Raw genomic sequence first — 230,686 nt, 5'->3', positions numbered from 1 at the left:
TTTACCACGCCAGCGCTCAGCAACGGCAGCCACAGCCTGACCGTTACGCAAACTGATGCGGCGGGCAACGTCAGCAGCGCGACCGCGGAATTTGTGGTCAATGTGGACGCTGCGCTGCCGCCCGCCAGCGCCAGCATTGAGCTGGTGGGCGACAGCGGCAATACCCTTGTCTCACTGCAAAACGGCGCCGTCACCAACGACGACAGCCCGATCCTCGCCGGGCTGACCCGGGCGGGCAGCCTCGTTCGCATCTTTGACGGCGGCGATCTGCTCGGCAGCACCACCGCCGATGGCAATGGGCAGTGGAGCTTTGCCCTGAGCAACCTGAGTGAGGGCGGCCACGCGTTCAGCGCCACCATTACCGACGTTGACGGCAATGTGATTGACACCGTCACCCTGAACATTACGGTTGATACCACGCCACCGGCGGCAGCCAGCGATCTGGCACTGCTGAACGATGCCGGCAGTACCGCACAGCCGGTAACGGGCGGCAGCGCGATCAACGATGCGACACCGCTGCTGAGCGGCACGGCGGAAGCCGGCAGTATTGTCACGATTCGCGACGGCAACACCGTTCTCGGCAGCGTCAGCGTGGGCAGTAACGGCAGCTGGAGCTTCACCACGCCAGCGCTGGGCGAGGGCAATCACAGCCTGAGCACCACGGTGACCGATGCCGCCGGCAACGTCAGTCCGGCATCAACGCCGATCGCCTTTAGCGTTGACACCACCGCGCCTGCCGCCGTCAGCGGCCTGCAGGTGACGGATAACGCGGGCAGCGCCACCGGCGCGCTGGCTTCCGGCCAGACCACCGACGATCGCACGCCAACCCTGAGCGGTTCGGCAGAAGCGGGCGCGGTGGTGCGTATCTATGACGGTACCACGCTGCTCGGTAGCGTTACCGCCGCCAGCAACGGTAGCTGGAGCTTTACGCCAGATGCGCTCACCAACGGGCAGCACAGCCTGACCACCACAGTGACTGACGCGGCCGGCAACGTCAGCCCGGCATCGCCGGTGTTCACGGTCAACATTGAGGCGGGCGTGCCGGCCACCAGCAGCCTGCTGATTGTCACCGATGATAACGGCAGCACACTGGTCGAACTGGCCAATAACGACAGCACCACCGACAGCACGCCGATTCTCAGCGGCCAGGCCGGGGCGGGCGATCTCGTCACCCTGTACAACGGCAGCACGGTTTTGGGCAGCGTTGTCGCGGGCAGCAACGGACAGTGGAGCTTCACGCCAGCAGCGCTGGCCGACGGCACCTACGCATTCCGCGCCAGCGCCGATAACGGCAGCGGCACGGTGACGGATTCGCCGGTGATCACCATCACCATCGACACCGTCGCGCCCGCGGCACCGACAGGCATCCAGCTGACCAACGATGACGGCGATCCGCTGGGCACAGGCAGCACTAACGTCTCTGCGCCAACCCTGAGCGGCAGCGGCGAAGCCGGCGGTGTGGTGATTATCTCCGATGGCGGTACGGTGATTGGCAGCACCACGGTGGGCAACGATGGCAACTGGAGCTTCACCACGCCGTCCCTCAGTGACGGCAGCCACAGCCTGACCAGCACCGTCACCGATGCGGCCGGTAACACCGGACCGGCGTCAACACCGGTAACCGTCACCGTCGATACGCAGGCACCGGCGGCGGCAGGCAATCTGCAGCTCAGCAATGGCGACGGCACACCGGTTGCCGCAGGCGGCAGCACCAATGACACCACGCCAACCCTGAGCGGTACCGCTGAACCCGGCAGTACAGTGACCGTCAGCGACGGCGATACGGTGCTGGGCACGGCGACGGCAGGCAGCGACGGCAGCTGGAGTTTCACCCCGACCGATCCGCTGAGCGAAGGGCAGCACAACCTGACGTCCACCGTTACCGACACGGCGGGCAATACCGGGCCGGGCAGTACGGCGGTGATTGTCATCGTCGATACCAGCGCCCCTGCCGTGGCCAGCGAGCTGCTGCTCAGCAACGACCAGAGCGGCACACCGGTGCCGGTCAGCAATGGCCTCACCAATGACACCACGCCGGTGTTGAGTGGCCGCGCGGAACCGGGCAGCACCGTAACCATTTCCGATGGCGATACGGTACTGGGCACCGCCACCGTCGGTAACGACGGCAGCTGGAGCTTCACCGCACCGGTGCTGGCAGCGGGCGACCATAGCCTGACGGCGACGGTGACCGATACCGCTGGCAATACCAGCGAACCCTCGGCCGCCCTCAGCTTTACCATCGATACCACCACGCCAGCCGCGCCGGGCAATGTACAGCTCAGTGATGATCAGAGCGGCACGCCGGTGCTGATCACCAGCGGTGCCACTAACGACACCACGCCGGTCCTGAGCGGCACCGGCACCGCCGGCAGCACCATCACCGTCTCGGATGGCAATACCGTGCTGGGCACCACCACGGTCAACGACGACGGCAGCTGGAGCTTCACGCCAGCCACTGCGCTGGGCGAGGGGCAGCACAGCCTGACGGCGACCGAAACCAGTCCGGCTGGCAATACCAGCGCACCTTCTGCTCCGCTGGAGGTGAACATCGATCTCACCGATCCGGCGCCCGCCGCAGACTTGCTGCTGGTTAACGATCAGGGCGCAACGCCGCTGCCGATCGCGGCGGATGGCGTCACTAATGACACCACGCCGTTGTTCAGCGGCAGCGCGGAGCCGGGCAGCCTCGTCGCGATTTACGACAATGGCAGCGTGATTGGCTCGGCGCAGGCCGATGCAAACGGCAACTGGAGCTTCACGCCGGATCCGGCACTGGAGGCGGGCACGCATAGCCTGACCACCATTGTCACCGACACGGCGGGCAACAGCGGGCCGGCGTCTGATGCGTTTGATTTCACTATCGATCTCACCGCACCGTCTGCCGCCGCTGATGTCGTGCTGAACAACGATAACGGCGAGACGCTGCAGCCGATTAACAGCGGCACCGCGACCAACGACACCACGCCGCAGCTGAGCGGCACCGCCGATGCCGGCAGCACCGTCACCATCCTCGATGGCAACACGGTGCTGGGCAGCGTGCTGGTGGGTGCCGGTGGCACATGGACCTATGCGGTACCGACGCTGAGCCAGGGCGAACATAGCCTGACCACGACGGTTACCAGCCCGGCGGGCAACGTTAGCGCACCGTCCGCGGCAATTGATTTTACCGTGGATACCACGGCACCGGCCGAGCCGACCGGCCTGCTGCTGGTGAACGATGAGGTTGATCCGGCCGTACCGGTGGCCTCTGGCGGGGCGACCAACGACACCACACCAGTGTTGAGCGGTAGCGCCGAGCCTGACAGCGTGGTGATCGTGCGCGACAACGGCGTGATCATCGGCTCGGCTACCGCCGGCAATGACGGCAGCTGGCGCTTCACGCCAGATACCGCCCTGGAAGCGGGCAGTCACAGCCTGACGGCCAGCGTCACCGATCCGGCAGGCAACGTCGGGCCGGAGTCAGCGCCGTACACCTTCACCGTTGATCTCACGCCACCGGCAGCGCCAGTGGACGTGGTGCTGAGCAATAACGATGGCAGCACGCTGGTGGCGATTGCCGCCAATGGCGCGACCAACGACACTACGCCGCAGCTCTCCGGCAGCGCCACGGCGGGCAGTATCATCACTGTCTACGATGGCGACAGCACGACGCCGATCGGTTCGGTGACCGTGGGCGCCGATGGCAGCTGGCAGTTTGTTACCGGTACGCTGGACGAGGGCGATCACAGCCTGACGGTAACGGTGACTGATGCGGCGGGTAACGTCAGCGATCCTTCCGCGCCAATTAGCTTTACCGTGGATACCACGGCGCCGGACGCGGTCGTCGATCTGCTGCTGGTGAACAACAATGTCGATCCGGCCACGCCAATCACCTCAGGCAGCAACACCAATGACAGCACGCCGCTGCTCAGCGGAACGGCAGAGCCGAATAGCACCGTCATCGTCTATGACGGACAGACGCCGATCGGCACGGCGACGGCAGGTAACGACGGCGCATGGACCTTCTCACCTGAACTGACCGATGGCTCGCACAGCCTCAGCGTGACGGTCACCGACGTCGCCGGCAATGTCAGTGCACCGAGCGCCAGCGTGGCGATCACCGTCGATACCGTAGCACCGTCGGCGGTCACCCAGTTGAGCGTCGCCAGCGACAATGGCAACGGCGATCCGGTCACCATCCCGAACGGCGGCTTAACCAGTGACAACACGCCGGTGCTGAGCGGCAGCGGCGATCCGGGCAGCCTGATTGTGATTACCTCGCAGAACGGTCAGGTGGGCAGTGTCACCGTGGGCAGCAGCGGCAGCTGGAGCTTCACGCCGGCCAGTGCGCTGAGTGACGGCAGCTACACCTTAACCGTTGTGGCGCGCGACGCGGCGGGCAACGTCAGCGCGCCGGTCACGGCACAGCTGGTGATTGACGCCACCGCCCCGGATCAGGTGACGGAAATCAGTCTCTCCAATGACAACGGCAGTGCGCTGGTGGATATTCCGTCGGGATCGACCACCAGCGATACCACGCCGTTGCTGGCGGGCGTTGCTGAGCCGGGCAGCACGGTGAACATTCTGGATAATGGCGCGCCGATTGGTACGGCGATTGCGGGCAGTGACGGCGCGTGGAGTTTCAACGTGCCAACCCTCACCAACGCGGCGCACAGCCTGACGGTGACGGTCACCGATGCGGCCGGTAACACCGGGCCGGCGTCGGCACCGATTACCTTTACCGTGGATAACCAGGCACCGGCCCAGGCCACGCTGGAAGTAAATAACGACAACGGTACCGATCTGGTACTGGTGCCCGATGGCACATTTACCAATGACAATACGCCACGCCTGAGCGGTACGGCGGAGGCTGGCAGCCTGGTGACCATTTACGATGGCAATGTGGTGCTGGGTTCGACCACCGCCAATGCGGACGGCGAATGGGTGTTCCTGTCGCCCGTGCTCACCGATGGTCAGCACACCCTGACGGCCACGGTGACGGACAGCCTCGGCAACGTCAGTGCGCCGTCTTCCAGCTTCACCGTTCAGGTTGATGCCACGCCGCCGCAGCCGGTCAGCGCCGTGCTGCTGCAGAATGACAACGATCCGGATAACCTTGTCACCATCGCCAACGGTGGCGCTACCAACGACAACACGCCGCTGCTGAGCGGCAGCGGTGAGCCGGGTGCTCTCGTCAACGTGTACAACGGCAACGTGCTGGTGGGGTCGGCGACGGTGGACACTGAGGGCAACTGGAGCCTGAATACGTCGCCGCTGGATAACGGCAACTACACGCTGACGGTCGTCGTCAGTGACAACGCGGGTAACGTCAGCGACCCGGTGAGCATTGGCGTAACGGTTAACACCGTCGGACCGGATCCGGTGCTGTCGTTTGAGGTCAACGCCAATAACGGTCCGACCGCTCTGCCGCTGGTGGATGGCAGCTTTACCAACGACACCACGCCGGTACTGAGCGGAACGGCGCAGGCGGGTGCCATCATCAACCTGCTGCAGGACGATACGGTGATTGGCTCGGTGGTCGCCGATGCCAATGGCGTATGGCGCTTTGAAACCAGCGCGCTGCAGGATGGCAGCTACGCTTTCTCGGTGCAGGTGGTGGATGCCGCTGGCAACGTCAGCGAGCCGGTTGGGCCGGTGAATGTCACCGTCGATACGCTGGTGCCAGACGCGGTTCCTGACCTGGTGGTCGCCGATAACGTGGGCGGCACGACGGGCCCGCTGGATGACGGCGCGTCGACCGATGACAACACGCCAACCCTGAGCGGCACGGCAGAAGCCGGCAGCACGGTGAACATCTACGATGGCACCACGCTGCTGGGCACTGCGCTGGTCGGCTCGGGCGGGGCCTGGAGCTTTACGACCGCGGCGCTCAACAACGGACCTCACAGCTTCACCGTCACCGTCACCGATGCGGCGGGCAACGTCAGCACGGCGACGCCGGCGTTCAGCCTTAACGTGCAGGCCGATCTGCCGCCAGCCACCTCGACGCTGCAAATCACTGACGACACGGGCACGACGCTGGTGACGCTGGCAGACGGCGCGGTAACCCGCGACACCACGCCAACGCTCAGCGGCTCTGCCGAGGCCGGTCAGCTGATTCGTATTTATGACGCTAATACGGATGTGGTAATCACCAGCGTTACGGCGGATGCTAACGGCCAGTGGAGCTATACGCCGACGCTGGCTGAAGGCAGCTACGCATACTACATCACCGCGCAAAACCCTGGCGGTGATGAGGGGACGCGATCGGCTACCCTCGGCTTCACCGTGGACATCACCGCGCCGGCGGTGGCCGCTGATGTGGTGATCAGCAACGATCGCAGCGGCACGGCGGTGCCGATTAGCGACGGCAGCGTCATCAATGACAACACGCCGGTACTCAGTGGCAGCGCCGATGTGGGCAGCCTGGTCACGGTGTACGATGGCAACACCGCTATCGCGTCAGTGGTGGTGGGCGCAGGGGGAAGCTGGACGCTGACCACGCCTGCATTGAGCGAAGGGACGCACGCGCTGAGCGTGGGCGTCAGCGATGCGGCGGGGAACAGCAGTGCTCTCACCGCGGCGCTTAACTTCACTGTGGACAGCATCGCACCGAACGCTTCGACGCTGGTCATCACCAACGATGATACCGCACAGCCGGTGCTTAACGGCGGCTACAGCAGCGATGCCACGCCAACCCTGAGCGGCGTAGCGGAAGCGGGCAGCACGGTCACTATCCTGAATAATGGTGATGTGCTGACCACGCTGACCGTGCCGTCCGGCGGCAACTGGAGCTACACGCCAGCGACAGCGCTGAGTGAAGGTTCGCACACTCTGAGCGTTTCGGTGACCGATGCGGCGGGCAACGTCAGCACCAGCACCAGCGCGACGGTGATCGTTGATACCCTGGCGCCGGACGATCTGACGCTGACGGCCAGCAATAACAACGGCAGCACGCCGGTGACCATTGCTGACGGCGATACCACTAATGACAACACGCCGCTGTTACGCGGTGTGGCAGAGGCGGGCAGCGTGGTGACGATTCGCCTCGATGGCGATGTGGTGGCCTCGCTGACGGTGGGCAGCAGCGCTAACTGGAGTTACACCTCTGCGGCACTGAGCGACGGCAGCCATACCTTCAGCGTCACGGAAACGGACGCGGCGGGTAATACCGGCGAGGCGCTCAGCGTGACGCTGATCGTTGATGCGACGCCACCGCCGGTGGCCACCAACCTGACCATCACTAACGACGTTACCGGCGTCAGCATACCGGCTGGCGGCGCGACTAACGACACCACGCCAACGCTGAGCGGCACCGCCGAGGCTAACACCACGGTCAGCGTTTATGACGGCAACACGCTGCTGGGCACGGAGCAGGTGAACGGCAGCGGCGCGTGGAGCTTTGTTTCACCGACGCTGGGTAACGGCGCGCATGCGCTGAGCGTGGCGGTCACCGATGCCGCAGGCAATGTTGGCCCGCGCACCACGCCGGTAACTATCACCGTCGATACCGTTGCGCCGGGCGCGGCCACGCTGGTGGTCACCAACGACGTCAGCGGCAGCGTCATCCCGAATGGCGGCGTGACCAGCGATACCACGCCGGTGCTGAGCGGCCGGGCGGAGGCGGGCAGCATCGTCACCGTACTGGATGGCACCACGCTGGTCGGTTCCGCGCTGGTGGGCAGTGACGGCAACTGGACACTGACGCCAGCCGCGGCGCTGAGCGAAACGCTCCATACGCTCAACGTCACGGTCACCGATGCGGCCGGTAACGTCAGTGCCACCACCAGCGCCACGCTGGTGATCGACACCACGCCGCCGGTGGCTATCACCGGGCTGGCAGCGGTGAACAACAACGGCAGCACGCCGGTGGCGATTGCGGCAGGGGGCGTCTCCAATGACAGCACGCCACGCCTGAGCGGCACGGCGGAAGCCAACAGCATTGTGACCATCCGCGATGGTGATACGGTGCTGGGTTCGGTAACCGCCGCCAGCAACGGCAGCTGGAGCTTCGTCACCGGTACCTTGTCTGACGGTTTACACACTTTCAGCGTGACGGCCACCGATGCGGCTGGCAATACCGGTCCCGCAGCGTCCCTTGCGCTGACCGTCGACACCGCGCCGCCGCTGGCGGCAACCGGACTGACGCTGACCAACGACGTCACCGGTGTGGCTATCGTTAATAACGGGGTCACCAACGACAGCACGCCGACGCTGCAGGGCACGGCGGAAGCGAACGCAATTGTCACGGTTTACGATGGCAACACGCTGCTCGGAACGGTGCAGGCTAACGCCAGCGGCAGCTGGAGCTTCGTCTCGCCGACGCTGAGCAATGCCGCCCATGCGCTGAGCGTGACGGTGACCGACAGCGCGGGCAACGTCAGTCCCCGTTCCGAGGTGATTAACCTCACCGTGGATACGGTGGCACCAGCGAACACCAGTCTCACCATTATTAATGATGCGACCGGTGCCACCATCGTCAACGGCGGCGCGACCAACGACACCACGCCAACGCTGCGCGGCAGCGTCAGCGCGGCGGAGGCCGGGGCACGCGTCACCATTCTGGACAACGGTCTGGCACTGGGTACGGCGATTGTGCAGGCGGACGGCAGCTGGAGCTTCACGCCACTGGCGGCGCTGAGCGCCGGTCCGCACCCGATCACGGTGACGGTAACGGATGCGGCAGGTAACGTCAGCGGCACCACCGCGGCCACGGTGATCATCGATACCACGGCACCGGCGGCCATCACCAATCTGCTGGCGCTCAACAACAACGGCAGCACGGCGGTGACCATTCCGAATAATGGCGTCACCAACGACAGCACGCCGCTGCTAAGCGGCAACGGCGAGGCGGGCGCGCGCATCACGGTGTACGACGGCACTTCATTGCTGGGCACCACCACGGTGGGCAGCAACGGCAGCTGGAGCTTCGTGGTGGGCAACGCGCTGAGCAACGGCAGCCACACGCTGAACGTGACGCAGACCGACCCGGCGGGCAACGTCAGCCCGCAGGTGTCGACCACGCTGATCGTCGACACCGTGGTGCCGGTTGCCAGTACGCTGACCATCATTGATGACATCAGCGGTACGCCGGTGACGCTGGCGAACGGTGCCTTTACGCGCGATACCACGCCAACGCTGCGCGGTACCACGGAAGCGGGTGCCGTGGTCACCATCTACGACGGTGCCAGCGCCATTGGTTCTGTGACCGCGGGGAGTGATGGCAGCTGGAGCTTCACCACCGCCACGCTGGCGAACGGCGCGCACACGCTAAGCACCACGGTGACCGATGCGGCGGGTAACGTCAGCACCGGCAACATCACGGCGACGGTGAATGTCGATACCCTGCCTCCGGCGGCGGTAAGCGGGCTGGCGATCAACAGCGCCGGTACCCTTGTCACCGGTAGCGGTGAAGTGGGGGCCACGGTGACGGTGCGCGATGCCAGCGGCAACGCGCTCGGCACCACCACGGTCGGCAGCGGCGGCAACTGGTCGGTGACGCTCACTACCGCGCAGATCACCGGTGCGCCGCTCTCGGTGATCCAGACGGATCGCGCCGGTAACGTCTCGCCGGGGGCCTCGCTGACCGGTGCGATTCGCATCGTGGCGACCAACGACAGCAACGAGGTGGATTACACCAGCACGCAGGCAACGGTGAACAACGGTACGGTCAACTCGTCGCATACCGCGCTGCTGACCGTGGGGCTGGGTACGGTACTCAATGCCAGCGTACTGAACAACGGTAATGCTTACCTGTTCAGCGTGGGTAACGATGACAGCCGTACCGTGACGCTCAACGGTTCGGTGACCAGTCTCGGCGTGGCCGCCAACTATTCGTTAAACCTGTACGAACAGCAGGCGAACGGCTCGTGGCAGTTGATCAGTATCAAGACCAACTACATTAACGCGCTGCTGACGATCGGTACGCTGAAAGGGGCAAACGTCACCTACACCGGACTGGGGACCGGCAACTATGCGGTGGTGGTGGCAGCCACCACCAACATTAGTGTGTTGCCAACCACCACGGTAAGCACGGTGTCGGATTTCACCACGCTGGCGGTCACCACCGCCGCGACGGTCACCGGCAACCTGCTGACCAACGACACCAGCTCCATCGCCGGGACGATTCCGTCCGGCACGGCGGTGGCGTCGGTGGGCAGCAGCGCGGTGGCGTCCAGCGGCAATACGGTGATCAACACCACCTACGGTACGCTGACCATTGATGCGAAGGGTAACTACACCTACACGCTGAAGGCCGGGCTGGATATCGATACCCTGCCATCCGCAGACACCTTCACCTACTCGGTGCGGGATGCCAGCGGTGCAGTGACATCGGCGACGCTGACGGTGACGCTGCATAACGGTGCGGCCACCGCGCTGTTCGCCACCACCAGTCTGGCGGCGGAAACCACCACCAGCAGCGAGCATGATGCCAGCGGCAGCATCTGGGGAGACAGCAACGTCAGCCACAGCGGCACGCTGAGCATCCTCAATGAGCACGGCGATCTCACCACCGTGAGCAGCGTGGGCAGCACGGCGGTGGCCGGGGACTTTGGTGTGCTGACCATCGCCGCCAACGGTAGCTATACCTATACCCTGAACGCGGATGTGAATATCCAGAACATCACGCATAAGGAGGTGTTTACCTACACCCTGGCGTCGTCCGACGGCACTATCACCAGCAACACCTTTACCATTGAGCTCCACCCGACCATCACGGGCAGCGCCGCGGCTGACAGCCTAACCAGCAGCGCCTACGACGACACCATTACCAGCGGTGCCGGCGCAGATACGCTGGTTTACCACCTGCTGAGCAGCGCAGATGCCACCGGCGGCAACGGTCACGACACCTGGACCGACTTCAGCGTCGCGCAGGGTGACAAGATCGACGTCAGCAGTCTGCTGATCGGCTGGAATGATTCCACCAGTAATATCAATGACTTTGTGAAAGTGGATCATACCGCGGACGGCAATACGGTGTTGTCGATTGACCGTGACGGCAGCGGCACGGGGTACAGCAGTACACAGCTGATTACCCTGGAAGGCGTAAACGTCTCACTGGAGGAGTTGCTGCAGCAACCGCATCAAAACCACACGGCTTAGTGGGTGTAACGCAGGGAAGCATAACGGGCACAGGGAGGTGCCCCTTTCTCTCTTTTACTGGTGAACAATCGATGGATCTGATGCAATCAGGCGCAACAACTCGCCGTACCTGTAAGCTCAGCGCCCTGTGTGCTGGCATTGTGTTTTTTCACAGTTCTCATCTTATGGCTGCCAGTGATGCCGTGACGCAGGCGGGGCGCATAACCTCAGCCGGTCTGGCGCAGCAGCAGGATCTTCCCTCCTTAACCGGTCAGGTGGCCGAACCCGCGCTGGCTAACGTGCCGGATACCTTAACCCTTAACCAGGCCGTACAGCGTGCCATCCAGTGGCATCCGGACATCGCACAGGCGATTGGCAAAATGCTGGAGCAGGCCAGCCAGGTCGATGTGGCGCAGGCCAAATACTATCCGCAAATCAGTGCCGGCATGAACAACGGCTACAGCAACGCCTACAGCGAGAAAGGCTTCAGCCCGTCATTTGTGCTGTCGGTATCGCAGATGCTGTATGACTTCGGCAAAGTCAGCAGTTCGGTGCGCTCCGCCGAAGCCGGGGTGGCGCAGGAGCAGGCCAGCGTGCTGGTGAGTATTGATACCGTCGCGCACGACACCGCCGCCGCGCTGGTACAGGTGCAGGGCTATCAGCAGCTGGTGAAGATCGCCCAGGATCAGCTGACTGCGCTGAGTAAGATTGGCGATCTGGCGCGTCAGCGCAATGAAGAGGGGGCGGCATCGCTTTCGGACGCCACCCAGACCGATGCGCGTATCGAAGGGGCGCGCACCACGCTGACCCAGTATCAGGCCAGCCTCAACCGCTGGCGTGCCACGCTGGCCAGCTATCTCGGCTGGCCACTGGTGAAGAAGGTCAGCGATGCGTTTCCGCCCAGCCTGACGCGCGCCTGCGCGGTGGGCAAAGCTGACGATAAAACCAATCCGGCGGTGCTGGCGGCGTGGGCGCAGGCGCGGCAGGCGCAGGCCAAACTGGATAATGCCAACGCGCAGAATTTACCCACCATTTCGCTGGAACCGCAGGTCACGCATTACCTCAACAATCACTACTCCGGCAGCGAAACGCTCGACCGCACTCAGTATTCCGCGTTCGTCAAAGTTGAGATGCCGCTGTATCAGGGCGGCGGCATTACCGCGGCGCGCGATGCGGCGGCCAGCGCGCTGCAGGCGGCCAATGCGGCGGTGAACTCGGCGCGTCTCAAAGCGCAGCAGCAGCTCAGCGAATCGCAAACCGAAGCGCTGAGCCTGTCGCAGAGTCTGGCGATCATGTCGCGTCAGCAGACGCTGGGCGAGAAGACGCAGCAGCTGTATCAGGATCAGTATCTGCAGCTCGGCACCCGTCCGCTGCTGGACGTGCTCAACGCCGAACAGGAAGTGTTTCAGACGCGCTTCGCCATGCAGCAAACTATCAGCCAGTTACGTTCACTGCAGCTCGATTGCTTATACAGCACCGGGCAGATGCGGTCAGCGTTTGCGCTGAATAACCAGCGCATCCAGTCCGTGGAGATCCAGCCATGACGCAATTACAGATTCCGGACGCACCCAATGGCAATCCCGCCAGCGCCGCCGGTGGCGAGGTGCCGCTACACGGCTGGGCCACCGCCATTATTCTCATCGCTACCCATTATCGCCTGCCGTGCTCGCCGGGCATGATCATGGCTGCCAGCGAATGGCAGGGCAAACAGTCACGTGATAAAGCGCTGCGCCATCTGGCGCGTCAGGCCGGGCTGTCGCTGCAGCTGTATGAAGAGCATCAGTGGGAGATCAGCAGCTGGCGCTTGCCGCTGGCGGTGGAACTGAGCGACGGCCAGGTTGGCGTCATCACCAGCTTTGATGGCGATGACACGGTACGCGTGCACCTGGCCGGCGATGAACAACCGGCGCCGATCGCGCTGAACACGCTGCTGCCGCAGATCCGCTACGCCGCGGCGCTGCGTCCGGTGACGGCCGCCAAAGATAGCCGTGTCGATCGCTATCTCGCCACGGTCAGGCCCGACTGGCTGCGCCGTCTGGTGCTGCACGACATGCGTCCTTACGGCTACGTGATGCTGGGATCGTTCCTGATCAACCTGCTGGCGCTGGTCGGCATCATCTTCTCGATGCAGGTGTACGATCGGGTGATCCCGGCACAGTCGTACCCCACGCTGTACGTGCTGTATATCGGGGTGATCCTCTCGGTGGTGTTCACCTATATTCTGCGCGTCGGTCGCGATCACGTCACCGATCTGCTCGGCAAGCGCGCCGATATGCGCGTCTCCGATCGCGTGTTCGGCCACGCGCTGCGGCTGCGTAACAGTGCGGTGCCGCGATCGACCGGTACCTTTATCTCGCAGCTGCGCGAGCTGGAAGCGGTGCGCGAAATGGTGACGTCGACCACGGTGACGGCGATCGTCGATATGCCGTTCTTCCTGCTGTTTATGCTGGTGATGGCGATCATCGCGCCGCAGCTGGCGTGGATCGCGCCGGTGGCGGTGCTGCTGATGATCCTGCCCGGCGTGCTGAGCCAGAAAAAACTGGCGAAGCTGGCGCAGCAAAACCTGAAAGAGTCGACGCTGCGCAACGCAGTGCTGGTGGAGAGCGTGCAGGGGCTGGAAGATATCAAGCTGATGCAGGCGGAGGATCGCTTTCTGCAGCAGTGGAACAGCTATATCCGCATCACCGCGCAGTCGGGCGTCGAGATGCGCAAAGTGATGCATGCGCTGATTAGCTGGGGCGTCACTATTCAGGGACTGGTGTACGCCAGCGTGATCGTGGTGGGGGCGCCGATGGTGATCAACGGCGATATCACCACCGGGGCGATTGTCGCCGCGTCGCTGCTGTCTTCGCGCATGATTGCGCCGATGGCGACGCTATGTGGCGTGCTGGCGCGCTGGCAGCAGGTAAAAGCGGCGAAGAGCAGCCTCGATGCGCTGATGAATCTGCCGGTGGAGAACAGTAAAGACGAAACGCGCATTCACTGTCCGGTACTGTTTGGCCACTACCAGTTCACCGATGCCATGTTCCGCTACTACAGCGATTCGCTGACGGTGGCGCTGCGCATCAAGACGCTGACCATCAAGCCGGGTGAGCGTATCGCCGTGCTGGGGCGCAACGGCTCTGGCAAATCCACGCTGCTGCAGGCGATGGCCGGCGGCATGGATCTGGTGGGCGGCGAGCTGCGGCTGGACAACCTCAGTCTGCCGCATATTGATGTCGCGGACGTGCGGCGCAACGTCGGGCTGCTGACGCAGAACGCGCGGCTGTTCCACGGTACGCTGCGGGAAAACCTCACCATGGGCGCGGCGCACGCCACCGACGAAGCGATTTTTGCCGCGCTGACGGTCAGTGGCGGGGCCGATTTTATTCGTCGTCTGCCGCTCGGGCTCGATCATCCGGTCATGGAGGGCGGCGTCGGGCTGTCCGGCGGCCAGCGCCAGTCGCTGCTGCTGGCGCGCATGCTGCTGCGCGATCCTAATATCGTGCTGCTGGATGAGCCGACCGCTTCGCTCGACGATCATACCGAGAGGGATTTTATTGAGCGGCTGGGTGCCTGGCTGAATGGCCGCACGCTGATCGTGGCGACGCACCGCGCGGCAATTCTGTCGCTGGTGGATCGCATACTGGTGCTGAAAGAGGGGCAGCTGGTAATAGACAGCCCGAAAGAGAACGCGCTGCCGGCACCGCGCGCCAGCGGAGCGGCGGGGGAGGGACAGGCATGATGAAACAATTGCCGGCAAAACTGCGGCTGGTGACCGCCGCGGAAGTGGATTCGTCCGACGATCTGCTCGGCGAACTGAAATCGGAAAGCCACTATACCGGCGCAGTGCGGCTGATCGTCATCAGCACCGCGCTGATCGTGGTGGCGCTGGTGTGGGCGTGGTTTGGCATGCTGGATGAGGTCTCAACCGGCACCGGGAAGGTGATCCCCAGTTCGCGCGAGCAGGTGCTGCAGTCGCTGGAGGGCGGCATTCTCACGGAACTGTATGTGCATGAGGGCGATCGCGTGCAGGCCGGGCAGATCGTGGCGAAACTGGATGCCACGCGCTCGCAGTCCAGCGTCGGCGAGAGCGCGGCGCGCTACCGGGCCGCGCTGGCAGCGGCCTCGCGCCTGCGTGCGGAAGTGAACGATGATCCGCTCACGTTTCCCGCCGAGCTGAAGGGCTACCCGGATCTTATCGCGGCGGAAACCCGGCTGTATAACACCAAACGCGCCCAGCTCAATGATGCCACCCGGCAGTTTAAGGAGTCGCTGGCGCTGGCTAATCGCGAACTGGCGATCACCCAACGGCTGGCGAAAACCGGTGCCGCCAGCAGCGTGGAAGTGCTGCGCTTACAGCGCGATAAGTCCGACCTTGAGCTGAAACTTACCGATATGCGCTCGCAGTATTATGTGCAGGCGCGCGAAGAGCTGGCGAAGGCCAGCGCCGAAGCCGACAGCCTGGCGCAGGTGATTAAAGGACGCGAAGATACCGTCACGCGTCTGACCATTCGCGCGCCGATGCGCGGCATCGTGAAAAACATCAAAGTCTCGACGGTGGGCGGGGTGATTCCGCCCAACGGTGAGCTGATGAACATCGTACCGATGAACGATCGGCTGCTGATAGAAGCACGCCTGTCGCCGCGCGATATTGCTTTTATCCATCCGGGCCAGCGCGCGGTGGTAAAAATCTCCGCTTACGATTACGCCATCTACGGCGGCCTCAACGGCGTGGTGGAAAGCATTTCGCCGGATACCATCCAGGACGAAGTCAAACCGGAGATTTACTACTACCGCGTATTTATTCGTACTGATAACGACTATGTGCAGAATAAGGCTGGCCGGCGCTTTGCCATCAGCCCGGGCATGGTATCTACCGTGGATATCAAAACCGGCGAGAAGAGCATCATGGATTATCTGGTCAAACCGTTTAACAAGGCCAAAGAGGCGATGCGCGAGCGCTAATTGCGATGCGCGGCAATCTCGGCGATAATCACGCCCATCAATCCCTTCCTCGTCGGGCCTAACGACGCGGAGGGGATTTTTTTCATCTATACCTTAACTGGCTAACCGATTTAAGGATTTAAGAGGACTCGTTATGTACAACACGCTGGGCAATCAGTACGACAACTCCCTGGTTTCAAACGCCTTCGGTTTCATGCGTTTTCCGCTGAACTTCCAGCCTTACGACAGCGACGCCGAGTGGGTGATTACCGGTGTGCCGTTTGATGCCGCGACGTCAGGCCGGCCGGGCAGCCGTTTAGGGCCGGGCGCGATCCGTCAGATCTCCACTAACCTGGCGTGGGAAGGCTGCCGCTGGCCGTGGGATTTCGATCTGCGTCAGCGCCTCAATGTGGTGGACTGTGGCGATCTGGTGTACGCCTTCGGCGATTCACAGGATCTGTCCGATAAGCTGCAGGCGCACGCGGAAAAGCTGCTGGCGAACGGCAAGCGCATGCTGACTTTTGGCGGTGATCACTACGTCACGCTGCCGCTGCTGCGCGCGCACGCCAAACACTTCGGCAAGATGGCGCTGGTGCACTTCGATGCGCATACCGATACCTACTCCAACGGCCCGACTTTTGACCACGGCACCATGTTCTACACTGCGCCGCAGGAAGGGCTGATCGATCCGCAGCATTCGGTGCAGATTGGTATCCGTACCGAGTTCGATAAGAGCCTGGGCTTCAACGTGCTGGACGCCGCGCAGGTTAATGACCGCAGCGTGGACGATATTCTGGCCGAAGTGAAGCGCACCGTGGGCGATCTGCCGGTGTACCTGACGTTTGATATCGACTGCCTCGATCCGGCCCATGCGCCAGGCACCGGTACGCCAGTGATTGGCGGCCTGACCAGCGATAAAGCCACTAAGCTGATTCGCGGCCTGCAGGGCATGAACATTGTGGGGATGGATCTGGTGGAAGTGGCGCCGGGCTACGATCACGCCGACCTGACCTCACTGGCCGCTGCCACGCTGGCGCTGGATATGCTGCACGTGCAGGCGGCGAATAAAGGTTAAGCGGCGGTGCGGACGACTGCCCTCACCCTGACCCTCTCCCCCAGGAGAGGGAACTGATCGAGCGGGCGGTGAAAACAGCACGGACCGCTTCCTCTCCCGCATGCGGGAGAGGGAACCGATCGAGCGGGCGGAGAGAACAGCACGGACTGCTCCCTCTCCCGCGAGCGGGAGAGGGCTGGGGTGAGGGGAAGACCGGCGACTACTTCCCATCCGCCGCGATGCGGTCGCGAATATGCTGTGCGCGCGACTCAGAATCCGGATGCGAGTCAAACATCGAACTCTGGCGGCCCTGATCCAGCTTCGCCAGCTTCTCGAAGCTGGTCGCCAGACCAAGCGGATTAATGCCGCGCTTCTTCAGCAGATCGTACGAATAGTCATCCGCCTGCGACTCCTGGGTCTGTGAGAACTGCGCGTTAACCAGCTTCTCGCCCATTTCGCCCAGTTGTGACTGCGACAGCGAACCAATCACGCCACCCACCGACGCCGCAGCATTGCGTGCCGCCGTGGTCGCGAAAGCCACCTGCATCGCTTTGCGCGTGTGGCCGAGCGCGACGTGGCCCATTTCATGGCCGAGCACGCCTTCCACTTCGTTGTCGCTCATCATATCCATCAGACCGCTATAAACGCGGATACAGCCATTCGCCATCGCCCAGGCGTTGACGTCTTTGGTCAGATACACCTTGTAGTTGGCCGGTACGCCGTTGATGTTATCGCCCAGCGCGGCGGCGATTTTGTTCAGCCGCTGCTGATAGCTGCTGTTGGCCGGCGCCAGCTGGTTCTCTTTATCCATCTGGGCACATGACTGATCGCTCAGCTCTTTAACCTGGGCGTCATTCAGTGAGTAAGCCTGAAACGCCTGCGCGCCGGACTGCAACAGTGCGTTATTATCCATTCCTTCGCAGCCGCTCAGCAGCGAAACCATTCCCAGCGCGACAACCATGGCGCGAATTTTCATATCAGCATCCTTTGAGTAACAAGTAGAGAAAACAAACACCTGAAAAACCACGCAGGTGTTTAAACGCATTGGTTATAGCGTGCCAGGGGCGGATTGGCTAGCAGACAGGCCCCGAAATGCAACCCTGAACCGCAGATTTAGCATCCTGATACATGTACTTTTGCCCCGATTTTCATGTACATTGATGTGCGACTTTTTTCTCGCTTCGCCTTATAACTCATTAATTACAATCAGTTAAGCGTGGCGGAGCATTAATCCGACCTGGAGTAGAAGATGCCCTCTCGTAAAGAGCTTGCCAACGCCATTCGCGCGTTAAGTATGGATGCAGTACAGAAAGCGAAATCAGGACATCCGGGTGCCCCAATGGGCATGGCCGATATCGCTGAAGTGCTGTGGCGTGATTTCCTGAACCACAATCCAACTAACCCGCTGTGGGCAGATCGCGACCGTTTCGTGCTGTCCAACGGCCACGGCTCGATGCTGATTTACAGCCTGCTGCACCTCACCGGCTATGACCTGCCGATGAGCGAGCTGCAGAACTTCCGTCAGCTGCACTCTAAAACCCCAGGTCACCCGGAATACGGCTACACCGCAGGCGTAGAAACCACCACCGGCCCACTGGGTCAGGGCATCGCGAACGCCGTGGGCTTCGCCATTGCTGAGCGCACGCTGGCGGCGCAGTTCAACCGTCCGGGCCATGACATCGTAGACCATCACACTTACGTGTTCATGGGCGACGGCTGCATGATGGAAGGCATCTCACACGAAGTGTGCTCCATCGCCGGTACCCTGAAGCTCGGCAAGCTGGTGGCGTTCTATGACGACAACGGCATCTCTATCGACGGCCACGTGGATGGCTGGTTCACCGACGACACCGCCAAACGCTTCGAAGCGTACGGCTGGCACGTGGTGCGTGGCGTGGACGGTCACGACGCCGACGCGATCAAAAAAGCGGTAGAAGAAGCCAAAGCGGTCACCGACAAGCCATCGCTGCTGATGTGCAAAACCATCATCGGTTTCGGTTCCCCGAACAAAGCCGGTACGCACGATTCGCACGGTGCCCCGCTGGGTGACGACGAAATCGCACTGACCCGCAAACAGCTGGGCTGGAACTACGCGCCATTTGAAATTCCTTCTGAAATCTACGCACAGTGGGATGCCAAAGAAGCCGGCCAGGCGAAAGAGAAAGCCTGGGACGAGAAGTTTGCTGCTTACGCCGCTGCGCATCCGGAACTGGCCACAGAGTTCAAACGCCGTGTGAACAACGAGCTGCCCGCTAACTGGCAGGCGGAATCGCAGAAGTTCATTGAGCAGCTGCAGGCTAATCCGGCGAAGATCGCCAGCCGTAAAGCATCGCAGAATGCCATCGAAGCTTTCGGTAAGCTGCTGCCGGAATATCTGGGCGGCTCGGCTGACCTGGCGCCAAGCAACCTGACCATGTGGTCCGGCTCGAAGCCGATCAATGAAGATGCCGCAGGCAACTACATTCATTACGGCGTGCGTGAGTTTGGTATGACTGCTATCGCCAACGGTATCGCGCTGCACGGTGGCTTCCTGCCGTACACCGCAACCTTCCTGATGTTCGTCGAGTACGCGCGTAACGCGGCACGCATGGCGGCGCTGATGAAAATCCGTCAGGTGATGGTTTATACCCACGACTCTATCGGTCTGGGTGAAGATGGCCCGACGCACCAGCCGGTTGAGCAGATGGCCAGCCTGCGCACCACCCCGAACATGAGCCTGTGGCGTCCGTGTGACCAGGTGGAATCTGCGGTGGCGTGGAAATACGCTATCGAGCGCGTTGACGGCCCATCAGCCCTGATCTTCTCGCGTCAGAACCTGGCGCAGCAGGATCGTAGCGCTGAGCAGCTGGCTAACGTGGCGCGCGGTGGTTACGTGCTGAAAGATTGCGACGGCACGCCGGAGCTGATTCTGATTGCGACCGGTTCTGAAGTTGAGCTGGCGGTCGGCGCTTACGAGCAGCTGAGCGCGGAAGGTCGTAAGGTGCGCGTGGTGTCCATGCCGTCTACCGATGCGTTTGATAAGCAGGATGCGGCTTATCGTGAGTCTGTGCTGCCGAAAGCAGTTGGCGCACGCGTTGCTATCGAAGCCGGTATTGCGGATTACTGGTTCAAATACACCGGCCTGCACGGTGCCATCGTTGGCATGACCACCTTCGGTGAGTCAGCGCCAGCTGAGAAGCTGTTCGAAGAGTTCGGCTTCACCGTGGCCAACGTAGTGAAAACCGCGAAATCGATTCTGTAATTTCGCGTAACCCGTCGCGCCGCTGCGCGTTGTAGCGGCGCGATTCATCGCGCATTTCTGCTGCTATCTTCATGCTTAACCACGCGCAATAAATTGCGCCGCGACACCGATATGCAGATCGGCGGCCCTGTTATCGCCTGAACCTGAAACGGTTCAATTATTCCTGCAGTAATAATTTTCATTGCCTGAATTTGTGACGCAGATCCAATAATCAGCAGCACAGTTGATCGCAATCATTCCTGTTATTCCTTCCATGCTTTATTCTCGCTGAACCGTTTCAGTTGCAGCCGTGTGCTCTCCGTCAGCAACCGTAACCGGGCAAGAATTCCCTGTACAAAACGCAGCGAAACGCTCAAGGTATTTGGCACGTTTTTTCAGGTGTGGCTGCAGGAAGTGAGATGACCATTCGTATCGCAATAAATGGTTTTGGTCGTATCGGGCGCAACGTGTTGCGTGCGCTGTATGAAACCGGTCGCCGGGCGGAAATCACCGTAGTGGCGATTAACGAACTGGCGGAAGCGGCTGGCATGGCGCATCTGCTGAAGTACGACACCAGCCACGGCCGCTTTGCCTTTGACGTCCGCCAGGAGCGCGATCAGCTGTGGGTTGGTGACGATACCATCCGTATCCTGCATCAGGCTGAGATTGCCGCGCTGCCGTGGCGCGAGCTGAATGTCGATATCGTGCTGGACTGCACCGGCGTGTACGGCAGCCGCGACGATGGTGAAGCGCATCTGCAGGCTGGCGCGAAGAAAGTGTTGTTCTCGCATCCCGGCGGCAACGATTTGGATGCCACCGTAGTGTTCGGCGTTAACGAACAGGCTCTTAAACAAACTGACCGCATTGTCTCCAACGCATCCTGCACCACCAACTGCATTATTCCGGTGATCAAGCTGCTGGATGACGCCTTTGGCATTGAGTCGGGCACCGTGACCACCATTCACTCGGCGATGCACGATCAGCAGGTGATTGACGCGTATCACAGCGACCTGCGCCGTACCCGTGCCGCCAGTCAGTCGATCATTCCGGTCGATACGCGTCTTGCCGCTGGCATTACCCGTATTTTTCCGAAATTTAACGATCGCTTCGAGGCTATCGCGGTGCGCGTGCCAACGATCAACGTCACCGCCATTGATCTGAGCGTTTCGGTGCGCCAGGCGGTGAAGGCGTGTGAGGTCAACGCGTTGCTGCAAAACGCGTCAGAGGGGGCATTTCGTGGTATAGTTGACTATACGGAATTACCGTTAGTCTCAGTAGATTTTAACCACGATCCGCACAGTGCCATAGTGGACGGCACGCAAACGCGGGTCAGCGGTCACCACCTGATCAAAACCCTGGTCTGGTGTGACAACGAATGGGGCTTTGCTAACCGCATGATCGACACCACGTTAGCAATGGCCGCAAGCGGTTTCAGGTAAGACGCGGACTGCGTCTGGCAAAACTTATGAGAATCAACGAGAGGGTTCACCATGTCTGTAATTAAGATGACCGATCTGGATCTTGCTGGTAAACGCGTTCTGATCCGTGCCGATCTCAACGTACCAGTGAAAGAAGGGAAAGTGACGTCAGATGCACGTATTCGTGCTTCTCTGCCTACCATCGAAGCGGCGTTGAAACAGGGCGCGAAAGTGATGGTTACCTCTCACCTGGGTCGCCCGACCGAAGGTGAATACAACGAAGAGTTCTCCCTCCTGCCGGTTGTTAACTACCTGAAAGAAAAACTGAACGGCACTAACGTGACCCTGGCGAAAGACTACCTCGACGGCGTTGAAGTGGGCGCGGGTGAACTGGTGGTGCTGGAAAACGTTCGCTTCAACAAAGGCGAGAAAAAAGACGACGAAACCCTGTCGAAGAAATATGCCGCGCTGTGTGACGTGTTCGTCATGGATGCATTCGGCACCGCGCACCGCGCGCAGGCGTCTACTCACGGCGTGGGCAAATTCGCTCCTATCGCCTGTGCCGGTCCGCTGCTGTCTGCCGAACTGGAAGCGCTGGGCAAAGTGATGAGCAATCCACAGCGTCCGCTGGTCGCCGTGGTGGGTGGTTCTAAAGTGTCCACCAAATTCGACGTGCTGCAGTCGCTGGTGAAAATCGCTGACACCGTGATTGTCGGTGGCGGTATCGCTAACACCTTCGTGGCGATCGACAACAACGTCGGCAAATCGCTGTACGAGCCAGACTTCGTTGAGGCCGCTAAGGGCCTGCGCGACCAGTACGGCATTCCGGTACCTACCGATTCACGCGTCGGCACGGAATTCTCCGAAACTGCCCCGGCAACCGTGAAAAAGGTTTCCGAAGTAGCGGATAACGAAGAAATTATGGACTTCGGTGACGAAACCGCACAGAACATGGCGAAACTGCTGAAAGACGCAAAAACCATTCTGTGGAACGGTCCGGTTGGCGTGTTTGAGTTCCCGAACTTCCGTAAGGGCACCGAAATCGTTGCCAACGCTATCGCAGACAGCGACGCGTTCTCTGTTGCCGGCGGCGGTGATACCCTGGCGGCTATCGACCTGTTCGGTATCGAGGACAAAATCTCCTACATCTCTACCGGTGGCGGTGCGTTCCTCGAGTTCGTGGAAGGCAAAAAACTGCCGGCAGTAGCCATGCTGGAAGAGCGCGCGAAGCAGTAATTTTTGGGGGCAGCGCTTCGGCGCTGTCTGAAGGCTTGCCCGCTGTGGGCGAACAGATCGCATTCCCATTGGGGAGTGGACGATAAACGAAACAGGACACAACCATGTCTAAAATTTTTGATTTCGTAAAACCCGGCGTTGTCACTGGTGATGACGTTCAGAAAATCTTCAAAGTAGCGAAAGAAAACAAATTCGCTCTGCCAGCCGTTAACTGCGTCGGCACGGATTCCATCAACGCAGTACTGGAAGCTGCGGCTAAAGTTAAAGCGCCGGTCATCGTTCAGTTCTCCAACGGTGGTGCTGCCTTCATCGCCGGTAAAGGTTTCAAAACCGACAAACCACAGGGCGCTGCGATTTTCGGCGCAATCGCTGGTGCACACCATGTGCATCTGATGGCTGAACAGTACGGCGTGCCAGTAATCCTGCACACCGACCACTGTGCGAAGAAACTGCTGCCGTGGATCGACGGCCTGCTGGATGCTGGTGAAGAGCACTTCAAAAAAACCGGTAAGCCACTGTTCTCCTCACACATGATCGACCTGTCTGAAGAGTCACTGGAAGAGAACATCGAGATTTCTTCTAAATATCTGGCGCGCATGGCGAAACTGGATATGACGCTGGAAATCGAACTGGGCTGCACCGGTGGTGAAGAAGATGGTGTGGACAACAGCCACATGGACGCTTCTGCACTGTACACTCAGCCAGAAGACGTAGATTACGCTTACACCGAGCTGAGCAAAATCAGCCCGCGTTTCACCATCGCTGCGTCCTTCGGTAACGTGCACGGCGTGTACAAGCCAGGCAACGTGAAACTGACTCCAACCATTCTGCGTGATTCGCAGAAATACGTTTCAGAGAAACACGGCCTGCCGCACAACGCGCTGGACTTCGTATTCCACGGCGGTTCCGGTTCTTCTGCTGCAGAAATCGAAGAGTCTATCAGCTACGGCGTGATCAAGATGAACATCGATACCGATACCCAGTGGGCAACCTGGGACGGCATCCTGCAGTACTACAAAACCAACGAAGCGTACCTGCAGGGTCAGCTTGGCAACCCTAACGGCGCTGACAGCCCGAACAAAAAATACTACGACCCACGCGTCTGGCTGCGTGCGGCACAATCTTCCATGGTTGTGCGCTTAGAGCAGGCTTTCAAAGAGCTGAACGCTGTCGACGTACTGTAATTTTTGCTTACCGTACAAAAAGGCCCGAAAGGGCCTTTTTTTATGCGTCCCGTCTGGAAATCCCGGTTTATACAGCACATTTTTGGCGCTTCGCCCCATTATTGTTTACCCTTGTACTCGGGAGTGTCGGATTGAATCTGGCAGTTTTTGTACTTTCCTGCGGGAAACTCAACAACAGGGCTAACAAATGGAAGATCTTAACGTCGTTGACGGCATTAACAATGCAGGTGGCTGGCTGGTGCGCAACCAGGCGCTGATCCTCAGCTATGCGGTGAACATCGTGGCGGCTATCGCCATCATTATTGTCGGGATGATTATCGCGCGCGTGGTATCGAACGGCGTCAATCGCCTGCTGGTCGCGCGTCATATTGATGCCACCGTGGCTGATTTCCTCTCGGCGCTGGTGCGCTACGGTATCATTGCCTTCACGATTATTGCCGCGCTGGGCCGCGTCGGTGTGCAGACCGCCTCGGTGATTGCCGTGCTCGGTGCTGCCGGTCTGGCCGTCGGTCTGGCACTGCAGGGGTCGCTCTCCAACCTGGCGGCAGGCGTACTGTTGGTGACCTTCCGTCCATTCCGCACCGGTGAGTTCGTCGATCTCGGTGGCGTAATGGGGACCGTACAGAATGTACAGATCTTCTCGACCACGCTGAAAACCGCTGACGGCAAAATCGTGGTGGTGCCAAACGGCAAAATCATCGCCGGCAACATCGTTAACTTTTCGCGCGAACCTATCCGCCGCAACGAGTTCATTATTGGCGTCGCCTACGATGCGGATGTCGATCAGGTGATCGATCTGCTGCGTGAAGTGGTGGAAGCTGACGAGCGCGTACTGAAAGATCTGGGTATTCAGATTGGCCTGAACGAACTGGCGGCATCGTCGCTGAACTTTGTGGTGCGCTGCTGGAGCAAAAGCGGTGATCTGCAGAACGTCTACTGGGATCTGATGAAGAACTTCAAGCGCACGCTGGATGCGCACGGTATCGGTATTCCTTATCCGCAGATGGACGTGCACCTGCATCAGGTGCAGAGCGAGGCGCAGCAGCCTGCGCGCAGCGAGTAAATTATCTGGGCACCTGCGGGTGCCCTTGTTTTATCAGCTACGCTAATGACCGATTAATTCTTTCCATTTCCGCTAATATCCGCGCCTCACTATACTGCACAGCAACACCCCTTTTTCAGGAACTCTTCTGTGTTATCTGTTTACTTACAAGGGCTTGCCCTTGGTGCTGCGCTGATCCTGCCGTTAGGCCCGCAGAACGCCTTCGTATTGAACCAGGGCATTAAGCGCCACTACCATTTGATGACCGCGTCGTTGTGCACACTGAGCGACATTGCGCTGATCTATGGCGGAATATTTGGCGGCAGCGCGCTGTTGCAGCAGTCGCCGGTTCTGCTGATGCTGATCACCTGGGCTGGCGTGGCGTTTCTGCTGTGGTACGGCTGGGGCGCGTTGCGCAGTGCCTGGCAGGGCGATGTCACGCTGGCGTCAGAGGCGGCGCTGAAGCAGGGGCGCTGGCGCATTGTCGCTACTATGCTGGCGGTGACCTGGCTCAATCCGCATGTCTATCTCGACACCTTCGTGGTGCTCGGCAGCCTCGGCAGTCAGCTGCCGTCGGCGGAGGCGCGCCGCTGGTTTGCTTTCGGCACCGCCAGCGCCTCGCTGCTGTGGTTTTTCGGTCTGGCGCTGCTGGCCGCCTGGCTGTCGCCGCGCCTGCGCACCGTGCGCGCGCAGCGCATCATTAATTTGCTGGTGGGCGGCGTGATGTGGTTTATCGCCCTGCAGCTGGCGCGTCAGGGCATCGCCGGCTGGTGATGCACATGCAGGCCGTAAAGCGCGGGCAGGGCGCCTGCGCTGGCCAGCAGCTCCAGCCGAATCTGGCGGAACGCGGTATCCGGGGGCAGCGCATGATGGCACAGCGAGTGATGATTATCGCTGACCTCGGCCAGCAGCCTGTCATCCAGCCACAGGCGATAGTGGATAGTGCAGTGCGGCGTCACCGCCTGCGCATGGCCCATCTGCACCGTTTCCATCGCATGATCGAAATCGTTATCGAACAGCAACGTAATCTGGCTGGCGCGCTGCGCGTCCGGCCACTGCCAGCACACCCACGGCTGGCAATCGTCCGCTGCCGGCAGCCAGCCGTTGGTGTGACTTTCCGGCCGCAGTTTACCGTTGAGCAAATAGTCGCAGTGCCACAGCCGCAGCGGTGTCGCCAGACTAAACGCGATCAGGATCTGATTGGGCGCGCGGCGCGGTAGCCAGAAATCAAACTCTTCCACGCCGTAATCGCCGTCGTTTATCTGCCGGGTGCGTTTCGCGACGCGCGGATTGAGGCTGTTGAAGACCATCATAATGCCCGGCAGGCGCTGGCGGGTGAGCGCCACTTCAACCGCCGGATTTTCTTCAAAGGCGATAAACAGGTAGCGATCGCACTCCGCACGGTAGTCAAACGGCAGCGAATACGCCTCTTCACCGCTAATCTGCAGGCTGTGTGTGGCCAGCAGCCGATCGCCGCAGGTATTGGCCGGATTGTCGCTGGTCAGCAGTGAAACCTGCAGCGTCTGCGCGGATGACGCCCGCAGCCGCACCGTCAGCGCCGGCAGGCGTTCTCCGGCTTTAAGCGGCAGCAGCAGGGCGCAGCGTGAGGTAAGGGCGTGCCAGCCGCCATCCGCGGGCAGGGCGTGCAGCGCGAAGGTGCTGCTGGCGCTGACCTGAGCGGCACCGGCCGGATGCGCCAGCTGCTGACGCGGAATGTACGCGCCGTGGCGCAGCAGCTGTTGCTGCAGCTGACCAATATGCTCCGGCTGCGCCAGCTGACGCGGTGTCTGGTTATGCTGCTGACACAGCGCCGCCGCGCGGCCCACCACTTCGCCCAGCACGCCACAGGTGCACATCACGCGCGCGCTGCCAAAGGCAACGTGTGTGGCAGAGATAAGCCGACCGGTCAGCAGCAGATTATCCAGTGACTGGCTGTACAGCGCCCGAAACGGAATGGTGTAAGTGCCTTTGCTGTGGAACTGGCGACAGCCGTCGTGAGCGCTGTACACGCCGTCGGCCGGATGCAGGTCAATCGACCAGCCGCCGTAGGCCACCGCATCGTAGTGGTCGCGCTGCGCGATGATATCCTGCTGACACAGCAGAGTATCGCCGAGAAAGCGTCTGCTCTCGCGCTTGCCGGGAATCAGCCCAACCCATTCAATGGTCAGCGTGTCGGCATCGGCAAACTCGCCGGAATTTTTGATGTAATCCCACACGCCCCAGACAATCTTCCACAGCTCCCACTTGATGGTTTCGCTTTCATGCACGGTATCCAGCCGGCCGCCCCACTCAAGCCACCACAGATCGCAGCCGTTGAGATCGGAGCTCAGGCGTTTATAGCGCGGAATGGCGGTGATCTCTTTCAGCGCAAAGGAGGGCGGTACAAAGCGCACCGGCTGCGCGCTGCGTTTGGTATAAAAATAAATTGAGTGGCCGAGCTTGTGGCCAAACTGCTCGCCCGGCGCCATTTTTTCGCCAAACTCCTGCGGTGATTCTGCGCCCACACGGTGCGCGGCCCCGGCCAGATAGCCGAGCACGCCGTCGCCGCTGGCATCAATAAACTGGTCGGCCGTCACGCGATAGCGGGTCTGATTGATGGCGTTGAAAGCCTGAACCGCCTGCAGGCGCTGTGCGGATTTTTCGATGTCGCTGACTACGGTATTGAGCAGCAGCGTCAGGCGCGGCTGCGCCTGCACGATGTCCAGCAGCACCATGTCGAACAGCACCGGGTTGCCCTCTTTGTTGCGCCACAGGTTCTCCTCCATGATCTCGCCCATGATGCCGCCTTCACGCGCCCAGCGGTTGTTATTACCCATATGCGACGTCGCGCCGTTGGCCCACAGCCGCACTTCGCTGGAGGCGTTGCCGCCGGGGACCGGGCGATCCTGAATCAGCACCACCTGCTGGCCCGCGCGTGCCGCAGCCAGCGCGGCGCACACGCCAGCCAGACCGCCGCCGGCGACCAGCACATCGGCGTGTAACGACTGCAACGGAAAGGCACGCGCGGCCTGAGAAGAGAAAGTTTGCATCATGAGGTTACTCCCGCCTGAAGGCTGCTAAGATTGAATTTTTACCGTCACAAGGTGATTTATGTCTTCGCAACCCAACCAGAGCCTGATTGACGGAATTCGCTGCCTGCAATATCTGGTATCCAGTGACAAAGCGGTCGGCGGCCGTGAACTGGCGCGCCAGATGGGGATGAACAGCACGCGGGTAAACCGTCTGCTGATGACCATGGCGTCCATCGGCCTGACGATTCAGGATGAACACCGGCGTTATCTGCCGGGCCCGGGCATTCATGCGCTGGCGGCGCAGGCCATTCGTGGATCGTCGCTGTTTGCTTCGGCACTGCCGCAGCTGGAGGCGCACGCGCCGCGCGACATCGTGGTGGCGCTTGGCGTGCTGTGGGAGGACCAGGTCATCTACATCTGGCACTCGGAGCCCGGCGAGCGCACCAGTACCAGCCAGGCGCTGGCCGGATTCCGCATGCTGCCAGCGTGGCAGTCGGTGATTGGCGTCGCGCTGCTGGCGGCGGAGAGTGACGAGGTGCTGCGGCCACGCTTCAGTGACGAACAGTGGGCGCAGATTGCCCCGCTGCTGGCGCAGAAGCGTGCGCAGGATTATCTGATGTGGCATCGCGAGGACGGCGAAATCAGTATGGCGCAGCCGATCAATAACAACCGCGCGGCGCTGGCCTTCGCCAAAATCTGGCAGGCCGATGAAGCCCAGCTGGCGCAGCGTCTGCAACAGCTGCACGCGCTGGCGAAACGGCTCATCAGCGCGCGCTGACATGGTCAATTTTTCCTACCACAAACAGATAGCTGCAGATGCCAATAGCGGCCAGCACGGCGATAAAGGCCAGCGCCGGCGCGAAGTTGCTGCCGTCAATCAGGGCACCGATGGCGATCGGCACCACGATTGATGACAGCGCGCCGGTAAAGTTAAATACGCCGCCGGCCAGACCGATCAGATGGCGCGGCGCCAGCGCGGTAACAAACACCCAGGTGATGGTCGCCAGGCCATTACCAAAAAACGCCAGCGACATAAAAAGGATGATCAGCCGTGAATCTTCGGTGTAGTTAGCACCCAGAATAAACAGCGTGAGGAACAGGCCGAGGATCACCGGCAGCTTGCGCGCCACGCTGGCTGACACGCCGCGCCGGATCATGCGGTCTGAGGCAAAGCCAGCCAGCAGCACACCACAAAACGCCGCGAAGTAGGGCAGCGACGCCACGTAGCCGCTCTTGATAAAGTCCATGTGGCGATACTCCACCAGATAGGTGGGAAACCAGGTTAGGAAAAACCAGAAGGTGGCAGAGATGGTGAACTGGCCAATATAGATGCCGACCAGCTTGCGGCTGCGAAACATCTGCGCCAGATCGGCCCAGCGTGCACGCGGCGCCTGGCTGCCCTGGCGATTTTCCAGCAGTGCGCCGTTGTCACGCAGATAGTTAAGTTCAGCCTCTGATACACCTTTGTGCTGGTGCGGCTCGCGATACAGCAGATACCACACCAGCGCCCAAATCATGCCCGCCACGCCGGTAATCAGAAACAGCCCGCGCCAGCCAAACGCAGCCTGCACGTGAAACAGCAGCGGCGTCATACAGGCGAGGCCAACAAACTGTGCGGACGAGTAGATGCCAATTGCACTGGCACGCTCCTGCTCGGGGAACCAGCTGGAAATCACCCGATTGTTAGCCGGCATCACCGGTGCCTCGAAGGCGCCGACGCCGAGGCGCAGACCGAACAGCGCGCCGAAGCTGCTGGCAAAAGCGTGCAGTGCGGTGATCAGCGACCAGGCAAACAGCCCCGCGCCGTATACCAGCCGCGCACCGAGACGATCGATCAGGAATCCGCCGGGAATTTGCAGCGCCGCATAGATCCAGCCGAACGCCGAGAAGATCAGCCCCATCTCCAGCGGCGAGAAGCGCAGTTCACCGGCCATCTGCGTGGCGGCCACCGACAGGTTGGTGCGATCCATGTAGTTAATGATGATGTTGATAAACACCAGTGCCAGCATCATAAAGCGTGTGCGTCCGGCTCGCACGCTGACCGCGCTTTGGCTAAGTGGCTGTTCTGTCATAATACAACTCTCCCGAGGGGCAGAAGTGTTTCTTTAATAGAAACGCAGGCGGCGCTTTTCAGCGAATCTGTAGCGATAAATTTGCGATCGCGGATACGTTAAACCTGAGCAAAGCCGAACTTTTTGCTAATTTCAAACTCAGACCATCACGCATAGTAATGTGTTTTGGGTTTCGCCATAGTGGCGACCTGCAAATTGAACCCTTCAAGGAGGACTTTCGTGAAACTGAAAGCACTGGCGCTGGCCGCCGTAATGAGCACGGGCGCACTGTCCGGTCTGGTCCAGGCGGGAGAAGTGCCGAACGGACCGCACGTGGTGACATCAGGACAGGCCAGCGTGGATGCCCGTCCGGATATGGCTACGCTCTCCATCGTGGTGAATGTTTCGTCGAAAGACGCGGCGGATGCAAAAAAACAGGCTGACGACCGCGTGGCGCAATATTTTGATTTCCTGCAAAAGAACGGCATCGAGAAGAAAGATATTGATGCGGCTAATCTCAGCACCCAGCCGGAGTATGACTACACCAAAGAGGGTAAATCGGTGCTGAAAGGCTACCGTGCGGTGCGTCAGGTGGAAGTGACGCTGCGCCAGCTGGACAAGCTGAATGAGCTGCTGGACGGTGCGCTGAAATCGGGCCTGAATGAGATTCGTTCTGTTGAGCTGGGCGTGGCTAACGCGGACAGCTACAAAGATCAGGCGCGTAAAGCGGCGATTGCCAATGCCACACAGCAGGCGAGCGCCCTGGCGGAAGGCTTCAACGCCAAACTGGGCCCGGTGTACAGCATTCGCTATCACGTGGCTAACTACCAGCCGATGCCGATGGCGCGCATGTACAAAGCGGCCGGTGCCGCAGCGGACACCACCGCGCAGCAGACCTACGAGCAGCAGAGCATCCATTTTGACGATCAGGTGGATGTGGTGTTCGAAATCAAACCGAATACGGCGCAGTAAGTTAGCCTGTAAAATTGTAGCGGCGCGATTCATCGCGCTTTCCAGCAGCAGAACCGCTGTTAAAACGCGCGATGAATCGCGCCGCTACGACTGTTGTGCGCTAATCTGAACGGCGCTAAGCCGCAACTTCATCCTGGCGCAATACGCGATGGCCGTGGGCAATCAGTGCATCGGTCACGCTGCGCATCAGACGGCTTTCCGGCGCGAAACGGTGCCAGTACAGCATCCGGCGCTGATACAGACCCGGCGTCAAATCAACCAGCTCTCCCTGCGCCAGCTCGCGCTCAATCTGCAGGTGCGGAATCATACAGCACACCGATCCCTGTCGCGCCAGTTGCACAAAAGCCTCTGACGAGTTCACGATGTGGCACGGCACGCTGCCCGGCGATAAATCAAAGTTCTGCTGCAAAAAGGCCTGATGCATATCGTCAAGGTGATCAAACGCCACCGCCGGGGCTTTCAGCAGCGCCGAGCGCGTCACGCCATTGGGGAAATAGCGCGCGGCAAACTCCGGCGAGGCGCAGAACAGATAGTCCAGCGCACCCAGCTGATCCACCAGACAGCTTGGCAACGGCTGCGGCTGGATACTCACCGCCCCGACCACCTCACCGCGCCGTAAACGCTCCTGCGTGCGGGTTTCATCTTCCACCTGCAGATTCAGGCGCACCGGCGAGTCGGCCAGCACATCTTTCAGCGCCGGCAGCAGCCAGGTAGCAAGACTGTCGGCGTTCACCGCCAGCGACAGCAGCAGCGGCGTGGTGCCGCCGTTATCATCGCCCAGCCACTCTTCTTCCAGCAGCTCCACCTGATGCAGCAGCGCCAGCAATTTTTGTCCCTGCTCGGTCGGGCGCGGCGGCACGGTACGCACCAGCAGCGGCTGACCAAATAAATTTTCCAGCTGTTTAATGCGCTGCGACACCGCAGACTGCGTGATGCACAGCTTCTGGGCGGCACGCTCAAAGCCGCGTTCGCGAATCACAGCATCCAGCGCCTGAAGCGTTCGATAATCCGGGCGTTTCATTGTTGTTCTCTCTCGTTCAGGGTGGAAACTACTATGCCATAAAACGGCGAAGCTGTGCGGCCGACGCGTTTTTGCGGGCTGGCTTCCAAAGGCTTACATCCAACGTCCGTCAGCCGCGCTTTTTGACAGCGCCTTGTTTTATACTACGCGCACTTCGATGTCGCACAGGTTTTAAACATACCATGACCCAGGATGAACTGAAAAAAGCGGTAGGTTGGGCAGCGCTGCAGTACGTGCAGCCAGGCACCATTGTTGGCGTAGGCACCGGTTCAACGGCGGCGCATTTTATTGACGCGCTTGGTACCATCAGGGATCAGATCGAGGGCGCGGTTTCCAGTTCGGAAGCCTCAACCGAAAAGCTCAAATCGCTGGGCATTCCGGTGTTCGATCTCAACAACGTGGATGCGCTTTCGGTCTATGTCGACGGTGCTGATGAGATCAATCCACAGATGCAGATGATCAAGGGCGGCGGCGCAGCGCTGACGCGTGAGAAAATTGTTGCGGCGGTGGCGCAGAAATTTATCTGCATCGCGGATGCGTCCAAACAGGTCGATGTGCTGGGCAACTTCCCGCTTCCGGTGGAGGTGATTCCGATGGCGCGCGCTTATGTGGCGCGGGAGCTGGTGAAGCTGGGCGGCCTGCCGGAGTATCGTCAGCACGTGGTTACGGATAACGGCAACATTATTCTCGACGTACATAATCTGCGCATCCTTGACCCGATTGCGCTGGAAAAAACCATCAATGCGCTGCCGGGCGTCGTCACCGTGGGGCTGTTTGCCGCACGCGGAGCGGATATTGCGCTGATTGGCACGCCGGACGGCGTGAAAACCATCACCAATTGATCTCACCGGCGCGCCGCCAGCGCCGGTTATTTCCATTCGCAAAACATCTTTTCTTGCTGCAGTAAAATTTGGTGACTTATGTCACAAATGATTCATCAACAGCAGGTTCGTACTTTGCGCTCTCGTCATCTCACGATTTTGTGTGGATTTGTGTTGTCTGCACGTGGGCGCGTGCTGGCGTGCAGGCAATCGTTTGTATTGCCGCGCCGGAAAATTTTGATATTTTGACAGAAGGCTACCTTATGGTAGTCCTCGTTGAATTCTGAATAGGGTCGGGAAATGGCAAAGGTATCACTGGAAAAAGACAAGATTAAGTTCCTGCTGGTGGAAGGCGTTCACCAGAGTGCGCTGGATAATCTGCGCGCCGCAGGTTACACCAACATCGAGTTCCACAAAGGCGCACTGGATGCTGAGACGCTGAAGTCCTCCATCCGCGATGCCCACTTCATTGGTATCCGTTCCCGTACCCAACTGACTGAAGAGATCTTCGCGGCGGCTGAAAAGCTGGTGGCGGTGGGCTGCTTCTGTATTGGTACTAACCAGGTTGATCTCAGCGCGGCAGCGAAACGCGGCGTGCCGGTGTTCAACGCCCCGTTCTCCAATACCCGTTCGGTCGCGGAACTGGTGATCGGCGAAATGCTGCTGATGCTGCGCGGCATTCCGGAAGCCAATGCCAAAGCACACCGCGGCATCTGGAATAAAATCGCCACCGGTTCGTACGAAGCGCGTGGTAAGAAGCTGGGTATCATTGGCTACGGCCATATCGGGATGCAGCTCGGCGTGCTGGCGGAAAGCCTCGGCATGCACGTATTTTTCTACGATATCGAAAACAAGCTGCCGCTGGGCAATGCCACCCAGGTGCGCCATCTCTCTGACCTGCTGAACATGAGTGATGTGGTCAGCCTGCACGTGCCGGAAACGCCGTCCACGCAGAACATGATTGGCAGCGAAGAGCTGGCGCTGATGAAGCCCGGTGCGCTGCTGATCAACGCCGCGCGCGGCACCGTGATCGACATCCCGGCGCTGTGTAATGCGCTGGCCAGCAAGCACCTCGCCGGTGCCGCCATCGACGTCTTCCCGGTTGAACCTGCAACCAATAGCGATCCGTTTAACTCGCCGTTGTGCGAATTCGACAACGTGATCCTGACGCCGCACATCGGCGGATCAACGCAGGAAGCGCAGGAGAACATCGGTCTGGAAGTGTCTGGCAAGCTGGCCAAGTACTCTGACAACGGCTCGACGCTCTCCGCAGTAAACTTCCCGGAAGTCTCGCTGCCGATGCACGCTGCCAGCGCCAGCCGCCTGCTGCACATCCATGAAAACCGCCCGGGCGTGCTGACCGCCATCAACCAGATCTTTGCCGAGCAGGGCATCAACATTGCCGCTCAGTATCTGCAAACCTCGCCAGTGATGGGTTATGTGGTTATCGATATTGATGCCGAAGAAGATGTGGCCGAGAAAGCGCTGCAGCTGATGAAGGCGATTCCAGGCACCATGCGCGCCCGTCTGCTGTACTGACAGTGCAGGGCGCCGCTGGGCGCCCTGTCTTTATCCCGCCAGCGTTTCCCACTGCCACAGCTTTGACGGCGTGAGAATCGCCGGCAATGGCACATCCCAGGCCGCCACCGGCAGCGCATCGACGCGCTGGCAGTCGTGCGCAATACCCAGCGGTAAAAAACCATGCTGCTGCCAGTGCTGTAGCGTGCGATCGTAAAAACCCCCGCCCATGCCTAAGCGTTGTCCCTGCGCGTCAAACGCCACCAGCGGTACCAGCATCACATCCAGCTGATCGAGTGTCGCCAGCTGCGTAATATCCAGCGGCGGCTCAGGGATGCGCAGCTTGTTAGGCCGCAGCGGGGTTTCTGGCGTGTAGCGCAAAAAAAGCAAATGACCGGGCGCAAACGGGTGCAGCACCGGCAGAAAGACCTGCTTCTTTTGCTGCCACAGTTTGGCAATCAGCGGTCGGGTATTGATTTCGCCGTCGACGGAGAGAAACAGCGCGATGCGTTGTGCGCTGGCCAGCGGGGCAAAATTAATGGCATGTTCAGCCAGCAGATCGGCGGCCTCAACCTGTTGCTCAGGCGTAAGATTGCGGCGCAGATGGCGCACATGCTGACGAATATCCTGACGGTCGAGAAGAGAAGGTGCTGGCATGATGTCCCCGGCTGATAAGGCTGTTGATAGCCACATTATCACACCGGGAATAACAGGGTGGAACTAAGAGGAGATCTCCGAGATGCCGCCGCAGGCTGTAACCCTTGAACCCTTGGTTCAAGGTGAGTATGCCGTCGTAACCATCAGGCTTCTCGGACGGACCGAGCATGCTCACAGGTTACAGAGCGTCACACTCTGTTGGTATGAAATATCGGCTCAGGGGACTGGCCCGCTTGCAAACATCTCAGAGAAAATTGACTTCACCGTTACTCTAACACGAGTACCATGAAGTGTTATTCGAATTTAGGGCCCTGACGTTCAGTTATGCGACCTTGCTCAACTAATGCCTGCTCAATGGTCTGCTGCAGCATACGGATGCGTTGTTCCATATTGGCTGCGTAATCGCGCGTTTTACCTTTCTCTTGTGCCAGCTCGTGGCAAATGTTTAACGCGGCGATGAACACCAGCTGCTCTGTATTTGTGACTCTAGTGCGAACTTTTAAATCTTGCAACCGTTGATTGAGATCCTCTGCGGCCAGATTCAGCGCATCTTGCTGTTCAGGCGGACAATTCACTCTCAATGAACGACCAAAAATCTGAATATCTACCGGTTGTGCAGACATGCCACCATCCTGACTGATTACTTCGTTCGCATCTCCCTTACCTGTCAATGGGTTGGGAGGTGCGCAACTATATAGACCCGCGTGATAAGTTACAACCCCTTTTCTGGAAACCCTGAGGCACCTGGTGGTAGCATAACACGAACTTATTCTGCCAACGACGACCAAAGCTTATGTCTTTACAGAACGCAACACCCACTTACAACGCGCTGGCCGCGGCACTTTCCCAGCAGGGCGTAGGCATGACGCCCGCCGAGATGCACGGGCTGCTGTGTGGCATTCTGTGCGGCGGCAATCAGGATAGCAGCTGGAAAACCCTGGTGCATGACCTGACTAACGAGGGCATGGCGTTCTCGCAAAGCCTGTCGCAGCCGCTGCAGGCGCTGCATGAAAACCTGGCCAACACGCTGGATGAAGAGGGTTTCCTGTTCCAGCTGATGCTGCCGGATGAGGAGGACATCACGGTGTTCGATCGTGCTGACGCGCTGGCCGGCTGGGTCAATCACTTCCTGCTGGGCCTGGGCGTGACGCAGCCAAAGCTGGACAAAGTGACCGGTGAGACCGGCGAAGCGATTGACGATCTGCGCACCATTGCGCAACTTGGCTACGATGAAGATGAAGATCAGGAAGAGCTCGAACAGTCGCTGGAAGAGGTGATTGAGTACGTGCGCGTTGCCGCGCTGCTGTGCCATGACACCTTCACCCGGCCACGCACGCCGACCGCACCGGAAGTGCAAAAACCTACGCTACACTAAGCGCGTCATCGTGGGCAGGTCGCTGCCCGTTTTCTACAGGGAGTGCAAATATGATTACACTGGAATCCTTCCGGCAACGTCGTCAGGCGCTGATCGCCCGCATGGCGCCCGGCAGCGCGGCTTTGATTTTTGCTGCACCTGAAGTGACGCGCAGCAACGACACCGAATATCCCTTTCGCCAGAACAGCGACTTCTGGTACTTCACCGGCTTCAACGAGCCGCAGGCGCTGCTGGTATTAATCAAGAGCGATGACAATCATAACCACAGCGTGCTGTTTAACCGCGTACGCGACCTGACGGCAGAGATCTGGTTCGGGCGTCGGCTTGGTCAGGAAGCCGCACCGGCGAAGCTGGGCGTTGACCGCGCGCTCCCGTGGGATGCGATTGACGAGCAGCTGCACCAGCTGCTCAACGGACTCGATGTGGTCTATCACGCACAGGGTGAATACGCGGAAGCGGATACGCTGGTGTTCAGCGCGCTGGAGAAACTGCGCCGTGGTTTCCGGCAAAACCTCAGCGCGCCGGCGACGCTGACCGACTGGCGTCCCTGGGTACATGAGATGCGCCTGTTTAAAAGTGAAGACGAGATCGCCATTCTGCGCCGCGCAGGAAAAATCAGCGCGCTGGCACATACCCGCGCGATGCAGGCGTGCCGTCCCGGCATGTTTGAATATCAGCTGGAAGGCGAAATCCATCACGAATTCACCCGCCACGGCGCGCGCTTTCCGTCTTACAACACCATTGTGGGCTCCGGTGAGAACGGCTGCATTCTGCACTACACCGAAAACGAAAGCGAAATGCGCGACGGCGATCTGGTGCTGATTGATGCCGGTTGCGAATTCCATGGCTACGCCGGCGATATCACCCGCACTTTCCCGGTAAACGGTAAATTCAGCCAGCCGCAGCGCGAGATCTACGACATCGTGCTCGCCTCGCTGTATAAGGCGCTGTCGATGTTCCGCCCGGGCATCAGCATCCATGAAGTCAACGACGAAGTGGTGCGCATCATGATCACTGGTCTGGTCGATCTGGGCATTCTGGAAGGCAATATCGATACGCTGTTTGAAGAGCAGGCGCACCGTCCGTTCTTTATGCACGGCCTTGGTCACTGGCTGGGGCTGGACGTGCACGACGTCGGCCATTACGGCACGCCCAGCCGCGACCGCCTGCTTGAACCCGGCATGGTGCTCACCGTTGAACCGGGCCTGTATATCGCGCCGGATGCCAAAGTGCCGGCGCAGTATCGCGGCATCGGTATCCGTATCGAAGACGACATCGTCATCACCGCCGACGGTAATGAAAACCTGACCGACAGCGTGGTAAAAGACGCTGAGGCGATCGAAGCACTGATGGCGGCGGCGCGCGGCGTATGAGTATCCTGATTGCAGGCGGCGGCATGACCGGCGCCACGCTGGCACTGGCGATTTCGCATCTGACGCAGGGCCAGTTGCCGGTGACGCTGATTGAACGTCATCAGCCGGACAGCCGCGCGCACCCGGGCTTTGACGGGCGCGCCATCGCGCTGGCGGCGGGCACCTGTCAGCAGCTGGCGGAAATTGACCTGTGGCGTTCGCTGGCGGATTGCGCCACGCCCATTACCCACATCCACGTTTCCGATCGCGGGCACAGCGGGTTTGTTCAGCTGCAGGCTGAGGATTATCAGCTGTCGGCGTTGGGCAACGTGGTCGAGCTGTATGACGTGGGACAGCGCCTGTTTAAACGTCTGCGTGAGGCACCCGGCGTGACGCTGTGCTGCCCGGATCACGTTACCTCAGTAACCCGCAGCGCCGATAGCGTGCAGGCGACGCTCAGCAGCGGCGCAACGTTACAGGGCGCGCTGCTGGTGGCCGCTGACGGCGCACGCTCGCCGCTGGCGGCATCCTGCGGCATGCGCTGGCAGCGCGACGACTACCAGCAGCTGGCGGTGATTGCCAACGTCGCGACGCAGTTGCCGCATCAGGGTCGCGCGTTTGAGCGCTTCACCCGGCATGGCCCGCTGGCGCTGCTGCCGATGTCCGGCAACCGTCTGTCGCTGGTGTGGTGTCATCCGGCGGCCGCCGAAGCCACGGTTAAGCAGTGGGACGATGCCACTTTCCTGCATGAATTACAGCGCGCCTTTGGCTGGCGGCTGGGGCGCTTTACTCACGCCGGCCAGCGCGAAATCTATCCGCTGGCGCTGCAGACCGCAGAGCGTCAGGTGACGCACCGGCTGGCGCTGGTCGGCAATGCGGCGCAGACGCTGCATCCGATCGCCGGGCAGGGCTTTAACCTCGGACTGCGCGATGTGATGTCGCTGGCGGAAACCCTTGCGGCGGCGCATCGTCACCAGCAGGATCCGGGCAGCCACGCGGTGTTGCACCATTTTGCTGCGCGCCGCCAGTCGGATCGCGCGGCGACCATTGGCGTCACCGACGGTCTGGTGCGGCTGTTCGCCAACCGTTATGCCCCGCTGGTGGCAGGACGAAATCTTGGGCTGGTGGCAATGGACCACCTGCCATGGCTGCGAAACCCACTTGCCGTGCGCACGCTCGGCTGGGTTAAGCGTTAAGCATGAATTAAGGGGCAGCAATGCAAACATTTGATGTGGCGATAGCCGGTGGCGGCATGGTCGGTCTGGCGGTGGCCTGTGGCTTACAGGGCAGCGGCCTGCGCGTTGCGGTGCTGGAAAAAGCGCCTGAGCCACAATTTGATGCGGCGGCGCCAGCGTCGGTTCGCGTCTCGGCCATCAACGCCGCCAGCGAGCGTCTGCTGCAAAAACTCGATGTCTGGTCCACCATTCTCGCGCTGCGCGCCAGCGCGTATCACGGCATGGAAGTGTGGGATCAGGACAGCTTTGGCTCGATCAGCTTTGATGACGAGCAGCAGGGGCTGTCGCACCTCGGACATATCATTGAAAACGAGGTGATTCACAGTGCGCTGTGGCAGCGCGCCAGCCAGTGCAACGAGGTGACGCTGAATGCGCCGGCTCAGCTGCAGCAGGTGGCGTTTGGCGATAACGAAGCCTTTATTACCCTGCAGGACGGCAGCATGATGAGCGCGCGCCTGCTGATTGCTGCGGACGGGGCCAACTCGTGGCTGCGTGACAAAGCGGATATCCCGATCACCTTCTGGGATTACGAACATCACGCGCTGGTGGCCAATGTACGCACCGATATGCCGCACGATGCCATCGCGCGCCAGGTGTTCCACGGCGACGGCATTCTGGCCTTCCTGCCGATGCAGGATCCGCACCTGTGTTCCATCGTCTGGTCGCTGTCACCGCAGGAAGCGGCGCGACTGCAATCCATGCCGGAAGCGCTGTTTAACCAGCAGCTGTCGGTGGCATTCGATATGCGCCTTGGTCTGTGCCAGGTGGAAAGCGAACGGAAAACTTTCCCGCTGATGGCGCGTTACGCCCGCAACTTTGCTGCGCACCGGCTGGCGCTGGTGGGCGATGCGGCGCATACCATCCATCCGCTGGCCGGGCAGGGGGTTAACCTCGGCTTTATGGATGCCGCCGAGCTGATTGGCGAAATCCGCCGTCTGCATCAGCAGGGCAAAGATATCGGCCAGCATCTCTATTTGCGGCGTTATGAACGCAGCCGCAAGCACAGCGCAGCGCTGATGCTGGCTGGAATGCAGGGTTTCCGTGAGCTGTTTGCCGGGCACCATCCGGCGAAAAAACTGCTGCGCGACGTCGGGCTGAAGCTGGCCGACACGCTGCCTGGCGTGAAGCCGTTACTGCTGAAGCAGGCCATGGGCCTCAACGACCTGCCCGGCTGGATCCGCTAACCCTCCTTATTACGGCACCCTTTCAGGTGCCGTTTTTCCTGCACTGACGTTACGCGATCGCCCTCAAGGGTGGGCGTGGCAGTCGGCTGCCGCTCATGAATCACCGAACTGCACAGCGTTGTCGCCATCCATCGCGACCCTGTGCGCACCCGGTAACGCCACTGCAAAACCCGCCCCGGCACCATTATTGTGCATCGCTGCACCCAAATTGCCCTTCATTTGATTTATTCTAATTTCAGGTCTCAATTCGCATTACTTTAACTAATCCAAAATGCTTTTTGCTCCCGAACCATTTCCCTTGTCTGCGGCACAGGTTCCATTATTCGGCTGAATTACTGCGCAACAGGTGAATTATATGCGCGGTAAATCACATAAATGCAGTGAGATGTGCTGTCGTGGCTGCCGGGGCAGCACAAAGGATGATAAGGTTTCACCCTCGTTTTCCTTATGGTTAATTGCCGTATTCGGTGGTAACTTCAGCGTAAAGAGAACGTTTGCGTCGCTCAAAACTGACGGCGCAGGCGCGTCACACTCACTTGTCTTCACAGGATGGTTATGACTCAGCAAACGCCTCTATTCGAACAGCATCAGGCCTGCGGTGCCCGCATGGTGGACTTCCACGGCTGGATGATGCCGCTGCACTACGGCTCGCAAATGGATGAACACCATGCGGTACGCAACGATGCCGGAATGTTTGACGTTTCCCACATGACCATTGTCGATCTGCACGGCGCGCGTACCCGTGAATTTCTGCGTTACCTGCTGGCCAACGACGTCGCCAAACTGACTCAGCCCGGCAAAGCCCTCTATACCGGCATGCTGAATGCTTCAGCTGGCGTCATTGATGATTTAATTGTTTACTTTATGAGCGAAGATTTGTTCCGCCTGGTGGTCAACTCCGCCACGCGCGAGAAGGATCTGGCGTGGATCGCTGAGCATGCGCAGCCGTTTGGGGTTGCGCTCACCGAGCGTGACGATCTGGCGCTGATCGCCGTACAGGGACCGAACGCGCAGCAAAAAGCACAGAGCCTGTTAAGCGCGGCACAGCGTGACGCGGTGGCAGGCATGAAGCCGTTCTTTGGCGTACAGGCCGGCGATCTGTTTATCGCCACCACCGGTTATACCGGTGAAGCCGGTTATGAAATCGCCCTGCCTGCCGCTCAGGCCGCAGATTTCTGGCAGCAGCTGCTGGCCGCAGGCGTGAAACCAGCCGGACTGGGCGCACGCGATACGCTGCGTCTTGAAGCCGGCATGAATCTGTATGGTCAGGAGATGGATGAAGGCGTTTCGCCGCTGGCCGCCAACATGGGCTGGACCATCAGCTGGGAGCCCGCCGACCGTGATTTCATTGGCCGTGAGGCGCTGGAAGCACAGCGCGAGAACGGCACGGAAAAGCTGGTCGGGCTGGTGATGACCGAAAAAGGCGTGCTGCGTAACGGTCTGACGGTGCGCTTTACCGATGCGCAGGGACAGCCGCAGCAGGGCATCATTACCAGCGGCTCCTTCTCGCCAACGCTGGGCTACAGCATTGCGCTGGCGCGCGTGCCGGCCAGTATCGGTGAGCAGGCGATTGTTGAAATCCGCAATCGTGAAATGCCGGTGAAAGTGACTAAACCTATTTTTGTTCGCGCCGGCAAGCCGGTCGCTCAGTAATTTTTTTCAGGAGAAATGGCGATGAGCAATGTGCCAAATGAATTGAAGTACCGTGATAGCCACGAGTGGGTGCGTAAAGAAGCTGACGGTACGTTTACCGTGGGCATCACCGAACACGCGCAGGAACTGCTGGGCGACATGGTATTTGTCGACCTGCCAGACGTGGGCACCAGCTTTGCCGCCGGTGACGACTGTGCGGTAGCCGAATCCGTGAAAGCGGCATCGGATATCTATGCCCCGCTGAGCGGCGAAATCGTGGCGGTCAACGAAGCGCTGGGCGATGCCCCTGAGCTGGTTAACAGCGAACCGTACGCCGCCGGCTGGCTGTTCCGCATCAAAGCCAGCGACGAGTCCGAGCTCGACGCGATGCTTGATGCTGCCGCCTACAAAGCGTCCATCGACGAGTAACCGGTAGTCTCTGAAGGTGCCGCACTGCGGCGCCTTCTTTTTTATCTGCCTGATTTAATGCCATTTTGTCACCCAGCCCGATTCAGGATGTACTGCAAATGACCCAGACTCTCAGCCAGCTCGAACACAACGGTGCTTTTATTGAGCGCCATATCGGTCCTGATGCCGCGCAGCAGGCCACCATGCTGGAAGCGATTGGTGCCAGCTCGCTGGCTTCGCTGATCGCTTCGATTGTGCCTGCCGATATCCAGCTGCCAGGTCCGCCGGCGGTAGGCGATGCCGCGACTGAACAGCAGGCGCTGGCAGAGCTGAAAGCCATTGCCAGCCAGAATCAGCGTTACAAATCCTGGATTGGAATGGGTTACAGTGCGGTGATAACCCCGCCGGTGATTCTGCGCAACATGCTGGAAAACCCGGGCTGGTACACGGCGTACACGCCGTATCAGCCGGAAGTGTCGCAGGGCCGTCTGGAAGCGCTGCTCAACTTCCAGACCCTGACGCTCGATCTCACCGGGCTGGATATTGCTTCAGCTTCGCTGCTGGATGAAGCCACCGCGGCCGCCGAAGCGATGGCGATGGCTAAACGCGTCAGCAAGCTGAAAAACGCGACCAAATTCTTTATCGCCGATGACATCCATCCGCAAACTCTGGATGTGGTGCGCACCCGCGCCGAAACCTTTGGCTTTGAGCTGATTATCGATCGCGCCGAAAAAGCCCGCGAGCACGACGATCTGTTTGGCGTGCTGCTGCAGCAGGTCGGTACCAGCGGAGAAGTGCACGACTACCGTGAACTGATTGCTGAGCTGAAAAGCCGCAAAGTGGTGGTGAGCGTGGCGGCGGATTTCATGGCGCTGGTGCAGCTGGAAGCGCCGGGCAAACAGGGTGCTGATATCGTCTTCGGTTCCGCCCAGCGCTTTGGCGTACCGATGGGCTACGGCGGTCCGCACGCGGCCTTCTTTGCCAGCCGTGATGAGCACAAGCGCTCCATGCCTGGCCGTATCATCGGCGTGTCACGCGATGCCGCCGGTAACACCGCGCTGCGCATGGCGATGCAGACGCGCGAACAGCACATCCGCCGTGAGAAAGCCAACTCCAACATCTGTACTTCCCAGGTGCTGCTGGCGAATATCGCCGGCCTGTACGCGGTTTACCATGGCCCGGCTGGACTGAAGCGCATCGCCTCGCGCATTCACCGCCTGACCTCGATTCTGGCAGCAGGCCTGCAAAACGGCGGCCTGAAGCTGCGCCATCACAGCTGGTTCGATACGCTGACCGTTGAAGTCGCGGACAAAGCGGCGGTGCTGAACCGTGCGCTGAGCTTCGGCGTCAATCTGCGCAGCGATATCCTCAATGCGGTTGGTATCACGCTGGATGAAACCACCACGCGTGAAGACGTGCTGGCGCTGTTTGCCATTCTGCTGGGTGACGCGCACGGTCAGGATATCGAGGCGCTGGACGCCGCGGTGGCGGCGGAAAACAGCGCTATTCCGGCAGGCCAGCAGCGTACCAGCGAATTCCTTACCCATCCGGTGTTCAACCGTCATCACAGCGAAACTGAGATGATGCGCTACATGCACAGCCTGGAGAAAAAGGATCTGGCGCTGAATCAGGCGATGATCCCGCTCGGCTCGTGCACCATGAAACTGAATGCCGCCGCCGAAATGATTCCGATCACCTGGCCGGAATTTGCTGAACTGCACCCGTTCTGCCCGGCAGAGCAGGCGAGCGGTTATCTGCAGATGATCGGTCAGCTGTCCCAGTGGCTGGTCCAGCTCACCGGTTACGATGCGCTGTGCATGCAGCCGAACTCTGGTGCGCAGGGCGAATACGCCGGTTTGCTGGCCATCCGCCGCTATCATGAGAGCCGTAATGAAGCGGGCCGCACGATCTGTCTGATCCCGAGCTCGGCGCACGGTACCAACCCGGCGTCCGCGCAGATGGCGGGCATGGCGGTGGTGGTGGTGGCCTGTGATAAGCAGGGCAATATCGATCTCGGCGATCTGCGTGAAAAAGCAGCGCAGGCCGGTGACGCGCTGTCGTGCATCATGGTGACCTATCCATCGACGCACGGCGTCTACGAAGAGACCATTCGCGAAGTGTGCCAGATCGTGCATCAGTACGGCGGCCAGGTGTACCTCGACGGCGCAAACATGAACGCGCAGGTCGGGATCACCACGCCTGGCTACATTGGCGCTGACGTGTCGCATCTCAACCTGCACAAAACCTTCTGCATTCCGCACGGCGGTGGCGGTCCGGGCATGGGGCCGATCGGGGTGAAGGCGCATCTGGCGCCATTCGTACCGGGCCACAGCGTGGTGCAGATTGACGGCGTGCTGACCCAGCAGGGCGCGGTTTCTGCGGCGCCGTTCGGTAGCGCATCTATTCTGCCCATTAGCTGGATGTACATTCGCATGATGGGCGCAGAAGGGCTGAAGCAGGCCAGCTCGGTGGCGATTCTCAACGCCAACTACATCGCCAGCCGGCTGCAGTCGGCGTACCCGATTCTGTACGCCGGCCGCGACGGCCGCGTGGCGCATGAGTGCATTCTCGACATTCGTCCGCTGAAAGAGCAGACCGGCATCAGCGAGCTGGATATCGCGAAACGCCTGATCGACTATGGCTTCCATGCGCCGACCATGTCGTTCCCGGTCGCCGGCACGCTGATGGTCGAGCCGACTGAGTCCGAGAGCAAAATCGAGCTGGACCGCTTTATTGACGCGATGCTGGCGATCCGCATGGAAATCGATCGCGTAGCCGACGGTGAATGGCCGGCTGACGACAACCCGCTGGTGAATGCACCACATACCCAGATGGAAATCGTCGGCGACTGGACTCATCCGTACAGCCGCGAGCTGGCGGTCTTCCCGGCCGGCAGCGCCAACAAATACTGGCCGACCGTTAAGCGTCTCGACGATGTGTTTGGCGATCGCAATGTGTTCTGTTCATGCGTTCCGATGAGTGAATACCAGTAATTTGCAGGCGTAATCCAAACCCTTCAGTAATACTAAAGGCCGATTTGTCGGCCTTTTTTTATGGGAGAAACATATGGATCTGGCACTGGTCACCGGCGGTAGCCGCGGAATTGGACGGGCAACATCGCTGCTGCTGGCGCAGGCGGGTTATCGCGTGGCAATCAATTTCCGGCAGCGCGAAGCAGAAGCGTTGCAGGTGGTAGCAGATATCGAAGCGCAGGGCGGCAGCGCGTTTGCCTTACAGGCGGATATTGCCGATGAAGCGCAGGTGGTGCGCATGTTCCGCCAGCTGGATCAGCAGCCGGGCGCGCTGCGCGTGCTGGTGAATAACGCCGGTATTCTCTTCTCCCAGTGCCGGGTTGAGGATCTGGATGCTGCGCGCATTCAGCGCGTGCTGGCAACCAACGTCACCGGCACGTTTATCTGCTGCCGCGAAGCGGTAAAACGCATGAGCACCGCACACGGCGGCCAGGGCGGCGCCATTGTTAACGTCTCGTCAGCGGCCGCGCGTACCGGCTCGCCCAATGAGTATGTCGATTACGCGGCGTCGAAAGGCGCGATGGATACGCTGACCAGAGGATTGTCACTGGAAGTGGCGGCGCAGGGTATTCGCGTCAACAGCGTGCGGCCAGGGCTGATCTACACCGATATGCATGCCTACGGCGGCGAGCCGGGGCGCGTTGATCGCCTCGCGTCATCGCTGCCGATGCAGCGCGGCGGCCAGGCAGAGGAGATCGCTGCCGCCATCGCCTGGCTGGCCAGTGACGCCGCTTCCTACGTCACCGGCAGCTTTATTGATGCGTCAGGCGGCCGTTAAGCCGCACGTCACAGCCTGTCTGCGCGCGGCGCACATCTATACGTCGCGCGCCATTAGCGGTTACAGCACTTCACCATTGCTGGCAATCACCTGCTGATACCAGGCGAAACTCTTCTTCTTCGAGCGGGCAAAGCTGCCGCTGCCATCATCGTTTTTATCGACGTGGATAAAGCCGTAGCGCTTGCTGTACTGGCCGGTGGTAAAGGAGACGCAGTCGATGCAGCCCCACGGCGTATAGCCCAGCAGATCGACACCATCCAGCGCCACCGCTTTTTTCATCTCTTCGATGTGCGCGCGCAGATAATCAATGCGGTAGTCATCTTCGATTACGCCCTCAGCATTGGCTTTATCAATGGCACCAAAGCCGTTCTCAACAATAAACAGCGGCTTCTGGTAGCGCTCATACAGCGCGTTAAGCACGTAGCGCAGGCCGACCGGATCAATCTGCCAGCCCCAGTCGGACGCTTTCACATGCGGGTTAGGCACTACGCCGTCGAAGCCGGTGATCGGGTCGTCGACGCCGCTGGCTTTGGTGTCCACCGCATTGCTCATGTAGTAGCTGAAACCGATGTAATCGCAGCAGCCCTGACGCAGCGTTTCGGCGTCATCGGCTTCCATCTCAATGTGATAGCCTTTGCGCGCCCACTCTTTCAGCGTATAAGCCGGATACGCGCCGCGCATCTGCACATCGCTGAACACGTAGCGCTGATGCATTGACTCCTGTGCGCGCATCACATCGTCCGGATGGCAGGAGAACGGATAGACCGGCACCATGGCGATCATGCAGCCAATCTGGAAATCCGGGTTGATTTCGTGGCCACGCTTCACCACTTTGGCACTGGCAACGAACTGGTGATGCATCACCTGATACATCGTCTGTTCCGGTTTTTCATGCTCGGTGAACACCACGCCGGAGCAGCAGTAGCCGAACAGCGGATACTGCCAGTTGCGCTGGTTATTGATTTCATTGAAGGTCATCCAGTACTTCACCTTATGGCGATAGCGCGTCATCACCACGTCACTGAAGCGCACAAAGAAATCGACCACTTTGCGACTGGCCCAGCCGCCGTACTCTTTAACCAGATGATAAGGCATCTCAAAGTGCGACAGGGTAATCACCGGTTCGATGCCATATTTCAGCAGTTCATCAAACAGGTCATCGTAAAATTGCAGGCCGGCTTCATTGGGTTGCAGTTCATCGCCGTTGGGGAAAATGCGCGTCCAGGCAATCGAGGTGCGGAAGCATTTGAAACCCATCTCAGCAAACAGCGCCACGTCCTGTTTGTAGTGTGAATAGAATTCCACCGCCTGATGGTTGGGATAGTGCTGGCCGGGCTGGACGCCGGGCGTGATGACGCGATCAACGCCGTGTGCACCGCCGGTGAGAACATCAGCAATGCTGACGCCTTTGCCGCCCTGATCCCAGCCGCCCTCAACCTGATGGGCTGCCACCGCGCCGCCCCAGAGAAATCCGCTGGGTAACTGCAATCCTTCACTCATTTCAATACCTCGTCACGCTGTTGGCGAAAATAATACTGCCCGCAGTGTAACAACTGAAATAGCAAAGTCACGCTATAACACCGGCGCGGAAATGTGACTTGTTACCACTGAAAAACAGGCTGTTTTATACCTGCGTGAGGCGGGCAATATAACGGCCCAGCGTCTCCAGAATATAAATGACCGGTACCTGAGTGGTAATATCGTAGCGGTCAGGCAGTTTCTCCTGCGGCACATGATAGGAGAGATTGAAATCCGCCATTTTCGCCAGCGAGCAGTTGTCGTGATTGGTGATGGAGATGATTTTACAGTGATGCAGGCTGAACTGACTGGCAAAGCGCAGGATCTCTTCGGTTTCGCCAGAGACGGATAAAATAATCGCCAGCGCATTTTCCCAGGCGCTCTTACTCACCGGGTAATAAGGATCATCGATGTGATGGCTGAATTTGCCAATATTAGAAAAATAGCGCGCACCATATTTGCCAAGGCTGCCTGAAGTACCAGCACCAATAAAGAAAATGTGCTCAGCCTCAATAATCATTTGCGCCGCGGTGGCAATCTGCTGATCAAATTCTGCGTTATTGATGCTTTTAAAAAAGCTCAGCATTTCACCGACACCGGAGGGCAGCAGCACCGGCGCGCTTTGCTCCTGCGCCAGGCGAAAACGGATACGGAATTCTGACCAGCCGTCACAGTGCATTTTGCGGCAGAAGCGCAGCACCGTGGTGGTCGAGACGCCCGCCTGCGCCGCCAGTTCGCGGATGGTCATATAACTGACACTTTCCCGGTGTTTGATGATGAAGTGATAAACCTGCATCTCAAGGTCATTCAAACGGGACAGGTCGCTGTGTGAAAACATTCGGGCGGCGCTCACGGCAAAAAGAAGCCTCAGTGTAACAGATTGGTTTGCCGCTGGGTTGTCACACCTCTTCACAGAATAATTTTAGCGTACATGTGTACTCTGAAATTGTTCTTCGCTACTCTGGTGCACAGAAAAAGCACAACTTTCGTTACGATGTTTAGGAATCCGACGCCATGGTACAGAACCGACTTATTGCCCAGGGCTATTCACTGGCCGAAGAGATCGCCAACAGCATCAGCCACGGCCTGGGCTGTGTGTTTGGCATCGTGGGGCTGGTGTTGCTGTTGACCCAGGCCGTTGAAATGCAGGCGAATATCACTGCCATTACCAGCTATAGCCTGTACGGTGGCAGCATGATTCTGCTGTTCCTCGCCTCGACGCTGTATCACGCCATTCCGCATCAGCGTGCCAAATACTGGCTGAAGAAATTTGACCACTGCGCCATCTATTTGCTGATCGCCGGGACTTACACGCCGTTTCTGCTGGTCGGGCTGCAATCGCCGCTGGCGCAGGGATTGATGGTGGTGATCTGGAGTCTGGCGCTGGCGGGCATCATCTTTAAGCTGACCATTGCGCATCGCTTTAAAGTGCTGTCGCTGGTGACCTATCTCAGCATGGGCTGGCTGTCGCTGGTAGTGATTTATCAGCTGGCAACCAAACTGTCGGCCGGCGGCGTCTGGCTGTTGGCGGCGGGCGGGATTGTCTATTCACTCGGGGTAATTTTCTATGTGTCGCGCCGTATCCCGTACAATCATGCCATCTGGCACGGTTTCGTGCTGGGCGGCAGCGTGCTGCACTTTTGCGCCATCTATTTTTACGTGATGTAACAAGGCCAGGGTCGCCACTGATGGCGACCCTGCGGCATACCAGCCGTAACCGTTACTCTTCCAGCGAATAGGGCAGCGGCTGGATGGTCAGCTTACCGCTCTCATCGCCTTCAACGCGCAGCACGCTGTCCGGCTCCAGATCGTTGTTCAGCACCGCCTGCACCCACACGCTGCCATCATCCAGCTGTACGCCGCTCAGCACCGTGCCGGTGCGACGCCATTTGTCGCCCATCTGCAACTCCAGCGAACTGGCCGCGTCCGGTACTTTGCTGGCGCTGCCCGCCAGCCAGTAGAGCGCACGTTTGTTGGCGCCGCGGAATTTGGCGCGCGCCACCATTTCCTGGCCGGTGTAACAGCCTTTTTTAAAGCTGATGGCATCCAGCGCCTGCAGGTTGGTGGCCTGCGGAATCAGCTGCGCCGTGGTGGCGCTGTCGATCACCGGCACGCCCGCCGCAATATCCAGCGCCAGCCACTGCGTGCTGTCATTCAGCTGCGCTTCCCCGGCCAGCTTCTGCTGCAGCGCTTCGGCCTGCGCCGGCGTGGTGATCAGCAGAAAACGCTCGGCTGGCTCGGCGAACCACAGCAGGGTGGTGTCATCCTGCTGTACCACTGGGGTTGTGGCATCCGGCAGCGTGGCGAAAACGTTAGCCAGCGCGGCGCGCGCCTGAAAACCGGCAACGCCGAGCAGGACTGCGTCATCATCGGCCGCAATGGTCACTTTGGCGAACACCGCATACTTCTTCAGTTCGGTCACCTGCTGCTCGCGCAGATTGCGCCGCACAACATAGGCATAACCTTCTCCACGATGGAACAGACGCAGATTGCTCCACATTTTGCCTTTGGCATCACAGTGCGCTGCCGGGCGATGCTGCGCTGCGTCCAGCGCCGCCACGTCCAGCGTCAGCTGACCCTGCAGATAAGAGGTGCTATCTTTGCCCTGCACCGATACCAGCGCCCACTCGTCGAGCGACATTAGCGTTAAAGGCAGGCGCGACGCCGCAGCGGGCTGGCGAGGCGGAAGGGTGAAAATCGGCATGAGTCCGTCCTGATCAATAAGGTTTATCCAGTAATATGCTTACCAATGTTAAAAGAGCAGTGCGCCATTGCAACCTGTTTGCGGAATCTGGCGCACAAATCGCGTGATAACCCTGTAACCGGTGGCATTGCTGTGCGTCATCGCGCGCAGCGTCTGGTTGCACGCCTGCAGCGCGGCGAAAAAGCAGGTACACTGAGCGCCACTGTTATCAGCTGTGGAAGAAGACACATGGATATTCATGACAAAGCGCGCGTCCAGTGGGCATGCCGTCGCGGCATGCTGGAGCTGGATGTCTCGATCATGCCGTTCTTTAAATATGAGTATGATTCGCTGAGCGACAGCGACAAGCAGGTGTTTGTCGCGCTGCTGAAGAGCGACGATCCGGACCTGTTTAACTGGATGATGAACCACGGCGAACCGGCCGATCCCGAGTTCAAACGCATGGTGAAACTGATTCAGCAGCGCAACCGTGAACGCGGGCCGGTGGCAATGTGATCTGCGCGCGTCACGCAGCGCGCGGGTGCTGAATGTGACGCTGTTCGGCCTGGGTGGCGCGCTGTTGCTGAGCTGTCGCTGGCCGGCGGGCTGGGCCTGGGTTCAGATCGCGGTAGTGATTCTGCTGACACTGCAGTACTGGCGTAACGCGCGTCGCCTGCAGCAGCGCTGCGGAGCGCTCATGCTGGATGACAAGGGTGACTGGTACTGGCGCGGTGAGCGCTGGCAGGCGCAACGGACGCCGGACTGGCTACCGTGGGGCGTGTTGCTGGTGCTGCGTAACCGGCGCGGGCAGCGCTGGCGGCTGTGGCTGCTGCACGACAGCATGCCGCCCGACGCGTGGCGCGCGTTACGCGCCCGCTGTTTTTTGCTGGATGGCGCGACGCCGCATTAAAGCAGCGCGGCGGTTTCGGTCAGAATCTGTTCGCACCACTGCTCGACGCGCTCTTCGCTCAGCTCAAACTGATTAACGTCGTCGAGCGCCAGACCGACAAACTGCTGACCATCGGCGGTCAGTGGTTTTTTACTGGTGAACTGGTAGCCGTCGAGCGGCCAGTAACCGACAAACTGCACGCCCATCGGCAGCAGCAGTTCGTGCAGCATACCCAGCGCATCAAGGAACCATTCGCTGTACTCGACCTGGTCGCCCATGCCGTACAGCGCCACAATTTTGCCCTGCAGGTTGAGTGCTGGCAGCTGTTGCCACACCGCTTCCCAGTCCTCCTGCAGTTCGCCGAAATCCCAGGTCGGAATACCGAGAATCAGTAAATCGTACTGCTCCATCAGCGACGGATCGTCATCTTTCAGGTTATGCAGTGTGACTAATTCTTCACCGATAAAGTCGCGGATTTTCTCCGCCGTCATCTCGGTGTAACAGGTACTGGAACCGTAAAACAGACCGATATTCATGCAATTAATGCTCTGACTGAAACTCACTCTGGCGCAATTGTACCAGAAGCAGGCCAGTTTCAGGCATAATGAGCACGATTTCACACGGCGAGGGGCAACAGTGCAGGACAGCGATCTGATAGAACAGTTTCTCGACGCGCTCTGGATTGAGCGCAACCTGGCGCAGAACACGCTGGCGTCCTATCGTCAGGATTTGCAGACGCTCACTGCCTGGCTGCACCACCATGAGCGCATGCTGCTGACGCTGGAAGCCGCTGATTTACAGCAGTTTCTGGCTGAGCGGATTGAGGGCGGTTACAAAGCCACCAGCTCAGCGCGTACCCTGAGCGCGATGCGCCGTCTGTTTCAGTATCTGTACCGCGAAAAGCTGCGCAGTGACGATCCCAGCGCGCTGTTATCAGCGCCGAAATTGCCGCAGCGCCTGCCAAAAGACCTGTCAGAAAATCAGGTCGAGCGCCTGTTACAGGCTCCAGCGACGGACATACCGCTTGAACTGCGTGACAAAGCGATGCTGGAGCTGCTGTACGCTACCGGGCTGCGCGTCTCTGAGCTGGTCGGTCTGACGTTGAGTGATGTCAGCCTGCGTCAGGGCGTGGTGCGCGTCATCGGTAAAGGCAATAAAGAGCGGCTGGTGCCATTAGGTGAAGAAGCAATTTACTGGCTGGAGCACTATATGGAACACGGGCGGCCGTGGCTGCTGAACGGACAGACCATTGACGTGCTGTTCCCCAGCAACCGCGCGCAGCAGATGACACGCCAGACCTTCTGGCATCGCATCAAACACTATGCCACCCTTGCCGGCATCGACAGCGAAAAGCTGTCACCGCACGTGCTGCGCCACGCATTTGCCACACATTTACTGAACCATGGTGCCGATTTACGCGTCGTACAGATGTTGCTGGGGCACAGCGACCTGTCGACCACCCAGATTTACACGCACGTGGCGACTGAGCGCCTGCGTCAGTTACATCAACAGCATCATCCGCGCGCCTGAGCAGCGGCAACAAGGATTTGAGATGAAAAAAACCGTTACGACGCTGGCTCTGCTGGTCAGCGCCTTTTCTGCGCTGGCCCATGCCGATGACAGCGCGATTCAGCAATCACTGAAAAAACTGGGTATGCAGCAGGCGGAAATCCAGCCGTCGCCGCTGCCGGGTATCAAAACGGTGATGACCGAAAGCGGCGTGCTGTACGTCACCGAAGACGGCAAGCACATGATTCAGGGCCCGCTGTACGATGTCAGCGGCGCGCAGCCGGTGAATGTCACCAATCAGCTGCTGGAGAAAAAAGTCGCCGCGCTGGCACCGGAAATGATTGTCTACAAAGCGCCGAAAGAGCAGCACGTGATCACCGTATTCACCGACATCACCTGCGGTTACTGCCGCAAGCTGCACGAGCAGATGGCTGACTACAATGCGCTGGGCATCACCGTGCGCTATCTGGCGTTCCCGCGTGAAGGCCTGCACGGCCAGGTGGAGAAAGCCATGACCGCCATCTGGTGCAGCGCCGATCGCAACAAGGCGTTTGATGCCGCAATGAAAGGCGATGCACCGCAAATGGATGCGCCGGCGAGCTGCAAAATCAATCTCGACCAGCACTACAAGCTGGGCATTCTGTTTGGTATTCAGGGCACGCCCGCCATCCTCACCGACAGCGGCATGATGATTCCTGGCTACCAGGGACCGCAGGAGCTGAAGCAGGTGCTGGACGGCCAGAAGCGTGGTGGTTAAGACACAGTGATGCACTCTGTAGAATTACGTCGGCGTGAAGCCCAGGCCGACGCGCAGTTACCCGATGATTTACCGCCGCTGCTGCGTCGTCTCTACCTGCAACGCGGTGTCAAAGACGCCGCCGAACTGGAACGCGGCGCGAAATTCCTGCTGCCGTGGCAAAGCCTTGGCGGCATTGAGCGCGCCGTGACGCTGCTGCACCAGATGCTGCAGCAGCAACGCCGTATCGTGGTGGTGGGCGATTTCGATGCCGATGGTGCCACCAGCACTGCGCTCACCGTACTGGCGCTGCGCAGCATGGGCGGCAACGTCGATTATCTGGTGCCGAACCGCTTTGAAGACGGCTATGGCCTGAGCCCGGAAGTGGTGGAGCAGGCGCGCGCGCGCGGCGCCGAGCTGATCCTCACCGTGGATAACGGAATTTCGTCGCACGCGGGCGTCGACACCGCGCACCAGCACGGTATTCCGGTACTGATCACCGATCACCACCTGCCGGGCGAAACGCTGCCGGCGGCAGAGGCCATCGTTAACCCTAACCTGAGCGACAGCGCATTCCCGTCACGTTCGCTGGCAGGCGTCGGCGTGGCGTTTTATCTGATGCTGGCGCTGCGTGCTCATCTGCGTCAGCATAGCTGGTTCAGCGACGGACACAGTGAACCCAATCTGGCTGAACTGCTGGATCTGGTGGCGCTCGGTACCGTGGCCGACGTGGTGCCGCTGGATGCCAACAACCGCATTCTGGTGTGGCAGGGGCTGAGCCGCATCCGCGCCGGGAAATGCCGTGCCGGCATCCGCGCGCTGCTGGAGATTGCCAACCGCGATGCGCGTCAGCTGGCGGCGAGCGACCTCGGTTTTGCCGTCGGGCCACGCCTCAATGCTGCCGGCCGGCTGGACGATATGTCGGTTGGCGTTGCGCTGCTGCTGACGGAAGATATTGCCCAGGCGCGCATGCTGGCCAGCGAACTTGATGCGCTTAATCAGACGCGCAAAGAGATTGAGCAGGGCATGAAGAGCGAGGCGCTGGCGCTGTGCGATGAGCTGGAGCGCCAGCATCGCGATCTGCCGCTCGGGCTGGCGTTTTATCACCCGGAGTGGCATCAGGGCGTGGTTGGCATCCTCGCGTCACGCCTGAAAGAGCGCTTCCACCGTCCGATCATCGCCTTCGCGCCCGCCGGTGACGGCACGCTGAAGGGCTCTGGCCGTTCGATTGCCGGGCTGCACCTGCGCGACGCGCTGGAACGTATCGACACGCTCTATCCTGGGCTGATCATCAAATTTGGCGGACACGCCATGGCGGCGGGGCTGTCGCTGGAAGAGGCGAAGTATGATGAGTTCCGCCAGCGCTTTGCTGCGCTGATCGACGAATGGCTGGAAGGCGAGGCGCTGCAGGGCGTGATGTGGTCCGATGGCGAACTGCATGCGCAGGAGTTTACCCTGCACACTGCGGAAATGCTGCGGGAAGCCGGCCCCTGGGGCCAGGCGTTTCCGGAGCCGGTGTTCGACGGTCAGTTTAAGCTGTTGCAGCAGCGTCTGGTGGGCGAGCGTCACCTTAAGGTGATGGTCGAGCCGCTGGGCGGCGGCCCGTTACTGGATGGTATCGCCTTTAACGTCGACACCAGCCTGTGGCCAGACAGCAGCGTGCGTCAGGTGCAGCTGGCCTACAAGCTGGATATCAACGAATACCGCGGCAATCGCTCGGTACAGCTGATCATCGACCATATCTGGCCTCAGTCGTAACCTTTAGAACGTGACGTCGACACCGCCGCGCAGCACCTTCTCATCGCCGCGATCGGCCACGTGGCGGTCGGCACGCAGGAATAGCCGCGCGCGTGCCGCCTGCACCAGATCAACCCGCGCACCAAACCACTGCGAGCGGCGATCGAGCTGCATACCCGGGATGGTGAAGCTCTGCTGACCGCTGCCGAAGCCGCTCCAGCGCGCGCTGACGTCCATCGACGGATTGCTGAACGCGTACTGGTATTCGCCGTACAGGCTCAGCATGCTCCACCAGCCCGCCGACCAGTCCTGGCGCGCGCTGAGATTCAGGCCACCGTAACCGACGCTGCGGCGATAGTTGTCGCCGTCTCCCTGCAGACCAAACGCGCTGCCGCTGTCGCTGAAGCTGCCGGTTTGCAGGCCGGTTTCACGCCAGCCGAGATAAGGCTCAATGCGATAATCCTCCTGCAGCGTCCAGCGATAGCCGCTCTGCAGCGCCGCCTGCCAGCTGTCTGTGCGGGCAGAAGAGGAGACCGGTGCAGCTTCATCCAGCAGCACCAGGCGCTGCAGTTTGTCGCGTCCATGCTGATAGCTGAGATTGCCCTGCCAGTACCAGGCTGGCGTCACCGCATAGCGCCCATACAGCATTACGCCCTGCAGGCTGTTCTGGCTGTTACCGCCGGTGTCGTCATAGGTGGCATCAAGCTGAGTGTGCGTCCAGGCGATGCCGAGGCGCAGGCCGGACAGGCCAAAATCGCTGTCGGCACCCAGCGCGGTCAGGGTGTTGCGATAGCGGTTGCCGAGATAGCCGTCCTGGTCGAGCGAACCGCGCAGCTGACCACTCTCCAGCCAGAAGCCGAAGCGCCCCTGTTCGCTGGCATCATCGATGCGGTTGTTGAGCAGGCGCGTCTGATAATCAAGCGCGTTGAACAGCACCGCATTACCGGAGGCATGTGCCTGACCGGACAGGGAGTTGATCGCCGCCTGTGCGCTGCGGGTGTCCGCCAGCGTCTGGAAGGCGCCTGCGGCCGCCAGCGCTGACTGCTGCGCACTGCTCAGCGTCGCCTGACCCTGCCAGCGGTCCGCCAGCTCAAACGCCTGCTCCAGGTTGCGGCTGGTTTGCTGCGCGCTGGCACTGTCCATTCCCATCGCCTGTGCCGCTGCGGCGGTGTTCTTGCGCGTGAGCTGGCCGGTAACGCTGTGGGCGTCATAGCTGACGGAACCGTCGAGAAATACGCCGGTATTGACCTGGCTAAACTGACCGCTCACGCCGCCGCCGCTGGTCAGCAGCGTTTCCTGCTGTTTCACCACGTAGCTGGCGGAGGGCGGCGCCAGGTTTAGCGTGCCGTCAAGCGCCGCGTTGCCGGTCACGCGCAGCGGATTGTTCAGCGTGACGTTGAGCGTACCGTCGGCGCTCTGCTGATAATTGCCCGCTACCTGCAGGCCGCCGTTAACCGATCCCTGGTTGACCAGATTGCCGCCGATGCGTCCGCTGCCACCCAGTTTGCCGCTGCCGTTTACCAGCGCATTGCCGGCAATCGTACCGTCAATCAGCAGGCTATTGGCGGAGACCTGCGTCAGGCCCTGATAGCTGTTGTTGCCGGTCAGCTGCAGCGTACCGCCGCGTTCGCTGCCGTCCAGCACCAGCCCGCGATCGCCGCTGATGTCATTGCTGAACACATACTGGCCGCCGTCGAGGCGCGCACTGAAGTCCTCTGCCCAGAATTGTCCCGGCCCGTTTAAGGCTTTGGCGGCGTTAAGATCGCCCCAGCCGAACGTCTCATTGTATGGCCGCCCGTTGGCGCTGTCGGCGACGTTATCGTGCGCATCACTGCGGTAGGTGGCGGTGGTCAGCAGGGTTTGCTGCAGGTTATGGCCGCTCATCCACGGGAAACGCTGCAGCAGCTGCGAGGCCGCAGCCGTCACGCGCGGTGCGGCAAACGAGGTGCCGTAGCTGCGCGCCTGCACCCAGCTGCCGTCGGAGTTTTGATACAGGTAATCGGTATAGCCCGGCGCGGTCAGGCACCACGCGGCGGCCGCGCCGCAGGCGTCAAACGGTCCGGTGCCGGCTGCGCGGCCTGGCAGGTCATAACCGGTATGACTCAGGATACCGGTCACCGCCAGCAGATTACGTGCCAGCTGCGGGTCGTTATACATCAGCGGTGTCAGCACGTCCGGTGCCGGCGTGGCGCCGCTGTTGTTGCCGGTGATCATCACCGCCAGCCCATCTGCCGCAGCCACCGCGTTGAGCCCCTGATACAGTGACTGATAGCGCTGGCGCGCATCGGTTAACGCCTGCTGGCTGGTGAGGCGCTCCTGCGAACCGTAGGACATATTGAAGATGCGTACGCCCTGTGCCACTAAGCCCTGCACGGCGCGCGCAGTATTGTCGTAGCTGAAAATATTATTTTGTGACGCCTGCGCCACATACAGCGCGCTGTCAGGCGACAGCCCCAGCAGCGTCATCGCCACCAGCGTGCCGTGCCCGTTGATCCCCATGTTGTCATTCAGCGCGGTGTTGCTGTCGACATAACTGGAGAAATTCACGTTGGCGTAATTAATTTCGCTGCGGCCCGGGGCCAGACCAGAGTCAATGATGCCTACTTTATTGCTGGCGGCCGTGGCCGGCACCGCAGGTTCAACGACCGGCGTGACCGGGGTCAGGGTGCTGCCGCCGCCGCTACTACCGCCGCCACCACCACCGCCACCACAGGCGCTCAGCAGAAACGGGATGATCAGCGCCAGCAGGCGCGGTGAGGATCGAAAAGTAACAACAGGATAATGCATGGCAACTCCTCATGCCTCTCAGGGCATGTTGTCGCCCGTTCACGTTAACGGGCCTGAATGCAGTCTTTCCCTGTCACGAATACTCCTGAGCAACGTGGCTGACAGACAGAACGCAATAGATGAAGCACGAACCCCTGAGATTCCGCCAGGGTGCAGAAAGGATAAGGTGCGTACTGGCCGGTTGATGGCCAGGACAGCGCAGCATTGCGCAGGCTAATCACGCTATATCACGCTTCGAACCAGACATTTCTGATGGTGGAGTTTTAATGATTTTGTCTGAGAAATCATGGGTTTTAATGACGCCAGCTGGCGTTTATTGCCGTGATTATGTAGGAAAATTCTGAAGGTGCACCGCGTGGATGGCGAGTGACAGCGGGATTTCTGGCAACCGCCATACCTGCCGGTTTCCAGAACTGGCGCAATTATTTTCTGCCGGTTCATACGCGGTATAGCCATTGATGTGCAAAGCTACAAACCAGGCGCGCTTTCGGGTAAACTAGCGCGTTACTTTTATCTCCTCTCACCGAATCGTCAAAAAAGACTGAAAAGCCATGTTTGAAATTAATCCGGTCAAAAATCGTATCCAGGACCTCAGCGAGCGCAGCAGCGTTCTTAGGGGGTATCTTTGACTACGATGCCAAGAAAGAACGCCTCGAAGAAGTAAACGCCGAGCTGGAACAGCCGGACGTCTGGAACGAACCTGAACGCGCGCAGGCGCTGGGCAAAGAGCGCGCCTCGCTGGAAGCGGTGGTTGAAACGCTCGACCAGATGCAGCAGGGGCTGGAAGATGTGCAGGGTCTGCTGGAGCTGGCGGTTGAAGCCGACGACGAAGAGACCTTCAACGAAGCCGTGGTCGAGCTGGACGCGCTGGACGTGAAGCTGGGTGAACTGGAGTTCCGCCGCATGTTCTCCGGCGAATACGACAGCGCCGACTGCTACATGGATATTCAGGCCGGCTCCGGCGGCACCGAAGCGCAGGACTGGGCCAGCATGCTGCTGCGTATGTATCTGCGCTGGGCAGAAGCCAAAGGCTTCAAAACCGAGATCATCGAAGAGTCCGAAGGCGAAGTGGCCGGTACCAAATCAGCCACCATCAAAATCATCGGTGATTACGCTTACGGCTGGCTGCGTACCGAAACCGGCGTTCATCGTCTGGTGCGTAAGAGCCCGTTCGACTCCGGCGGTCGTCGTCACACCTCATTTAGTTCGGTATTTATTTACCCGGAAGTGGATGACAACATCGACATCGAAATCAACCCGGCCGACCTGCGTATCGACGTCTATCGCGCCTCGGGTGCCGGTGGTCAGCACGTTAACAAAACCGAGTCAGCGGTGCGTATTACCCACCTGCCGACCAACATTGTGGTGCAGTGCCAGAACGACCGCTCGCAGCATAAGAACAAAGATCAGGCCTTCAAACAGCTGCGTGCCAAGCTGTATGAATACGAAATGCAGAAGAAGAATGCCGACAAGCAGGCGGCGGAAGAGAACAAGTCGGACATCGGCTGGGGCAGCCAGATCCGTTCATACGTTCTTGACGATTCGCGCATCAAGGATCTGCGTACCAGCGTAGAAACGCGTAACACCCAGGCCGTACTGGATGGCGATCTTGACCGTTTTATTGAAGCAAGTTTAAAAGCAGGGCTATAAGGAACCGACATGTCTGAACAACAACCGCAGAGCGCTGATGCCGCCCTTGAGTTAAACAACGAACTGAAAGCGCGTCGCGAAAAACTCAGCGCGCTGCGTGAAAAGGGCGTGGCGTTTCCTAACGATTTCCGCCGTGACACCACCTCCGATCGTCTGCATGCCGACTATGACAGCAAAGAGAACGACGAGCTGGAAGCGCTCGGCGTTGAGGTGAGCGTAGCCGGTCGTATGATGACCCGCCGCATCATGGGTAAAGCGTCGTTCGCCACCCTGCAGGATGTGGGCGGTCAGATCCAGATCTACGTTTCGCGTGACGATCTGCCGGAAGGCGTCTATAACGAGCAGTTCAAAAAGTGGGATCTCGGCGATATCCTCGGCGCGCGCGGTAAGCTGTTCAAAACCAAAACCGGCGAGCTGTCGATCCATATCTCTGAGCTGCGCCTGCTGACCAAAGCGCTGCGTCCGCTGCCGGACAAATTCCACGGCCTCGCCGATCAGGAAACCCGTTACCGTCAGCGTTACCTTGACCTGATCTCCAACGACGATTCGCGTAAGACCTTCAAAATTCGCTCACAAATCATGGCCGGCATTCGTCAGTTCATGGTTAACCGCGACTTTATGGAAGTGGAAACGCCGATGATGCAGGTGATTCCGGGCGGCGCGTCCGCGCGTCCGTTCATCACCCATCACAACGCGCTCGACATCGACATGTACCTGCGTATCGCGCCGGAGCTGTACCTCAAGCGTCTGGTGGTCGGCGGTTTTGATCGCGTGTTTGAGATCAACCGTAACTTCCGTAACGAAGGGATTTCGCCGCGCCACAATCCAGAGTTCACCATGATGGAACTCTATATGGCGTATGCGGATTACAAAGATCTGATCGAACTGACCGAGAGCCTGTTCCGCACCCTGGCGCAGGACGTACTGGGCACGACGGAAGTGCCTTATGGTGAGCACACCTTCGATTTCGGCAAGCCGTTTGAGAAGCTCACCATGCGTGAAGCGATCAAGAAATACCGTCCGGAAACGGACCTCGCCGATCTGGATGACTTTGACAAAGCCGTGGCGATTGCCAACGCGCTGCACATCAAAGTGGAGAAGAGCTGGGGTCTGGGCCGCGTGGTGACCGAGATCTTCGAAGAGACGGCAGAAGCGCACCTGATTCAGCCAACTTTCATCACCGAGTATCCGGCAGAGGTGTCACCGCTGGCGCGTCGTAATGACGAGAACCCGGAAATCACCGACCGCTTTGAGTTCTTCATCGGCGGCCGTGAAATCGGTAACGGCTTCTCCGAGCTGAACGATGCGGAAGATCAGGCCGAGCGTTTCCTGCAGCAGGTTAACGCGAAGGACGCCGGTGATGACGAAGCGATGTTCTACGACGAAGACTACGTCACCGCACTGGAGCACGGTCTGCCACCGACTGCAGGTCTGGGCATCGGTATCGATCGTCTGGTCATGCTGTTCACTAACAGCCACACCATTCGTGACGTGATCCTGTTCCCGGCTCTGCGCCCGACCGGTAAGTAATCAGGTTGCCTTCACCCTCACCCTAACCCTCTCCCATGGGGAGAGGGGACTTGCCTGTACCCCGGTGGGAGAGGGCCGCTGTGGTTATCTCCCTCTCCCTGTGGCAGAGGTCAGCTCTGGTTTTCTCCCTCTCCCCGTGGGAGAGGGCCGGGGTGAGGGCATCAGCGCGCACCCAACCTAAGACTTCACCACCCCATCCAGCCACGCCTGGAACCGCGCATAAGGCACATACAGTGCCACATCTTTAAACAGCGTTTTGCCGCTCTTATTATCATCAATCCGACTGCTATAGCCGACAATCACCCCGGCCAGCGTGTCGTCGCTGGCGTTATATACCGCGCCGCCGGACATGCCTTTCACCACGCCGGCATTGGCCGCCACCACTACGCAGCTGGCCTTATTCCAGTCATTGCTCAGCGTCGTATTGATCAGGTTTTTGCCGCTTGATGCCACCGGCAGCGCGGAGATAAAGCTGTACCCATACAGATTAACGTTGTCGCCGATATGGCTGTTGCGGAACTGCGGGGGCAGGTTGGCTTCTTTATTCGCATGATAAACCACGGCGATATCGCACTCCGGATGCCAGGCCTTCACCCGATACAGCGAATATTTGGCCACGTGCGCCGCCGTCAGGCTGTATTCGCGCGTCAGGGGGATAGTGGTGCCCAGCGCACCCATGCCGAGCACGGTGGGGATGCCGGTGACGGTCATATCGACGCGCCTGGCCGCTTCTGAGCTGTATTCATAGTGCCCGACCGAGCAGCCGCTTAAGCCGCCGATCGTCAGCGCGATGATCCATCGCATAACTCTGTCCCCCTGTTGTGTTGACGCCGCATTACCGGGCAATCCATTGGGGTATCGGCAATGTGCGACCATCCTTTACTGCCTGATTTAACGCCAGAAAGCGCCGTCGCTGTGACAGCGATCACAACCTGTTATCAAGCGTAGTCTGTTATCGCCGTCCTGTCTCAGTGATGCATAAGCGACACTTTTTAGCGCCGGGATTATTGCCGCGCAGGCAAAATAGCCTTGCGGCCGCCCGGGTGGTTGAGAGTCAGAGGCTGTGCTTTAATAGCAGACTGTGACGCAGTTCAAAAATAAACATCCCCGCACTGTCGGAGGGATACGCGTCTGTCTTAACCGTACGGCGTTCGTCGTGCGGCCCGCCTGCAAAATTATTTTGGGAGAGTGTGTTATGCCTGTTGCATTACTGGCGCTGGCGCTGAGTGCGTTCGCCATCGGCACCACGGAGTTCGTCATTATGGGGTTACTGCCGGAAGTGGCGGGTGACCTGCAGGTGTCGATTCCTTCTGCGGGCTGGCTGATCAGCGGCTATGCGCTGGGCGTGGCCATCGGCGCGCCAATCATGGCGCTGCTGACCGCGAAACTGCCGCGTAAACGTACCCTGATTCTGCTGATGATCATCTTCATCATCGGCAACGTACTCTGTGCGCTGGCTTATACCTATAACCTGCTGATGCTGGCGCGCGTTATTACCGCGTTGTGTCACGGTGCGTTCTTCGGCATCGGTTCAGTGGTCGCGGCCAGCCTGGTGGCGCCGAGCCGTCAGGCGTCGGCGGTGGCGCTGATGTTTACCGGTCTGACGCTGGCCAACGTACTGGGCGTGCCGCTCGGCACCTGGTTTGGTCAGCTGTTTGGCTGGCGCGCCACCTTCTGGGGCGTGGCGATTATTGGCATCCTCGCGTTCATCGCGCTGATTGTCAGCCTGCCGACCAACAAAGATGAAAAACCGGTGCACCTGGCGAGCGAAATCAGCGCGCTGGCCAACGGCAAACTGTGGCTGTCGCTGCTGATGACGGTGTGTTTTGCCGCCGCGATGTTTGCGCTGTTCAGCTACATTGCGCCGCTGCTGCTGCAGGTGACCGGCATCAGCGATCGCGGTGTCAGCTGGACGCTGTTCCTGATTGGCGCTGGCCTGACGGTGGGTAACATTGTTGGCGGAAAACTGGCGGACTGGAAAGTGTCGTTCAGCCTGATCCTCAGCTTTTCGCTGATCGCCGTGTTCTCGCTGCTGTTCAGCTGGACCAGCCATGCGCTGTGGCTGGCAGAGATAACCCTGTTCCTGTGGGCGATGGCGACCTTCGCCACCGTGCCGGGCCTGCAAATCAACGTGGTGCGCCACGGCAAAGACGCGCCGAACCTGGTGTCGACGCTCAACATCTCGGCCTTCAACGTCGGTAACGCACTTGGTGCGTGGGTGGGCGGCGCAGTGATCGACAAAGGCTATGGCCTGACGGCGGTGCCGGTCGCGGCAGCAGCGCTGGCGGCAGCGGGCTTAGTGGTTTGTCTGCTGACCTTCCGCAAATCGGGCGGTCAGCGCGAGACGGTGCGCGCTTAAGCCAGCCGCTGGGCGATGCGCTGCGGAAAGGTGGCCACCTGCTGCTGCAGGTGGTCGCAGAAGTGATCGACCAGCGCCGATGCCGGCCGATGCTGTGGCCGCACCAGGCTCACCGTGAACGGCACGGCAATACTGAAGCGGCGCATCACCACGCCGCTGTCGGCGTAATCCAGCGCCGTCAGCGGATTAACAATCGAAATACCCACCCCGGCGCGCACCATCGCGCACACCGACGCGGCGCTGTGCGTCTCCAGCACCAGCCGCCGCTCCACCTGCTGCTCATGGAACAGCGCATCCAGCAACTGACGATAGCTATCGCTGCGCGACAGGCTGACATAGTTTTCACCGTGAAAATCCTGCGGCGTCAGCACCGCCCGCTGACACAGCGGATGCTGCGGCGGCAGCACGCACACTTCATCACAGGTCAGCAGTGCCAGGCGTTCAGTCCCGGCGGGTGCATGCTGGGTTTCGGTCAGACCGAGATCGTAGCGCTGCGCCGACAGCCACTCCTCCAGCAGCGGCGACTCCTGCGGAATAATATTCAGGCTCACCTGCGGATAGCGCTGTAAAAACGGCTGCAGCAGCGGCGGTAACAGCGACTGGGAAAAAACCGGCAGGCAGGCGATGGACAGCTCGCCCTGGCGGAAATTGCGCAGCCCTTCGGCGGCATCCATGATGCGATCCAGACCGTACCACGAGCGCTGCACCTCTTCGTACAGCCGCAGCCCCTGCACGGTGGGCTGCAGACGGCCGCGCACCCGCTCAAACAGCTGTAAGCCCAGCTGCTGTTCCAGCCGCGCCAGTTCGCGGCTCACCGTTGGCTGCGAGGTATGCAGCAGCGTGGCAGCCTGGGTCAGATTGCCGCTGGTCATCACCGCGTGAAAGATTTCGATATGCCGCCAGTTAATTTTTGCCATCGTCGCCTCCATGTCATCCATATCATATTTGCATAGCTGATGCTTAAACAGATATTTTTCTGCATCACTGTGCTGTGGCTAAATGACAGCAACGACTCAGGAGAATGCTCATGCCACGTCCACTTAACGATTCCCAGACGGCGCTTAACGCCACAAATCTGCTGCCGCTGGCGCAGCGCTACAGCGGCCCGTTCTGGGCTTACGATGCCGAAATCATTCAGCAGCGTATTGCGCAGCTCAGCGCGTTTGACGTGGTGCGCTTTGCGCAAAAGGCCTGCTCGAATATTCATATTCTGCGGCTGATGCGCGCTGCCGGCGTCAAGGTCGATTCGGTCTCGCTCGGCGAGATCGAACGTGCGCTGGCCGCCGGTTTTCAGCCGGGCGGCGAGGATATTGTGTTCACCGCCGATGTGCTGGACTCACCGACGCTGGCGCGCATCGCCGAGCTGAAGGTGCCGGTAAATGCCGGCTCCGTGGATATGCTGCATCAGCTCGGCGCGGTTTCGCCGGGTCACAGCGTCTGGCTGCGCATTAATCCGGGCTTTGGCCATGGTCACAGCCAGAAAACCAATACCGGTGGCGAAAACAGTAAGCACGGCATCTGGCACAGCGATCTGCCGCTGGCGCTGGCGGCGATTCAGCAGCATGGCCTGCAGCTGGTAGGTTTACATATGCACATCGGTTCCGGCGTCGATTACGGCCATCTGCAGCAGGTGTGCGACGCGATGGTCGATCAGGTAGTGGCCTTTGGCCAGGACCTGCAGGCCATCTCGGCGGGCGGCGGGCTGTCGATTCCTTACCGCTTTGGTGAGGAGGCGATAGATACGCAGCACTATTACGGGCTGTGGAACGGCGCGCGCGAGCGTATCGCGGCGCACCTCGGCCATGCGGTGAAGCTGGAGATCGAGCCGGGCCGTTTCCTGGTGGCAGAGTCGGGCGTACTGGTGTCGCAGGTGCGGGCGGTGAAGCAGATGGGCAGCCGTCACTTTGTGCTGGTGGATGCCGGTTTCAGCGATCTGATGCGTCCGTCGATGTACGGCAGCTATCACCATATTTCGCTGCTGCCTGCCGATGGCAGCGCGCCGGGTGAGGCGCATGTGGAGAGCGTGGTGGCCGGGCCGCTGTGTGAGTCGGGAGATGTGTTTACCCAGCTGGAAGGGGGCAAAGTGGAAACCCGCGCGCTGCCAGCGGCACAGGTCGGCGATTATCTGGTGTTCCATGATACCGGCGCTTACGGCGCATCAATGTCTTCCAACTACAACAGCCGTCCGCTGATCCCGGAAGTGCTGTTTGAGCAGGGCGTGCCGCGTGAGATTCGCCGTGTGCAGACCATTCAGGAACTGCTGGCGCTGGAGCTGAACTGATGCGCATCGTGCCGCTCAGCAGCGTGCCGCATCACGCCAGCCAGATCACCGACTGGCTGTGGCAGGCGTTTGGTGACGGCACCTCGCGCGCGTTTTACGACAGCATTGTACGTAGTAGCCTGAACGGTGCCGCGTTTCCGGTGACCTTTGTCGCGCTGGACGACGATGACGTGCCGCACGGCACGGCAGGGTTCTGGCGCTGCGATTTGATTAGCCGTCAGGATCTCTATCCGTGGGTTGCCGCGCTGTATGTGGATGAAGCGGCGCGCGGGCAGGGACTGAGCGCCGCCCTGCAGCAGCACGTGCTGGATTATGCCCGCCAGCGCGGCTATGCAACGGTGTGGCTGTGGTCGACGTTTGGCGGCTACTACGAGCGATTCGGCTGGCAGTATCAGTGTGATGCGCTGGAGTTTCCTGAGGTGCAGGTGAAGGTGTATTCGCAGGATTTATAGTGGGTTGGGTGCGCGCTGGCCCTCACCCCAACCCTCTCCCGCAAGCGGGAGAGGGGGCTGACCGCGCTCTCCTTGCCGCGCGCTCTGGAACGTTCTTCTCCCGTCAGGGCTGACCGCGCTCTGGAACGTTCCCTCTCCCTCAGGGAGAGGGTTAGGGTGAGGGAAAGCCCGCACCCGTTTAACCCGGTCCACCCACCGAATGCCGCCTGACCAGCGTCGGGCTAAACATATTGGTCACCTCCGGCAGCGCGGTGCCGTTGGCCAGCGCCAGCGCCAGCTGCGCGGCCTGCTGCGCCATGGTCACAATCGGATAGCGCACCGTGGTCAGGCGCGGACGCACGTAGCGCGACACCAGCACATCATCAAAGCCAATCAGCGACATCTCTTCCGGCACGCGAATGCCGTTGTCGCTCAGCACCGCAAGCGCACCGGCGGCCATCGAATCGTTGTAGCACGCCACCGCGCTCACCTGCTTGCCGCGTCCGAGCAGTTCCGTCATTGCCTGCTCGCCACCGACCTCATCCGGTTCTCCCCACGCCACCAGCCGGTCGTTGCACGGCAGACCGTGCTCCTTCAGCGCATCGTAGTAGCCCTGCAGCCGATCTTCGGCGTCAGAAATGGTGTGCGTCGAGCAGATAAAGGCGATCTGCGTATGACCCTGCTGAATCAGGTGGCGCGTGGCCAGCCAGGCGCCGTAGCGGTCATCCAGCGCAATGCAGCGTGACTCAAACCCCTGCAGCAGCCGGTTCAGCAGCACCATGCCTGGCACCTGCTTCATCAGCAGCTCTAAATCGTCATCGGGAATTTTCTTGGCGTGCACCACCAGCGCAGCACAGCGATGGCGCATCAGCTGTTCAATCGCCTGACGCTCTTTCTGCTCATTATGGTAACCGTTACCAATCAGCAGAAAGTTGCCGGTTTGCCCGGCGACTTCATCGACCGCTTTCACCATCGCGCCAAAAAACGGGTCTGACACATCGCCTACCACCAGCCCGAGCGTTTCGGTGGATTGCTGCGCCAGCGCGCGGGCATTGGCGTTCGGGTGATACTGCAGCTGTTCCATGGCCTGGGTAACGGCGAGGCGCGAACTCTCGCTGGCTTTGGGCGAATTATTGATGACGCGGGACACGGTCGCGACCGACACCCCCGCCATGCGGGCAACATCCTTAATAGTAGCCATGCAATGGTCGACATCCGGGAAAACGTTTACACATGCTCTCAGTGTTACGGAAAAGCCCGGCAGCCGCAACCCGCCAGAATGTCAGCGCTGTCGCAAAAGTGCGGAAAATCAGACGCTCACGGCGAGGCTTTAGTCCGGTAACGGCACCGTGCTATGCTGCCAGCCTGAATCACACCTGCCTGCCGGACCCATAACCATGAAAACTCGTGTGCCGCACCTTGCGCACTGGGGCGCGTTTACCGCCGTCACCGAAAATCAGCGCCTGATTGCCTGCGAACCTTTCTTCGCCGATGCCGATCCTTCCCCGATGATCCACACTATCCCTGAACTGGTGTACTCGGATAAACGCATCCGTCAGCCGATGGTGCGCCGTTCGTGGCTGAAGTCGCGTGAAAACAGCGATCGCACGCTGCGCGGCCGGGAAGATTTTGTCGCCGTGGACTGGGACACCGCGCTCGATCTGGTGGCGGAAGAGAACCGCCGGGTGCGCGACCGCTACGGCGCTTCCGGCATTTTCAACGGTTCGTACGGCTGGTCATCAGCCGGTCGCGTTAACCACGCGCGCACCCTGATTCGTCGCTTCTATTTCCAGGGCGGCGGTGGTGTTGATCAGCAGGGTAACTACAGCTGGGGCGCGGCACAGTTCTTTCTGCCGTACGTGATTGGCACTTATATGCCGCTCACCGGCCGCGTCACCGACTGGCCGCAGGTGGTGGAGCATGCAGAAATTTTCGTCGCCTTTGGCGGCCTGGCGCTGAAAAATGCGCAGGTGGCCTCCGGCGGCGCCGGCGAGCACAGCCTGAAACCGGCGCTGCAGCAGCTGAGCGCCAAAGGCACGCCGATCATTAACATCAGCCCGATGCGCGATGACTGCCCGGCATTCGTTAACGCCGAGTGGATTCCGATTCGCCCGAACACTGACGTGGCGCTGATGCTGGCGCTCGGCTATGAAATTACCCGCCGCAACGCGATCGATGAGGCTTTCCTCGCCAGCCACTGCACCGGCTGGCCGCAGCTGCGTGCCTATCTGCTGGGCGAAAGCGACGGCGTGGCAAAAACGCCCGCGTGGGCCAGTGCGATAACCGGCATCCCGGCGGCGCGTATCGCGCTGCTGGCGCAGCAGCTGGCGGGCAAACGCAGCTTCATCACCTGTGCTTATGCGGTGCAGCGCGCCCATCGCGGCGAGCAGCCGTACTGGATGATGATTGCGCTCTCGTCGATGCTGGGCCAGCCGGGACTGCCGGGCGGCGGCTTCTCTTTTGGTCATGGCTCAATGAACAGCGTCGGCAATCCGCGCCAGGAAGGCCCGGCGCCGCTGATGAGCACCGGCCCGAATCCGGCGAATCTGTCGATCCCGGTGGCGCGCATCAGCGACATGCTGCTCAATCCCGGCCAGCCGTATGCGTTTCAGGGCGAGACGCTGCACTATCCCGACATTCATCTGGTGCACTGGGCAGGCGGCAATCCGTTCCACCATCACCAGCAGCTCAACCGGCTGGTCGAGGGCTGGCAGCGCCCGGATACGGTCATCGTGCAGGATATCGTCTGGACGCCCGCGGCGCAGATGGCGGACATCGTGCTGCCGGCCACCACCACGCTGGAGCGCAACGACATTGGCGGCTCCTCGCGTGACCGCTTCGTGCTGGCGATGCACCAGGCGATTAAACCGCAGCATCAGGCGCGCAACGACTTTGATATCTTTGCTGACTTGGCCGATCGCCTTGGCTACCGCGAGCGCTTTACCGAAGGACGCAACGAGATGCAGTGGATTGAGCATCTTTACCAGCAGTGCGCGCAGGCGCATGCGCAGCTGGACATCGCGTTCCCGGAGTTCGAGGCATTCTGGCAGCGCGGTTTTGTTGAGATTCCGCAGGGCGGCAAGCCGTACGTGTTTATGGATGATTTCCGCGCCGATCCGCAGGCGCATCCGATTCACACCGCCAGCGGCAAAATTGAGCTGTTTTGCCAGACCATCGCCGATTACCAGCTGGCGGATTTCGCCGGGCATCCGGAGTGGCGCGCGCCGCAGGAGTGGCTTGGCGCAGCGCTCAGCGCGCAGTTCCCGCTGCACATGATTTCGGTGCAGCCTGCGGATCGCCTGCACAGCCAGCTGGATGCCACCGCCACGGTGCAGGCCGGCAAAACTGCCGGTCACGAAACGCTGTATATGCACGTTGACGACGCCGCCGCGCGCGGTATCAGCGACGGCGATGAGATTGAAGTGAGCAACGCGCGTGGCCGTATGCTGGCTGGTGTCCGCCTGACGGACGGCCTGACGCCCGGCGTGGTGATCATCGCCACCGGTGCCTGGTTCGATCCCGGTTTTGGCAAAGCGTGGCAGCCGTGGGACCGCGCCGGCAACCCTAACGTGCTGACGCTCGACATCGGGACCTCGTCGTTAACTCAGGGACCAAACGCCATGAGCTGCCTGGTGGAAATCAAAAAACACGCCAGTTGCACAATCGGCTAACAATCTCACCGCTGGTTACATTTTGCCGGTAACTGTTGCGTTTGAGTGATAGTTTCTGCGCTGAGCAACTTGCTACAGTCAGGGTCCCAGAGGTATTGATGGGTGAACATCAACAGTTTTCTTGATTACACCGACCTGCGCAGATGCGCAGGTTTTTTTTGCCTGCGATCTGCCGGTGTGATGCGTCCCGTTGCGGTGACCTCAATCGGGCATAAACGAACTGATACATTGTTTTCCTGTCAACTCGCTTTACCTTTCTTTATAACTGCAGCTAACCCCTTTGGATTCATCTTTTATCGCAGCGGATCGCCATGCCCCCGATTAAAAAATTTCTGGGAAAAGACCAGATTAAAGCCCCGTTTAACCCGTTTCGTTTTCGTCTGATTTGTCTGGGCGTATTAGGCTGCATGGGCCTGCTGCTGGCGCGCGTCGGCGATCTGCAGCTGATCAATCATCCGATGCTGGAGCACGAGGCCGACCAGCGCTCGCTGCGGACCGTGACGCTGCCGACCAACCGTGGCACGCTGCTCGACCGCGACGGCCAGGCGCTGGCGCTCAGCGTGCCATCACGCGATATCATCGCCGATCCGCTGCGCGTGCTGGAGGCCAATCCCGATTTCACCAGCGCCAAATGGAGCTATCTGGCGGCGGCGCTGAATTTGCGACCGGACGAGTTGCGCGCGCAGATCACCGCCAATCCGAAAAAGCGCTTCCTCTATCTCGGGCGCAAAATCGAGCTGGGCATTGCCAAAGATATTGCTGAGCTGCATCTGAAAGGCATCAGTTCGGTGTATGACGACAGCCGTTTTTATCCGATGAGTGAAGCCGCGGCGCCGCTGATTGGCATCGTCGGGGCGGACAATAACGGGCTTAACGGGCTGGAGAAGGGCTTTGACCGGGTACTGCAGGGCGAGCCGGGTAAAGAGGTGTATCGCCAGGACGGGGACGGCAACATTATTGCGATGATCGATTACGAGCCGCCGAAGCAGCCGCCGACGGTGCAGCTCAGCATCGATAAGTTTGACCAGTTTACGCTGTACAGCAAGCTGCGCGACGGCGTGCTGCTCAACAAGGCCGATTCGGGCGCGGCGGTGCTGGTGAAGATCGACACCGGCGAGATCCTCGCTATGGCGTCTTATCCTTCGTTCAACCCCAACAATTATGACAACGCCACGCCGGCGCAAATGCGCAATACCGCCATCAACGACAGCTACGAGCCCGGTTCGACGGTGAAACCGCTGGTGGTGATGGAAGGGCTGCAGCGTCATCTGGTGCGCCCCGATTCGGTGATCGACACCACGCCCTACAGCGTCAACGGCCACCTGATTCGCGATGTTGGCCACTGGCCACGCCTGACCATGACCGGCATTTTGCAGAAATCCAGCGACATCGGCGTGTCGCACATCGCGCTGGCAATGCCGGCGGAAGCGCTGGTGAACACCTATCAGGCGTTTGGTCTCGGCAAGCCGACCGGGCTGGGGCTGACCGGTGAGAGCGTGGGCTACTTCCCGCTGCATCGCCAGCGCTGGGCGGACATCGAGCGCGCCACCTTTTCGTTCGGTTACGGTCTGCGCGTAACGCCGCTGCAGATTGCGCGTGAATACGCCACACTCGGTTCGTATGGCGTCTATCGCCCGCTGTCGATCACCAAAGTGACGCCACCGGTGCTGGGCAGGCAGGTGGCGGATCCGCAGATCGTGCAAACCGTGGTGCACATGCTGGAGAGTGACGTGCTGCCGGGCGGTACCGGGGTGAAAGCAGCGGTTCCGGGCTACCGGCTGGCGACCAAAACCGGTACCGCGGAGAAGATGGGCAGCAGCGGCAAATATGACGGCGGCTATGTCAACTACACCGCCGGCATCGCGCCGGCCAGCCATCCGGAAGTGGCGCTGGTGGTGATGATTAACCATCCTACCGCCGGCGATCACTTTGGCGGCTCGGTGGCCGCGCCGGTATTTGGCAACATCATGGGGCCGGTGCTGAAACACATGAACGTGGCACCAGACGCGATTTACAGTAAATCGGCATCAGATAAATCTTAACGAAATCAGGATGTAAACGCGCAGTCGAGCTTTTCACACCTCGTTGCATTTCGCCGAACTCCGTTGCGATTTGCGGCTGTTATCCGCGCCGCCATTGCGCGACGATAAAGGTCCCAGAGGTATTGATTGGTGTGAAGATCGGCTGCTGTGGCAGCGATACCCTTGTGGTATTCACCCTGTTCGGTTGCACCGACCCACGCGGATGCGTGGGTTTTTTTTGCCTGTAAGTTGTCCTCCTCTCCCGTTTATAGCGCCTGCGCGCGCCATCACCGGCCGCTGCCGGGCGCGGTTTAAATCCTGCATCTCTTAACAAAACGCTTACGGTTTGCGTATAGAAAACGTTCTGGCGATCCGCCGATAATGCGCGTCGTGATGATTTTCGCTGAAATAATCCCCTGCTTACCGGGGTTTTTACCCACACTTTTGCTGATCTGAAGACGCTGATGACTATCCATGCTCCCCGTTCTGGTTTCTCCCGCTGGCTGAAATGGCTGCTTGTGTTGCTGGTGCTGCTGATCGCGGCAGGCGTGATCTGGCGTGTGGCAGGCGGCAAGCGGGGCGCAGCACCCGGCGACCTGCCGCCAGGCGGTCATCGCGGCGCGGCACCGATGAGCGGCCCGGCAACGCTGGTGCACAGCGGCGTTGCCGCGACGGCCGACGTACCGGTGTACCTGAATGCGCTCGGCACGGTGATCCCCAACGCCAGCGTCACCGTCACCAGCCGCGTGGCCGGGCAGTTGCAGCAGGTGTTCTTTACTGAAGGGCAGAAAGTCAGCGCCGGTCAGCTGCTGGCGCAGATCGATCCGCGCAGTTATCAGGCGACGCTGGCGCAGTATCAGGGCGATCTCAGCCAGAACCAGGCGCTACTGCACAGTGCGCAACTGACGCTGGCACGCTACAAAAAGCTGGCGGCGCAGGACTCGCTGTCGCGCCAGGATCTGGATAGCCAGATTGCTACCGTCGGCCAGTATCAGGGCGCGGTGGCGGCGGATCAGGCGCAAATCGCCAGCGCAAAACTGGATATTGAGTATGCCCGCATCACCTCGCCGATCAGCGGCCGCGTAGGCCTGCGGCTGGTCGATCCGGGCAATATGGTGCAGACCAGCGACACCACCGGCATTGTGGTGGTGACGCAAATGCAGCCTGCCGCCGTGACGTTCAGCGTGCCGCAAAGTTACATCGCGCAGCTGACGCGCGCCCTGCGCAACGGCCAGAGCCTGCCCGCGACGGCCTTCGATCAGGACAACAGCAGCGTACTGGCGCAGGGTGAGGTGAAGTACATCAGCAATCAGATCGATACCAGCACCGGCACCATCGAACTGAAAGCCAGCTTTCCTAACCAGGACGAAGCGCTGTTTGCCAACCAGTTCGTTAATCTGCGTCTGCAAACCGGCACGCTGAAAAACGCGACGGTGATTCCGGCGCAGGCGCTGCAGCTGAGCAGCGACGGGAGCTTTGTGTTTATTATCAACAAAGACAATAGCGTGACGCGCAAAGCGGTCACCACCGGACCGGCACTGGGGGAAGATCGTCAGGCGATCCTGCAGGGCGTGGCGCCAGGCGATCGTCTGGTGACCGAGGGGATCGATCGTCTGACTAACGGCAGCAAAGTCCAGCTGGCTGACGACAGCAAAAGTACCCAGCCATGAATCCGTCTCGTCTGTTTATCCTGCGCCCGGTGGCGACGATTCTGCTGATGATCGGCGTGCTGATCGCCGGCCTGTTCGCTTATCGCTTTCTCTCCACCTCGGCGCTGCCGCAGGTGGATTATCCGACCATTCAGGTTACCACCCTTTATCCTGGCGCCAGCCCGGACGTGATGGCCTCATCCGTGACCTCGCCGCTGGAGCGTCAGCTCGGTCAGATGGCCGGCCTCAGCCAGATGACGTCTGCCAGCTCAGGCGGATCATCGATTATCACCCTGAAGTTCAGCCTCGATCTGTCGCTTGACGTCGCCGAACAGGAAGTCCAGGCGGCAATCAACGCAGCGAATAATCTGTTACCGGACGATCTGCCCAATCCGCCGACGTATAAAAAGGTCAATCCGGCCGACAGTGCAGTGATCACGCTGGCCGCCAGTTCCGACACGCTGCCGCTGACTGAGGTGCAGGATCTGGTGAACACCCGCGTGGCGCTGAAGCTGTCGCAAATCAACGGTGTGGGGATGGTGACCCTGGCGGGCGGCAATCAGCCGGCGATTCGCGTGCAGATGGATCCAAAAGCGCTGGCGGCGCACAAGCTGTCGCTGGAAGACGTCAATACGCTGATCGCCAACAGCAATGTCAACGGTTCGAAAGGCGGCTTCGACGGCAAATATCACTCGGTGACCATCGACGCCAACGACCAGCTGCGCACCGCAGCCGAATACGGCAATCTGATTCTCACCTGGCAGAACGGTGCGGCGCTGCGGCTGAAAGATATCGCCCATATCGAACAGGGGCCGGAGAATCGCTTTCAGTCGGCGTGGGCCAATAACCGTCCGGCGATTGTCATCAGCGTGCAGCGCCAGCCCGGCGCCAACGTCATTCAGGTGGTGGATAGCATTAAAAAGCAGCTGCCCGTACTGCAGGCGGCGCTGCCGGATGGCGTGAAAATGCGTGTGCTTGCCGATCGCACGCAGACCATCCGCGCCTCGATCAGCGACGTGCAGTTTGAACTGATGCTGTCGATCGCACTGGTGGTGATGGTGACCTTCCTGTTTCTGCGCAACGTGGCGGCGACGCTGATTCCCAGCGTGGCAGTACCGCTGTCGCTGATTGGCACCTTTGGCGTGATGTATCTCGCCGATTTCAGCCTCAACAACCTGTCGCTGATGGCGCTGACCATCGCCACCGGGTTTGTCATTGATGACGCGATTGTGGTGGTGGAGAACATTTCGCGCCGGCTGGAGCAGGGCGAAACGCCGATGCAGGCCGCGCTGAAAGGCTCGCAGCAGATTGGCTTCACCATCATTTCCCTCACGTTTTCCCTGATTGCGGTCCTGATTCCGCTGCTGTTTATGGGTGATGTGGTTGGACGGCTGTTCCGCGAATTCGCCATCACCCTGGCCGTCTCGATTCTGGTGTCGATGGTGGTGTCGCTGACGCTGACGCCGATGCTGTGTGCCTGGCTGTTAAGGCATATTCCGGAGTCGCAACAGTCACGCTTTGCGCGCAAAGGCGGCGAGCTGTTTGACAAACTGGTACGCGGCTATGACCGCCTGCTCAGCGTAGTGCTCAACCATCAGAAGCTGACGCTGCTGGTGGCGCTGGCAACCTTTGCACTCACCGCGCTGCTGTATCTGGCCATCCCGAAAGGGTTCTTTCCCACCCAGGATACCGGGCTGATTCAGGGGGTGACCGTGGCGTCGCAGGATGTCTCCTTCACGGCGATGGCGCAGCGTCAGCAGGCGCTGGCAACGGTGATCCTGCAAAATCCGGCGGTCGAGAGTGTGTCCTCAACCATTGGTATCGACGGCAATAACACCAGCCTCAATAGCGGGCGCCTGCAGATCAACCTGAAAGCGTTTGACCAGCGCGACGTCAAAGCCGATGAGGTGATTGCGCAGCTACAGCAGGCGGCGCGCCAGGTCGCCGGCATTCAGCTTTATCTGCAGCCAGCACAGGACCTGACGGTCAACGATCAGGTGACGCCGAGCCAGTACCAGTTCACCCTTGATGATGCCGACAGCGAAAACCTGGTGCGCTGGACGCCGCAGCTGATAGCTGCGCTGCAGCAGCGCCCGGAGTTTAATGGCGTGGTCAGCAACCTGCAGGATCAGGGGCGCGTGGCCTATGTGGAGCTGAACCGCGATAAAGCGGCGCGCTACGGCATCACGGCAGCTGACGTCGATACCGCGTTGTACAACAGCTTTGGTCAGCGGCTGGTTTCCACCATTTTTACCCAGGCGAACCAGTATCGCGTGGTGCTGGAAGTGGCGCCGCAGTATCAGCAGTCGCCGGCGTCATTTGATGACGTTTATCTGCCGGTGAGCAGCAGTGCATCAACCAGCAGCGACAGCGACAGTGAGACCACCACCAGCGGCATGGTGAAACTCACCGCCATCGCCAGCGTGCATGCGCGGACCGGAGCGCTGATGCACATGCGCCTGAATCAGTTCCCGGCGGTGATGGTGTCGTTCAATCTTAACCCCGGTTATTCGCTGGAGGAGGGGCAGCGGGCGATTGCGCAGGTCACGCAGCAGCTTAAACTGCCCGCCAGCATAACGCTGCGCTATCAGGGTGAAACCGCGGCGTTTCAGAGCGCCACCGGCAACACGCTGTGGCTGATTCTGGCGGCGCTGATCACCATGTACGTGGTGCTGGGCATTCTGTATGAGAGCTTTATCCATCCGGTGACCATTCTCTCCACGCTGCCGTCGGCGGCGGTCGGGGCGCTGCTGACGCTGATGCTGGCGGGCAGCGAATTCAGCCTGATCGCGCTGATTGGCGTCATTCTGCTGATTGGCATCGTTAAAAAGAACGCCATTATGATGATCGACTTCGCGCTGGAGGCGCAGCATAAGCAGCATATGACGCCGCGCGAAGCGATCCATCAGGCCTGCCTGCTGCGCTTCCGGCCGATTCTGATGACCACCATGGCGGCGCTGCTCGGGGCGCTGCCGCTGATGCTGGCCTCCGGCTCCGGTGCTGAACTGCGTCAGCCGCTCGGGCTGGTGATTGTTGGTGGCCTGCTGGTGAGCCAGGTGCTGACGCTGTTCTCCACCCCGGTGATCTATCTGTGGTTTGATGGGCTGGCGCAGCGCGGTAAGCGCTACGTGCAGCGCCGGCAGCAGCAGGCGCGGGGCGAGCCATGAACATCACCCGGCTGTTTATCTTTCGCCCGGTTGCCACGCTGCTGCTGACGCTGGCGATCCTGCTGCTCGGGGCGCTGGGCTACCGGCTGCTGCCCGTCGCGCCGCTGCCGCAGGTGGATTTTCCTACCATCATGGTCAGCGCCAGCCTGGCCGGTGCCAGCCCGGAAACCATGGCGGCCACGGTGGCGACGCCGCTGGAGCGTTCGCTCGGCCAGATTGCCGGTGTGACGGAGATGACGTCGACCAGCTCGCAGGGCTCGACCAGCGTGATACTGCAGTTTGAACTTGACCGCGATATCAATGGCGCGGCGCGCGACGTACAGGCGGCGATAAACGCGGCGCGCAGCCTGTTACCGAGTGCTATGGAGTCGCTGCCGACCTATCGCAAAGCGAATCCCTCGGACGCGCCGATTGTGATGCTGGCGCTTACCTCCGCCACGCGCACGCCGGGTGAACTGTATGACCTCGCCGAAAGCAAAATTGAACAGGCGATGGGGCAGGTCAGGGGCGTAGGCGAGGTGTCGCTGATGGGCAGCGCGCTGCCGGCGGTCCGCATCGATCTGCAGCCGCAACAGCTGACGCACTATGGCATAGCGCTGGATACGGTGCGCAGCGCCGTATCCAGCAGCACCACCAATCTGCCGAAAGGCATGCTGCAGGGCAGCAGCCAGTCCTGGATGGTGGACGGTAACGGCCAGCTGGACAAAGCGGCACAGTACCGCGACCTGATAGTCAGCTACCACGCGGGTAAGGCGGTGCGACTGCATGACGTCGCCACGGTGTATGACTCGGTGGAGGATCAGTATCAGGCCGGCTTTCTCAATTCACAGCCGTCGGTGATGATCGCCATCAAGCGTCAGGCCGGCGCTAACATGCTCGACACCATTGACGCCATCAAAGCGCAGCTGCCACAGCTGGAGAAAGATCTGCCTGCCGATACCCAGCTCAAAGTGGTGGTAGACCGTTCGCCAACGGTGCGCGCCTCCCTGTATGACACCGAAGAGACGCTGCTGGTGGCGATGCTGCTGGTGATTGCCGTGGTATTTGTCTTCCTGCGTAATCTGCAGGCGGTGGTGATTCCGGCGCTGGCGCTGCCGGTGTCGCTGATCGGCACCTGCGCGGTGATGTATCTGCTCGGCTACAGTCTCGATAACCTGTCGCTGATGGCGCTGATCATCGCCACGGGCTTTGTTGTTGATGACGCCATCGTGGTGCTGGAAAATATCACCCGGCACATCGAAGCCGGTCTGAGTCCGCTGCGTGCCGCCCTGCGCGGTGCCCATGAGGTGAGCTTTACGGTGCTGTCGATGACGGTGTCGCTGGTGGCGGTGTTTATCCCGATTCTGCTAATGGGCAGTATTGTTGGCCGCCTGTTCCGGGAATTTGCGGTGACGCTGACGGTCTCGCTGCTGATCTCCATGTTTGTCTCGCTCAGCCTGACCCCGATGCTGTGCGCCCGGCTGCTGCGGCCGAAGCCGCAGGTCACCCGGCGGCCGCATCCGCTCTATCAGCTGATCGAAAATGCGCTCAACGCGCTGCTGGCCGCCTACGCGCGTGGCCTGGCGTGGGTGATGGCGCACCAGAAGATCACCCTGCTGAGTTTGCTGCTCACCGTGCTGCTCAATCTGTTTCTGTTTAGCGTGGTGCAAAAGGGCTTTTTCCCCAATCAGGACACCGGCCTGCTGATGGGCGCCCTGCGCGCTGACCAGAACATCTCCTTCCAGGCGATGAAGCCAAAGATGCTGGCGTTCACCAAAATCATTGAGGCCGATCCGGCGGTAGACAGCGTAATGTCGTCAATGGGCAGCGGCATGTTTGGCTCGCGCAATAGCGCCAACTTTTTTGTCCGGCTGAAAGATTTTGACCAGCGCAGCGCCAGCGCCACCGAAGTGGCTAACCGGCTGAGCCTGAAAACCCGCCATATTGCCGGGGCGCAGCTGTTCCTGATGGCCGCGCAGGATCTGCACATCGGCGGGCGCAGCGCCAACGCCACTTATCAGTACAGCCTGCAGGCTGACGATCTCGACCTGCTGCGCCGCTGGACGCCGAAAGTCCAGGCGGCGCTGGCCGCGATACCGCAACTCAACAGCGTGGACTCCGATGCGCAAACTGGCGGACAGGAGGTGGTGATCAACATCGATCGCGACCGCGCCACGCGGCTGGGCGTTAACGTGCAGATGCTGGACACGCTGCTGAACAATGCCTTTAGCCAGCGACAGATTGCCACGCTCTATCACACGCTCAATCAGTACCATGTGGTGATGGCCCTGCAGGACAGCGACACGCGCGATCCGGCCATGTTGCAACAACTGTATGTGATTAACGACAGCGGCGATCGCGTGCCGCTGGCGGCCTTTGCCCGCTTCAGCGGCGGCAACGCGCCGCTGTCGGTTGCGCATCAGGGCCAGTCAGCGACCAGCACCATCGCCTTCAACCTCAACGACGGCGTGTCGCTGGAGCAGGCGCAGACGCTGATTAAGCAAGCGATGGCACAGCTGGGGTTGCCCTCCAGCATTCAGGCGGGCTTTGCCGGCACCGCCGCGGCGTTCTCTCAGCTCACCGCCACCATGCCGTGGCTGATTATTGCGGCGCTGGCGGCGGTGTATATCGTCCTGGGCGTGCTGTATGAGAGTTACATTCACCCGCTGACCATTCTCTCCACGCTGCCGTCGGCAGGCGTCGGGGCGCTGCTGCTGTTGTTGCTGACCAATACGCAACTGACGGTGATTGCGCTGATCGGCATCATTTTGCTGATCGGTATCGTCAAGAAAAACGCCATCATGATGATCGATTTTGCCCTGCACGCCGAGCGCAGCCAGGGGCTGTCGCCGCAGCAGGCGATTACGCAGGCGTGCCTGATGCGCTTTCGGCCGATCATGATGACCACGCTGGCCGCCTTCTTCGGCGCTCTGCCGCTGGCGCTGGGCAGCGGTGGCGACGCTGATTTACGCAGTCCGCTGGGGATTGCGATTGCCGGCGGTCTGGCCCTGAGCCAGCTGCTGACCCTGTTTACCACGCCAGTGGTCTATCTCTGGCTGGATCGTCTCAGCCGCGCCACCCAGCGTCAGTGGCGGCGCGTGCGTCATGTGGAATCCTGATTGATGAAAATGATGAACATTGGCGCGCTGACGGCGGCGCTACTGGTTGCTGGCTGTAGCGTTGGCCCCGATTATCAGCGTCCGGCGATGGCGCTGCCGACGCACTATAAAGAGGCCAAAGGCTGGACGCAGGCCACGCCGCAGGACGCCAGTCGCAAAGGGGAGTGGTGGACGGTGTATCACGATGCCACCTTGTCCAGCCTGCTGCGCCAGGTGAGCATCTCTAACCAGAACGTCGCCAGTTATGCGGCGCAGTATCGCGAAGCCCAGGCGCTGAGCGCGCAGTCGCGCGCGGCGCTGTTTCCCTCACTCGACTACGATGTCAGCAGCACGCGCAGCGGCAGCCGTGCCAGCACCAGCGGTCAGCGCAGCGTCAGCAACAGCCACAGCGCTACGCTGAATGCCAGCTGGGAGCTGGATCTGTGGGGCAAACTGCGCCGCACCCAGGAAGAGGATAAGGCCAGCGCGCAGGCCAGCCAGGCGGAACTGGCTAATGTCACGCTGAGCGCCCAGTCAGAGCTGGCGCAGGACTATTTTCAGCTGCGCATCATCGACGAAAAGATCGCGCTCTATCAGCGCAGCATTGAAGCTTATCAGCGCTATCTCAGCGTGATTAACAACAAGTACCGCGCCGGTAGCGAATCCCGCGCCACCCTGGCGCAGGCACAGATGCAGCTGGAGAGCGCCCGCGCTTCGGCGCAGGATTATCAGTGGCAGCGCGCGCAACTGGAGCACGCGGTGGCGCTGCTGCTGGGGCGTGCGCCAGCCGACTTTACCTTGCCGGTGGCGAAGCTGGATGCCACGCTGCCGTCCATTCCGCAGAGCCTGCCTTCGGCGCTGCTGCAGCGCCGTCCGGACATCGCCTATGCCGAACGTAACGTGGCGGCCGCCAACGCGGCGGTCGGGGTGGCGATAGCCGGTTATTATCCCGACCTGACGCTCAGCGCCAGCGGTGGCGTGACCGCCTCGGCGATCCACAGTTTATTGTCGCTGCCGAATCGCGCCTGGTCGCTGGGGCCGGAGCTCAGCGGTACGCTGCTCGATTTTGGCGCGACCTCGGCGAAAGTGGCGCAGGCGCGTGCCGCCTATGATGCCAGCGTGGCCACCTATCGCCAGACGGTGCTGAGCGCGCTGGGAGAAGTGGAAGATAACCTGGTGGAACTGAATACCCTGCAGGGGGAAATCGCCGCGCAGCAGCGCGCCGCCGTGGCAGCACAGGCGTCAGCACGCGTAACGCGCAACCAGTATGACGCCGGCATGATTGATTACCTTGATGTCGCTACCACGGAAAACAGCAGCCTGAGCGAGCAGCAGAGCCTGCTGTCGTTGCAGAGCAGCCAGTGGGTGAGCAGCGTGGCGCTGATCGCCGCGCTGGGCGGCGGCTGGCAGGGCGAATCACCCTGAATTCATCACGATAAATCACTGCGCTACTTGTCGAACATCCCCGGATCCTGCAAGGTAAGAACCATTTTTTACCGCTGCTAAGGAGCTGGCATGCTATTTACCGTTCTGCGTTTCCTCTGTCGCCTGTTATGGCGCGTTGAGCTGCGTGGCGATCTGACTGCCCTGCACAAAGAAAAAGTGCTGATCACGCCAAACCATATGTCGTTTCTCGATGGCGTGCTGCTGGCGCTGTTTCTGCCCATCAAACCGGTGTTCGCCGTCTATTCCTCGATCAGCGAACAGTGGTATATGCGCCTGCTCAGGCCGGTCATCGACTTCGTGCCGCTCGACCCCACCAAACCGATGTCGATCAAACATCTGGTGCGCATGATCAACGAAGGGCGTCCGGTGGTGATCTTTCCGGAAGGGCGCATTACCGTCACCGGCTCATTGATGAAAATCTACAGCGGCGCTGGCTTCGTCGCTGCGAAATCCGCCGCCACCGTGGTGCCGATGCGCATTGAAGGCGCAGAGTACACGCCGTTTGGCCGCCTGGCCGGGGTGTTTAAACGCCGCCTGTTCCCGCGCATTACCCTGACGGTGCTGCCGGCCACGGTGATTCCCATGCCGGAAGCGAAACGCGCGCGCGACCGCCGCGTGCTGGCCGGTGAGCATTTACACCATGTGATGATGGAAGCGCGCATGGCGGTGCGCCCGCGCGAAACGCTGTTCGACGCTTTTCTCAATGCGCGCACCCGTTACGGGCTGAGTAAAGCCTGCATCGAAGACATCAACTTTAAGCCGGACAGCTACACCGGACTGTTGAAAAAAGCGCTCGGCGTCGGACGCATTCTGGAGCGCTACAGCCAGCAGGGCGAATTCGTTGGCCTGCTGCTGCCGAACGCCACGGTGACCGCGGCAGCGATTCTCGGGGCTTCACTGCGCGGTCGCGTGCCGGCCATGCTCAACTACACCGCCGGCATCAACGGCATGCGCGCGGCGCTGACCGCCTCGCAGGTGAAAACCGTGTTTACCTCGCGCCAGTTCCTGGAGAAAGGCAACCTGTGGCACCTGCCGCAGGGGCTGACGGAGGTGCAGTGGATCTATCTGGAGGATCTGAAGGATACCGTCACGCTGCAGGACAAACTGTGGATCCTCGCGCACCTGCTGCTGCCACGCCGGGCACAGGTTGCGCAGCAGCCAGAAGACGCGGCAATGGTGCTGTTTACCTCCGGCTCGGAAGGCAATCCCAAAGGTGTGGTGCACTCGCATAAAAGCCTGCTGGCGAACGTGGAGCAGATTCGCACCGTGGCGGACTTCACCCCGCGCGACCGCTTTATGTCGGCGCTGCCGCTGTTCCACGCCTTCGGCCTCACCGTCGGACTGTTCACGCCGCTGCTGACCGGCGCGCAGGTGTTCCTCTATCCCAGCCCGCTGCACTATCGCATCGTGCCGGAGCTGGTGTATGACCGTAACTGCACCGTGCTGTTCGGCACCTCCACCTTCCTCGGCAACTATGCGCGCTTTGCCAGCCCGTACGATTTCGCCCGGCTGCGCTACGTGGTGGCCGGTGCCGAGAAGCTGCAGGAAGGCACGCGCCAGATCTACATGGATAAGTACGGCATCCGCATCCTCGAAGGTTACGGCGTGACCGAGTGTGCGCCAGTGGTGGCAATCAACGTACCGATGGCCGCCAAATCGCATACCGTCGGCCGTATTCTGCCGGGCATGGATTCACGTCTGATTGCGGTACCGGGCATTGAGCAGGGCGGACGACTACAGCTGCGCGGTCCGAATGTGATGAACGGCTACCTGCGGGTGGAAAACCCCGGCGTGCTGGAGCCACCGGTGGCGGATAACGGCGAGGGCGAACAGGAAGCCGGCTGGTACGATACCGGGGATATTGTCAGCTTTGACGAGGGCGGTTTCTGTCAGATTCAGGGGCGCGCTAAACGCTTCGCCAAAATCGCTGGTGAGATGGTGTCGCTGGAGAGCGTGGAGCAGATTGCCCTGAAAGCCTCGGCGGAGAAACAGCACGCGGCGTCGCTGCGGCCCGATGGCCAGCGCGGTGAAGCGCTGGTGCTGTTTACCACCGACAGTGAACTCAGCCGCGAGCGGCTGCAGCAGGCCGCGCGTGAGATGGGTGCGCCAGAGCTGGCCGTGCCGCGCGACATTCGCTACATGAAACAGCTGCCGATGCTGGGCAGCGGTAAACCAGACTACGTCAGCCTGAAACAGCTGGCAGAAGAGGAGCGGGCATGAGTCAGTCGGTGAATCCGGACGCTCCGTTGCTGTCGCGCAGTATGCTGGCGGTGATCGTGGCACAGTTTTTCTCTGCCTTTGGCGACAACGCGCTGCTGTTCGCCACGCTGGCGCTGCTGAAAAGTCAGTTCTATCCGGACTGGAGCCAGCCGATCCTGCAGATGCTGTTTGTGGCCACTTACATTCTGCTCGCGCCGTTTGTCGGGCAGATGGCCGACAGCTTTGCCAAAGGGCGGGTGATGATGTTTGCCAACAGCCTTAAGCTGCTCGGTGCGCTGGTGATCTGCTTCGGCTTTAATCCGTTTCTCGGCTACACGCTGGTGGGTGTCGGCGCGGCGGCGTATTCGCCGGCGAAATACGGCATCCTGACGGAGATCACCAGCGGCGCGCGGCTGGTGAAAGCCAACGGGCTGATGGAGTCGTCGACTATCGCGGCGATTCTGCTCGGCTCGGTGGCAGGCGGCGTGCTCGCCGACTGGCATCTGCTGGCAGCACTGGTGGTGTGTGCACTCACTTACGCACTGGCGGTGGTGGCGAACCTGTTCATTCCGCGTCTGCAGGCAGCGCGCCCCGGCCAGAGCTGGCACGCTGGCGCGATGCTGCGCAGCTTTATCGCCTCGGCACAGCTGCTGTGGCGTAACGGTGAAACCCGCTTCTCGCTGCTCGGCACCAGCCTGTTCTGGGGTGCCGGCGTCACGCTGCGCTTCCTGCTGGTGTTGTGGGTACCGGTGGCGCTCGGCATCACGGACAACAAAACGCCGACCACGCTAAATGCCATGGTGGCGATCGGTATCGTTATCGGCGCGGCCGCGGCGGCAAAACTGGTCACGCTGCAAACGGTGCGGCGCTGCATGCCGGCCGGCGTGCTGATTGGCGTGATGGTGGTGCTGTTCTCGCTGCAGCATAGCCTGCTGAATGCGTATCTGCTACTGATGCTGATTGGTGCGCTTGGCGGCTTCTTTGTGGTGCCGCTCAACGCGCTGTTGCAGGAGCGCGGCAAAGATACCGTGGGTTCAGGCAATGCGATTGCGGTGCAAAACCTGGGTGAGAACAGCGCGATGCTGCTGATGCTGGGGCTGTATACCGTGGCGATTAAGCTGGGGGCGCCGGCGGTCGCGACGGGCGTAGGCTTCGGCGCGCTGTTCGCCATGGCGATTGCCGTGCTGTGGTGGAGAACGCGTCGCTGAGCGGCGCAGAAAGGGACCAGGTCGCCATGAATGGCGACCCTACCCTGGCCCGGCGCGTACGCCAAAACCACAGCAGGTACGCGAGGGTAACACAAACCCTGTAGGGTGCGCGTTAACGCGCACCAAAACCGCAGCAGATACGCAAGGGTAACAAACCCTGTAGGGTGCGCGTTAACGCGCACCAGGGAGATTACGGTGCCGGATACGTGTACTGACGGTGAATCGCTTCCAGCGCCTCTAACACCTCGCCGCTCAGCGTCAGGTTGAAACTCTCCACGTTAACCTTCAGCTGTTCCATGGTGGTGGCACCGAGCAGGGTGCTGGCCACAAACGGCTGCTGCCGCACATAGGCCAGCGCCATCTGTGACGGATCCAGGTTGTGCTGTTTCGCCAGTGCCACGTAGGCAGCAATCGCCTGCTGTGACTGCTCGCCGCTGTAGCGGGTAAAGCGGCTAAACAGCGTATTACGTGCGCCGGCCGGTTTCGCCCCGTTGAGGTATTTGCCGCTCAGCGTACCAAAGGCCAGGCTGGAATAGGCCAGCAGTTCCACGCCCTCATGCTGGCTAATCTCTGCCAGACCCACTTCAAAACTGCGGTTCAGCAGGCTGTACGGATTCTGAATGGTGACGATACGCGGCAGCTCATGCTTCTCCGCTAGTTGCAGGTAGCGCATCACGCCCCAGGCCGTTTCGTTCGAGACGCCGATGTAACGGATCTTGCCCGCGCGTACCTGTTCGGTCAGCGCTTCCAGCGTCTCCAGCAGCGTAACGGTGGCGGTGTTATCACTGTACTGATAACCGAGCTTGCCAAAGTAGTTGGTCTGGCGTTGCGGCCAGTGCAGCTGGTAGAGGTCGAGGTAATCGGTATTAAGGCGCTTCAGGCTAGCGTCCAGCGCTTCGCGGATGTTCTTGCGATCCAGCGCCTGGTTGGGGCGAATCAGCGCATCGCTGCCGCGCACCGGGCCGGCGACTTTACTCGCCAGAATGATTTTGTCGCGGCTGCCGCGCTTTTGCAGCCAGCTGCCAATGTATTTTTCGGTCAGGCCCTGGGTTTCCGGACGCGGTGGCACCGGATACATCTCGGCGGTATCAATCAGGTTAATACCCTGGCTAACGGCGTAATCAAGCTGCTGGTGGGCGTCGGCTTCGCTATTCTGCTCACCAAACGTCATCGTGCCTAACCCCAGCTGACTGACTTCCAGCGTGCTATGGGGGATACGGTGATAATGCATTGCCGGCTTCCTTTTTTCATTATGAAACGGAATGTTGTGTTCTCTGGGACTATAGCCTGTGAAGTGGCGCAGAAGGAAGGGGGGAAAGTTCGGGAAATCGCCTGCACAGGGGGAAAACGCGTACAGGCGAGGCAATTTGGCAATTAACGCTCAATGATGGTGGAAACCTCGTCACCATTAATTTGCATAACATGGCCCTGTTCGTCGGTGTACTGCACCAGACCGGTTTCTTTATCAATCGACGGCTTACCTTCGGTCATAATCATGCGGCCATCTTTGGTGGCCATAACGTAATCACTGCTGCAACCGCTTAATGCCAGCGCCGCCAGCAGCAGGCCCACTGCACTTACCAACCCTTTCATTCTCAGCTCCCTCAAGCCACTTCAACAGCAAAAGTGTAGTAATAAATGCTTTTGCCAGCTGGAGTAATCGCATCATTCCTAAAATAACAGGGCGAGATGCGCTCGCCCTTGACAGGTTACGCTTTGTTTTTCCTGCTGCGCATCAGGTTCAGACACTCTACCGCCATGGAGAAGAACATCGCAAAATAAATGTAACCTTTTGGTACATGCATACCAAAACTCTCGAGGATCAGGGTAAAGCCGACCAGAATCAGAAACGCCAGCGCCAGCATTTTGACCGACGGATGCCGCTCAACAAACTCGCCAATCGCGCGCGCGGCCACCATCATCATCAGCACTGCGATGACCACCGCCGCCATCATAATGAACAGGTGATCGGACAGACCGACGGCGGTGATCACCGAATCCAGGCTGAAAATGATGTCGAGCAGCATGATCTGCACGATGGCGCCGAAGAAAGAGTGCACATTGGTTTTGTGCTCCTCTTCGCCGCCTTCGATGGTTTCATGGATCTCCATGCTCGACTTCCACAGCAGGAACAGGCCGCCGAACAGCAGAATCAGATCGCGCGCGGAGAAGGCGTGGTCCATGATGGAAAACAACGGCTGCGTCAGTCTCACCACCCAGGCGATGGAGGCCAGCAGCCCAAGGCGCATCAACATCGCCCCCATCAGACCCAGCCGGCGCGCCCGGTTTTGCTGGTGCTGCGGCAGTTTCGCGACCACCAGAGACAGGAAAATAATGTTATCGATACCCAGCACCACTTCCAGAATGGTTAATGTTCCCAGCGCCAGCCAGGCGTTGGGATCAGCAATCCAGTCAAACATGAATCCTTCATTCCTAAACGAAAAGTAAACGGGAATTATACACGGCGCAGGCGGCGCTGCCTAAAGTGATCCTGCAAGGGCGAGGTTGTACCGGGAATTACAGCAGAAAATGCCGTGCCAGCAGCGGTCCGGTAAAGCTCTTCTTGAGGTAAAAACCGCGCGGCAGCGTCATGATCGGCTCGCCGTGTTCGCCGATGGCTTCGGTCAGCGCTTTGCTGTTGGCCGCTTTTGGCCTGATTTGCAGCCACGCGCCGTGGCGGGCGGTGATGCGCTCCACCTGGCCGAGCACGATCATGTCCATCAGCTCTTCCCAGTCCTCACGTAACTGCTGCTCTTCCTGCGCATTCGGTTGCCACAGCAGTGGCGAACCCACGCGGCGCTCGGCCAGCGGAATGGCGCGATCGCCCTCCACCGGGATCCACAGCACCCGCGCCAGCTTGTGGCGCACGTGGCTGGTTTGCCAGGTAACGCCGCTGTTGCCGGTGAGCGGTGCCACGCAGACAAAGGTGGTTTCCAGCGGCTTACCCAGCGCGTCGACCGGAATGGTTTTGAGTTCAATACCGAGATGCGCAAAATCCTGCTCGGCTTTACTGCCGGCGCTGGCGCCCAGCAGCAGCTCCAGCAGCATACCGACCCAGCCTTTGTCACGGCGTAAATCGGCGGGCATCGGCAGGCCAAGCTGCGCGGCCAGCGCGGCAAAGCTCTGACCAGCCAGCTGTTGGGCACGCTGGAGCAGTTCGGCTTCGTTACGGGGCGCAGCAGGCAAGGCGGCAGGGCAATTCATGATAAAACTCGCATTGGTCAAAATGTGGTCAGTAAAGGTCAGCGCGTGTTGTCCACATCGTGCCGGACAATGTAAACGTGATAATAGCATGATTCGGCATGCTTTTTTAGCGCGATTGACCAGGCACTCCCCAGGGTAAGAGGCGGTTATCCCGGTTTGTTATCGACAATGAACAGGATCTTAAACCCAGTTATCCACAGAAAAGTGGGATAACCCCACGTTTTGCCCACCCCTGTTTCCATTTACAGCCTTGACTTTGCCGAACTGCGCGCTTTTTTTCCATTCTCTGCCCAGGTTTAGGACATTCTCTGTGGATAAAATCAACGGTGATGGATCTTTGAGCGGCGGTAACCGCGTGGGGAAGAATAACCGGCTTTCACGCTGTGTATCTGAACGGGTTAACAGGCTATCCCTATGATAAATGGTGGTTTTAGTGCTATTCTCCCCGGCGTGCATGAGAATTTTCCGAAGCGGTTATTCAACTCATTCCCGTGTTCTGCACAAAGCTATCCACAGAAAAGGTGAATAAGATCGCCGTTAAATACCCCTGTCTGTTTATAACATGGCTATTATCTGTGAGTTATCCCATTGTTATCCGGTCAGCGGCGCGGATATCCAGTGGTTTACCGCCTGTAAGGAGTATGAAACAATCAGGCTATTCAAATTTAGCTTTGAGGTAGTCCAGTGATCGATGATGATGGCTACCGCCCGAATGTTGGTATCGTAATCTGTAACAGGCAAGGACAAGTGTTATGGGCCAGGCGCTTTGGACAGCACTCCTGGCAGTTTCCTCAGGGAGGCATCAATCCGGGTGAAACCGCTGAACAGGCGATGTATCGCGAACTGTTCGAAGAAGTGGGTTTACACCGCAAAGATGTTCGAATACTTGCTTCAACCCGTAACTGGTTACGTTACAAGTTGCCAAAACGTTTGGTGCGTTGGGACACAAAGCCGGTGTGTATCGGCCAGAAACAAAAGTGGTTTCTTCTGCAGTTGATGTGTAGTGACGCGGATATCAATGTGCAACACAGCAGCACGCCGGAGTTCGATGGCTGGCGCTGGGTCAGCTTCTGGTATCCGGTACGTCAGGTTGTCTCTTTCAAGCGCGATGTGTATCGCCGCGTCATGAAGGAATTCGCTGGCGTGGTGATGTCTATGCAGGAGAGTGCGGGGCAGCGCAATAACAACGCCGCCCATCGACGTAAAAGAGGATAGGCCACGCCCTTTATGCTCACTCAGTTGCGCGAAATTGTAGAAAAAGTGGCGAGTGCACCGCGTCTGAATGAAGCACTCGACATTCTGGTCAACGAAATATGCCTGGCGATGGAGACCGAGGTCTGCTCGGTTTACCTCGCCGATCACGATCGGCGTTGCTACTACCTGATGGCGACGCGCGGCCTGAAAAAGCCGCGCGGCCGCACGGTTACGCTGGCGTTCGACGAAGGTATCGTCGGGCTGGTGGGCCGCCTGGCCGAGCCGATCAACCTCGCCGATGCGCAAAGTCATCCCAGCTTCAAATACATTCCCTCCGTCAAAGAAGAGCGCTACCGCTCGTTTCTGGGTGTGCCAATCATCAGCCGGCGTCAGCTGCTCGGCGTGCTGGTGGTGCAACAGCGAGAGCATCGTCAGTTCGACGAAAGCGAAGAGTCATTTCTGGTTACGCTGGCCACGCAGATGGCCGCGCTGCTGTCGCAGTCGCAGCTTGGCCAGCTGTTCGGTCAGTTCCGCCAGACGCGCGTTAAAGCGATTGCCGCCGCGCCGGGCGTCGCCGTTGCGCCTGGCTGGGTTGATGAAACGCAGCCGCTGCTCGACCAAGTGTCCGCCGCCTCTACGCTCGATCCGCAGCGTGAACGCGAGCGCCTGATTGTCGCCATGGGCGAGGCGGGCAACGAATTTCGCCGCTTCAGCAAGCGTTTCGCGGCCAGCGTGCAGAAAGAGAGCGCGGCGATCTTCGATCTCTACTCGCACCTGCTCACCGATGCGCGACTGAAAAAAGATCTATTTGCCGAGATCGAGCGCGGATCGGTAGCCGAGTGGGCGGTCAAAACGGTGATCGAGAAGTTTGCCGCACAGTTTGCCAGCCTGCAGGATCACTATTTACGCGAGCGCGCCGGGGATTTGCGCGTGCTCGGCCAGCGCCTGCTGTTCCACCTTGACGACACGCTGGTGGGCACCAACGCCTGGCCGGAACGCTTTGTGCTGGTGGCCGATGAACTCACCGCCACCACGCTGGCGGAGCTGCCGCAGGAGCGGCTGGCGGGTGTGGTGGTGCGCGATGGCGCAGCCAACTCGCACGCGGCGATCCTCACGCGCGCCATGGGTATTCCGACCGTGATGGGCGCGGATATCCTGCCGTCGCAGCTCAACAAGCGGCTGCTGATCGTGGACGGTTATCGCGGCGAAGTGCTGATCGATCCAGAGCCGGTGCTGGTGCAGGAGTATCAGCGGCTGATCAGCGAAGAGAACGCGCTGAGTAAAATGGCCGAAGATGTGGTGGAGCAGCCCGGCGAGCTGAAAAGCGGCGAGCGCGTGCAGGTAATGCTCAACGCCGGTCTTAGCCCGGAACACGAACAGGCGCTCGACAACTGGGTTGACGGCATCGGCCTGTATCGCACCGAAATTCCGTTCATGCTGCAAAGCGGCTTCCCGTCGGAAGAGGAGCAGGTGGCGCAATATCAGGGCATGCTGCAACTGTTTTACGACAAACCGGTGACGCTGCGCACGCTGGATGTCGGCGCTGACAAACAGCTGCCTTACATGCCGATCAGTGAAGAGAACCCCTGTCTCGGCTGGCGTGGCATTCGTCTGACGCTCGACCAGCCGGAGATCTTCCTGGTGCAGGTGCGCGCCATGCTGCGCGCCAACGTCGCTTCGGGCAACCTGAGCATTCTGCTGCCGATGATCAGTCATATCGACGAGATCGAAGAGGCGCGGCGCCTGATCGATCGCGCCGGTCGCGAAGTGGAAGAGATGCTCGGTTATGCCATTCCAAAACCGCGTATTGGCGTGATGATTGAAGTGCCGTCGATGCTGTTCCTGATCCCGCATCTGGCGCAACGCGTGGACTTTATCTCCGTCGGCACCAACGATCTCACCCAATATCTGCTGGCGGTCGATCGCAACAATACCCGCGTTGCCAACCTTTACGATTCGCTGCATCCGGCGATGCTGCGGGCGTTGCAAACCATCGCCAGTGAAGCCCGCCAGGCCAAACTGGAGTTGTGCCTGTGTGGTGAAATGGCGGGCGATCCGATGTGCGTCGCGCTGCTGGTGGGTCTGGGTTATCACCATCTCAGCATGAACGGCAAGAACATTCCGCGCGTCAAATACCTGCTGCGCCACCTCGATTATGAAGAGGCGCAGAAACTGAGCCAGCAGGGCGTGATGGCGCACACCGCAACGGAAGTGCGCCATCTGGTGTCGGCCTTCATGGAGCGGCGCGGCCTGGGCGGACTGATTCGCGGCGGACGTTAACTGTTTACATTTCTGCGGAAATTGTGAAAAGCGGCTGTGCTATGATGCGCAGCCTTTTATTGTATGGCCCTTTAGCCACGCCCATTTGCGGGCAGAAAAAACATGGTGAAAGATGACTAACGGCTACATTTCATTTCCCCAATTCGATCCGGTGATCTTCTCCATCGGACCGGTTTCGCTGCACTGGTACGGCCTGATGTATCTGGTAGGCTTTGTGTTTGCTATGTGGCTGGCGGTGCGCCGCGCCAACAAACCCGGCAGCGGCTGGAAGAAAGAAGAAGTTGAAAACCTGCTGTACGCGGGCTTCCTCGGCGTGTTTCTCGGCGGCCGCATCGGCTACGTGCTGTTCTATAACCTGCCGCTGTTCCTCGACAACCCACTCTATCTGTTCAAAGTGTGGGACGGGGGCATGTCATTCCACGGTGGTCTGATTGGGGTGATCGTGGTGATGCTGATCTTCGCCCGCCGTACCAAACGCACCTTCTTCCAGGTCTCTGATTTCATTGCGCCGCTGATCCCGTTTGGCCTCGGTGCTGGCCGTCTCGGCAACTTCATCAACGGCGAACTGTGGGGCCGCGTGGCGCCTGACTTTAAATTCGCCATGCTGTTCCCGGGTTCGCGCAGCGAAGACCTCGCGCTGGCGGCCAATAACCCGCAGTATCAGGAACTGCTGAACACGTACGGCGTGCTGCCGCGCCATCCGTCACAGCTGTATGAGCTGTGTCTGGAAGGCATCGTGCTGTTTATCATTCTCAACCTGTTTATTCGCAAGCCGCGCCCGATGGGCAGTGTCTCCGGCCTGTTCCTGATTGGCTACGGCGCATTCCGCATTATCGTGGAATTTTTCCGCCAGCCGGATGCCCAGCTTGGCCTGTTCGAAGGCGGTATCAGTATGGGCCAGATTCTGTCGATCCCGATGATTCTGGCCGGAGTGATTATGATGGTCTGGGCGTATCGTCGTCGCCCGCAGCAACAAACGCGTGAGGTAAAATGAAACAGTATCTGGATTTGATGCAACATGTGCTGAATGAAGGCGCAGAAAAGGCCGACCGTACCGGTACCGGCACGCTCTCCATCTTTGGCCACCAGATGCGTTTCAATTTGCAGGACGGTTTTCCGCTGGTCACCACCAAGAAGGTGCATCTGCGCTCGATCATTCATGAGCTGCTGTGGTTCCTCAAAGGCGACACCAACATCGGCTACCTGAAAGAGAACAAGGTCACCATCTGGGACGAATGGGCGGATGAAAACGGCGATCTGGGACCGGTCTACGGCAAGCAGTGGCGCAGCTGGGGCAAAGCTTCCGGCGAAGAGATCGATCAAATCAGCAGGGTGATTGAGCAGCTGAAACGCGATCCGGATTCGCGCCGTATTATCGTTTCGGCATGGAACGTCGGTGAGCTGGATCAGATGGCGCTGGCGCCGTGCCACGCGTTTTTCCAGTTCTACGTGGCGAATGGCAAGCTGTCGTGCCAGCTGTACCAGCGTTCGTGCGATATCTTCCTCGGCCTGCCGTTCAATATCGCCAGCTATGCGCTGCTGGTGCATATGGTGGCACAGCAGTGCGATCTTGAGGTGGGTGATTTCGTCTGGACCGGCGGCGATACGCACCTGTACAGTAACCATCTCGAACAGGCGCGACTGCAGCTGACGCGTGAAACGCGACCGCTGCCGAAACTGGTGATTAAGCGTAAGCCCGCGTCGATTTTTGATTACCAGTTCGATGATTTTGAGATCGAAGGCTACGATCCGCATCCGGCGATCAAAGCGCCGGTTGCCGTGTAATCTGCCGCTCTTCAGCATCAGGCCCTGCCATCGTGCAGGGCTTTTTTTTTTGCCTGGCCCCGTCCGCTTCTGCGGGGATTTTCTGAATCCGACGCGCAAAAAAAGGGTGTTGTCTGCACCGGGCATAACTTTCCTGCGGCACGCTTTCCATCTTCTCTGTTTGCCGCTGTTGCTTTTCATCCGGCAGGCGCAGAGTGCCGGTTATGAACAGAACCCAAAACGCCGGCTTTACGCTGCCGGAACTGCTGCTGGTTATGGTGATTGCCGGCATCCTCAGCATCGCAGCCTTACAGGGCTGGCAGCGCTGGCAGCAGTATCAGCAACTGCGTGAGAGCGTACTGCAGTTGCAGAGCTTTTTGCTGCGGCTGCGTGCGCACGCCAGCTGGCACAACCGCGACCTCAGCCTGTGGCTGCAGCCGGGCGAAAACGGCTGCCTCGGCACCGGGCCGCAGCCCGCAGAAGGGTGTCAGTTGCCGTCGCGCTGGCTGTTTCGGCCGCCTTATCGCGAAGTGCGCATCACCGCGCTGGTCGGCGAGCCGGGCTTTTACGGCCGACGCGATGTGGCCCGGCCCGGCAGTATCGAACTGGAGAGCGCAGCTGGCCGCTGGCGCGTCATCCTCTCCGCCCGGGCGCGCATCCGGGTCTGCCAGCCAGGAGAGAAGGGATGCGAATAGCGCAGGGGGGCTTCAGTCTGCTGGAGATGCTGATCGCCATGGCGATTGGCGCAGTGCTGATGGTCAGCGTCGGCCGCTTTCTGCCGCTGCTGCTGGAGCAGAACCTGCGCCTGCAGCAGCGGGTCCAGCTGCAACAGGAGCTGCAGCAGATTGCCGGCTCGCTGGCCAAAGCGCTGCGCCGTGCCGGTTACTGTCACGGTCAGTGCGCCGGTGCGGCGCTCACGCTGATGAGCAGCGGCAGCTGTGTACTGCTGCGCTGGGACGAAAACAGTAACGGACGCTGGGAAGGTGTCGGTCACAGTGAAAGCGATTATTACGGCTATCGTCTGCGCAACGGACAGCTGGAGATGCAGCGCGGCGTGGACGAGTGCAACAGCAACGGCTGGGAGCGCATCACCGATCCGGCATTCCTCACCCTCAGCACCTTCCGGGTTGAGCGCCAGGGCACGCGGCTGCTGTTGCAGCTGGCCGCCACGGCGGGCCGCCAGCAGGCAGAGCTGACGATGATAGCGGAGGGGCTGAATCTGTGAAGCAGCGCGGCAACAGCACGCTAGGCATGGTGGTGATGTTACTGCTGATGGGCGGGCTCACGCTGCACGCCGCGCGCACGCAGCTGGCGCAGGGCATGGCGCTGGTCGCCGACGAGCAGCAGCATCAGCAGGATTTCTGGCAGGCGCAGGCCGCTTTAACGTGGGGCCGACAGCAAAACTGGCCGCAGGCCGCGGGCTGGCAATGTCAGACCGCTCTGGCCGACGCGTGGCAAAGCTGTCTGCTGCGGCAGGAGGAGAATCATGGCTTATTATCGGCGCGCGGCACCGGACGTGCGCTCGTGCTCTATCAGTGGGTGTCGCTGCGCAACGGCCAGCTGCAGCCACAGCCGCATGGCTGGATCGACTACTGCCCGCTGGCAAAGGCGGAGCAGTGTCAGCTGCCAGAGGCGACAGCAGGGTTTTAGCCTGGCGGAAACGCTGGTCGCGTTGCTGCTGCTGGCGATGACCATCAGCACGCTGCTGCAGTATCATCGCGCACTGGCGCTGGGATTTAGCCAGCAGTGGCAGCAGCGCCAGGCGTGGCAGGTGGCCGGGCAGGCGCTGCTCGGGCGTGATATTGCCGGCTGGCACATTGTGCACCAGCCGCAGAGTTTACCTGGCGGCTGCGTGCTGGATCGCGTTACCGTCACCGGACCCCATCAGCGCACGGCGTCGCTGGCGCGGCTCAATTGCCGCGAAGGTGATGCCGGCGGGTAGGCAGGCCAGACGATTAAGGGTAGAGTGACCGGGCTGCGCTTTCCCTTCTTTAAGGAGTTTTATGTTCCGGGTTTACCACTCCAATCGGTTAGATTTATTGAAAGACTTAGCGGTAGAGCTGATAAAACTCCAGCCGCTGGCCGATCCGCTCGCGGCTGAGCAGGTGCTGGTACAGAGCCCGGGCATGGCGCAGTGGCTGCAGATGGAGCTGGCTAACCGCTTCAACATTGCCGCCAACATTGATTTTCCGCTGCCCGCCAGCTTTATCTGGAGCATGTTCGTTAAAGTGCTGCCGGATATCCCGGAAGAGAGCGCTTTCACCAAAGCCAGCATGAGCTGGAAGCTGATGCACCGGCTGCCGGTGCTGCTGGAGCAGGAGGCGTTTCAGCCGCTGCGCAGCTATCTGCATGACGACGACGATCAGCGCAAACTCTACCAGCTCAGCGCGCGCGTGGCGGATCTGTTCGACCAGTATCTGGTTTACCGGTCCGACTGGCTGAACCGCTGGGAGCGCGGCGAACAGGTGGACGGGCTGAGCGATGCTCAGCAGTGGCAGGCGGCGCTGTGGCGCGATCTGGTCGAATTCACGCGCAGCCTCGGTCAGCCGATGTGGCACCGTGCCAACCTCTATGCACGGTTTATCCAGGCGCTGGAGCAGGCGTCAACGCCGCCGCCGGGACTGCCGCAGCGCGTCTTCATCTGCGGTATCTCTGCGCTGCCGCCGGTTTATCTGCAGGCGCTGGAAGCGCTGGGCCGCCATATTGATATTCACCTGCTGTTTACCAATCCCTGTCGTCACTACTGGGGCGACATTCAGGATTACGCCTTCCTCGCGAAGCTGCAGAGCCGCCAGCGGCTGCGCCTGCATTCGCAGGAGACGCAGCCGCTGTTCCGCGACCCGGATGCCGCGCCAGCGCTGTTTAACGAACTGGGCGAGCAGCAGCTGACCAATCCACTGCTGGCCTCGTGGGGCAAGCTGGGCCGCGACAACCTGTTTCTGCTGAGCCAGATGGAGTCAGCCGCCAACGACATCGATGCGTTTGTGGAGATGTCACCGGATAATCTGCTGCACTGCCTGCAGGCCGATCTGCTCAATCTTGACGATCGCGCGGTGATTGGGCTCAGCGCTGGCGAGCTGGCCGACAGCATGGACAAGCGCCGGCTCGATCCGCACGATCGCTCCATCACGCTGCAGGTGTGTCACAGCGCCCAGCGTGAAGTGGAAGTGCTGCAGGATCACCTGCTGGCGCTGATGGAAGCCGACCCGGAGCTGAAGCCGCGCGATATCATCGTCATGGTGGCAGACATCGACAGCTACGCGCCTTTTATTCAGGCGGCTTTTGCCAGTGCGCCGCCTGAGCGCTATCTGCCGTTCGCCATTTCTGACCGGCGCGCCAGTCAGGCGCATCCGGCCATCCTCGCGCTGCTCAGCCTGCTGGCACTGCCGGACAGTCGCTTTGCCTCAGAAGAGGTGCTGGCGCTGCTCGAGGTGCCGGCGCTGGCACAGCGTTTCTCCGTAGAGGAGAGCGGCCTGCGCCTGCTGCGCCGCTGGGTGATGGAATCCGGCATCCGCTGGGGACTGGATGACGCCAGCGTGGAAGCGCTGGCGCTGCCGGTCACCGGCCAGCACACCTGGCGCTTCGGCCTGCAGCGTATGCTGCTGGGCTACGCGCTGGAAAGCCGCAACGGCGACTGGCAGGGCATTCTGCCGTATGACGAATCCAGCGGCCTGATCGCCGAGCTGGCGGGCCATCTGGCCGAGCTGCTGGCGCGGCTCGACAGCTGGCGCACGCGCCTTGCGCAGACGCGCACCCTGGCCGAGTGGCTGCCGCTGTGCCGTGAGCTGATCGACAGCTTCTTCAGCGGCGATGCCGACAGCGAGGCGGCGCTGCTGCTGGTCGAAACGCAGTGGCAGGAGATCATTGAACAGGGGATGCAGGCCGCCTATCAGCAGCCGATTCCGGTCACGCTGCTGCGCGATGAGCTGCGTGCGCGCCTCGATCAGCAGCGCATCAGCCAGCGTTTCCTGGCCGGGCCGATCAACTTCTGTACGCTGATGCCGATGCGCTCCATCCCGTTTAAAGTGGTGTGCCTGCTGGGCATGAACGACGGCGTGTATCCGCGCACCCTGGCGCCGCTCGGTTTTGACCTGATGCAGCAGCAGACGCGGAAAGGCGATCGCAGCCGGCGTGATGATGACCGCTATCTGTTCCTTGAAGCGCTGATCTCGGCGCAGCAGCAGCTGTACATCAGCTACATTGGCCGGGCGATTCAGGACAACACCGAGCGCTATCCCTCGGTGCTGGTGACTGAACTGGTGGATTATCTGGCGCAAAGCTTCTGTCTGCCGGGCGATGAAGCCTGTGAGCCGGACGTCAGTGAGCAGCGGGTGCGGGCACATTTGCAATGCCTGCACAGCCGCATGCCGTTTGCAGCGGAAAATTTCCAGCCGGGAAGCCACGTGCAGAGCTTTGCCGCAGAATGGTTGCCAGCGGCGACCGGCAGCGGCGTGGCGCAGCCCGGGTTTGTCCAGCCGCTGCCGGTTCAGCCGCTGACCACGCTGTCGCTGGAGCAGCTGCTGCGCTTCTGGCGTCATCCGGTGCGGGCGTGGTTTCAGCAGCGCCTCGGCGTGGCTTTCTGGATGGAGGAGAGCGAGCTGCCGGACAGCGAACCGTTCGCACCGGACAGCCTGGAGCGCTATCAGATTAACGCTGAACTGCTCAATACGCTGGTCAACGGTGACGATCCGGCCCAGCTGTATGCGCACCACCGCGCCGCCGGTAATCTGCCTTACGGCGCCTTCGGGGAACTTTTCTGGCAAAGCCAGACCGAAGAGATGCAGGAGGTGGCGGCGGAAGTGAGCGCGCAGCGGCTGCCGGCGGAGAGCTGGGAAGTCAACCTGACGCTGGGCGCAACGCAGTTGACCGGCTGGCTGACTCAGGTGCAAGCTGATGGGCTGTTACGCTGGCGTCCGGGCGTGCTCAACATCAACGATGGCCTGCTGCTGTGGCTGGAACATCTGGTGTATTGTGCGCTGGGCGGCAACGGCACCAGCCGCATGTATGGTCGCAAACAGAGCCGCTGGCGCTTCGCGGCCGTGGCACCTGCCCAGGCGCAGGCGCAGCTGGCTGAATATGTGGCCGCCTGTGAGGCGGGTCTGGCGCAGCCGCTGCTGCTGCTGAATAAATCCGGCGGCGCGTGGCTGGACGCCAGCTTTGACAGCAAATCCGGCCAGCTTCAGGAAGATGACGCCACGCAGAAAAAGGCGCTCAACAAGCTGTTGCAGGCGTGGCAGGGTGGCTACCAGGTTGAAGGCGAAGGCAGCGATCCCTATCTGCAGCGCCTGTGCCGCACGCTGGACGAGCCGACGCAGCAGCAGATCATCGCTGCGGCGCGTCAGTGGTATTTGCCGGTGCGCCTCGCGCATCAGGATGATGAATAGCAACGGAAGTGCGGCCTGTACCTTGGCAGCCACCGTCTTATAAGAAAGTGTTTGAGTATCCCGACCGGCGCAACGCCGGCGGATAAGGGTAACGTTAAGGGGTTGAAATGCGGATTTACGCACGCTGGATAGGAGCGCTGCTGCTGAGCATGCTGGCGCTGAATGCCTTTGCCGACGACGGGCGCGGCTGGCAGCCGATTGATGAAACCATCCGCAAGAGCGATCACGATCCGCGCAGTTATCAGGCCATTACCCTGAGCAACGGCATGACGGTGCTGCTGGTGTCAGATGCTGCCGCGCCGAAATCGCTGGCAGCGCTGACGTTACCGATCGGTTCTCTGGACGATCCCGACAGTCAGCTGGGCCTGGCACACTATCTGGAACACATGGTGCTGATGGGGTCAAAAAATTATCCGCAGCCGGATAACCTGGCGGAGTTTCTCAAGAAGCACGGTGGTAGCCACAATGCCAGCACAGCCTCGTACCGCACCGCGTTTTACCTGGAAGTCGAAAACGATGCGCTGCAACCGGCGGTGGATCGTCTGGCGGATGCGATTGCGCAACCCCTGCTCGACCCGACCAACGCGGACCGCGAGCGGCATGCGGTTAACGCTGAGCTGACGATGGCACGCTCGCGCGATGGGCTGCGTATGGCGCAGGTTGGCGCGGAAACCCTCAACCCGGCGCACCCCGGCTCGCGCTATTCGGGCGGTAACCTTGATACCCTGAGTGACAAACCCGACAGCAACCTGCATCAGGCGCTGCTCGATTTCTATCACCGCCACTATTCGGCGAATCTGATGAAAGCGGTGATTTACAGTAACAAACCGCTGCCGGAGATGGCGACGATCGCTGCACAGACCTTTGGTCGCGTGGCCAATCATCAGGCCAGCGTGCCGGACATTACCGTGCCGGTGGTCACCGATGCGCAGAAAGGCATCATCATTCATTACGTGCCAGCACAGCCGCGTAAGCAGCTGAAAATTGAGTTTCGCATCGCCAACGACAGCGACCAGTTCCGCAGCAAAACCGACACCTTAATCAGCTATCTGCTGGGCAACCGCAGCAAAAATACCCTGAACGACTGGTTGCAGCAGCAGGGACTGGCGGATGGCGTCAATGCCGGCGCGGATCCGATGACCGAGCGCAACAGCGGCGTGTTTGCCATCTCGGTTTCGCTGACCGACAAAGGTCTGGCGCAGCGCGATCGCGTGGTGGCTGCAGTATTCAGCTACCTTGATATGCTGCGCAAACAAGGCATCGACAAGCGCTATTTCGATGAAGTTGCGCACGTGCTGGCGCTGGATTTCCGCTATCCGTCGATTACCCGCGATATGGATTACATAGAGTGGCTGGTGGATACCATGCTGCGCGTGCCGGTGACGCACACGCTGGATGCGCCTTATCTGGCCGACCGCTATGATGCGGCCGCGATCAACGCCCGTCTGGCTGAGATGACGCCGCAGAATGCCCGCATCTGGTACATCAGTCCCGCTGAGCCGCACAATAAACAGGCTTACTTTGTGAATGCGCCTTATCAGGTGGATAAAATCAGCGCCGCGCAGTTTAGCGACTGGCAGCAGCAGGCGCAGCAGATTCCGCTGTCGCTGCCGACCCTGAATCCCTACATTCCGTCGGATTTCTCCCTCATCCCCTCTGACGGTAAGCATTACGATCATCCGGTGGCGCTGACCAGTGGTGACAGCATGCGCATCTACTGGATGCCGAGCCAGTTCTACGCCAGCGAGCCGAAGGCCGCTATTACGCTCGCGCTGCGAAACAAATCCGCGATCAGCGATGCGCGCCAGCAGGTGTTGTTTGGTCTCAACGACTACCTCTCCAGCCTGGCGCTGGATGAGCTGAATTCGCAGGCTTCGGTAGGCGGCATCAGCTTCTCTACCGGTGAGGACGACGGGCTGGTGTTCAATGCCAGCGGCTTCACCCAGCGCCTGCCGGAGCTGCTGAAAAAGCTGGTAGAAGGCTACGCCAGCTTCCAGCCGGATGCGCAGCAGCTCGAGCAGGCGAAATCCTGGTATCTGGATCGGCTGGAAGCAGCGGAAAAGGGCAAAGCGTTTGAACAGGCGATTCAGCCGATGCAAATGCTGTCCCAGCTGCCTTATACCCAGCGTGAGGCGCGACGCCAGCTGGTGAAACAGATCACGCTGCAGGAGGTGATGGATTACCGCGATGCGCTGATCCAGCACGCCACGCCGGAAATGATGGTGGTCGGCAACCTGTCGGCCGATCGCGTCAGGCAGCTGGGCGAAGAGCTTAAACAGCAGCTGCACAGCACGGGGCACGGTTACTGGCACAGCGATTATGTGGTGGTGGATAAGCCGATCAAAGCCAACCTGCAGAAAACCGGCAGCAGCACCGACTCGGCGCTGGCGACGCTGTATGTGCCGCTCGGCTACAGCGAGTATCAAAGTATGGCTAACAGCACCATGCTGAGCCAGATTGTGCAGCCGTGGTTCTACAATCAGCTGCGCACCGAGGAGCAACTGGGCTATGCAGTGTTCGCTTATCAAATGCCGATTGGTCGCCAGTGGGGCATTGGCTTCCTGCTGCAAAGCAACAGTAAAGCGCCCGCTTATCTGCTGCAGCGTTTCCAGGCGTTCTATCCGCAGGCGGAACAGCGTCTGCGCAGCATGAAAGCGGAGGATTTCGCCCAGTATCAGCAGGCACTGATCAACGATCTGAAACAGCGTCCGCAAACGCTGGATGAAGAAGCCAACCGCTACAGTCGTGATTTCAATCGCCAGAACTTCGCGTTTGATACGCGCGAAAAAGCCATTGCGCAAATTCAGCAGCTGACACCGGCCAGCCTGGCTGACTTTTTCCATCAGGCCGTGCTGGCGCAGCAGGGCATGGCGATGATCTCGCAGATTGGCGGCAGTCACGATGGCACCCACGATGCGGATTACGCGCCGCTGCCGGGCTTTACCACCTGGGATGAAGTCGCCCGCCTGCAGCAGTCGCTCTCCGTGAAGAGTGATGCGCCATGAGTCAGCGCCCTGAATCGCTCAATCCCCTGACGCTGCCGCTGCAGGGTGAGCGTCTGATTGAGGCCTCCGCCGGCACCGGTAAGACCTTTACCATTGGTCTGCTCTACCTGCGTTTGCTGCTGGGACTTGGCGGACCGAATGCCTATGCGCGCCCGCTGTCGGTGGAAGAGATTCTGGTGGTGACCTTTACCGAAGCCGCCACCGCCGAACTGCGCGGCCGTATCCGGGAGAATATTCATGAGCTGCGGCTGGCGTGTCTGCGTGGCGTCAGCGCAAATCCGATGCTGATGCAGCTGCTGGCCGACATTGCCCAGCCCGCTGAGGCGGCCTCGCTGCTGCTGGCGGCGGAACGTCAGATGGATGAGGCGGCGATTTTCACCATTCACGGCTTCTGCCAGCGCATGCTCAATCTCAATGCGTTTGAGTCCGGTATGCTGTTCGAGCAGCAGCTGATTGAAGATGAACAGCAGCTGTTGCGTCAGGCGACGGCGGATTTCTGGCGGCGCCACTGCTATCCGCTGACGCTGGATATTGCGCGCGTCATCGTTGCGGAATGGAGCGGGCCTGAACAGTTATTGTCGACGCTGCGCCCGTGGCTGCAGGGCGAGTCGCCCAGCCTGCGCCTGGCACCGCACGATAGTGAAACCCTGACATCGCGCCACAGCAGCAACCTGGCGCGTATTGCCGAAATGAAAGCGCAGTGGCGCGCGCTGGGCGAAGAGGTGCTGACGCTGGTCGGGCAGTCTGATGTCGATAAGCGCAGCTACAGCAGCAAAAACCTGCCGCTGTGGGTCAGCAAAGTCAGCGCCTGGGCGCAGAGCGAGACCGCGGATTACCAGATTCCCGCCGAGCTGGCGCGTTTCGGTCAGCAGGTGCTCAATGAAAAAACCAAAAAGGGCGCGCCACCGCAGCACCCGTTGTTTGCTGCCATTGATACGTTCCTGGCGCAGCCGCTGTCGCTGCGCGATTTGGTGATTGCACGCGCGCTGGTGGAGGTGCGTCACGCGGTGCGTAAAGAGAAACGCCTGCAGGCGCTGCTGGGGTTTGACGATCTGCTGAGCCGGCTGGACGAGGCGCTGCAACAGCCCGGCGGCGAGCAGCTGGCGCAGGCGATTCGCCAGCGCTTTCCGGTGGCGCTGATTGACGAATTCCAGGATACCGACCCGCTGCAGTACCGTATTTTCCGCACGCTCTATTTACAACAGCCGCAGCATGCGCTGCTGCTGATTGGCGACCCGAAACAGGCTATCTATGCCTTCCGCGGTGCGGACATCTTTACCTATATTCGCGCGCGCAGTGAAGTTCACGCGCACTACACGCTGGATACCAACTGGCGCTCGTCACCGGCGATGGTGGAGAGCGTCAATCAGCTGTTTATGCGCCAGCCCGCCCCGTTTCTGTTTGCGGACATCCCGTTTCTGCCGGTCAATGCCGCGCCGCCCAATCAGCGTTTGTCGCTGAGTATCGACGGCGAGGAACAGGCCGCGCTGCGCTTCTGGCTACAGCCGGGCGCAGGCTGCAGCGTCAGCGAATACCAGCAGCTGATGGCGCAGCAGTGCGCCGCTGATATCAGCCGCTGGCTGCAGGCGGGTCAGCAACAGCGCGCGCTGCTGGGCAAAACCCCCGATCAGCGGCCGGTGCAGGCCTCGGACATCACGGTACTGGTGCGCAGCCGGAACGAAGCCAATCTGATTCGCGCCGCGCTCAATCAGCTCGGCATCCCTTCGGTGTATCTCTCCAACCGCGACAGCGTGTATACCACGCCCGAGGCGCGAGAACTGCTGTGGCTGCTGCAGGCGATCCTTGCACCCGAGCAGGAGCGGATGCTGCGCACCGCGCTGGCCACGTCGCTGTTTGCCTTTGATGCCGCGCAGCTGGACGCACTGGATCAGGATGCACGCGGCTGGGATGCGCTGGTGGATACCTTTGCCCGCTGGCAGCAATTGTGGCACCAGCGTGGCGTACTGCCGATGCTGCGTCAGCTGATGCTGGAGCGCCAGCTGGCAGAAAATCTGCTGGCCTCAGAGAATGGCGAGCGTCGCCTGACCGATCTGCTGCATCTCGGCGAACTGCTGCAGGAGGCGGCGGCACAGCTCGACAGTCCGCACGCGCTGGTGCGTTATCTGGCGCAGCAAATCGCCCGACCGGACAGCCAGTCGGCCAGCCAGCAGCTGCGGCTGGAGAGCGACCGCCACCTGGTGCAGATTGTCACTATCCATAAATCCAAGGGGTTACAGTATCCGCTGGTGTGGCTGCCGTTTGCCGCCGGTTTCCGCGAGGCCGATATCGCGCTCTATCACGACCGCGAGCATTACAACGCGGTGCTGGATTTGCAGAATGATGAGCAAAGTCTGGCGCTGGCAGAGCAGGAGCGGCTGGCAGAGGATTTACGCCTGCTGTACGTGGCGCTGACGCGTTCGGTGTATCACTGCAGCGTCGGCGTGGCACCGCTGTTTCGCGGCACGCGCAAGAAAGAGGGCGAGAGCGATTTACATAAAAGCGCGCTGGGTTTCCTGCTGCAGCGCGGCGAGCCGGCCACCGCAGAACAGCTGGCGAGTTTACTGCACGACATCAGCGTGACCGGAACCGAAGTGGTGCTGGCGCAGCCGCAGGGCCATGAACGCTGGCAGGCGCTGGACGAGGTTGACGATGCGCTGGATGCGCGCAGCGTCACGCGCGCGCTGGCCGATCCGTGGCGTGTCACCAGCTACTCCGGGTTGCAGCAGCACGGCAGTCACCGTTTGCTGGATGTGATGCCGGGCTTCGATGCGGAAGCGGTCGGGGAAGATCGCGAGGCGGAAGTGCTGGAAGCCGCGCTGACGCCGCACCATTTCCCGCGTGGCGCAGCGCCCGGGACTTTCCTGCATACGCTGTTTGAATCGCTCGACTTCACCCAGCCGCCTTTAGCGCCGCAGCTGGAACAGCAGTTGCAGCAGAGCGGCTATCCGCTGCACTGGCAGCCGATGCTGAGCGAGTGGATTACCCGCGTGGTGAACACGCCGCTCAACACTGAAGGGATCCGGCTGAGCGACATCACACCGGGCAATCGCCTGATCGAGATGGAGTTCTATCTGCCGATTGATGGACTGCTGACGGCACCGGCGCTGGACGCGTTGATGCGGCAGGATCCGCTGTCGCGTCAGGCGCCGCCGCTCGACTTCCGTCAGGTGCAGGGCATGCTGAAAGGCTTCATCGACCTGGTATTTCGCTGGCAGGGCAAATACTATCTGCTGGATTACAAATCTAACTGGCTGGGCGAGAGCCATCAGGCATACACACCGCAGGCGATGGCGCAGGCGATGATCGACCACCGTTACGATTTGCAGTATCAGCTGTATACGCTGGCGCTGCATCGCTATTTGCAGCACCGCCTGACGGATTACGATTATGAACAGCATTTTGGCGGCGTATTCTATCTGTTTTTACGCGGCATGGATGGCAGCTCGCCGGATAACGGAGTGTTCCATACCCGACCGACGTCAGATTTCGTTTCACAACTGGATAGCCTGTTTCGCGGGCCGGGAGCAGCAGCATGAGTAGCATGAGTACGCTATTGGCACAGGCGGCAGAACTGCGCCTGCTGCGGGCGCTGGATATTCAGTTTGCCCGGCTGCTGGCCGACGACGATCGGCCCGCGCATCTGCTGGCGGCTGCCTGTCTCAGCGCGGAAGCCGGTGACGGTCACGTCTGCCTGCCGTTGTCGCAGCTTACCCGCGAAGGGCTGTTCAGCGGTCGTCATCCGGAGCTGGCGCACGCCATCTGGCAGGCCGCCGGCGAGCCGCAGGACTGGCCGACACTGCTGGCGGACTGGCAGGCGCTCAGCGCCAGCGATCGCCCGGCACCGGTGGTGCTGCGTGATAACCGGCTCTATCTGCACCGGCTCTGGCATCACGAAGGGGAAGTGGCGCGCTTCTTCCAGCCACAGGCGGCGCCGCAGCTGTTTGCGCCCGAACAGGTGCGCAGCGTGCTGGATACCTTTTTCGGCAGCCAGCCTGAGGACTGGCAGAAAATTGCGGCGGCGGTGGCGCTGACGCAAAAAACCGCGGTGATCTCCGGCGGGCCCGGCACCGGCAAAACCACCACGGTGGCGAAGCTGCTGGCGGCGCTGATTCGCCTCAGTGAGGGAACCCTGCGCATTCAGCTGGCCGCCCCTACCGGCAAGGCGGCGGCGCGGCTCACCGAGTCGTTGGGTAAGGCGCTGCGCAGTCTCGACGTCAGCGATGCGGAGCGCCAGCGTTTTCCGGCAGAAGCCACCACGCTGCACCGTTTACTTGGAGCCCAGCCGGAGACGCAGCGCCTGCGCTACCACGCCGGTAACCCGCTGCATCTCGACGTGCTGGTGGTCGATGAAGCCTCGATGGTCGATCTTGGCATGATGGCAAACCTGATCGCCGCGCTGCCCGCTCACGCGCGGGTGATTTTTCTCGGCGATCGCGACCAGCTGGCCTCGGTTGAAGCCGGTGCGGTGCTCGGGGATATCTGCCGCTGTGCCGAGGCGGGCTACAGTCCGGTGCGTGCGCTGCAGCTCACCACGCTGACCGGCTGCGAGGTTGCCGGCACCGATGATGCGGTGGCCCCGGCGGTGCGCGATGCCATCTGCCTGCTGCGCAAAAGCTACCGTTTCGCGGCGCACTCCGGCATCGGTCAGCTGGCTGCGGCGGTCAACGCCGGCGAAGCGCAGGCGGTCGAGGCGGCCTTTCAGGCGGGCTTCAGTGATATCGTGCGCCAGCCGCTCAACGATGCCGAAGCGTATCAGGCGATGCTGACGCAGATTGCCGAAGGCTATCGGCCATTTCTCCAGCTGATTAACCAGCGTGCCGCACCAGCCGAGGTGATTGCTGCGTTTGGCCGTTATCAGCTGCTGTGCGCCCTGCGCGAAGGGCCATTTGGCGTGCAGGGGCTCAATCAGCGTATTGAGCACAAGCTGATGCAGCTGCAGCTGATTCGTCGTCCGGCAGGGGGCAGCCGCTGGTATCAGGGGCGTCCGGTGATGGTGACGCGTAACGACAGCGCGCTCGGCCTGTTCAATGGTGATATCGGCATTACGCTGTTCGATGAGGAAGGGCTGCTCAAGGTGTTTTTCCCGCTGCCTGATGGCAGCATCAAAGCGGTACAGCCAAGTCGCCTGCCGGCCCATGACACGGCATGGGCGATGACGGTGCACAAATCACAGGGTTCGGAGTTTGACCACACCGCGCTGGTGATGCCGGCTCAGTTCCTGCCGGTACTGACGCGCGAGCTGATTTACACCGCCATTACCCGGGCGCGCAGCCAGCTGACGCTGTTCAGTGATGAAGCAGTGTTCCGGCGCGCGGTGCAGTTGCGCACGCAGCGGCGCAGCGGGCTGCTGGATCGCTTAGGGGGAGAAGAGGGCAGATGATTGCGCCGCCGCGGGAACTTTCCCTCAGCGGCGCTTTGATGAGCAGTGGCGCTTAGCGTAAATCTGCCATCAGCACTTTCGAACGACGCTGATAGTTGTACATCTGCTTTTTGCTTTCAGGCAGCGACTCAATATCCACCGGCGTGAAGCCGCGCTCCTGGAACCAGTGGATGCTGCGCGTGGTCAGCACGAACAGCTTCTTCAGCCCCATCTGCCGCGCCTGCAGCGCCACGCGCTCCAGCAGCAGCTCGCCGCGTGACGAGCTGCGATAGTCGGGATGCACCGCCACGCAGGCCATCTCGCCGATTTGCTCGTCCGGGAACGGATAGAGCGCTGCGCAGGCGATGGTCATATTGTCGCGCTGAATAATGGTGAATTTGTCGATCTCCATCTCCAGCTGCTCGCGCGAACGGCGCACCAGAATGCCCTGCTGCTCCAGCGGACGAATCAGTTCAAGAATCCCGCCGATGTCGTTGATGTTGGCGCGGCGAATCTGCTCGGCCGACTCCATGACAATCTGCGTACCGATACCGTCACGCGAGAACAGTTCCTGCAGCAGTGCGCCATCTTCCTGATAGCTGATCAGATGGCTGCGGCGCACGCCGCTGCGGCAGGCTTTGACCGCGCCACGCAGGAAGCGCACGGTGCCGGAGAGAAAATCACCGTCGCTCTCCATTTCATCAATACGCGTCTGCGCCTCGTTCGGGAACAGCTCGGAAATGATGGTGCCTTCGCGGTCGGTTACGCCCTGTTCGGAGCAGAAACCGATCATCTTCTCGGCTTTCAGCTTAATCGCCAGCTGCGTCGCCACCTCTTCCGAGGTCAGGTTAAAGCTCTCGCCGGTCACCGAGACCGCTACCGGCCCCAGCAGCACAATGGCATTGTTATCCAGCTGACGATGGATCGCCTCTTCGTCAATGCGGCGGATGCGGCCGCTGTGGCAGTAATCGACGCCGTCATCCACGCCCAGCGGCTGAGCGATGATGAAGTTACCGCTCACCACATTAATATGCGCGCCCTGCAGCGGCGTATTATTCAGGCTCATCGACAGACGCGCCGTAATATCGAGCTGTAAACGCCCGGCCGCCTGCTTCACCAGCTCCAGCGATTGGGCATCAGTCACGCGGGTGTGTTTGTGATAAATCGGCTCCAGCTGCTGCTGCGCGAGGCTGGCATCGATCTGCGGCCGCGCGCCATAAACCACCACCAGGCGAATGCCGAGACTATGCAACAGGCCGATATCGTTAACGATGCTGGAGAAGTTCTCATGCTCGATGGCCTCGCCACCCAGCATGATGACAAACGTCTTGTCACGGTGGGCATTAATATAGGGAACGGTATGGCGAAAACCCTGAACCAGTTCAGTACTGCGTTCCTTCACGGCAAACCCTCTGTGAATGGTTATTCGAAATTTATGTATTTTTATGCTCTTTCGCCGCTTTTTGCAAGCATCGGACCTGACGTTACTTTACGATTTTCCTGATGCAAGCCACGCTAACAGACTGCATTATCTGGTTTTTCCGGCAAGACAAGACATTCCTCATTGAATAAAGTTTTCGCCTTCTGCTCGTCAACTGACGATTTTTTAGACATAACACAGTAGCTGGAGCGGCATGTCCGAAGCTTTTACCCGAAGACGACTTTTACAGGGCGCAGGTGCGCTGTGGTTGCTGAGCGTGACGCGCAGCGGTTTTGCGGCCAGTCAGCACATTGTGGCCGTGCGCATCTGGCCATCCTCGACTTACTCGCGCGTGACGCTGGAATCCAACGTCGCGCTGCACTATAAGCAGTTCACGCTGAGCAATCCCGAACGGCTGGTGATCGATATCCAGAACCTGCATATCAACAGCGCGCTGAAAGGCATTGATAAGCTGGTGCGGGTGGACGATCCCTACATTAAAACCGCGCGCGTCGGTCAGTTCGATCCCACCACGGTGCGCGTGGTGCTGGAGCTGAAGCGCAGCGTGGCACCGAAAACCTTCACCCTCGATCCGGTCGCCGGTATTCGCCACCGGCTGGTGGTCGATCTCTATCCCAGCCAGTCGTCACAGGAAGAGGATCCGCTGCTGGCGTTACTGAAGGATTACAACCAGGGTGAACTGGAGCGCGATCAACCGGCGCAGGCGCCGCTACCGGGTAAAGCCGGGCGCGATCGACCGATTATTATCATGATCGATCCCGGTCACGGCGGGGAAGATCCCGGGGCGCACGGCAAGTACAAAACGCGCGAGAAAGATATCGTGCTGAAGATTGGACGCTATCTGAAAGCGCTGATCGACAAAGAACGTAATATGAAAGCTTACATGACGCGCAACGAAGATGTGTTTATACCGCTGCGCGTACGGGTCGCGAAAGCGCGTAAGCAGCGCGCCGATCTGTTTGTCTCAATTCACGCCGACGCCTTTACCAGCCGGGCGGCGCGCGGCTCTTCGGTCTTCGCGCTCTCCACCAGCGGCGCAACCTCAGCCGCTGCGCGCTTCCTCGCCCAGACGCAGAACGAAGCGGATTTGATCGGCGGGGTCAGCATGAGCGGCGATCGCTATCTCGACCACACCATGTTCGATATGGTGCAGCGGCAGACCATCAGCGACAGTCTGAAGTTTGGCAAAGAAGTGCTGACGCGCATGGGCCACATTAACCACCTGCATAAACGCACGGTGGATCAGGCCGGCTTTGCGGTGCTGAAAGCGCCGGATATTCCGTCGATTCTGGTGGAAACGGCGTTTATCAGTAACGTCGAAGAGGAGCGGAAGCTGCGTACCCCGCGCTATCAGCATCAGGTGGCGGAAGCCATTCTGCACGGTATTAAGGCGTATTTTGACAAAGGCGGCGTGCTGGCACGGCGTTAGGGCAGGGCGGCAGCGATGCCGCTTTTTACCGGGCGCAGAAACAAAAAAACACCCGTCAGGGTGTTGTGATGTTCTTCCGCAGAAGAAGTGGTTGCGGGGGCCGGATTCGAACCGACGACCTTCGGGTTATGAGCCCGACGAGCTACCAGGCTGCTCCACCCCGCGTCCGTCTGTCGCACTGAGCGACTTTGCACATTGTATTCTTCGTTAAGACAATTGGTTGCGGGGGCCGGATTCGAACCGACGACCTTCGGGTTATGAGCCCGACGAGCTACCAGGCTGCTCCACCCCGCGTCCGTCTGTCGCGCTAAGCGACTTGCCACATTGTCTCTTCATCACGAAGAATTGGTTGCGGGGGCCGGATTTGAACCGACGACCTTCGGGTTATGAGCCCGACGAGCTACCAGGCTGCTCCACCCCGCGTCCGTGGATGCGCACTATACACCGGGCGTATGATGATGCAACCCCTTTTTTGCGTTAAAGCGCTAAATAGACAAACAGTTGCTGAATTATTTGGCCATTGGGCGATTTATTATACAGATGTGAGCGCGCTAGCCTGCGGCAGATTTCATTCTGTCTGCCCCTTTGCTATCGTCGCCGTGCAAACAACCAGCTTAAAAAGAGAAGGTAATGAAAGGACATTGGGCGAAGTATGCACTTACTGGCGCATTTCTGGCGCTGTTAGCCGGTTGTAGCTCTAAGCCGACCGATCGCGGTCAGCAATATATTGATGGCAAGCTGGAGCAACCGCTCGGGCTGGTGAATGAGCCGAACGCCAAAGGGCGTCCGGTCAATGGCCGTGATTTCGGCCTGCAGGTGCAGCAGATCCAGTCGGCGTCGTCCGGTCTGTATGGCCGCAACCTCGGCACTTACAGTGCGATTCAGAACTGGCTGCTCTCCGGCGCCGATACGCGTCAGCTGCGCCAGTTCGGCCTGAACGCCTATCAGATGGAAGGCACCGACAGCTACGGCAACGTACAGTTTACCGGTTACTACACACCGGTGGTGGAAGCGCGTTATACCCGTCAGGGCGAATTCCAGTATCCGATTTATCGCATGCCGCCGCGTCCGCGCGGACAGAAGCTGCCAAGCCGCGCTTCTATCTATAGTGGCGCACTGGATGAGCGTTATGTGATTGCCTGGAGCAACTCGCTGATCGACAACTTTATGATGGACGTGCAGGGCAGCGGCTATGTCGATTTCGGCGATGGCCGTCCGCTGCGCTTCTTCGGCTACGGCGGCAAGAACGGCTGGGCTTACCACAGTATTGGCAAAGAGCTGATCGATCGCGGTGAAGTGAAGCGCGAAGACATGTCGATGCAGGCGATTCGGCAGTGGGCGCAGGAGCACTCGCCGCAGGAAGTGCGCAATGTGCTGGAAACCAACCAGTCGTTCGTGTTCTTCAAGCCGGAAGAGTATGTGCCGGTGCGCGGTGCCAGCGCGGTACCGCTGATTGCCAAAGCCTCGGTAGCGTCCGATCGTTCGCTGATTCCCGCCGGCACGGCGCTGCTGGCTGAAGTGCCGCAGCTGAATGAGAAGGGCAAATTCAACGGCAAATATGAGATGCGCCTGATGGTCGCGCTGGACGTGGGCGGCGCGATCAAAGGCCAGCACTTCGATATCTACCAGGGTGTCGGCCCGGATGCGGCGCATCTGGCGGGCTTCTACAACCATTATGGCCGCGTCTGGGTACTGAAAGCCGCGCCGGGAACCGGCCAGCCGCTGTTCAGCAATCCGCAAAACGGCAATAATGGTTCATTGATTATCGGCGCAAATTGATAGGCTGCGCACCCTGGGTTTGTCGGGTGCGCGTCCGCGCATCGTACTAAAAGGTTAGCTATGAAAGTTGTCAGCGACGCCTGGCGCCAGCGATTTGGCGGCACGGCGCGTCTCTACGGGCAGGAAGCACTGCAGCGTTTTGCTGACGCGCATTTCTGCGTCATCGGCATCGGCGGCGTCGGTTCCTGGGCGGCCGAAGCGCTGGCGCGCACCGGCATCGGTAAAATTACCCTGATCGACATGGACGATGTGTGTATTACTAATACCAACCGTCAGATTCATGCGTTGCAGGGGCATGTCGGTCAGGCGAAAACCGAGGTGATGGCGCAGCGTATTCACGCCATCAATCCGGAGTGTGAGGTGATCTGCATCGATGACTTTATCACGCCGGACAATACCGCTGAGCTGATGGCGGCGGGGTTCGACTATGTGATTGACGCGATTGATAGCGTGCGCCCTAAGGCTGCGCTGATCGCCTGGTGCCGGCGCAATAAGATCCCGCTGATCACTACCGGTGGCGCCGGCGGACAGATCGATCCGACGCAGATTCAGGTCAGTGACTTAGCCAAAACCATTCAGGATCCGCTGGCTGCCAAACTGCGCGAGCGGCTGAAAAGTGATTTTGGCGTAGTGAAAAACAGCAAGGGTAAACTGGGGATCGACTGCGTGTTCTCTACCGAAGCCCTGGTATATCCGCAGCCGGACGGCAGCGTATGCGCTTCGCGCAGCACGGCGGAAGGGCCAAAGCGCATGGACTGTGCCGCCGGCTTTGGTGCGGCCACCATGGTGACCGCCACCTTTGGTTTTGTTGCAGTGTCGCACGCGCTGAAAAAATTCCTCGCGCGCGCGGCGCGTCAGTCTGCCTGATGCGCGCGGGCAGCACGCTGTACCGCCTCAGCCAGCGCCTGTAAACCACTGCTGCGCGAGGCGCTCAGCTGCGCGCGCAGCCCTAAGGTATCAAACAGCGCCAGCGGGTCTGTGGCTAACAGCGCTGCGGGCGTTTTTCCTTCCACCGCTGTCAGTAGCACCGCCAGCAATCCGCGCACAATGCGCCCCTCACTGTCGCCGTAAAAATGCAGCGTGCCGTCGGCCCGCTGCTGGCTGCTGAGCCAGACGCGGTTTTCGCAGCCGGAGAGCTCAATGTCCGCCGTTTTCAGCGCTTCCGGCAGCGCCGGCAGCTGGCGGCTGAGCTGAATCAGCTGGCGATAGCGATCTTCCCACTGATGAAAATGGGCAAACTTCTCCGTCAGGCTGGCTTCGGTAATCAGATCACCAAACGGATGGGGGGCAAGCAGGGCTGATGTCATTACGTTACTCACTCAGTAAATCCACGGCATGGTGCATGGCGCGCACCAGCGCGTCCACGTCCTGCAGATTATTATAGGGGGCAAATGAGACGCGCAGCGTGCCGCTGACGCCAAGCGCCGCCATCAGCGGCTGGGCACAGTGCTGGCCGGCGCGCAACGCGATGCCCTGTTCCGCCAGCAGCGTCACGATATCGCTGTGGTGAATACCGGCGATATCAAACGCCAGCAGGCTGGCGCTGCCGCAGCGGAAACTGCGGAAGCCGGGAATAGCGCTGAGTTGCTCTTCGGCAAGGCTGGCCAGCTGCTGGCTCCAGCGTTCGGCTTTTTCCGCATCGTACTGCCCCAGCCAGTCCAGCGCCGCACTCAGCCCGACCACGCCCGCCACGTTCGGCGTGCCTGCTTCAAAGCGCCACGGCACCGGCTGCGGCGTGAAGCCGCTGAAATCGACCTGCGTCAGCATCTTGCCGCCGCCCTGCCACGGCGGCATCGCGTCCAGCAGCTCCGCTTTGCCGTACAGCACACCAGTGCCCATCGGGCCGTACAGCTTGTGCGCGGAAAAGGCGTAGAAGTCGATATCCAGCGCCTGCACATCCGGCGGGCAGTGCACCACGCCCTGCGCGCCATCCACCATCACTTTCGCCCCAACGCCGTGCGCCAGCGTAATCGCCTGCGCCAGATCCGGACAGCCGCCGGTCACGTTAGACATCTGACCTATCGCCAGCAGCCGGGTGCGCGCGTTGAGCAGTTGCGGCAGCAGGGCGATATCCGGCCGCCGGTCAGCGCCAAGCGGCCACTTAATCACTTTCGCACCGCTGGCCTGCGCCACCATCAGCCACGGCACCAGATTGGCGTGGTGCTCGGCTTCGCTCACTACAATCTCGTCGCCCGGCTGCAGGCGCGGCGCCAGCCAGCTGTGCGCCACCAGGTTGATGGCTTCCGTGGTGCCACGCGTCCAGACGATTTGCCGATCGTCCGCCGCCTGCAGCCAGTGCGCCACGCGCGCACGCGCCTGTTCATACTGTGCCGTCAGCGCGCGGGCAGCGGCGAACTGGCTGCGGTGGACGGTGCCGCCGCTCAGCGAATAAAACTGTGCGGTCGCGTCAATCACCGCCTGCGGCTTCAGCGCGGTGGCAGCGCTGTCGAGATAGACACCCGCATCGCTCAGCGCGGGAAACTGCTGACGAAACTCGCCAGGAGAGAAATGGGTCATACTCAGCTCACTTACTTGGATGTTAGGACCAGGCTGAAAGCCACGCCGTGGCCTGGCAAAGCTGGAAAAGCGCGTTATGCTAATTATTGCAAGGTTTGAACCGAAACCCGCATAACGAATCGGTCTGTTCCAGTCGATCGCTCTGTTTGCTGCCACTGGTCAGCGCACGCGGGTGGTTTAATGCAATCAATCTGCAAGGAGATAGAAGATGAATAAACTCGCCGCAGTGCTGGCCGTGTGCACCATGGCCTTTACCCTGGCCGCCTGTTCCAGCAACTACGTCATGCATACTAATGATGGTCGCACCATTGTTGCGGATGGCAAACCAAAAGTTGACGATGAAACCGGTATGATCAGCTATAAAGATGCCAATGGCAACGAGCAGCAGATTAACCGCTCAGATGTGAAAGAGATGGTGGAAATGGGCCAGTAAGCCCGGCTAGCAGGTAAAAAAAAGCACCGCAATTTGCGGTGCTATTTAAAATCACTATGGACAGACAGGGTAAATCTACAGGAATTAAAAGTTTGATCTGCAATCGTCAGATCAAAATGCAAACACAACATCACGACCACAAGCCAAAAGCTCTCTAAAAGTCTGCGATCTCTCGCACGTTTCCAGAAATCTTTTCGTTCCGGCTCAGGAAGTGCGGCAACTATAGGTATTTGCTGGAGCTTCCTCAACGGACAAATTATAATGTCTCGGATTAAAAAATCTAATACGTAACGACTTTGTATAAGTTGCAGTGTTACGCTGTCAATCCGGGTACGGAAAACCATGTCAAAACGCCTTCCGCCGCTTAATGCTCTTCGCGTCTTCGACGCTGCGGCCCGTCATTTGAGCTTCACCAAAGCCGCTGAGGAGCTGTTTGTCACCCAGGCGGCTGTCAGCCATCAGATTAAATCGCTGGAAGATTTTCTCGGTCTCAAGCTGTTTCGCCGGCGCAATCGTTCGCTGTTACTGACCGAAGAGGGTCAAAGCTACTATCTCGATATCAAAGAGATTTTTTCGGCACTGAACGATGCCACGCGCAAACTGCAGGCGCGCAGTGCCAAAGGGGCTCTCACCGTCAGCCTGTTGCCGAGTTTCGCCATTCAGTGGTTGGTTCCGCGCCTCTCCAGCTTTAATCTGGCTTATCCGGGCATTGATGTGCGTATCCAGGCGGTAGACCGTGATGAGGAGAAGCTGGCCGACGATGTCGACGTGGCGATTTTTTACGGCCGCGGCAACTGGCCCGGTTTGCGGGTAGAAAAATTGTATGCCGAATATCTGCTGCCGGTGTGCTCGCCGCTGCTGCTGACCGGCGACAATCCGCTCAAATCACCAGCCGATCTGGCGCATTTCACGCTGCTGCATGACGCCTCGCGCCGTGACTGGCAATCCTATATTCGTCAGCTGGGCTTGCAGCACATTAATGTTCAGCAGGGGCCGATCTTCAGCCACAGCGCCATGGTGCTGCAGGCGGCGATCCACGGCCAGGGCGTGGCGCTGGCCAATAACGTGATGGCGCAGAGTGAAATTGAGGCCGGACGGCTGGTCTGTCCTTTCAACGATGTCTTAGTGAGTAAAAATGCTTTTTATCTGGTTTGTCATGACAGCCAGGCAGAACTGGGTAAAATAGCCGCCTTTCGGCAGTGGATTCTGGAAAAAGCCGCAACTGAACAAGAAAAATTCCGCTTCCGCTACGATCACTAACGCGTTGCCTGCCGCACAGTGATGTGCGGTTTCACCATGAGGATAAATGAATGTCCAGTCGTGCCATGTTTATATTTGCCGCCATCAGCGGCTTTCTGCTGGTGGCGTTTGGTGCTTTTGGGGCGCACGTGCTGAGCAAAGCGCTCGGCGCGGCCGAGATGGCGTGGATCCATACCGGCCTTGAATATCAGGCGTATCATACGCTGGCGATTATCGGTATTGGCGCAGCGATGCTGCGTCGCGCCAATATCTGGTTTTACTGGAGTAGCGCCGCGATGGCGCTGGGTATCGTCCTGTTCAGCGGCAGCCTGTATTGTCTGGCGCTGTCGCACCTGAAGTTTTGGGTGTTTGTTACGCCGGTTGGAGGCCTGTGCTTCCTGATTGGCTGGTTTTTGATGTTGATTGGCGCGCTGCGTCTGAAACGAAAGGCAGATCGCCATGAATAAAGTTTTACTCTATTGCCGTCCGGGATTTGAGAAAGAGTGTGCGGCAGAAATCAGTGCCAAAGCAGCGGAACGCGAAATCTACGGTTTTCCGCGCGTTAAAGATGACGCCGGTTACGTGCTGTTTGAGTGCTATCAGCCGGAAGAGGCGGAAAAACTGATCGCCACGCTGCCGTTCGCGGAGCTGATTTTTGCCCGGCAAATGCTGGTGGTGGGCGAGCTGCTGCGCGATCTCCCGCCAGAAGATCGTATTACCCCGATCGTCGGTATGCTGAGCGGCGTAGTGGAGAAGGGCGGCGAGCTGCGCGTTGAAGTGCCCGACACCAATGAAGCCAAAGAGCTGACCAAATTTTGCCGCAAGCTGACGGTACCGCTGCGCGCCAGCCTGCGCGACAGCAAAATCCTGCTGAATTATGAGAGCAATAAACGTCCGGTGGTGCATGTGTTCTTTATCGCGCCGGGCACCTGCTATGTTGGTTATTCGCTGCCGCACAACAACTCGCCGTTTTACATGGGCATTCCGCGCCTGAAGTTCCCGGCCGATGCGCCAAGCCGCTCTACGCTGAAGCTGGAAGAAGCATTCCATGTGTTCGTGCCGGCCGATGAGTGGGATGAACGGTTGGGCAGCGGCATGTATGCGGTCGATCTCGGTGCCTGCCCCGGCGGCTGGACCTATCAGCTGGTGAAGCGCAGCATGTGGGTCTACGCGGTGGATAACGGCCCGATGGCACCAAGCCTGATGGATACCGGACAGGTTACGCACTGCCGCGAAGACGGGTTCAAATTCCGCCCGCCGCGCAGCAACATCAGCTGGCTGGTGTGCGACATGGTGGAAAAACCGGTGCGCGTCGCCAGCCTGATGACCGAATGGCTGGTCAACGGCTGGTGCCGTGAGGCGATCTTCAACCTCAAGCTGCCAATGAAAAAGCGCTATGAAGAAGTTACGCAGAACCTGGCAATGATGGACGCGGCGCTGAAGGAGAAGGGCGTAAACGCGCAGATCCAGGCGCGCCAGCTGTATCACGACCGCGAAGAAGTGACCGTGCATGTGCGCCGGATTTGGGCGGCAGTCGGCGGACGGCGCGACGAACGCTAGTTCTGCTTCATACTTTGCGCTATCGCGGCGCTGGCTGCGCCTGCTTCATACTTTGCACTACCGCGGCGTTGGCTGCACCTGCTCGCCCCGGTCACATACTAATGTATGCTCCCGGGGACTCTCAGGCTTGCCGCCTTGCGCTAGCACAAATTATTTCGCAGAACTTAGTTGCACTCATCCGTAGCGGCGCGATTCATCGCGCAATGAGCGGGATTGAAACTTTCCTGAACAGCTCGGGCTTGTCGTCCTGCGCTTGCACAAATTATTTCGCAGAACTTAGTTGCACTAATCCGTAGCGGCGCGATTTATCGCGCAATGAGCGGGATTGAAACTTCCCTGAACAGCTCGGGCTTGTCGTCCTGCGCTTGCACAAATTATTTCGCAGAAATTAGCTGCACTAGCCCGTAGCGGCGCGATTCATCGCGCAATGAGTAGGGTTGAAACTTCCCGGAGCAGCTCAGGCTTGCCGTGCTGCTGTAGGGTCGCCATTCATGGCGACCTCAATGACGCGCCGGACCCTGATACCGCAGCGTATTTAAATTCCCCTGCAACACCAAATCCCGCTTCAGCGTTGACACCTGTCGGCACACTTCCGCGGTCGCGCGGTGATCGCGTAACTTCTTCTGCCACTTCTCAGGTACCTGATCCAGCTGCTGATACAGGGCCTCAAGCGAACCAAACTGCAGCAGCAGTTCCCGTGCGCTTTTCGGTCCGATGCCGGGCACGCCTGGAATTTTGCTGCTGCTGATACCGCATAAGCCCCAGTAATCCGCCAGCTGGGCCGGCGCGACGCCGAACTCCTGTTCGATAAACGGCACGTCCAGCCAGCGCTTCTGAAAATAATCGCGGATGCGGATGCTCGGCGCCAGCAGCTGGCAGTAACCTTTATCGGTAGAAACGATGGTGGCCTGATGACCGGCGTCGGCCATCTTCACTGCCAGCGTCGCGGCCAGATCGTCCGCTTCATCCTGTTCGGCAACCCAGCAACTGACACCGCTGGCCTCAAAGGCCGCCTGCAGCGAGGCCATCTCCTGCTGTAAATCGTCCGGCATCGGCGGGCGACCCGCTTTGTAGTCCGGCAATAACTGATGACGCCAGCCAGGCTGTCGGTCATGGCTGTCAAACACCGCCACCACGTGCGTTGGCCGCGTGTGACCCAGCAGCTGATGCAGCGCCGCCACGCAGGCCTCACGACAGGGCGAACCCTGCACCGCGTGCAGGCGGCGGATCAGATTGAGCGCGTCGATAATAAGCAGATGAAGCGACATAGTGATACCGGCAGCCCGCAGGCTGCCTTCCTGATGGGTTATTTGATGATTTCGTAGCAGGGGATGTAAGCGCTGCCGGGCAGTTTCATGCGCTGCTGCGCGACGAAGCCCTGCAGCAGTTCGTCCATGCGGTGCATCAGATCGGCATCGCCTTGCAGCTGATACGGACCTTTTTCCCGGATTTCGCGGATCCCCATCTCTTTGACGTTACCGGCCACGATGCCCGAGAAGGCACGCCGCAGATCCGCCGCCAGTTTTTCCGCTGGCTGATTCGGGAACAGCTTGAGGTTGGCCATATTTTCGTGGGTTGGCAGGAACGGCACCTGCAGATCCGGCGCAATGCGAATCGACCAGTTGAAGCTGTAGGCATCGCCGGTTTCGCGGCGGTACTCTTTCACCTGCGGCATGGCTTTCTTCATCAGACGCGCCACTTCCGCAGCATCATCAATGATGATTTTGTAATGCCGGCGTGCGGCTTCACCCAGCGTATTAACGATGAAATCATCCAGCACGCGGAAGTAATCGGCGCTCTCTTTCGGCCCGGTGAGGATCAGCGGCAGCACCTGATCGCTGTTCTGCGGATTCATCAGAATGCCCAGCAGATACAACAGCTCTTCTGCCGTACCCACGCCGCCCGGGAAGATCACGATGCCGTGCGCGATGCGCACAAAGGCTTCCAGACGCTTTTCAATATCCGGCATGATGATCAGTTCATTCACCAGCGGGTTAGGTGGCTCCGCAGCGATGATCGACGGTTCAGTCAGGCCGATAAACCGGCTGTCGTGATAGCGCTGCTGCGCATGGCCTACCGCTGCCCCTTTCATCGGCGCTTCCATCACGCCCGGACCACAGCCGGTACAGATGTTCAGTTCGCGCAGGCCCATCTGCGTCCCGACATTGCGGCAATATTGATATTCGACCGCGTTGATGGAGTGACCGCCCCAGCACACCACGGTGTTGGGATATTCGCCCACGTGCAGCGCGCGCGCGTTGCGCAGAATAGAGAACACCTGATTGGTGATGTGCGCGGAGTCGGTGACGTCCTGATTTTGCAAACGATCCGCCGCTGAGAGCTGGCCGTTAACAAACAGTATGTCGCGCAGTACGGCAAACAGGTTCGCCTGCAGCGAACGGATAATCCGGCCGTCAACAAACGCCTCTTCCGGCGGGTTGATCAGCTCCAGTTTCACGCCGCGCTCGCGGCGCAGCACGTTGATGTCAAAGTTTTCAAAGCGGGAAAGCAATTCGTGGCTACTGTCGGTCTGGCTGCCGGAGTTGAGTACCGCCAGCGAGCAGTTGCGAAACAGCTGGTAGAGATCGCTGCTGGCAGTGCGCTTCAGCATGTCGACTTCCAGCTGGGAGAGCAGATCCATTGAGCCAAGCGGACTGATATGTGTAATCAAGAGAACTCCTTTACACGCAAATGCGTGACTGATGACGCTGCGCTTAACCCGTTGAGCGCAGTGACGAAAATCCTTCGGTAAGCACGCTGTCGCCCTCGCGCCTGTACCAGAGTACCGTTGTCGGCCGCGAATGCTCAAGTGGAACCGCGCTTCCGTGCGGCGGCCTGCGAGACATCTCGCAATCTGTTACTGGCGCACCAGGCGGGAGTAGCCCGGCGTGAAGGGTACATTGCTGCGCCACGGATTGATATCCAGCCCGCCGCGCCGCGTGTAGCGCGCATAGACGGTTAATGCTGCTGGCTGACAAAAGCGTTGTATATCGTTAAAAATGCGCTCGACGCACTGCTCGTGAAACTCATTGTGCTGGCGGAACGAAATCAGATAGCGCAGCAGCGCTTCGCGATCGATACGCGGGCCCTGATAGCGAATCATCACCGAGCCCCAGTCCGGCTGATTGGTGATCAGACAGTTCGATTTCAGCAGATGGCTGACCAGCGTCTCTTCAACCACTTCGCTGCCCGTTGCGCTGGCGAGGTAATCAGCGTTAAAGCCGTAATCGCTGATGGTGATATCCTGCTCGTCGATGACATCGCCAGCGAAGTGCCCGATCGGCTGACCTTCCACTTCGCTCAGGCGAAACAGCGCCACGCTGACCTTGCCGTTAGCGCAGGCGCTGAGATCGCGCTCCAGCGTTTGCCGCACGGCGCCCCAGTCGGCGAAAATCGTCTGGTTAAAGCTGTTAAGATAGAGTTTGAAGCTTTTGGACTCGATCAGATTCACGCTGTCGGCGCTTAGCACCACTTCGCCGACCGCGACCTGCGGCACGCCTTTGCTGTTAAGCCAGGAGAGTTCATACAGCGTCCAGATATCTGCGCCGTGGAACGGCAGGTTATCGGGATAAAGCCCGAGCGGCTCGCGATTCAGGCTGCGCGGCACCGCCTGCAGCAGCGTGTTATCGTAGCGATCAACATACGCGGTGGGCTTACCCAAAGTCAGGCCGCTCAGCGCCGTATCCCGGTTTTCAGAAGACATAACGGTTACCACTAAAATCCATCAAAGGGAGTCAGTGTAACCGATCACCAGCGAGAAGATGAATGATGCAGCAAACCGCAGAGGCCCTGCGCGATTTTACCGCCCGTTATGTAGCGCACTGGCAGCAGCAGCACGGCCATTTTCCCGCCAGCGCAGAGCTGTACGGCGTGCCGTCGCCCTGCATCATCAGTGAACTGGATGAGCGCGTCCTGTGGCAGCCGCAGGACTTTACCCTGCCAGCCTCGCTGGCAGCCGTTGAGCGCGCGCTGGATATTCAGCTGCAGCCGGACCTCACCACGTTCTATACCACGCAATTTGCCGGCGACATGCATGCGCAGTTTGCGCAGCAGCCGCTGACGCTGCTGCAGGTGTGGAGCGAGGACGATTTTACCCGCCTGCAGGAGAACCTGATTGGTCATCTGGTGATGAAGCGCCGTCTGAAACAGAGCCCGACGTTGTTTATCGCCACGACAGATTCGGAGCAGGATGTTATCGCGGTGTGTAATCTGACCGGTGAGGTGATTGTGGAGCAGCCGGGAACGAAAAAACGGCAGAAACTGGCGGTGGATATTCAGACATTTCTTAATGCTTTACAACCGGTTAGTTCGTGAGTTGCAGACTTTTCTCGCAGCCTTTGTAAGAGATCTCTCACAACTGTTGTGCGAGATCGCCAGAACATTGCGCAGACTTCCGGAAGTCCGCAATGTAAAAATATTGTGAATCATGCAGTTATGGCATCAATCCGAAAATACAGACATGGCTTAATCGTTTAACAGCGCTTACTGACTTGTTATTGCGATGGTTTCTGCCAGAATAGTCACCACTGGCAGGAAGCCACGGATTGAGAGACGTTCAGGAGAATGTCAGCCAGGCGGCAGGAACGTAACGGAGTTTACGTCACAGGGAAGGCTTCAGGATGAAGCGGGACACTCCGGAGTGAGTAAAGGACACCTCCAGGATGGAGAATGAGAGCCACGCGGGATGTGGCGGGCCAGGATGCTAAGGACCAATGTCACGATGACAGGCGACGGAAAGCGCAGGAACAGTTGTCAAGGATGAGCAGGGAGCACAGCGGTGGCGGGAATGCTGCAAACGAACCGGGAGCACTGTAATCACAGTGCTCCCTTTTTTTATGCCGTTTTTGCGCGCGCACCCACTAATGATATGCTTGCCGCCCCTTTTTGACGCGGAGGTAGCGTATGTCGACGCACCTGATTATTCAGCGGCTGCAGCAGGTCGAAGCGGTGATGCGCGAACACGGCCACTGGCAGACGCACGCCCCGGCGGCGGAAGCCTTTAATAGCACGCAACCTTTCTGTCTCGATACCCTGCAGCCGCTCGAATGGCTGCAGTGGGTCCTGCTGCCGCGCATGCAGGCGCTGCTTGACGCCGGCGCCGCGCTGCCGCAAAACTTCGCCGTTACACCTTATTATGAGATGGCCCTGCCGCCCACCACGCCGGGCCATGCAGCGCTGCTGCTGACGCTCAGCCAGCTTGATGCGCTGTTTGCGCCGCCGGACGCCTGATGCTGGAGATCATTTATCAGGATGCATGGCTGGTTGCGGTAAATAAACCGGCGGGCTGGCTGGTGCACCGCAGCTGGCTCGATCGCAAAGAGAAAGTGGTGGTGATGCAGACGGTGCGCGATCAGATTGGTCAGCACGTATTTACCGCGCATCGCCTCGATCGTCCCACGTCTGGCGTGCTGCTAATGGGGCTCTCCAGCGAAATCGGGCGGCTGCTGGCGCAGCAGTTTGAGCAGCATCAGATTCAGAAAACCTATCACGCAGTGGTGCGCGGCTGGCTGGACGGTAGCGCAACGCTGGATTATCCGCTGGTAGAAGAGCTGGATAAAATTGCGGACAAGTTTGTCACGGAACCGCGCGCGCCACAGCCGGCGGTCACCGATTATCGCGCGCTGGCGCAGGCAGAACTGCCGGTGGCCATCGGCAAGTACCTCAGCGCACGTTATACGCTGGTTGAGCTGTCGCCGCACACCGGGCGCAAGCATCAGCTGCGGCGCCATATGGCACACCTGCGTCATCCGATTATTGGTGACAGCTCGCACGGCGATCTGCGGCAGAACCGCGGTGCCGCAGCCCACTTTGGCATGGATCGCCTGATGCTGCACGCCAGTGCGCTGACGCTAACGCATCCGGTGACTGGCGAACCGCTGGTGATTCGCGCCGGGCTGGATCGCGTCTGGCAGCAGATGCTGCAATCGTTTGGCTGGCAGCAGCAACTGCCCGAGGTGCCGAGGGTTGAGTTTGCCGCTGAGGCAGTCCAGGATAAGCCGACAGAATAAAGGAGCGGCAAAATGGCAAAGATTGGCATTTTTACAGGTACGGTGTACGGCAACGCGCTGCTGGTTGCCGAAGAGGCGCAGCCGGTGCTGGAAGCGCAGGGGCATGAGGTGAAGGTGTTTGAAGATCCGTCACTGGCCGACTGGCAGGCTTACAGCAAAGAGGTCGCGTTAATTGTTACCTCGACCACCGGGCAGGGCGATTTTCCGGACAATATCGCGCGACTGTATGTGCAGGTGCGCGATGAGCTGGGCTATCAGCCTGAGCTGCGCTATGGCGTGATCGCTTTAGGCGACAGCAGTTACGACCATTTCTGTGGAGCAGGAAAGACTTTTGATGCCACGCTGCAGGAGCAGCAGGCGCAGCGTATTGGCGAGGTGCTGCTGGTGGATGCGACGGAAAATCCGGAGCCCGAGTCAGTGACCTCGCCGTGGGTGGAGAGCTGGGGTAAGTTGTTGTAAATCAGGCCCTCACCCTAACCCTCTCCCGCAGGCGGGAGAGGGAACAGCCTGTGCGCGGGGGCTGCAGGGATGAAACTTAATGGTTCACCCGAACCGCTTCCTCTTCCGCCAGGTTTGCGCACATCACGTCACCGGTGCCGGATTGAATACTGCCAGCTGGTTACGTATTCCCCAGCGATCTGACCACGTCTGTTTACGTCCGCTGGCGATATCCAGAATCAGCTCAAACAGCCGCCAGCCGACCTGTTCAATACTCTCTTCACCCGTCGCGATGGTGCCGGCATTGATGTCCATCAGGTCATGCCAGCGGTTCGCCAGCGCGCTGCGCGTCGCCATTTTGATCACCGGAATTGCCGCCAGACCGTAAGGCGTGCCGCGCCCGGTGGTGAACACCTGCAGCGTAATGCCGGAAGCCATCTGCTGGGTGCCACAGACAAAATCGCTGGCCGGCGTGGCGGCGTAAATCAACCCGCGCTGCGTCGGGCGCTGTCCGGGTGACAGCACTTCGACAATCGGGCTGCGGCCGGATTTGGCAATTGAGCCCAGCGCTTTTTCTACCACATTGGCCAGGCCGCCTTTTTTATTGCCCGGCGACGGATTCGCGCTGCGGTCGGTTTGCCCCTGGCTCAGATAATCGTCGTACCACGCCATCTCCTCCAGCAGCCGTTTGCCCACCGCTTCGTTTACCACACGCGGCGTCAGCAGATGGATCGCATCGCGTACCTCGGTCACTTCCGAGAACATCACCGTCGCACCACAGCGCACCAGCAGATCCGAGGCAAAGCCAACCGCCGGGTTGGCCGTCACGCCGGAAAACGCATCACTGCCGCCGCACTGGGTGCCGACCACCAGCGCTGACGCCGGGCAGGTTTCGCGCTGACGCTGGTTGAGTTTTTTCAGATGGCGCTCGGCCACCTGCAGAATTTCATCGACCATCGCGCCAAAGCCCACGTGACGCTCATCCTGCAGGCGCACGATATCGCGCTCATCCAGCGAAATGGCCTGTACGTCCGGTGTACCGGTCAGCAGGCGCTCCGGCTGTAATTTTTCGCAGCCGAGGCTCACCACCATCACTTCGCCGCCAAAATTAGGATTCAGCGCAAGATTGTGAATGGTGCGAATCGGCACCACCGCCGCCGGTGCGTTGATCGCCACGCCGCAGCCATATAAATGGTTGAGCGCCACCACGCCATCGACGTTGCTATAGCGCGGTAGCAAATCGCGCTCAATCAGCTGCACCACGTAATCCACCACGCCCGCCACGCAGTGCACGCTGGTGGTGATGCCGAGCAGATTGCGCGTGCCGACGCTGCCGTCGGCGTTGCGATAGCCTTCAAAGGTGTATCCTTCCAGCGGCGGCAGGGGCGGCGGCACGTTGGTTGCCAGCGGCAGGCTGGCCAGAGGTGGGGCGGCGGGCAGCGCCACCAGTGACTCCTCAATCCAGCTGCCGCGCGCAATCGGGCGCAGCGCTGTGCCAATCACTTCACCGTAACGCACGATGTCGCCATGCAGGGCGATATCGCTCAGCGCCACTTTGTGCCCCTGCGGCACATGCTCAGTCAGTTGCAGACCGTCATCAAAGCGGCTGCCTGCGGGCAATCCCTGATCGTTGACCACTATCGCCACGTTATCGGCGTCGTGCACTTTAATGTAGCGCGGTTTGTCTGTCAGAGGTCGGTTCATTGCTCACCTTCCGGTTCGTCGCACCGGTCATAGCGGTGCGGTTGAAATCACGTCCGTCACATCATCGTTATTTGCCAGCCTCAGTATAAGCAGGGGTATTGGCCCACGCATTGTGCAACTGACTGGCTTTGTGCCGCGATCGGCGCGCAGTTTGGTTCGTTTTACCAAACGCAAGTGAAGAGCCTCACAAAGCGTACGCTTGCTGTTCACTTTTGCAGCAATCTGGCGGCTGGATGGCGGGTTCCGTGAGCCACGCCGCAGCGTTATGGGCAAATGCCACAAAATTGTGCCGGATTGGGGATTATCCTCGGGCGTTCCTCCAGTGTTTCGCGGCGATGCTGTTCCTATACTGATTGCCGTTCTTCAACGTTTGGTTATTCGTCACGACGCATCATCGTTTTGCCATAACAACAATCGCCGTGTTTAACCCAACATCATTCTGATACCCAACGCGATGTGTATGCAGTCAGAGTGAATGTAGCGTTCGCTATATTTCAGGAGTGCATCATGAATAGTTACAGCCAGACAGCGGCAGCGGTGCAGAAGCGCACCAACGCCCGTTACTGGATTGTGGTGATGTTATTTATCGTCACCTCGTTCAACTACGGTGACCGGGCCACCATTTCGATTGCCGGTTCGGCGATGTCGAAGGAGATCGGTCTCGATTCCGTCGGCCTCGGCTACATCTTCTCCGCCTTCTCGTGGGCGTACGTTATTGGTCAGATTCCTGGCGGCTGGCTGCTGGACCGCTTCGGCTCCAAACGCGTCTATTTCTGGAGCATCTTCCTGTGGTCGCTGTTTACCCTGCTGCAGGGCTTTGTCGATATCTTTAGCGGCTTCGGCATTGTGGTGTCGCTGTTCCTGCTGCGCTTCATGGTGGGGCTGGCGGAAGCGCCGTCTTTCCCGGGTAACAGCCGTATTGTTGCTGCCTGGTTCCCGGCGCAGGAGCGCGGTACCGCCGTCGCCATCTTTAACTCCGCCCAGTACTTCGCCACGGTGATTTTCGCACCGATCATGGGCTGGCTGGTGGCCGAGGTGGGCTGGGCGCACGTGTTCTGGTTCATGGGCGGGCTGGGCATCATTCTCAGCTTTATCTGGCTGAAAGTAATTCATGACCCGAACGATCACCCTGGCGTGAACAAAGCCGAGCTGGAGTACATGGAGCAGGGCGGTGCGCTGATCAACATGGATGCGAAGAAAGCCGAGCGTAAAGTGAGCTGGGATGAGAAATGGTTCCAAATTAAGCAACTGCTCTCCACCCGCATGATGTGGGGGATCTATCTCGGTCAGTACTGCGTTAATGCCCTGACCTACTTCTTTATTACCTGGTTCCCGGTGTATCTGGTGCAGGCGCGCGGCATGTCGATTCTTAAAGCCGGCATGATCGCCTCGATTCCCGCCATCTGCGGCTTCCTCGGCGGCGTGCTGGGCGGCGTGATTTCAGATTATCTGATGCGTAAAACCGGCTCGCTGAACATCGCGCGTAAAACCCCGATTGTCATCGGTATGCTGCTCTCCATCAGCATGGTGATGTGTAACTACACCGAAACCGAATGGGTGGTGGTGCTGTTTATGGCGCTGGCGTTCTTTGGTAAAGGCATTGGTGCGCTGGGCTGGGCGGTGATGGCCGATACCGCACCCAAAGAGATCAGCGGCCTGAGCGGCGGTCTGTTCAATATGTTCGGTAACTTCTCTGGCATCGTCACGCCGATTGCCATTGGTTACATCATCGCCACCAGCGGTTCGTTTGAAGGGGCGCTGATTTATGTCGGCATCCATGCGTTTGTGGCGGCGTTCAGCTTCCTGGTGATAACCGGCGATATCAAACGTGTCGAACTCAAACCCCGGTCATAAGGAACCAAATATGAATACGCAAAGTTCCCCGGTGATTACCGACATGCAGGTAATCCCGGTGGCGGGTTACGACAGCATGCTGCTCAACATCGGCGGCGCGCACAGCGCCTGCTTTACCCGCAATATCGTGGTGCTGACCGACAGCGCCGGCCACACCGGCGTCGGCGAAGCGCCGGGCGGTGAAACCATTTATCAGACGCTGGTCGCGGCAATACCGCAGGTGAAAGGGCAGCAGGTGGCGCGCATGAACCGGCTGGTGCAGCAGGTGCACAAAGGTAACCAGTCGGCGGATTTCGATACCTTCGGCAACGGTGCCTGGACGTTTGAGCTGCGGGTCAATGCGGTGGCGGCGCTGGAAGCGGCGCTGCTCGACCTGCTCGGCCAGTGCCTCGGCGTGCCAGTGGCCGAGCTGCTGGGGCCAGGTCAGCAGCGCGATGAGGTCACGGTGCTGGGCTACCTGTTTTACATTGGCGATCGGCGTAAAACTGATTTGCCCTATCAGAGCGGCGACGCGGCCGGTCACGACTGGTATCACCTGCGCCATCAGGAGGCGCTGACGCCGGACGCGGTGGTGCGCTTAGCCGAAGCGGCGCAGGACAGGTACGGCTTCAAAGATTTCAAACTCAAAGGCGGCGTGCTGCCGGGCGAGCAGGAGATTGCCTCGGCGGTGGCACTGAAGCAGCGTTTCCCGGACGCGCGCATCACCGTCGATCCCAACGGCGCCTGGCATCTGGATGAAGCCATCGCGCTGTGCAAAGGCATGCACGAGGTGCTGACCTATGCCGAAGATCCGTGCGGTGCCGAGCAGGGGTATTCCGGGCGCGAAGTCATGGCCGAGTTTCGCCGCGCCACCGGTCTGCCGGTCGCCACCAATATGATCGCCACCAACTGGCGTGAGATGAACCACGCGGTGATGCTCAACGCGGTCGATATTCCGCTGGCCGACCCGCACTTCTGGACGCTGAGCGGCGCGGTACGCGTGGCGCAGCTGTGTGATGAGTGGGGGCTGACCTGGGGCTGCCACTCCAATAATCACTTCGACATTTCGCTGGCGATGTTTACCCACGTCGGCGCGGCGGCACCGGGTAAACCGACCGCCATCGATACCCACTGGATTTGGCAGGAGGGCGACCAGCGTCTGACTAAAGAGCCGCTGCAGATCCGCAACGGCAAAATTGCCGTGCCGGACAAGCCCGGCCTCGGTGTTGAACTGGACTGGGATCGCCTGCGCGAGGCTAACGCCCTGTATCAATCGCTGCCTGCAGGCGCACGTAATGACGCCACGGCAATGCAATATCTGGTTCCCGGATGGTCGTTCGACCGCAAGCGTCCGGCTTTTGGACGCCGCCATGCATAAGGAGCAGGAAATGAGTCACACCCCGAAAATTACAGCAATGCAGGTCATTCCGGTGGCCGGTTACGACAGTATGCTGCTGAATCTGAGCGGTGCCCACGCGCCGTTTTTTACCCGCAATATCGTGATTGTGAAAGATAACGCCGGCCACACGGGCGTGGGCGAGATCCCCGGCGGTGAGAAAATTCGTCAGACGCTGGAAGACGCGGCAGCGCTGGTAACCGGAAAAACCGTCGGCGAGTACAAAAATATCCTCACCCTGGTGCGCACTACCTTTGCCGATCGCGATGCCAGCGGGCGCGGCAATCAGACCTTTGACCTGCGCACCACCATTCACGTGGTGACCGGCATCGAAGCGGCGCTGCTGGATCTGCTTGGCCAGCATCTGGGCGTCAACGTGGCGTCGCTGCTGGGCGAAGGACAGCAGCGTGACCGTGTCGAGATGCTCGGCTACCTGTTTTACATCGGAGATCGCCGCAAAACGTCACTGCCGTATCAGAGCCAGACCGATGATCCGTGCGACTGGTATCGTCTGCGGCATGAGGAAGCGCTGACGCCGGACGCGGTGGTGCGCCTGGCAGAAGCCGCCTATGAAAAATATGGCTTTAACGATTTCAAACTGAAAGGTGGCGTACTGCGCGGCGGTGAAGAGGCCGAAGCAGTAACCGCACTGGCGAAGCGTTTCCCGCAGGCGCGCGTGACGCTCGATCCCAACGGGGCCTGGTCGCTGAATGAGGCCATCCTGCTCGGTAAACAGCTGAAAGGCGTGCTGGCTTATGCAGAAGATCCGTGCGGCGCTGAACAGGGTTACTCCGGACGTGAAGTGATGGCCGAGTTCCGGCGCGCCACCGGTCTGCCTACCGCCACCAATATGATCGCCACCGACTGGCGCCAGATGGGCCACACGCTGTCGCTGCAGTCGGTCGATATTCCACTGGCCGATCCGCATTTCTGGACCATGCAGGGCTCGGTGCGCGTGGCGCAGATGTGTCATGACTTCGGCCTGACCTGGGGTTCGCACTCCAACAACCATTTCGATGTTTCGCTGGCGATGTTCACCCATGTGGCCGCCGCCGCACCGGGCGCCATTACCGCCATCGACACCCACTGGATCTGGCAGGAGGGCAACCAGCGCCTGACCAAAGAGCCGTTGCAGATCAAGGGCGGCATGGTGCAGGTGCCGCAGAAGCCGGGTCTCGGTGTCGAACTGGACATGGATCAGGTGATGCAGGCCCATGCGCTGTATCAGCAGCATGGACTGGGCGCGCGCGACGATGCGCAGGCGATGCAGTTCCTCGTGCCGAACTGGACATTTGATAACAAGCGTCCGTGCCTGGTGCGCTGATTTTATTCCGCGCGCCCGCGGGCGGCGGTGCTAAATAACAGGAGTAGAGATCATGAGCAATGCCTGGCCCAACCCTTTTCGTCGTCGTTTGCTGGCAGGGGAAACCCTGATTGGCAGCTGGTGCGCCCTTGCCAATCCTCTCACCACGGAAGTGCTGGGGCTGGCGGGCTTTGACTGGCTGGTGCTGGATGGCGAACACGCGCCGAACGACATCACCACCTTTATTCCGCAGCTGATGGCGCTCAAAGGCAGCCCGAGCGCGCCGGTGGTGCGACCGCCGTGCAATGAGCCGATCATCATCAAGCGTCTGCTGGATATTGGCTTCTATAACTTCCTGATTCCGTTTGTGGAAACCGCAGAAGAGGCGGCGCGCGCGGTGGCATCCACCCGCTATCCGCCAGCCGGTATACGCGGCGTGTCGGTTTCACATCGCAGCAACATGTACGGCACGCTGGCGGACTACAACGCCACCATCAATGACAACATCACCGTGCTGGTGCAAATCGAAACCCAGCAGGCGGTGGACAACATTGACGCCATTGCGGCGGTTGACGGCGTAGACGGCATCTTTGTCGGCCCGGGCGATCTGTCAGCGGCGCTGGGCTATCTCGGCCAGCCGGCGCATCCGGAAGTGCTGAAAGTGATCCGTTACATCCTTGAGCGCGCCAAAGCTGCCGGTAAGCCGAGCGGGATTCTGGCGCCGGTAGAGGCTGACGCACGCCGTTATCTCGAATGGGGTGCCAGCTTTGTTGCCGTCGGCAGCGATTTGGGTGTTTTCCGCCACGCCACGCAGGCGCTGTGCGACAAATTTAAGCAGTAACTGACGAAGGGGAAAGGCAATGAAAATTGGATTTATCGGCCTCGGCATCATGGGCAAACCGATGAGTAAAAACCTGGTGAAAGCCGGTTACACCCTGGTGGTGCGCGACCACAACGCCAGCAACGAAGCCGAACTGGTGGAGCTGGGTGCCACCGTGGCGAAAACGCCCAAAGAGCTGGCCGCGCAGGTAGACGTGGTGATCACCATGGTGCCGAACTCACCGCAGGTGAAAGAGGTGTGTCTGGGCGAGAACGGCATCATCGAAGGGGCGAAGCCGGGACTGGTGGTGATCGACATGAGCTCCATCGCGCCGCTGGCCAGCCGCGAAGTGCATGATGCGCTGGCAGAAAAAGGCATCCGGATGCTGGATGCGCCGGTGAGCGGCGGTGAGCCAAAAGCAATTGAAGGCACGCTGTCGGTGATGGTCGGCGGCGATAAAGCGCTGTTTGATCAGTGCTACGATGTTCTTAAGGCGATGGCCGGTTCGGTGGTGCACACCGGTGATATCGGCGCGGGCAACGTCACTAAACTGGCCAACCAGGTGATTGTGGCGCTCAACATTGCCGCGATGTCAGAGGCGCTGTCGCTGGCCACCAAAGCCGGCGTCAATCCGGAACTGGTTTACCAGGCGATTCGCGGCGGTCTGGCGGGCAGCACCGTGCTGGATGCCAAAGCGCCCATGGTGCTGGATCGCAACTTTAAGCCTGGCTTCCGTATCGATTTGCATATCAAGGATTTAGCCAATGCGCTTGATACCTCACACGGCATTGGCGCACATCTGCCGCTGACCGCAGCGGTGATGGAGATGATGCAGGCGCTAAAAGTCGACGGGCAGGGTACGTCCGATCATAGCGCGCTGGCTTGCTATTATGAAAAATTAGCCAAAGTTGAGATCACCCGGTAGTGCCCGCGTCCGGTGTCTGCGGATGCCGGACGCTGTACTGCCTTAGCCAGACGGATTTCCGTCACCTACCGCGCTCGGATTGCCTATGAAAATTGTCATCGCACCGGATTCATACAAAGAGAGTTTGTCCGCCCTGGAAGTGGCTACCGCGATAGAAGCGGGATTTCGCGAAATTTTCCCCGCCGCTGACTATGTCAAAATACCGGTCGCCGACGGCGGAGAAGGCACGGTTGAAGCAATGGTGGCGGCAACCCAGGGCAACATCATCAGACTGACGGTGACCGGGCCGCTCGGCGAGCCGGTCGACGCGTTTTACGGATTATCCGGTGATGCGCGTACCGCCTTTATTGAGATGGCGGCGGCCAGCGGGCTGGAGCTGGTGCCTGCGGCACAGCGCGATCCGCTGATCACCACTTCCTACGGTACCGGTGAACTGATCAAAAATGCGCTGGATCGCGGCGTCGATCACATCATCATCGGCATCGGCGGCAGCGCCACTAACGACGGCGGTGCCGGCATGGTGCAGGCGCTCGGTGCCCGGCTGCTGGACAGCCACGGCAGCGGGATTGGCTACGGCGGCGGGGCACTGCCGCAACTGGCGAAGATTGAGATCGCCGATCTGGATCCGCGCCTGCTGCAGTGCCGCATTGAAGTGGCGTGCGACGTGACCAATCCGCTGATTGGCGAAGAGGGTGCGTCAGCGATTTTTGGCCCGCAGAAGGGCGCCACGCCGCAGCTGGTGCAGCAGCTGGATGCCGCGCTCGGCCATTACGCTGCGATTATTCAGCGCGACCTGGATATTGATGTGCTGCACATCGCCGGCGGTGGCGCAGCCGGCGGCATGGGCGCGGCGCTGCATGCGTTTTGCCACGCGGAACTGCGGCGCGGCATTGAGATTGTCACCGAAGCGCTGGGGCTGGCGCAGCAGGTGCAGGATGCCGATCTGGTGATTACCGGTGAAGGGCGCATCGACAGTCAGTCAGTCAACGGCAAAGTGCCGGTTGGCGTGGCGCAGGTGGCGAAGCAGTTCAATAAGCCGGTGATCGGTATTGCCGGCAGCCTGACGGCGGATGTCGGTGTGGTGCATCAGCACGGGATCGACGCGGTGTACAGCGTGCTGTCGGGTATCTGCTCGCTGGAAGAGGCGCTGGCCAATGCCGCGCAGAATGTCCGCCTGACGGCAAGGAACGTCGCTGCCACGATCAAGGTGGGGCAGGGGTTGTAGGGGGAGGCGGTGCGGTTTTCCCCTCACCCTAGCCCTCACCCCAGCCCTCTCCCGCAGGCGGGAGAGGGGGCTGATGGTGCACGGATTTGGATTTCGCGCTGTTCCTCTGGATCGCACCGGACGGTTCCCTCTCCCGCCGGGAGAGGGTTAGGGTGAGGGCCCAGCGCACAACCCTCACTATGCCACGCCCAGCACCTGACGCGCTTCGCGCGCCACGTTGGCCATCTCGTCGCTCAGCTCCAGCAGCTCTGGTTCCAGCGCTGCGATATCGCTCTCCTGATGCAGACTCTTCTCCAGCTGCTGACACAGCTGTTTCAGCCGCGGCACGCCGCTGTAGCTGGCGCTGCCGTGCAGCTTGTGGATAATCTCGCGCAGCCCATCGACGTCATTCTGCGCCATACATTGCGCCACGCGCTGCTCCACTTCCGGCAGAAAATCCAGCAGCATCTGCAGCAGATCGCGCGCCAGCTCGGCTTTATTCGCCGCCTGGCGCAGCGCCAGCGCCCAGTCGAGTGAGGGCGCGATCGCTGGTTGTCGCACCGCGCTCGCCACGCTGCCCGGCGCATAGCGCTGCAGCAGCTGCTTCAGCTTGTCCTCATCAATCGGCTTGGCGAGATAGTCATTCATGCCGGCGGCGATCAACTGCTCACGTTCGCCATCCAGCGCATGCGCCGTGACCGCGACAATCGGCGTGCTGGCGTGCTGTGGCAGGCTGCGGATGATCTCGCTGGCGCGGATGCCGTCGATGTCCGGCATCTGAATATCCATCAGGATCACGTCCAGCCGCTGCTGCCGCGCCTGGTGAATCGCCTGACTGGCGTTGTCGCACAGAATGATGTTCTGGACCTGCTCCTCCAGCAATGCGCCGATCAGCTTCAGGTTGGCCGGATTATCATCCACCGCCATCACCGTCAGCGGCTGTCTTACGCCGCGCGGGGCGGCGTCGCTATGACGCATGTTGAGATCGAGCAGCATCGGCAGCAATCGCGTCAGCGACACCGGTTTGGCAATGCAGCCGGCGATACCGCGCGCGCGCAAATCATCGGCGAACAGCATCATTTCGCTCGGCAGCGCCAGCAGCACCGAGTCGGCGTGTGCGCGCAGGCGGGCAATCAGCGCATCGGACAGCGTAGCCGGATGCGGATCGCTGACCGGCAGCCCCATCAGCAGCAGCGGGAAATGGGCGTCGGGCAGATCGTCAAGGCTGGCAAAGTGCTGCACCTGCAGAGGCGTAATGCTCAGCATCTCCTGAACCGCTTTCGCCACCGCCGGATGGGGTTCGATATAAGCCAGCGGCGTGGCGTGCAGATCGTCCAGCATGCGTGGAATCGCCGGTGCGTTAGGATTGAGATCCAGATGTACCTGTACCCAGAAGGTGGAGCCCTGATTCTGCCGGCTGTGGAAGGCGATCTCACCGCCCATTTCGTGTACCAGTTTCTGCGTAATCACCAGGCCAAGACCGGTACCGCCGTGACGGCGTGAAATACTGGCGTCCGCCTGACGAAAGGCCTGGAACAGTTGCGACTGCTGCTGCTCAGAGATACCGATGCCGGTATCGTGCACCTGAATCTCCAGTTCCGCCCGCGTGATGCTGAGATGACGCAGCTCGACGCGCAGATCAATGTGGCCGCGCTCGGTGAATTTGATGGCGTTGCCAATCAGGTTGATCAGAATTTGCTGCAGACGCAGCGGATCGCCAATCACATTATCCGGCACCTGTTTCCCGAGGCACACGGTGATCTCGAGGCCTTTCTCATGCGCGGACGGCGCCAGCAGCACCAGCGTTTCATCCAGCGTGGCGCGCAGCGGGAACGGGATCGACTCCAGCACCAGCTTACCGGCTTCCAGTTTGGAGAAATCGAGCACGTCGTTAATGATGCTCAGCAGGTTATTGGCCGAACGTTCAATGGTGCTCATGTAATCACGCTGGTTGGTGCTCAGCCCGGTTTTCAGCATCTGGCGGGTAAAGCCAATCACGCCATTGAGCGGCGTGCGCAGCTCGTGCGACATATTGGCGAGGAACTCTGACTTGATGCGGGCCGCTTCCTGGGCGCGCTTTTTCGCCAGATCCAGCTCGACGTTCTGAATCTCCAGCTGCTCCAGCGTTTCGCGCAGATCGTAGGTTGCCTGATCGATGTTCTGCTGCATCTCTTCATGGTAGGCAGTGAGCGACATCGCCATGGCGTTGATGCCGTTTTTCAGGATGCTCAGCTCGCCCAGCATGTAGCCATCCACGCGGCTGTCGAGCTGGCCACGCCGGATGCGGTCCACGGTGGTAACCATGTTGCGAATCGGGCCGGTGACGTCGCGCATCAGTCGATAGGCAAACAGCATGGCGATGCACAGGCAAAACAGCAGCAGCAGAGTGGCGACAAACACCTCTTTGTACTGCTCCAGCCGCACCGACTGCAGATCCAGCTCAATCGCCACATAACCCAGCGGATTGCCTGCCGGCTTGGCGTCTTCACCCGGCAGTTCGTCCACCGAATAGCGTTCAGAGATGATCGGCGTGCGCAGCACCATCAGGTTGCCGTGTCGCTCCACCGACACGCCATCCGCCAGCGTGGAAATATCGGCTTTTTGCAGCAGCGCGAGGTTCTGGTTGTTATTGGAGCTGACGTAGATGTGATTGTTGTTGTCGAAAACCGTAATGGCACGGACAATATCGGAATGACGGCGATGCAGCAGGCTGACCAGCTCGCGAATCGCATCACGATTATGCCACGTCATGCCGTACTCGCTCGACACCGCCAGCGGTTCGATAATGTTAGCGCCGGCATCGCGCACCTGGTGCTGCAGTTCGTTGTAGCGGTGCACCACGAAGAAGGTACTGAGCAGCAGGCCAATCATCAGCGTCGGCGCCAGTATCAGAATCATCATTCGCGCCCGCAGGCTGTATTTGGTCATAATTGTGGCCTGGCGACTCCTGGCATTTTATCCCTGTGCAAAAACCGCATACGGCTGCACACCTAATGAAAACTGAGAATTCACAATACTATGGCGCAATTTTACTCCGCAAAACAGCGCGTGACGACGAAGCAACGTCTCAGCGTCACCATTGACGAGCTTGATCCCTTTGGTCAGGGCGTGGCGCGCCATAACGGTAAAACGCTGTTTGTCAGCGGCGCGCTGCCCGGCGAACAGGCCGAGGTGATCCTGACCGAAGATAAGCGTCAGTTTGCGCGCGGCAAAGCCAAAAAGATTACACAACCGAGCTCGCAGCGCCAGCAACCGCGCTGCATCCATTTCGGCGTGTGCGGCGGCTGCCAGCAGCAGCACGTGTCCGTGGCGCTGCAGCAGGAGAGCAAAGCGCGGGCGCTGGGCCGCATGCTGAGTCAGGAAGCGGCGCTGCCGGTGCAGGTGGATGAGATCATCAGCGCTGCGCCCTGGGGCTATCGCCGGCGCGCGCGTCTCGGTTTGCAGTGGCTGCCGAAGCAGCAGCGCCTGCAGATGGGCTTCCGTCAGGCGGCCAGTAACGATCTGATTGATGTGACGCAATGCCCCGTTTTGGTGCCCGAGCTTGAGGCGCTGCTGCAGCCGCTGCACCACTGTCTCAGCAGCCTGCACGCAGTGAAACGGCTGGGGCATGTGGAACTGGTGCTGGCGGATAACGGTCCGCTAATGGTGCTGCGCCATCTTGATGCGCTCTCCGCTGCGGACCGGACAAAACTGGAACGTTTTTCGCATGAGCACCGGCTGATGATCTGGCTGGCGGACGGCAGTGACGCGCTGCAGGCGCTCGGCGCGGAGCAGCCTTACTACCGCTCGTTTGATTTGCAGCTAACCTTTAGCCCGCAGGATTTCATTCAGGTCAACGATGGCGTGAATCAGCAGATGGTGGCACAGGCGATTGCCTGGCTGGATCTGCAACCGGACGATCGGGTGCTCGATCTGTTCTGCGGCATGGGCAACTTCACATTGCCGCTAGGAAAGTTCGTACAAAATGCGGTGGGTGTGGAGGGCGTTGCAGCATTAGTGCGCCAGGCAGAGTATAATGCTCAGCTTAACAATCTCAGAAATGTCTGCTTCTTCCAGCACAATTTAGAGGAAGATGTCTCGCGCCAGCCCTGGGCGGCGCAGGGATTTAATAAGGTGTTACTGGATCCGGCGCGTGCCGGGGCCGCGGGCGTGATGTCGCATATCGTTAAACTTGCGCCGCAACGCGTGGTCTATGTTTCCTGTAACCCGACAACACTTGCCCGCGACAGTCAGACATTACTGTCGGCGGGCTACCATCTGGAAAGGGTCGCGATGCTGGATATGTTCCCTCATACCAGCCATCTCGAATCCATGGTGCTGTTTAGCAAAACATAAGCGATGTTTAAGTCGCTGTGGCAGGAGAGGATATGGTTGCGGTTAGAAGTGCGCATTTAAATACGGCCGGGGAATTTGCCCTTGACCAGTGGATCGCCAGCTTGAGTATCAGTAATCCGCAATCCTGCGAACGACTGGCGGAAACATGGCGCTACTGTGAAGCCGAAACGCACGACCATCCAGATCAGGCTCTGCTGCTGTGGCGCGGTATTGAGATGGTGGAAATTCTCACCATGCTCAGTATGGACATCGACAGTCTGCGCGCCGCGCTGCTGTTCCCGCTGGCCAATGCGGGCGTGGTGAGCGAAGAGGATCTGGAGAAAGCCTTTGGCAAAAGCATCGTCTCGCTGGTGCACGGCGTGCGCGATATGGATGCCATCCGCCAGCTGAAAGCCATTCACAACGACTCGATGGCCTCGGAGCAGGTGGATAACGTGCGCCGCATGCTGCTGGCGATGGTGGAAGATTTCCGCTGCGTGGTCATCAAGCTGGCAGAACGTATTGCCCATCTGCGCGAGATGAAAGATGCGCCGGAAGATGAGCGCGTGCTGGCGGCGAAAGAGAGCACCAACATTTATGCACCTCTGGCCAACCGTCTCGGGATCGGCCAGCTCAAATGGGAGCTGGAAGATTACTGCTTCCGCTATCTCCATCCTGACGAATACAAACGCATCGCCAAACTACTGCACGAACGCCGCATCGATCGTGAACAGTACATTGATAACTTCGTCGATAACCTGCGTAAAGAGATGCAAAAAGAGGGCGTGCGTGCGGAAGTTTACGGCCGTCCCAAGCATATCTACAGCATCTGGCGCAAAATGCAGAAGAAGTCGCTGGCGTTTGATGAGCTGTTCGACGTGCGCGCAGTGCGCATCGTCGCTGAACGCCTGCAGGACTGCTACGGCGCGCTCGGTACCGTCCACACGCTGTATCGTCATCTGCCTAGCGAGTTCGACGATTACGTCGCCAATCCCAAGCCAAACGGTTATCAGTCGATTCATACCGTGGTGCTGGGCCCGCAGGGCAAAACGGTCGAGATTCAGATCCGTACCCGCCAGATGCACGAGGACGCTGAACTGGGCGTCGCGGCACACTGGAAGTACAAAGAAGGGCCGACGGCCAGCAACGCGCGCGGTGCCGCAGGGCACGAAGAGCGCATCGCCTGGCTGCGTAAACTGATTACCTGGCAGGAAGAGATGGCGGATTCCGGCGAGATGCTGGAAGAGGTGCGCAGCCAGGTATTTGATGACCGCGTTTATGTGTTTACGCCGAAGGGCGACGTGGTCGATTTGCCGGCCGGTTCCACGCCGCTCGACTTTGCCTACCACATTCACAGTGATATTGGTCATCGCTGCATCGGTGCCAAAATCGGCGGCCGTATCGTGCCCTTTACCTATCAGCTGCAGATGGGCGATCAGATTGAGGTGATCACTCAGAAGCAGCCGAACCCGAGCCGCGACTGGCTGAACCCCAACCTCGGCTATATCACCACCAGCCGCGGGCGCTCGAAGATTCATGCGTGGTTCCGTAAACAGGATCGCGACAAAAATATTGCGGCCGGCCGGCAGATTCTGGATAGCGAGCTGGGCCAGCTGGATATCAGCATGCGCGAAGCCGAGAAGCTGCTGCTGCCGCGTTATAACGTCAGCTCGCAGGATGAGCTGCTGGCGATGATTGGCGGCGGGGATATCCGTCTTAACCAGATGGTTAACTTCCTGCAGGCGAAGCTCAACAAGCCAAGCGCCGAAGAGGAAGATCGCGAGGCGCTGCGTCAGCTGACGCAGAAATCGCATCAGCCGTCGTCGGCGCGCAAAGAGAGTGGCCGCGTGGTGGTGGAGGGTGTCGGCAATCTGCTGCACCACATTGCGCGCTGCTGCCAGCCGATTCCGGGCGACGATATTGTCGGGTTTATTACCCAGGGGCGCGGCATTTCGATTCACCGCGCCGACTGTGATCAGCTCAGCGAACTGATTTCGCATGCGCCGGAACGGATTGTCGATGCGGTGTGGGGCGAAAGTTACTCCAGCGGTTATTCGCTGGTGGTACGCGTGACGGCCAACGATCGCAGCGGGCTGCTGCGCGACATCACCACCATTCTGGCCAATGAAAAGGTCAACGTGCTGGGCGTGTCCAGCCGCAGCGACACCAAAAAGCAGCTCGCCACCATCGATATGGATATCGAGATTTATAACCAGCAGGTGCTGGGTCGCGTGCTGGCGCGCCTTAATCAGGTGCCGGATATTATCGATGCGCGCCGCTTACATTAAGCCCTGCTGAGACCGGTGCGCAGCAATGCGCACCCGGGCAAAACCGCGTAATTACCCTGCAGGGTCGCCATTAATGGCGGCTTTTTATCTTGTTGTTCCGGGGACTTTCATGACTGCTTTAAACCGCCTGCTCACCATCATGCAAACCCTGCGCGATCCGGTGCGCGGCTGCCCGTGGGATCGCCAGCAGACCTTTGCCTCAATCGCGCCGTATACGCTGGAAGAGACCTATGAAGTTATCGACGCCATCCAGCGCGAAGACTTTGACGATCTGCGCGGCGAACTGGGCGATCTGCTGTTTCAGGTGGTGTTCTACGCCCGCATGGCCGAGGAGCAGCAGCGTTTCAACTTCGATGACATCTGCAACGCCATCAGTGACAAACTGGAGCGTCGCCATCCGCACATCTTCGGCGAAGTCCAGGTCGATTCCACGGCTGAAGTGCTGAAAAACTGGGAGGCGATCAAGCAGCGCGAGCGTGCGGAGAAGTCGCAGCACTCGGTGCTGGACGATATCCCTAAAGCGCTGCCGGCGCTGATGCGCGCCTATAAAATCCAGAAGCGCTGTTACAGCGTAGGCTTCGACTGGGACAGCCTCGGGCCGGTGCTGGATAAAGTGCATGAAGAGATCGACGAAGTAATGCATGAAGCGCAGCAGGCGGTGGTGGACAGCGACAAGCTGGAAGAGGAGATTGGCGATCTGCTGTTCGCCACTGTCAATCTGTCACGTCATCTTGGCAGCAAAGCGGAAACCGCGCTGCAAAAGGCCAACGACAAGTTCGAGCGCCGCTTCCGTCAGGTAGAGAATATTATTCAGGCCCAGGGGCTGAGCATGGAACAGGCTACGCTGGCGCAGATGGAAGCCGCCTGGCAGCAGGTCAAAGCCGGCGAATAACCTTATTCAGCCTCTCTGCGCAGCGCTGGTGATTATTCCAGCGCTGCGCATAAAATCACCGTCTGAGCTTACTCGATTCAGCCAGTCGGCAACTTTGTGACGTACGTCAACATTTCACCCGGCACTCTCCGCTATGTTACAGGCTGTAATGCGAGGAGGATGGTGTGATTCATCAATTGTGGCTGCGGACGACTTCGGGTATACTGTTTTCCCGTCCTGGTTATTCCACCGTCTTTAAACCTAAACTCTCAGGTTCAGCATGACAACGAATTATATTTTTGTGACCGGCGGGGTCGTTTCCTCTCTGGGCAAAGGCATTGCCGCAGCCTCCCTCGCAGCCATCCTTGAAGCACGTGGTCTGAATGTGACCATCATGAAACTCGATCCGTATATCAACGTCGATCCGGGTACCATGAGCCCTACGCAGCACGGTGAAGTGTTCGTCACCGATGACGGGGCCGAGACCGATCTGGATTTAGGTCACTACGAGCGCTTCATCCGTACCAAAATGTCGCGCCGCAACAACTTTACTACCGGCCGTATCTACTCAGAAGTGCTGCGCAAAGAGCGTCGCGGCGACTATCTGGGCGCGACCATTCAGGTTATCCCACACATCACCAACGCCATCAAAGAGCGCATCATTGAAGGTGGCGAAGGTCATGACGTCGTGCTGGTGGAAATCGGCGGAACCGTGGGCGATATCGAATCCCTGCCGTTCCTGGAAGCGATTCGCCAGATGGCGGTCGATGTTGGCCGTGAACACACCATGTATATGCACCTGACGCTGGTGCCTTACATGGCGGCGGCGGGTGAAGTGAAAACCAAGCCAACTCAGCACTCGGTTAAAGAGCTGCTGTCGATTGGTATTCAGCCTGACGTGCTGATTTGCCGTTCAGACCGCGCGGTGCCCGCTAACGAGCGTGCGAAGATCGCCCTGTTCTGTAACGTGCCGGAAAAAGCGGTTATCTCGCTGAAAGACGTTGATTCGATCTACAAGATCCCGGGCCTGCTGAAATCGCAGGGTCTGGATGATTACATCTGCAAGCGTTTTAACCTGAGCGCGCCGGAAGCCAATCTGGCCGAGTGGGAGCAGGTGATTTACGAAGAAGCCAATCCGGGCGGCGAAGTCACCATCGGTATGGTCGGCAAATATGTCGAACTGCCGGATGCCTACAAATCCGTGATTGAAGCGCTGAAGCACGGCGGTCTGAAAAATCGCGTCACCGTTAACATCAAGCTGATCGATTCGCAGGATGTGGAAACGCGCGGCGTAGAAATTCTGAAAGATCTTGATGCTATCCTGATTCCTGGTGGCTTCGGTTACCGCGGTGTGGAAGGAAAATTGCTGACCGCGCAATACGCGCGTGAAAACAACATTCCGTACCTCGGCATTTGCCTTGGCATGCAGATTGCGCTGATGGAATTCGCGCGCAACGTGGCCGGGATGGAAGGCGCCAACTCCACTGAATTTGTGCCAGACTGTAAGTACCCGGTGGTTGCGTTAATCACCGAATGGCGCGATGAAAACGGTAACGTTGAACAGCGTACCGAGCAGAGCGATCTGGGCGGCACCATGCGTCTGGGAAGCCAGCAGTGCCAGCTGACGCCGGAAAGCAAAGTGCGCCAGCTGTACGGCTCTGACGTCATTACTGAGCGTCATCGCCACCGTTACGAAGTAAACAATCTGCTGCTGAAGCAGATTGAAGCGGCGGGTCTGCACATTGCAGGCCGTTCCGGCGACGATCAACTGGTGGAGATCATCGAGATCCCGAATCATCCATGGTTTGTAGCCTGCCAGTTCCACCCGGAATTCACGTCGACCCCGCGTGATGGTCATCCGCTGTTCGCTGGCTTTGTGAAAGCCGCGCAGGAGCACCAGAAGCGTTTAGCGAAGTAAGAGTTTAACGAACAGCGCGCGAACTTTTCGCGCGTTGTTTGTCTTAGGATTGACTAACTTGTACTGAGGAAAATCGAATGTCCAAAATCGTTAAAGTCATCGGTCGCGAAATCATCGACTCCCGTGGCAACCCGACTGTAGAAGCAGAAGTGCATCTGGAAGGCGGTTTCGTTGGTCTGGCTGCTGCGCCATCAGGTGCATCAACCGGTTCACGCGAAGCACTGGAGCTGCGTGACGGTGATAAGTCTCGTTTCCTGGGCAAAGGCGTAACCAAAGCGGTTGCTGCGGTTAACGGCCCAATCGCTGACGCGGTAAAAGGCAAAGATGCCAAAGACCAGGCGAACATCGATAAGATCATGATCGAGCTGGACGGTACTGACAACAAATCCAACTTCGGTGCAAACGCCATTCTGGCGGTTTCTCTGGCAGCAGCGAAAGCAGCAGCAGCCTCTAAAGGCCTGCCACTGTACGCACACATTGCAGAACTGAACGGCACTCCGGGCAAATACTCTATGCCACTGCCAATGATGAACATCATCAACGGTGGTGAGCACGCGGATAACAACGTTGATATCCAGGAGTTCATGATTCAGCCGGTTGGCGCGAAAACCGTGAAAGAAGCCATCCGTATGGGTTCTGAAGTGTTCCATCACCTGGCTAAAGTCCTGAAAGCCAAAGGCATGAACACCGCGGTGGGTGACGAAGGTGGCTACGCGCCAAACCTGGGTTCAAACGCCGAAGCGCTGGCCGTTATCGCCGAAGCTGTTAAAGCAGCAGGCTACGAGCTGGGCAAAGACATCACCCTGGCGATGGACTGCGCAGCATCTGAATTCTACAAAGACGGCAAATATGTGCTGGCTGGCGAAGGCAACAAAGCCTTCACTTCTGAAGAGTTTACCCACTTCCTGGAAGACCTGACCAAACAGTACCCAATCGTTTCTATCGAAGACGGTCTGGATGAGTCTGACTGGAACGGCTTCGCTTACCAGACCAAAGTGCTGGGCGACAAAATTCAGCTGGTGGGCGACGATCTGTTCGTGACCAACACCAAAATCCTGAAAGAAGGCATCGAGAAAGGCATCGCTAACTCTATCCTGATCAAATTCAACCAGATCGGTTCTCTGACCGAAACCCTGGCTGCGATCAAGATGGCGAAAGACGCTGGCTACACCGCGGTCATCTCTCACCGCTCTGGCGAAACTGAAGATGCGACCATCGCTGACCTGGCGGTCGGTACTGCTGCTGGCCAGATCAAAACCGGTTCTATGAGCCGTTCTGACCGCGTTGCTAAGTACAACCAGCTGATTCGTATCGAAGAAGCGCTGGGTGACAAAGCGCCGTTCAACGGTCTGAAAGAAGTTAAAGGCCAGGCGTAATCGCCTGCGGATGTGGCTAAACGGCCACATCGCCTGACATCAAGCCCCGCCTCGTGCGGGGCTTTTGCTTTTTATGGCACGAAGCAGCTGTGAAGCGACGCACAAAATCTGCCATAATCTGCGCCTCGAATTTCTGACGTGAGTAAAAAATGTTCTACCCGATTAACGAAATGTTCCAGACGCTGCAGGGCGAAGGTTTTTACACCGGCGTGCCGGCCATCTTTATCCGCTTACAAGGATGTCCGGTGGGCTGTAGCTGGTGTGATACCAAACATACCTGGGAAACGCGGGCGGATCGGGAGACGTCGCTGGGGGACATTCTGGTCAAAACCGTGGAGAGCGATGCCTGGGGCAGCGCCGATGCGGCCACGCTGATTGAGAGCATTCAGCGTCAGGGCTGGACCGCCCGCCATGTGGTAATCACCGGCGGTGAGCCGGCAATTTTTGACTTACGTCCACTGACCGAAGCGCTGGAAGTGGCCGGTTTTCAGTGTCAGATTGAAACCAGCGGCACGCATGAAGTGCACTGTTCCGCTGCCACCTGGGTAACGGTGTCGCCGAAGGTGAACATGCGGGGTGGCTACGATGTGCTGCCGCAGGCGCTGCAGCGTGCCGATGAGATCAAACATCCGGTGGCGCGCGAGCGGGATGTGGAAGCGCTGGATGCGCTGCTGGCTGGCCTGCAGGATGAGAAAAAACGCATTGTGGCGCTGCAGCCCATCAGCCGTGGCGAGGCGGCGACCAGACTGTGTATCGAAACCTGCATTGCCCGCAACTGGCGGCTTTCGATGCAGACGCACAAATACCTGAACATCGCCTGATTCACCCGATGCGCACCCGGCAAAATCAACGCCATTGTGGCGGGTAAGCATCAATGCGCACCCTGTAAATCGCATTACACCGTAGGGTCGCCATTGATGGCGACCTGGCCAATGGTACCCGATGCGCATCAATGCGCACCCTGTAAAACCGCACTGCACCGTAGGGTCGCCATTGATGGCGACCTTCTGACCTTTACCGCTGCAGTCAGCCGCGATAGACGCAGCCAGCGGTGCAGGTCTCTTTGATCATCACCGCACTCAGCTCAGGCAGAATCGGCTTCATCTCATCCCAGATCCATTTCGCCATGACTTCGCTGGTCGGGTTCTCCAGGCCAGGGATATCATTGAGGTAATGATGGTCGAGACGATCGTAGATCGGCATGAACGCCGCCTTCAGTTCGGCAAAATCCATTACCCAACCGGTATGCGCATCCACTTCACCGGTAATTTCCAGTCGCACCAGAAATGAATGGCCGTGCAGACGACCGCATTTATGCCCTTCCGGCACGTGAGGTAAGCGGTGGGCCGCTTCAAACTGGAACTCTTTAAACAGCGTGGTAGACATAATGGCTCTCAGACGTAAAAACCGCTGAAGTCTACCTGAAAAGCAGATTTTTCGCACCCGCCAGCGCTGAAAAGGGCATTTCTGCCGATCTGCCGTTTACGCCGTAAATTAACTGATTGAATTACGACAACTTTATTTACCACTTTTACTGGTTAGTCTGACCCAAAAAACCACTTAGTCATTTTGGTTATTTATTATGTCGAAGCCTTATTTAATCGTTAATATACAGGCCGGTAACCTACCCACTCTTCCGCCGCTTCCCGGTACGGATTTCTGACACTGGAATTTTTAACGCGATGACGACTCAGGCACCCCCAGCGATGCTTCCGCTATCCCCGGAGCAAATTGCGCGCTTACAGGACGCGACCACCGATTTCAATCCAACGCAGCTGGCATGGCTCTCGGGCTACTTCTGGGGCATGGTTAATCAGGCACCGGGCACCGTTGCCGCGCCTGCGCCAGTCGCCGCTGAGGTGCCGGGCATTACGCTGATCTCCGCCTCCCAAACCGGCAATGCGCGCCGGCTGGCCGAGCAGCTGCGTGACGATTTGCTGGCGGCGAAACTGAGCGTTAACCTGGTGAATGCCGGCGACTATAAATTCAAACAGATCGGTCAGGAAAAACTGCTGGTCATCGTGACCTCAACGCAGGGCGAGGGCGAACCGCCGGAAGAGGCGGTGGCGCTGCATAAATTCCTGCTGTCGAAGAAAGCGCCGAAGCTGAGTGATACCGCCTTTGCCGTGTTTGGTCTTGGCGATACCTCCTATGAATTTTTCAGTCAGGCCGGTAAAGACTTCGACCAGCGTCTGGCTGAACTGGGCGGCGAACGCCTGCTGGATCGCGTGGATGCCGATGTTGAATACAGCGAGCTGGCCAGCGCCTGGCGTCTGCAGCTCACCGATATTCTCAAAGCGCGCGTGCCGGCGGAACCGGCAGCGCAGCTGGCAGCCAGCGCGGCTGGCAGCGTCAATCTGGTGGACAGCAGTCCTTACACCAAAGAAGCGCCGCTCACCGCCAGCTTTGCTCTGAACCAGAAAATTACCGGTCGCAACTCAGATAAAGACGTGCGCCATATCGAAATCGATCTGGGTGATTCCGGTCTGCGTTACCAGCCAGGCGATGCGCTCGGCGTATGGTATGAAAACGATGCGGAACTGGTGCAGGAGCTGCTGCAGCTGGTATGGCTGAAAGGCGATGAGCAGGTCGAGGTGCGCGGAGAAACCCTGCCGCTGGCCGAGGCGCTGCAGAAACATTTCGAACTGACGGTCAACACGCCGCAGATCGTCGAGCAGTATGCGGCCCTGTCGCGCAACGAGGCGCTGCTGGCGCTGGCGGGCGACAAGCCGAAGCTGCAAAGCTTCGCGCAGAGTTTCCCGATTGTCGACATGGTGCGCCAGGCACCCACCGAACTGAACGCCGGCCAGCTGACTGGCCTGCTGCGTCCGCTGACGCCGCGGCTTTACTCCATCGCCTCGTCGCAGGCGGAGAGCGAAACCGAAGTGCATATCACCGTCGGCGCGGTGCGTTATGAAATTGACGGCCGTCAGCGCGGCGGCGGCGCGTCCACCTGGCTGGCCGATCGGCTGGAAGAAGATGGCGAAATCCGCGTGTTCATCGAGCATAACGATAATTTCCGCCTGCCGGCCAATCCGGATGCACCAGTGATCATGATCGGCCCGGGCACCGGCATTGCCCCGTTCCGCGCCTTCATGCAGCAGCGTGAAAACGACGGTGCCAGCGGCAAAAACTGGCTGTTCTTTGGTAATCCGCACTTCACCGAAGATTTCCTCTATCAGGTAGAGTGGCAGAAATATGTTAAAGACGGTCTGCTGACCCATATCGATCTGGCGTGGTCACGCGATCAGGCCGAAAAGATTTACGTACAGGATAAAATCCGCGCCAGAGGGGCGGAAGTGTGGCGCTGGATTGAAGAGGGCGCGCACCTGTACGTCTGCGGCGACGCCAATCGCATGGCGAAAGACGTTGAACAGGCATTACTGGATGTGGTGGTCGAACACGGCGGCATGGATCGTGAAACCGCTGACGAATTTTTAAGTGAGCTGCGCATTGAGCGCCGTTATCAGCGAGACGTTTACTAATGAGCGAAAAACATCCTGGACCGCTGGTGGTTGAAGGCAAACTTTCCGACGCCGAGCGTCTGAAAAAGCAGAGCAACTACCTGCGCGGCACCATTTTAGAAGATCTCGACAATGGCCTGACCGGCGGCTTTACCGGCGATAACTTCCTGCTGATCCGTTTTCACGGCATGTACCAGCAGGATGACCGCGACATCCGCGCCGAGCGCGCCGCGCAGAAGCTGGAACCGCGTCATGCCATGATGCTGCGCTGCCGTCTGCCGGGCGGCATCATCACGCCAACGCAGTGGCTGGCGATTGATAAATTTGCCACCGACAAAACGCTATATGGCAGCATTCGCCTGACTAACCGTCAGACGTTCCAGTTTCACGGCATTCTGAAGAAGAACGTCAAGCCAACTCACCAGATGCTGCATGAAGTCGGACTGGACGCGCTGGCCACCGCTAACGACGTTAACCGTAACGTGCTGTGTACCTCGAACCCGGTGGAGTCAGAGCTGCATCAGGAAGCGTATGAGTGGGCGAAAAAGCTTTCCGAGCACCTGCTGCCGCAGACGCGCGCCTACGCCGAGATCTGGTGGGATCAGGAGAAGGTCGCCACCACCGATCAGGAGCCGATCCTCGGTGAGACCTATCTGCCACGTAAGTTTAAAACCACCGTGGTGGTGCCGCCGCACAATGATGTCGATCTGCATGCGAACGATCTGAACTTCATCGCCATTGCGGAGAACGGCAAGCTGATTGGCTTTAACCTGCTGGTCGGTGGCGGTTTGTCGATTGAGCACGGCAACAAAGCCACTTACGCGCGCACCGCCAGCGAGTTTGGCTACCTGCCGGTGGAGAAGATCCTTGATGTGGCCGCAGCGGTGGTCACCACGCAGCGAGACTGGGGTAACCGTACCGATCGTAAAAATGCCAAAACCAAATACACGCTGGAGCGCGTCGGCGTCGAGACCTTTAAAGCCGAAGTCGAGAAGCGTGCCGGCCTGACCTTCGAGCCGATTCGCCCGTACGAATTTACCACCCGTGGCGATCGCATCGGCTGGGTGAAGGGCATCGACAAGAAATGGCACCTGACGCTGTTTATCGAAAACGGTCGCCTGCTGGATTATCCGGGCCGTCCGCTGAAGCGCGGTATCGCGGAGATTGCCAAAGTGCATCAGGGCGATTTCCGCCTGACCGCCAATCAGAACCTGATTGTGGCCGGCGTACCGGAGGCGCAGAAAGCGCAGATTGAAGCCATTGCGCGTGAGCACGGCCTGATGGAAGCGGTCACGCCGCAGCGTGAAAACTCCATGGCCTGCGTGGCCTTCCCGACCTGTCCGCTGGCGATGGCTGAAGCCGAACGCTTCCTGCCATCCTTCGTCAGCAAAGTGGAGGAGATCATGCACCGCCACGGCGTCGGCGAAGAGCACATAGTGTTACGCGTTACCGGTTGTCCGAACGGCTGCGGGCGTGCCATGCTGGCCGAACTGGGCCTGGTGGGCAAAGCGCCGGGCCGTTACAACCTGCATATTGGTGGTAATCGCATCGGCACGCGCATCCCGCGCATGTACCGCGAAAACATCACGGAAAACGAAATCCTCGCCAGCATCGATGAGCTGGTGGCGCGCTGGGCCAGCGAGCGCACGGCAGATGAAGGGTTTGGTGACTTCGTGATTCGCGCGGGCATTGTGCAGCCGGTGGTCGATCCCGCCCGTGATTTCTGGGACCCGGAGGCAGTATGACACTACCCGATCTCGCCAGCCTGAACAGCGGCAGCAAAGTCGATCGCATCATGGCGCTGGCGGAAAGCAACGTCCAGCTGGAAAAGCTCTCTGCTGAACAGCGCGTCAGCTGGGCGCTGGAGCAGCTGCCGGGCGCCTTTGTGCTGTCGTCGAGTTTTGGTATTCAGGCGGCGGTACTGCTGCACATGGTCACGCAGCAGCGCCCGGATATTCCGGTGATCCTCACCGATACCGGTTATCTGTTCCCTGAGACCTACCGCTTCATTGATGAGCTGACGCAGCAGCTGAACCTGAATCTGCAGATCTTCCGCGCCGAAACCTCACCGGCGTGGCAGGAAGCGCGCTACGGCAAGCTGTGGGAGCAGGGCGTTGAAGGGATCGAGCAGTACAACCAGCTGAACAAAGTCGAGCCGATGAACCGCGCGCTGCAAACGCTGGGTGCGCAGACCTGGTTTGCCGGCCTGCGCCGCGATCAGTCCGGCAGCCGTGCCAGCCTGCCGGTACTGGCCGTGCAGCGTGGCGTGTTCAAAATCCTGCCGATCATCGACTGGGATAACCGTCAGGTGCACCAGTATCTGAAGCAGCATGGGCTGAAGTACCATCCGCTGTGGGACGAAGGTTACCTCTCCGTGGGCGACACGCACACCACGCGCAAGTGGGAGCCGGGGATGGCCGAGGAAGAGACGCGCTTTTTCGGCCTCAAACGCGAGTGCGGGTTACACGAAGGCTGACGGGCGCAATTGCTGCGAGTGCGCAGCGGTGCGCACCCGCAAAAAACCGGCAGGATCTTACAACGCTGGATTAGCCAGCTCCGTCAGCAGCGGCTGCAAAATGCGTACGCTGTCGCGCGTGCGCTGATGGATGCGCCCCGGCAGCCAGTGGTCGATGTAAGTCAGATTATCGCGCCCGGTCTGGTGGCGCACCGTACCCTCCGGAAAATGCGGTGAACGCGCGCGCTGCTGCTCACCGGCTTTATTGCCCAGCGCCCAGTTGGCCGCGGTGACGTCCAGCAGCGGAATCCCGGCTTTATCAAACGGATTAACGCCCGGGTAATCGCGTGCGGTCAGCACGTGGCTGGCGGCCGTGATGCCGTAACGGTGCGCAATCTGCAGGGCGCGCGCGCTGGTCTGCTTGCGTACCGCAGCTGGCGTATTCATGCCGTTATTAAAGTAGAGGCGATCGCCAACGATCAGGCTATTCAGATCGATCACCAGCAGCGTATCTTTCTTCTCCTGCACGCTCATGCGCGCCAGATAATCATCCATACCGTGTAAACCGGCTTCGCCTGCGCTCAGTGCCACAAAGCGCACGCCATAGTGCAGCGGCGTTTGACTCAGCGCCTGCGCCAGCTCCAGCATCACGCCCAGCCCGGAAGCGTTATCGTCCACGCCCTGCAAACGCAGGCCGCCGAGATTATTATCTGCCTCGTGCTGGCTGAGCGGTGTCCAGGTATCCAGATGGGTGACGATCAGAATCTCCTGCGGCACGCTGCCGGCGCGTGCGGCGATCACCGAGGTCGCCGTCAGTTTATGGCGGCGCGTGATGCCCTGTTTCTCCAGCCAGTTGTAGCTGGTATTAAACTGCCGGGTATTGCTCTGATAACCAAGCTGAGTGAACTGCTGCTGCAGATAATCTGCCGTCATCAGCTCGGCGGGGCTGCCGCTCATGCGGCCGGGGAAATAGGTAGCGATGTGACGCAGCTGCTGTTCGGCAAAGTGGCCAGGGGCGATCGCTGCAGCCTGCGCCAAAAGAGGCAAACCGCCGGCAATCAGTGCTGCCAGCACGCTGCGGCGGAGAGTGGCAAACATAGTGGTTGTCCTTTTCTGACATCCCGTCAGGGTAAAAAAATTCTGAGTTAGTATGAAACTGTGACGCCGCCTGCACAATTTGTATCGCTCCGAAACACCAGCAATATCATTTGTTAAGCACAAATTGTTATCAGCAATCCCGGTGCGTTATTCCATTTGGTAACTACTCATGCTAATTCGTAATTTCATCTGCCAGAAGGCGGGGACGTATAGTCGCGTTAACTTATTGTAAAACTAACAAGGTTAACGTGGATTACTTGCCTCTCTTTGCCGATCTCAAAAACCGTCCGGTGCTGGTGGTCGGCGGTGGCGAAATCGCTGCGCGTAAAATTGAGCTGCTGCGGCGTGCCGGTGCGCACGTGCGTGTGGCCGCGCGCGAGCTCGGCCATGAACTGCAGGCGCTGCGCGACATTAACGCCATCGAGTGGATTGCTCAACACTTCGACGCGGCGCAGCTGGACGATGTTTTCCTCGTGATTGCCGCCACCGACGATAACGCTCTCAACGCGCAGGTATTTGATGCCGCCAATGCGCGCCACAAGCTGGTGAATGTGGTCGACGACCAGCCAAAATGCAGCTTTATCTTCCCGTCGATTGTTGACCGCTCACCGCTGGTGGTGGCGATCTCCTCCAGCGGCACCGCGCCGGTGCTGGCGCGTCTGCTGCGTGAAAAAATCGAAGCGCTGCTGCCCGCCAATCTCGGGCAGATGGCCGAAGTGGCCGGTCAGTGGCGCGACAAAGTCAAACAGCGCTACCACAAAATGTCTGACCGTCGTCGCTTCTGGGAGCGGGCTTTTAATGGCCTGTTTGCCAGCCAGATGGCGGCGGGTAACGTCAACGAGGCGCGCCGCACGCTCGATCGCGAACTGGAAAACACCTCCGATAATCAGGGTGAAATCACACTGGTCGGTGCCGGACCGGGCGACAGCGGTCTGCTGACGCTGCGCGGGCTGCAGGTGATGCAGCTGGCCGATGTGGTGCTGTATGACCATCTGGTCAGCGATGAGGTGCTGGAGCTGGTGAGACGCGATGCCGATCGTATCTGCGTCGGCAAACGCGCCGGCGCCCATTCGGTGCCACAGGAAGAGACCAATCAGCTGCTGGTGACGCTGGCGCAGCAGGGCAAGCGCGTGGTGCGCCTGAAAGGCGGCGATCCGTTTATTTTTGGCCGCGGCGGCGAAGAGCTGCAGGCGGCGCAGGCGGCGGGCATTCCGTTCCAGGTGGTGCCGGGCATCACTGCAGCCGCGGGTGCTACCGCGTATGCCGGTATTCCGTTAACCCACCGCGATTATGCCCAGAGCGTGCTGTTTATTACCGGTCACTGCCGCGCCGACGGCGACGGTATCGACTGGCCGTCGCTGGCGCGCGCGCGTCAGACGCTGGCAATTTACATGGGCACGGTGAAAGCGGCGGAAATTGCCGCCGGGCTGATCGAACACGGCCGCGCGCCGTCAACGCCAGTGGCGGTGATTGGTCGCGGCACGCGCCAGGATCAACAGGTGCTGACCGGCACCTTAGCACAACTCGAGGCGCTGGCAGCTGCCGCGCCGACGCCAGCGCTATTAGTGATTGGCGAAGTGGTGAATCTGCACGGGCAACTTGCCTGGTTCCAACATTCGGCACAGCAGGGGGCTCGCGAGTCCGCCGTTGTCAATTTGGCTTGAGGAAAAATTATGGACCAAAATCGTCTCACTCATCTGCGCCAGCTGGAGGCAGAGAGTATCCATATCATCCGCGAGGTGGCGGCCGAGTTCAGTAATCCGGTGATGATGTACTCCATCGGTAAAGACTCCTCGGTGATGCTGCATCTGGCGCGCAAAGCCTTCTATCCGGGCACGCTGCCGTTTCCGCTGCTGCACGTTGATACCGGCTGGAAATTCCGTGAAATGTACGAGTTCCGCGATCGCACCGTGAAAGCGATGGGCGCAGAGCTGCTGGTGCACCGTAACCCGGAAGGCGTGGCGATGGGCATTAACCCGTTCGTGCACGGCAGTGCCAAACATACCGACATCATGAAAACCGAGGGCCTGAAGCAGGCGCTGAACAAATACGGTTTTGATGCGGCATTCGGTGGCGCACGCCGTGACGAAGAGAAGTCGCGCGCCAAAGAGCGTATCTATTCGTTCCGCGATCGTTTCCACCGCTGGGATCCGAAAAACCAGCGTCCGGAGCTGTGGCACAACTACAATGGCCAGATCAACAAAGGCGAAAGCATTCGCGTGTTCCCGCTCTCCAACTGGACCGAGCTGGATATCTGGCAGTACATCTTCCTGGAAAACATCGAAATCGTGCCGCTGTACCTGGCTGCACCGCGCCCGGTACTGGAGCGCGACGGCATGCTGATGATGATTGATGACGATCGTATCAACCTGCAGCCGGGAGAAGTGATTAAGCAGCGTATGGTGCGTTTCCGTACCCTCGGCTGCTGGCCGCTGACCGGCGCGGTGGAATCCGAGGCGCAGACGCTGCCGGAAATCATTGAAGAGATGCTGGTCTCCACCACCAGTGAACGTCAGGGGCGCGTGATTGACCGCGACCAGGCCGGTTCGATGGAACTGAAAAAACGTCAGGGTTATTTCTAAGGAGACGCCGATGAATACCGTTATTGCCCAACAGATTGCCGAGCAGGGCGGCGTTGAAGCCTGGCTGACCGCGCAACAACACAAAAGCCTGCTGCGTTTCCTTACCTGCGGCAGCGTCGACGACGGCAAAAGTACGCTGATTGGCCGTCTGCTGCACGATACGCGCCAGATTTATGAAGATCAGCTGTCGTCGCTGCACAACGACAGCAAACGCCACGGCACCCAGGGCGAGAAACTCGATCTGGCGCTGCTGGTTGATGGCCTGCAGGCCGAGCGCGAGCAGGGCATCACTATCGATGTGGCCTATCGCTATTTCTCCACCGAGAAGCGCAAGTTCATCATCGCCGACACGCCGGGGCACGAGCAGTACACCCGCAACATGGCGACCGGTGCCTCAACCTGCGATCTGGCGATCCTGCTGATCGATGCGCGCAAAGGCGTGCTGGATCAGACCCGTCGCCACAGCTTTATTGCCACGCTGCTGGGCATCAAACATCTGGTGGTGGCGATCAACAAGATGGATCTGGTGGCGTACAGCCAGGAGACCTTCGAGCAGATCAAACAGGATTACCTCGATTTTGCCGCGCAGCTGCCGGACGATCTTGATATCCGCTTTGTGCCGATGTCGGCGCTGGAAGGCGATAACGTCGCCACCCCGAGCGTAACCATGCCGTGGTACAGCGGCCCGACGCTGCTCGACGTGCTGGAGACGGTAGAGCTGAAGCGCGTGGTCGACACGCAGCCGATGCGCTTCCCGGTGCAGTATGTTAACCGGCCGAACCTCGACTTCCGTGGCTATGCCGGTACGCTGGCATCGGGCGTGGTCAGCGTCGGCCAGCGGGTGAAAGTGCTGCCGTCCGGTGTGGAATCCAGCGTTGCGCGTATCGTCACCTTTGATGGCGACCTGCAGCAGGCGGCCGCCGGTGAGGCGATTACCCTGGTGCTGAACGATGAGATCGACATCAGCCGTGGCGATCTGCTGGTGGATGCCGCAGCCGATTTGCAGGCGGTGCAGTCTGCGACCGTCGACGTGGTGTGGATGGCGGAACAGCCGCTGCAGCCGGGGCAAAGCTATGAAGTGAAAATTGCCGGTAAGAAAGCGCGTGGCCGCGTCGAAAAGATTCTCCATCAGGTGGAGATCAATACGCTGGAAAAACGCGCGGTCGACAGCCTGCCGCTCAACGGCATCGGTCTGGTAGAAGTGACGTTTGATGAACCGATGGTGCTGGATGCTTACCAGCAGAACCCGGTGACCGGCGGCATGATCTTTATCGATCGCCTGAGCAACGTGACCGTCGGTGCCGGCATGATCCATCAGCCGCTGAGCGCCGCGCGCAGTCAGGCTGGCCAGTACAGTGATTTCGAGCTGGAGCTGAACGCGCTGGTGCGCCGTCACTTCCCGCACTGGAACGCACGCGACCTGCTGGGCGGTCAGTAATGGCGCAGCACGACGAAAACGTGGTGTGGCATGACCATCCGGTCACGCGCGCTGAACGCGAACAGCAGCACGGCCATCGTGGCGTGGTGCTGTGGTTTACCGGGCTCTCTGGCTCGGGTAAATCTACCGTGGCCGGTGTACTGGAGCAGTCACTGCACCGGCTGGGCGTCAGCACCTATCTGCTGGACGGCGACAATGTGCGTCACGGCCTGTGCCGCGATCTCGGTTTCAGCGATGAAGACCGCAAAGAGAATATCCGGCGCGTGGGTGAAGTGGCGAAACTGATGGTGGATGCCGGACTGGTGGTGCTGACGGCGTTCATCTCGCCGCACCGTGCCGAGCGCCAGATGGTGCGCGATCTGCTCGGTGACGGACAGTTTATCGAGGTGTTCGTCGATACGCCGCTGGCGGTGTGCGAAGCGCGCGATCCGAAAGGCTTGTATAAAAAAGCCCGTGCCGGCGAGCTGCGTAACTTCACCGGTATCGACAGCGTTTACGAGGCGCCGGACGCGCCGGAAATCCAGCTGGATGGTGAACAATTGGTTACAAAACTGACCGGCCAATTGTTAGACCTGCTGCGCCACCACGATATCATCAGATCCTGAACCGACAGCGGCAAATCTCACGGTTTGCCGCGCTTTAGCGTCAACAGGATCTCTATGCAGAACGTTACCCCCATGCTGGCACGCAAAGATGAACGCACCCCGGATGAGCCACGCTCATCGTTGCCGGGCGGCGTGATCGGCTTTCTCTCGTACTGGTGTGCGCTGGGCATCCCGTTTCTGCTGTACGGCTCTAACACGCTGTTTTTCTTTCTCTACACCTGGCCTTTTTTCCTTGCGCTGCTGCCGGTTTCGGTGCTGATTGGCATCGTGCTCAGCCTGATGCTGCGTGGCCGGCTGTGGTGGAGCGGCCTGATCACCGCCCTGGTGGTGGTGTGCCTGTTCTGGCTGCTGTTCTCCTTTCTCTCCGGCTGGTAATCCGGCGCTGATGTGCAAACGCATCGGCAGGTTACAAAACTTTACCTGCCGTCCGGCGCTTTCCCCGTCATTATTTGTCCAGACAAATCTGCTTGCGCGCCATTTTCGCTGCCGCAGTGGAGTCCGGCGTCAAGTTATGGGATGATTGAGCCGTTTTTCAGGGGGCGGGGATGGGAAAACTGACGTTACTGCTGCTCGTGCTGCTGGGATGGTTGCAATACTCCCTGTGGCTGGGCAAGAACGGTATCCATGATTACACGCGCGTCAGCGAAGACGTGGCGTCACAACAGGCGAATAACGCCAAACTCAAAGCGCGTAACGATCAGCTGTTTGCCGAAATTGACGATCTCAATGGCGGTTCAGAGGCGATTGAGGAACGCGCACGCAGCGAGCTGGGCATGATCAGGCCTGGCGAGACTTTCTATCGTCTGGTGCCAGACCAAAACAAACGTAATGCGCAACAAGCGGCGCAGAACCAACAACGATAAACCATGAATCAGCTCTCTTCCTCTGCGGATGTGATTGCCGTGGTGCCGGCTGCCGGTATCGGCAGCCGCATGCAGGCCGCCTGTCCGAAGCAGTATCTCACTATCGGTCCATTAACCCTGCTCGAACACAGCGTGGCGCGCCTGCTGGCGCATCCGGCGGTAAAGCAGGTGGTGGTGCCAGTCAGCCCGGATGACGGCTGGTTCGATAGCCTGCCGCTGGCGCAGGATGCCCGCGTGCTGCGCGTCACCGGCGGCGAAACCCGCGCCGAGTCGGTGCTGGCCGGATTACAGACCATCCGCCACAGCGCCTGGGTGCTGGTGCACGACGCGGCGCGGCCGTGTCTGCATCCTGATGATTTAGCGCGTCTGCTGGCGGTGCGTGAGCACAGCAAAGTCGGCGCGATTCTGGCGGCACCGGTGCGCGACACCATGAAGCGCGCGGAGCCCGGCAAAGGTGCCATTGCGCATACCGTCGAACGCGATGACTTATGGCATGCGCTGACGCCGCAGTTTTTCCCGCATGCGCTGCTGACCGCCTGCCTGACGCGCGCGCTCAATGAAGGCGCGACCATCACTGATGAAGCCTCGGCGCTGGAGTATTGCGGCTATCATCCTGAGCTGGTCAGCGGACGCAGCGACAATATTAAGGTAACGCGGCCGGAAGATCTGGCGCTGGCGGCCTTCTATCTCACTCAGATTCAGTTAAAGGAGCACGCATGATGCGTATCGGTCACGGTTTTGACGTGCACGCGTTTGGCGGCGAAGGTCCGCTGGTGATTGGCGGGGTGCGTATTCCCTTCGAACAGGGCTTTATTGCGCATTCTGACGGCGATGTGGCGCTGCATGCGCTGACCGACGCGCTGCTGGGCGCGGTGGCGATGGGCGACATCGGCAAACTGTTCCCGGACACCGATCCGGCATTCAAAGGCGCCGACAGCCGCGGTTTGCTGCGCGAAGCCTGGCGTCGCATCCAGCAGAAGGGCTACCGCATCGGCAACGTCGATGTCACCATCATCGCTCAGGCACCGAAAATGCTGCCGCACGTGCCGCAGATGCGCGTCAACATCGCCGAAGATCTCGGTTGCCACATGGATGATGTCAACGTCAAAGCCACCACCACCGAGAAGCTGGGCTTCACCGGTCGCGGTGAAGGCATTGCCTGCGAAGCCGTGGCGCTGCTGGTGAAGGCCGATCGGGCATGAGTGAGCTGCTCTACCTGCACGGCGTGCCCGCTGCTACCGGGGTGATCAAAGCCAGTCCCGAAGATTTCGTGGTAATTGAAGATCTCGGCTATCCCTATGACGGCGAAGGCGAGCAGCTGCTGGTGCGCGTCCGTAAAATTGGCTGCAACACGCGTTTTGTCGCTGAGGCAATCGCCAAATTTCTCGGCGTGCATCAGCGCGATCTCAGCTATGCCGGCATGAAAGATCGCCATGCAGTCACCGAGCAGACGCTGTGCTTCCGCGTGCCGGGCACGGCGATGCCCAACCTTGCCGGCTTCCAGCTGGAAGGCGTGGAGATCCTGCAGGTGATTCGCCACAAGCGTAAACTGCGCACCGGCGCGCTGGCGGGCAATGCGTTTCGTCTGGTGGTACGTCAGGTGTCCGATCGCGCGCAGGTGGAATCGCGGCTGCAGCGAATTCAGCAGCAGGGTGTGCCCAACTACTTTGGCGAACAGCGCTTTGGCCGCGGCGGCAATAACCTGACGCAGGCGCGCCTGTGGGCAGAGGAGAAATTCCGTCCACGCGACCGCAGTATGAAAGGCATTCTGCTGTCGGCGGCGCGCAGCCAGCTGTTCAATCAGCTGACCAGCGCGCGCCTGCAGCGTGACGGTGCGCTGGATCGCGTGCAGCCCGGCGATGCGCTGCAGCTCAGCGGGCGCGGCAGCTGGTTTGTTGCCCAGACGGACGAGTTACCTGCGCTGCAGCAGCGTTTGGATAACCACGAGCTGCGCATCACCGCACCGCTGGCCGGACGCGGCGAGCTGGGCACTCAGGGCGAAACGCTGGCGTTTGAACAGCAGCAGCTGGCGGGCGTGGCCGATCTGCTGGGCCTGCTGGAGCGTGAACGCGTCGATGCGGCGCGGCGCGCCATGCTGGTGGTGCCGAAAGATCTGCAATGGAACTGGTGGGATGACGTCACGCTCGAGCTGCAGTTCTGGCTGCCGGCCGGCAGTTTTGCCACCAGCGTAGTGCGTGAGCTGCTGAGCAACGGCGCGGCGGCCCCGCTCGGCGACGAATAAGCGAACCCGGCGACGATGAGCAAAAATCTCACCATCAAGGATATTGCCGTACTCGCCGGTGTGTCGATCACTACCGTCTCGCGCGTGCTCAACAAGCATGCGTGGGTATCGGAAAAAACCCGCACGCGGGTGGAACAGGTGATCGCCGAGCATCAGTTCAGCCCCAACCTGATGGCGCGCGGCATGATATCGCGCCAGAGCTACACCCTCGCGGTGATTGTCTCTGACATCACTAACCCTTACTTCGTCACGCTGGTGGCGCAGATTCAGCAGGCCTGTCTGGCCATCGGTTACAAAATCACCCTGTACGATACCCAGTCGGCCAACCGCAGCCCTCAGCACGACGATGACGAAAGCGCGATTTTTCAGTCGATTATCGATAGCCAGATCGATGGGGTGATCGTGCTCGGCGGCCACAGCGACTATGCGCCGATTCCGGCCGGCTACCTGACGCTGCTGGAATCGCTGATGGACAAAATGGCGGTGGTGGTGGTGGGGCAGCCGCATCCTGCTGGCCGATGGCCGTGCGTGATGCGCGACCAGCAGCACTGCGTCGGGCTGGCGGTGAATCATTTGCTGGCGCGCGGCCTGCGTGATATCGCGTTTATTGGCGGTTCGCGCAAAGTGTGGGTGACGCGCGAGCGCGTCAGTCATTTCCACGCCACGCTGCAGCAGGCCGGCATTACGCCGCGCGACAGCTGGATCTGCCTGAATAACTTCTATCCTGAACACGGCTATCAGGCGATTGATACGCTGTGGCAGCAGGCAGAGCAACCGCAGGCGCTGGTGGCAATCAACGATCGCGTGGCGATGGGCGCGATCCGCGCGCTACGCGATCGCGGCATTGACGTGCCTGAGCAGGTAGCGGTAATCAGCTGCGAGCGTTTCCCCGGCAGCGAGTATTTTATTCCGCGCCTGACCAGCGTCGATCACCAGAATCCGCAGCTGGGGCAAAACATTATCACCATGATGATGGCGCAGCTGGACGGCAGCTTAAGCCCGCACGCGCGCTGCAGCACACCGCTAAAGCCGGTATTGATCCCCGGCGAATCCGCCTGATCTTCTCCCCTTAAACGTTCCGCCTGCTTTCGTTGCGCTTTGTTAGCGCGATCGCAATTTCACGATCCTCACGTTGACTTAATATGCGCCATTAAATAAGTTGGCTCACAACCTGAAAACGTTTTCAGGTTGGCGGGAAAACAGTTTAAGGAGCGGTAATGAAACCCACCATGATGACCTACATCCACCAGCAACCCGAGGTGCTGAGCCATCTGCTGGCGTGCTATCCGCAGGGATTACCGGTGCTGGGCAAGGCGAAAACAGTGCTGATTCTGGCCACCGGCTCCAGCATCAACGCCGCGCTCAGCGCCAAATATTACGTTGAGCAACTGACCGGCGTACGCATCAGCGTGCAGGAGCCGTTTCATTTTCAGCACTACGAGCAGTGGGATCCGGCGACCGATCTGGTGATCGCGATTTCACAGAGCGGCGAGAGCACTTCGACGCTGGCAGCGATCGACGCGCTGAAAAAACAGCACGGCGTGGCAACCTGGGGCATCACCAGCAAAATCACCAGTCCGCTGGCGCAGGCGGTGGATCACGCCGTAGACATCATGAACGGCGAGGAGCGTGTCGGTTATGTCACTAAAGGCTATGTCGCCACGATTCTGACGCTGATGCTGATTGGCGTGCACAGCGCGCGCCACAGCGGTCGCCTCAGCGCAGAACAGGAGCAGCAGGCGCTGGCGCAACTGCAGCGCGGCGTCGACGCGATTCCGGACATCATCGCCCGCACCGAGCGCTTCTGGCAGCGCTGGCAGGACGATCTCACTGCGGCGCCACGCTTTATCTCGATTGGCTTTGGTCCGGCGATTGGCGTGATCAAAGAGATGGAGACCAAATTCAGCGAAACGGTGCGCGTGCCGTCGCAGGGCATTGAACTGGAAGCGTTTATGCATGGCCCCTATTTCGAAATCAATCCGCAGCACCGGCTGTTCTTCATCGACGTCGAGGCGCCGGTGCGCGAACGCCTGCAGCTGCTGCGCCAGTATGAGCAGCGCGTGACACCGCACGTCTGGAGTCTGTGTCTCGGGGAGAGCGATGATGCGCGCACGCTGGCACTCGGCGTGGAGGTCAGCGAATGGATGGCGCCGCTGCTGATGGTGATTCCGTTCCAGATCCTCGCGCATCACATCGCTGAAGCCAAAGGCAACAATCTGCCGCAGCGCATATTCACTGATTTTGGCGTGGCGATGAAGAGCAAAACCAAACCGGGTGATTACGACTAACGCCGGGCGCGAGCCATAAGGATAACAACAATGAAACTCGATTACGTGAAGCTGGCGCAGGCCATCAGAGAACAGGTCGGCGGCGACGATAATATCAGCCACATTTCACACTGCGCCACGCGGCTGCGGCTGACGATAAACGATCTGGCCAGTGTCGATATGCCGGCCATCAGTAGCCTGCCGGGCGTCATCCGCGTGGTGAACGCGTCCGGGCAGCTGCAGATTGTGGTCGGGCCGCAGGTCGAACAGCTGTATCAGGCGATGCAGCAGGGCGCAGCGCCGGTGGCCGAGCCGGTGAAGCCCGGCAAAGACGAGCGCGGCGTTGCGGGCAAAATGCTGGCCACGCTCGGCGCTATCTTCACGCCTTATATTGGCGTACTGGCCGGCATCGGGGTAATCAAAGGCATCATGGTGCTGTTGCAGACGCAGGGCTGGGTGGCGGACGATGACCTGCTGTTCGCCATGTTCAACGCGCTGGCCAGCGGCGTGTTTGTCTTTCTGCCGCTGTTTATTGCGGTTACCGCGGCAGACCGTTTCGGTGCCAGCCGTTTCACCGCGCTGGCGCTGACGGCGGCGATGGTGTTTCCGCTGACCCAGCCGGATCTGCCGGCGCACTTCGCGCTGTTCGGCCTGAGCATCAGCCTGAAGATTTACGGCGGCGCGGTGATTCCGGCGATTCTGGCGGTACTGCTACTGAGCAAGGTTGAGCGCCGGCTGAAACAGTGGATCCCCGAGGTGGCAGCGCTGGTGTTTGTGCCGTGCCTGTCGCTGCTGATTTGCGGTTTTGTGGTGTTCACGGTGATTGGCCCGCTGGCAGATTACGTTGGCGTCGGCATCGCCAGCGGCTACAGCTGGCTCTATCAGCTCAGCCCGATGATCTCCGGCGCACTGCTGGCGGGCATTGGTCAGCTATTTGTGGTTTTTGGCGTGCACTGGGGCATCATCCCGCTGGCGCTGATCAATATTCAGGTGCAGGGCTACGACACCATCATGGCGATGTTTATGTCGGCGGTGATGGGGCAGTTTGGTGCGGTCACCGGCGCGATCTTCATCGCCCGCAGCCTGCGCGACCGGCAGATTGCAATCTCGGCGTCGCTGTCAGCGTTCTTTGGCATCACCGAACCGGCGCTGTACGGCGTCAATCTCAAGTACCGCATGCTGTTTATCTTCGGCTGCATCGGCGCGGCGCTCGGCGGTGGCATCACCGGGCTGCTGCAGGTGAAAACCTACAGTTTCCTGCCGGTGCTGAACGTGTTTGAACTTGGCCTGTTCGAAGGTCCTGAGTCGAAGATGATCTATGAAGTGGCGGCAATTGCCGTGGCTTTCCTCACCCCATTCATTCTGACGCTGATTTACGGCCGCTGGACGCTGCGCAGCGTGAATAAAACCGGCGCATGATGCGCTGATTCGTTAACACCAAAACAGGGAAATCGCATGCGGCTGCTTCGCAGGGCCGCGTGCACCTTAAGGAAAGGTCATGAACACATTCACCAGGAGAAACAAGGCAGCGCTGCTGCCGCTGGCCACCCTGATGCTGGGCGCGGCACCGCCGGCGCTGGCGGAAGGATTTGTTGAAGACAGCACGCTGGAGGGCACCATCTATTACTGGCAGCGTCATCGTGAGCGTAAAGATCTCGATCCGCACAGCGCGCACTATCAGCACTATCAGACCAACCTGCATCACAGCACGCTGACCGGCGCGCTCGATTATCAGTCCGGCTATCTGGCCGATACCGTGGGCATTGATGTGGCGGCCTTCGCCACCTGGGATCTGTTTGAAGGCAGCCCGGCGCATCCCAATGAGATCAGCTTCAGTCACGGGCCTTCGATGTGGGAAGACCGTGGTGTCGGCGAACGTAACGGGCTGGATCTCTACCGTGCCGCGCTGAAACTCAAAGCCGGCGACTACTGGCTGCGGGCCGGTTATATCCAGCCGAGCGGTCAGACGCTGCTTGGCACCCAATGGGGATTTCTGCCCGGCACCTACCAGGGCGTGGAAGTCGGGGCAGTCTATGACTATGGCGCTGCCGGCGCGCTGTCGCTGTCGTGGATGGGCGCCAACAAGTACAAAGCACCGTGGTATCGCAAAATGTACGAGTTTCGCGAAATCGACCGGCAAACACGCATTCCTTATCTGCACTCGCTGGGCGCGAAGTATGACTTCAAAAACGGCAACACGCTGGAGCTGGCGTGGGGTGAATCTCCGCATTATCTCGACAAATATTTCGCCAAAGCGGCGCGTCAGACCACACTGTGGGATAACCCGTTCAGCGTCAGCTGGCAGTTCTACGGCTCGCAGGATCGTACCGGTCGGCATGATGTTTACGATGAGTTTGCCTGGCAGCAGGGTCTGACGCTGGCGTACCAGTGGGATCGCTACCAGTTCCGGCTCGAGGGCAGCGCAGTACACGCACCGGGGAAACAGGGTTATTACACCGTGGCGATGACGCCGATCTATCCCAACTCCGCAGGCCGCATCGATATGTGGTGGGATTCGCGCTCTGACTTCAACGCCGACGGCGAAAAAGCGCTGTTTGCAGGCCTGATGATCGATCTCAGCGACATCGTCTGGCCGGGCGTCAGCATCGGTGGTTCATTCGCCTGGGGCTGGGACGGCAAACCGGCGCGCGGCGGCGACTGGTCGCAGCAGCAGCGCCTGACGGAAACCGCCATCAATGGCGATCTGGTGTGGCAGGTGCAGTCCGGCTGGGCCAAAGACACAGTATTTAAGCTGCATCTCACCGCCTACAACAATCATAGCGATAACCCCAGCTGGGGCGGCGGCTATGGCAACGTTTTCCAGGATGAAAAGGACGTCAAATTCATGATGATTGCCCCTTTTAGCCTGTTCAATCACTCACGACACTAAGGATGATGACCATGAGGATTCGCTTCTCCGCGCTGACCGCAGCGCTGTTACTGGCCGGGCTGGCGCACGCCGAAACCCACGTTTTAATCAATCAGGTCGGCTACGATGTTGCCGCGCCGAAAAACGCTATCGTGCAGCTTACCGGCGACTCGCGCGCTAAACCGCCGGTGAAATTTACCCTACTGGATAATGAGACCAATAAAGCGGTGCTGAGCGGCACGCTGCAGCCGCAGGGGGACGTGCCGGGCTGGGGCGATCGCACCTTCTATCGTGCCGATTTCTCCGGCTGGCAAACGCCGGGCCGCTACGTGCTGCAAACCACCAGCAGCGACGGCGATGTGCGCTCCGGGCCGTTCATTATTGGTGCCGATCTGCTCGAGCGCTATACGCTGTCCGATGTGATTGCCTATTTCAAAAGCCAGCGCGTCACTGGCCTGTTCGATAAGGCGGACCGCAAACTGCCGCTGCCACCGGGCACCGGCAGCGGTACGGTTGACGTCCACGGCGGCTGGTATGACGCCACCGGCGATTACGGCGTGCACCTGTCGCACCAGAATCTGACCTCTTACTTCAATCCGCAGCAGGCGCCGCTGGTGGCGTGGAGTTTACTGCGCGGTTATCAAAATCTCGGGGCGCGGGATAACCCGAACTTTGATGAGTATCGCCGGCGCATGCTCGACGAAGGGCTGTACGGTGCCGATTTCCTGGTGCGCATGAAGCGGCCGGGTGAATCCTTCTTCCAGGCGATCTCGTCGCCGGGCAAAGAGAAGCTGGCTCAGGACCGGGTGATCGCCAATCCCAACTGGCGCACGCAGATTAAAGAGAAGGAGTCAGATTCCACCATTGTTGAAGAAGAGGCGGTCGGCCCGCTGGCGTGGCAGGCCAGCTTCCGATCCGGTGCCGGCATGTCAATTGCCGCGCTGGCGCTGGCCAGCACCATGGAGAATGACGGCAATTTCACGCGGCAGCAGTATCTGCAAACCGCAGAAGATGCCTTCGCCTTCCTGCAGAAAAATAACCTGCGCATGGTGAATGACGGCAAAGAGAACATTGTGGATGATTATACCGCGCTGCTGGCGGCTACCGAGCTGTATCGCGCCTCGCAAAAAGCGGTCTATCTGGCTGCGGCGCAGCAGCGCGCGGAGAGCCTGATGGCGCGACTGACGTCGCTGGATAACTGGCATGACTACTGGCGTGCCGACGGCGAAAAACGCCCGTTCTTCCATCCGTCCGATGCCGGTCTGCCGGTGATCGCGCTGCTGGAGTACGCGCGCATCGCGCCGCAGGCGCAGCAGGCGAACATCCGCCAGACGGTAAAACGCTCGCTGGGCTTTGAGCTGGCGGTCACCAAAGAGAGCAATAACCCGTTTGGCTATGCGCGCCAGCTGATTCAGCTGAAAGACGGCGTGAAGCGCACCAGCTTCTTCTTCCCGCACGACAGCGAAGCTGCGCCGTGGTGGCAGGGCGAAAACGCGCGTATCGCGTCGCTGGCCGCCGCCGCCCGTCAGGCGATGCCGCTGTTCGCGGACGATAAAGCCTTTACGCAGCAGCTGCAGAGCTATGCCTGGGATCAGCTCAACTGGATCCTCGGTCATAATCCGTACGACGTCAGTATGCTGACCGGCAGCGGCTATCGTCACATCAGCTATCTGTTCTTCAATTCGTGGAAATACACCACGCTGCCGGGCGGTATCGTCAACGGCATCACCGGCGCGTCGAATCAGGTGGCGGACGGTATCGCCTTTGACGAAGGTTATGCGGTCACACGGAAGGATGACGACTGGCGCTGGGCGGAAGGCTGGCTGCCGCACTCGGCCTGGTATCTGTATGCGGTGAGCTTACCGGATCGTCACTGAGGTGATAAATCAGCCCGGCTTTTCGCCGGGCTTTTTACTGGGTGCCATTGCGTTTGACTGCTTATTGATGCGACAACTGCCGACGGTTGCGTGATTTACGCCTACCACTTCCCGCGCCTCACCGCTAGAATGCAAACATCCTTGTGCCGCCAGCGCAGGACCGCTTGCGCCGCTGAAGGCGCAAAACGGGCGCGGCGGTCGGTGGACCGGTTAATGAAAAAGGTCAGAATCAGATGCGGATACGGCTCAGCAACGATGATGGAATTCAGACTCCCGGCATTGGCGTGTTCCCTGGCGTGAAGACATTACGACAGGTTGATCCTGGCGCCGGCGCGGCGCGGAAGAGGGCAGGCGACGGGCTGTACCAGGCTGAGGTGAACCCGGCATGGTAAACCGGCGCATCGAAACGCTTCTGGCCCAACTGCGCACGCAGGGTATTCACGATGAGCATTTGCTGAAAGCCATCGCTGATGTCCCGCGTGAACGCTTTATTGACGAGGCTTTTGAACATAAAGCCTGGGAAAATGTGGCGCTGCCGATTGGCAACGGCCAGACCATTTCTCAGCCTTATATGGTGGCGCGCATGACGGCGCTGCTGGAGCTGAACCCGACTTCGCGCGTGCTGGAAATTGGCACCGGTTCGGGTTATCAGACCGCCATTCTCGCGCATCTGGTTAACCACGTTTACTCGGTTGAACGCATCAAAGGGCTGCAGTGGCAGGCGAAACGCCGCCTGAAGCAGCTCGATCTGCATAACATTTCCACACGCCACGGCGACGGCTGGCAGGGCTGGGCCGCGCGGGGGCCGTTTGATGCCATTATTGTGACTGCCGCACCGCCAGAAATTCCGACTGCGCTGATAGCGCAACTGGGAGAAGGCGGCAAAATGGTGCTGCCGGTGGGTGAGGACCAGCAGGTACTTAAGCGCCTGCGTCGTCAGGGTGGTGAAATCATTGAAGAAACGATTGAGCCGGTGCGCTTTGTGCCGCTGGTTCAGGGCGATCTGGCATAAAGCCATCTTACGTATTTCTTCACAATCGTTACATGGCATGGCGCAGTTGATATTGTTACTATCCTTGTTAATCAATGCGAAAGCGCGTTTTTGACGGCACAGCTAGTGAATCATGCGGTCAACGTCGACACACAGTTTTATCCAGGATTGCCATCACGGGGGATCAATGAGCACGGGAAGCACAGTATTTCAATTACGCCGTCTGGCGGCACTTTCACTGGTCGGTTTTTGGCTGGCAGGCTGTAGCTCTGGCGACAACACACAAGCCCCCATCAGCCAGATTGGCAGCAACAGCGGTGATAGCGGTATGGCTGCAGCTCCCACCACAGGCGGCGGCATGATCGCCGCGCAGAACAGCACCGTGCCGGCGATGCCGCGTGGTGGAATGTTAAGCGGTGGTACACCATCAGCCGCGCCTGCAGGTGGAATGGTTAGTGGCAATAATAATGTGACCACCGAAAATGGTCGTATTGTGTACAATCGCAATTATGGGAATATTCCTAAAGGCAGCTACGGCGGTGAAACCTACACCGTTAAGCGAGGCGATACGCTGTTCTATATTGCCTGGATTACCGGCAATGATTTCCGCGATCTGGCACAGCGCAATAATATCGCGGCGCCCTATAGCCTGAGCGCCGGGCAGACGTTACAGGTGGGTAACGGTAACGGTCAGACCATCACCGGTGGTAACGCGATAACCGCAGCGGATGCCACGCAGGGCGGCGTTCCGGTGGCATCGAATCAGACGCAAATTAAATCCACCCCTGTTGCACAGCAACCTGTTATTACGTATTCTGATGATTCGGGTTCGACAGGCGGGAAAATGCTGCCGTCGAAAGGGGCAAATAATGTGGCAACGACCACAGCTCCGGTTACCGCACCGCCCACAGTTAGCAGCACAACTAATAGCACAACACCAGTGGGAAGCTGGCGTTGGCCGACTGATGGGAAGATCATCGATAACTTCTCCGCTGCGGAAGGCGGAAACAAAGGGATCGATATCGCCGGGTCGCGTGGACAACCTGTCGTCGCCACTGCATCAGGAAGAGTGGTATACGCAGGCAACGCGCTCCGCGGGTACGGTAATTTAATCATCATCAAACACAACGATGATTACCTGAGTGCCTACGCCCACAACGATACCATGCTGGTCCGGGAACAACAGGAAGTTAAGGCGGGGCAAAAAATCGCTACCATGGGTAGCACCGGAACCAGTTCAGTAAGATTGCACTTTGAAATTCGTTACAAGGGGAAATCCGTAAACCCGTTGCGTTATTTACCGCAGCGATAATCCGGCAGAACCTTAGGTGTTCTGCCCTTGGATCACGGGTAGGAGCCGCTTATGAGCCAGAATACGCTGAAAGTTAATGAGTTACACGATGATGCGGAATTCGAGGAGAACGGAGCTGAGGTTTTTGATGAGAAGGCTCTCGTTGAGAACGAACCTGGTGATAATGAAGTAGCTGAAGAAGAGTTGCTGTCACAAGGTGCGACGCAACGCGTTCTGGATGCGACGCAGCTTTACCTCGGCGAGATTGGTTATTCACCACTGTTAACGGCGGAAGAAGAGGTGTTCTTCGCCCGTCGCGCATTACGCGGTGACATTCCTTCTCGTCGTCGCATGATCGAAAGTAACTTACGCCTGGTGGTAAAGATTGCCCGCCGTTATAGCAATCGTGGTCTGGCGCTGCTGGATCTGATTGAAGAGGGGAATCTCGGCCTGATTCGCGCCGTAGAGAAGTTTGACCCGGAACGCGGGTTCCGCTTCTCAACTTATGCCACCTGGTGGATTCGTCAGACCATTGAACGGGCTATCATGAACCAAACCCGTACTATTCGTCTGCCGATTCACATTGTTAAAGAGCTGAACGTTTACCTGCGTACCGCGCGTGAACTGTCGCATAAGCTGGACCATGAGCCGAGTGCGGAAGAGATCGCCGAGCAGCTGGACAAGCCAGTTGACGACGTAAGCCGTATGTTGCGTCTCAACGAGCGCATTACGTCGGTTGATACGCCGTTAGGCGGTGATTCCGAGAAAGCGCTGCTGGATATCCTGGCCGATGAGAAAGACAACGGTCCGGAAGACACCACGCAGGACGATGATATGAAACAGAGCATCGTTAAGTGGTTGTTTGAACTCAATGCCAAGCAGCGTGAAGTGCTGGCACGTCGTTTCGGTCTGTTAGGCTATGAAGCGGCAACGCTGGAAGATGTGGGCCGCGAAATCGGTTTAACCCGTGAGCGTGTCCGTCAGATTCAGGTTGAAGGTCTGCGTCGTCTGCGCGAAATTCTGCAGACGCAGGGTCTGAATATCGAAGCACTGTTCCGCGAATAAGCCGTAGCTGGCAATAAAAACGGTGACCATAAGGTCACCGTTTTTTTATGCCTGTCATTCAGGCCGGCGCGCCGCGAACGCGCCGGTGACTGATTACATCAGGGTTTTCAGACGGTAAATCCACTCCAGCGCCTGTTTGGGCGTCAGGCTGTCCGGATCGAGCGCTTCCAGCGCCTCTACTGCCGGCGAGGTTTCCGCCACCAGCAGCGGCAGCTGTGAGCCTTCCACCGTTGAGCCGGCAGAACTGCCTGACAGCGCTTCCAGCTCTTTTAGCTTGTGGCGCGCACGCTTAATCACCTCTTTTGGCACACCGGCCAGCGCCGCCACGGCCAGGCCGTAGCTCTTGCTCGCGGCGCCATCCTGCACGCTGTGCATAAAGGCAATGGTGTCACCGTGTTCCACCGCATCAAGATGCACATTCACCACGCCTTCCATTTTCTCCGGCAGGGTCGTGAGCTCGAAGTAGTGGGTGGCAAACAGCGTCATGGCTTTGATGCGATTCGCCAGGCTTTCGGCACAGGCCCAGGCGAGCGACAGGCCATCATAAGTGGACGTCCCGCGGCCGATTTCGTCCATCAGCACCAGGCTGTTTTCGGTGGCGTTATGCAGAATGTTGGCGGTCTCGGTCATCTCGACCATAAAGGTAGAGCGACCGGAGGCGAGATCGTCGGCGGCACCGACACGGGTAAAGATGCGATCGATGGGGCCGATCACTGTCTCTTCCGCCGGCACATAGCTGCCGATCCAGGCCATCAGTGCAATCAGGGCCGTCTGCCGCATATAAGTACTCTTACCGCCCATGTTGGGGCCGGTAATGATCAGCATGCGACGCTGCATCGAAAGCGACAGCGGGTTGGCAATGAACGGCTCTTTCAGCACCTGTTCCACCACCGGATGGCGACCGGCGGTGATGCGAATCCCGGCTTTCTCCTGCAGCACCGGGCGGCAGTAGTTGAGTGTCCAGGCGCGCTCGGCCAGGTTGGCCAGTACGTCCAGCTCTGCCAGCGCCGCGGCGCTCTGCTGCAGCGCTTCGAGGTGCGGCAGCAGGCGATCGAACAGCTCGTCATACAGGCTCTTTTCCAGCGCCAGCGCTTTGCCTTTCGACGTAAGGACCTTATCTTCGTACTCTTTCAGTTCGGGAATGATATAGCGCTCGGCATTTTTCAGCGTCTGGCGGCGGACGTAATGGATAGGCACCAGATGGCTCTGTCCGCGGCTGACCTGAATGTAATAGCCGTGCACAGCGTTGAAGCCAACCTTCAGAGTATCCAGCCCCAGTTTTTCGCGCTCGCGAATCTCCAGGCGGTCAAGATAGTCGCTGGCGCCGTCGGCCAGCGCGCGCCACTCGTCCAGCTCGGCGTTATAGCCGGGCGCGATAACACCACCGTCGCGCACCAGCACTGGCGGCGATTCAATAATGGCGCTTTCCAGCAGTTCGCGCAGTTCGCTGAAATCCCCCATCCGATCGCGCAGCGCGTTGAGATGGGGCGCGGCCACGCCCGCTAACTGGGTATTGAGTTCTGGTAATTGCTGGAAGGCATGACGCATGCGTGCCAGATCGCGCGGACGCGCGGTGCGCAGCGCCAGACGTGCCAGAATACGCTCCAGATCGCCCACCTGGCGCAGCACCGGTTGCAGTTCTTCGCTCAGCGACTGCAGTTCGGCAATTGATTCCTGGCGGCGCGTGATGGTGGCTACGTCGCGCAGCGGCATATGCAGCCAGCGCTTCAGCATGCGGCTGCCCATCGGCGTGACGGTTTTATCCAGCACCGCCGCGAGCGTATTTTCGCTGCCGCCCGCCAGATTCTGGGTGATTTCCAGATTGCGCCGGGTAGCCGCATCCATGATGACGCTGTCCTGCTGGCGCTCCATACTCAGCGAGCGAATATGCGGCAGCGAGGTGCGCTGCGTATCTTTGACATACTGCAGCAGACAGCCCGCCGCGCGCAGCGCCAGATGCGCCTGCTCGACGCCAAAGCCGCTGAGATCGCGCGTGCCAAACTGCAGGTTTAACTGCTGACGTGCGGTGTCGATTTCGAATTCCCACAGCGGACGCCGCCGCAGCCCGCGGCGCTGATCGATCAGCGTCATGGCCTGCAAATCTTCCGGATAAAGTAGCTCTGCCGGATTGGTGCGCTGCAGTTCGGCCGCCATGGTCTCGACATCGCCCGGCTCGCCAAGGCGGAAACGCCCGGAGCTGATATCCAGCGTGGCATAGCCAAAACCGCGCTGGCTCTGGAAGATGGCTGCCAGCAGGTTATCCTGGCGCTCCTGCAGTAACGCTTCATCACTGATGGTGCCGGGCGTTACAATGCGCACCACTTTACGCTCAACCGGCCCTTTGCTCAGCGCCGGATCGCCAATCTGCTCGCAGATCGCCACCGATTCGCCCAGCTGCACCAGCTTCGCCAGATAGCCCTCAACGGCATGATAGGGCACGCCGGCCATCGGGATTGGTTCACCGGCGGACGCACCGCGCTTAGTCAGCGAGATCTCCAGCAGCTGCGATGCGCGTCTGGCATCGTCGTAGAACAGCTCATAGAAATCGCCCATGCGATAAAACAGCAGGATGTCAGGATGATCGGCCTTCAGGCGCAGGTATTGCTGCATCATAGGCGTATGGGTTGAAAAGTCCTTATCTGTAGACTCTTTCATATTGAATTAACTCGTTTTTATGGCTTTAGAAGTACTCAAGTGGCCCCATTTGAAACCCTGATAAATCCATCTAAATCCGAAAATTTGTATGCCAGATGTATTCTAGCTACTATTGAGAATACAACATGGCTCTTCTGGTATACATGAGGCAACAACTGTGAAGATGAATCTGAATCAATCGATAGTTATCAATAAGTTATCGATAGAAACCAAACCTGAGTTAGATTCAGACGGACGAGTTGTGTATGTGCCTAACATTTCTGGTAAGCCGTATCTTATCACTGACAGCCACCGTGATTCACCCGTAGGCTTTGGTGTAAAGATCAGTGCAACGAAGAAGACCTATATCATCCAGAGAAGAGTTTCAGGAGGAGATAGAAGTCCATCAGAGGGTAAGTCACCTTCACAGGTAATCAGAGCTACGATTGGTAATGTATCGGATTTTGCATCGATTGATCAGGCTCGTGAAGTTGCAAGAACCTATGCACAATCGATGAAATCTACTAAAAGAAATCCAAATGCAGTTAAACGAGAAGCGGATATCGCAGAGCTGACACTCAGTGAGATTTTTGCTCAATATCGTCAGCACCTCTTAGGACGAAGTAAACCAGCAAAACCAAATTCAATCCGGGTGCTGGATAAAGCGGAACAAAAGCTTAGAGAGTGGGAACGGTATAGAGTCCGTGACCTTACAGGAAGCATCATACTTAAGAAGTTTGATGAGATAGCCTCAAAGGCCAGAACGACGGCCGAGCAGACTTTCAGATGGGCAAATGTGGCAGTTAAACATTCTATCGATGTAGAGGCGATGAATGCACAGAGCCAGCAAAGACTGCCTGTTCTCACTTACAACCCATTCACTGTGCTCAGAGTGCAAAAGAAATATCGTAGTCGCTCTGAACTGGAAGAAAGCTATCAATCAAAAGGTGTGAGAAATCCGCTTTCCGCAAAAGATACATTGGGTAAATTTCTTGATGCACTACATAACAAAAGAAGCTTCAACCGCCTTGGTTGCGATTATCTCCTGCTAACGGTATTGCTTGGTGCGAGAAAGGAAGAAACGGCTTCGCTCTGCTGGAGAGAAGAGCTATTGGCAGAAGAAGCAAAGTCTACGAGCTATGTCGATTTGGCTAATAGAAAAATCTTCTTCTTTGATACCAAGAACAGGACGAATCATGAGCTTCCCATCTGTGATGCGGTCAAATGCTTGTTAGAGGACAGAAGGGATCTGGTTTTTGATAAGGAAACAGAGGCGAATCGTAGGAAATGGGTGTTTCCGGCACGATCACCTCGAAGCAAAAGCGGGCACTATAGTGACAGTAAAACACTTAGGGAATACCTATGTGCAGAAGCCGGAATCGCTAAGTTAGGCACTCATGACTTGAGAAGAACCTTTGGCAGAATCGCTGAAGAAATCGGCTCATATGCTGTTGTAAAGAAACTGCTGAATCACCGTAACACAACAGATCCTACCGAGAGGTATGCTGAACCGGACAAAAACCGAGTGTTTGAGGCACTACAGCGGATTGAGCTACATATACTGATGACTGCGCCAGGGTTATATAATAATTTACTGGCTTCAGCAAAATACCCACCAATACCTGAATATTCTGGGAAGCAAGCATGAGTGCTATTGAAACCTTGAGAGAGATGTCAGAGGTCTGGAGTTTGTTCGGTGACATGCCGGATGATGCCACCATTGGGGTAGATTTAGCGGCATTATATTTAGGGGTAAGTGTTAAAACCCTTGCTCGTTATCGCCAGAATGGGGATGGTCCACCCTATGTGCAGTATCAGTCTTCTGAAAGCAAAGCCCGAAATCAGCGAGTAAACTATCTTCTTGGCGATCTTAGGGCTTGGCGAAACAATCATAGAGTTAGTGGCACCATGCAGGCCGCTCAGGTTAGGGGATTGGCATTCACATCGCTATCAGACTTTACTTGCACGCAACCATTTTGGACCATAAGTAACGGGAGGGCGATTGTCGGTCATGCTCTCAGGGTTACAGATGACTATTTTAAAGGTTACCTGAAAGATAGTGATTATGTTTTGATATGGCTTTCGATTGAAGATGCATTACTCAAAGATTGGGCATGGGCTGATGAGAGAGAAATCTGGCATTCAACATTTGTTGAATTCTTAAAGCGAATGATATTGAATTCTATTACGATGCAAGAAAAGCACGAAATAAATAAATTCCTGAGAAATTCTTAGAAAAGACGAAAGAATCTTAAGAACAAGGCATTTCTTACATAATTTTGGCTCTTATAGGTGACACTCAGAATTCTTCGGCTAGAATCAATGAGTAAAATATTTGTAGCATTTCATAAATTTTAAAAGGGAAGGTTTGCAATGAGCGAAGAATTTAAAGCATTTATTAATATTCGGACTTTGAGAGCACAATCACGTGAAACCTCACTGGATATTCTCGAAGAAATTCTTGAAAAAATGACTTCAATCGTTGAAGAAAAGCGTCACGAAGAAGAGTCAGGCATGAAAGAAAGAGAAGAGAGAAAAGTAAAACTTGAAGCTATCCGTGAGCAACTTATTGCTGATGGGATTGATCCACAGGAACTACTTGGTAACTATGGGTCAAGCTCAACATCAGCAAAACAAAAATCAAGCCGTAATCCTCGACCTGCAAAATATAAATATACGGACGAAAATGGCAATGAGAAAAGCTGGACGGGGCAGGGGCGTACACCTAAAGCTATAAAATATGCTCTCGACACTGGTAAAAATCTTGATGATTTTATGATCTAGAAAATGTTTCAGCCAATCCATTTTAGTGGGTTGGCCTTTATTTACTTTATTTTTAATGAAATTATTTTTAGTGCTAAGCTAAATCCCTTCTATTGATATACCATTATTAAAAATTGGTTTTTATCTTTATAACTACCATCCTCACCCACGATTTCATGTTAGTAAAATATCAACTTTAAAAATCTTTTAATAAGATCCTTAATTCGGTAGTGGACGAATAGGATGGTATGTTAAATTTGACTAAGTGTTTTTGGTGTGCTAATTAAATAATTATTCCAATGAATAAATGAATTAGAATTAATTTAAAAATGCAAGATATGAATGATTTATTCAGGGGGATGTTGCAAAATACTTTACTGGAATTATTTAAAAGTGAGATATACCAAGGGGTAAAATAGTGAATAGTTAGTATCAGGTAAATAGAAGAAACCTTCTATCTACCAGATACATAAATGCAATAAATAATTTAGATCCACTTGATATTACTGATTTTTTTAAGTAAAAGACAATAATTTCTTTGCAATATACTTATAGGTCATTTTCTATGTAGGTTATACATATACCTATTTTGCAAGATTTTTTAGATAAAACTGGAACTGAAATAATGTAAATAAAATAAGGAGACATATGGATAGAATAGTAACTAATACAATAAAAATGGATACAGGGGAGAGATGTTGCATAATCACTGATAAAGTTTCAAAAATGCCACTTTATTATCCATGTTTATATATATCATCAGAATTAAGAAAGAAGAACGAATCTATTTCAACTATCGAGCTACATTCAGCGAGTATAGCTTTGTTTTACAGGTTTTTAAATTTTAAGAAGATAGATATAGAGGCAAGGATTAGAGCAGCAGAGTTTCTTAATCTTCAAGAGATTGATGGACTAAAAGAATTTATAACTAAGAGAATGAAAAAAGAGAAGGTTGCAAATCTTGATAGCGGGCGCAGGGTTAATAGTAATACTCAGTACTTCAGATTAACAGCAATTATTAAATATCTTGAATGGTTATGTGACTTCTTCACAGTGAGTTATAAAAGAGATCACAAACTTATCGAAAAGTTCATTGCGAAATTGAAAAGTCATAGACCTAAGATCAGATTCAGGAACCAAGATTCAGCAAAAGATAGAAACCTCAATCAAAATCAAATTAATATTTTGTTTGAGATTTTGAAAATAGGTTCAGAAATGAATCCATTTAATTCTGATGTTCAAAGGCGAAATAGACTAATGATACTGATTCTTTATAACTTGGGATTGAGGGCAGGAGAGCTACTAAACATCAAAATTGAAGATATTGATATAGGTTCTCAGACAATTTTTATAAACAGAAGAGCTGATGATCCTCATGACTCAAGGATTAAACAACCGCTCGTTAAAACCCTAAGTAGGAAGTTATCAATATCTGATGATTTAAGTCAGGAGATTTCCAATTATATTAAAGTAGAAAGAAGAAAGCACAGAATGAAAAAGGATAATGGTTATCTTTTTATTTGTCATAAAAAGGGAAATACGTTTGGAGAACCATTATCTATTCAGGCATATCATAAAATCATTAATGCCTTAAGGATATCTTGCCCCGAACTTTCCAGAATGACAGGGCATAAATTAAGACATACCTGGAATTATGAATTTTCTTCAAAGATGGACCGTATGGAGAGTCCACCTAATCAATATGAGCAAGAACAAATGAGGTCTTTACTCATGGGCTGGAAAGAGGGTTCGGGAACTGCTTCTATTTATAACAGAAGATTCACTGAAAACAAGGCCGCAGAGTTAGCTCTGAATATGCAGAAAGATATGATCAATAGAGGAGGTGTTTAATGTTAAAAGTATATGTTGATGGTGAAGATAATAAGAGCACTTATGAAGCTAAAACGAAAGGTTATTACTTTACTCTAAATGATGAAGCATGGAGGCTAAGCCGAAATGTGATGGTAAATATTAAAATGGTTAAGGATGTAATTGATAAGGAATTACTGGAAGGATATTTAAAGGTGCTTAAGTATCTGGCTTGTGAATTAAGTCCTGCTTCGGTTAAATTAATAAACAATAATTTCAGGAGGTTTATTGTAAGTGTAGAGCCAAAGAGAGTTGATGAGTTTTCCCTGGTAAGGTTTAGAGGATCTGATGGCAAGAAAAATAATATTATGTCATCGGTAAGAATATTCATAAAAAAATGGTATGAATTGGGCTACTCTGGAATAGATGAAGATGCATATGATTTCTTGTGCAAATTAATAATTCCTGACAACAAAAAAGGAGAAGTTGTAAGAAGAAGAGATCAAGTTAAAGGCCCATTTACTGATATCGAATTACAATCTTTTCTTGAAGCTTGCTATAGAGCATATGACAAGGGAAACATAGATATTACTCAATTAGCAATGGCTTTGCTGACAAGCGCAACCGGAAGAAGGCCACTACAGATTTCACAGATGAAGGTCTCTGATATAAGAATGCTAAAAGTAAATGAGAATAGCTATTCTTATGTCATTAGCATCCCAAGGATAAAGCAAGGCTTGGGATTCAGGGAAGCTTGCAGAAATTTTCAAGTGACAAAAGAATTATACGATTTACTCCGTAAGCAGTGCGATTTGAGCATCGAGCAAACTCGTAGCATACTTAAAAGAGAGCTAACTAATAAAGAGATTGAAAATATACCGCTATTTATATCAATGCAAAAGTTAGAAAGATTCAAAATCAATAAGGAATTGAGAGAGATATTTGTGTCGGATAAAGCTCACGAATACTCTGTAAAGATAAATAATACACTTGGTTTTATTGCTGAAACAGAGAATGTTATTTCGGAAAGGACTTATGAAAGATTAAATGTAAACCCTCGACGATTTCGTTATACGGTAGGCACAAGAGCTGCGAGAGAAGGTGCCAGCGAATTAGTTATTGCAGAACTATTAGATCACTCTACAACTAAATATACGGGTGTATACGTTGAATTTAATGCTGATCATGTTGCAAGAATTGATGAAGCAGTGGGAAATCACATGCAAAAATATGCTGGTTTTTTCCAGGGTAAAATTCAGGGTGATGACTCAATAAAGAAAAATGAATTAGCAGTAAGGGATTTGTCAGGTGATGTCACTGGAGCATGTGGTGGTTGTAAATCATGTCAGGCTAATGTTCCAGTCCCTTGTTATACCTGCCATCACTTTCGCCCATTTATTAATGCACCGCATATTGAGCTACGAAATCATTTATTAAAACAAAGAGAAAGAATCATGACTGATACTAATGATGAGACTATGAGTAAAACATTAGACAGAACAATAATGGCTGTCGAAGAAGTAGTAAAAAAATGTGATATTTTAAAATTACAAAGGAGCAATAGATATGAATGAAAGTGATATAGTTAATTTTAGGAATAAAGCAGAAATCTTAGCAGAGAAAAATCTTAACGAATTTATTCTGAATTGCAAAGAACAACTAAGTGGCAATCTACTTGATAACAACTGGGAGAGTAATCATTGGAGGAAAATATTTAAATTTTCTAAATTTAAGATGAAGAATGTCAAGTTGGACTCCTTAAGGAAGGTGGAAGATCTTGATTCATCTTACATTGGATTTTGCAAATCATATGTGGCTTATATTTTTTGCTCTAATCTTAAAGGATTTGATAAACTAACTTTTCCAATTGTGCTCAGGGTGATTGAAAAGAATTTATTAGTTTTTACTGGGTCTGGGGATATAAAATCACTAAACCCAGTCATTCTCGATAAGTGCTTGTCCGACATTAATGAAAACTACACTAAAGGAGTTGCATATAGTTGTGGTAAATTTATGGAGAGATTGGTTGCTTTCCTGAATGAGAAAGAATTCCTTAATTGTGGATTAATGAAGTGGAGTAGTTACATCAGACCACCTGAATCTAGGCTGTCGATCTCTGATAATGCAGACAATGCCAGATTAGCGAAACTGCCCAATGAAAGAGCATTACGAGCAATTGGTGAGATCTTTTCAATGCAGGATTATGATCTTCACGAAAGAGACCTGTTTGTTACTTCAGTGTTTGCATTGCTGATGTGCGCACCCAGTCGTATAACTGAAATATTATCACTTAGAGCTGATTGTGAAATTGTTGAAAAGAACAGGGCAGGAAAGGAATGCTATGGCCTGAGATTCTATTCATTGAAAGGTTTTGGGGCAAACATTAAGTGGATACCTGAAATTATGGTTCCTACTGCCAGACTTGCAATTAAGAGATTGTTAAAGTTATCTGAAAATTCAAGAGCAAGAAGTAAGATACTTGAGGAAGAGATGAAAAAAGAAGGAGGTGGAGAAATCTGGTTTGATAAGGAAAAGGATGTTCGCTTCAGTAATGCTCTTTGTGCTCTATTAGATAATCAGCTCAGCATGAAACGTCAAACTGGTAATGATTTGTTTAAGATAACAAATACCTTCTTCTCTAAAGAGTTAGGCTATTCAAAAATCAGTAAGTATAAGAATCTTTTCGAAAGGCATGGTTATCACGATGAGGATAATAAACCATTATTTCTCAGAACTCATCAAGCAAGACATTTACTCAACACTCTCGCCCAGAGAGGAGGCCTCGGAGAACTGGATATAGCAAAGTGGTCAGGTAGAGTGTCCATTACCCAGAACAGAGTTTACAACCACATCACTGAAGATGAAATGATTGAAAAAGTGAAAACTCTGGGGATTAATCAAAATAACATAATTCCCTGCGATAGTGATGTGAATGAGAACTTTGAAATTTCAACTATTCATGAATTAAAAAATAAGTTAGAGCATGGTGCTGTTCATACTACTGAGTATGGATATTGTGTACATGATTATACTTTTGCTCCCTGTAGCAAATACTTTGATTGTATCAACTGTAGTGAGCAGGTATGTGTCAAAGGGGAGAAGCAGAAACTCGAAAGGCTCAGGTCCTTACTTGATACGACCGAAGACCTCGTTGATAAGGCTAAAGAAGCTATCAGTGAAGAGGAACTTGGAGCTGACAAGTGGTATCAGCATCAAACCAAGACACTTGAAAGAGTGAAGGGGATAATTGCATTGATGGAAAACCCCGAACTGCCTGATGGTTCGCTTGTAAGAACGCATGGGGACGATTTTTCACACCTGTCTCGTGTTTTAGAAATGAAAAAGGATGACAGTATTATCATAAACAACAAGGAGAACAATAATGGCCAAACACCTAACTAATCAAGATCTAAAAATAATTATAAATTCTATAGCAGGATGGCAGACTTTAAGGCAGGGGAAGTTAACCTGGGAAAATCTTTGTGACTCCGTTACCGAGCTTTTGGGTAAGAGACCAACAAGACAGTCTCTGAGTCAGCATACAGCTATAGTCAGGGCTTTTGAACTTCAAAAGAAGAACATAAAATCTGGAGCATCTGAAGTTAAAAGACCTGCAAATCTCAACATTGCTTCACAACAGATAAAAAATTTGCAGTTGAAAAATGAATCGCTCAAAGAAGAAGTTAGAGTTTTAAAACAACAGTTCATAATATGGCAGTTTAATGCTTACAAACATGGAATTAAAGAACACCAACTCAACGCACCCTTAATGTCAGTTGATAGAGAAAGGAGTGAAGATTAGGTTTAATTGGTGTAACTAATTGAATTTTAAGGAGTAATATTGCACTTTAAAGTTAAGTAACTTTTATTGATCACTGTGTTGTCATTTCGTTATTATGTTGTTAAAAGCAACTTAACGAGGGCATGAGTTTTGACGGTAGCGAAGGATAGTTCAACTGATGATATTGTGCATGGTAATGACCTTAGGGGTATGGATGATTTTTATGTTCGAACAACTGAATTTTTATGCCCCTATCTGAAGTGCAGAATAAAAGCGACACCTTGCAGTTATAGATCCGAGAATGTCAATCAATCGTATTTCAAATATACTGGCGAGCACAAGTCAGGTTGTGGCATACATGATGCAAAAAAACGCAACCGAAACAACTCTAATGATGAAAAAACACATAACTCTCCTCCAGCTCCATTCATTTCAATCCTTCGTCTGGAAAATGACGAAAGGATTCACAGAGAAAAAAACGATAATAGGACCACAAAAGTAAATGATGAAGAAGATGTTGTAAGAGAACATCCTGTTTCGTCTTCAAGTATTAAACCAATAGTTGATTACTATCTTTCAGGAGTTAACAATAACGAGTTCCTTTCAATACCGCCCTATGAAAAAAGGACTTATAATGAGACATTTCAGAAGTTAAAATATAAACCAGATGTTAAGTATTTTAAGCCCGCAATATATTTTGGTGCACTACAATCTAATCTTACTTTAGATCCTAATGCAGATGAGTATGAGATTGTTTTTCTTGCTCGCAAAAAAGGAACAAAAGAAGCCTTTAAGCTTAAAGTTGATGCATCAAACTGGAACTCAAGCCAGAAAGATGTTTTCTTCAAAGAGTATGAAAAGCAAAGAGAGAAAGCTGAGAGGTACAGGAAATCCCTTTTTGATAAAAAAACAAATGCCTATAAAAAAGCTAATAAGTTTCTAACTGTTTTCTTTTTTGGTTTTCCTGATGATAAAGAACCTCTGTTGCTACATACAAATCATTTCAAATTGGTTTATGTTTCTTTTATCGATGATGTTAAAGATACTTTCAATACGAGTAATGAAATTTCGATTGTCTCACAAAAAAACTTATACGAACTGACTGCGAATGAGAAAAATATATCGAATTTTGAAGCTAGTGACGTTAGCTATGTTGACTCTGACTATCTAAATTCAGCATCGTTCCTGCCTGAGCCTGAGCCTGAGCCTGAGCCTGAGCCTGAGCCTGAGCCTGAGCCTGAGCCTGAGCCTGAGCCTGAGCCTGAGCCTGAGCCTGAGCCTGAGCCTGAGGCAGAAGAACCCAAATCGCGCGGAGGTTTTTTAAATGGTTTGAAAGCTATTATTGAAAAGTTTCGAAGATAGTATAGCTATTGATTTTTAGTTCATATGCGTTATAAGTAACATGTCAAGGATGACAACTTAGCAAGGATGCTTATTATGGATAAATTACAAAGATATTTGCCTGACCAAAGGTTTTTGATTCTTCTTAATCGATTTATCATACGATATGATGAATCGGACTGCAATAAAGAAAAAATCGTAAAAGATGCCTATCTTTTCTGTGTGGGTTACTTCTTTAAATATCAGCAAGATTACGAAAATCCCTATCTAAGAGGGCCCAGCAATATTATTGCTATTTTGAGTTCGGCTTTGCTTAGTCCAAACTTCTATTCAATACCTTCGAACATTAGTCTTGATCGTGTTTTATATTTCTATAAATTCATTATTGAATACATAATATGGAACGAGTATGAAGTTGAGGCTGTATTCAGATCTCAGAAGCTAAGTTTTAGAAAAGAGATTCCCTATGAAATTAAAGACCCAACTTCTTGTAAGAAAAAGAGGTTGTAATAACTTTTCATTACTTAATACCAGGTTAATAACTTCTTCAGCAATGGCTTTTCAACTTTCTCAAAGGGCAGTCAAGAAGGCCATTTTTTAAGCATTTACAGATCCTCACTCACTTGTCCTGCTTCCTGCTCAACCCTCAACCCTCAACCCTCAACCCTCAACCCTCAACCCTCAACCCTCAACCCTCAACCCTCAATCCTGAACCGTGCTGTCATAAGCTTACCAACTAAGTAAGTATTCTAACTATTTCTTAGTGTTACTAATGAGTGATTTTCAAGTTGCACTTTTTAAGAACATGTTAACAAAATGCTGATAAAAACATCACTAGCATGATCTAAGCTCTGGTTTTTCTTGTAAAGATAGGAGGTTGTTCTTTTAAGATTTCAAATTAACAAAGAGTATGGCTTTTTACCGCTAGGGTTATTGACGAGTAAATCATTAATGTTGTTTATTGGAGTGGTATCGATACACAAACACAACTTTACAAACCTAACTGAACAAGCAAGAGGGTATCACTATGATCAAGTTCTCTACTCTGTCTCAGCGCATTTCTGCTATCACTGAAGAAAATGCTATGTATACCAAAGGTCAGGTTATCGTCCTTAGCTGATAACGTATGACAAAGGCCGCATCTCGTATGCGGCCTTACTTTTTTTGGAGCACACCATGTCACTAACGAATGTTAAACCCCTCATTAAAGAATCTCATCACATCATCCTCGCAGATGATGGAGATATTTGTATTGGAGAAATCCCAGGAGTATCTCAGGTCATCAATGATCCTCCTTCCTGGGTAAGACCAGCTCTTGCCAAAATGGATGGTAAAAGGACAGTTCCCCGGATTTTTAAAGAACTGGTTAGTGAGGGTGTCCAGATTGCAAGTGAACATCTGGAAGGACTGGTTGCGGGCCTGGCGGAAAGGAAGCTTCTTCAGGACAACTCCTTCTTCTCAAAAGTGCTGTCTGGTGAGGAAGTAGAAAGGTACAACAGGCAAATCCTTCAGTTCTCCCTGATAGATGCTGATAACCAACATCCTTTCGTGTATCAGGAACGACTAAAGCAAAGTAAGGTAGCCATCTTCGGGATGGGAGGATGGGGCACATGGTGTGCACTTCAACTGGCTATGTCAGGTATAGGTACCTTAAGACTCATTGATGGGGATGATGTCGAGTTGTCAAACATCAACCGGCAAGTGTTGTATCGTACAGATGATGTAGGGAAGAACAAAGTTGATGCTGCCAAAGATACGATCCTTGCCTATAACGAAAACGTGAATGTGGAGACATTCTTTGAATTCGCTTCTCCCGACAGAACAAGACTTGAAGAACTCATTGGTGACAGCACCTTCATCATCCTTGCCTGGGCAGCACTGGGTTACTATCGTAAGGACACTGCTGAAGAAATCATCCATAGCATAGCTAAAGACAAAGCCATCCCTGTTATTGAGCTGGGTGGTGATCCTTTAGAGATCTCTGTTGGTCCCATCTACCTCAATGATGGTGTTCATAGTGGATTCGATGAAGTTAAGAACTCTGTTAAGGATAAGTATTACGACAGCAATTCAGACATTAGAAAGTTTCAGGAAGCCCGTCTGAAGCACTCGTTCATTGATGGTGATAGAAAGGTAAATGCCTGGCAAAGTGCTCCCTCACTATCAATCATGGCAGGTATCGTTACCGATCAGGTTGTCAAAACCATAACTGGATACGATAAACCACACCTTGTAGGAAAAAAATTCATTCTTTCATTGCAGGATTTCAAGTCTCGCGAAGAAGAGATTTTTTAAATGAGCATTGATAGTATTACATTTAACGACAAAGGTTATCTTACCAAAAACATACAATCTCAATTCGCTTCAAAAATTTATGAGATTATGGAGTCGTCACAAGATTCATCTGAGGACTCATGGACTTATATATACAAAAATTCCTTAGAACAAAAAGATCTCTCATTCTTGACCCCGGCAGATGAGATTGAAAAGAGTTTCAATTCATGTTTTGCGGATTTTTGCGATAATAAATTCAGTTTCTTCTTCAGAAGACTCTCCAATGAAGTGAAAGATAATGTTGCTTTAAGTGAAGCTTCAGCAATTGCTTATCACTTTTGTAACTCCGATGAGTTTAAAGATCTGATTGCGAACTTAACCGGAAGGAGGATAGGAAATACCGACCTTTTCTATATCAATCGTTTTGATAAAGGCCATTTTCTCAACACACATACGGATTCAGGTAACAATGTCGGGGTAGCCTTGAATATTACTCAAAATTGGGACCCGAACTTTGGTGGTTTAACACATATACTTGATCAGGATAGAAAGAAGGTTGTTGATACATTGACCCCAGGTTTTGCTGAGTTGTTTCTTTTTGATACATCAGAGAAACAGGTTCCTCATTTCGTATCGATGGTTACAGCTAATCAGAAAAGCAGGCGAATGTCTGTTATAGCAAGGTATGGGAAGGCTTAGATTAATGACTAAAAGTTCTTTATGGCTTACGATGTTAATGGCTTTAATATGGGGAACTTCATTTCCTGTTTCAAAAATTGCGATTAATGTGATAGGGCCTTATGCATTCCGAATGGCTGGTTCTCTTGTTTCATGTGGTATTATTTTTTTGATATTCAACAAAAGTATCCGTGAAAGCATTAAAACCCTTAACTTTGATGAATTTTTAAGAATCGCAATAATTGCGGTGCCAAATGTTTTCCTGGTTCCAACACTCAATAGCATCGCACTTCACTTCACCTCTGTTACGAATGCGACAATCCTTGTTTACACAATGCCTTGCTTTACTTCGATTATCCTGATGGGTTTAGCAAGAAAGCTGAACTTACTCTCCCTGTTCTCACTCCTTCTTTGTTTTTTGGGGATCTTCTTGATACTTAAAGAAGTGCATGTTGGGTTGGGTGAGATTGTAATTCTATGTAGTGCCATTTTTTGGGCTATAGGAGCTGTCGTTTCTCAAAAGATAGTGACTGTCACTCCATTTAAGGCGAGACTATTCTGGCAGATATTGGTTTCAACTATTCTGGTTTCCATTACTTATCCTTTCTTCCAATCAGGTCCATTACTACAACCTCTTATTACCGCTTTCAGTAATACTGAATGTCTTCTTTGTGTTCTCTATCTCGGTATTGTAGGTAATGCACTGGTATATTTCATCTGGTTTTATCTCATTCAGAATGAGAGTGCAGAATTCGCAAGCTATGCGACTCTTCTATCACCCGTTATAACTGTAATTATTGCTTCGACATTTCTTAATGAACAACCATCAATTAAGCAAGTGATTGGTTTTAGCATGATATTAATGAGTGCTTTGTTAGTGAACTTAATAAAACCATACTTTCTTAAGAATAAGTAGCCTCAGTTTTATGTGGGTATTTTAAGAATAAACTAAACACAGATTTGGAATTAACACGTTAGATGAATATTTTTAACAATGGAAGAAGTTGAAGTTAGTGGATATTTAAAAATATAAATTGATGTTTTTTTTGTTTTTTTTTATTATAATGTATTTTCCTTAAAATGATTTCAACTCAAAAGTTCAAATAAAATGAAAAATTACACTTTAGAAGAGTTTTCTATAAATGGTCTTAACGATGATTCAAATGTAAATCTAAAGTTTGCTGACAATTTGAAAATAATTGTTTCAGAAAATGGTTATGGTAAGACAACTATAATAACTATTTTATATTATTTTTTAAAGAAAGACAGGAAGCTTAAAAAATTTAACTTCGACAGTTTAAATATAAAGTTTAATGGTAAAGAAAATATTATTTATCCAAAGTCTATCGCTGTCTTATTATTTGAAAGTGACTTTGTTAGCTCATTTCAACATATAGCTGAAATTTTCGACGATAAAAAAATAGCTAATAAAAATAGCAGGGAAGGGGCCTTAAAAAAACTGGATTCATTTTATATAACTTTAATGATATTCTTTATGGTTAACTCCGATAGTGAATCGAAAATCAGTGCTGAGGAAATAAGTAGAATTTCACTTTATTTAGGCATTGAGGAGAAATCAGTTTTTTCTATTATTAACATGATGAAGAAATTTGTAGGCGATTATGACTACATGTATGATTTTGAAGATGTTAATGTGGGTTTTTTTGAACTTTATCAAGGTGTTGAAAGGATTTATAGCGATATATATCAAGAGCATGAAAAGAAATATTCACTTCAACCTTTTGTGAAGAGATTACAATTTTTATTAGATAGTATCAATGAGTTAGGGCACAAGGAGTTTATTTATTTACCTACTTACAGGCTTGTTGAAAGTAGCATTAGTTCATTTAGAAAGAACGAAAGTGATGACTATTACTTTGATAATTCTGATCAGGCCCAAGAGTTCTTTAAAGAGAGTGCTTTAATTCAATTTGGTGTTCAAGACATCAAAGATGTTTGGAGCGAGATTTCTGGCAGAATAAGAAGGACAACTACGCAGGATTTTCTAAAATCATCTGGCTCTTTGCTAAAAAACATCCTCAGTAATAAAACTGTTGATGAAAAAAACATAGAGGAATTGTTATGCAATAAGGAGTCCATATTAAAAATATTATCCCGAATAGATCCTAGTACAATTGACAAAAAATCCAAGAAAAATCTACTCAATATTCTCGAAAAAAAAGAATTCAATATTGATTACAATAATAACGCTCTTTTTTATATTCTTGAAAACATGGTCGCAATTTACAACAATCAAAAGCATTTAGATGTAACCATTAATAAGTATAAGGCGGCTGTGAATGAGTTTTTAAAAAATAAGAAGGTTATATATAACGAAATAACTTCAGAGATATATGTCGAAAAAGTAATTGGGCGAAAAAAGATTGATATAGAGAATCTTTCATCTGGAGAAAAACAAATTCTTTCCCTGTTTACTAAAATATACCTTTCTGAGGTAAATGATGTAGAAAGAAAATACTGGATCTTTTTTGATGAGCCTGAAATATCTTTGTCGATTGAGTGGCAGCAGATTCTTCTCCCTACAATCCTTGCTTCCGAACGATGCGAGTTTTTAATAGCTGCTACTCATTCTCCATTTATTTTTAAAAATAATTTAAAAAGTTATACTAGCGATCTTTCTCTCGAAGTCACGGAGTTCATTAAATGATGGATTTTCATAATATGAACCGTGTTGAAGCTATGGATTTAATGACACAAGATGAATCAGTAATATTCAGAGAGTATTTGAAGAAAGTTGGTAAATCTAATAATATGCTAATTTTATTATTAGAAGGTCAGGATGATCTTGATTATTATCAGTCTATTTTCAATGCTAATATAGGGTTGCATAATGATGTTTGGATAGAATTAGTTTGCCATGGAAGAGATAATGTCATTAAACTAATAGACGACATTAGCACTCACACTATGAAAGAATATAGAGATGGCTTCTATTATGGCTTTATTGATAAAGATTATCATGAAGTCGATGAGAATGATAACAATGAAAGAATTTATATTACACCTACTTATTCAATAGAAAATTTTTACGTGAGCTTGTCGTTCTTTAAGAAAGTTTTATCCAGAAAGTTTTATTTGATTGCTAATGATGAGTTTAACAAGGACTTTGAAACTTGCTGCGATAATTTTGTTGCACGAATAGAAGAGTTTATTCAAGGCATAAAAGAGTTGGATGTTTATTTAAGATGTAATAGGCTAATGTTTAAGAACAATAATGATAACATAAGAATTAATGCTAGGGATATTAAATTGGATAATCTATTTAGCATTAGTTTAGATACAGTAGTAGTAAAAAGTGATGCTTTGACAGTACTTGGTAAAAAAATTGAAGATTTCGATAATATTGCACTTGCTTCTTCATATGAATATTATGAAGGGCAATCTAATATCGAACTTTCTAAAGTGATACGTGGAAAGTTTATGTTCTATTTTATACATAAGTACCTGTTTAGGCTTAAAGAAGATAATCGAAAAAAAAACCCTTGCTTATTCGTTGATTCCTATGCACTCTCAAAAAAGACTGATGATACGAAACGTGTTTTTAATAAAACAAAAATATCAGTATATAAAGATCATGAAGATATTCTTTCAGACTTATGTCAGTTTGCTGATGTTCCTTCATGTTTAATTACTTTCTTGTCAAGAATTAGGAGTAATTTTTTTGGAGGAGCATTTATTTCTCCCTAATTCTGAGTTTTTTAACTATTTTTTAAAGGAAATAGTTATAAATTATTAGGTTTTTTAAATTATTAATCATAAAAAAACTGGAGTATCATCTCCTATACTCCAGTTCAGCATTGATTAAGCCCCTTGGATTATTTGGTCAAAAATAAGCATCCACCGCTTGAGTTGCAGTTCCGTATCACGGATACCTTCCTGTGAATTGAAGTCACCCTTTTGAGGAAAAAACATTACCCTCCATTCTGGATACAGAACATCGTCCACTGCGATGTAAAAACCTGATTCTCTGAAGTCATGGGTGCGGTCGAGTTCTCTATCCAAGCCTGTTCTTTGTCTTGTGGTAGACAAGTTGTATCTCCACTCCTTGACCGCAGAGAAGGGATAGGTCTTTTGTTTATTGTCCTCCCTGAGATGAATCAGTCCTCTGTGCTGGTCGAGTTTCATTGAAGTAGGGCCAAATTCATGGCTCCACATCCCGTCCTGCTCGCCAAAATGGTCCTTGGTGCTGGCATTCCACTTTTTGATGCGGAATTTTTTATAAGCAAACATCAAGAGCATGATGCTTGCAAAAACCCAAATAAGAGCGAGTTGCACTAATCCTCTCATACCCAAGAAGTAGAAGATGACAATTGGCAGAGCGATGGCAATCCATACTCGTTTCATCATCAGGAAATTAGGCTGCTTAACTTCAGTCATTGTTGTCATAGAACCATCCAGTATTATTTCGTTGGATTCAGAGCGCACGCATCCATCAGCTTATTTTGCTGATAAATCAGTGAGCTATATCGCTTCGTTTGAAGTTACATTACGGCCAGTAATGAGTTTCTAGCAAATCATTTGTACCGATCGATCAGATCTTTTTGATAGTTATAAACTATCATGATAGTAAAATTGATCTGTAAAAACGATCGATCGGTTTTTCCTATCAATATGATTATTAATAAGAATAGATAGCTCATTTGACTTAATGCGTCGTTTTAAACTACTGATAACTAGCAGGTTTAAGAGACATCAAAAAGAAAATCTTTTTTTCCCACTAGTGCTTTCTTTAATGATTGCGAGTGATTCTTTACCGCCAAGATTTTGAGTAGGGGTAACGAAGTGGAAAGGTTTCATCTTGATTGACGGCTTTAGAATGCTCAGACCCGTTGCTTTCAAGGCCTGGATAATCTGCTTCAGGTATGGGACCCATAGTAGCCAGCGAACCCTGCCGTTCTGTTTAGCATTCGGCTCCTCAATATGTGGAATAGCCGGGGAGTAGAACATTGGCTCGTCGTCTATGTTCGCTAGTCTTTCCACTGCTACTAACTCCTCCTCAGGCAACTCTGTATCAGCTATCATCTGAGGCTCGACAGTAGGGGTGAGGATAACCCTCTTACTCAGGCTCGACCATGAGTAGGCTTTACCTAACTGAGATGCTTTGAAGGCGATTCCTGCATACTCAAATGAGAAGCCATTCATTTTACCCGTAGAAACAATGCTCGCTTTGGCTGTTATCTTTAGCTTGCTGATTTCATTAACAAAATCGTCAATGGTGATGGTGCCATAGAAACTGATCACCGCCTCAATTGCTTCCTGGATGATTTTCTTTGGTGCTTTGTTGCCTGTCCTTGCTTCCATCATTTCCTCATTCCTTCCAGCTTGCCTGACTTTGGGTGTTGAAGAAGGGGATGAACCTTTGGTTCGTGTAAGCAGATGATCCCGCTCAAGCTCATGAATGATCCTGGTGCTGATGAGGTTCTCATTTCTGCCGAGGTAGAGCTGGCCATCAGGTATACGGATGCGAGAAGCAATTATGTGTATGTGCTGGCCGGCCTCGTCATCATGGAGGACATAGCAACGGAGGTGAGTATCACTGAAGCCCATTCGCTTCATGTAGTTGTCAGCAACAAGCTTCCACTGCTCATTAGTGATTGAATCTCCTACAGGAAGGCGAAGAGAATTGTGCCATACAGGTTTCTGCACATCTGGGCGGAGCTTCTGTGTTCGCATGAACTCTACATTCACCTCATCGACAGATAAGCCAATCATGTTACTGCCGATTATCATAGGAGCTGTTTTGTGATGAGATGCTGGGGCAAGTGCATATGAGACAACACCTCTGAAGCACCTACCCCTGCGGATTTTTTGCATTCCTTTCATCTGCGGAGAATCATTTATCGAGTGATAGTAGGGCATCTCTCACATGAGATAGCTTCAGCCTGAGAGTATCGACCTCATTACTCAAAGGTTGAGCATCAGATCCGCGACGAATAAGAAATGAAGTGAGGTCATTCAACTTTTGCAGGGAAGCCGTCAGTTGATGCCAGGCTTCTTTATTAACCTCTGGAACTAAGGGAGGCAACTGCTTTAGAGCTGAAGATCTCAGCCAACAGCTTCTGCTGAGCTGTCCTCTGGACTGGTTTACTTTGCTCAGCTCAACCTCATTCAATCTGACAGTTAGTGAGTATCTGCGAAGACGGTTGGGAGGTAATTTCTTTGCGATAGAATCTTTGGTAAATGAAGAAGGAAACTCATCATTGAAAATAATATTTATTTTTTCCATATCAACTCCTTTTGATATTTAGGTTTAATAGCAAATCCATATGCTATATGTAATAAATACCATAAAGTTCAATAGTGTCAATGGGTTGGAGTTTGCTTGTGGGGTAGCTTTGATCTTTCTTTTTCAACCGAAGGGAAGAAAAAGCAAGGCAACTCAAAGATGCGGAGCATCTATGAGTTAGCCCTTGCTTATTTACTTATTTAAAATATTCTTTCTAAGTTAATTGACTTTGTATTGGAATATAATATAAATGTATCTATAACACCTATAGGAGGAACTATGATAAAAATTTCATTTATAATTTCATTTTTTGTTTTTAATTTTCTTGTTTTGAATTTCAATTCGGATATGAAAGGTCTGCTAATTATGGTGGATTTTTATTTCCTAATGATTTTTTTGGGTTGGGTTATTTCATTTGTAAAAATAACACCAACACAAAAAAATAATGCTATAAAAAAATGAGAGGTAACATTGCTATAGCAATTGCTAATAAGAAGATAATAATGAAGCACCCTTTGTGGTAATGTATAAGTTCTTCTGGTTTGGAATATGATTCCTCTGTTTTTACTAACTCAGTAGAAGGCCCAGCAGAACTGTTTTCAGTACTTTTTTCAGTGTTTATTTTTCTATGTTTAAGTTCGGTTTCTCGATGACTTTCATTTAAACACTCTATAAAGGTTATAAGTGCTTTAGCAAGTGTTGAGACTAGAAGGCATATTTTAAAAAAGAGGTGATTAATGTTAGTGGCGAAATCTTGTATGTTGGTTGATTGTAGGTATGATGCATAGTCGAAAATTAGTAAATATAATCCGTAACTTGCAGATGAAAACAAAAAGAAATCATTCAAGGATTTTACTGATTTCCCTCTATAAATGTACCATAGAGTAATTATTATCCCTCCAGACAAGGCGGGCATAGCACTTATTATATCGGGTAAGTTGCTTAATATATGATCTCTATTGTACTTTTCTGCATAGCGAGGTATTTCAGGGACGACAATGAATGGAATGTAAAATATAACGCTTATCACAGGCACTAAGAATACTAGACCTATTGGTCTCGTTATTTTTGGGAGGATTTTTTCTCTCAACCATAACTTAGTTATACTAAGCTTTTCAATCTTTTTAGGCATGTTTGTTTCTCCTTTTTTTTTCTATGGGGTATTTATTTAATTTTTATCGTTGTTTTGTAAATCATTAATATTTAGAAAAATCTTGTACGCTATTACTTCACTATTAATCGACCATCACCAGTATTTCAGTATTTCGTATACCAAAATCATCATACTTATAGAAAACATGTTTGCCTGCTTTGCTGGAGCATAAAGGGCAACTTTTGAACGCCTTGCCATTTTTCTGAATAGCTAAAGAATCATGCAGTGGCTGTTGACATGTGGAACATTCCTCTCCTGCTTTTATCTCAGACATTTGGTTGTTACTCCATCATTACATTCTAAATCAACAATTTAGGTAACAGTCTTTAATAGTCGAAATGCAATCGAATCATAAGTTAATGTAATCATATTGGCATGGGTCATAAAAGTTTTCAAAACAAATTTACATTCCGATTCATGATGATTATTATTGAGGAATAAGAATATTCTGTAACATAAAAATTATAAAAATGATTAAAATCATATGGTTAGTGTTTTTATTTTTTTTGGTTTCATTTTTACTTAGTTTTTTCCTTCTTAAAAAGGTAATTGATTTTTTTGTTTTTTTTCTTTGATACTTTCTGGATGGTAATGTTATGCAAAAAAACATATCAAAAACAATGTATTCTGAGTGGGTGCTGAGACACAGCCTCTACTGGATAAGCGCAATCACTCGCTGGAGGCTTGATGAAAACGATCAAAACTGGCTCGTCTCGTTCGAAGACTGGAACGACGAGGTTGAGTTCGAGTTCGAACGACTGCTGAATGACTACAAGCTTAGGGAGAAGCTTCAGGTTCATACCGGTCAAGTCAGGACTTCTATCATCGACAATGTTCTGAGGAGTATTGATTCGAGACTCTCTCAATGAACACGATGCCATTCAACTTTGACCGCCTGAGCAATGGCAAAGTCTTTATCAGCAACCTTGCTGGCTTTCACAGCTTTGTCGATAACGAAGAACTCAACCTCCTTGCCAATAACATTTTTCCTCCAGAGCAAACGACTTCCCGGCTACTTGAAAGCAGATTGTTCATTTCAGACGATGCTACTCAGGCAGTTTCAAAAGCCTCTCTGAGTTCTGCCTTTGCCAAGCGACTGATGAACGAACTGGCCGTCAGACCCATCTTTATGATTGTGCCGACTCTCAGGTGCGATCACACCTGCAAGTATTGCCAGGTCAGCAGAGCATCTATTACTGCTGATGGTTATGACCTGAACCCAGAACTGATACCGCAAATCGTCAGCACCATCAAAAAGCTGGGCACTTCACCTTACAAGATAGAAGTGCAGGGCGGAGAACCGCTTCTCAGGTTCGATCTCGTCCAGTCAATTTATGAAGAGTGTGTGAGTTCTTTAGGTAGTGATGCTTTCGAAATGGTTATTGCTACGAGTCTCTCCATACTAGATGCAGATATCATCTCTTGGGTTAAAGAACGGAATATCACCTTTTCTGTCTCTCTTGATGGTAATGAAGCCGTCCATAATAAAAATCGTATCCTCACCGACTCTCAGGCTCACAAAAAAGCCGTCACGGGCATTAGAAAAATCACAGAAGAGCTGGGAGCAAACCGGGTAGCCACGGTAACCACAGTTACTAAGGAGCTGACAAAAGAGCCAGCTTCCATAGTGGATGCTCATCTGTCTCTTGGCGTCACTGACATGTTTATCCGGCCTGTAAGTCCCTACGGGTTTGCTCAGAAGCAGAGCTTCACTTTTTCAATGCCGGAATATTTTGATTTTTATAAAGAGCTGATGCAGGAAGTGTTGTTTCAGAATCAGAAAGGCATACCTGTCGTTGAGCACTCAGCCTCTATCCATCTAAAGCGGATTTTTAATCCGGGTTTCAGTGGTTATGCAGACTTGAAATCACCAAGCGGAGTAGTGCTGAACTGCATCCTGTTCAACTATGACGGCAAGGTCTACGGAAGCGACGAAAGCCGTATGCTCCAGAAAGTAAATCCCGAAGCAGATTTCAGTGCAGGAGAGTTTGCCTCACTGTCATTCAGTAGCAACGAATACTACCGTTCCGCTCTCTCATTATCATTCAACTTCGCCATGCCAGGTTGTGACACCTGCGCATATCAGCCTTTCTGTGGAGCAGATCCTTGTCAGAACATCAGTGTTCATGGCGAGCCTGTTGGTGACAAGAGTCGGTCAACCTTCTGCCAGTATCACAAAGGGATGTTCCGCTTACTGCTGAATGAAATCTCTCAGGATGGACCAATGGCTGAGATGCTCAAAAGGTGGGCTTATGTCTGAGGTGCTGAGAAACGATATTTTCCGGTTTTCATCAGACTTACCCGTTCAGCAAGGCTTCTATTGCCTGTGTAAAACCAAGCCCGAGAATCCTCAATTCTATCTGCCAAATTTGCTTGTCACTGCAACACAACTCGATTCCAGACTGCCTGTATATTTTGCAGACTCGATTGTGAGCCGGGAACTTTTCGATTCCATTGAAGATGGTGACATTGGGATCGTCAACAACGGCAACATGCTCCGGGTAATTCTGTCCCGTAGAGCAAACCATAACACTGTCCTTGTCACCGAAAGGTGCAACAACAGTTGCCTGTTTTGTTCTCAGCCTCCTAAAGCTGGAAACGATGACTGGCTTCTCAACCAGTCAGCTCTCGCTATCGCTTCCTTCTCTCTAAATGGAGTAGTGGGAGTGAGCGGGGGAGAGCCTTTGCTCTATGGCGAAGACTTCCTGCATTTTCTGGACTTCATCATCGAAAACTCTCCTGACACAGCACTGCATGTTCTAACCAACGGACGGAAGTTTGCGGATGTCAGCTTTACCCAGCAGATGAAGGAAAGAAGCGATAAGCTCAAAATCACGTTTGGGATACCACTCTATTCTTCAAGAGCATCAGTGCACGACTATCTGGTCGGAAGCGAGGGAGCTTTTGATGAAACAGTCAGGGGACTGATCAATGCCGGTAACTCAGGAATCAACATAGAACTGAGAGTCATCCCTACTCAGGCGAACTACACAGAACTTAATGACATAGTAGAGTTTGCTGGTCGTGTGTTCTCGAACATTAACCAGATCTCCCTGATGGGACTGGAGTCGATTGGGTGGGCCCGTAAGAACTGGTCCTCAATCTTCATTGAGCACGACAATTACAGTGAAAAAATCCTTTCGGCTATAGACACTGCACACAGGTCAGGTATCCCTCTTACCATCTTCAATTATCCATTATGCCACCTTCCTGAAAGGGCATGGAATTTTGCAACTCAGTCGATCTCTGACTGGAAAAATTACTATCCCAAAGATTGTGATGAATGCACTCAGAAGTCTTCCTGTGCTGGTTATTTCAGTTCATCAAAAGGCCGTTTTCATCAACCTCCGAGACCAATAATATGAAAAAGTTTAATTTCGCGGCTCTGCTTCCCGGATTTTTGGCTCTTAATAACTCTGTTTGGGCAAGTGATTCATCTACTGGTGCCAGTGACTTACCTGGTATGACTCTGAACGAACATGATTTGGTGATAGCTCCGCTCAACACCGAAGTGCCGTTCTACATTGCCGGACACAGAAGTCACAGTTCTCACCGTAGCCACAGCTCACACCGTTCCTCATCAGGCGGAGGTTACTATGGCGGAAGCACTCCTTACTATCCCAAAACATACAGCTCGCCAAGCACCTCAGACTCATCCGGTTCAGGAACTCGCTCCTCCTCCTCAATCCGTTCGCTTCGTTCTAACGACACTGATAGCTCAACTACAACAAGCTCAGCAGGAACCACAGGTGCCAACCGTGCAAGTAGTGGGCTGACTGCTGATACAGAAAAACGTAAGCGGTTGATCATGAGAGTGCAGTTCGCCTTACTCGATAAAGGTTTTTACAACGGGAATATTGACGGGAGCATGGGACCAGCGACACGAACAGCCATTAAGAATTACAGAGTTGCAAATGGATTACCCACTCCCGTAAGAGAAACATTAGACACTCAGCTATTGAATTCCTTAAATATACTGGCTCGGTAAGACATTGGGAATAAATATAATGAAGATAAAACTTTCAATTTATAAAACAAAAAGAATTACTGATGATATTGATCAGGTTTTGAATTTGGAAAAAGTCCAAAAACCTATTGAATTTGAAATGGATGATGCAAGAGCATACCTTTATGCAAAGCAAATTTCTGACCCAGTGTTACCCGAATGGACAACTTTATTTACAAGCCAAAAGACAGACATAAAACCCGATTTTTTTGGAATGAATAGTAGCACTGGAGCAGTACTGGTGGTTGAGGTTGATAACTCAAGGTATCTTATTCCGTTTGGAACTGGCCATCACTTAATCAACGATAATAACATTGTCAAAAGTTTTGGGCTGAAAACAACCCTTAAATGTATTGAGCATAAAAAAATCCGTAGCCTGGATAAAGGTAGTCATAACGAAACCAATCTTCTAACTCGCAGTCAGAGTAGTAAAGAAGTCGATATATATAATCTTAAAGTTGATTCTGAGATGGATATTCTCACGACCCTCACAGGCACTTCCACTGAAGATTTTTTAGGGAATAAAATAACAGGAAAGGACGCTTTTGTAATTGTGCCAGAGATTGACTTAAAAACGATTCCTGAATTATTAATAAAAATAGACTCTATTTATCAATTACCCCTTCCCGAAGAATTCGAATGGGTCAACAATATTAAAGAAGCTGATGAGGCCGAAGTTGAAATACTGGATTCACTTTTAATTGATTTGATAAAACAAAGAGATTTCAGTGATATATGGTTAGGTGAGCCAGAAATTGTGGATTGGGAAAATCAAATAGGTTATTGCTTCGAGAAAAGACAACGGTTTGCACATGAAAATTTGTCAATAGAACAATTATGTGATTTTTTCAACAGTAAAAATATAGAGATAAATATTGACGGTATTAAAAAAAATCACCTGCATGTTTTGAATGCAGAACATGAATCGATAAAGAAATGGTCTTTGTATAGATGCATTTATGCTGAAATAAAAGAAGGTGATCAAAACTACATTTTGCGAGACTCCATATGGTATGTGGCCGATAGAAAATTTGTCACAAGCATTGATGATGAGATGAAAAAAATTCTACATTATGAGGAGTCTGATAAGTTTCCAGTATACTCCTTTAAAAGAGAGGAGGATTATAATAACAATGTTTGTCTTGGTGACAAATCATTCACACATATGGATCAAAAATTCATTCATCATGGTGGAGGGAAAAGCAAAATTGAATTTTGCGACCTTATAAAAGATGCATCGGATTTTATTCATGTGAAATATTATAGTGGTTCACAAAGTATGAGCCATCTTTTCTCACAAGGATTTGTCGGTTCTGAGCTTTTTATAAGCGATTCAGAATTCCGTGGGAAACTTAATGAGAAGCTTCCTGACCATATAAAATTAGCTGATCATATAACACGACCTGATGCTAAAAATTATAAATTAGTTTTCGCCATAGCTACCAATAAAAAACTGCCTGAAGATCTACCTTTGTTTTCAAAAATAAATTTAAAAAACTTTCACAAGAGTATCAGCAATTTTGGTTATGAAGTAAGGATTTGCAAAATAGATGTAGACCCTAGTATTTACAAAAGGAAATTATGTAAGCCACAAAAAAACAAGCTTTAAGTTAGTTTGTTAATGTCGGATATTTCTGTCAGTTCATTCAAGAAATCACTTTTATTCCTCAGAAGCCAATGAAAAACTTTTGGGTTCTCAAGCAGTTTCTTAATATGAGATATGATAATAGTGAGCTTCAAACTATTCGAGCCGTATGTTTCTTTGATTTTTTGAGTGTCGAAATGAACTTGAGCCATTTCTTTCTCAAGTCGTTCAATCGCTTTCCTGTTCGCAAGTTTTGAGTCCGATTTCTTTTTAGGGGGCTGTATAAGGTATTCAGGAGAGGAACTGTGATATAGTGATTCCGAAAATAGGGTTGAATAATTTTCAAACTTTACCATCAGGTTCGCACATTCTATCTGTCTTAAAGGAATCATTTTCTTTAAGGTTCTAAAAGTATTAACCGGAATATCTTTATCGTTAAACAGTTCTATCACTTCCGGGCATATACCCTTCAGAACTGAGAGGTTAGATTTCAGAGACTCAACACTTATATTTAGTGCGGTGCAAAGCATTTCAACAGGAACTCCTACTCTTACAGCTTCTTTAAGCATTCGTTGGATCTGTATTATTGTTATTCGGTTAACTTTTTTATTTGGTGTGTAAGTGTCGTATGTTGTCGAAATAAGGCAATTTACTTTATCCTCACCTAACTCTTTAAGGGCCTCAACCCTAAGGTGGCCATCGAGGATTTTCACAGAATTATCTGTTTGATCAATGAAGACAAGTATTGGTTCTACTAAGCCGATGGCTAATATAGTGCTTTTTATTTGGGCGAATTTTTTACTGATTTGAAAATTTACAGGAAGCTTTTTTGTGTAAGTCAGATCAGCCAGTTTAAAACTTACTGATTTGTCATTGAAGCAGTATTTGATCATTTTACACCTCAATTAGTAGTGTTTCTAACTATGACTTTAACAACATCTTGTAGACTTTCTTCAGCTACTATTTTAGAAAAATTCTCATTACTGGTAAGCTCTTTAAATATCTGACTTGCAACTAATAGTTTTATTTCCACATATTCAGCTTTATTTTTGATTTTTTTATGTTGGGAGATGTTATCCTGATAAAGTTGTTGTAACTCATCAGTAGTCATTTTTTTCTTTTTCTTGGCAACACCAAAGTTATTATTAATAAATCCCTTGAGTCCTTCATCTCGTGAATCGAGTATTTCACGAATTTTACCAACATCTTTATGTTTTATTAAACCTTCATCAAAAGCTTTTATCAATAGTTCTTGACCACCCTCAAAGTCTACTCTTGCAATTTCAACAGCAAAGGATATTGGTATGCATCCTGACTCAACAGCCGAAAGTAACTTATTTTCCCCTTTATTAATGAGCATGGTTAGACTTGTAATCCAGTGCAAAGATAGGCCGGTAGAGCTTGATATCTCCTTATTAGTTAATCCTTGCTCAGTCATTTCTTTAATTCGTTGAAACTGTTCCCCTGCTCTTGGAATTACTCGGGCCATATTTTCGACTAAACTCATGATGTAAGCTTGGTTTTCGTCTATATCCAATATAAAAGCGGGAATTAGCTCCTCACCCAATGCAGTCAACGATTCAAGTCTACCTTGACCGCATATCAAAGCGAAATCGTATTTTTTATCAACGATCTTTCGAATCGTTATTGGTTTTCTAAGCCCACTTGCATCAATGCTTTCAGTTATTTCTGCATGGCGAAATTTGTTCCTTGAACGTGGAATGACTACCTTTATAGAAGATATTTTAACCATGTGAACATTTTGATCTTGCATTTAAAGTACATCCTTCTCATCAGTTGATAACATATCAAAGAATGGCTTGATATCATCGAAATGATACATTTCGAATAAAAGAGTATTGTTGTCTTTGATTTTTAATTCATGTTCCAGAAATTCTATTGACGGTAAGATGTAATAATCAACAGGCTCAGTGTTGAGACTATTCATCCTTGCAATGATGCTAATTTCTGGATTTAAACTCCTGTCCAATCGCACCACCCATCTATGTTTGTTTAAACCTGTTTTTTTACATCGCGAAAGCACTATTGAGAAGCTTAAGGCTTTATTAACTGAAATCAACTTGTTTTCAAGTATCTTCACTTCACTACTTAGAATTTCATTTTGTATTTTGTTAACAATATCACCGTGTTTTTTTCGTAGGTAAGAGTTTATCTCTAAGTATTGATAGTCTCGCTCAGGGGTATAATCTATTAATTTATAAGCATTGAGAAGACCTCCAAAGCGGTTTGCAATTACACTGCTTGATGGACTACCATCCTCCTCATCTATAATAAATCCTGATATTTTTCCATGCTTAGAAAGAATTTTTCTCAAACAATCAAGAATTTTTTCATTGCTCATTTTTATAGAACGATTATCAATTATTTCCTTGGCTAATTTGAATTTTTCTTCTGAAATGATGGGTTTAAAAAAGGAACTATACTCAATCCATTCATCTTCAGGGTTTCTAACCTTTTTTGTCTTTAACTTTTGTGATGTTCGGTTGTATGTGTATTTTCCTGTATATCTGCTATTAATAAGAATGGAGTGAATTCGACCACGTGTCCATTCTGTTTTATCGCTGAATCTACACCCCTCCTGATTAAGTCGTGAAGCGATAAGATACTCATTTAATCCGTCAAAAATGAACATATTGAAAATTTTTTTTATCAGCTCAATTTCTTTTTTTGTTCCAGGAACGAGAACTATTCTGTCTGTTTGAAGGCTCTTTCTCTCACCATGAGCGAGTATCATCTTTGATTTATTATTATTATCAAGTAACTTTCTTTTAAGCCCATATCCGGGTTTTCCTCCTTGATAGTATCCTCTTTTCACCAGGTTTACGTGTCCTGCAAATACCTTTATCGAAAGGTTTTTACTTAAGGCTCCCGCTGCGTACATAAGTGAAGAAAGTATGAATGTTTCAGTTTCACTATTTTCGGGAAGGTTTTCGGCACAATAAATGACATTCACATTGTTCATTTTGAGGAGATATTTATAGTAAATGCCTTCTTGAGGATCCTTGAATCGACCAAAACGACTTACATCGTATACAAGGACTGCATCGATATTAATAACCTTTGTCAGAACATCATTAACAAGTTTATTAAAGTCATGCCTTCCAGTAGTAGTTACACCACTCTTACCTGCATCGTCATAGGTATGTATGATTTCCATATTATGCTCATCAGCATATTTTTTTATGAATCGTGCTTGGTTATCTAAAGAAAACTCCTGAAGATTAGTAGACATCCGTAGATACTGGGCAACCCTAACCTTATGTATCTTATCAGTTTTATCAATCATTTTAGTGCCTTGATGAAACTACTTGAGAAATGAATTGGTTAAAAATTGATCATTTTTCAATCGCTTTCAACCTTTTTTTGTTTTCTGCAAGGCGGATTTTTGAGATATGTAATTAACATTTTCTCGGAAGTAACAAACGATGAGAGGTTTGAGGGGGCTAAAGAGTGGAAAGCTGGATTATCTCTTTGTGCTGGGAGTTAAACGGAACTTTTAAGTTTTGCCGTAAAAATTTTTCTTAAAAAGTATTTTATATGTAGCCTAAAAAAGAAAATTTTATAATTTTTACTTACAAAACAGAATACTAATAGATGTTTATAAGTACTGCTGCATCATGGGGGTGTGGCCACTGAAGTCCATTTGCTCTGCTCCTTTCATCTCATTCTCACTCAGGATTCACTCTTTTGATTTCCGCTGGCTGGACAGGGGCAGCCGGGGATGGATGGTTATCACACTGGCGGATAACGAAAGGGCAGATGTTAGCATTTTTGCGCAGCCCGCTTCATCCGCCAGCCGATGTTTCTGGCTGGCGACCATATCAAATTGCGACAGGCGGTAAAAAGCAAATTTTACGCGGCGGGGAAAACTGTGGAGCCAGCACGCAAATTCGGCGCTTAGCGCGGCCGGGCGCTGCCGCTGCCGCGCTACAGGTGAGTGTCAGTTCGGTCAGTGCACCCCTTACCTCTGCGGCGTTTTCATTACCTGAGCAGAGATATGGCTGGTCATAACTGCAGAATCACAACGGGCGTAAATTTACGACATTGCTCTGTAAGTCGCTTCGTTGAACGATTACCATGAGCATTCGTGTTTCATCTGGCTTATGGATATCCGATGCGTTTTAAGGTTGCTCTTCTTCCGCTTATTTGTTTGCTTGCTGCCTGCAGCAGTAAGCCTGCCCCCCAGCAGCAATCCGCCGTTGTGCCTGCACCGAAAGGGGGGTTTTTACTGGAACCTTCTCACGCCATTCAGCCGATGTTTGGCGACTTTGCCGGTAATCCGGCGGCAGAACAATTTATCGATCAGATGGTGGCGAAGCACGGTTTCAACCGCGACCAGCTGCATGCGGTCATTGGCCAGGCGAAGCGACTGGATTACGTGCTGCGCCTGATGGATCAGCAGGCGCCGAGCTATACGCCGCCGAGCGGGCCGAACGGCGCGTGGATTCGCTATCGCAATAAATTCATCACCCCGGATAACGTGCAGAACGGCGTCGCCTTCTGGAATCAATATCAGGATGCGCTGCAGCGCGCCCAGCAGGTGTATGGCGTACCGCCGGAGATCATCGTCGGGATTATCGGGGTGGAAACACGCTGGGGCCGGGTGATGGGCAAAACCCGTCTGCTGGACGCGCTGGCGACGCTCTCGTTTAGCTATCCGCGCCGTGCCGCTTACTTCAGCAGCGAGCTGGAAACCTTCCTGTTGATGGCGCGCACCGAGCAGGACGATCCGCTGGATCTGCGCGGCTCTTTCGCCGGTGCCATGGGCTACGGCCAGTTTATGCCGTCCTCCTATAAGCAGTATGCGGTCGATTTTAACGGCGACGGCCACATCAATCTGTGGGATCCGGTGGATGCCATCGGCAGCGTTGCCAACTACTTCAAAGCGCACGGCTGGCGTTCCGGTGAAAACGTCGCCGTGCCCGCCAGCGGTCAGGCACCGGCGCTGGAGAACGGTTTCAAAACCTCTTATTCAGTGAATACGCTGGCAGCCAGCGGTCTGGCACCGCAGGGTTCGCTGGACGGCAACAGCCAGGTCAGCCTGCTGCGGCTGGATCTCGGCACCAGCTATCAATACTGGTACGGTCTGCCTAATTTCTACGTGATCACGCGCTACAACCACAGCACGCACTATGCCATGGCGGTGTGGCAGCTGGGGCAGGCGGTCGCCCAGGCGCGTCAGGGCAACATGCTTTAATACTGTCCTTATAAAGTATGAGGGTATAAGATGGCGCCCCTTTTGCGGTGCCTTCTTCATCGCATACCGACTACTGAGGAATATGTATGACGACTTTACCTGCCTGCCCGGCCTGCCAGGCAGATTACACCTGGCAGGAGGGTGATAACCTGAACTGCCCCTCCTGCGGCCATATCTGGTCCGCCAGCGCGGATGACAGCAGCGAAGGGCTGGTAGTGCGCGATGCCAACGGTAACCTGCTGGCAGATGGCGATAGCGTAACCGTAGTGAAAGATCTCAAGGTGAAAGGCAGCTCTTCCACCCTGAAAATCGGCACTAAAGTGAAAAGCATCCGTCTGGTTGAAGGTGACCACAATATCGATTGTAAAATCGACGGCTTCGGTCCGATGAAACTCAAATCTGAGTTTGTGAAAAAGAACTAATTGCAGGACGGCCATGCGCCGTCCTGTTGCTTTTCCCCGCAGGATGCGGAAGTAATGACATCCGCATCCTGCGCGCTATCACCACGCCTGAGCCTGCAGCACCTGACTCCGCTGCGCCATCCACACTTTTTCTGCAACCGCACTTTTCTCTTCGCGCCTCGCGCAGCAAAACAGTTAGTGTGTGACTCTTCCACACAGACAGGAGCGTTGCTATGCAAGACTGGAATCCCCAGCTGTATCGTCAGTTTGAATCTGAGCGTACGCGCCCGGCACAGGAGTTGCTGGCGCGTATTCCCGTCAACGAGGTGCGCTTTGCTACGGACCTGGGATGTGGCCCGGGCAACAGCACGGAACTGCTGGCGCACGCCTGGCCGCAGGCGCACATCACCGGCATCGACAGCTCTGAGGCGATGCTGGAACAGGCGCGGCAACGCCTGCCGGACTGTGATTTTCGTCAGGCCGATATCCGCAGCTGGCAGCCTGAGCAGCCGCAACAGGTCATTTATGCCAATGCGTCGCTGCAATGGCTGACCGACCACGAAACCTTGTTGCCGCATCTGGTAAACCAGCTGGCACCGGGCGGTGCACTGGCGGTGCAAATGCCGGATAACCTGCAGGAGCCGTCGCATCGTCTGATGCGTGAGGTGGCCGCCAGCTCACGCTGGCAGGGGCATATTTCGCCTCAGGCGGCAGAGCGCAAACGCCTGCTGAGCAGCGATCGCTACTATGATTTATTAGGCGATGCAGGCTGTCAGGTCGATATCTGGCGCACCACTTACTATCATCCGATGGCGGATGCGCAGGCGATTATCAGCTGGTTGCGTGCCACCGGGCTGCGTCCGTTCCTTGCCGCGCTGGATGAGGCGCAGCAGGCTGACTTTTTACGCGACTATCATCAGGCGCTGCTGCCCGCTTACCCGACGCGCAGTAATGGACAGGTTTTGCTGGCCTTTCCGCGTTTATTTATGGTGGCGGTGAAAACGCACTGACCTCACCGGAACGCAGCGCGCAAAATGCGACGGTGGCGGTTGAAAAGGGCTTGTTGCCGCACCATTTACTGCTAACGTGAAGCGCCACAACAGGAGAAGGCGATGAACGACGAACAACTTCAGCAGCTCAGCCGACGTATTGGCGAACAGCTCAGGCATCGTCAGGCGACGGTGACGGCGGCGGAGTCCTGTACCGGCGGCTGGATTGCCAAGGTATTTACCGACATCAGCGGCAGTTCTGCGTGGTTTGAGCGCGGCTTTGTTACCTATAGCAATGAGGCCAAGCAGCAGATGGTTGGCGTGCAGGCGGCGACGCTGGCGCAGCACGGTGCCGTCAGTGAGCAAACGGTACGCGAAATGGTGACCGGCGCCTGTGCCGCGGCCGGCGCCGGCTACGGTATTGCGGTGAGCGGTATCGCCGGGCCGGATGGCGGCACGGCAGAAAAGCCGGTCGGTACCGTCTGGTTTGCGCTGGCAGGTCCGGAGGGCCGCGTGCTGGCGCAGCGCCAGCAGTTTGCCGGCGATCGTGATGCTGTCCGGCGTCAGTCGGTTAGCTGGGCGCTGCAGGCGCTGCTGGATGAATTTCTGACAAATTAAACTTGATACTGTATGACTATACAGTATAATTAGCGGCAACAGAACGAGCAGGCATACACGGTGCCCGCTCACCCGGCATGATTAGGAGTGGAAATGGCGATTGACGAGAACAAACAGAAGGCTTTAGCTGCCGCGCTGGGCCAGATTGAGAAACAATTTGGTAAAGGCTCCATCATGCGCCTGGGTGAAGACCGCTCGATGGATGTTGAAACCATCTCTACCGGCTCTCTGTCGCTGGACATCGCGCTGGGCGCGGGTGGCCTGCCAATGGGCCGTATCGTTGAGATCTACGGACCTGAGTCCTCCGGTAAAACCACGCTGACCCTGCAGGTCATTGCTGCTGCGCAGCGTAAAGGCAAAACCTGTGCCTTTATCGATGCCGAGCACGCGCTGGATCCGGTATACGCCAAGAAACTGGGTGTCGACATTGATAACCTGCTGTGTTCGCAGCCGGATACCGGTGAGCAGGCGCTGGAGATCTGTGATGCGCTGGCCCGTTCTGGTGCGGTAGACGTGATCATCGTTGACTCCGTGGCGGCGCTGACGCCGAAAGCGGAAATTGAAGGTGAAATCGGTGATTCGCACATGGGTCTGGCTGCGCGTATGATGAGCCAGGCGATGCGTAAGCTGGCGGGTAACCTTAAGCAGTCCAACACGCTGCTGATCTTCATCAACCAGATTCGTATGAAGATTGGTGTGATGTTCGGTAACCCGGAAACCACCACCGGTGGTAACGCTCTGAAGTTCTACGCCTCCGTACGTCTGGATATCCGCCGTATCGGCGCCATTAAAGAGGGCGACGAAGTGGTGGGGAGCGAAACCCGCGTTAAAGTGGTGAAGAACAAAGTGGCAGCACCGTTTAAGCAGGCTGAGTTCCAGATCATGTACGGTGAAGGCATCAACACCTTCGGCGAGCTGGTTGACCTCGGTGTGAAGCACAAACTGGTGGAAAAAGCCGGTGCGTGGTACAGCTACAACGGCGATAAAATCGGCCAGGGTAAAGCGAACGCTACCAACTTCCTCAAAGAGAATCCGGCGATTGCCAATGAGCTCGACGTTAAGCTGCGTGACATGCTGCTGACCGGTGCAACGGCAGAAGCGGCAACAGCGGATAGCGCGGCTGATAAATACGAAGAAGCCAGCGAAACCAACGAAGATTTCTAATCATACCCACGGGAGCAGCAATGCTCCCGTTTTGCTTTTTCCCGCCCGTGCTTTTCCTCTCTGCCTTCTTGCTTTACCCTGCGCAACAGTCACAACAAGGTAATCCTATGTCATCGACCTCATCACAGGCTCCGCAGCCAACCTTTTCCCGGGTACTCGATCGTGCCATGCGTATTTTGTCGCAGCGCGACCATAGCCGCGACGAGCTGAAACGCAAACTGCAGCTGAACAATCAGCGTGCGGCCTGGCTACAGCAACAGGAGAGCCAGCCGATACCGGAAGCGCTGCTGGAGAAAGTGCTCGACTGGTGTCAGGAGAATGGCTGGCTCAACGACCAGCGTTTTACCGAACACTTTATTCAGAGTCGCGCGCGCAAAGGCTATGGTCCACAGCGGGTGCGCATGGAGCTGCAGCAAAAAGGCATCGACCGTGATGAGATCAACCAGGCGCTGTTCGATAGCGAGGTTGACTGGAGCCAGTGCGCGGCCGAGGTCGCTAAACGTAAATTCGGCGAACCGCTGCCGCAAAGCTGGGCGGAAAAAAGCAAAGTCCAGCGCTTTCTGATGTCGAAAGGCTTTATGATGGAAGACATTCAGGCGATTTTCAGAAATATTGACGACTGAAAGGCGATGGGATTTTACTTCCCATTGAAGAAAATTTATCTTATTCCCACTTTTTGTTCCTCAGTCAGTGGCGGGCCGGGCGCATGCGGTTTGCCAGCGAAAGGGAACGTTCGTTAGCGTGATTCCAGGAATTTTATGAGCAAGAGCACTGCTGAGATCCGTCAAGCGTTTCTCGACTTTTTTCATAGCAAGGGACATCAGGTTGTAGCCAGCAGCTCCCTCGTACCAAACAACGATCCGACGTTGCTGTTTACTAACGCCGGCATGGTGCAATTTAAAGACGTTTTCCTTGGTCAGGACAAGCGCGATTATTCGCGTGCCACCACGTCGCAGCGCTGCGTGCGTGCCGGCGGTAAGCACAATGACCTGGAAAACGTCGGCTACACCGCGCGTCACCACACCTTCTTTGAAATGCTGGGCAACTTCAGCTTTGGCGACTACTTCAAGAAAGAAGCCATTGCCTACGCCTGGGAACTGCTGACGGGCGAGCAGTGGTTTAAGCTGCCGAAAGAGCGTCTGTGGGTAACCGTATACGAAACCGATGACGAAGCCTTTGAAATCTGGGCCAATGACATCGGCGTACCGCGCGAACGTATTATCCGCATTGGCGATAATAAAGGCGGTGCTTACGCCTCTGACAACTTCTGGCAGATGGGTGACACCGGCCCTTGCGGTCCGTGCACCGAAATCTTCTACGATCACGGCGACCATATCTGGGGCGGCCCTCCGGGCAGTCCGGAAGAAGATGGCGATCGCTATATCGAAATCTGGAACATCGTGTTCATGCAGTTCAACCGTCAGGCCGACGGCACCATGCAGCCACTGCCGAAACCGTCGGTGGATACCGGTATGGGCCTTGAGCGTATCGCCGCGGTACTGCAGCATGTGAACTCCAACTATGAAATCGATCTGTTCGCGAAGCTGATTAACGCGGTGGCGCAGGTAACCGGCGCCACCGATCTGAACAATAAATCACTGCGCGTGATCGCCGACCACATCCGTTCATGTGCCTTCCTGATTGCCGATGGTGTCATCCCGTCGAATGAAAACCGTGGCTATGTGCTGCGCCGCATCATTCGTCGCGCGGTGCGTCATGGCAACATGCTGGGCGCGAAAGAAGCCTTCTTCTACAAACTGGTGGCTCCGCTGATCGAGGTGATGGGCGCAGCAGGTGAGGATCTCAAGCGTCAGCAGAAGCACGTTGAGAACGCCCTGAAAAATGAAGAAGAGCAGTTTGCTAAAACGCTGGAGCGTGGCCTGGCACTGCTGGACGACGAGCTGGCGAAGCTGAAAGGCGACACCCTCGACGGCGAAACGGTCTTCCGTCTGTATGACACCTTCGGCTTCCCGGCGGACCTTACTGCTGACGTATGCCGTGAGCGCAATCTGAAGATTGACGAAGCGGGCTTTGAAGCGGCGATGGAGCAGCAGCGTCAGCGTGCGCGTGAAGCCAGCGGCTTCGGTACCGATTACAACACGGTTATCCGCTTTGATACGCCGACTCAATTCAAAGGTTACGACCACCTCTCGCTTGAGGCGACGGTGCAGGCGCTTTTTGTGGACGGCCAGCAGGTTGAGCAGGTTACAGCCGGGCAGGATGCGGTGGTGATTCTGGATCAGACCCCGTTCTACGGTGAGTCTGGCGGGCAGGTGGGCGATACCGGCACTCTGACCGGGCAAAATGCTGAATTTAGCGTGCAGGATACGCAAAAATATGGCAAAGCCTTTGGTCATATCGGTAAGCTACGCCAGGGGCAGCTGCGAGTGGGCGATCGCCTGCAGGCGCAGGTTGATGAAGTGCGTCGTTCGCGCATCATTCTCAACCACTCAGCGACGCATCTGATGCACGAAGCGTTGCGCGAAGTACTGGGCGATCACGTTGGTCAGAAAGGCTCGCTCAACAACGACAAGTACCTGCGTTTTGACTTCTCACACGGCGAAGCCATGAAGCCGCAGCAGATTCGTGCGGTTGAGGATATCGTTAACGCCCAGATTCGCCGCAACCTGCCTATCACCACTAACGTGATGGACCTGGAAGAGGCGAAAGCGCTGGGCGCCACCGCACTGTTCGGTGAGAAGTACGATCAGCGTGTGCGCGTGGTCAGCATGGGCGAGTACTCCATTGAGCTGTGTGGCGGTACGCATGCGGCCCGCACCGGTGACATCGGCCTGTTCCGCATTCAGGGCGAAGCCGGCACGGCGGCGGGTATTCGCCGTATCGAAGCGGTGACCGGTGAAGCCGCGATTGCACAACTGCACGCGCAGAGCGATCAGCTAACCGATATTGCTCAGGTGGTGAAAGCCAACCACAGTAATCTGAACGAGAAAGTGCGCGGACTGGTAGAAAACGTGCGTGCGCTGGAGAAAGAGCTGCAACAGCTACGCGATCAGCAAGCGGCGCAGGAAAGCGCTTCACTGAGTAGCAAAGCGGTTGAGGTGAAGGGCGCGAAACTGCTGGTAAGCGAACTCAGCAATGTCGAGCCAAAAATGCTGCGCACGATGGTGGACGATCTGAAAAATCAGCTTGGTTCTGCTGTCATCGTACTGGCAACCGTTGCAGAAGGTAAGGTGTCGCTGATTGCTGGCGTCACCAAAGATCTGACCGATCGGGTGAAGGCCGGTGAGCTGATTGGCGAACTGGCTGCGCAGGTTGGCGGTAAAGGCGGCGGGCGTCCGGACCTGGCGCAGGCTGGCGGAACCGACGCCCAGGCACTTTCTGGCGCGCTGGCTGGCGTGCCGGAGTGGGTGAGTAACCGGCTGTAACGAAATAAAATTAAGCATCGTGAAGAGCGCCAGGAACATCTGTTTCGGCGCTTTTTAACGCGGTGTGCACCAGGTAATGACAAAGTCCGGTTGATGTAGTGTATTTCGGCTAAACTAACTATCAGCAGAATGTATTGGCATGGCAGAACACAATGGTGTATTTGTCATAGGCATTGTTCAGCGTTATATGATGGATATGGCCGGGAGACCGAACAGGCCCGACTCTTTTAATCTTTCAAGGAGCAAAGAATGCTTATTCTAACTCGTCGAGTTGGTGAAACCCTCATGATTGGTGATGAGGTAACTGTAACGGTGCTGGGTGTTAAGGGTAACCAGGTCCGCATAGGCGTAAACGCGCCAAAAGAAGTGTCGGTTCACCGTGAAGAGATCTATCAGCGCATCCAGGCTGAAAAAACACAGATTACACCTCAATAACGTATTCAGTGCCTCGCTGTGTGGCGAGGCGCTACCGCTTCTCTTCCTCCCGTCGTTGTTTTTATCCGTTCACGCTCTCCTGATTTTTCCGCGAATTATGTCGGCTGCCGCACGCTTTTACTGTTGATAAATCACTCTTTTTGTCGGCAAAACATGCGGATTGCACGTCATTTGCGCAATCAAACCTGAATCGGTAAAAAGTCGGGAAAAATTGTTTGACTTATAAGTCCGGGAAAGTAATATGTGCGCCACGCAGTGCCGATGAGCGGAAACAAAGTTCAAAAGCACGGTTCGCAAGAACGCGTAAGGTGAGGTGGCCGAGAGGCTGAAGGCGCTCCCCTGCTAAGGGAGTATGCGGTCAAAAGCTGCATCCGGGGTTCGAATCCCCGCCTCACCGCCATTTTCCGATGCATCCATAGCTCAGCTGGATAGAGTACTCGGCTACGAACCGAGCGGTCGGAGGTTCGAATCCTCCTGGATGCACCATCTTCGGATATGGTATTTACTTCAGAGTAGTAAGAGTGAACGAGTAGTTCCTTTCATGGTGAGTTGTTAGCACCCTGCGTTGTACAAGAATCATTTAATGCATCCATAGCTCAGCTGGATAGAGTACTCGGCTACGAACCGAGCGGTCGGAGGTTCGAATCCTCCTGGATGCACCATTCTTTGTATCATTCCCAGGTTGATTTCAGTTAGTCCATCGTAAGAAAATCTCTCAATGCATCCATAGCTCAGCTGGATAGAGTACTCGGCTACGAACCGAGCGGTCGGAGGTTCGAATCCTCCTGGATGCACCATTCTCTGTGTTATTCTCAAGTCTGTTCAGTTTGTTCATCGAAAGAAAATCTCAATGCATCCATAGCTCAGCTGGATAGAGTACTCGGCTACGAACCGAGCGGTCGGAGGTTCGAATCCTCCTGGATGCACCATCTTCTGCAAGATGGAAAGTGCCTCAGTGTGTCATGATGCGATAATCGTTCAGGACGTACTAAGGAGGATAACGTTGCTTCAGCAACGGCCCGCTGGGTGAGGCGCCAGCCGAATCATCCTCCTGGATGCACCATCATCTAAAGATTAGATTTGTCATCAGCTCAGTTCTGACATCGCAACTCTTCATTCCTGACCCGATTCAACATCCGCATTCCGAAAGATTTTCTCACGCGCCGTCTCCATCAAAAAATCACTGCATTTACCGCCATTTATCGCCGGTCGCGCGCTCTGACCTTATTCTGAAAACGAAAATTGCTAATGCTTTCAAAGCATTTGCGGTTAAGCCTGCCTGGCGACAACCTGAGCGCATTACGCTAAAGTAATGGCTCATTTTGTGGTGTTAATGGAGTCACAATGTACGACCACTATGACGCCCTGATTTTCGATATGGACGGCACCATTCTTGATACCGAGCCGACACATCGAAAAGCCTGGCAGCAGGTGCTGAGCCGCTATGGTTTCACCATGGACGAAGCAAAGATGGTGGCATTCAACGGGGCACCCACCTGGCAACTGGCCCGCTACATTCTGGAACAGAATCAGGCGCAGCACGATCCGCATCAGCTGGCGGCAGAGAAAACGGCGGCATTGAAAGCGATGCTGCTGGAAGACGTGCGTCCGCTGCCGCTGATGCAGGTGGTCAAAGCCTATCACGGTCGCCGTCCGATGGCGGTTGGCACCGGCAGCGAACACAGCTTAGCCAAAGCGCTGCTGGAAGCGCTCAACGTTTATCATCTGTTTGATGCGGTAGTCGGCGCGGACGATGTCCAGCGTCATAAGCCGCAGCCTGATACCTTCTTACGCTGTGCGGAGCTGATGGGGGTTGCGCCTGCGCGCTGCGTGGTATTCGAGGATGCTGACTTTGGCGTGCAGGCGGCTAAAGCGGCGGGCATGGATGTGGTTGATGTCCGTTTACTGTGAATGAATTTCTGACGTATGGATCGTTATTCGGCAGTAGCTTTCTGAGTGCAACGCTGCTTCCGGGCAGCTCAGAAGCGGTGCTGATTGCGTTATTGATCGCCCAGAAAGGGTCGGTCTATGGATTGTTACTGGCTGCATCAGTGGGAAACACGCTGGGCGGCCTGACCAACATTCTTCTTGGTCGCCTGATGCCAGCAACAGGGCAGGGGCGATGGCACGACACAGCAATGACGTGGCTACAACGATGGGGACCCGCAGCGCTGCTGTTTAGCTGGCTGCCAGTGGTGGGCGATTTACTCTGCGTGCTCGCAGGGTGGTTGCGCTTCTCCTGGCTGCCCTGCGTGCTGTTTCTCGCCCTGGGTAAAACGCTGCGTTATATCGTTATCGCGACCGCCACTTTACAAGGTATGCAATGGTGGCATTGATTCGCACAGATTCGAGGCTACGGTTAACATTATGCTGAACAAAAATAAATTATTCACACAGCGGGAGGTTAATGTGATCCCGGACGTATCAAAAGCGCTCTCCTGGCTGGAAGCGCATCCCGACGCGTTAAAGGGTATCGGCCGTGGCATTGAACGTGAAACACTTCGCGTCCAGCCGAATGGTCATCTGGCGACCACTGGCCACCCTGAATCGCTGGGTTCTGCGCTGAAGCACGACTGGATTACCACCGATTTTGCTGAAACGCTGCTGGAGTTCATCACCCCGGTGGATCAGAACATCGATCGCTCCCTAGCGTTTCTGCGTGACATCCACCGTCACGTGGCGCGCGAGCTGGGCGACGAGCGCATGTGGCCGTTCAGTATGCCGGGCTATGTTGAAGATGTGGACAACATTGAGCTGGCACAGTACGGCAGCTCCAATATCGGCAAAATGAAAACCCTGTATCGTCAGGGGCTGAAAAACCGCTACAGCGCGCTGATGCAGATTATTTCTGGCGTGCACTATAACTTCTCGCTGCCGCTGTCGTTCTGGCAGGAGTGGGCGGATGTCAAAGACGCGGAGAGCGGCAAAGAGACCATCTCGGCGGGCTATCTGCGCCTGATTCGCAACTACTATCGCTACGGCTGGGTGATTCCTTATCTGTTTGGCGCTTCGCCAGCCATCTGCTCTTCCTTCCTGCAGGGACGGGAAAGTAAGCTGCCGTTCGAAACCAACGGCGAAGGAACATTGTGGCTGCCGTATGCCACGTCGCTGCGCCTGAGCGATCTGGGCTACACCAATAAATCACAAAGCGGGCTGGGCATTACCTTCAACTCGCTGGAAGGATATGTCGCTGCGCTGAAAGCGGCGATCAAAACGCCGTCTGCCGAATATGCGGCGATGGGCACCAAGGACGCGGAAGGCAACTGGCTGCAGCTCAATACCAACGTGCTGCAAATCGAGAACGAACTGTACGCACCGATTCGTCCGAAACGCGTGACCCGCTCGGGTGAGGCGCCATCCGATGCGCTGCTGCGCGGCGGCATTGAGTATATTGAAGTGCGTTCACTGGACATCAACCCGTTCTCTGCCATTGGTGTGGATGCCGATCAGGCGCGCTTCCTCGACCTGTTCCTGATTTGGTGTACGCTGGCCGATGCGCCGGAGATGAGCGCAGATGAGCTGCTGTGCAGCCGGAAAAACTGGAACCGCGTGGTGCTGGAAGGGCGCAAGCCGGGTCAGGTGATCGGCGTGGGCTGCAGTGATACGGAACATCTGCTGGTTGATGTCGGTAAAGCGCTGTTTGCCGATCTGCGCCGGGTGGCTGAAGTGCTGGATAGCAACGACGGCAGCACGCAATATCAACAGGTTTGCGATCAACTGGTAGCGTCGTTTGACGATCCTGAGCTAACCTATTCGGCGCGCATTCTGCAAGCCATTAAAGAGCAGGGGCTGACCGGAGCCGGCGTGGCGCTGGCCGAGCAGTATCGGCATCTGCTGTGCGAAGAGCCGCTGGAAATTCTCACCGAAGCCGATTTTAGCCGTCAGGCGCAGGAGTCGGTGCTGAAACAGCAGCAGCTGGAGCAGAGTGATACACTGGATTTTGCCAGCTATCTGGCAGGTCGCGAAGGCTAGAAAAGAAAATGGCCACATCACTGTGGCCTAAATTAACATCTCTGTTGTCAGGGATGATGATAACAAATGCGCGTCTTTCATATATTCAGACGTTGGGCGAACAGAAAAGTTTCATCGTTTTAAAAAAAATCTCAAAACAGGAGGTGACGTATGCCACTACTGGATAGTTTTACTGTTGATCACACCATCATGGGCGCGCCAGCGGTACGCGTGGCGAAGACCATGAACACTCCGCATGGCGATACCATCACCGTTTTCGATCTGCGTTTCTGCCGTCCGAATATCGACATCCTGACCGAACGCGGCATCCACACGCTGGAGCACCTGTTCGCGGGCTTCATGCGTAACCACCTCAACGGTGACGGCGTGGAAATCGTCGATATCTCACCAATGGGCTGCCGCACCGGCTTCTACATGAGCCTGATTGGTACGCCAGACGAGCAGCGCGTGGCAAAAGCGTGGAAAGGCGCGATGGAAGATGTGCTGAAGGTAAAAGATCAGAACCAGATTCCGGAACTGAACGAATACCAGTGCGGCAGCTACAAGCTGCACTCACTGGACGAAGCGCAGCAGATTGCGCGCAACGTGCTGGCGCACGACATTGGCGTTAACCGCAATGAAGATCTGAAGCTGCCGGCTGAAAAGCTGAAAGAGCTGCAACTCTAGTTGCCGCTTCTGTCATAAAAAACGCCGCGATCATCGCGGCGTTTTGTTTTTATCGTCTCAGGAACCGATGGACGCTTTCAGCGGCTGATGCGGCGTAATGCGCACCTGCTTCACCATGTTGTCCTGCACATCAAGAATATCAATGTCGTAATGGCCAACCTGTACTTGCGTGTCCATCTGCGGGATCTCTTCCAGCGCTTCCAGCAGCATACCGTTGATGGTGCGCGCTTCCTCTTCCGGCAGCGTCCAGTTGAACGCCTTATTGATTTCCCGCACGTTGGCGCTGCCTTCAATCAGTACCGAACCGTCGTTTTGCGGCATCACTTCTTCGGCCAGTGACGGTGACATGGAGGTGGTGAAGTCGCCGACGATCTCTTCCAGAATATCTTCGATGGTAACCAGTCCTTTGATGTCGCCGTACTCATCGATCACCAGCCCCACTTTCTTCTTATTACGCTGGAATTTTACCAGCTGCACGTTAAGAGGCGTTCCTTCCGGCACGTAGTAGATTTCATCGGCAGCGCGCAGCAGTCGCTCTTTATTGAACTCTTTTTTCTCGGCCATCATGCGCCACGCTTCGCGCACGCGCAGCATGCCGACGCTATCGTCCAGTGAGTCGCGGAACAGCACAATACGGCCATGCGGTGAGTTGCTTAGCTGACGCTCGATCGACTTCCACTCATCGTTGATATTGATGCCGACGATCTCATTGCGCGGCACCATGATGTCGTCAACGTTGACCTTCTCAAGGTCCAGCACCGATAGCAGCATGTCCTGGTTGCGGCGCGACATCAGCGAGCGGGATTCATACACGATGGTGCGCAGCTCTTCTTTGCTGAGAGCGGAGTTAATCGACCCTTCGGTCTTGATGCCCACCATGCGCATCAGAATGCGGGTAATGGTATTGAGCAGCCACACCAGCGGCAGCATCACGTACTGCAGCGGCGCCAGCAGAAAACTGCTGGGATACGCAACTTTTTCCGGATAGAGCGCCGCGACGGTTTTAGGCAGCACTTCGGCAAACACCAGCACCACGAAGGTCAGCACGCCGGTGGCGATGGCTACGCCGGCATCGCCGTACAGGCGCATACCGACAATGGTGCCGAGCGCCGAGGCGAGGATATTCACGAGGTTGTTGCCGATCAGCACCAGGCTAATCAGACGGTCGGGGCGACGCAGCAGTTTCTCAACGCGACGCGCGCTGCGGTTGCCGCTTTTGGCTTTGTGGCGCAGTTTGTAGCGGTTGAGCGTCATCATGCCGGTCTCTGAACCCGAGAAGTAGGCCGAGACCAGCACCATAATGATCAGCGTGATAATGAGCGTGGTGGTTGAAACATGTTCCAACGCAAAAATTCCTTTAGTGAGAGGTGAGCAGGTGCTGCAGAACGCGGCTGCCGAAATAGGCCATGGTCAGCAGCAGCGCACCGCCGCAGTTGAACCACACCACACGGCGACCGCGCCAGCCTTCATGATAGTGGCCCCACAGCAGCACGATGTAGACAAACCAGGCGATAATCGACAGCACCGCTTTATCAATGTTTTCCGGGCTGAACAGGTTATTCATAAAGAACAGGCCGGTGCACAACACCAGCGTCAGCAATACCACGCCAATCTGCGTGATATGGAACATCTTACGCTCAATGCTGAGCAGCGGCGGCATATCCTGGGTGAACGTCAGCTTTTTGTTCTTTAACTGATAGTCGATCCACGCCAGCTGCAGCGCATACAGCGCCGCGATGATCAGCGTGGCATAGGCAAACAGCGACAGACCGATGTGCACCATCATGCCTGGCGTGGTCTCAAGATGGGTGATAAAGGCGTTTGGCACAAAGGTGGCGAAGGCCAGATTGATCAGCGCAAAACTGTAAACAATTGGCAGCAGCAGCCAGCCGCGATTGCGCGACGCAACGATAGTCATGATGGCACAGATCAGCAAACTGACCAGCGAACCAATATTCAGCAGGCTAAGGTTTTGTCCATTATCGACGGCAAATATGCGTTGCTGCAGCGCTACCGCATGGGCAATCAGCGCCACGCAGGCGGATAGCACGGCAAAACGCCGCCAGCCGCTGTTGCGTTTCAGCAGGCTCGGAATGATCAATGCAAGACTGAGAGAGTAGGCGAACAGCGCCACGATCGCGAAAACGAACATAGATCCTTTCAGGTGTCGGTCAGATAAGGAAAAAAGCAGTATAGCGCCAGCGGCAGCAGGCTCCAAACGATCTCACGGTCAATTGCAGAGATCGGCCTGGCTTCGTGTTATAATCCGCCGCATTGTGTCGCCCTGGCGGCCTCGCTACGCTATTAAGTGAGAGAGCATGTTTGATAATTTAACCGATCGTTTGTCGCAAACCCTGCGCAATATCAGTGGCCGCGGAAGGCTGACCGAAGACAACATCAAAGATACGCTGCGCGAAGTGCGTATGGCGCTGCTGGAGGCCGACGTTGCGCTGCCGGTAGTGCGCGATTTCATCAACCGCGTGAAAGAAGCCGCGGTAGGTCAGGATGTAAACAAAAGCCTGACGCCGGGTCAGGAGTTTATCAAAATCGTGCGCAACGAACTGGTTGCGGCGATGGGGGCCGAAAATAACGCGCTGAACCTTAATGCTCAGCCGCCGGCCGTGGTGCTGATGGCGGGCCTGCAGGGTGCCGGTAAAACCACCAGCGTCGGTAAGCTCGGTAAATTCCTGCGCGAAAAGCACAAGAAAAAGGTGCTGGTGGTGTCTGCGGACGTCTACCGCCCGGCGGCGATCAAACAGCTGGAAACCCTGGCGCAGCAGGTCGGTGTGGATTTCTGTCCGTCCGACCTCAGCCAGAAGCCGGTGGATATCGTTAACAACGCGCTGAAAGAAGCCCGTCTGCAGTTCTACGATGTGCTGCTGGTGGATACCGCCGGTCGTCTGCACGTTGACGAAGCGATGATGGATGAGATCAAGCAGGTGCATGCCGCGATCAATCCGGTTGAAACGCTGTTTGTTGTCGATGCCATGACTGGTCAGGATGCCGCCAATACCGCCAAAGCGTTCAACGAAGCGCTGCCGCTTACCGGTGTGATCCTGACCAAAGTTGACGGCGATGCGCGCGGCGGTGCGGCGCTGTCGATTCGTCACATCACCGGCAAACCGATTAAATTCATGGGGATGGGCGAGAAGACCGATGCGCTGGAAGCGTTCTATCCGGACCGTATCGCATCGCGCATTCTCGGCATGGGCGACGTGCTGTCGCTGATTGAAGATATCGAGAGCAAAGTTGACCGCGAGCAGGCGGAAAAGCTGGCGAAGAAGCTGAAAACCGGCGACGGCTTTGATCTCAACGACTTCCTGGAGCAGCTTAAGCAGATGCGCAACATGGGCGGCATGGCCAGCCTGATGGGCAAACTGCCGGGCATGGGTCAGCTGCCGGATAACGTTAAATCGCAGATGGATGACAAAGTGCTGGTGCGCATGGAAGCCATCATCAATTCGATGACGCGCAAAGAGCGTGAGAAGCCAGAGATCATCAAAGGTTCGCGCAAGCGCCGTATCGCTACCGGTTCCGGTATGCAGGTGCAAGACGTCAACCGGCTGCTGAAGCAGTTTGATGATATGCAGCGCATGATGAAGAAAATGAAGAAGGGCGGCATGGCCAAAATGATGCGTGGCATGAAAGGTATGATGCCGCCAGGATTCCCCGGCCGCTAAGGCGACAGAGCCCGAACCAGAAAATTAAGTCACTCAGGTTGCTTTTTGCGCCAAAATGAGTAAAATTTTCGGGCTTTTTATATTGCACCCGGGCCCCGTTCCTCGATGGGGCCCGGTTGTTTTATTAACTAAAGAGGATGTTATGGTAACCATTCGTTTGGCACGTCACGGCGCTAAAAAGCGTCCGTTCTATCAGGTCGTCGTCACTGACAGCCGCAATGCTCGCAACGGTCGTTTCATCGAGCGCGTAGGTTTCTTCAACCCGATCGCTTCTGGTCAGGCTGAAGGTCTGCGTCTGGATCTGGACCGTATTGAGCACTGGGTTGGCCAGGGCGCAACGCTTTCTGATCGCGTTAACGCGCTGATCAAAGAAGCAAAAAAAGCAGCTTAATCTGTCACGGTGGTGAGCATGAGCAGTAAACCTGCCGCACAGCCTCCCGTTAACCCAATCATTCTGGGCAAAATGGGTGCCGCTTACGGAATTCGGGGTTGGCTCAAAGTGTTTTCCTCCACTGAAGACGCTGAAAGCATCTTCGACTATCAACCCTGGTTTATCCAGCGCGCCGGTCAATGGCAGCAGGTCGAGCTTGAGGGTTGGAAGCACCACAATCAGGACCTGATCATCAAAGTCAAAGGCATTGACGATCGGGACGCTGCGGCACAGTTGACCAATTGCGAAATTACGGTTGACTCCACGCAGCTGCCGGCGCTGGAAGAGGGCGATTACTACTGGAAAGACCTGATGGGTTGCAAAGTGGTAAACCTCGACGGCTACGAGATGGGCAAAGTCATTGATTTGATGGAGACCGGCTCGAACGACGTTCTCGTCGTAAAGGCAAACCTGAAAGATGCATTCGGTGTACAGGAGCGGTTAATACCGTTTCTTGATGAACAGGTTATCAAGAAAGTCGATCTCGCTACTGGCACCATTGAAGTAGACTGGGATCCTGGTTTTTGATCTCCGGACAATCCGGTAACGTAACGGCGAACGCGATGTGGATTGGTGTTATTAGCCTGTTTCCTGAGATGTTTCGCGCTATTACCGAGTACGGGGTAACTGGCCGGGCAGTAAAAAATGGCCTGCTCAACATAGAGAGCTGGAGTCCACGTGACTTCACGCACGACCGGCACCGTACCGTGGACGATCGTCCTTACGGCGGCGGACCGGGTATGTTGATGATGGTGCAACCCTTACGGGATGCTATCCACGCAGCGAAAGCGGCGGCGGGAGAAGGCGCTAAGGTGATTTATCTTTCACCTCAGGGTCGCAAACTTGACCAGCAAGGCGTTTGCGAACTGGCGACCAGCCAGAAGTTAATTCTGGTTTGCGGTCGTTATGAAGGGATAGATGAGCGTGTGATTCACACTGAGATTGATGAAGAATGGTCAATCGGTGATTACGTGCTCAGTGGCGGTGAGCTGCCAGCGATGACGTTAATTGACTCGGTCGCCCGGTTTATTCCTGGCGTGCTGGGGAAACAGGCGTCAGCCGATGAGGATTCGTTCTCGGAAGGTTTGCTGGATTGCCCGCACTATACCCGACCTGAAGTGTTAGAGGGGATGGAGGTTCCGCCAGTTCTGCTGTCGGGCAACCATGCCGATATTCGCCGCTGGCGCCTGAAACAGTCGCTGGGCCGTACCTGGCTAAGAAGACCTGAACTTCTGGAAAACCTGGCTCTGACTGAAGAGCAAGCAAGGTTGCTAAGTGAGTTCCAGCGGGAACATCAGCAGCAACAAAACGATGAGGTGGAAGAGTAATCTTCCCTGACTATCAGTTTACCCAGGATAAGAGATTTAATTATGAGCAACATTATCAAGCAACTTGAACAAGAGCAGATGAAACAGGACGTACCTTCCTTCCGTCCGGGTGATTCCGTGGAAGTGAAAGTATGGGTCGTTGAAGGTTCTAAGAAACGTCTGCAGGCATTCGAGGGCGTGGTTATCGCTATTCGTAACCGCGGTCTGCACTCTGCATTCACTGTTCGCAAGATTTCTAACGGCGAAGGCGTTGAGCGTGTCTTCCAGACTCACTCTCCGGTAATTGACAGCATTACTGTCAAACGTCGTGGTGCTGTGCGTAAAGCCAAACTGTACTACCTGCGTGAGCGTACCGGTAAGTCAGCTCGTATCAAAGAGCGTCTTGGCGCGTAAGCGACATCCCAAAGTTAATAGCAAACAAGGGGTTGGCCATAAGGCCAGCCCCTTTTTTTATGGGCGTCTGAGGTGATAGATCGCCGTGTTGACCGGCCCGCTCTCCAGCACAATCAACCCGTAGCGGTAATCCACAAACGAGAAGCCGCTGCGCAGGGCCACGGCGCGGCTGGCGTGATTCTCTTCTGCAGCAAGAATCTCCAGCACAGTTATGTGTGGCTGGGCGAACGCCAGATTCACCAGCTGTGCCACCGCCCGGCGGGCAACGCCCTGTTGCTGCGCCTCGCTGCGAACCCAGTAGCCCAGCGCACTGAACTCACCGGGCTGACGCGCATAACGTAAGCCAGCACCGCCCAGCAACCGATCGTTGCCATCGACAATCGCGAACTCTTCAGCTTCACCCTTTTGACGCTGCAGATGGGTGAAGTTGATCCAGCTCACGGCTTCATCGACGCTGTAATCTGTGTGTGCCCATACCATCCACGGCAGCAGGCTGTTCAGAGACTGATTAACGGCATGCGTAAATGCTTCGGCATCCTGCAGAGTAAAGGGACGCAGCGCGACTTCAGGGATGGACATAGAGCGATCCTGAATTAATTAAATGGATAACAGCATGTTAGCGATATCGTTAGGAAAAAACATCTGGCCTGGTCAGATTGGTGTAATTAAAAATTTACATTTTTGTTTGATAGATCTTACAGGCTTTAAGGTTGTTAACTTAATGATTTATATATTTTAATTAACTTTTATTTTGTAGTTTAAAAGAGAGTGGTAATAAAAGTGTACATGCATGGATTGCATGATTTACATGCTGTGGTAAAGTAAGCGTCATCCTCAGTGAGGATCGTAAAACCGCATAACGAGTGAAAAAGGATCGCCATCATGCAAAAAGACGCGCTGAACAATGTGCATATCGCCGACGAACAGATTTTAATTACGCCACAGGAACTGAAAGCGAAGTTCCCGCTGACTGCGGCGCAGGAAGCGCAAATTGCCGCTTCCCGCCAGACCATCGCGGATATCATCGCGGGTCGCGATCCGCGTCTGCTGGTGGTGTGCGGTCCCTGCTCGATCCACGATACCGAAGCCGCACTGGATTACGCTCGTCAGTTACAAACACTCTCTGCACAGTTGAAGGATCAGCTGTATATCGTTATGCGCGTCTATTTTGAAAAACCCCGTACCACCGTCGGCTGGAAAGGGTTAATCAACGATCCTTACATGAACAACTCGTTTGATATGGAAGCCGGCCTGCACATTGCGCGTCAGCTGCTGGTCAATCTTGTGGAGATGGGCCTGCCGCTGGCCACCGAAGCGCTCGACCCCAATAGCCCGCAATACCTCGGCGATCTGTTTAGCTGGTCGGCGATTGGGGCGCGTACCACAGAATCGCAGACGCACCGTGAAATGGCGTCTGGCCTGTCGATGCCGGTAGGCTTTAAAAACGGCACCGATGGCAGCCTCGGCACCGCGATCAACGCCATGCGCGCCGCCGCGATGCCGCACCGCTTTGTCGGCATTAACCAGGCCGGTCAGGTGTGCCTGCTGCAAACTCAGGGCAACCCGGACGGTCACGTGATTCTGCGCGGCGGTAAAGCGCCAAACTACGGCCCGGAAGATGTCGCGCAGTGCGAAAAAGAGATGCTGAAAGCAGGACTGCGTCCGGCCTTAATGATAGATTGCAGCCATGGCAATTCTAACAAAGACTATCGCCGTCAGCCTGGCGTAGCCGAATCGGCTATCGCGCAGATTAAAGATGGAAACCGCTCCATCATTGGCCTGATGCTGGAAAGTAATATTCACGAAGGCAACCAGTCTTCTGAGCAACCGCGTAGCGAGATGAAGTACGGAGTTTCCGTCACTGATGCCTGCATCAACTGGGAAACCACTGAAACTTTGCTGCGTGAAATCCATCAGGATCTGCAGGGAGTGCTGTCGGCGCGTCTGTCACACGAGGTGTAATGAGTCATGGTGGCTGAACTGACCGCGCTGCGCGATCAAATTGATGAAGTAGATAAAGCCCTGCTGGGGCTGCTGGCGAAAAGACTGGCGCTGGTGGCCGAAGTCGGCGAAGTCAAAAGCCGCTACGGTTTACCGATTTATGTGCCTGAGCGCGAGGCCAGTATGCTGGCGTCGCGTCGTCAGGAAGCGGAAGCGCTCGGCGTGTCGCCGGACCTGATCGAAGATGTACTGCGTCGTCTGATGCGTGAATCCTATGCGCATGAAAATGACAAAGGCTTCAAAACGCTGTGTCCTGAACTACGTCCGGTGGTGATTGTCGGCGGCGGCGGTCAGATGGGACGTCTGTTCGAGAAGATGCTGACGCTCTCCGGCTATCAGGTGCGTATTCTCGATAAAGATGACTGGCCGCGCGCGGATGAACTGCTGCACGATGCGGGCATGGTGATCATCAGCGTGCCGATCCATCTGACCGAACAGATCATTGCCGATCTGCCAGCGCTGCCTGATGACTGCATTCTGGTGGATCTGGCGTCGGTGAAGAACCGTCCGCTGCAGGCGATGCTGGCGGCACACAGCGGTCCGGTACTGGGACTGCATCCGATGTTCGGTCCGGACAGCGGCAGCCTGGCGAAGCAGGTGGTGGTATGGTGCGATGGCCGTCAGCCGGAAGCCTATCAGTGGTTCCTGGAGCAGATTCAGGTGTGGGGCGCGCGCTTACACCGCATCAGTGCGGTTGAGCACGATCAGAACATGGCGTTCATTCAGGCGCTGCGCCACTTCGCCACGTTTGCTTATGGTTTGCATCTGGCGGAAGAGAACGTCAATCTGGATCAACTGCTGGCGCTGTCCTCGCCTATCTATCGCCTCGAACTGGCGATGGTGGGGCGGCTGTTTGCGCAGGACCCGCAGCTGTACGCCGACATCATCATGTCGTCGGAAAGTAATCTGGCGCTGATTAAACGCTACTATCAGCGTTTTGGTGAAGCCATCACGCTGCTGGAGCAGGGCGATAAACAGGCGTTCATCAACAGCTTTGAGCGCGTGGAACACTGGTTTGGCGACTACGCGAAACGCTTCCTCGTCGAGAGCCGCAGCATGCTGCGCTCCGCCAACGACAGTCGCCAGTAATGATTAAGGCATCCGCAAGGATGCCTTTTTGTTTTACAGACGCGGTTCTACCGGTACCACGTTCTCACCGGGATAACAGCCTAATACCTTCAGTGAACGCGTGAGCGCGCGCAGTTCTTCCAGCGCCTGTTGCATGTTCTCCGACTGCAGATTGCCCTGCACATCAATGTAAAACATCTCTTCCCACGGGTTACCGTTGATTGGCCGGTTTTCCAGCTTGCTCATGATCAGATTGTGATTACGCAACACCAGCAGTGCTTCAACCAGCGCGCCGGCCTGCTGGCCCGTCCCCATAATCAGCGTGGTTTTGGCCGGCACCTGGCTGGAGACTTCAATCGGTTTACGCGCGAGCACAATGAAGCGGGTATGGTTCTGCTGCTGATTCGCCAGGTTGCGCTCCAGCACCTGCAGGCCATACAGCTCACCGCCAGCTTCACTGCCCAGCGCGGCCACGTGCGGCGAGTTCATCGCAGCCACTTTCTCCATCGCCGCCGCCGTACTTTCGGTGTATTCGATTTTCCACTGCGGGAAGCGGTTGATGAACTGGCTGCACTGCTGGAACGGCTGCGGATGGCTATACACCGTTTCAATCTGCTGCAAATCGGTATTACCGTTAACCAGCACGCAGTGTTCGATAGGAATGGTCAGCTCGCCGACGATCGAAAGCGACGTTTGCTGCAGCAGATCGTATACGTCATTGATCGAGCCGGAGCTGGTGTTCTCAATCGGCATCACCGCGTAATCCGCCTGACCGCTTTCAACCTGCTGAATGATGTCGTGGAATTTCAGACACCCCATCTCCACCATCGAATCGAAGTGGCGCGTGGCGTATTTACGGGCGGCAAGGTGCGAGTAGGAGCCTTTTGGACCGAGGAAGGCGATGCGCGGCGCGTGCGCGTGTGGATGATTCAGGTTTTTCTGCAGCAGCGCCTGCTGGGTCAGCACCGAATCCTCAATCACCAACTGAAACAGGCGCGTGATGTAGTGCGCATCCAGCTGATGTTTTTTACCCAGCGCGATGAGATTTTCCAGCAGGGCGCGTTCGCGCTCGACGTCACGAATCGGGCGATGGGTGGCCAGCTTGGCCTGCGCTACCTCAACGGCCAGCGCGCGCCGTTCAGCCAGCAGTGTTAACAGCCTGGCATCGACGGCGCTGATCTTATCGCGTAACGCCAGCAGCGGATTCTCGGGATTCATAGGGCTCACCTGTAAAATGTCCAATAAAAAAGCCTCCCGGTTGGGAGGCTTTGTTGTTCGTCTTCGCATTCATTTTCACACGACGAATCGCCTCCCAATCAGGGGAAGGTAAAAAAGAATGCGAAGAAGAACGGCAGCAGTTTCATGATCAATTCCGGCAATAAAGTGAACTGAGAGTAACCGCACAGCTTAAAAGCTGTCAATAAAAAACGCGCCCGCAGGCGCGTTGCTGAAAAGCGATAAATTACCCGGCAGGGGTGAAATCTTTAACACTGCTGGTGGCGCGCCGTGCTTCAGGCTTGTGCTGTGCTTTATTTAGCTGGCGCTCCAGCTTGGCGATCAGGTCATTGATGGCCGTATACATATCATCGTGTTTCGCGCTGGCGACCAGCGTGCCGTTTGGCGTGTTAATGGTGGCATCGGCCACAAATTCTTTCGGCTCTTTCGATAACACAATGTGCGGATTTATCAGGTGGGTTTGCCATTTTTCCAGCTTGGCGAGACGGTCTTCGACATGGTTGCGGATTGCCGCAGTGATTTCCATTTGTTTGCTGGTAATGTTCAGAATCATAGTTAAACCTCTCTGTCATTTCCGTCTGGGTAGGACCAGCATACCGCGCAAATCAGGAAAATGTGTGATCTGGATCACATTGGAATGTCACTTTTTGTCAATGCCAGCGAATTGTGAGAAAGGCCGGGAAAAGGGCGAAAAAAGCTTGATGCACAGCGGGGATAGGGGCAAGATTGATGAGTTAACCGTAGCGGAAAAAACCATTTCAGACGGTTTTCTGACCAAAAAAAAGCAGCCACAGCGGCTGCTTTTTTAATGGCACGAAAATCAGGACGCGCTATTCGCCGCAATGATTTTCGCAACTTTGTCAGCTTCCGTCGTCAGCTGCAGCTGGCGATAGGCATTTTCCATCAGCGGCAGCGCGTCACGCGTGGCCTGGGTGTCCGGATAATCGCGCATCATACCTTCAACCCGATTAACAACGGCGACATAGGCACCGCGCTTGGTATAGAATTGCGCCACGGAGAGCTCATACTTCGCCAGGCGATCTTTCAGGAACGTCAGACGTTTCTGCGCATCTGCCGCGTACTGGCTGTTCGGATAGCCGCGCAGTAGCTGAGAGAAGTCACGGAATGCATCACGCGCATGGGTAGGATCGCGGTCGGAACGATCGATCCCGAAGAAGCCCTGCAGCGCGGAATCATCCAGTGCCATGTCCGTCAGGCCCTTCATATAGATCACGTAATCAATGTTAGGGTGCGTCGGGTTCAGGCGCATAAAGCGGGAAATGGCGGCTTGCGCCAGTGGCAGATCGGCATTTTTGTAGTACGCGTAGATCAAATCCAGCTGCACTTGCTGCGAGTAAGGACCAAACGGATAACGGTTATCCAGCGCTTCCAGTTGCTTAATCGCCGCTTTAAAGTTACCGTCCTGCAGCTTTTGCTGCGCTGTGGCGTAAATTTCAGACGGCGGGCTGTCCGGGACCGGGTCCGATGAGCCGGAACAGCCCACCAGTGCCAGGCTCAGGCTCAGTGTGGCAGCAGCCACCAGATGTTTCATACGCGTCATGACGAAATGATTATCCTCAAAGTGTTATGGCGGAAGCTGTCCGTATAGCTCCCGGTAATGACCAGTACGATAGCACATTATATTAAACGGCATCGCCGTGAAAACCCAACGTTAACGAAGAAGCTGTATATGGCACAACAAGTTCAACTCACCGCAACGGTGTCCGAAGCACAGCTTGGACAACGCTTAGATCAGACTTTGGCGGAATTGTTCCCTGATTATTCACGTTCCCGCATAAAAGAGTGGATCCTTGAGCGTCGGGTCAGCGTCAACGGCACCATCATCGATAAACCGAAAGAGAAAGTACTCGGCGGTGAGCGGGTGGCGATTGATGCCGAGATCGAAGAGGAGCAGCGCTGGGAAGCACAAAATATTCCGCTGGATATCGTTTATGAAGATGACCACATCCTGGTGATCAACAAACCGCGCGACTTAGTGGTCCACCCTGGCGCCGGTAATCCGGACGGCACGGTACTGAATGCGCTGCTTTATCACTATCCGGCGATTGCCGACGTGCCGCGCGCCGGCATCGTGCACCGTCTGGATAAAGACACCACCGGACTGATGGTGGTAGCCAAAACGGTACCGGCGCAGACGCATCTGGTTGAAACGCTGCAGCTGCGTGAAATCACCCGCGAATATGAAGCGGTGGCGATTGGCACCATGACCGCCGGCGGTACGGTGAATGAGCCAATGGCGCGTCACTCTACCAAGCGTACCCATATGGCGGTGCATCCGATGGGCAAGCCAGCGACAACCCACTATCGCATCATGGAGCATTTCCGCGCCCATACGCGCTTACGCCTGCGCCTGGAAACCGGCCGTACTCACCAGATTCGCGTGCACATGGCGCACATTAACCATCCGCTGGTGGGCGATCCGCTGTACGGTGGTCGTCCGCGTCCGCCAAAGGGCGCTTCTGAGGCTTTTATCAGTACGCTGCGCGGTTTTGACCGCCAGGCGCTGCACGCCACTATGCTGCGTCTTTATCATCCGATCACCGGGATTGAGATGGAGTGGCACGCGCCACTGCCGCAGGACATGGTTGATCTGATTGAGGCACTGAAAGCCGATACCGACGAGTTCCGCGATCAGCTGGACTGGCTATGAGTGACTGGATCGTGCCGCAGTGGCCGGCGCCGGCGCGCGTGCAGGCTTATTCGACCACGCGGCACGGCGGCGTTAGCGCGGCACCATGGGATTCCCTCAACCTCGGCGCGCACGTCGGAGACGAGGCGGATCGCGTGATGCACAATCGTCAGCGCGTGGTAGAGCAGCTGGCGCTACCGGCGATGCCGCAGTGGCTGGAGCAGGTACACGGCCAGACGGTGGCGCGTCTGCCGGCGGCTGCGTCCCTGCCGCGAGCCGATGCGGCGATAACGCGGGAAAGCGGCGTGGTGTGTGCAGTGATGACCGCCGACTGTCTGCCGGTGCTGTTTTGCAGCCATGATGGCAGCGAAGTTGCCGCGGCACATGCCGGCTGGCGCGGGTTGTGTCATGGGGTGCTGGAGCAAACGCTGGCACAGTTTCACTGCCCGGCGAGCGAGATTCATGCCTGGCTCGGTCCGGCGATTGGTCCACAGGCATTTGAAGTGGGGGCCGAGGTGCGCAGTGCGTTCCTGGCGCAGGATGCCGCTGCCGATGCGGCTTTTCGCCCGGCCGGCGAGAAATATTTTGCCGATATCTGGCTGCTGGCAACCCAGCGTCTGCAGGCCGCTGGCGTGCGATCTGTCACGGCTGACGCGCGCTGTACCTATCAGGAAAGCGCCGATTTTTTCTCCTTCCGACGCGACGGAATCACCGGGCGTATGGCAACTTTGATTTGGCTGAGATAACCTTACGCCGCAAGACGATCCAGTAAGCGTATTTTTTGCTCACAACTCAGGTCATTAACCTTGAAAATTTGAGGGATGACCTCATTTAATCTCCAGTAGCATTTTGACCTGTAATGGGAGGAATCATGCGTCTGGATCGTCTTACCAACAAATTCCAGTTGGCCCTGGCCGATGCACAGTCCCTTGCTCTGGGACACGATAATCAATTCATCGAACCCCTGCACCTGATGAGCGCGCTGCTCAACCAGGAGGGTGGATCGGTACGTCCGCTGCTCAGCGCGGCGGGGGCGGATGTCGCTAACCTGCGTACCAGCATCGAACAAGCCATCAATCGTTTGCCGCAGGTCGAAGGGACCGACGGCGACGTTCAGCCATCAGCGGATTTGGTCCGGGTACTGAATCTGTGTGACAAGCTGGCGCAAAAGCGCGGCGACAACTTTATTTCATCTGAATTATTTGTTCTGGCGGCCCTCGAATCGCGCGGCTCGCTGGCGGACTTACTGAAGTCTGCCGGTGCCACGGCGGACAAACTCGCTAAGGCCATCGAGCAACTGCGGGGAGGGGAAAACGTGAACGATCAGGGGGCTGAAGATCAGCGCCAGGCTTTGAAAAAATACACCATCGATCTGACGGAGCGCGCTGAGCTCGGCAAGTTAGATCCGGTTATCGGGCGTGACGAAGAGATTCGCCGCACCATTCAGGTATTGCAGCGTCGTACCAAAAACAACCCGGTGCTCATCGGTGAACCGGGCGTCGGTAAAACCGCCATCGTTGAAGGGCTGGCACAGCGCATCATTAACGGCGAAGTGCCGGAAGGGCTGAAAGGCCGGCGCGTTCTGGCGCTGGATATGGGCGCGCTGGTGGCCGGCGCGAAATATCGCGGCGAGTTTGAAGAGCGCCTGAAAGGCGTACTGAACGACCTCGCCAAACAGGAAGGCAACGTCATTCTGTTTATCGATGAGCTGCATACCATGGTCGGCGCTGGTAAAGCCGACGGCGCGATGGATGCCGGCAACATGCTGAAGCCGGCGCTGGCGCGCGGTGAACTGCACTGCGTGGGTGCCACCACGCTGGATGAGTATCGCCAGTACATTGAGAAAGATGCCGCGCTGGAGCGCCGTTTCCAGAAAGTGTTCGTCGCCGAACCGAGCGTGGAAGACACCATCGCCATTCTGCGTGGCCTGAAAGAGCGTTATGAGCTGCATCACCATGTGCAAATTACCGATCCGGCTATTGTCGCTGCGGCCACATTGTCGCATCGCTATATTGCCGATCGCCAGTTGCCGGATAAAGCCATTGACCTGATTGATGAGGCGGCGTCGAGTATTCGTTTGCAGATTGACTCCAAACCGGAACCGCTCGATCGTCTCGAACGGCGTATCATCCAGCTCAAACTGGAGCAGCAGGCGCTGAAGAAAGAATCGGATGATGCCAGCGTTAAGCGTCTGGAGATGCTGGAAAGCGAGCTGGATCAGAAAGAGCGCGAATATGCTGAGCTCGAAGAAGAGTGGAAAGCGGAAAAAGCCTCGCTGACCGGCACGCAAAACATCAAAGCCGAGCTGGAGCAGGCGCGTCTGGCTATGGAGCAGGCACGGCGTGTGGGTGACCTTGGCCAGATGTCGGAACTGCAGTACGGCAAAATTCCGGAGCTGGAAAAACAGCTGGCAAGCGCCACGCAGGCGGAAGGTAAAACCATGAAGCTGTTACGCAACCGCGTAACGGATGTCGAGATCGCCGATGTGCTGGCGCGCTGGACCGGTATTCCGGTGGCCCGCATGATGGAAGGCGAGCGCGATAAACTGTTGCGGATGGAGCAGGAGCTGCATGCCCGGGTTATCGGCCAGGACGAAGCGGTTGAAGCGGTATCGAACGCCATTCGCCGTAGCCGCGCCGGTTTGTCTGACCCGAACCGGCCAATCGGATCGTTCCTGTTCCTTGGACCGACCGGTGTCGGTAAAACCGAGTTGTGCAAGGCGCTGGCTAATTTCCTGTTCGATAGCGACGACGCGATGGTGCGTATCGATATGTCGGAATTCATGGAGAAACATTCGGTGTCGCGTCTGGTCGGGGCACCTCCAGGCTACGTCGGTTATGAAGAGGGCGGTTACCTGACAGAGGCGGTGCGTCGTCGCCCTTACTCGGTGATTTTGCTGGATGAGGTGGAAAAAGCGCATCCGGATGTGTTCAACATTCTGCTGCAGGTGCTGGACGACGGGCGTCTGACCGATGGTCAGGGGCGCACCGTGGACTTCCGTAATACCGTGGTGATCATGACATCTAACCTCGGTTCGGATCTGATTCAGGAACGTTTCGGCGCGCTTGATTACGCGGAAATGAAAGATGTGGTGATGACGGTCGTCGGACACCACTTCCGTCCGGAGTTTATCAACCGTATTGATGAGGTGGTGGTATTCCATCCGCTGGGCGAAAAACATATTGCCTCGATTGCGCAGATTCAGCTGCAGCGGCTGTATCAGCGTCTGGAAGAGCGCGGTTATCAGCTGCACATTTCCGACGCGGCGCTGAAACTGCTGGGCGAAAATGGTTATGATCCGGTCTACGGCGCGCGGCCATTGAAACGGGCTATTCAGCAGCAGATTGAAAACCCGCTGGCGCAGAAGATTTTATCTGGCGCGCTGGTTCCGGGAAAAACCATCGAAATGGATGTGCAGGACGATGCCATCGTCGCGCGTCAATAACGCAACGTGACAAAAACGGGCCTCAGGGCCCGTTTTTTTATGCTGTTTCGCAAGAATCAGCTGGTTTTTGCAACGTGTTGCCTGGAAAGTGAGCGGTCGCGCAAAAACTGCAAATTAGCGCTTGTCAGGCGAAACGAAGTCCCTATAATGCGCCACCACTGAGACGGCAAAGCGGCAACGCAGACGGCTCAGCAGGGCGTGAAGCGATTCACCCCGCCGGAGAAAAACGCTGAAAAAAGTGTTTGACTCTGAAGGAGGAAAGCGTAATATACGCCACCTCGCGACAGCAGGCCGAGCGCCGCGTCGCACCGCTCTTTAACAATTTATCAGACAATCTGTGTGGGCACTCGCAGGATTGATATCACAAGCCTACGGGCTTTAAAAAATATCAAGTCTTTGCTGAGTGAACACGTAATTCATTACGAAGTTTAATTCACAGAGCATCGCTGCACTCGTTGCAGCAAATCAAACTTTAAATTGAAGAGTTTGATCATGGCTCAGATTGA

Annotated in this window: 183 protein-coding genes, 8 tRNA genes, 1 other RNA gene and 1 other annotated feature (1 of these 193 cut by a window edge); of the genes, 145 read left to right on the top strand and 47 right to left on the bottom strand. The window is 56.3% G+C overall.

All coding sequences use genetic code 11. The annotated features are described in order from the left end of the window. The 5 genes from F3J41_RS10185 to speB form a co-directional block, all read left to right on the top strand. Nucleotides 1–11,082, top strand: the 3' portion of a protein-coding gene (locus F3J41_RS10185) for an Ig-like domain-containing protein (RefSeq protein WP_166710983.1). The gene continues 1,902 nt to the left of window position 1, outside the view; 11,082 of the gene's 12,984 nt are visible here — the last part of the coding sequence; its start codon lies off the left edge, out of view; it ends in the stop codon at nt 11,080–11,082. A 71-nt stretch (nt 11,083–11,153) separates the two neighbouring features. Continuing rightward, on the top strand, nt 11,154–12,605 hold the full coding sequence (locus F3J41_RS10180; RefSeq protein WP_166710981.1) for a TolC family outer membrane protein: 1,452 nt from the start codon (nt 11,154–11,156) through the stop codon (nt 12,603–12,605). Beyond that, complete coding sequence (locus tag F3J41_RS10175) at nt 12,602–14,785, top strand: type I secretion system permease/ATPase (protein ID WP_166710979.1); 2,184 nt, start codon at nt 12,602–12,604, stop codon at nt 14,783–14,785. The genes F3J41_RS10180 and F3J41_RS10175 overlap by 4 nt, the downstream gene beginning before the upstream one ends. Next, nucleotides 14,785–16,008: an HlyD family type I secretion periplasmic adaptor subunit gene (locus tag F3J41_RS10170; RefSeq protein WP_369974314.1), complete on the top strand. Its 1,224-nt coding sequence runs from the start codon at nt 14,785–14,787 to the stop codon at nt 16,006–16,008. The genes F3J41_RS10175 and F3J41_RS10170 overlap by 1 nt, the downstream gene beginning before the upstream one ends. 133 nt (nt 16,009–16,141) lie before the next feature. Next, nucleotides 16,142–17,062 (top strand): agmatinase, encoded by a 921-nt coding sequence (gene speB / locus F3J41_RS10165; RefSeq protein ID WP_021506644.1) that lies wholly within the window; start codon nt 16,142–16,144, stop codon nt 17,060–17,062. A 199-nt stretch (nt 17,063–17,261) separates the two neighbouring features. Here the strand turns inward: speB and F3J41_RS10160 are convergent, their stop codons facing one another. Further along, nucleotides 17,262–18,017, bottom strand: coding sequence for a M48 family metallopeptidase (locus F3J41_RS10160; RefSeq protein WP_021506645.1), 756 nt, complete (start codon nt 18,015–18,017; stop codon nt 17,262–17,264). 273 nt (nt 18,018–18,290) lie between these two features. On the opposite strand from F3J41_RS10160, the gene tkt reads away from it, so the two are divergent. The 6 genes from tkt to argO all read left to right on the top strand — a co-directional run bounded on the left by tkt (nt 18,291) and on the right by argO (nt 25,915). Continuing rightward, complete coding sequence (gene tkt, locus F3J41_RS10155) at nt 18,291–20,282, top strand: transketolase (RefSeq protein WP_058757105.1); 1,992 nt, start codon at nt 18,291–18,293, stop codon at nt 20,280–20,282. A gap of 398 nt (nt 20,283–20,680) precedes the next feature. Further along, nucleotides 20,681–21,700, top strand: a complete 1,020-nt coding sequence (gene epd / locus F3J41_RS10150; protein ID WP_166710977.1) for an erythrose-4-phosphate dehydrogenase — start codon at nt 20,681–20,683, stop codon at nt 21,698–21,700. Nucleotides 21,701–21,751: 51 nt separating this feature from the next. Continuing rightward, a complete protein-coding gene (gene pgk, locus F3J41_RS10145) occupies nt 21,752–22,915 on the top strand; it encodes a phosphoglycerate kinase (protein WP_021506648.1) in 1,164 nt (387 codons plus the stop codon). A 104-nt stretch (nt 22,916–23,019) separates the two neighbouring features. Further along, nucleotides 23,020–24,099, top strand: coding sequence for a class II fructose-bisphosphate aldolase (gene fbaA, locus F3J41_RS10140; RefSeq protein ID WP_058757103.1), 1,080 nt, complete (start codon nt 23,020–23,022; stop codon nt 24,097–24,099). 187 nt (nt 24,100–24,286) lie between these two features. Further along, on the top strand, nt 24,287–25,162 hold the full coding sequence (gene mscS / locus F3J41_RS10135) for a small-conductance mechanosensitive channel MscS (protein WP_021506650.1): 876 nt from the start codon (nt 24,287–24,289) through the stop codon (nt 25,160–25,162). 129 nt (nt 25,163–25,291) lie between these two features. Continuing rightward, nucleotides 25,292–25,915 carry an arginine exporter ArgO gene (argO, locus tag F3J41_RS10130; RefSeq protein WP_166710975.1) on the top strand — a complete coding sequence of 208 codons (624 nt, stop codon included), beginning with the start codon at nt 25,292–25,294 and terminating at the stop codon, nt 25,913–25,915. On the opposite strand, the gene F3J41_RS10125 is transcribed toward argO, so the two are convergent. Further along, nucleotides 25,894–28,170 carry an FAD-dependent oxidoreductase gene (locus F3J41_RS10125; RefSeq protein ID WP_371815465.1) on the bottom strand — a complete coding sequence of 759 codons (2,277 nt, stop codon included), beginning with the start codon at nt 28,168–28,170 and terminating at the stop codon, nt 25,894–25,896. The genes argO and F3J41_RS10125 overlap by 22 nt on opposite strands. Before the next feature lie 61 nt (nt 28,171–28,231). On the opposite strand from F3J41_RS10125, the gene F3J41_RS10120 reads away from it, so the two are divergent. Continuing rightward, nucleotides 28,232–28,930, top strand: a complete 699-nt coding sequence (locus tag F3J41_RS10120; RefSeq protein ID WP_136546694.1) for an IclR family transcriptional regulator — start codon at nt 28,232–28,234, stop codon at nt 28,928–28,930. Here F3J41_RS10120 and F3J41_RS10115 read toward each other — a convergent pair. Then, nucleotides 28,917–30,224: an MFS transporter gene (locus tag F3J41_RS10115; protein WP_166710971.1), complete on the bottom strand. Its 1,308-nt coding sequence runs from the start codon at nt 30,222–30,224 to the stop codon at nt 28,917–28,919. The genes F3J41_RS10120 and F3J41_RS10115 overlap by 14 nt on opposite strands. A gap of 219 nt (nt 30,225–30,443) precedes the next feature. Between F3J41_RS10115 and F3J41_RS10110 the strand changes: the two genes are divergently transcribed. Then, nucleotides 30,444–31,175, top strand: a complete 732-nt coding sequence (locus F3J41_RS10110) for an oxidative stress defense protein (protein WP_058771547.1) — start codon at nt 30,444–30,446, stop codon at nt 31,173–31,175. Between the two features lie 115 nt (nt 31,176–31,290). Here F3J41_RS10110 and F3J41_RS10105 read toward each other — a convergent pair whose 3' ends face one another. Continuing rightward, entirely contained in the window at nt 31,291–32,196 is a 906-nt protein-coding gene (locus F3J41_RS10105) for a LysR family transcriptional regulator ArgP (RefSeq protein ID WP_021506656.1), read from the bottom strand. Between the two features lie 182 nt (nt 32,197–32,378). On the opposite strand from F3J41_RS10105, the gene rpiA reads away from it, so the two are divergent. Continuing rightward, nucleotides 32,379–33,038 carry a ribose-5-phosphate isomerase RpiA gene (gene rpiA / locus F3J41_RS10100; RefSeq protein ID WP_021506657.1) on the top strand — a complete coding sequence of 220 codons (660 nt, stop codon included), beginning with the start codon at nt 32,379–32,381 and terminating at the stop codon, nt 33,036–33,038. A gap of 279 nt (nt 33,039–33,317) precedes the next feature. Next, nucleotides 33,318–34,556: a phosphoglycerate dehydrogenase gene (gene serA / locus F3J41_RS10095; RefSeq protein WP_021506658.1), complete on the top strand. Its 1,239-nt coding sequence runs from the start codon at nt 33,318–33,320 to the stop codon at nt 34,554–34,556. 30 nt (nt 34,557–34,586) lie between these two features. Here serA and F3J41_RS10090 read toward each other — a convergent pair whose 3' ends face one another. The 3 genes from F3J41_RS10090 to zapA all read right to left on the bottom strand — a co-directional run bounded on the left by F3J41_RS10090 (nt 34,587) and on the right by zapA (nt 35,815). After that, complete coding sequence (locus tag F3J41_RS10090) at nt 34,587–35,192, bottom strand: 5-formyltetrahydrofolate cyclo-ligase (protein WP_058771549.1); 606 nt, start codon at nt 35,190–35,192, stop codon at nt 34,587–34,589. A 70-nt stretch (nt 35,193–35,262) separates the two neighbouring features. Next, nucleotides 35,263–35,446, bottom strand: a non-coding RNA gene (gene ssrS, locus F3J41_RS10085) — 6S RNA. 39 nt (nt 35,447–35,485) lie between these two features. Beyond that, complete coding sequence (zapA, locus tag F3J41_RS10080) at nt 35,486–35,815, bottom strand: cell division protein ZapA (RefSeq protein WP_021506660.1); 330 nt, start codon at nt 35,813–35,815, stop codon at nt 35,486–35,488. 170 nt (nt 35,816–35,985) lie between these two features. Here zapA and F3J41_RS10075 point away from each other — a divergent pair, with 170 nt between their 5' ends. The 8 genes from F3J41_RS10075 (at nt 35,986) to F3J41_RS10040 (ending at nt 46,188) form a co-directional block, all read left to right on the top strand. After that, a complete protein-coding gene (locus F3J41_RS10075; protein ID WP_058757098.1) occupies nt 35,986–36,567 on the top strand; it encodes a YecA family protein in 582 nt (193 codons plus the stop codon). A 50-nt stretch (nt 36,568–36,617) separates the two neighbouring features. Beyond that, complete coding sequence (pepP, locus tag F3J41_RS10070; RefSeq protein WP_150059332.1) at nt 36,618–37,940, top strand: Xaa-Pro aminopeptidase; 1,323 nt, start codon at nt 36,618–36,620, stop codon at nt 37,938–37,940. Then, nucleotides 37,937–39,115, top strand: a complete 1,179-nt coding sequence (gene ubiH / locus F3J41_RS10065; protein ID WP_166710969.1) for a 2-octaprenyl-6-methoxyphenyl hydroxylase — start codon at nt 37,937–37,939, stop codon at nt 39,113–39,115. Before pepP ends, ubiH begins: the two co-directional genes overlap by 4 nt. A 20-nt stretch (nt 39,116–39,135) precedes the next feature. Then, on the top strand, nt 39,136–40,338 hold the full coding sequence (gene ubiI, locus F3J41_RS10060) for an FAD-dependent 2-octaprenylphenol hydroxylase (RefSeq protein WP_166710967.1): 1,203 nt from the start codon (nt 39,136–39,138) through the stop codon (nt 40,336–40,338). 555 nt (nt 40,339–40,893) lie between these two features. Further along, nucleotides 40,894–41,991 (top strand): glycine cleavage system aminomethyltransferase GcvT, encoded by a 1,098-nt coding sequence (gene gcvT / locus F3J41_RS10055; protein WP_125309824.1) that lies wholly within the window; start codon nt 40,894–40,896, stop codon nt 41,989–41,991. Between the two features lie 21 nt (nt 41,992–42,012). Beyond that, entirely contained in the window at nt 42,013–42,399 is a 387-nt protein-coding gene (gene gcvH / locus F3J41_RS10050; protein ID WP_125309822.1) for a glycine cleavage system protein GcvH, read from the top strand. Between the two features lie 98 nt (nt 42,400–42,497). Next, on the top strand, nt 42,498–45,371 hold the full coding sequence (gene gcvP, locus F3J41_RS10045) for an aminomethyl-transferring glycine dehydrogenase (RefSeq protein ID WP_021506667.1): 2,874 nt from the start codon (nt 42,498–42,500) through the stop codon (nt 45,369–45,371). A gap of 73 nt (nt 45,372–45,444) precedes the next feature. Further along, nucleotides 45,445–46,188, top strand: coding sequence for an SDR family oxidoreductase (locus F3J41_RS10040; RefSeq protein WP_166710965.1), 744 nt, complete (start codon nt 45,445–45,447; stop codon nt 46,186–46,188). Nucleotides 46,189–46,248: 60 nt separating this feature from the next. Here F3J41_RS10040 and F3J41_RS10035 read toward each other — a convergent pair whose 3' ends face one another. Both F3J41_RS10035 and F3J41_RS10030 read right to left on the bottom strand, forming a co-directional pair. Then, nucleotides 46,249–47,688: a 6-phospho-beta-glucosidase gene (locus F3J41_RS10035; protein WP_166710963.1), complete on the bottom strand. Its 1,440-nt coding sequence runs from the start codon at nt 47,686–47,688 to the stop codon at nt 46,249–46,251. A gap of 124 nt (nt 47,689–47,812) precedes the next feature. Then, nucleotides 47,813–48,544 (bottom strand): MurR/RpiR family transcriptional regulator, encoded by a 732-nt coding sequence (locus tag F3J41_RS10030; RefSeq protein WP_058757092.1) that lies wholly within the window; start codon nt 48,542–48,544, stop codon nt 47,813–47,815. 176 nt (nt 48,545–48,720) lie between these two features. On the opposite strand from F3J41_RS10030, the gene F3J41_RS10025 reads away from it, so the two are divergent. After that, nucleotides 48,721–49,374, top strand: a complete 654-nt coding sequence (locus F3J41_RS10025; RefSeq protein WP_021506671.1) for a hemolysin III family protein — start codon at nt 48,721–48,723, stop codon at nt 49,372–49,374. A 52-nt stretch (nt 49,375–49,426) separates the two neighbouring features. Here F3J41_RS10025 and ygfZ read toward each other — a convergent pair whose 3' ends face one another. Next, complete coding sequence (gene ygfZ, locus F3J41_RS10020) at nt 49,427–50,410, bottom strand: tRNA-modifying protein YgfZ (protein ID WP_021506672.1); 984 nt, start codon at nt 50,408–50,410, stop codon at nt 49,427–49,429. Between the two features lie 228 nt (nt 50,411–50,638). Between ygfZ and sdhE the strand changes: the two genes are divergently transcribed. Both sdhE and F3J41_RS10010 read left to right on the top strand, forming a co-directional pair. Continuing rightward, a complete protein-coding gene (gene sdhE, locus F3J41_RS10015) occupies nt 50,639–50,905 on the top strand; it encodes an FAD assembly factor SdhE (protein ID WP_010616925.1) in 267 nt (88 codons plus the stop codon). Next, the gene (locus F3J41_RS10010; protein WP_058775873.1) at nt 50,880–51,299 is read left to right on the top strand and encodes a protein YgfX; all 420 of its coding nucleotides are present in this window, start codon (nt 50,880–50,882) and stop codon (nt 51,297–51,299) included. The genes sdhE and F3J41_RS10010 overlap by 26 nt, the downstream gene beginning before the upstream one ends. Here the strand turns inward: F3J41_RS10010 and fldB are convergent. Continuing rightward, on the bottom strand, nt 51,296–51,814 hold the full coding sequence (fldB, locus tag F3J41_RS10005; RefSeq protein WP_010616927.1) for a flavodoxin FldB: 519 nt from the start codon (nt 51,812–51,814) through the stop codon (nt 51,296–51,298). The two genes, F3J41_RS10010 and fldB, sit on opposite strands and share 4 nt — an antisense overlap. Before the next feature lie 100 nt (nt 51,815–51,914). Here fldB and xerD point away from each other — a divergent pair, with 100 nt between their 5' ends. Genes xerD through recJ form a run of 3 tightly spaced genes read left to right on the top strand, consistent with a single transcriptional unit; the run spans nt 51,915 to nt 55,281 of the window. Beyond that, entirely contained in the window at nt 51,915–52,808 is an 894-nt protein-coding gene (gene xerD, locus F3J41_RS10000; RefSeq protein ID WP_166710961.1) for a site-specific tyrosine recombinase XerD, read from the top strand. A gap of 22 nt (nt 52,809–52,830) precedes the next feature. Next, nucleotides 52,831–53,544: a bifunctional protein-disulfide isomerase/oxidoreductase DsbC gene (gene dsbC, locus F3J41_RS09995; RefSeq protein ID WP_021506677.1), complete on the top strand. Its 714-nt coding sequence runs from the start codon at nt 52,831–52,833 to the stop codon at nt 53,542–53,544. Nucleotides 53,545–53,553: 9 nt separating this feature from the next. After that, entirely contained in the window at nt 53,554–55,281 is a 1,728-nt protein-coding gene (recJ, locus tag F3J41_RS09990) for a single-stranded-DNA-specific exonuclease RecJ (RefSeq protein WP_166710959.1), read from the top strand. A gap of 3 nt (nt 55,282–55,284) precedes the next feature. On the opposite strand, the gene F3J41_RS09985 is transcribed toward recJ, so the two are convergent. After that, nucleotides 55,285–58,047 carry an autotransporter domain-containing protein gene (locus tag F3J41_RS09985; RefSeq protein WP_166710957.1) on the bottom strand — a complete coding sequence of 921 codons (2,763 nt, stop codon included), beginning with the start codon at nt 58,045–58,047 and terminating at the stop codon, nt 55,285–55,287. A 551-nt stretch (nt 58,048–58,598) separates the two neighbouring features. On the opposite strand from F3J41_RS09985, the gene prfB reads away from it, so the two are divergent. Together prfB and lysS are read left to right on the top strand one after the other, a co-directional pair. Continuing rightward, a protein-coding gene (gene prfB / locus F3J41_RS09980) for a peptide chain release factor 2 (RefSeq protein ID WP_104093670.1) occupies nt 58,599–59,697 on the top strand; the annotation gives its coding sequence in 2 pieces (ribosomal slippage) (nt 58,599–58,673 and nt 58,675–59,697; 1,098 coding nt in all). Between the two features lie 9 nt (nt 59,698–59,706). Beyond that, nucleotides 59,707–61,227: a lysine--tRNA ligase gene (gene lysS / locus F3J41_RS09975; protein WP_021506681.1), complete on the top strand. Its 1,521-nt coding sequence runs from the start codon at nt 59,707–59,709 to the stop codon at nt 61,225–61,227. Between the two features lie 177 nt (nt 61,228–61,404). Here lysS and F3J41_RS09970 read toward each other — a convergent pair whose 3' ends face one another. After that, entirely contained in the window at nt 61,405–62,031 is a 627-nt protein-coding gene (locus F3J41_RS09970; RefSeq protein WP_152390497.1) for a serine protease, read from the bottom strand. A 391-nt stretch (nt 62,032–62,422) separates the two neighbouring features. Between F3J41_RS09970 and F3J41_RS09965 the strand changes: the two genes are divergently transcribed. Further along, a complete protein-coding gene (locus F3J41_RS09965) occupies nt 62,423–63,586 on the top strand; it encodes an MFS transporter (protein ID WP_021506684.1) in 1,164 nt (387 codons plus the stop codon). Here the strand turns inward: F3J41_RS09965 and F3J41_RS09960 are convergent. Then, nucleotides 63,583–64,503 carry a LysR family transcriptional regulator gene (locus F3J41_RS09960; protein ID WP_021506685.1) on the bottom strand — a complete coding sequence of 307 codons (921 nt, stop codon included), beginning with the start codon at nt 64,501–64,503 and terminating at the stop codon, nt 63,583–63,585. The two genes, F3J41_RS09965 and F3J41_RS09960, sit on opposite strands and share 4 nt — an antisense overlap. 110 nt (nt 64,504–64,613) lie before the next feature. Between F3J41_RS09960 and lysA the strand changes: the two genes are divergently transcribed. Next, nucleotides 64,614–65,867 (top strand): diaminopimelate decarboxylase, encoded by a 1,254-nt coding sequence (lysA, locus tag F3J41_RS09955; RefSeq protein ID WP_166710955.1) that lies wholly within the window; start codon nt 64,614–64,616, stop codon nt 65,865–65,867. Continuing rightward, nucleotides 65,867–66,319 carry a GNAT family N-acetyltransferase gene (locus F3J41_RS09950; RefSeq protein WP_166710953.1) on the top strand — a complete coding sequence of 151 codons (453 nt, stop codon included), beginning with the start codon at nt 65,867–65,869 and terminating at the stop codon, nt 66,317–66,319. The genes lysA and F3J41_RS09950 overlap by 1 nt, the downstream gene beginning before the upstream one ends. A gap of 178 nt (nt 66,320–66,497) precedes the next feature. On the opposite strand, the gene galR is transcribed toward F3J41_RS09950, so the two are convergent. Further along, nucleotides 66,498–67,499: an HTH-type transcriptional regulator GalR gene (gene galR / locus F3J41_RS09945; protein ID WP_031279486.1), complete on the bottom strand. Its 1,002-nt coding sequence runs from the start codon at nt 67,497–67,499 to the stop codon at nt 66,498–66,500. A 196-nt stretch (nt 67,500–67,695) separates the two neighbouring features. On the opposite strand from galR, the gene F3J41_RS09940 reads away from it, so the two are divergent. The 8 genes from F3J41_RS09940 to lplT all read left to right on the top strand — a co-directional run bounded on the left by F3J41_RS09940 (nt 67,696) and on the right by lplT (nt 84,736). Further along, nucleotides 67,696–69,969 carry a molybdopterin-dependent oxidoreductase gene (locus F3J41_RS09940; RefSeq protein WP_166710951.1) on the top strand — a complete coding sequence of 758 codons (2,274 nt, stop codon included), beginning with the start codon at nt 67,696–67,698 and terminating at the stop codon, nt 69,967–69,969. Nucleotides 69,970–70,280: 311 nt separating this feature from the next. Then, nucleotides 70,281–72,011 (top strand): penicillin-binding transpeptidase domain-containing protein, encoded by a 1,731-nt coding sequence (locus tag F3J41_RS09935; RefSeq protein WP_166710949.1) that lies wholly within the window; start codon nt 70,281–70,283, stop codon nt 72,009–72,011. Between the two features lie 443 nt (nt 72,012–72,454). Beyond that, nucleotides 72,455–73,660, top strand: coding sequence for an MdtA/MuxA family multidrug efflux RND transporter periplasmic adaptor subunit (locus F3J41_RS09930; RefSeq protein ID WP_166710947.1), 1,206 nt, complete (start codon nt 72,455–72,457; stop codon nt 73,658–73,660). Further along, nucleotides 73,657–76,806, top strand: a complete 3,150-nt coding sequence (locus F3J41_RS09925; RefSeq protein ID WP_166710945.1) for a multidrug efflux RND transporter permease subunit — start codon at nt 73,657–73,659, stop codon at nt 76,804–76,806. The genes F3J41_RS09930 and F3J41_RS09925 overlap by 4 nt, the downstream gene beginning before the upstream one ends. Further along, the gene (locus tag F3J41_RS09920; RefSeq protein WP_166710943.1) at nt 76,803–79,904 is read left to right on the top strand and encodes an efflux RND transporter permease subunit; all 3,102 of its coding nucleotides are present in this window, start codon (nt 76,803–76,805) and stop codon (nt 79,902–79,904) included. The genes F3J41_RS09925 and F3J41_RS09920 overlap by 4 nt, the downstream gene beginning before the upstream one ends. 12 nt (nt 79,905–79,916) lie before the next feature. Further along, the gene (locus F3J41_RS09915) at nt 79,917–81,308 is read left to right on the top strand and encodes an efflux transporter outer membrane subunit (protein WP_371221686.1); all 1,392 of its coding nucleotides are present in this window, start codon (nt 79,917–79,919) and stop codon (nt 81,306–81,308) included. A gap of 90 nt (nt 81,309–81,398) precedes the next feature. After that, nucleotides 81,399–83,549, top strand: a complete 2,151-nt coding sequence (aas, locus tag F3J41_RS09910; RefSeq protein WP_166710941.1) for a bifunctional acyl-ACP--phospholipid O-acyltransferase/long-chain-fatty-acid--ACP ligase — start codon at nt 81,399–81,401, stop codon at nt 83,547–83,549. Next, nucleotides 83,546–84,736: a lysophospholipid transporter LplT gene (gene lplT / locus F3J41_RS09905; RefSeq protein ID WP_059012310.1), complete on the top strand. Its 1,191-nt coding sequence runs from the start codon at nt 83,546–83,548 to the stop codon at nt 84,734–84,736. Before aas ends, lplT begins: the two co-directional genes overlap by 4 nt. A gap of 190 nt (nt 84,737–84,926) precedes the next feature. On the opposite strand, the gene F3J41_RS09900 is transcribed toward lplT, so the two are convergent. The 4 genes from F3J41_RS09900 to mutH all read right to left on the bottom strand — a co-directional run bounded on the left by F3J41_RS09900 (nt 84,927) and on the right by mutH (nt 87,940). Continuing rightward, nucleotides 84,927–85,967 (bottom strand): NADP(H)-dependent aldo-keto reductase, encoded by a 1,041-nt coding sequence (locus tag F3J41_RS09900; protein WP_021506697.1) that lies wholly within the window; start codon nt 85,965–85,967, stop codon nt 84,927–84,929. Nucleotides 85,968–86,110: 143 nt separating this feature from the next. Next, a complete protein-coding gene (locus F3J41_RS09895; RefSeq protein ID WP_021506698.1) occupies nt 86,111–86,329 on the bottom strand; it encodes a YgdI/YgdR family lipoprotein in 219 nt (72 codons plus the stop codon). Between the two features lie 116 nt (nt 86,330–86,445). Continuing rightward, complete coding sequence (locus F3J41_RS09890) at nt 86,446–87,156, bottom strand: TerC family protein (protein ID WP_021506699.1); 711 nt, start codon at nt 87,154–87,156, stop codon at nt 86,446–86,448. A gap of 97 nt (nt 87,157–87,253) precedes the next feature. After that, complete coding sequence (gene mutH / locus F3J41_RS09885; RefSeq protein WP_058757065.1) at nt 87,254–87,940, bottom strand: DNA mismatch repair endonuclease MutH; 687 nt, start codon at nt 87,938–87,940, stop codon at nt 87,254–87,256. Nucleotides 87,941–88,624: 684 nt separating this feature from the next. Here mutH and rppH point away from each other — a divergent pair. From rppH to recD, 12 genes are all read left to right on the top strand, one after another. After that, a complete protein-coding gene (gene rppH, locus F3J41_RS09880; RefSeq protein WP_031279497.1) occupies nt 88,625–89,155 on the top strand; it encodes an RNA pyrophosphohydrolase in 531 nt (176 codons plus the stop codon). 12 nt (nt 89,156–89,167) lie between these two features. Beyond that, nucleotides 89,168–91,414 (top strand): phosphoenolpyruvate--protein phosphotransferase, encoded by a 2,247-nt coding sequence (gene ptsP, locus F3J41_RS09875; protein WP_058757064.1) that lies wholly within the window; start codon nt 89,168–89,170, stop codon nt 91,412–91,414. A gap of 112 nt (nt 91,415–91,526) precedes the next feature. Next, entirely contained in the window at nt 91,527–92,408 is an 882-nt protein-coding gene (lgt, locus tag F3J41_RS09870) for a prolipoprotein diacylglyceryl transferase (RefSeq protein WP_021506703.1), read from the top strand. Further along, a complete protein-coding gene (thyA, locus tag F3J41_RS09865; RefSeq protein ID WP_166710939.1) occupies nt 92,405–93,199 on the top strand; it encodes a thymidylate synthase in 795 nt (264 codons plus the stop codon). Before lgt ends, thyA begins: the two co-directional genes overlap by 4 nt. A gap of 203 nt (nt 93,200–93,402) precedes the next feature. Next, nucleotides 93,403–93,873, top strand: coding sequence for a prepilin-type N-terminal cleavage/methylation domain-containing protein (locus F3J41_RS09860; protein ID WP_150361107.1), 471 nt, complete (start codon nt 93,403–93,405; stop codon nt 93,871–93,873). Next, nucleotides 93,864–94,403 carry a prepilin peptidase-dependent protein gene (locus F3J41_RS09855; protein WP_150361108.1) on the top strand — a complete coding sequence of 180 codons (540 nt, stop codon included), beginning with the start codon at nt 93,864–93,866 and terminating at the stop codon, nt 94,401–94,403. The genes F3J41_RS09860 and F3J41_RS09855 overlap by 10 nt, the downstream gene beginning before the upstream one ends. Continuing rightward, a complete protein-coding gene (locus F3J41_RS09850) occupies nt 94,400–94,828 on the top strand; it encodes a DUF2509 family protein (protein WP_125309778.1) in 429 nt (142 codons plus the stop codon). Before F3J41_RS09855 ends, F3J41_RS09850 begins: the two co-directional genes overlap by 4 nt. Further along, nucleotides 94,755–95,120 (top strand): prepilin-type N-terminal cleavage/methylation domain-containing protein, encoded by a 366-nt coding sequence (locus F3J41_RS09845; RefSeq protein WP_150361109.1) that lies wholly within the window; start codon nt 94,755–94,757, stop codon nt 95,118–95,120. Before F3J41_RS09850 ends, F3J41_RS09845 begins: the two co-directional genes overlap by 74 nt. A gap of 61 nt (nt 95,121–95,181) precedes the next feature. Further along, nucleotides 95,182–98,562, top strand: coding sequence for an exodeoxyribonuclease V subunit gamma (gene recC / locus F3J41_RS09840; RefSeq protein ID WP_166710937.1), 3,381 nt, complete (start codon nt 95,182–95,184; stop codon nt 98,560–98,562). Nucleotides 98,563–98,669: 107 nt separating this feature from the next. After that, the gene (ptrA, locus tag F3J41_RS09835) at nt 98,670–101,567 is read left to right on the top strand and encodes a pitrilysin (protein ID WP_166710935.1); all 2,898 of its coding nucleotides are present in this window, start codon (nt 98,670–98,672) and stop codon (nt 101,565–101,567) included. Next, nucleotides 101,564–105,103, top strand: a complete 3,540-nt coding sequence (gene recB, locus F3J41_RS09830) for an exodeoxyribonuclease V subunit beta (protein WP_166710933.1) — start codon at nt 101,564–101,566, stop codon at nt 105,101–105,103. Before ptrA ends, recB begins: the two co-directional genes overlap by 4 nt. Beyond that, nucleotides 105,100–106,947, top strand: a complete 1,848-nt coding sequence (gene recD, locus F3J41_RS09825) for an exodeoxyribonuclease V subunit alpha (protein WP_058757057.1) — start codon at nt 105,100–105,102, stop codon at nt 106,945–106,947. Before recB ends, recD begins: the two co-directional genes overlap by 4 nt. A 52-nt stretch (nt 106,948–106,999) precedes the next feature. On the opposite strand, the gene argA is transcribed toward recD, so the two are convergent. Beyond that, nucleotides 107,000–108,328 (bottom strand): amino-acid N-acetyltransferase, encoded by a 1,329-nt coding sequence (gene argA / locus F3J41_RS09820; RefSeq protein ID WP_021506712.1) that lies wholly within the window; start codon nt 108,326–108,328, stop codon nt 107,000–107,002. A 232-nt stretch (nt 108,329–108,560) separates the two neighbouring features. Between argA and amiC the strand changes: the two genes are divergently transcribed. Then, nucleotides 108,561–109,796: an N-acetylmuramoyl-L-alanine amidase AmiC gene (amiC, locus tag F3J41_RS09815; protein ID WP_031279511.1), complete on the top strand. Its 1,236-nt coding sequence runs from the start codon at nt 108,561–108,563 to the stop codon at nt 109,794–109,796. A gap of 88 nt (nt 109,797–109,884) precedes the next feature. Here amiC and F3J41_RS09810 read toward each other — a convergent pair. The 3 genes from F3J41_RS09810 to F3J41_RS09800 all read right to left on the bottom strand — a co-directional run bounded on the left by F3J41_RS09810 (nt 109,885) and on the right by F3J41_RS09800 (nt 110,219). Then, nucleotides 109,885–109,961: transfer RNA gene (locus F3J41_RS09810), tRNA-Met, on the bottom strand. A 52-nt stretch (nt 109,962–110,013) separates the two neighbouring features. After that, nucleotides 110,014–110,090, bottom strand: a tRNA-Met gene (locus F3J41_RS09805). A 52-nt stretch (nt 110,091–110,142) separates the two neighbouring features. Continuing rightward, nucleotides 110,143–110,219, bottom strand: a tRNA-Met gene (locus tag F3J41_RS09800). 207 nt (nt 110,220–110,426) lie between these two features. Here F3J41_RS09800 and mltA point away from each other — a divergent pair. Beyond that, complete coding sequence (gene mltA / locus F3J41_RS09795; RefSeq protein ID WP_021507388.1) at nt 110,427–111,575, top strand: murein transglycosylase A; 1,149 nt, start codon at nt 110,427–110,429, stop codon at nt 111,573–111,575. Between the two features lie 60 nt (nt 111,576–111,635). Next, complete coding sequence (gene tcdA / locus F3J41_RS09790) at nt 111,636–112,442, top strand: tRNA cyclic N6-threonylcarbamoyladenosine(37) synthase TcdA (protein ID WP_021507387.1); 807 nt, start codon at nt 111,636–111,638, stop codon at nt 112,440–112,442. Here tcdA and csdE read toward each other — a convergent pair. Then, a complete protein-coding gene (csdE, locus tag F3J41_RS09785) occupies nt 112,430–112,882 on the bottom strand; it encodes a cysteine desulfurase sulfur acceptor subunit CsdE (protein ID WP_058771612.1) in 453 nt (150 codons plus the stop codon). The two genes, tcdA and csdE, sit on opposite strands and share 13 nt — an antisense overlap. A 4-nt stretch (nt 112,883–112,886) precedes the next feature. Continuing rightward, on the bottom strand, nt 112,887–114,092 hold the full coding sequence (csdA, locus tag F3J41_RS09780) for a cysteine desulfurase CsdA (protein WP_104093651.1): 1,206 nt from the start codon (nt 114,090–114,092) through the stop codon (nt 112,887–112,889). A gap of 208 nt (nt 114,093–114,300) precedes the next feature. Here csdA and F3J41_RS09775 point away from each other — a divergent pair, with 208 nt between their 5' ends. From F3J41_RS09775 to rlmM, 4 genes are all read left to right on the top strand, one after another. Then, nucleotides 114,301–114,525, top strand: a complete 225-nt coding sequence (locus F3J41_RS09775; protein ID WP_010616412.1) for a YgdI/YgdR family lipoprotein — start codon at nt 114,301–114,303, stop codon at nt 114,523–114,525. Nucleotides 114,526–114,867: 342 nt separating this feature from the next. Beyond that, nucleotides 114,868–115,785 carry a transcriptional regulator GcvA gene (locus F3J41_RS09770; protein ID WP_010616414.1) on the top strand — a complete coding sequence of 306 codons (918 nt, stop codon included), beginning with the start codon at nt 114,868–114,870 and terminating at the stop codon, nt 115,783–115,785. Between the two features lie 50 nt (nt 115,786–115,835). Beyond that, on the top strand, nt 115,836–116,231 hold the full coding sequence (locus tag F3J41_RS09765) for a DUF423 domain-containing protein (protein ID WP_021507384.1): 396 nt from the start codon (nt 115,836–115,838) through the stop codon (nt 116,229–116,231). Then, a complete protein-coding gene (rlmM, locus tag F3J41_RS09760; RefSeq protein WP_021507383.1) occupies nt 116,224–117,324 on the top strand; it encodes a 23S rRNA (cytidine(2498)-2'-O)-methyltransferase RlmM in 1,101 nt (366 codons plus the stop codon). The genes F3J41_RS09765 and rlmM overlap by 8 nt, the downstream gene beginning before the upstream one ends. A gap of 500 nt (nt 117,325–117,824) precedes the next feature. Here rlmM and xni read toward each other — a convergent pair whose 3' ends face one another. The 3 genes from xni to queF form a co-directional block, all read right to left on the bottom strand. Next, nucleotides 117,825–118,592, bottom strand: a complete 768-nt coding sequence (gene xni, locus F3J41_RS09755) for a flap endonuclease Xni (protein WP_058780277.1) — start codon at nt 118,590–118,592, stop codon at nt 117,825–117,827. Nucleotides 118,593–118,630: 38 nt separating this feature from the next. Further along, entirely contained in the window at nt 118,631–119,995 is a 1,365-nt protein-coding gene (ppnN, locus tag F3J41_RS09750; protein WP_021507381.1) for a nucleotide 5'-monophosphate nucleosidase PpnN, read from the bottom strand. 186 nt (nt 119,996–120,181) lie between these two features. Continuing rightward, nucleotides 120,182–121,027 (bottom strand): NADPH-dependent 7-cyano-7-deazaguanine reductase QueF, encoded by an 846-nt coding sequence (queF, locus tag F3J41_RS09745; protein WP_021507380.1) that lies wholly within the window; start codon nt 121,025–121,027, stop codon nt 120,182–120,184. 62 nt (nt 121,028–121,089) lie between these two features. Between queF and syd the strand changes: the two genes are divergently transcribed. From syd to F3J41_RS09725, 4 genes are all read left to right on the top strand, one after another. Beyond that, nucleotides 121,090–121,638: a SecY-interacting protein gene (gene syd / locus F3J41_RS09740; protein WP_059010890.1), complete on the top strand. Its 549-nt coding sequence runs from the start codon at nt 121,090–121,092 to the stop codon at nt 121,636–121,638. A 588-nt stretch (nt 121,639–122,226) separates the two neighbouring features. Further along, the gene (locus F3J41_RS09735) at nt 122,227–122,553 is read left to right on the top strand and encodes a YqcC family protein (protein ID WP_058771608.1); all 327 of its coding nucleotides are present in this window, start codon (nt 122,227–122,229) and stop codon (nt 122,551–122,553) included. Next, nucleotides 122,553–123,332 carry a tRNA pseudouridine(65) synthase TruC gene (truC, locus tag F3J41_RS09730; RefSeq protein WP_058780276.1) on the top strand — a complete coding sequence of 260 codons (780 nt, stop codon included), beginning with the start codon at nt 122,553–122,555 and terminating at the stop codon, nt 123,330–123,332. The genes F3J41_RS09735 and truC overlap by 1 nt, the downstream gene beginning before the upstream one ends. A gap of 12 nt (nt 123,333–123,344) precedes the next feature. Next, complete coding sequence (locus F3J41_RS09725) at nt 123,345–123,791, top strand: flavodoxin (protein ID WP_058776605.1); 447 nt, start codon at nt 123,345–123,347, stop codon at nt 123,789–123,791. Between the two features lie 123 nt (nt 123,792–123,914). Here the strand turns inward: F3J41_RS09725 and garD are convergent, their stop codons facing one another. After that, complete coding sequence (gene garD / locus F3J41_RS09720) at nt 123,915–125,474, bottom strand: galactarate dehydratase (protein WP_021507374.1); 1,560 nt, start codon at nt 125,472–125,474, stop codon at nt 123,915–123,917. Between the two features lie 507 nt (nt 125,475–125,981). Here garD and F3J41_RS09715 point away from each other — a divergent pair. The 6 genes from F3J41_RS09715 to F3J41_RS09690 all read left to right on the top strand — a co-directional run bounded on the left by F3J41_RS09715 (nt 125,982) and on the right by F3J41_RS09690 (nt 132,976). Then, entirely contained in the window at nt 125,982–127,328 is a 1,347-nt protein-coding gene (locus F3J41_RS09715; RefSeq protein ID WP_058771607.1) for an MFS transporter, read from the top strand. A gap of 10 nt (nt 127,329–127,338) precedes the next feature. Next, on the top strand, nt 127,339–128,685 hold the full coding sequence (locus F3J41_RS09710; protein ID WP_166710931.1) for an enolase C-terminal domain-like protein: 1,347 nt from the start codon (nt 127,339–127,341) through the stop codon (nt 128,683–128,685). Between the two features lie 10 nt (nt 128,686–128,695). Beyond that, complete coding sequence (gene gudD, locus F3J41_RS09705) at nt 128,696–130,027, top strand: glucarate dehydratase (RefSeq protein WP_125310155.1); 1,332 nt, start codon at nt 128,696–128,698, stop codon at nt 130,025–130,027. Between the two features lie 52 nt (nt 130,028–130,079). Further along, nucleotides 130,080–130,847 carry a 2-dehydro-3-deoxyglucarate aldolase gene (garL, locus tag F3J41_RS09700; RefSeq protein WP_021507370.1) on the top strand — a complete coding sequence of 256 codons (768 nt, stop codon included), beginning with the start codon at nt 130,080–130,082 and terminating at the stop codon, nt 130,845–130,847. A 19-nt stretch (nt 130,848–130,866) separates the two neighbouring features. After that, nucleotides 130,867–131,751 (top strand): 2-hydroxy-3-oxopropionate reductase, encoded by an 885-nt coding sequence (gene garR / locus F3J41_RS09695; protein ID WP_058771604.1) that lies wholly within the window; start codon nt 130,867–130,869, stop codon nt 131,749–131,751. 85 nt (nt 131,752–131,836) lie between these two features. Next, a complete protein-coding gene (locus F3J41_RS09690) occupies nt 131,837–132,976 on the top strand; it encodes a glycerate kinase (protein ID WP_166710929.1) in 1,140 nt (379 codons plus the stop codon). A 177-nt stretch (nt 132,977–133,153) separates the two neighbouring features. Here the strand turns inward: F3J41_RS09690 and barA are convergent, their stop codons facing one another. Further along, on the bottom strand, nt 133,154–135,883 hold the full coding sequence (barA, locus tag F3J41_RS09685; protein ID WP_021507367.1) for a two-component sensor histidine kinase BarA: 2,730 nt from the start codon (nt 135,881–135,883) through the stop codon (nt 133,154–133,156). A 90-nt stretch (nt 135,884–135,973) separates the two neighbouring features. Between barA and rlmD the strand changes: the two genes are divergently transcribed. The 6 genes from rlmD (at nt 135,974) to queE (ending at nt 144,543) form a co-directional block, all read left to right on the top strand. Then, on the top strand, nt 135,974–137,290 hold the full coding sequence (rlmD, locus tag F3J41_RS09680) for a 23S rRNA (uracil(1939)-C(5))-methyltransferase RlmD (protein WP_166710927.1): 1,317 nt from the start codon (nt 135,974–135,976) through the stop codon (nt 137,288–137,290). 32 nt (nt 137,291–137,322) lie between these two features. Further along, the gene (gene relA / locus F3J41_RS09675) at nt 137,323–139,557 is read left to right on the top strand and encodes a GTP diphosphokinase (RefSeq protein ID WP_021507365.1); all 2,235 of its coding nucleotides are present in this window, start codon (nt 137,323–137,325) and stop codon (nt 139,555–139,557) included. A 109-nt stretch (nt 139,558–139,666) separates the two neighbouring features. Further along, nucleotides 139,667–140,449, top strand: coding sequence for a nucleoside triphosphate pyrophosphohydrolase (gene mazG, locus F3J41_RS09670; protein WP_166710925.1), 783 nt, complete (start codon nt 139,667–139,669; stop codon nt 140,447–140,449). Between the two features lie 259 nt (nt 140,450–140,708). Then, nucleotides 140,709–142,346 carry a glutamine hydrolyzing CTP synthase gene (gene pyrG, locus F3J41_RS09665; RefSeq protein WP_021507363.1) on the top strand — a complete coding sequence of 546 codons (1,638 nt, stop codon included), beginning with the start codon at nt 140,709–140,711 and terminating at the stop codon, nt 142,344–142,346. Between the two features lie 77 nt (nt 142,347–142,423). Then, nucleotides 142,424–143,722, top strand: a complete 1,299-nt coding sequence (eno, locus tag F3J41_RS09660) for a phosphopyruvate hydratase (protein WP_021507362.1) — start codon at nt 142,424–142,426, stop codon at nt 143,720–143,722. Between the two features lie 149 nt (nt 143,723–143,871). Continuing rightward, a complete protein-coding gene (gene queE / locus F3J41_RS09655; RefSeq protein WP_166710923.1) occupies nt 143,872–144,543 on the top strand; it encodes a 7-carboxy-7-deazaguanine synthase QueE in 672 nt (223 codons plus the stop codon). A gap of 205 nt (nt 144,544–144,748) precedes the next feature. Here the strand turns inward: queE and queD are convergent, their stop codons facing one another. Next, the gene (queD, locus tag F3J41_RS09650) at nt 144,749–145,111 is read right to left on the bottom strand and encodes a 6-carboxytetrahydropterin synthase QueD (protein ID WP_325969895.1); all 363 of its coding nucleotides are present in this window, start codon (nt 145,109–145,111) and stop codon (nt 144,749–144,751) included. A 293-nt stretch (nt 145,112–145,404) separates the two neighbouring features. Here queD and cysJ point away from each other — a divergent pair, with 293 nt between their 5' ends. From cysJ to F3J41_RS09635, 3 genes are read left to right on the top strand one after another with little or no spacing between them, the layout of a single operon-like run. Next, nucleotides 145,405–147,207: an NADPH-dependent assimilatory sulfite reductase flavoprotein subunit gene (gene cysJ, locus F3J41_RS09645; protein WP_166710919.1), complete on the top strand. Its 1,803-nt coding sequence runs from the start codon at nt 145,405–145,407 to the stop codon at nt 147,205–147,207. Further along, complete coding sequence (gene cysI, locus F3J41_RS09640; RefSeq protein WP_021507358.1) at nt 147,207–148,931, top strand: assimilatory sulfite reductase (NADPH) hemoprotein subunit; 1,725 nt, start codon at nt 147,207–147,209, stop codon at nt 148,929–148,931. Before cysJ ends, cysI begins: the two co-directional genes overlap by 1 nt. Then, nucleotides 148,928–149,662: a phosphoadenylyl-sulfate reductase gene (locus tag F3J41_RS09635; RefSeq protein ID WP_058759741.1), complete on the top strand. Its 735-nt coding sequence runs from the start codon at nt 148,928–148,930 to the stop codon at nt 149,660–149,662. Before cysI ends, F3J41_RS09635 begins: the two co-directional genes overlap by 4 nt. A gap of 57 nt (nt 149,663–149,719) precedes the next feature. Here the strand turns inward: F3J41_RS09635 and F3J41_RS09630 are convergent, their stop codons facing one another. After that, entirely contained in the window at nt 149,720–150,739 is a 1,020-nt protein-coding gene (locus tag F3J41_RS09630; RefSeq protein WP_166710917.1) for an aminopeptidase, read from the bottom strand. Nucleotides 150,740–150,987: 248 nt separating this feature from the next. Here F3J41_RS09630 and cysG point away from each other — a divergent pair, with 248 nt between their 5' ends. The 17 genes from cysG to rpoS all read left to right on the top strand — a co-directional run bounded on the left by cysG (nt 150,988) and on the right by rpoS (nt 168,829). Continuing rightward, nucleotides 150,988–152,403, top strand: a complete 1,416-nt coding sequence (gene cysG, locus F3J41_RS09625) for a siroheme synthase CysG (RefSeq protein WP_021507355.1) — start codon at nt 150,988–150,990, stop codon at nt 152,401–152,403. Between the two features lie 9 nt (nt 152,404–152,412). After that, a complete protein-coding gene (gene cysD / locus F3J41_RS09620; protein WP_021507354.1) occupies nt 152,413–153,321 on the top strand; it encodes a sulfate adenylyltransferase subunit CysD in 909 nt (302 codons plus the stop codon). Nucleotides 153,322–153,331: 10 nt separating this feature from the next. After that, a complete protein-coding gene (cysN, locus tag F3J41_RS09615) occupies nt 153,332–154,759 on the top strand; it encodes a sulfate adenylyltransferase subunit CysN (protein ID WP_058771479.1) in 1,428 nt (475 codons plus the stop codon). After that, on the top strand, nt 154,759–155,364 hold the full coding sequence (cysC, locus tag F3J41_RS09610; RefSeq protein WP_104189662.1) for an adenylyl-sulfate kinase: 606 nt from the start codon (nt 154,759–154,761) through the stop codon (nt 155,362–155,364). Before cysN ends, cysC begins: the two co-directional genes overlap by 1 nt. Nucleotides 155,365–155,418: 54 nt before the next feature. Further along, on the top strand, nt 155,419–155,739 hold the full coding sequence (locus F3J41_RS09605) for a DUF3561 family protein (protein ID WP_021507351.1): 321 nt from the start codon (nt 155,419–155,421) through the stop codon (nt 155,737–155,739). 170 nt (nt 155,740–155,909) lie between these two features. Beyond that, a complete protein-coding gene (ftsB, locus tag F3J41_RS09600) occupies nt 155,910–156,227 on the top strand; it encodes a cell division protein FtsB (protein WP_021507350.1) in 318 nt (105 codons plus the stop codon). A 3-nt stretch (nt 156,228–156,230) separates the two neighbouring features. After that, nucleotides 156,231–156,947 (top strand): 2-C-methyl-D-erythritol 4-phosphate cytidylyltransferase, encoded by a 717-nt coding sequence (gene ispD / locus F3J41_RS09595; RefSeq protein ID WP_021507349.1) that lies wholly within the window; start codon nt 156,231–156,233, stop codon nt 156,945–156,947. Further along, nucleotides 156,947–157,429, top strand: a complete 483-nt coding sequence (ispF, locus tag F3J41_RS09590; RefSeq protein ID WP_031279680.1) for a 2-C-methyl-D-erythritol 2,4-cyclodiphosphate synthase — start codon at nt 156,947–156,949, stop codon at nt 157,427–157,429. The genes ispD and ispF overlap by 1 nt, the downstream gene beginning before the upstream one ends. Next, nucleotides 157,426–158,469: a tRNA pseudouridine(13) synthase TruD gene (truD, locus tag F3J41_RS09585; protein ID WP_166710915.1), complete on the top strand. Its 1,044-nt coding sequence runs from the start codon at nt 157,426–157,428 to the stop codon at nt 158,467–158,469. Before ispF ends, truD begins: the two co-directional genes overlap by 4 nt. A 15-nt stretch (nt 158,470–158,484) precedes the next feature. Beyond that, nucleotides 158,485–159,528 carry a LacI family DNA-binding transcriptional regulator gene (locus tag F3J41_RS09580; protein WP_166710913.1) on the top strand — a complete coding sequence of 348 codons (1,044 nt, stop codon included), beginning with the start codon at nt 158,485–158,487 and terminating at the stop codon, nt 159,526–159,528. A 158-nt stretch (nt 159,529–159,686) separates the two neighbouring features. Beyond that, complete coding sequence (locus tag F3J41_RS09575) at nt 159,687–160,757, top strand: SIS domain-containing protein (RefSeq protein ID WP_058771484.1); 1,071 nt, start codon at nt 159,687–159,689, stop codon at nt 160,755–160,757. A 30-nt stretch (nt 160,758–160,787) separates the two neighbouring features. After that, nucleotides 160,788–162,155 (top strand): PTS transporter subunit EIIC, encoded by a 1,368-nt coding sequence (locus tag F3J41_RS09570; RefSeq protein ID WP_059010923.1) that lies wholly within the window; start codon nt 160,788–160,790, stop codon nt 162,153–162,155. Nucleotides 162,156–162,234: 79 nt separating this feature from the next. Next, nucleotides 162,235–163,626: an OprD family outer membrane porin gene (locus F3J41_RS09565; RefSeq protein ID WP_166710911.1), complete on the top strand. Its 1,392-nt coding sequence runs from the start codon at nt 162,235–162,237 to the stop codon at nt 163,624–163,626. 11 nt (nt 163,627–163,637) lie between these two features. Beyond that, entirely contained in the window at nt 163,638–165,482 is a 1,845-nt protein-coding gene (locus F3J41_RS09560; protein WP_058780259.1) for a glycoside hydrolase family 9 protein, read from the top strand. A 385-nt stretch (nt 165,483–165,867) separates the two neighbouring features. Beyond that, nucleotides 165,868–166,494 carry a protein-L-isoaspartate(D-aspartate) O-methyltransferase gene (locus F3J41_RS09555; protein WP_021507341.1) on the top strand — a complete coding sequence of 209 codons (627 nt, stop codon included), beginning with the start codon at nt 165,868–165,870 and terminating at the stop codon, nt 166,492–166,494. A 166-nt stretch (nt 166,495–166,660) separates the two neighbouring features. After that, nucleotides 166,661–167,785 (top strand): murein hydrolase activator NlpD, encoded by a 1,125-nt coding sequence (gene nlpD, locus F3J41_RS09550; RefSeq protein ID WP_058776000.1) that lies wholly within the window; start codon nt 166,661–166,663, stop codon nt 167,783–167,785. A 51-nt stretch (nt 167,786–167,836) separates the two neighbouring features. Next, nucleotides 167,837–168,829, top strand: a complete 993-nt coding sequence (gene rpoS, locus F3J41_RS09545; RefSeq protein ID WP_021507339.1) for an RNA polymerase sigma factor RpoS — start codon at nt 167,837–167,839, stop codon at nt 168,827–168,829. 93 nt (nt 168,830–168,922) lie between these two features. On the opposite strand, the gene mutS is transcribed toward rpoS, so the two are convergent. Next, nucleotides 168,923–171,484, bottom strand: a complete 2,562-nt coding sequence (gene mutS, locus F3J41_RS09540) for a DNA mismatch repair protein MutS (protein ID WP_166710909.1) — start codon at nt 171,482–171,484, stop codon at nt 168,923–168,925. A gap of 157 nt (nt 171,485–171,641) precedes the next feature. Between mutS and F3J41_RS09535 the strand changes: the two genes are divergently transcribed. The 15 genes from F3J41_RS09535 to F3J41_RS09465 all read left to right on the top strand — a co-directional run bounded on the left by F3J41_RS09535 (nt 171,642) and on the right by F3J41_RS09465 (nt 187,817). After that, entirely contained in the window at nt 171,642–173,111 is a 1,470-nt protein-coding gene (locus F3J41_RS09535) for a tyrosine-type recombinase/integrase (RefSeq protein WP_166710907.1), read from the top strand. Beyond that, nucleotides 173,108–173,698 carry a hypothetical protein gene (locus F3J41_RS09530; RefSeq protein WP_166710905.1) on the top strand — a complete coding sequence of 197 codons (591 nt, stop codon included), beginning with the start codon at nt 173,108–173,110 and terminating at the stop codon, nt 173,696–173,698. The genes F3J41_RS09535 and F3J41_RS09530 overlap by 4 nt, the downstream gene beginning before the upstream one ends. Nucleotides 173,699–173,836: 138 nt before the next feature. Continuing rightward, nucleotides 173,837–174,247: an H-NS family nucleoid-associated regulatory protein gene (locus tag F3J41_RS09525; protein WP_166710903.1), complete on the top strand. Its 411-nt coding sequence runs from the start codon at nt 173,837–173,839 to the stop codon at nt 174,245–174,247. A gap of 627 nt (nt 174,248–174,874) precedes the next feature. After that, nucleotides 174,875–176,077 carry a site-specific integrase gene (locus tag F3J41_RS09520; RefSeq protein WP_166710901.1) on the top strand — a complete coding sequence of 401 codons (1,203 nt, stop codon included), beginning with the start codon at nt 174,875–174,877 and terminating at the stop codon, nt 176,075–176,077. Further along, entirely contained in the window at nt 176,077–177,609 is a 1,533-nt protein-coding gene (locus F3J41_RS09515; RefSeq protein WP_166710899.1) for a site-specific integrase, read from the top strand. The genes F3J41_RS09520 and F3J41_RS09515 overlap by 1 nt, the downstream gene beginning before the upstream one ends. Then, the gene (locus F3J41_RS09510) at nt 177,602–179,437 is read left to right on the top strand and encodes a hypothetical protein (RefSeq protein ID WP_166710897.1); all 1,836 of its coding nucleotides are present in this window, start codon (nt 177,602–177,604) and stop codon (nt 179,435–179,437) included. The genes F3J41_RS09515 and F3J41_RS09510 overlap by 8 nt, the downstream gene beginning before the upstream one ends. Beyond that, nucleotides 179,418–179,837: a hypothetical protein gene (locus tag F3J41_RS09505; protein ID WP_166710895.1), complete on the top strand. Its 420-nt coding sequence runs from the start codon at nt 179,418–179,420 to the stop codon at nt 179,835–179,837. Before F3J41_RS09510 ends, F3J41_RS09505 begins: the two co-directional genes overlap by 20 nt. A 129-nt stretch (nt 179,838–179,966) precedes the next feature. Beyond that, nucleotides 179,967–181,178, top strand: a complete 1,212-nt coding sequence (locus tag F3J41_RS09500) for a hypothetical protein (RefSeq protein WP_166710893.1) — start codon at nt 179,967–179,969, stop codon at nt 181,176–181,178. Between the two features lie 75 nt (nt 181,179–181,253). Continuing rightward, nucleotides 181,254–181,667 (top strand): hypothetical protein, encoded by a 414-nt coding sequence (locus tag F3J41_RS09495; protein ID WP_166710891.1) that lies wholly within the window; start codon nt 181,254–181,256, stop codon nt 181,665–181,667. 517 nt (nt 181,668–182,184) lie between these two features. After that, nucleotides 182,185–182,277, top strand: a complete 93-nt coding sequence (locus F3J41_RS09490) for a pantocin A family RiPP (RefSeq protein WP_012770338.1) — start codon at nt 182,185–182,187, stop codon at nt 182,275–182,277. 56 nt (nt 182,278–182,333) lie between these two features. Further along, on the top strand, nt 182,334–183,452 hold the full coding sequence (locus tag F3J41_RS09485; RefSeq protein WP_166710889.1) for a ThiF family adenylyltransferase: 1,119 nt from the start codon (nt 182,334–182,336) through the stop codon (nt 183,450–183,452). Beyond that, nucleotides 183,453–184,130 (top strand): 2OG-Fe(II) oxygenase family protein, encoded by a 678-nt coding sequence (locus tag F3J41_RS09480; protein ID WP_104094349.1) that lies wholly within the window; start codon nt 183,453–183,455, stop codon nt 184,128–184,130. Nucleotides 184,131–184,134: 4 nt separating this feature from the next. Then, entirely contained in the window at nt 184,135–185,025 is an 891-nt protein-coding gene (locus F3J41_RS09475) for a DMT family transporter (protein ID WP_247656273.1), read from the top strand. Nucleotides 185,026–185,217: 192 nt separating this feature from the next. Further along, entirely contained in the window at nt 185,218–186,777 is a 1,560-nt protein-coding gene (locus F3J41_RS09470; protein WP_166710885.1) for an AAA family ATPase, read from the top strand. Next, nucleotides 186,774–187,817: a DUF4435 domain-containing protein gene (locus F3J41_RS09465; RefSeq protein ID WP_166710883.1), complete on the top strand. Its 1,044-nt coding sequence runs from the start codon at nt 186,774–186,776 to the stop codon at nt 187,815–187,817. The genes F3J41_RS09470 and F3J41_RS09465 overlap by 4 nt, the downstream gene beginning before the upstream one ends. A gap of 114 nt (nt 187,818–187,931) precedes the next feature. Here F3J41_RS09465 and F3J41_RS09460 read toward each other — a convergent pair whose 3' ends face one another. The 4 genes from F3J41_RS09460 to F3J41_RS09445 all read right to left on the bottom strand — a co-directional run bounded on the left by F3J41_RS09460 (nt 187,932) and on the right by F3J41_RS09445 (nt 191,488). Next, nucleotides 187,932–188,516 (bottom strand): DUF4755 domain-containing protein, encoded by a 585-nt coding sequence (locus F3J41_RS09460; protein WP_166710881.1) that lies wholly within the window; start codon nt 188,514–188,516, stop codon nt 187,932–187,934. Nucleotides 188,517–188,822: 306 nt separating this feature from the next. Next, nucleotides 188,823–189,989: a relaxase/mobilization nuclease domain-containing protein gene (locus F3J41_RS09455; RefSeq protein WP_371815458.1), complete on the bottom strand. Its 1,167-nt coding sequence runs from the start codon at nt 189,987–189,989 to the stop codon at nt 188,823–188,825. Then, nucleotides 189,964–190,356 carry a hypothetical protein gene (locus tag F3J41_RS09450; protein WP_166710879.1) on the bottom strand — a complete coding sequence of 131 codons (393 nt, stop codon included), beginning with the start codon at nt 190,354–190,356 and terminating at the stop codon, nt 189,964–189,966. The genes F3J41_RS09455 and F3J41_RS09450 overlap by 26 nt, the downstream gene beginning before the upstream one ends. Before the next feature lie 448 nt (nt 190,357–190,804). Beyond that, nucleotides 190,805–191,488 (bottom strand): hypothetical protein, encoded by a 684-nt coding sequence (locus tag F3J41_RS09445; RefSeq protein WP_166710877.1) that lies wholly within the window; start codon nt 191,486–191,488, stop codon nt 190,805–190,807. 617 nt (nt 191,489–192,105) lie between these two features. On the opposite strand from F3J41_RS09445, the gene hxsD reads away from it, so the two are divergent. From hxsD to F3J41_RS09420, 5 genes are read left to right on the top strand one after another with little or no spacing between them, the layout of a single operon-like run. Beyond that, entirely contained in the window at nt 192,106–192,378 is a 273-nt protein-coding gene (gene hxsD / locus F3J41_RS09440) for a His-Xaa-Ser system protein HxsD (RefSeq protein WP_166710875.1), read from the top strand. Next, nucleotides 192,375–193,769: a His-Xaa-Ser system radical SAM maturase HxsB gene (hxsB, locus tag F3J41_RS09435; RefSeq protein ID WP_166710873.1), complete on the top strand. Its 1,395-nt coding sequence runs from the start codon at nt 192,375–192,377 to the stop codon at nt 193,767–193,769. The genes hxsD and hxsB overlap by 4 nt, the downstream gene beginning before the upstream one ends. Continuing rightward, nucleotides 193,762–194,874: a His-Xaa-Ser system radical SAM maturase HxsC gene (gene hxsC / locus F3J41_RS09430; protein ID WP_166710871.1), complete on the top strand. Its 1,113-nt coding sequence runs from the start codon at nt 193,762–193,764 to the stop codon at nt 194,872–194,874. Before hxsB ends, hxsC begins: the two co-directional genes overlap by 8 nt. Further along, entirely contained in the window at nt 194,871–195,497 is a 627-nt protein-coding gene (gene hxsA, locus F3J41_RS09425; RefSeq protein WP_166710869.1) for a His-Xaa-Ser repeat protein HxsA, read from the top strand. Before hxsC ends, hxsA begins: the two co-directional genes overlap by 4 nt. 19 nt (nt 195,498–195,516) lie before the next feature. Then, nucleotides 195,517–197,124: a TIGR04141 family sporadically distributed protein gene (locus tag F3J41_RS09420; protein ID WP_166710867.1), complete on the top strand. Its 1,608-nt coding sequence runs from the start codon at nt 195,517–195,519 to the stop codon at nt 197,122–197,124. On the opposite strand, the gene F3J41_RS09415 is transcribed toward F3J41_RS09420, so the two are convergent. From F3J41_RS09415 to F3J41_RS09405, 3 genes are read right to left on the bottom strand one after another with little or no spacing between them, the layout of a single operon-like run. Then, a complete protein-coding gene (locus F3J41_RS09415; RefSeq protein WP_166710865.1) occupies nt 197,121–197,993 on the bottom strand; it encodes a plasmid partitioning protein RepB C-terminal domain-containing protein in 873 nt (290 codons plus the stop codon). The two genes, F3J41_RS09420 and F3J41_RS09415, sit on opposite strands and share 4 nt — an antisense overlap. A gap of 8 nt (nt 197,994–198,001) precedes the next feature. Next, nucleotides 198,002–198,874: a ParB/RepB/Spo0J family partition protein gene (locus F3J41_RS09410; protein ID WP_166710863.1), complete on the bottom strand. Its 873-nt coding sequence runs from the start codon at nt 198,872–198,874 to the stop codon at nt 198,002–198,004. After that, nucleotides 198,875–200,407: a recombinase family protein gene (locus tag F3J41_RS09405; RefSeq protein ID WP_166710861.1), complete on the bottom strand. Its 1,533-nt coding sequence runs from the start codon at nt 200,405–200,407 to the stop codon at nt 198,875–198,877. Between the two features lie 828 nt (nt 200,408–201,235). Between F3J41_RS09405 and mltB the strand changes: the two genes are divergently transcribed. The 17 genes from mltB (at nt 201,236) to luxS (ending at nt 213,949) form a co-directional block, all read left to right on the top strand. Continuing rightward, the gene (mltB, locus tag F3J41_RS09400) at nt 201,236–202,318 is read left to right on the top strand and encodes a lytic murein transglycosylase B (RefSeq protein WP_031279678.1); all 1,083 of its coding nucleotides are present in this window, start codon (nt 201,236–201,238) and stop codon (nt 202,316–202,318) included. Nucleotides 202,319–202,404: 86 nt separating this feature from the next. After that, nucleotides 202,405–202,740, top strand: a complete 336-nt coding sequence (locus tag F3J41_RS09395) for a zinc ribbon domain-containing protein YjdM (RefSeq protein ID WP_088516493.1) — start codon at nt 202,405–202,407, stop codon at nt 202,738–202,740. A gap of 212 nt (nt 202,741–202,952) precedes the next feature. Continuing rightward, on the top strand, nt 202,953–203,729 hold the full coding sequence (gene tam / locus F3J41_RS09390; protein WP_166710859.1) for a trans-aconitate 2-methyltransferase: 777 nt from the start codon (nt 202,953–202,955) through the stop codon (nt 203,727–203,729). Between the two features lie 102 nt (nt 203,730–203,831). Next, entirely contained in the window at nt 203,832–204,326 is a 495-nt protein-coding gene (gene pncC, locus F3J41_RS09385) for a nicotinamide-nucleotide amidase (protein WP_058776003.1), read from the top strand. A 93-nt stretch (nt 204,327–204,419) separates the two neighbouring features. After that, entirely contained in the window at nt 204,420–205,490 is a 1,071-nt protein-coding gene (recA, locus tag F3J41_RS09380) for a recombinase RecA (RefSeq protein WP_021507334.1), read from the top strand. A gap of 167 nt (nt 205,491–205,657) precedes the next feature. Next, on the top strand, nt 205,658–206,113 hold the full coding sequence (locus F3J41_RS09375) for a regulatory protein RecX (protein WP_104189679.1): 456 nt from the start codon (nt 205,658–205,660) through the stop codon (nt 206,111–206,113). 135 nt (nt 206,114–206,248) lie between these two features. Next, nucleotides 206,249–208,876, top strand: a complete 2,628-nt coding sequence (gene alaS / locus F3J41_RS09370; protein ID WP_088516491.1) for an alanine--tRNA ligase — start codon at nt 206,249–206,251, stop codon at nt 208,874–208,876. A gap of 249 nt (nt 208,877–209,125) precedes the next feature. Further along, nucleotides 209,126–209,311 (top strand): carbon storage regulator CsrA, encoded by a 186-nt coding sequence (csrA, locus tag F3J41_RS09365; protein ID WP_058759760.1) that lies wholly within the window; start codon nt 209,126–209,128, stop codon nt 209,309–209,311. Nucleotides 209,312–209,618: 307 nt separating this feature from the next. After that, nucleotides 209,619–209,711, top strand: a tRNA-Ser gene (locus tag F3J41_RS09360). Between the two features lie 9 nt (nt 209,712–209,720). Continuing rightward, nucleotides 209,721–209,797, top strand: a tRNA-Arg gene (locus F3J41_RS09355). Between the two features lie 99 nt (nt 209,798–209,896). Then, a tRNA-Arg gene (locus F3J41_RS09350) sits at nt 209,897–209,973 on the top strand. A 58-nt stretch (nt 209,974–210,031) separates the two neighbouring features. Continuing rightward, a tRNA-Arg gene (locus tag F3J41_RS09345) sits at nt 210,032–210,108 on the top strand. 55 nt (nt 210,109–210,163) lie between these two features. Further along, nucleotides 210,164–210,240, top strand: a tRNA-Arg gene (locus F3J41_RS09340). 415 nt (nt 210,241–210,655) lie between these two features. Further along, nucleotides 210,656–211,222 carry a fructose-1-phosphate/6-phosphogluconate phosphatase gene (gene yqaB / locus F3J41_RS09335; RefSeq protein WP_058771641.1) on the top strand — a complete coding sequence of 189 codons (567 nt, stop codon included), beginning with the start codon at nt 210,656–210,658 and terminating at the stop codon, nt 211,220–211,222. Continuing rightward, nucleotides 211,219–211,647 carry a YqaA family protein gene (locus F3J41_RS09330; RefSeq protein WP_021507330.1) on the top strand — a complete coding sequence of 143 codons (429 nt, stop codon included), beginning with the start codon at nt 211,219–211,221 and terminating at the stop codon, nt 211,645–211,647. The genes yqaB and F3J41_RS09330 overlap by 4 nt, the downstream gene beginning before the upstream one ends. A 31-nt stretch (nt 211,648–211,678) precedes the next feature. Beyond that, nucleotides 211,679–213,283, top strand: coding sequence for a glutamate--cysteine ligase (gene gshA / locus F3J41_RS09325; protein ID WP_021507329.1), 1,605 nt, complete (start codon nt 211,679–211,681; stop codon nt 213,281–213,283). 150 nt (nt 213,284–213,433) lie between these two features. Further along, a complete protein-coding gene (luxS, locus tag F3J41_RS09320) occupies nt 213,434–213,949 on the top strand; it encodes an S-ribosylhomocysteine lyase (RefSeq protein WP_010617126.1) in 516 nt (171 codons plus the stop codon). 57 nt (nt 213,950–214,006) lie between these two features. Here the strand turns inward: luxS and F3J41_RS09315 are convergent, their stop codons facing one another. Together F3J41_RS09315 and F3J41_RS09310 are read right to left on the bottom strand one after the other, a co-directional pair. After that, nucleotides 214,007–215,293 carry an HlyC/CorC family transporter gene (locus tag F3J41_RS09315; protein ID WP_021507328.1) on the bottom strand — a complete coding sequence of 429 codons (1,287 nt, stop codon included), beginning with the start codon at nt 215,291–215,293 and terminating at the stop codon, nt 214,007–214,009. 13 nt (nt 215,294–215,306) lie between these two features. Further along, the gene (locus F3J41_RS09310; RefSeq protein WP_010617128.1) at nt 215,307–216,101 is read right to left on the bottom strand and encodes an inner membrane protein YpjD; all 795 of its coding nucleotides are present in this window, start codon (nt 216,099–216,101) and stop codon (nt 215,307–215,309) included. A gap of 166 nt (nt 216,102–216,267) precedes the next feature. Here F3J41_RS09310 and ffh point away from each other — a divergent pair, with 166 nt between their 5' ends. The 5 genes from ffh (at nt 216,268) to rplS (ending at nt 219,780) form a co-directional block, all read left to right on the top strand. Further along, nucleotides 216,268–217,629 carry a signal recognition particle protein gene (gene ffh, locus F3J41_RS09305; RefSeq protein WP_021507327.1) on the top strand — a complete coding sequence of 454 codons (1,362 nt, stop codon included), beginning with the start codon at nt 216,268–216,270 and terminating at the stop codon, nt 217,627–217,629. Nucleotides 217,630–217,771: 142 nt separating this feature from the next. Next, nucleotides 217,772–218,020 carry a 30S ribosomal protein S16 gene (rpsP, locus tag F3J41_RS09300; RefSeq protein ID WP_007893313.1) on the top strand — a complete coding sequence of 83 codons (249 nt, stop codon included), beginning with the start codon at nt 217,772–217,774 and terminating at the stop codon, nt 218,018–218,020. 18 nt (nt 218,021–218,038) lie between these two features. Further along, nucleotides 218,039–218,587, top strand: coding sequence for a ribosome maturation factor RimM (gene rimM, locus F3J41_RS09295; RefSeq protein WP_021507326.1), 549 nt, complete (start codon nt 218,039–218,041; stop codon nt 218,585–218,587). 35 nt (nt 218,588–218,622) lie between these two features. Next, nucleotides 218,623–219,387, top strand: coding sequence for a tRNA (guanosine(37)-N1)-methyltransferase TrmD (gene trmD, locus F3J41_RS09290; protein WP_021507325.1), 765 nt, complete (start codon nt 218,623–218,625; stop codon nt 219,385–219,387). Nucleotides 219,388–219,429: 42 nt separating this feature from the next. After that, on the top strand, nt 219,430–219,780 hold the full coding sequence (gene rplS, locus F3J41_RS09285) for a 50S ribosomal protein L19 (RefSeq protein ID WP_021507324.1): 351 nt from the start codon (nt 219,430–219,432) through the stop codon (nt 219,778–219,780). A 57-nt stretch (nt 219,781–219,837) separates the two neighbouring features. Here rplS and F3J41_RS09280 read toward each other — a convergent pair whose 3' ends face one another. Continuing rightward, entirely contained in the window at nt 219,838–220,359 is a 522-nt protein-coding gene (locus tag F3J41_RS09280) for a GNAT family N-acetyltransferase (RefSeq protein WP_166710857.1), read from the bottom strand. 303 nt (nt 220,360–220,662) lie between these two features. On the opposite strand from F3J41_RS09280, the gene F3J41_RS09275 reads away from it, so the two are divergent. Further along, nucleotides 220,663–221,742 carry a 3-deoxy-7-phosphoheptulonate synthase gene (locus F3J41_RS09275; RefSeq protein ID WP_058759618.1) on the top strand — a complete coding sequence of 360 codons (1,080 nt, stop codon included), beginning with the start codon at nt 220,663–220,665 and terminating at the stop codon, nt 221,740–221,742. A 6-nt stretch (nt 221,743–221,748) separates the two neighbouring features. Beyond that, on the top strand, nt 221,749–222,870 hold the full coding sequence (gene tyrA, locus F3J41_RS09270; protein ID WP_021507321.1) for a bifunctional chorismate mutase/prephenate dehydrogenase: 1,122 nt from the start codon (nt 221,749–221,751) through the stop codon (nt 222,868–222,870). Between the two features lie 33 nt (nt 222,871–222,903). Here the strand turns inward: tyrA and pheA are convergent, their stop codons facing one another. The 3 genes from pheA to raiA form a co-directional block, all read right to left on the bottom strand. After that, nucleotides 222,904–224,067: a bifunctional chorismate mutase/prephenate dehydratase gene (gene pheA / locus F3J41_RS09265; RefSeq protein ID WP_166710855.1), complete on the bottom strand. Its 1,164-nt coding sequence runs from the start codon at nt 224,065–224,067 to the stop codon at nt 222,904–222,906. A 22-nt stretch (nt 224,068–224,089) separates the two neighbouring features. Continuing rightward, nucleotides 224,090–224,214: a sequence feature (Phe leader region), on the bottom strand. Further along, the gene (pheL, locus tag F3J41_RS23295; RefSeq protein ID WP_121497579.1) at nt 224,166–224,213 is read right to left on the bottom strand and encodes a pheA operon leader peptide PheL; all 48 of its coding nucleotides are present in this window, start codon (nt 224,211–224,213) and stop codon (nt 224,166–224,168) included. Its footprint overlaps the feature before it by 48 nt. Before the next feature lie 97 nt (nt 224,215–224,311). Further along, a complete protein-coding gene (gene raiA / locus F3J41_RS09260) occupies nt 224,312–224,638 on the bottom strand; it encodes a ribosome-associated translation inhibitor RaiA (protein ID WP_021507319.1) in 327 nt (108 codons plus the stop codon). Between the two features lie 64 nt (nt 224,639–224,702). Between raiA and F3J41_RS09255 the strand changes: the two genes are divergently transcribed. Further along, the gene (locus F3J41_RS09255) at nt 224,703–224,894 is read left to right on the top strand and encodes a hypothetical protein (protein WP_104094475.1); all 192 of its coding nucleotides are present in this window, start codon (nt 224,703–224,705) and stop codon (nt 224,892–224,894) included. Nucleotides 224,895–224,905: 11 nt separating this feature from the next. Here F3J41_RS09255 and bamD read toward each other — a convergent pair whose 3' ends face one another. Further along, entirely contained in the window at nt 224,906–225,646 is a 741-nt protein-coding gene (gene bamD, locus F3J41_RS09250; RefSeq protein ID WP_058759616.1) for an outer membrane protein assembly factor BamD, read from the bottom strand. A gap of 129 nt (nt 225,647–225,775) precedes the next feature. On the opposite strand from bamD, the gene rluD reads away from it, so the two are divergent. The 3 genes from rluD (at nt 225,776) to clpB (ending at nt 230,180) form a co-directional block, all read left to right on the top strand. After that, nucleotides 225,776–226,756 (top strand): 23S rRNA pseudouridine(1911/1915/1917) synthase RluD, encoded by a 981-nt coding sequence (rluD, locus tag F3J41_RS09245; protein ID WP_021507316.1) that lies wholly within the window; start codon nt 225,776–225,778, stop codon nt 226,754–226,756. After that, complete coding sequence (gene yfiH, locus F3J41_RS09240; RefSeq protein WP_166710853.1) at nt 226,753–227,481, top strand: purine nucleoside phosphorylase YfiH; 729 nt, start codon at nt 226,753–226,755, stop codon at nt 227,479–227,481. The genes rluD and yfiH overlap by 4 nt, the downstream gene beginning before the upstream one ends. 125 nt (nt 227,482–227,606) lie before the next feature. Beyond that, nucleotides 227,607–230,180: an ATP-dependent chaperone ClpB gene (gene clpB / locus F3J41_RS09235; protein ID WP_058759614.1), complete on the top strand. Its 2,574-nt coding sequence runs from the start codon at nt 227,607–227,609 to the stop codon at nt 230,178–230,180. The last annotated feature ends 506 nt before the right edge of the window (nt 230,181–230,686 follow it).

It is taken from the genome of Pantoea sp. Ap-870, from assembly GCF_011752515.1.
Taxonomy (GTDB): Bacteria; Pseudomonadota; Gammaproteobacteria; order Enterobacterales; family Enterobacteriaceae; genus Pantoea; species Pantoea dispersa.
The sequence above is the reverse complement of the archived record's forward strand: the minus strand, read 5'-3'. Positions and strand labels throughout refer to the sequence as shown.

What these genes read in the sequence shown, in the direction of transcription:
- F3J41_RS09890 (WP_021506699.1), bottom strand. Translation starts at nt 87,156, where the DNA reads ATGTTTGACTGGATTGCTGATCCCAACGCCTGGCTGGCGCTGGGAACA.
- luxS (WP_010617126.1), top strand. Translation starts at nt 213,434, where the DNA reads ATGCCACTACTGGATAGTTTTACTGTTGATCACACCATCATGGGCGCG.
- gshA (WP_021507329.1), top strand. Translation starts at nt 211,679, where the DNA reads ATGCTGAACAAAAATAAATTATTCACACAGCGGGAGGTTAATGTGATC.
- F3J41_RS09525 (WP_166710903.1), top strand. Translation starts at nt 173,837, where the DNA reads ATGAGCGAAGAATTTAAAGCATTTATTAATATTCGGACTTTGAGAGCA.
- F3J41_RS10075 (WP_058757098.1), top strand. Translation starts at nt 35,986, where the DNA reads ATGTCTTTACAGAACGCAACACCCACTTACAACGCGCTGGCCGCGGCA.
- F3J41_RS09715 (WP_058771607.1), top strand. Translation starts at nt 125,982, where the DNA reads ATGAATAGTTACAGCCAGACAGCGGCAGCGGTGCAGAAGCGCACCAAC.
- lysA (WP_166710955.1), top strand. Translation starts at nt 64,614, where the DNA reads ATGCCACGTCCACTTAACGATTCCCAGACGGCGCTTAACGCCACAAAT.
- F3J41_RS09855 (WP_150361108.1), top strand. Translation starts at nt 93,864, where the DNA reads ATGCGAATAGCGCAGGGGGGCTTCAGTCTGCTGGAGATGCTGATCGCC.
- F3J41_RS09485 (WP_166710889.1), top strand. Translation starts at nt 182,334, where the DNA reads ATGTCACTAACGAATGTTAAACCCCTCATTAAAGAATCTCATCACATC.
- gudD (WP_125310155.1), top strand. Translation starts at nt 128,696, where the DNA reads ATGAGTCACACCCCGAAAATTACAGCAATGCAGGTCATTCCGGTGGCC.
- rlmM (WP_021507383.1), top strand. Translation starts at nt 116,224, where the DNA reads ATGAATAAAGTTTTACTCTATTGCCGTCCGGGATTTGAGAAAGAGTGT.
- hxsB (WP_166710873.1), top strand. Translation starts at nt 192,375, where the DNA reads ATGAACACGATGCCATTCAACTTTGACCGCCTGAGCAATGGCAAAGTC.
- F3J41_RS09925 (WP_166710945.1), top strand. Translation starts at nt 73,657, where the DNA reads ATGAATCCGTCTCGTCTGTTTATCCTGCGCCCGGTGGCGACGATTCTG.
- rplS (WP_021507324.1), top strand. Translation starts at nt 219,430, where the DNA reads ATGAGCAACATTATCAAGCAACTTGAACAAGAGCAGATGAAACAGGAC.
- ygfZ (WP_021506672.1), bottom strand. Translation starts at nt 50,410, where the DNA reads ATGCCGATTTTCACCCTTCCGCCTCGCCAGCCCGCTGCGGCGTCGCGC.
- ptrA (WP_166710935.1), top strand. Translation starts at nt 98,670, where the DNA reads ATGCGGATTTACGCACGCTGGATAGGAGCGCTGCTGCTGAGCATGCTG.
- F3J41_RS09275 (WP_058759618.1), top strand. Translation starts at nt 220,663, where the DNA reads ATGCAAAAAGACGCGCTGAACAATGTGCATATCGCCGACGAACAGATT.
- F3J41_RS09465 (WP_166710883.1), top strand. Translation starts at nt 186,774, where the DNA reads ATGATGGATTTTCATAATATGAACCGTGTTGAAGCTATGGATTTAATG.
- speB (WP_021506644.1), top strand. Translation starts at nt 16,142, where the DNA reads ATGTACAACACGCTGGGCAATCAGTACGACAACTCCCTGGTTTCAAAC.
- F3J41_RS09410 (WP_166710863.1), bottom strand. Translation starts at nt 198,874, where the DNA reads ATGCAAGATCAAAATGTTCACATGGTTAAAATATCTTCTATAAAGGTA.
- rlmD (WP_166710927.1), top strand. Translation starts at nt 135,974, where the DNA reads ATGGCGCAATTTTACTCCGCAAAACAGCGCGTGACGACGAAGCAACGT.
- galR (WP_031279486.1), bottom strand. Translation starts at nt 67,499, where the DNA reads ATGGCTACTATTAAGGATGTTGCCCGCATGGCGGGGGTGTCGGTCGCG.
- nlpD (WP_058776000.1), top strand. Translation starts at nt 166,661, where the DNA reads ATGAGCACGGGAAGCACAGTATTTCAATTACGCCGTCTGGCGGCACTT.
- gcvT (WP_125309824.1), top strand. Translation starts at nt 40,894, where the DNA reads ATGACTCAGCAAACGCCTCTATTCGAACAGCATCAGGCCTGCGGTGCC.
- csrA (WP_058759760.1), top strand. Translation starts at nt 209,126, where the DNA reads ATGCTTATTCTAACTCGTCGAGTTGGTGAAACCCTCATGATTGGTGAT.
- recA (WP_021507334.1), top strand. Translation starts at nt 204,420, where the DNA reads ATGGCGATTGACGAGAACAAACAGAAGGCTTTAGCTGCCGCGCTGGGC.
- F3J41_RS09445 (WP_166710877.1), bottom strand. Translation starts at nt 191,488, where the DNA reads ATGCCTAAAAAGATTGAAAAGCTTAGTATAACTAAGTTATGGTTGAGA.
- garL (WP_021507370.1), top strand. Translation starts at nt 130,080, where the DNA reads ATGAGCAATGCCTGGCCCAACCCTTTTCGTCGTCGTTTGCTGGCAGGG.
- recD (WP_058757057.1), top strand. Translation starts at nt 105,100, where the DNA reads ATGAGTAGCATGAGTACGCTATTGGCACAGGCGGCAGAACTGCGCCTG.
- recB (WP_166710933.1), top strand. Translation starts at nt 101,564, where the DNA reads ATGAGTCAGCGCCCTGAATCGCTCAATCCCCTGACGCTGCCGCTGCAG.
- fldB (WP_010616927.1), bottom strand. Translation starts at nt 51,814, where the DNA reads ATGAATATCGGTCTGTTTTACGGTTCCAGTACCTGTTACACCGAGATG.
- F3J41_RS10125 (WP_371815465.1), bottom strand. Translation starts at nt 28,170, where the DNA reads ATGCAAACTTTCTCTTCTCAGGCCGCGCGTGCCTTTCCGTTGCAGTCG.
- cysI (WP_021507358.1), top strand. Translation starts at nt 147,207, where the DNA reads ATGAGCGAAAAACATCCTGGACCGCTGGTGGTTGAAGGCAAACTTTCC.
- F3J41_RS09735 (WP_058771608.1), top strand. Translation starts at nt 122,227, where the DNA reads ATGTCGACGCACCTGATTATTCAGCGGCTGCAGCAGGTCGAAGCGGTG.
- rimM (WP_021507326.1), top strand. Translation starts at nt 218,039, where the DNA reads ATGAGCAGTAAACCTGCCGCACAGCCTCCCGTTAACCCAATCATTCTG.
- lgt (WP_021506703.1), top strand. Translation starts at nt 91,527, where the DNA reads ATGACTAACGGCTACATTTCATTTCCCCAATTCGATCCGGTGATCTTC.
- cysD (WP_021507354.1), top strand. Translation starts at nt 152,413, where the DNA reads ATGGACCAAAATCGTCTCACTCATCTGCGCCAGCTGGAGGCAGAGAGT.
- F3J41_RS10170 (WP_369974314.1), top strand. Translation starts at nt 14,785, where the DNA reads ATGAAACAATTGCCGGCAAAACTGCGGCTGGTGACCGCCGCGGAAGTG.
- F3J41_RS09395 (WP_088516493.1), top strand. Translation starts at nt 202,405, where the DNA reads ATGACGACTTTACCTGCCTGCCCGGCCTGCCAGGCAGATTACACCTGG.
- F3J41_RS09930 (WP_166710947.1), top strand. Translation starts at nt 72,455, where the DNA reads ATGACTATCCATGCTCCCCGTTCTGGTTTCTCCCGCTGGCTGAAATGG.
- gcvP (WP_021506667.1), top strand. Translation starts at nt 42,498, where the DNA reads ATGACCCAGACTCTCAGCCAGCTCGAACACAACGGTGCTTTTATTGAG.
- F3J41_RS09960 (WP_021506685.1), bottom strand. Translation starts at nt 64,503, where the DNA reads ATGGCAAAAATTAACTGGCGGCATATCGAAATCTTTCACGCGGTGATG.
- F3J41_RS09915 (WP_371221686.1), top strand. Translation starts at nt 79,917, where the DNA reads ATGAACATTGGCGCGCTGACGGCGGCGCTACTGGTTGCTGGCTGTAGC.
- rluD (WP_021507316.1), top strand. Translation starts at nt 225,776, where the DNA reads ATGGCACAACAAGTTCAACTCACCGCAACGGTGTCCGAAGCACAGCTT.
- csdE (WP_058771612.1), bottom strand. Translation starts at nt 112,882, where the DNA reads ATGACATCAGCCCTGCTTGCCCCCCATCCGTTTGGTGATCTGATTACC.
- F3J41_RS09940 (WP_166710951.1), top strand. Translation starts at nt 67,696, where the DNA reads ATGAAAACTCGTGTGCCGCACCTTGCGCACTGGGGCGCGTTTACCGCC.
- F3J41_RS09420 (WP_166710867.1), top strand. Translation starts at nt 195,517, where the DNA reads ATGAAGATAAAACTTTCAATTTATAAAACAAAAAGAATTACTGATGAT.
- clpB (WP_058759614.1), top strand. Translation starts at nt 227,607, where the DNA reads ATGCGTCTGGATCGTCTTACCAACAAATTCCAGTTGGCCCTGGCCGAT.
- syd (WP_059010890.1), top strand. Translation starts at nt 121,090, where the DNA reads ATGATGCAGCAAACCGCAGAGGCCCTGCGCGATTTTACCGCCCGTTAT.
- F3J41_RS09530 (WP_166710905.1), top strand. Translation starts at nt 173,108, where the DNA reads ATGAGTGCTATTGAAACCTTGAGAGAGATGTCAGAGGTCTGGAGTTTG.
- gcvH (WP_125309822.1), top strand. Translation starts at nt 42,013, where the DNA reads ATGAGCAATGTGCCAAATGAATTGAAGTACCGTGATAGCCACGAGTGG.
- queE (WP_166710923.1), top strand. Translation starts at nt 143,872, where the DNA reads ATGTTCTACCCGATTAACGAAATGTTCCAGACGCTGCAGGGCGAAGGT.
- F3J41_RS09455 (WP_371815458.1), bottom strand. Translation starts at nt 189,989, where the DNA reads ATGCCCTACTATCACTCGATAAATGATTCTCCGCAGATGAAAGGAATG.
- F3J41_RS09490 (WP_012770338.1), top strand. Translation starts at nt 182,185, where the DNA reads ATGATCAAGTTCTCTACTCTGTCTCAGCGCATTTCTGCTATCACTGAA.
- recJ (WP_166710959.1), top strand. Translation starts at nt 53,554, where the DNA reads ATGCACTCTGTAGAATTACGTCGGCGTGAAGCCCAGGCCGACGCGCAG.
- F3J41_RS09495 (WP_166710891.1), top strand. Translation starts at nt 181,254, where the DNA reads ATGGATAAATTACAAAGATATTTGCCTGACCAAAGGTTTTTGATTCTT.
- aas (WP_166710941.1), top strand. Translation starts at nt 81,399, where the DNA reads ATGCTATTTACCGTTCTGCGTTTCCTCTGTCGCCTGTTATGGCGCGTT.
- F3J41_RS09900 (WP_021506697.1), bottom strand. Translation starts at nt 85,967, where the DNA reads ATGCATTATCACCGTATCCCCCATAGCACGCTGGAAGTCAGTCAGCTG.
- truD (WP_166710915.1), top strand. Translation starts at nt 157,426, where the DNA reads ATGAGTGAGCTGCTCTACCTGCACGGCGTGCCCGCTGCTACCGGGGTG.
- F3J41_RS09480 (WP_104094349.1), top strand. Translation starts at nt 183,453, where the DNA reads ATGAGCATTGATAGTATTACATTTAACGACAAAGGTTATCTTACCAAA.
- F3J41_RS09470 (WP_166710885.1), top strand. Translation starts at nt 185,218, where the DNA reads ATGAAAAATTACACTTTAGAAGAGTTTTCTATAAATGGTCTTAACGAT.
- ubiI (WP_166710967.1), top strand. Translation starts at nt 39,136, where the DNA reads ATGCAAACATTTGATGTGGCGATAGCCGGTGGCGGCATGGTCGGTCTG.
- lplT (WP_059012310.1), top strand. Translation starts at nt 83,546, where the DNA reads ATGAGTCAGTCGGTGAATCCGGACGCTCCGTTGCTGTCGCGCAGTATG.
- F3J41_RS10090 (WP_058771549.1), bottom strand. Translation starts at nt 35,192, where the DNA reads ATGCCAGCACCTTCTCTTCTCGACCGTCAGGATATTCGTCAGCATGTG.
- F3J41_RS09860 (WP_150361107.1), top strand. Translation starts at nt 93,403, where the DNA reads ATGAACAGAACCCAAAACGCCGGCTTTACGCTGCCGGAACTGCTGCTG.
- raiA (WP_021507319.1), bottom strand. Translation starts at nt 224,638, where the DNA reads ATGATTCTGAACATTACCAGCAAACAAATGGAAATCACTGCGGCAATC.
- F3J41_RS09280 (WP_166710857.1), bottom strand. Translation starts at nt 220,359, where the DNA reads ATGTCCATCCCTGAAGTCGCGCTGCGTCCCTTTACTCTGCAGGATGCC.
- F3J41_RS10120 (WP_136546694.1), top strand. Translation starts at nt 28,232, where the DNA reads ATGTCTTCGCAACCCAACCAGAGCCTGATTGACGGAATTCGCTGCCTG.
- F3J41_RS09520 (WP_166710901.1), top strand. Translation starts at nt 174,875, where the DNA reads ATGGATAGAATAGTAACTAATACAATAAAAATGGATACAGGGGAGAGA.
- mutS (WP_166710909.1), bottom strand. Translation starts at nt 171,484, where the DNA reads ATGAAAGAGTCTACAGATAAGGACTTTTCAACCCATACGCCTATGATG.
- F3J41_RS10105 (WP_021506656.1), bottom strand. Translation starts at nt 32,196, where the DNA reads ATGAAACGCCCGGATTATCGAACGCTTCAGGCGCTGGATGCTGTGATT.
- tcdA (WP_021507387.1), top strand. Translation starts at nt 111,636, where the DNA reads ATGAAAGTTGTCAGCGACGCCTGGCGCCAGCGATTTGGCGGCACGGCG.
- tkt (WP_058757105.1), top strand. Translation starts at nt 18,291, where the DNA reads ATGCCCTCTCGTAAAGAGCTTGCCAACGCCATTCGCGCGTTAAGTATG.
- F3J41_RS09630 (WP_166710917.1), bottom strand. Translation starts at nt 150,739, where the DNA reads ATGTTTGCCACTCTCCGCCGCAGCGTGCTGGCAGCACTGATTGCCGGC.
- hxsA (WP_166710869.1), top strand. Translation starts at nt 194,871, where the DNA reads ATGAAAAAGTTTAATTTCGCGGCTCTGCTTCCCGGATTTTTGGCTCTT.
- F3J41_RS09475 (WP_247656273.1), top strand. Translation starts at nt 184,135, where the DNA reads ATGACTAAAAGTTCTTTATGGCTTACGATGTTAATGGCTTTAATATGG.
- mscS (WP_021506650.1), top strand. Translation starts at nt 24,287, where the DNA reads ATGGAAGATCTTAACGTCGTTGACGGCATTAACAATGCAGGTGGCTGG.
- yqaB (WP_058771641.1), top strand. Translation starts at nt 210,656, where the DNA reads ATGTACGACCACTATGACGCCCTGATTTTCGATATGGACGGCACCATT.
- F3J41_RS09375 (WP_104189679.1), top strand. Translation starts at nt 205,658, where the DNA reads ATGCGTATTTTGTCGCAGCGCGACCATAGCCGCGACGAGCTGAAACGC.
- F3J41_RS09690 (WP_166710929.1), top strand. Translation starts at nt 131,837, where the DNA reads ATGAAAATTGTCATCGCACCGGATTCATACAAAGAGAGTTTGTCCGCC.
- F3J41_RS09775 (WP_010616412.1), top strand. Translation starts at nt 114,301, where the DNA reads ATGAATAAACTCGCCGCAGTGCTGGCCGTGTGCACCATGGCCTTTACC.
- amiC (WP_031279511.1), top strand. Translation starts at nt 108,561, where the DNA reads ATGTCCGAAGCTTTTACCCGAAGACGACTTTTACAGGGCGCAGGTGCG.
- F3J41_RS09770 (WP_010616414.1), top strand. Translation starts at nt 114,868, where the DNA reads ATGTCAAAACGCCTTCCGCCGCTTAATGCTCTTCGCGTCTTCGACGCT.
- thyA (WP_166710939.1), top strand. Translation starts at nt 92,405, where the DNA reads ATGAAACAGTATCTGGATTTGATGCAACATGTGCTGAATGAAGGCGCA.
- trmD (WP_021507325.1), top strand. Translation starts at nt 218,623, where the DNA reads ATGTGGATTGGTGTTATTAGCCTGTTTCCTGAGATGTTTCGCGCTATT.
- F3J41_RS09935 (WP_166710949.1), top strand. Translation starts at nt 70,281, where the DNA reads ATGCCCCCGATTAAAAAATTTCTGGGAAAAGACCAGATTAAAGCCCCG.
- ispF (WP_031279680.1), top strand. Translation starts at nt 156,947, where the DNA reads ATGCGTATCGGTCACGGTTTTGACGTGCACGCGTTTGGCGGCGAAGGT.
- bamD (WP_058759616.1), bottom strand. Translation starts at nt 225,646, where the DNA reads ATGACGCGTATGAAACATCTGGTGGCTGCTGCCACACTGAGCCTGAGC.
- cysN (WP_058771479.1), top strand. Translation starts at nt 153,332, where the DNA reads ATGAATACCGTTATTGCCCAACAGATTGCCGAGCAGGGCGGCGTTGAA.
- hxsD (WP_166710875.1), top strand. Translation starts at nt 192,106, where the DNA reads ATGCAAAAAAACATATCAAAAACAATGTATTCTGAGTGGGTGCTGAGA.
- F3J41_RS09765 (WP_021507384.1), top strand. Translation starts at nt 115,836, where the DNA reads ATGTCCAGTCGTGCCATGTTTATATTTGCCGCCATCAGCGGCTTTCTG.
- F3J41_RS09505 (WP_166710895.1), top strand. Translation starts at nt 179,418, where the DNA reads ATGGCCAAACACCTAACTAATCAAGATCTAAAAATAATTATAAATTCT.
- epd (WP_166710977.1), top strand. Translation starts at nt 20,681, where the DNA reads ATGACCATTCGTATCGCAATAAATGGTTTTGGTCGTATCGGGCGCAAC.
- recC (WP_166710937.1), top strand. Translation starts at nt 95,182, where the DNA reads ATGTTCCGGGTTTACCACTCCAATCGGTTAGATTTATTGAAAGACTTA.
- alaS (WP_088516491.1), top strand. Translation starts at nt 206,249, where the DNA reads ATGAGCAAGAGCACTGCTGAGATCCGTCAAGCGTTTCTCGACTTTTTT.
- F3J41_RS09510 (WP_166710897.1), top strand. Translation starts at nt 177,602, where the DNA reads ATGAATGAAAGTGATATAGTTAATTTTAGGAATAAAGCAGAAATCTTA.
- F3J41_RS09635 (WP_058759741.1), top strand. Translation starts at nt 148,928, where the DNA reads ATGACACTACCCGATCTCGCCAGCCTGAACAGCGGCAGCAAAGTCGAT.
- mazG (WP_166710925.1), top strand. Translation starts at nt 139,667, where the DNA reads ATGACTGCTTTAAACCGCCTGCTCACCATCATGCAAACCCTGCGCGAT.
- zapA (WP_021506660.1), bottom strand. Translation starts at nt 35,815, where the DNA reads ATGTCTGCACAACCGGTAGATATTCAGATTTTTGGTCGTTCATTGAGA.
- F3J41_RS09450 (WP_166710879.1), bottom strand. Translation starts at nt 190,356, where the DNA reads ATGGAAAAAATAAATATTATTTTCAATGATGAGTTTCCTTCTTCATTT.
- rpsP (WP_007893313.1), top strand. Translation starts at nt 217,772, where the DNA reads ATGGTAACCATTCGTTTGGCACGTCACGGCGCTAAAAAGCGTCCGTTC.
- yfiH (WP_166710853.1), top strand. Translation starts at nt 226,753, where the DNA reads ATGAGTGACTGGATCGTGCCGCAGTGGCCGGCGCCGGCGCGCGTGCAG.
- F3J41_RS09970 (WP_152390497.1), bottom strand. Translation starts at nt 62,031, where the DNA reads ATGCGATGGATCATCGCGCTGACGATCGGCGGCTTAAGCGGCTGCTCG.
- F3J41_RS09570 (WP_059010923.1), top strand. Translation starts at nt 160,788, where the DNA reads ATGAAACTCGATTACGTGAAGCTGGCGCAGGCCATCAGAGAACAGGTC.
- F3J41_RS09580 (WP_166710913.1), top strand. Translation starts at nt 158,485, where the DNA reads ATGAGCAAAAATCTCACCATCAAGGATATTGCCGTACTCGCCGGTGTG.
- pgk (WP_021506648.1), top strand. Translation starts at nt 21,752, where the DNA reads ATGTCTGTAATTAAGATGACCGATCTGGATCTTGCTGGTAAACGCGTT.
- F3J41_RS10035 (WP_166710963.1), bottom strand. Translation starts at nt 47,688, where the DNA reads ATGAGTGAAGGATTGCAGTTACCCAGCGGATTTCTCTGGGGCGGCGCG.
- F3J41_RS10030 (WP_058757092.1), bottom strand. Translation starts at nt 48,544, where the DNA reads ATGTTTTCACACAGCGACCTGTCCCGTTTGAATGACCTTGAGATGCAG.
- F3J41_RS09950 (WP_166710953.1), top strand. Translation starts at nt 65,867, where the DNA reads ATGCGCATCGTGCCGCTCAGCAGCGTGCCGCATCACGCCAGCCAGATC.
- cysC (WP_104189662.1), top strand. Translation starts at nt 154,759, where the DNA reads ATGGCGCAGCACGACGAAAACGTGGTGTGGCATGACCATCCGGTCACG.
- eno (WP_021507362.1), top strand. Translation starts at nt 142,424, where the DNA reads ATGTCCAAAATCGTTAAAGTCATCGGTCGCGAAATCATCGACTCCCGT.
- pepP (WP_150059332.1), top strand. Translation starts at nt 36,618, where the DNA reads ATGATTACACTGGAATCCTTCCGGCAACGTCGTCAGGCGCTGATCGCC.
- relA (WP_021507365.1), top strand. Translation starts at nt 137,323, where the DNA reads ATGGTTGCGGTTAGAAGTGCGCATTTAAATACGGCCGGGGAATTTGCC.
- F3J41_RS09560 (WP_058780259.1), top strand. Translation starts at nt 163,638, where the DNA reads ATGAGGATTCGCTTCTCCGCGCTGACCGCAGCGCTGTTACTGGCCGGG.
- ffh (WP_021507327.1), top strand. Translation starts at nt 216,268, where the DNA reads ATGTTTGATAATTTAACCGATCGTTTGTCGCAAACCCTGCGCAATATC.
- ispD (WP_021507349.1), top strand. Translation starts at nt 156,231, where the DNA reads ATGAATCAGCTCTCTTCCTCTGCGGATGTGATTGCCGTGGTGCCGGCT.
- dsbC (WP_021506677.1), top strand. Translation starts at nt 52,831, where the DNA reads ATGAAAAAAACCGTTACGACGCTGGCTCTGCTGGTCAGCGCCTTTTCT.
- ftsB (WP_021507350.1), top strand. Translation starts at nt 155,910, where the DNA reads ATGGGAAAACTGACGTTACTGCTGCTCGTGCTGCTGGGATGGTTGCAA.
- garD (WP_021507374.1), bottom strand. Translation starts at nt 125,474, where the DNA reads ATGAACCGACCTCTGACAGACAAACCGCGCTACATTAAAGTGCACGAC.
- F3J41_RS09710 (WP_166710931.1), top strand. Translation starts at nt 127,339, where the DNA reads ATGAATACGCAAAGTTCCCCGGTGATTACCGACATGCAGGTAATCCCG.
- barA (WP_021507367.1), bottom strand. Translation starts at nt 135,883, where the DNA reads ATGACCAAATACAGCCTGCGGGCGCGAATGATGATTCTGATACTGGCG.
- F3J41_RS09565 (WP_166710911.1), top strand. Translation starts at nt 162,235, where the DNA reads ATGAACACATTCACCAGGAGAAACAAGGCAGCGCTGCTGCCGCTGGCC.
- xni (WP_058780277.1), bottom strand. Translation starts at nt 118,592, where the DNA reads ATGTCGCTTCATCTGCTTATTATCGACGCGCTCAATCTGATCCGCCGC.
- garR (WP_058771604.1), top strand. Translation starts at nt 130,867, where the DNA reads ATGAAAATTGGATTTATCGGCCTCGGCATCATGGGCAAACCGATGAGT.
- F3J41_RS09985 (WP_166710957.1), bottom strand. Translation starts at nt 58,047, where the DNA reads ATGCATTATCCTGTTGTTACTTTTCGATCCTCACCGCGCCTGCTGGCG.
- F3J41_RS10180 (WP_166710981.1), top strand. Translation starts at nt 11,154, where the DNA reads ATGGATCTGATGCAATCAGGCGCAACAACTCGCCGTACCTGTAAGCTC.
- rpoS (WP_021507339.1), top strand. Translation starts at nt 167,837, where the DNA reads ATGAGCCAGAATACGCTGAAAGTTAATGAGTTACACGATGATGCGGAA.
- mltB (WP_031279678.1), top strand. Translation starts at nt 201,236, where the DNA reads ATGCGTTTTAAGGTTGCTCTTCTTCCGCTTATTTGTTTGCTTGCTGCC.
- F3J41_RS10025 (WP_021506671.1), top strand. Translation starts at nt 48,721, where the DNA reads ATGGTACAGAACCGACTTATTGCCCAGGGCTATTCACTGGCCGAAGAG.
- F3J41_RS10160 (WP_021506645.1), bottom strand. Translation starts at nt 18,017, where the DNA reads ATGAAAATTCGCGCCATGGTTGTCGCGCTGGGAATGGTTTCGCTGCTG.
- F3J41_RS09895 (WP_021506698.1), bottom strand. Translation starts at nt 86,329, where the DNA reads ATGAAAGGGTTGGTAAGTGCAGTGGGCCTGCTGCTGGCGGCGCTGGCA.
- F3J41_RS10175 (WP_166710979.1), top strand. Translation starts at nt 12,602, where the DNA reads ATGACGCAATTACAGATTCCGGACGCACCCAATGGCAATCCCGCCAGC.
- F3J41_RS09310 (WP_010617128.1), bottom strand. Translation starts at nt 216,101, where the DNA reads ATGTTCGTTTTCGCGATCGTGGCGCTGTTCGCCTACTCTCTCAGTCTT.
- lysS (WP_021506681.1), top strand. Translation starts at nt 59,707, where the DNA reads ATGTCTGAACAACAACCGCAGAGCGCTGATGCCGCCCTTGAGTTAAAC.
- fbaA (WP_058757103.1), top strand. Translation starts at nt 23,020, where the DNA reads ATGTCTAAAATTTTTGATTTCGTAAAACCCGGCGTTGTCACTGGTGAT.
- F3J41_RS09405 (WP_166710861.1), bottom strand. Translation starts at nt 200,407, where the DNA reads ATGATTGATAAAACTGATAAGATACATAAGGTTAGGGTTGCCCAGTAT.
- queF (WP_021507380.1), bottom strand. Translation starts at nt 121,027, where the DNA reads ATGTCTTCTGAAAACCGGGATACGGCGCTGAGCGGCCTGACTTTGGGT.
- F3J41_RS09845 (WP_150361109.1), top strand. Translation starts at nt 94,755, where the DNA reads ATGGCTGGATCGACTACTGCCCGCTGGCAAAGGCGGAGCAGTGTCAGC.
- pyrG (WP_021507363.1), top strand. Translation starts at nt 140,709, where the DNA reads ATGACAACGAATTATATTTTTGTGACCGGCGGGGTCGTTTCCTCTCTG.
- serA (WP_021506658.1), top strand. Translation starts at nt 33,318, where the DNA reads ATGGCAAAGGTATCACTGGAAAAAGACAAGATTAAGTTCCTGCTGGTG.
- F3J41_RS09605 (WP_021507351.1), top strand. Translation starts at nt 155,419, where the DNA reads ATGCAGAACGTTACCCCCATGCTGGCACGCAAAGATGAACGCACCCCG.
- sdhE (WP_010616925.1), top strand. Translation starts at nt 50,639, where the DNA reads ATGGATATTCATGACAAAGCGCGCGTCCAGTGGGCATGCCGTCGCGGC.
- F3J41_RS09575 (WP_058771484.1), top strand. Translation starts at nt 159,687, where the DNA reads ATGAAACCCACCATGATGACCTACATCCACCAGCAACCCGAGGTGCTG.
- tam (WP_166710859.1), top strand. Translation starts at nt 202,953, where the DNA reads ATGCAAGACTGGAATCCCCAGCTGTATCGTCAGTTTGAATCTGAGCGT.
- pncC (WP_058776003.1), top strand. Translation starts at nt 203,832, where the DNA reads ATGAACGACGAACAACTTCAGCAGCTCAGCCGACGTATTGGCGAACAG.
- F3J41_RS09555 (WP_021507341.1), top strand. Translation starts at nt 165,868, where the DNA reads ATGGTAAACCGGCGCATCGAAACGCTTCTGGCCCAACTGCGCACGCAG.
- hxsC (WP_166710871.1), top strand. Translation starts at nt 193,762, where the DNA reads ATGTCTGAGGTGCTGAGAAACGATATTTTCCGGTTTTCATCAGACTTA.
- mltA (WP_021507388.1), top strand. Translation starts at nt 110,427, where the DNA reads ATGAAAGGACATTGGGCGAAGTATGCACTTACTGGCGCATTTCTGGCG.
- mutH (WP_058757065.1), bottom strand. Translation starts at nt 87,940, where the DNA reads ATGAATTGCCCTGCCGCCTTGCCTGCTGCGCCCCGTAACGAAGCCGAA.
- pheA (WP_166710855.1), bottom strand. Translation starts at nt 224,067, where the DNA reads ATGAATCCCGAGAATCCGCTGCTGGCGTTACGCGATAAGATCAGCGCC.
- truC (WP_058780276.1), top strand. Translation starts at nt 122,553, where the DNA reads ATGCTGGAGATCATTTATCAGGATGCATGGCTGGTTGCGGTAAATAAA.
- F3J41_RS10040 (WP_166710965.1), top strand. Translation starts at nt 45,445, where the DNA reads ATGGATCTGGCACTGGTCACCGGCGGTAGCCGCGGAATTGGACGGGCA.
- F3J41_RS09965 (WP_021506684.1), top strand. Translation starts at nt 62,423, where the DNA reads ATGCCTGTTGCATTACTGGCGCTGGCGCTGAGTGCGTTCGCCATCGGC.
- F3J41_RS10115 (WP_166710971.1), bottom strand. Translation starts at nt 30,224, where the DNA reads ATGACAGAACAGCCACTTAGCCAAAGCGCGGTCAGCGTGCGAGCCGGA.
- tyrA (WP_021507321.1), top strand. Translation starts at nt 221,749, where the DNA reads ATGGTGGCTGAACTGACCGCGCTGCGCGATCAAATTGATGAAGTAGAT.
- F3J41_RS09920 (WP_166710943.1), top strand. Translation starts at nt 76,803, where the DNA reads ATGAACATCACCCGGCTGTTTATCTTTCGCCCGGTTGCCACGCTGCTG.
- cysJ (WP_166710919.1), top strand. Translation starts at nt 145,405, where the DNA reads ATGACGACTCAGGCACCCCCAGCGATGCTTCCGCTATCCCCGGAGCAA.
- F3J41_RS09725 (WP_058776605.1), top strand. Translation starts at nt 123,345, where the DNA reads ATGGCAAAGATTGGCATTTTTACAGGTACGGTGTACGGCAACGCGCTG.
- rpiA (WP_021506657.1), top strand. Translation starts at nt 32,379, where the DNA reads ATGACCCAGGATGAACTGAAAAAAGCGGTAGGTTGGGCAGCGCTGCAG.
- F3J41_RS09515 (WP_166710899.1), top strand. Translation starts at nt 176,077, where the DNA reads ATGTTAAAAGTATATGTTGATGGTGAAGATAATAAGAGCACTTATGAA.
- F3J41_RS09460 (WP_166710881.1), bottom strand. Translation starts at nt 188,516, where the DNA reads ATGACAACAATGACTGAAGTTAAGCAGCCTAATTTCCTGATGATGAAA.
- F3J41_RS09415 (WP_166710865.1), bottom strand. Translation starts at nt 197,993, where the DNA reads ATGATCAAATACTGCTTCAATGACAAATCAGTAAGTTTTAAACTGGCT.
- ubiH (WP_166710969.1), top strand. Translation starts at nt 37,937, where the DNA reads ATGAGTATCCTGATTGCAGGCGGCGGCATGACCGGCGCCACGCTGGCA.
- csdA (WP_104093651.1), bottom strand. Translation starts at nt 114,092, where the DNA reads ATGACCCATTTCTCTCCTGGCGAGTTTCGTCAGCAGTTTCCCGCGCTG.
- ptsP (WP_058757064.1), top strand. Translation starts at nt 89,168, where the DNA reads ATGCTCACTCAGTTGCGCGAAATTGTAGAAAAAGTGGCGAGTGCACCG.